We start from the raw sequence: 226,936 nt of genomic DNA on the forward strand, positions 1-226,936 counted from the left end.
CACGCCGTCGATCAACGCTGAGGACCAGCCGGACCGGCCGGACCGGCCGGTGGCGAGTGCTTCACGGGCGCCACCACCCGCCCGCGCCCTTCAAGCCCGCCACCAGCGCCCCGGCGGCGCGCGTCCAAGCGCACGACCGCCGCCGCGCGTCCAAGCGCCCCGCCGCCGCCCATCCAAACGACCACCGCCGCCGAGCACCCAAGCGCCCCATCGCCCGCGCATCCAAGCGCACCACCGTCTATTGACGTGATCCACGACTCATATTAACGTGACGTCACGGCCGTGTTTATAACGTTTCACAATCGCAACGCCCCCGATTGTCGCTGATTAACAGCCATAGGCGAAACGCTTCGATTCGTCAAGAGCTCAAGCCCCACCGCCGCTCTTTGAAACGATTTCACCCTTGGAGCCGCCGTGCCCCGCACCCTCCTGTCCACCCTCACCGCAGCCGCCCTGCTGATCACCCTCGCTCCCTCTCCCGCGCAGGCCCACACCATCACCGGCGCGCCGGCCGCCCTGCGCACCGACGGCAAGACCGATCCCCTCGGGACCGATCTCGCCCCGCCGCAGCTGAGCTGGCGCGACACCCGAACCGGGCATGTCGCGTACCAGATCCAGGCCGCGACCTCCCCCGCCAAGCTCGCCCATCCGGATCTCTGGGATTCCGGCCGCGTCCGCGGCACGGACATCTCCGCCCGGTACGCCGGCCGCGCCCTCACCGAGCGCACCCGCGTCTACTGGCGGGTCCGCACCTGGACCAGCCGCACGACGAGCACCGCCTGGAGCGCGCCCGCCTGGTTCGAGACCGGGATCAAGGACTGGAAGGCACAGTGGATCGGCAACGAGGACTGGCAGCTGAGCACCAAGCCGGTCACACCCGTGGTCGTCTCGCTGCCGAAGCAGACCGCCCGGTTCGTGCGGCTCGACGTCAGCAAGCTCGGCCTGCCGCTCGCCGAGCAGCCGCTGGACAGCAAGAACCGCGCGGTGATGACCGGCGGGTTCCCGGCGCCCACCTACCGGCTGCAGCTCGCTGAGCTGGAGGTCCGCGACTCCGCGACGCCGGGCGTGAACCTGGCCGAGGGCCGGGGCAAGAACATCACGGTCTCCGAGACGCAGACGATCCGCAAGGAGTGGGAGCCCGCGCTGCTCGCCGACGGTACCGCCCTCGGCTACCAGAGCGCCGCGCACGACTCCCCGGACGCGAGCATCCAGGTCACTCTGGATCTCGGAGCGGACAAGACGTTCGACCGGGTGGTGCTCCAGCCGCGCAAGGACACGCTGACCGCCGACGGCCGGACCGCGAACTTCCCGGTCGACTACCGGATCGAGACGGCGACCACGGACGTGTGGACCACCGCGGCGACCGTTCGTGATCAGCCGACCCCGGAGGCCTGGCTGCCCGAGGCCCTGCCGGTCTTCCAGAAGCGCTTCGCGACGCGATCCACGATCAAAACCGCCCGCCTGTACGTCAGTGGCCTGGGCGTCTACGAAACGAAGCTCAACGGCCGCCGGGTCGGTGACGCCGTCCTGGAGCCCGGCGACGTCGACTACGCCGACCAGGTGCCCTACGCCGCCTACGACGTGACGAAGGCACTCGGCCGCCGGAACACCCTGGACATCGCGGTCGGCAACGGCACGGCCAACGCCCTGGACCACAAGGGCCGCTACCGCAAGTTCGCCAAGCAGGTCAGCGACCCCCAGGTGATCGCCCAACTGGAGATCACCTACACCGACGGCAGGCGCGAGACGATCGCCACCGACCCGACCTGGAAGACCGCCCTCGGCGCCACCACGGTCTCCTCCTGGTACGGCGGTGAGGACTACGACGCCCGCCGCGAGAACCCGGCCACCTGGGAGAACGCCGTCCCGGCCCCGGCGCGGGGTCCGCTGACGGCCCGCATCGGCGAGCCCGTGAAGATCGTCGAGCGGCTCCCCGCCACCCGGCTCGAGAACAGCGTCTTCGACGTCGGCCGCAACATCGCCGGCTTCCCGGAGATCGCCCTCACCGCGCCCGCGGGCACCACGATCCGGGTCTACCCGGCGGAGTCGCTGAACAGCGGCCACGTCGACCAGTCGATCAGCAACGTCGGCGCGCCGATCTGGGACCAGTTCACCAGTAAGGGCGGCACCCAGACCTGGCACCCGCGGTTCACCTATCACGGGTTCCGCTACCTGGAGGTGGCCGGTCTGCCCGAGGGCGCCACCATCGAGGTGGCCGGGCTGCGGACCATGGGCGATTACGACAGCGCGGGCACGTTCGACACCGACAACGACGTCCTCGACGGGATCCACCGGCTGACCCGGCGCGCGGTCGAGGGCAACATGCAGAGCATCCTCACCGACTGCCCGAGCCGGGAGAAGCTCGGCTGGCTGGAGCAGGACCACCTGGCGTTCGACGCGATCGCCCGCAGCTACGACGTCCGCCCGCTGATGGACAAGATCGTCCGGGACATGGTGGACGCTCAGGAGAGCTCCGGCCTGGTCCCGTCGACGGTTCCGGATCACACGTCGCTGGCCGGCGCGTACCGTGACGACCCGAACTGGGGTGGCGCGCTGGTGCTGGTCCCGTGGCAGACCTACCTGACCTACGGTGACCGGGACATCCTGGAGCGCTACTACCCGGCGATGCAGCGCCACCTGGCCTACCTGCAGGGACAGACCGCCCGCTGGGTGAACGGCGTCTACGACTACAGCCTCGGCGACTGGATCACCACCGAGAAGCCGGCCATGCCGAAGGCGATCCCGGGCAGCACCGGCGTCTGGCACATCGCCGACGGCCTCTCCAAGATCGCGACCGTGCTGGGGCGGGAGACAGACGCAGCGACATATCGGACAACAGCCGATTCGCTCGCGAACGCCCTCTGGGCGAAGTACTACGACCCCGCGACCGGTCTCTTCGGCGGCGGCGGTCAAGGCGCGACAGCTCTCGCCCTGGACATCAAGGCGGTCCCGGACAGCGAACGACCCGGTCAGCTGCAGCACCTGATCGACGCGATCGAGGCCAAGGACAACCACCTGATCATGGGCGAGATCTCGTTCCCGTCGGTGCTGCAGGTGCTCAGCGAGGCCGGCCGCGACGACGTGATCTACAAGGTCGCCACCCAGACCACCAGCCCGAGCCTCGGCTTCCAGGTCAAGCAGGGCCTGACGTCGCTCGGCGAGACCTGGGACGGCGGCAGCGGTCAGTCGCAGAACCACTTCATGCTCGGCGCGCTCGACGCGTGGATGCAGCGCCGGATCACCGGCATCGACCAGAAGTCCGGCTCCGCCGGATTCCGCGACCTGGTCATCGCGCCGGCGGTCAGCGGCGGCCCGGCCTCGGCGTCCGGGAGCTTCCTCTCCCCGTACGGCCGGATCGCCACCGCCTGGACCAGGACCGGCGACCGGATCCGCCTGACCGTGACCGTTCCGCCCGGCGCCACCGCCGAGATCCGCCTTCCCGGGCTGACCCGCACGGTCGGCACCGGCACCTGGACGTTCACCGCGAGGAGCGCCGATGCGTAAGGCCCTGACCGCCCTTCTCGCCGGCGCCCTGGTCGTCAGCGGCCTGCAGAGCCCGGCGGCGGCGACAGCGAAGGACATCCCCAAGGACAGCTACCCCAGCATCTACTGGTACTGGAACAACACCATCACGCCGGAGATCACCGACCGGCAGATGGCGGAGATGCGCGCCAAGAACGTCTTCTCGTTCGTGCTGTTCCCCTACGGCGGCGCCGCCCAGCAGCCGGCCTTCTTCACCGAGGCCTGGTTCGACCTGGTCGAGCACGTACTGCGCGAGGCGAAACGCACCGGCATGAAGGTGTGGCTGTTCAACGACAACAACTTCCCGAGCGGCCGGGCCGGCGGCCTGGTCGCCGACGGCGGCACGGTCGGTGACCGCACCTGGCCGGCCCGCCCGGACCTGCGGCTCAAGGCGCTGCTGCGCTCCAGCCGGATCGTCACCGGACCGGCCACCGTGGACCTGGACGAGACGTCCGGCCTGTCGGTCAGCGACGGCAGACTGGTGGTCGACCCGGCGCTGTCGGCGAAACCGGCGCCGCTCACCGGCGGCGCCGGCTGGACCGACTACACGGTCACCGGCAAGGTCACGCTGACCGCAGGCGGCGCGCAGGTCTGGGTCCGGGCCGACCGGGAGCAGCAGGACGGCTATCTGGTCGACGTCGACGTCAAGGGTGTCGCGAGCGTCTACCGGGTGGACGACGGCGTGCGGACGCGACTGACCACGGGTGTGCCGACGCCGGGCTTCTCGGCGACGCGGGCGCAGACCATTAGCGTCACGGTCGCGGGAGGCGTCGTCACCCCGAAAATCAACAACACCGTGCAGCCGGCGGCGAGCGATGACACGTACCCCCGGGGGTCTGTCGCCGTGGCCGCGGAGGGCACCCAGCGCACGCAATGGGACAACCTCGCCGTGACCGGGTCTGATCAGACTCTCTTCTCGGACCACTTCGCCGACGCGGACGTCCTGAGCCAGTTCCCGGCGGACCGGGTGGAGATCGGCGGGCGCACCGCGGCCGCGGCGCGACTCGTCACCGACGGCAAACCCGTCGAACTCACCGGGAACACCTGGAAGGTCCCGGCCGGCACCTGGCAACTCGACGTCTACGCCGGCAAGACGCTGATCGACGACTCCAGCGGGTACGTCCGTGACTACCTGGACCTGCTCGACCCGGCCGCCACCGACGCGTTCCTGGAGCGGGTCCCCGGCGAGTACGTGCGCCGCTTCGGATGGGCGATGGGCTCCACGGTTCTCGGCTTCTGGGACGACGAGCCGTTCCTCGCCTCCGCGCAGCCGCACCCGTTCAAGCAGCTCGCCTGGTCACCCGGTCTGGCCACCGCGGTGAAGCGGGCGGGCGGCAGCGCCGGTGTCGCCTACACTGCGGCGGCCGACCGGCTCGACCCGGCGGCCGGCCTCTACTGGCGGGCGGTGAACGACCTCTTCGCGACCAGCTACTACCAGCGGCAGGCCGCGTGGATGGGCCGCCACGGACTGAAACTGATCACCAACCCGCTGCTCGACGAGGAGTCGCCGCAGGACCGGATGCACAGCACCGGCGACCTCACGAAGATCAACCAGTGGGCGCAGGTGCCGGGCAGCGACGAGATCACCACCGACTACGTGGCCGGGAAGCAGACCATGCTGGGCCGCAACGCCGCCTCGGTCGCGCACCAGAGCGGGGCCCCGCGCGTGGTGATGGAGACGTTCGGCAACGGCGGCTGGCAGATCGCGCCGGACTACATGCGAGCCACCGTCGGCGCGCTCGCCACCCGCGGCGTCAACCAGACGTTCCTGCACGCCATGTGGACCGACGAGGCGAACGTCAACTTCCCGCCGCCGTTCGGTCCGCGCAGCACGTTCTGGTCGGACATGCCGGAGGTGGACGAGTGGATCGGCCGGGTGATGGATCTCGGCCGGGGCACCAGTTTGGCGCGGACCGCGCTGATCCAGCCGCAGCGGGCCGCCGAGATGACGCGGTCGACCGACACCGAGCACGTGCTCGACGAGCACTTCACCGAGGCGGCGTTCGCCCTGGAACGCGGTCAGGTCGACTTCGACCTGCTCAGTGACTCGTCGCTGAGCGGCGATCCGGTGGCGCGTTTCCAGGGTGTGGTGCGCGGCGGCAGGCTGCACGTCGGCAAGGCCGCCTACGACCAGCTGGTGCTACCGGCCACGCCGATCTTGGACCTGTCGACAGCGAAGCGCTTGTCCGATTTCGTTCGGTTCGGCGGCAAGCTGATCGTGGTCGGCGACCTGCCGGCGAAGGAGGCGTTCGGCCGCGACGCGGAGCTGATCGCAACGCTCTCCAAGATCAAGTCGACCAGGATCCCCACAACCGACGACCTGACCACCACCGCCGGCTTCCGGGCCGCCCAGCTCTCGCCCGCCGCCGGCGCCGTCCGCGTCATCCGGGTCCGGCGCGGCGGCGACACCGTCTTCGTCCTCAACAACGAGAGCGACCAGACGATCACCACGACCGCCACCTTCCCCGCCCGCGGCGTTCCGTTCATCAACGACCCGCGCACCGGCTCGATCAAGGCCGCCACCAGCTACCACGGCTCCGCGGTCCCGCTCACGCTCAAGCCCTTCGAGACTCTCGGCGTGATCTTCCGGCCCGGCGTCCGCGAGCAGGCCCACCTCACCGGCGCCACGCTCCCCGCGACAAGCGTCATCCAGCAGGGCGGCAAGCTCCGCGCGACGGTCACGGCCGATCAACCAGGGGTCTACCCCCTTTCCGGTACGGCCGGAAACCGCACCTACCGAGGCAGCGCCGTCACCACCGATCCCCTGGACAGCATCGCCCTCGACGGTGACTGGGCCGTGCAGCTGGACGGCTCCGACCCGCAGGTCCGGCCGCTCGGATCGTGGACCAGTTTCGCCCCGACGTTCTCCGGCAGCGCCACCTACACCACCACGCTCACCCTGACCGCCGCCGACCTGACGAACCGGAAACTGAACCTGGATCTCGGCCAGGTGCACGACCTGGCCACCGTCACGGTCAACGGGGTGAAGCTGCCGGCCGCGCTGTGGCGCCCGTACACCGTGGACGTCACCAAGGTCCTCAAGCCCGGCGCCAACACGATCAGCGTCCGCGTCACCAACACCCTCGCCAACTCCCGCAACAAGATCCTCCCGTCCGGCCTGCTCGGACCGGTCACCCTGCGCCCGCAGGCAGTCCTGACAGCAACCTTGGAGAAGACCCGATGAAACGCCGTTCCGTCCTCGCCCTCGGCGCCGCCGGCGCCGCCGCCGCGACCCTCCCCTGGCCGTCGGCCGCCGCCGCCCACGCCGCCGGAGCGCTGAAGCCGTTCGAGGCCGGCGCCAAGTTCCGCTGGTGGTGGCCGCACGGCCTGGTCGACCCGGTCGAGATCGCCCGCGAGATCGACCAGATCGCGGACGCCGGGTTCGCCGGCATGGAGATCCAGGACGTGCACCACAGCATCCGCGGCGGCGTCGACCTGGACCCGGCCGGGCACGGCTGGGGCACCCAGCCGTGGCGCGACGCCGTCGAGGCCGCGCTGCGCCAGGCCAAGAGGCGCGGTGTGACGATCGACCTCGCGGTCGGCCCGAGCTGGCCGGCCGCCGTCCCCGGCATCACCCCCGACGACCCGGCCGCGACGAAAGAGCTGGTCCACACGGTCACGCCGTTCACCGGCAGCATCACCGCGCCGGTCGCCGCTGGCGTGTTCGCGGTCCAGATCGCCCGGGTCGTCACCGGGACCACGCTCGACCCCGCCTCCGTGCAGACGATCACCCCGGTCGGCGGTCAGGTCAGCGTCACGGCCGGCGAGGGCAACTGGCTGCTCCTCACCTATCTGGTCCGCGGCTCCGGGCAGGAACCCGAGGGCGGCCCGCACACCGACCCGCACTCCTACGTGGTCGACCACTTCAGCAGGGCCGGCACCCGGGCGATCATCGACACCTGGAACGAGCTGGTCCTCACCCGCAGCATCCGTAAGCTGCTGCGCGACGCCGGCGGCGACCTCTTCGAGGACTCCCTCGAACTGGAGACCGACTGGACGCTGTGGACGCCGGACATGCCCGCCGAGTTCGCCAAGCGCACCGGCACCGACCTGCTTCCGCTGCTGCCGATCCTGCTCAACCCCAAGGGCAAGTACCTCTACACGTTCGCGTCCGACCCCACCAACCACGCGCGGGACGCGTTCAACCAGGTGCTCTCCGACCTGTACCACGAGAACCACCTGATCCCGCTGCGCGAGTTCGCCCACTCGCTCGGCCTCAAGCTGCGGGCCCAGCCGTACGGGCTCTCCACCGACGCGATCCGCAGCGCCACCCTGCTCGACGTGGCGGAGAGCGAGTCGCTCGGCTTCAAGAACCTGGACGACTACCGGGTGCTCGCCTCCGCGCGGGACATGGCCGGTAAGAAGGTGCTTTCCTGCGAGGCGGCCGCCTACGCGAACGGCGCCTACAGCACCACCTGGAACAAGGTGCTGCAGACGATGGGCAGCGTGTTCGCCGGCGGCGTCAACCAGGCGGTCCTGCACGGGTTCGCCTACTCCGACGCGCCGGGCGCGGCGTGGCCCGGCTTCGCGGCGTTCTCGCCCTACAACGGCAACGGCATCGGCTATGCGGAGGCCTGGGGCCCGCGTCAGCCGACCTGGCGGCACGCCCGTGACGTGTCCGGCTGGTTCGCCCGTACCCAGGAAGTGCTCCAGACCGGAACCGCCCGCGCCGACCTGGTGTTCTTCCGGCAGAAGGGCTGGACCGCGACCGGAATCGGCGCGCCCTGGGCGACCAACGACGGCATCCCGATCGGCTGGACGCACGGTTTCGCCGACGAGGCGTCGCTCTCCCTGCCGGCCGCGAAGGTCCGCGACGGCCGGCTCGGGCCGCCGCGCTACAAGGCGATGATCCTCGACGGGGACATCTTCCGGGGCAAGGACCACACCCTTTCGGTACGGGGTTTGCGACAGCTCCTGTCGTTCGCCCGCAAGGGCCTGCCGACGATCGTGGTCGGCAACTGGTCCGACGTGCACCCCGCCGAGCTCCAGCCCCTGCTGCAGCAGCTGCTCGCCCTGCCGGTGGTGCGCAACGTCGCCGACCAGGCCGCGATCCCGGCCGCTCTGGAGGAGCTCGGGGTGAAGCGGGACGTCGAGTACGCCAAGTCGTCGCTGATGACCGTGCGGCGGGTCGACGACGACAGCGACTACTACTACCTGGCGAACGCGCGGCACGCCGAGAACCGGGTGATCCAGGCGATCGACCACGACGTGTGGCTGACCACCGCGTCCCGGTCGTCGGTGCCGGTCGTCATCAACGCCTGGACGGGCGCCCGGGAGGGTGTCCCGTTCGAGCGGGACGGTCATCGGGTGCGGGTCCGGGTGGCGCTGCAGCCGGGACAGTCCCAGCTGCTCGCCTTCGAGCGCCGGCGGGCGGCGATCCCGAGCCGGACGTTCACCGAGACCGTCCCGGTCGCCGGCCCGTGGGAGCTGGAGGTCGAGGACTGGCAGCCCACCGGCGTCACCAGGCACAACGTGACCCTCACCGAGCTGCTCCCCTGGTCGGCCATCCCGGCGCTGGCCGACGTGTCAGGCATCGGCCGCTACCGCACCACGATCAACTCGCCGTCGCAGGCGCGGGCGCTCCTGCAGCTCGGCAAGGTCGTCGACACCTGCCGGGTGCGGCTCAACGGCCGCCTGCTGCCCCCGATCGACGTGCTCCAGCCGGTCGCCGACCTGCGCCTGCGCCGCGGCGTCAACACCCTCGAGGTCGAGGTCGCCACCACCCTGCTCAACCGGCTGCGCACCACCAGCCCGTCCGTCTTCGGCATCGCCGCTCGCCAGGCCTACGGCCTGCTCGGCCCGGTCACCCTGAGGTACTACGTCTGATGAAGCGTCGTTCCGTTCTGGCCGCCGGCGCTGCCGGGGCCACCCTCGCCACCGTCGCGCCGCCCGCCCTCGCCGCCGGCGCTTCGCCGCTCACCGGCCCGTCGTCGCCCGGCGGCGGCCCGGGGGTTCCCCAGGTCCGGCTGCTGCCCAGCCGGTTCCTGGACAACATGAATCGCACCGTCGCCTACCTGCGCTTCGTCGACCTGGACCGGATGCTGCACATGTTCCGGGTCACGGCCGGGCTGCCCAGCGCCGCCGAGCCGCTCGGTGGCTGGGAGGCGCCGACCGTCCAGCTCCGCGGGCACACCACAGGTCATCTGCTCTCCGGGCTCGCGCAGGCCGCGTACCATCTGGATGATCGTGATCTGAAGGCGCGCAGCGCCGCCCTGGTCGACGGGCTCAAGGCGTGCCAGGCGCCGAACGGCTATCTGTCCGCGTTCCCGGAGACCATTTTCGATCAGCTCGAGGCCGGTAAGAACCCGTGGGCGCCGTACTACACGATCCACAAGATCTTCGCGGGGCTCCTCGATCAGCACCGGCTGCTCGGCAACACGACGGCCCTCGACGTCGCGCGCCGGATGGCCGACTGGGTCGGTTCGCGGGTGTCGAAGCTGACCCGCGAGCAGATGCAGAAGGTGCTGCACGTCGAGTTCGGCGGCATGAACGAGTCGTTCGTCAACCTGTACCGGGTGACGGGTGAGGCGGCGCACCTGGAACTGGCCCGGGCGTTCGACCACGACGAGATCTTCGTGCCGCTGTCGGAGAAGCGGGACACCCTCGCCGGCCGGCACGCCAACACCGACATCCCCAAGGTCGTGGGCGCCGCGGCGATGTACCAGGCGACCGGTTCCGATTACCACCGGACGATCGCCACGTACTTCTGGGACCAGGTGGTCAGGCACCACAGTTACGTGATCGGCGGCAACTCCAACGCCGAGTTCTTCGGCCCACCCGGCCAGGTGGTCAGCCAGCTCGGCGAGAACACCTGCGAGAACTGCAACACGTACAACATGCTCAAGCTGACCGAGCGGCTCTACGCCATCGATCCGTCGCGCACCGACTACCTGGACTACCACGAGTGGGCGCTGATCAACCAAATGCTCGGCGAGCAGGACCCGGACTCGGCGCACGGCAACGTCACCTACTACACCGGCCTCTCCTCCACCGCCTCCCGCAAGGGCAAGGAGGGGCTGGTCAGCGACCCCGGCTCGTACAGCAGCGACTACGGCAACTTCAGCTGCGACCACGGCAGCGGCCTGGAGACGCACACCAAGTTCGCCGAGCCGATCTACGACACCAGCCGCGACACGCTCTCGGTGAAGCTCTTCATCCCCTCCGAGACCACCTTCCGAGGCGCCAAGATCCAGATCAACACCATGTTCCCGTACCGGGAAACGGTACGTCTCCGGGTCGACGGCACCGGTGCGCCGTTCACCCTGCGCGTCCGCATCCCGTCCTGGGTCCGTGACCCCGCGCTGCGCGTGAACGGCAAGCCGGTCCCCGCCCACCCCGGCCGGTTCGCCACGATCCGGCGGGTCTGGCGCCGCGGCGACGTGGTCACCCTGCACCTGCCGTTCCGCACCCGCTGGCTGCCCGCGCCGGACAACCCGGCCGTGCACGCCCTCACGTACGGCCCGCTGGTCCTCGCCGGACGCTACGGCGCGCAGGGGCCGGCGACGCTGCCCACGGCGGATCCGCGCACCCTGCGGCGGGAGGCGGGCGCGGCCGAATTCAGCGTCGTCGTCGGCGGGCAGCGGGTCCGACTGAGCCCGTTCCTCGACGTGCATCACGAGCACTACAACGTGTACTTCGCGCTGCCGCCGGCCAGGCCCCGGCACGGGACCGTCGCCTCGTACCCCCTGACGGGTTTGCGGGAAGCCCGGCGCCGCTGGCCGGACGCCGTGCTGGCGGGCGGCGCCGTCCCCGGTGAGCGGGGCATCGAGCTGAACGGCACCGGGGCGCACGTGGTCCTGCCGGCCGGGCTGCCTGCGTCACTGTCGAAACTGACCGTCTCGGTGTGGGTGCGGCTGGACAGCATCGCCAACTCGGCGCGGGTGTTCGACCTGGGGTTCAACACCCAGTCGTACATGTTCCTGACCCCGCGCACCGGCCTGAACCGGGCCCGATTCGCGATGAAGCTCGGCGGTATGGAGGCCGAGGACTTCGTCGACGCGGCCGTGGCGCTGCCGGTCGGGGTGTGGACCCACGTCGAGATCCGGGTGGCCGAGACGCTGACCTTCCTGATCAACGGCGAGGTCAGCGGCGTGAACGAGTCGCCGAAGATGGGCGCGCTGCTGCTCGGCGCGACCCAGTTCAATTACCTGGGGCGCTCCCAGAACGTGAAACACCCCTTCCTGCACGGCGCCGTGGCCGACTTCACCCTGTCAGCCCCGAAGTAGCGCTCACCGTCCCGTCCACGCCCGGCCGTCCGCCGGCGTGGGCGGGGCGGCTACCGGACGGTGATGACGAGTTTTCCGGTGGCGTGGCCCTCCTCCAGGTGACGGATCGCGTCCGGGGCGTCCGCCAGCGCATACGTCCGCCCCACCACCGGCACCACCGCGCCGGACTCCAGCAGCGGCGTCAACTCGTCCAGATCGTCGTGATGCTCCCGGGCGGTCACCCCGACCAGCCGCGCCCTGCCGAACGGGGAGATCAGCGGAGCCGCCAGCTGCCGCCCGAAACCGCCCATCACCGGCCACCGCGCGTGCCCTCCGCCAACCAGGGCGATCGTCGCGTCCGCCGTCACCGCGCGGCGCAGCAGGGACAGCGGGCGGTTCCCCGCGGTGTCGATGATCGCGTCGTAGGAGACGCCGGACGCGTCGATCTCCTGCCGGGTGTAGTCGATGACGTCCGCCGCGCCGAGGGACCGGACGAGGCTGACCTTGGACGGGCCGCAGACCCCGACCGGGATCGCGCCGCGCTGCTTGATCAGCTGCACGGCGAACGTGCCCACCCCTCCGCCCGCGCCGATGACCAGCACGCGCCGGCCCGCCCGGATCCGCGCGTCGCGCACGGCCTGGAGCGCCGTGACCGCGGAGATCGGCACCGCCGCCGCCTGCTCGAACGTCAGGTTTCCCGGCATCCGCGCCAACCGGCGCTCCCGGGCCCGGGTGAACTCCGCGAACGATCCACTCTCCGCGGTCCCGTAGACGGCATCGCCGGGACGCAACCGGGTGACCTTGGCGCCGACCGCGGCGACCACGCCGGCGTGCGAGCGTCCGATCACCGGAACCCGCGGCCGGCGCAGTCCGCCCGCGAGCCGGGCCGCGTACGGCCGACCCGTCATCATGATCCAGACACCGGGGTCGGCGGCCGCCGCGTGCACCTCCACGAGGACCTCGTCGTCGCCGATCGACGGCGTCCCCACCTCCCGCAGGGCGAGCACCTCGGCTGATCCGTATCGGTCCGACACGATGGCCTTCATGACTGCTCCTCGGTGCTGTCGGGATACTGGAAGACGTCGTCGATCGGCACGCCGAGCGCCCGGGCGATCTTGAAGGCGACCTCCAGGGACGGCGAGTATTTACCCTGCTCGACGGCGATCAGGGTCTGCCGGGTCACACCGACCCGGTCGGCGAGCTCGGCCTGGGTCATGTCGCCGCCGGCCGCACGCAACGCGCGGATCCGGTTGGTGACGCGGGTCGGCTTCACCACTGCGGCACGCCCGTGCGGTAAACGACCACCTTGGCGACGCCGCCGACGACCGCCGAGAGCACGAAACCGAGATAGATGACGTTCGCGATCCAGAACTGATCCCAGTCGGCCATCGCCATGAGCATCGCGGCGAGCGCGCCGAGCACCAGGAAGGCCTGCCCGACATGCTCGCCGAGCCGGCCGATCTCCCGGTCCCGCTCGTCCGTGGCCCGGCTCGCGTGCGGCGTCATCGCGGCCAGGGCGGTCTCCCCCACGACTCCCGCGACGATCGCCGCGCCGACCGAGATCAGCAGCACCGTCGCGTACGGGATCTCGGTCAGCGGCCGCCCTCCGGCCCGGCTCAGGACGACCGCGAGGTAGGCCCCGTAGCCGAGCACCGCGACCACCAGCCGCACCCAGGCCCGCTTCTCTTCGTGCGTCACTACCCACCCCGACGTGTAAAGAATCTTTGACACCGTCACGGTAGCAGGGATGTACAACATTTTTTACATCGCGCGATATGAACTCCGGGAGTCGTCACCCGTACCCCCGCGGGGTCGCCATGCGGCCGGACGGCCGCCGATGGGCGTGAGCGGGCCGCCCAGCCGGGCCGGGAGGAAGGCGGAGAGGGCGGCCACTGTCTACAGCGGGTGGCTGGTCACGCCGAGCGCGCCGCCTCACCCTCCGGCCCGGATCACCGCGCGGCGCGCAGCTTCTCCTCCAGGCTCTCGCGGCGCTGGGTGAGGACGTCGATGACGGCCTCGTTCTCCGCGATCCCGGTGAGCTCGGTGGCGAGCTCCTCGTTCTCCACACTGCCCTCGGACTGGGCGCCGTCCTCGCCCCGGCGGGCCTGGGCGTCACCGTCGAGACGGCGAAGCTCGGCGATCTCGGCGTCCAGGTCAGCGATCCGCTGGCGCAACTGCTCGGCTGTCATCTCTTCACTCATGACGGCCATCCTAGGAACGTCCGGCCCGCGCGACGACGAGTCGCTCCTCACAGATGATCTTGAAGATCCGGGCCGGTCACTCGAGGACGCGGTGAGGGTGAAGCGGCGCGGCGTGAAGCGGCGCGGCGCGATCGTCGCCATCGCCGCGGAGAGGGCGTTCATCCGGCCCATCTTGTCGCGTTATTTCGATGTGGTTTGCGTTCTGGAGTCCGGGGGTCGTGGCACGGTCGACCCTGTCGGCCGCCATGGGGAGATGCCGACTATTCGGCGGTGTCGTCGACCGCGGCGTTGAAGGCATCGGTGAGATCGGGGGGCACATGTACCTGAAGAATCTGCTGGTAGTCCCTAGGGTCCAGGTTCTGCCGGACGCTACGTAGGGCAATCAACGTCTCATCGGGCCAAACCTCGTACAACTCATGCCAGAGGGCAGCGGCTTGAGTTAACGCCGCTGCCGCGTCGTGGAAGCGTTGCTGGCCCTGTCCCACCAGCCCGAGCTGATGGTAACTGGAGGCCGCACCGTGCCGGTCACCGAACTCCAGCAAGAGTTCCAGGGCCTGCCGATAGTGAGCCTCGGCCTGCTCGAAACGCCGCTGATCCTGCGCCACCATCCCGAGCTGATGGTAAGTGCCGGCGGCGCTGTGCCGGTCACCGAACTCAAGCAGGAATTCCAAGGCCTGCCGGTAATGAGCCTCGGCCTGCTCGAAACGCCGCTGATCCTGTGCGACCCGGCCGAGCTGATGGTAGGGGCGGGCGGCGCCGTGCCGGTCACCGAACTCCAGCGCAAGGTCCAGGGCCTGCCGGTAATGAGCCTCAGCCTGCTCGAAACGCCGCTGATCCTGCGCCACCATCCCAAGCTGATGGTAAGTGCCGGCGGCGCCGTGCCGGTCACCGAACTCCAGCACGAGTTCCAGGGCCTGCCGGTAATGAGCCTCAGCCTGCTCGAAACGCCGCTGCTCCTGCGCCACCCAGCCGAGCTGATGGTAAGTGGTGGCGGCGCCGTGCCGGTCACCGAACTCCAGCTTGAGTTCCAGGGCCTGCCGGTAATGAGCCTCAGCCTGCTCGAAACGCCGCTGCTCCTGCGCCACCGTCCCAAGCTGATGGTAGGTGAGGGCGGCACCGTGCCGGTCACCGAACTCCAGCTTGAGTTCCAGGGCCTGCCGGTAATGAGCCTCAGCCTGCTCGAAACGCCGCTGCTCCTGCGCCACCCGGCCGAGCTGATGGTAGGTGAGGGCGGCACCGTGCCGGTCACCGAACTCCAGCTCGAGTTCCAAAGACCGCCGGTAATGAGCCTCAGCCTGCTCGAAACGCCGCTGCTCCTGCGCCACCATCCCAAGCTGATGGTAAGTGCGGGCGGCACCGTGCCGGTCACCGAACTCCAACACGAGTTCCAAAGACCGCCGGTAATAAGCCTCAGCCTGCTCGAAACGCCGCTCCTCCTGCGCCACCATGCCGGCCAAATGGTGAAGCTGTGCGAGTTCCCGGCGGAGGTCTTCGCGGTCCGGGTCACGGCCGGCGGCGATCGCCGTGTCGACCAGGTGCCTGCGGCTGTCCTGCTGTTTTGTCTGGTGGAGATATTCGTCGACCGCGTAGATGATCGGGCCGATGACTTGCTGGGTGCGGAGGCCGTGGTCGAGGGCAGTGGTCAGGTTCGCGTATTCGGCGCGCACCGCCACACGGCCCACAGCACGCTGCTCTGGTTCGTTCGAGGTGAGCATCCGGGCGATCAGCTGCCCGAGCGCGGTGTACAGCTCATAGTGGGCTTGCTGAGCGGCGGCTTGCAGATCGGGTTGGTGCTGGATGCGGGTCCGTAGGAAATACGGCAGCACCGGCAGGATCTGCACCCAGGCCTCAAGCTGGGGATGGGGTGCGGCCAGGCCGACCCGGACCAGTTCAGCGACCGCGGCGGCCAGGTCCATTCCACTGAGGTCGGCAACCGCGTCGTGGTCGGCGAGGTACTGCTGATAGCTGTCGAGGGCCACGATGGGGATACTGGCAGTGAACGGGGCCAGCATCAGCAGGGAATTCTGGGTACTGGGGTCGAGTTTGCCGTGGCTGTACTCGATGGCCCGGCCGATCAACCCGACCGGGTCGGCGTCGCTGCCTCCCTGTTGCAGCTCGGCGAGGATCTGCGCCGGGGTGGAGGTGCGTAGGGCGGGCAGGACCACAGTGAGCGGAAGCGGATATCCGCCGAGCAGAGCGGTCAGTTCGTCCAGGGCCGTGCGCTGGTCTTTCTCGGTGAGGTGACGGGTGCCGCCGTGGCGAGTCAGGATCGCCTCGATCAGCGTCGACGCGGCCTGAGCGTCCAGACCGGGTAGGTCGTAGATGTTGTCGGCGAAGGTGCGCGGACCCAACCACTGTTCATCCTCCCGGGAGCCGAACAGCACCAGCGTCTTCCCGCCCCGCAGCCCGGCCAGGAACCCCGCGAGGCGCTCTTGCTCCGGTTCGGCCAAGGCGTGCGGGATCGCCGCCGGAGTCGCGGTGATCGACTCGGTGTTGTCCAGGATCAGCAGGTACCGGCGTGCCCGCAGCAACTGCGCGATCCGCTGCGGCTGGGCGGCGGCGGGGAGCATCTCCAGCTTCGCCTGCTCCACCTTGTCCAGCAGCGTCGCGGCGATACCGTGGATCATCTGATCGACGGTCCAGGCCCGGTCCTCGTAACTGAACCGGAACACCATCTCGACCAGGCCGGTGCGCTGCCACCACCAGCCGAGATGCTGCAACAGAGTCGATTTGCCGGCGCCGGCCATGCCTTTGACGAGCAGCATGGTGCGGTTCTCATCGATCAGCAGCCGCCGCTCTATCGCCTGGATGTCCAGGTCACGGCCCACGAACCCGTACTCGGTGTGCGGTTCATCGCCGACCAGCACCTCCCGCTCGTAGTAGCGGGTCTGTTGTTCCACCGACATGTCCGACAGCCTCAGCCGGACCTCGCGTTGGGCGAACACCACCGGCAGAACCCAGTCCTCCAGATCCAGACTCTGGTCGAAATACGCCTGGCGGGCCTTGTCGTCGAACAGCGACCGCCGTGCCGTCTGCATCGCGGTGACCGGATCATCGCCTCGGGACAGACCGGTGTACAGCAGCGGCATCGCCTTCCGCGCCGCCGACACCGTCACCGAATACGCCATACCCACCGTGACCGGCACGCCCGCAGCGACCAACCGCTGGGCCAGACTCGCCTCGCTGGCCGGTTCCTTCGCCGACTGGCAGGCGTTCAGCACCGCAACCGGCACCCGATGCTCGGCCAGCAGATCAGCGACCTGCTGCGCCGACACCGGCTCCGACTTCCCCTCAACAGGGGTCTCGAAGAACAGAAAAGCCCGCTGACCCTCGAACGCCACCGGCTTACCCGACCCGAACAGATACCGATCAGCGGCACGACCGGCCTGCAACTCGTCGAACCCGGCCACCGCACCATGCACGTCAAAATGGACCACCTGGTAGTAGCCCGTACCGTGCAGCTTCGTCGCGTCCCGCAACTGCCGCTCCACCGCCTGCCACGTCCCAGGACGCACCAGATCCACGACCACCGGACGGTCCGCCGTGCGCAACCCGTCCAGCAACGGCCGCGAGATCGTGCGGAACCCCACATCGGCCCGCCCACCCGGACGGGCAGTCACCACCAGGATGTTCAACGTCGGCCGTTCAGGAGGTAACTCGAACCCCCGCGACGGCAGATCCACCCGGCGCGTCACCGGCAGCCGCAACACCGCGGGCACCGGCAACTCCGGATCGAACAACGCTTCCCAATGCAACCGGTGAAACGCCGCCGAGCCCTGCACCTGAAGGCGGCAACCATCGAACCCGCGCCTGGCCAGCGCCCGGTAGTCAGCCGCCGCCGGCCCACCGAAAATCTGATCAAACAGCCGCTGACCGTACGCCTGTAGCCGTTCCACCGCATCGTCGTCCCAGTCCTGATCCAGGAACGGGAAACGCAGATGCTCCTCGAAATACCAGGCCAGCCGTTCCTCGTCACCCGCTACAGCCGGGTCGACAACAGCAACCTCATACTCCGTCGCATCCGGAAACGACACCCGCACGACGAACGACCCATCCGGCTCGCGAGACCGCTCGGACACACCGATCACCGCCACCGGTGCCGAGCCCGGACCGGCAGTCACCCGATACTCCGGCGGACCCGGACCACCACCACCCGATCATCACCGGACACCGTTTCCACCAGCTCAAGCTCGGTCACATCGACCGCCGGACGCTGCTTCGCCACCAACCGCCGCACCAGGTCGTACACGACACTGCTGGCCAGGTTCACCGCCAGCGGAACCCAGATCAACTCCGCCAGCCCAGGAAAGAAACTCCCCGGCGCCGACGACGCCAACGAGGCCTCTCCCAACGCGGCCGCCTCCTCATCAGCAGCCCACGCCTTCACCAGATCGGCCGGCTCCACACCGACCGCCGGATCCACCGCCACCACGAGCCGAGCCATCCCCACCCCCCAGGACACAACGTGCCACCACGATGACACACAGGTCATCCGGACAACATGGCACGAACACCCGAAAGAGGAGCGCCCGGAACTTACACAAGCGTCGATTGGCTCAACGCTCGACGAAAGTCGATGATCACCGCTGCCCAGGGAGCCGGGGAGGCGCCCCGGCGACCCCACGTCAGCTGGCGCTGATCGCCTTCGCGAACGTGCACCGGGTCGCTCATGGCGGGCCTTCTCAGGGCCCGGCGGCCAAGCGGTCCAGCAGGTCGGGGACGGTCTGCAGGACGCGGCGCTCCTCCGCGGTGAGGCGGGCGGCGATCGCGCCGGCCACCCAGCGGCGCCGGGCCTCGCGGTCCTCCCCCAGCCGGGCCACGCCGGCACCGGTCAGCGTGATCAGCACGGCCCGTCGATCATCCGGGTTCGGCGTGCGGGTCACCAGGCCGAGCGCCTCCAGTTCCCCGACGGTCCGGCTCATGCTCTGGTGTTTCACGCCGCGCGCGGCCGCTAGTCCCGCGATGGTCCGCGGCCCGTCCCGGTCCAGGGTGCCGAGCGCGGCGGCCTGCGGCGGCGGGAGCGTGTCGGCCTGCGCGCGGACCACCCGCACGAGGTGGCCGATCGACTGCCGGAGCCGCTCGGCGATGTCTGTGTCCGGCGTCATGCTTCCATTTATACAGCATGGCTGTACTTTCTCAGGCATGGAGCTGATCAAGCACGCACACGCCTGCGTCACGTTCACCGAGGGCGGCCGCCGGCTGCTCATCGACCCCGGCACGTTCACCCCGGACGCCGCGGAGCTGATCGCCGCCGCCGACGCTGTCCTCGTGACACACACCCATTTCGACCACTTCGACACCGGTACGCTCGCCGCCGAGCTGGATCGTCGTCCGGACCTGCCGGTCTACGGGCCGGCCGCGGTCACCGAGGAGCTCGGCGGGCGGGCGACCACTGTCACGGCCGGCGACCGGATCGAGGCGGCCGGGTTCACGGTGACCGTCCACGGGGAGTCGCACGCGCTGATCCATGCCGACATCCCGCGGGTCGACAACGTGGGTTACCTGGTGGCGGGGCGGGTCTTCCACCCCGGTGACTCCTACGCGCTGCCCGGCGTCGCGGTGGAGACCCTGCTGCTGCCGACCAGCGGCCCGTGGACGAAATTCGGAGAAGCAGCAGATTTCGTACGGGCGGTGCACCCGTCCCGCCTCATCCAGATCCACGAGCTCATGCTGAGCGAGCTGGGCCAGAACGCGGCCCGCACCCTGATCGGCGGTCTCACCGACCTGCCTCTGGACAACCTTCCCCGGGGTACGTCCACCACGCTCTGAGTGCTACCGCAGTGGTCGGCGGACCGGCCCGGATTCACCGCGCGGCCCCGTGTGTTGAGTTCAGGTGCGGAAGCGCGCCCGAACTCAACACACGCGTTCCTGCCGTCAGTCCTGCGGCGCGGGCGGGAGGCTGTCCATGAACGAGCTCACCGAGAACACCGCGTTGCCGGCGCCCGACGGGCCGTACCCGGGCGGGCTGCTCAGCCCGTAGTGCTCCATGGTCGCGCGGTACGACTCCAGCAGCCGGATGTGGTACTCCAGCGGCGCGCCGTCCGGGTTGGTCTTGCCCAGCGGCGTGGTCGGCTCCGGGCACCACGTGGTGAACCGCGGGGTGATGCCCTTCGACATGAAGTAGTGCAGGCCCTCGGTGGTCGAGTCGATCGCCTCGTTCACCGAGGTGAAGCCGAACGGCTCGGCCATCTCGATGCCGGCCACGAAGTTCGGGATGACGTTGCGCGGCCCGAAGATCTCCGCGGAGTCGAGGATGCGGCGGTGCCACTCCTCGCGGCCCACGTACCGCTCCTTGCCGGGGCAGTAGAGCTCGAACAGCCGCTTGTCCCAGACCTCGTAGTTCGGGTGGTAGATCTGGATCCCGTAGTCCTTGAACCGCTGCACGTCGGCCTTCGGCAGTGCCTGCGCGACGACCTTGCCGATCCAGCGGCCGGGGAACCGCTCCTCGATGGCCTGGGCGTACTGCCCGTAGAAGTCGGCTTCGGTCTTGCCGCCGACCTGCGACGTGACGCTGCCACCGGTCAGCGTGTACGCCGTGGACGTCTTGAGCGTGTCGTGCTTGTCGATGATCGCCAGGGCCTCGAGGACCTCGTCGATCGGCTTCACACCCGTGTACGGCCGGCCCGCGGCCTTGTGCTGGCGCCAGTTGTGGTTGATGTCGCAGTACTGGCACTCCTCCTTGGCGCCGAAGTACTGGCACACGCGGAAGACGGTCAGGTAGACGAGGTACCCCCACTGGATCGTCGGGGCGACCTCCATGACCTGCTTGCCGTTGGCGAGCGTGTGCCGGTAGTAGTCCGGCATCGGCGGCAGGCCGACGTCGGCGATCGGCTTGCCGTCGAGGAAGAGCTGCAGGCGGCCGTCGGCGTCCGGCTTGACCCGGTACGGCGACGACGGGTTGGTGCGCACGGACACGACCGTGCGCCGCAGGCCGTAGGGACCGCCGGTCAGCACGATCTCCTCCGGGGGCCGGCGCAGCGCGGCCTCGCCCAGCTCCGGCAGGGTGCGGTGGTCGAACGAGAAGATGAAGTACGACTTCGGCTTGACGTCGCCGCTCTCGTTGTCGGTCAGGGCCGACTCGTCGAAGGCGAGCCCGCCCCGCAGCAGGTCCTCCTTGATCACCGCTTCACGCGGCACGTGGGGAAAGCGGGCCATCAGATCTTCGACGAGATCCGTACGCGACGGCATGCGTCCTCCTTCAGCTGCTCCGGAGGTGTTCCGGCGCCTCATATCCCATGCCATCACACCGCGGCGGTAACACGCTGGTCGGCAAATGGAGACGTTCGCGACAGCGTACGCGCGACGGGAATGTCACCGGCGAGGGATCAGGTGTTTGGGAACGGTTGCCGAGGGGCAACGACTGCGGGCAAGCCGAGCCACGAAACTCAGGAGTGTGCACGCATGACCGTCCTCGCTGACGCCCCCGCCCGGATCGACACCTCGACGACGAGCACTGACGGGGCCAGTGAGCTGATCGCCCTGATGGCGGCCCTGCCGGTCGGCCACCCCGACCGGGCCGCCCTGCGCGACCGCGCGATCGAGGCCTGGCTGCCGCTGGCCCGGCACCTCTCCAACCGGTACGCGAACCGGGGCGAGCCGCGTGACGACCTGTACCAGGTCGCGGTGGTGGGCCTGATCAAGGCGATCGACCGGTTCGAGCCGGAGCGGGGCATCGACTTCGCCGGTTTCGCGGTACCGACCGTGGTCGGCGAGCTCAAGCGGCACTTCCGGGACAAGACCTGGTCGGTGCGGGTGCCCCGGCGGCTGCAGGAGCTGCGCCTGGCGATCACCGGCGCCAACAACACGCTCAGCCACACCCTCGGCCGCTCCCCCACGGTCGCCGACATCGCCGGCCACCTGGGCATCAGCGAGGACGAGGTGATCGAGGGCCTGGAGGGCGCGCGGGCGTACAACTCGACGAGCCTCTCCACCCCGATCGCCGACAACGGCACCGAGCTCGGCGAGACCCTCGGCGGCGAGGACGACGGCTTCGCGGTCGCCGAGATGCGCATCGCGCTGGGCCCGGCGCTGGCCAGCCTGGACGAGCGGGAGCAGAAGATCGTGAGCCTGCGCTTCTACGGCAACCTCACCCAGACGCAGATCGCCGAGCAGGTCGGCATCTCCCAGATGCACGTGTCGCGGCTGCTCACCAAGGCCCTGGCGAAGCTGCGCCTGCAGCTCGACGGCGCCACCGCCTGACGGTGTGACGTGACGGGCCGGCCGCGTGCGACGCGGCCGGCCCGTTCGCCGTGAGAATCAGATTCAGCGAACGACTCAGGATCAGCGAACGACGACGACGGCACATTTCGCGTACGCGGAGACGTGCTGGCTGACCGACCCGAGCACCAGCCCGGCGAATCCGCCGTGACCGCGCTCGCCGACGACCAGCAGATCCGCGTCCGCCGACTCCTCGATCAGCACCTTCGCCGGGCGGCCCTGCTTGACCACCGGCTGCACCAGCACCGCCGGTTGCTCCCCCAGCTCCTCCTTGATGACCTGCAGCAGCTCGTCCGCTGTCCGCTGGCTCTGCTCCGGCACGTACCGCTCGGAGACGCTGACGCTGCCGGCCGGGGGTAGCAGCGTGTGCTCCCAGACGTTGAGCACGATCAGTTCGGTGCCGTGCGTCGCGGCTTCGGCGGCCGCCCAGGCCAGCGCCTTGCGGCTGCCGGGCGAGCCGTCCACACCGACCACGATGGTCCGCCATTGCTTCACCGTCGGCTCCTTCCCTCCGTACCCCAGGGTGGTCGAGATCTTGATCGGCCGCCATCCCCGTGGTTTTTCACGAATTCACGCTTGTCATCACGCCAAGTTGCGGGCGCGTTACAGCGGGTTTAGCTTCCGCTCAATCGAGAGGGGGCTCGTATGGCCACCACGACCACTGCCACGACCGTCGCCCCCGACGGCGGACAGATCGAACGCAAGCCGCTGATGACGGGCCCGGCCCTGCTGATGATGAACCTCGGCTTCTTCGGGGTGCAGTTCAGCTTCGGCCTGACCCAGTCCGCGGTGAACCCGCTGTTCCTGCTGATCGGCGCCTCGCCCGAGCAGCTGCCGATCCTCAACCTGGCCGGCCCGGTCACCGGGCTGATCATCCAGCCGCTGATCGGGGCGATCAGCGACCGGACCTGGCATCCGCGCTGGGGACGGCGGCGGCCGTTCATCACGGCCGGCGCGCTGCTCTGCGCGGTCATCCTGTTCCTGTTCCCGTTCGTCGGGATCCTGTGGCTCGCGGTGATCTGCTTCTGGCTGCTCGACGCCGGCAACAACACGTCGATGGAGCCGTACCGGGCGTTCATCTCCGACCGGCTGCCGAAATCCCAGCTGGCCCGCGGCTTCCTGACGCAGAGCATGTTCACCGGCGCGGGCGCGGTCCTGGCGAACCTGTCGCTGTTCGTGCTGGAGAAGGTGGAGCCGCTCCAGGAGACGGCCGGCAACGGCGTGCCGTACTGGATGTACGTGTGCTTCATGATCGGCACGTTCTGCATCCTGCTGACCGTGCTGACGGCGATGGCGCGTACCAAGGAGCTCGTCCCGTCGGACGAGGATCTCGCGGAGATGCGGGCCGCGCCGAAGGGCCTGCACCACGCCGTGCGCGAGATCGCCGACGCGGTACGGGTCATGCCTGTCGCGATGCACAAGATCGGCGTGGTGTTCCTGTTCCAGTGGTACGCGATGTTCATCTACTGGCAGTTCGTCGCGGTCAGCCTCGGTGAGACGGTCTTCGGCGCCACCCCGCAGGACGGCGGAGCGGCGTGGGAGGAGGCGATCGGCTGGAGCGGCCTGCAGAACGCCGCCTACAACTTCGTGACCATGGTGTCCGCGCTGTTCCTGGTCGGTTTCGCGCGGCGGATCGGCGCGAAGCGGGTGCACGCGGTCGCGCTCGGGCTGGCCGCCGTGTCACTGGTCTGGCTCTCCAACATCACCAATCAGTACGTCGCGCTCGTCCCGATGATCGGGCTGGGCATCTTCTGGGCCAGCGCGGTCGGCGTGCCCTACCTGATGGTGGCGAGCATGGTCCCGGCCAAGCGCACCGGCGTCTACATGGGCATCCTGAACATGATGATCGTGGTGCCGATGCTGATCCAGACCCTCACGTTCGGCTGGATCTTCGAGCACCTGCTGGACGGCAAGGGCAGCAACGCGATCATGCTGGCCGGCGTGCTGCTGGGCATCGGCGCGATAGCGATGCTCTGGGTGAACCCGCCGGACGAGGCCGACGAGTCGCCGATCGTGCCGCTCGGCAGCAAGCGCAGCATCACCGTCTACGACCGGGTCGTCGTGGGTTCCGACGGCACACCCACCAGCCTGTACGCGGTGGACCGCGCCGCCGAGGTGGCCCAGGCCGCGCAGGCCCGCCTGGTGGTGGTGACCGCCTACCGCACCGCCGCCGCCACCGAGCCCGCCGCTCTCGCCGAAGGGGCGCACCGCGACGTGTACGGGATCGACGCCGCCCGTGACGCCCTGGAGAAATCGGTCACCGGCCTGACCCGCGAACGGGCCCGCTACATCGACCAGCGGCTGGTCGAGGGCGATCCGGCGCAGGCGCTGCTGGACGCGGTCGGCGCGGACCCGGCGAACCTGATCGTGGTGGGCAACCGCGGTCTGGGCGCCAGTCAGGGGCAGCTGCTCGGCTCGGTGCCGGCCGCCGTGGTGAAGAACGCCGTCTGCGACGTCCTCGTGGTGCAGACGTCCGCCCTGGACGAGGAACGGGTCGTCCCACCCTCCTGATCGGACTTCCGGATATCGATACAAGCCGATAGCGTCCAGTGACATCGACATTACTTGATGTCATTGGGGGGCTCGGCATTGCACACTTCCATGCTCCGGCGCGCCGCGACGATCGTCGCGATCGGCGCCACCACCGTGACACTCGGAACGCCCGGCGCGCTCGCACAAGCGCCGGGCGATCCCACGTCCCGCGCCTACGCGCAGATCGCCGCACTCCAGAAGCTCAAGAAGTCCCTGACCCCGGCGGAACGCAAACTCGACAGCCGGCTCGTCGTCGAGCTGCGCGAACGCGCCGGTAAGGCCGCCGTCGGCGCCCGCACCGGCGTCACGGTCACCGCGAAGAGCACCACCGAGGTGGAGATCCGCGCCGACCGGGTGGACGACCGCCTGCTCGACCGGCTCCGGGCGACCGGCGCCGGCATCCGGCACCCCTCCGCCGCCACCGGCACGGTCCTCGTCGAGGCGCCGCTGGCCGCCCTCACCACGATCGCCGCCTGGTCCGACGTGACGGGCGTGAGCCTGAAACACGGTCTCACCACCGGCCGGCAGACCGACCCGGCCGCGCCGCCGGTCGCCTACACCAAGGAGGCGAAGGCCGCGCGGATCGAGACCGCGCTGCGCGCGCCGGCCATCGCGGCCGCGAGTCAGGGCGCTGTCGTCTCCGAAGGCGACCGGACACACGCCGCCGACACCGCCCGGGCCCGGCACAAGGTGACCGGCACCGGCGTCAAGGTGTGCGCGCTCTCCGACGGGGTGGACTCGCTCGCCGCGTCCCAGGCCAGCGGGGACCTGCCCGCGGATCTCGACGTGCTGCCCGGTCAGGAGGGCTCCGGCGACGAGGGCACCGCCATGCTGGAGATCCTGCACGACCTCGTACCCAACGCGAAGCTCGGTTTTGCGACGGCCTTCACCAATGAGGTCAGCTTCGCCGAGAACATCCGCGCCCTGCGGTTCGACGCGGGCTGCGACATCATCGTGGACGACGTCGTCTACTACCACGAGAGCCCGTTCCAGGACGGGCTGCCGGCGCAGGCGGTCAACGCCGTGACCGCCGACGGCGCGTACTACTTCAGCTCCGCCGGCAACGAGGGCAACACCCTCGGCGACACCTCCGGCAACTGGGAGGGCGACTTCGCCGACTCCGGCCGTGGCGTCCAGAAGTTCGCCGGTGACGCCCACGACTTCGATCCGGGTACGGGCGTGCAGGAGTTCAACCCGCTCTCCCCCGGCAGCCGCAACCGGGTGGTGACCCTCTGGTGGGCCGACGCCCTGGAGAGCTCCGCCAACGACTACGACCTGTACCTGCTCGACGCGTCCGGCAACGTCACGTCGTTCTCCCAGGACGTGCAGGACGGCGACGACGACCCGTTCGAGATCCTCGCCACCGCGAACACCACCGGCCAGCGGCTCGCCGTCGTGAAGTACGCCGGAGCGGACCGATACCTGCAGCTCAGCGCGTTCCGTGGCCGGTTCGTCAACTCCGCCGACGGCCTGACCGGCTTCTCCACGCCCGGTGTGCTGCGCGGGCACAGCGCCGCGGAGCAGGCGTTCGCCGTCGCCGCGACCCCGGCGCACGACCCGCTGCCGTTCGCGCTGGAAACCGGCGACCCACCGAACCCGGCCGGGCCGTACCCGGACGTGCACACCCGCGCTGACCTGCCGGAACCGTTCACCTCGGACGGTCCGCGCCGGATGTTCTACGCCGCCGACGGCACCCCGTACACCCCCGGGAACTTCACCGCGACCGGCGGCGTGGTCCGCGAGAAACCGCAGATCACCGCCGCTGACGGGGTGGCCACCACGCTCGCCGACTTCGCGCCGTTCTTCGGCACCTCGGCGGCCGCGCCGCACGCCGCCGCGATCGCCGCCCTGGCGCTCTCCGGCAACCCGGGTCTGAGCAACGCCGAGATCCGCGCCGCGCTCACCGAGACCGCGCTCGACCTCACCCCGGCCGGATACGACAACCGCACCGGCCACGGCGTGATCCGCGCCGACCGGCTGCTGCGTTACACCGGCGCCACCCCGCAGCCGCTGATCTCGGCGGGCGCTCCGGTCATCGGTGACGCGATCCTGGAACCCGGCGAGCAGACGACCGTCACACTGCCCGTCACCAACGTCGGCGACGGCACCGCGACAGGCGTCACCGTCGTGGTGGAGACGGACGACGCGCGGGCGGTGGTGACGCCGCGCAGCCGCTCCTACGGCACCATCGCCGCGGGCGCGACGAAGAGCCGCGACTACACCCTGCGGCTCGCCGCAGGCTATCCGGTGGGTCGTCCGGTGACATTGCGGGTACGGGCGACCTTCGCCGGCACCCTCTCCCCCACGACCAGCACCGCGGTCGTGCCGACCGGCCGGCCGTCGGCGACCGTGCGCGACTTCGCCTACACCGGTCCCGCCGTCCCGATCCCGGACAACGACCCCACCGGCGCGACCGCCACCGTGGAGGTCAGCGGCGTCGGGTACGCGTCCGCGCTGACCTTCTCCGTCGACGGCGCCGAGTGCACCGCCGCGGCCGGCGCCACCACGGTCGGCGTCGACCACACGTTCGTCGGCGACCTGATCGGCACCCTGACCGCGCCGGACGGCCGCAGCGCGACGCTGTTCTCCCGTTCCGGGGGCGGCGGCAACAACCTGTGCCAGGCGGTCTTCGACGACGCGGCGGCGACCCCGTTCAGCGCGGCGGTGACGGCGAACGAGCCGTACACCGGCGTCTGGCGCCCCGATCAGCCGCTGTCGTCGCTGCGGTTGTCCCCGGCGGACGGCACGTGGCGCTTCCAGGTAGCCGACCGGGCCGGCAGCGACAGAGGCTCGATCCGGGCCTTCTCCCTGCACATCGCGGGCTTCCAGGCCCCCTGACCCCGGTAACATGGTCGCCGCCGGAGGCCCCCGTGCTCCGGCGGCGGTCCGTGTCCGCTCCACCTTGACTCTCGGAGAAACGTCGTGAAGCCCTGGCATGTCACCGTGATCGTGGCGTTGCTGGCAGCCGCCGGATTCACCGCCTGGCTCATCACGTCCTTCCGCAAGGGCCGCGACGGCAGGTGACCCGGTCACGATCCGGGCTGAGGGCTTTCGCCGCCGGCCGCGCCTAATGCCTCGTGCAGCGAGTCGAACCGGCGGATGGTGGCGAGGCGACCGTCACGGATCCTGAACAGCGTCGCCACCGGGGTGGACGGCGTCGCTGCCGCATCCGCGTCCGCGTGATCCGGCCAGGTGGCCTCCTGCTCGACGACCATGGTGACGTCGTCGACCGGATGTGCCGCCAACGGGCGGAGCCGGATTCCCGACCTGATGATCCAGTCGGCGAACTCCCTGGCCGTGATCGTGTGGACGCCGCGCGGGCCGGAAACCTCCACCGGATCGGTGACCGTCGCCGTCGCGGCAGCGAGGTCGCGGCTGTTGACCGCGTCGTGCCAGGCGTTGATCAGAGTCTCGAGCATGACATCCTTCTCGTATGCGTTGTGCATACGGCCATCGTATGCGAAATGCATACCGGGACGACAATGGAGGATGCTCGTGAAGGTTCGAGGTCAGGCGCTGTTCGCGTTCGTCCGCTTCTGGTCACGGCGCTGGACGGGCGCCCACCTGAGCGCCGAGACGCAACGCGGCCGCGACGTGATGGTCGTCGAGGCGGTGCACGCCCTGACCGGCCAGGGCCGGTCCGCCTCCGTCAACGATGTGGCGCGCGAGCTGGGACTCGATCAGTCCGGCGTCAGCCGGATGGTGACCCGCGCGGAACACCAGGGCTTCGTCGTCCGGAGTGCGCCGGGCCGGATCGGCGCGGCATCCGTGATCGCGAACACCGCCGCCGGTGAGGAGCTGCTGCGGCACGCGCACGCGTGGCAGGACGAGGTGCTGCGGACGCTGACCGCCGACTGGCCGGCCGAGGACGTCGAAACCCTCATGACGCTCATGGAACGCCTGGTGCAGGCACAGAACGCCGCCGACCGGACCACGCTGCCGTCCTGACGCCGCCACTGCAGTTGCTCCGCAGCCGCATCCGGCCTCGCAACCGCCGGCGCCCACGCTGATGACCGTGCCCGCCGCTGACCCACCTCACGTCTCGCGACGTCGACAGCTCATCGGATCGGTGATCACCGTGCTGGTCCTGGCCGGTGCGGGCGCCCTCGTCCGGACCGGGATCCCTCATACGGCGCAGCCGAACGGCGTGTACGTGTGCGTGACGGACGACTCGCAGACCGAGGAGGAACAAGCCACCGCCGTGGCCCTCTGCGACCGCGAAGCCCTGGACGAGAGCAGCCGCAAGCCCCTGCCGTCCCCGGCCGGCACCGACCAGGACGCCGCCACCCGGGTATGGCGTGCTCTCCTCGATGCGATCTGCACTCCGGGCGGCGGCGACCTCATCTGCCGGGCTCCCCGACCCGCCACCGAAGCCGACGTCGACATGGTCCGGCGAGTGCTGCACGACCAGGGCTTCCCCGATGCCATCGTGCGCCTGGCCCGCCCCGACGACCCGGCGCCAGCGGGCGCCGTCATGTACGCCGCCGCCCTCCCCGGCGGTGCCTGCATCGCCACCTACGCCGAGATGGGCGAGGGCCCTCGCCGCGCGGAGATCACCGGCCCCCTCCTCGACGGCGGCTGCCTGGCGCCCTGAGCGCGGATCGCCTCGGCGAGTTGGTCGAACGCGCGCGGGCCCGGCGGGAAAATCGGGCGACAAGGGTGGGTGGCGTGGTGAGAATGGCGTTCCGTGGAGAAGAACGTGACTGCGCCGGACCGTCTCGGCGTGACCCTGCTGCCCGACGGCCGGCGACTGGGCTGGGCCGAGTGGGGACCGGCCTCCGGCACCCCGGTGCTGTTCTGCCCCGGCGCCGCCACCAGCCGGTCGCTCGGGTTCGGCGCCCATCTGCTCGCCGGGCTCGGCGACCACGGTGTGCGTCTGATCTCGGTGGACCGTCCCGGACTGGGCGCCTCCGATCCGGCGCCCGGCCGCACGCTGCTCGACTTCGCCGGTGACATGACGTCACTGGTCGGGCTGCGGGAGCTGACCGGCGTACGCGGAATCGGGTTTTCGCAGGGTGCGCCGTTTCTCCTGGCCTGCGCCGCCGCGGGGACCCTGGATGCCGCGGCCGTGGTGGCCGGCACCGACGAGCTGGCCCACCCGTCGTTCGCCGCGTCGCTGATCCCGGACGTCGCCGCGATGGTCGACGCGGTGCGTTCCGACCCGGTGGCCGCGGAGCGATTCTTCGCCGGGTGGGGTGACGCGGACGGTTTCTGGCAGCGGATCCTGTCGATGGCAGGGGACGGTGATCGGGCCGTCTACACCGATCCGGCGTTCGCGGAGGCGTACCGCCGGGCTCTGCACGAGGCGTTCGTGCAGGGGCCGGGTGGATACGCCCGGGACACGGTTCTGGCGTCGGCCCGGTGGCCGTTCGACCCCGCCGACGTGCGGATTCCGGTCGATCTCTGGTACGGGGACGCCGACACCAGCCCGGTCCACTCCCCCGATCTCGGGGCGACGCTGGCGTCACGTCTTCCGGACGCGCGGCGGCATGTGGTGGCGGGTGCGGGTGGCGCGCTGCTGTGGACGCACGCCGAGCCGATCCTGGAAACCCTGATGTCCCGCTGACCCGGGACTCAGCGCCGCGTCCACCACCGGGGCCGCGGCACGCGAGCCGGTTGCGGGGGTGCGGCGCGGGGCAACGGCGGGAACGGGCCCCAGTCCACCTCGCCGCCGGTGTGCTCGGCCCGGTCGAAGGTGACCGCGCCGGGATCGCTGCGCACGCCGTCGAACCGCACGCGCGCGCTGCCGTGGCCCAGTTGCTCCGAGGCCTTCACGAACCGCTCGGTGAACAGCTTCCCGTCCTCGCGCCGCTCCGCCGACTCGCTGTGGCGCTGCTTGCGGTAGGCGAGCCTCGAGTCCTTCACCCGCACATCACACCAGCGGGAGCGGGCGGGCTTCGCACCGAGAGGGCGACACTTCGGTCGCGCAAGAGAAGTCGATCGTTCAGCGTCTCGAAACTGCTGTGATCATGGGCCGGTCACCACGATTTCCCGCCGCTGGACGATCACGAGCAACACCCAGGTCAGCCGCCGGGCGAAATTCGGAGTTGGTAGAGACGCAACTCGAACGCAGCGAGTGGTGGCACCCGGATGGGCGTCAACCGGTTCCGCAGAGGATGGCCAGGATGGCTGTCAGGACGCCGGGGAAGCGGTGCTCCACCTCGGCCAGGCGCAGCTCGCAGCGGCGGTAGCGGCCCTCCTGCGTGACCCGGACGATGCCGCTGGCCAGGAGCACCTTCAGGTGGTGCGACAGGGTCGACATCGTGACGCCGACCTGGAAGCTGCCGGTCACCACGCCGTCCGCCGCCGCCAGCTGGCGGATCACCTCGAGGCGGACCGGGTCGGCGAGGGCGTCGAGCACCGCCGGCAGTTCGACGGCGTCCAGGGAGACCTGCTCCGATCCGCGCATGACGATGCCCCTTGCCACTTGTTCCTGGCATCAGCGTCGCATCCCGCCGCCGCGATGGTGCGGGCGGCTGCCCGTACCCGATGGGAAGTCGGTTTTCCGGCACGTCAGCGGCATCGCCGTGCTTCTGTGGTGCACTCGAGACATGGCCGATCCTGTGCAAGTCTTCTGGGCGCCGGCAGGGGCGAGCATGCCGGCTCTCGGCGCACGCGCGCTCGTCGACGTGACCGATGGTGATACGCCGAATCTGCGGATGCGGTGCGGATGCTCTCGGTCGACACGCCGGAGGTGACCGCACGCAGCGAGCAGCGGGCGGCCGCGATCGACACCGAGTTCCTGCAGCTCGCGGAGTGGATCCGGAAAGGACTGGCGCCGATCTCCGCGGCTCTGGGCGAGTTCCTGCTGCCGAAGCTGGAGACCGGGCACGCGGGCACGCTGCACTTCACGCAGGGGAAGGCCGCGTCCGCTTTCGCCAAGGAGAACATCGCCGCGCGGCTGGCCCGGCCGAACGGGCGGCAGCGGGAGATCTTCATCCGGGTCGCGGACAGCCCGTTCGACGGCGCGAACCGGCTGCTCGCCTACGTCGCGCCGGACTACACCGAGCAGGAGCGGCGGGAGATCCCGAAGCGGCTGCGGCCGACGTTCAACCTGGATCTCGTGGTCGCCGGGCAGGCTGCGACGTTCGTCATCTATCCGTCGGTGCCGGGCGCCGAGGACCTGGCGCTGCTGATCGACGCCGCGGCGGCGGCTCGCACGGGTGGGCTCGGCATCTGGTCGACACCGGAGACCTTGATCGCGTACGAGTACCGCGCGCTGGAAGACCTGTATCAGATCACCCGGAAGAAGGTGTCCAACGAGCCGCTCGACGTCGGCGAACGGTCCTGGCGGGAACGGTACTGCGCGGACATGCGCAACCGGGTGCTGCACGGCCCGGAGGACTACTTCGGCATCGAGCCGGAGTACCGCCTGTGGATCTGGCCGCAGGACCTGCGCGACGCGGTGTCGCGGCTGAACCTCACGCCGGCCCCGGAGTTGGCGGCCGGCGTGTGATCCGGTCCGGTCAGCGCAGGGTGTCGACGTCGATCACGAAGCGGTAGCGGACGTCCGACTTCAGCACCCGCTCGTAGGCGTCGTTCACCTGGTCGGCGCCGATCACCTCGACCTCGGCGGCGATGCCGCGCTCGGCGCAGAAGTCCAGCATCTCCTGGGTCTCGGCGATGCCGCCGATGCTGGAGCCGGCGAACGAGCGGCGACCGCCGAACAGGGAGAACACCTGCACCGGCAGCGGCTCCGGCGGGGCGCCGACGCTGACCAGCGTGCCGTCGAGCCGGAGCAGGCTCAGGTACTGGTTGATGTCGATCGGCGCGCTGACCGTGTTGACGATCAGGTCGAAGCCGTTGCGCAGGGCCTCGAAGGTGGCCGGGTCGCTCGTCGCGTAGTAGTGCTGGGCGCCGAACGCGAGACCGTCGTCCTTCTTGCCCAGGGTCTGCGACAGGACGGTGACCTCGGCGCCCATCGCGGCGGCCAGCTTCACGGCCATGTGACCGAGACCGCCCATGCCGACGACGGCGACCTTCTTGCCCGGCCCGGCCTTCCAGTGGGCGAGCGGGGAGTACGTGGTGATGCCCGCGCAGAGCAGCGGCGCCGCCGCCTCGATCGGGATCTCGGTCGGCACCCGGAGCACGAAGTCCTGGTCGACGACGATGTGGGTGGAGTATCCGCCCTGCGTGATCGTGCCGTCGCGGTCGACCGCGGCGTACGTCCCGGTGTTGCCGGCCTCGCAGTACTGCTCCTGGCCGGCCCGGCAGTTCGCGCACTCCCGGCACGAGTTGACCATGCAGCCGACGCCGACCCGGTCGCCGACCGCGTGCCGGGTCACCTCGGGGCCGACCGCGGTGACGTGCCCGACGATCTCGTGACCGACGGTGAGCGGGTACGCCACCCGGCCCCAGTCGCCGCGGACCGTGTGGATGTCGGAGTGGCAGATGCCGGCGTAGCTGATCTCGATCAGGATGTCGCGCGGCCCCAGGTCGCGGCGCTCGACGGTGGTGCGGACCAGCGGTTCGGTCGCCGAGGTCGCGGCGATCGCGTTGACGGTGAGAATGGTGTTCCTCCTTGACGTAGGTGACCAGCTAACCGCGTTCCGGCGCGGGAAGGGAGTTCTTACCGATAGGTGTACTGACAGTGCATCCCTGGGCCGATCGCGGGGTCGTACCGTCGTGACATGGACAACCGAGCCGAGGTGCGGGACTTCCTCACCACCCGCCGCGCCAAGATCACCCCGGAGCGGGCGGGGCTGCCCGTCACCGGGACCCGCCGGGTCTCCGGGCTGCGCCGCAGCGAGGTCGCCGCGCTGGCCGGGGTGAGCGTGGAGTACTACGCGAAGCTGGAGCGCGGCTCGCTGGCCGGGGTGTCCGCTGGGGTGCTCGACGCGATCGCGCGGGCGCTGCAGCTCGACGACGCCGAGCGGGCGCACCTGGTCCGGCTCGCGCAGGCGGCGAACGGCAGCAACGCGGTGCTGCGGCCGAGCCGCCGGCCGAAGCCGTGGAGTGTGCGGCCCGGCCTGCAGTGGGCGCTGGACGCCGTCACCAGCCCGGCGATCGTGGTGAACGGCCGGCAGGACCTGCTCGCCGCGAACACGCTGGCCCGGGCGATGTACACCGACGTGTTCGCGGCTCCGGAGCCGAACTTCGGGCGGTTCACGTTCCTGGACGCGGCGGCCAGGCGGTTCTACCCGGACTGGAACCTGGCCGCCGACATGACCGTGGCGAACCTGCGGACCGCGGCCGGCAAGGATCCGCACGACAAGGGCCTGCACGACCTGGTCGGCGAGCTGAGCACCCGCAGTGACGAGTTCCGGCGCCGGTGGGGCGCGCACAACGTGCGGATCCACGGCGCCGGGGTGAAGACGTTCCGGCATCACGTGGTCGGGGAGCTGGTCCTGGCGTACGAGACGATGGATCTGCAGGCCGAGGCGGACCTGGCGATGACCGTCTACGCCGCCGAGCCGGGGTCGGCGACGGCGGACGCGCTGGCGCTGCTGGCGTCCTGGGCCGCCACCGACGCGGGGTCCCCGGCGGCGCGGTGACGGTCAGCGGGTGGCGAGCACCCGTGCCTGGCCGCCGGACCCGCCCTCGTACGGGATCAACCCCACCATGATCGTCGCCCCGGTGGGCGGGAGGCGGTGGAGGTTCGCCAGGTTCTCCATGCCGTAACGGTCGGCGCCGGTGAGAACGTGGTGGGTGTCGTAGGTGACCGAATTGCCGGGATCGATGCTGAGCGTGTCCACGCCCAGGCTCCTGATCCTGCGGTGCCGCAGCAGCCACTCGCAGGCGTCCGTACCGAACCCCGGGAAGTGCATCCGGCCGGCCGCGTCCACCCCGCGGTACGCGTCCGCGTCACCGGACCGCTTGCCCCACCCGGAATGCATCAGCACGGCCGCGCCGTCCGGGATGCGGCCGTGCCGCCGCTCGAACGCGCGCAGGTCGGCCACGGTCACGACGGTGTCCGCGTCCCGGGCCGCCCGATCCGCGATGTCGACCACCACGGCCGGCAGGATCAGCTCGGACGGCTGCAGCTCGGTGGCGACCCGCCCGCCCTTGGTGAAGTGGGCGGGCGCGTCCACGTGCGTGCCGATGTGCTCCAGGATCTTCCATTCCTGCAGGAAGTAGCCGTCCTTCTCGATGGTGGCGACGGTGTGGCGGACCGCCTCCTCGCCGGGTTCGAAGGCGGGGAAGGACGTCGTCAGCGGATAGGTCAGGTCGAGCGGACCGTTCGCTTTCGGTCCGGCTTTCGCCGGCTCACCCAGCGCGACGGCAGCGGCGGCGGCGGCCACGCCGCCGGCGAGGGCACCACGGCGGGTGATGCGGTGATTGCTGAGACACATGGCGCCCATCGTGCCCAGCTCCCGCGGTCCCGCGCCGGTGCCTCGCCGACGGCGGCGGCAGGTCCACCCTGACGGTGGAAGCGCGACTGATCAGATCCGGCCGGCACCCGCCCCGGCGGTAACGATCGACGGCACCGACGACGCCGGATCCAGCGTGTAGGAGTAGTACGTCGAAGGTTCCCGCACGGACCCGCCCGCCTCGCACGGCCCCGATCCGGTGAACACGTTGGCGCGCTGCACCAGCCGTCCCGGGCCGCTGTCGGCGTACCCGCTGGTGGAGTAGCACGGGTGGGGCACCCCGGCGAAGTAGTTGCCCTCGACGACCACGCCGCCGTTCATCGTGGACGCCACCCCGTACAGCTCGTTGCCGTCGAAGTAGTTGTTGTAGACGTGCACCGGCTCGCCGAACCGCACCCGGGGATGCCGCTGCCGGGACCCGTCGAACCAGTTGTGGTGGATGCTGACCTTGAGATGGCCGACGTCGCTGGAGGACGCGCCGTCGGAGTGCCCGATCAGCATGCTCTTGTCGGTGCCGGCGAAATGGTTCCACGAGACGGTGACGTAGTCCGCGCCGCGCACCACGTCGACCGAGCCGTCCACCGGGGCGACGAACGTGTTGTGGTCGATCCAGATGTGGTGTGACTGCTGGCCGACGTTTATCGCGTCGTCCTCGGCGCCGGCGAACGTCAGGTTCCGCACGATCACGTGCGAGGACCGGTAGAAGTCGAAGCCGCCGCCGGTGATGGTGGCGTCGCTGCCGAGCCCGACGATCGTCTTGTTCGGCCGGACGCCCTGTTTGCTGGTGACGGCGATGGTCCCGGACACCTGAATGATCAGCGGGCCGACCGTGTCGATCGCGTCGAGCAGCTCGTCGGTGGTGTCCACCGTGACGGTGGCGCCGCCGGCCCCGCCGATCGTGCCGGTGGCGAAACCGTCCGCGGCGGCGGGCGCCGCCACCGGGATCGGCGCGGTGAGGGTGAGCAGCGCGGCGAGCAGAACGTGCATCAGATCCTCCCCACCCCGGCGCCCGCGGTGACCAGGGACGGCACCGACGACGCCGGATCGAGCGTGTAGGAGTAGTAACCGGACGGCTCGGCCACCGTGCCGCCGGCCTCGCAGGTCCCGGAGTTCACGAACGCGTTGAGCCGCTGCACCAGCCGGCCGGGCGCGCTGTCGGCGTACCCACCGGTGGAGTGACACGGGTGGGCCACGTTCTCGAAGTAGTTGCCCTCGGCGACCACTCCGGCGTTCTCGGTGGACGCGATGCCGTACAGGCCGATGTTGCGGTAGTAGTTGTTGTAGACGTGCACCGGCTCGCCGAAACGGACCCGCGGGTGGCGCTGGTTCGAGCCGTCGAAATAGTTGTGGTGATAGGTGACGCGCAGATATCCGATGTCGGCGGTGAAGTTGTCGGAGTGGCCGAGCAGCATCGACTTGTCGGTGCCGAGGAATCGGTTCCAGGAGACCGTCACGTTCGTCGACTGCCGTTTGATGTCGAGCGAGCCGTCATATCCGGGCAGGAACTCGTTGTGGTCGATCCAGACGTGGTGCGCCTTGTTGGTGACGCTTATCGCGTCGTCGGAGGCGTTGCTGAACCGGATGTTGCGGACGATCACGTTGTTGCCGGGTCGCGTGGTCGTACCCAATTGGAGGCCGCCGCCGGAGATCTCCGCTGAAGCACCGACCCCCAGGATGCTCTTGTTCGCGACCACCGTGACCATGCCGCCCACGCTGATCCGGCCGGAAACCATGATCGTGTACGGGGTGTTCGCGCCGGCGTAGCGAGCCAGGTCGGCGCCGTTCGTGACGGTGACGGTCGGTCCGGCCACGCCTCCGGTGGTCCCGGTGGCGAAACCGTCCGCCGTGGGCGCTGCCGCCGGGACCGGCAGCGCCGCGGCGAGGACCATGGCGAGAAGTGTGTGCATCACGGCTTCCCCACCCCCGCGCCCGCCGTGACCAGCGACTTCACCGTGCTGGGATCGTCGAGGGTGTAGCTGTAGTACGCCGACGGCTCCTGCACGGTCCCGCTGCAGTCCGGCGCGCCGGACTCCCCCGCGAAGACGTTGTTGCGGGCCACGCAGCGGCCGGACGGACCGGCGTACGTGTTGGTGACCGGCTCCTCGACGTTCTCGAAATAGTTGCCCTCGACCATGCAGCCGGCGGTGTTCTGGCAGGCCACGCCGGTGTCGGTGTTGTAGAAGTAGTAGTTGTTGTAGACGTGCACCGGCTCGCCGAAGCGGACCCGCGGGTTGCGCTGCGGCGTCGCGTCGAACCAGTTGTGGTGATAGGTCACCTTGAGCCGCCCGGTGTCCTGGGCGCCGTTGCTGTCGTCGTGCCCGAGCAGCATGTTCTTGGTGTGGTGGTGGGTGTGGTTCCACGACACGGTGACGTAGGACGAGCCGCGCTTGATGTCGATCAGCCCGTCGTACCCCTGCGCCAGGTCGTTGTGATCGATCCAGACGTGGTGGGAGAACATCTGCACGTTGATCGAGTCGTCGCTGGCGCCGCGGAACGACAGGTTCTGAATGATCACATTGTGCACCGCGTCGGTCGGCGGCGACGTCACCGACGACACCGGCAGGCCGATGTTGAAGCCGCCGCCGGTGATGCCCGCGGTCGCGCCGACGCCCACGATGGACTTGTCGCTCGTCACGTCGTACATGCCGGCCGGCAGCGTGATCACGCCGGCGACGCAGATCGTCAGCGGGCCGGGCGCGGCGATCGAGGAGAGCAGTTCGGCGGCCGTGTCCACCTGCACGGTCGGCCCGCCGGCGCCCCCGGTCGTGCCGTTCTGGCCCCAGGCGTTCACGGTCGCGAAGCCGGCCGGCGTGCCGGTCACCGCGCATCCGCCGGGCGGCGGCGGGGTGGTCGGCGTCGGTGAGGGCGGCGTCGGTGAGGTCGCCGACGGACCGGGGCCCGGCACCGTGGTGCTCACCGCGACATCATCGAAAACCCCACTCGTGTACGAGGTGACGAGGCCGATCCGCCCGCTCGGGTAGGCGCTGTCGGTCGCCGTGACCACGGTGGTCCCATCGGCAGAACCGGTCAGCGTGCTGCCCCGCACGGTCAGCGCGAGCGTGCGCCACGTGCCTGTCGCGCCGCCGGCCGCACCGGTCGCGAGGACCGTGGCGGTGCCGCCGGAGACCCGCTGGAGTTGCACGGCGCCGCCCGCGGTGAGCACGAGCGCGTAGTACTGGCTGGTGGAGCGGGCGCGAGCCGCCACTCCGGCGGTCCCCGCGGTCTTCACCCGGGCCTGCACGGTGTAGTCGGTCCACGAGGTGGAGCCGGCCAGGGCACGGGCCACCGTCCCGGCGTTGGACTGCCGGTAGGCGGGCGTCCCGTCGGTGATCACCGACCAGGTGCCGCCGTTACGCGACCACCCGTCCGCGTTGCCGTCGTCGAAGGTGTCACCGAACAGGGTTTCGGCGCGCGCCGGACCGCTGATCACCGCGCTGAGCAGCACGGCCGAGGCGGTCACGGCCAGACCGGTAGTGAGCCATCGGACTTGTCTCATCGCAACCTCTAATGGTGAGCGAAAAAGTTGTCGGGGATGGCGGCCGCCGTACCGTGAAATCTGCGCGAAACTTTGACAGCAGTCAATGATTTCCGTTTGCAGGCTTGTTGCAGAATTGTTCAGAGCGGGCGGGCGAGAACCGCTTCCGCGATCACGAGATCCTGCCAGGCCATGCCGGAGCCTTTGAACAGAATCGGTCCGGGCGGCACCGGCGCGCCGTTCACCACATCGCTGAGGGAAAGCAGATCACCGGGGCGCAGAATGCCCTCCGCGGCGGCCAGGACGACGTCGCCGCACTCGCGCAGCGCGGTCGCCCGGTCCTCCACGATCACCGTGGCGCGCCCGCAGAACGCGGCGTCCACCTCGCGGGCGTCCGGCTCGTGCGAGCCGACCGCCACCACCACCGCCCGATCACCGAGCAGCGCCGAGTCGAAGAGCGGTTCGCGGGCCGTGGTGGCACAGACCACCAGGTCGGCGGCGTGCAGCGCCTCGGCGGTCCGGGTCGCGCCGGGCCCGGAGCGGGTCACGACGGTCACCGACGCCGGCGTGACGAGCGCCCGCAGCGTGCCGAGGTGGCCGGCGCCCTGCGGGCCCGCGCCGAAGACCACCACGTGCGGCGCCTCCGGCAGGAACCGCCGGACCGCCGCGAACGACACCGCCGGGGTACGCAGGGTGGTCAGCGCCGCTCCGTCGATGATCGCCACCGGTCGCAGCGTCGCCGCGTCGAAGATCGCGTAGAGCCCGCTGATCGTCGGCAGTCCCCGAGCCGTGTTGCCGGGCGCGACGGTGACCAGCTTGACCCCGGCGTGCGCCGCGGACTCGGCCGGCATCAGCAGCATCGACCCGGACCGCAGCGCGACAGCGCCGCGCGGGACTCCGGCCGACGGGTCGAGCCCGGCGCGCAGCGCGTCCTCGATCGCGGCGACCGCGTCGGCCGGCGGCAGCAGCGTGGCGACGTCGGCGGCGGAGACGTACCGGATCATCGGAGCACGAACCCAGGGGTCATCGGGTCGTCCGGGTCCACGACGAACGTGTGCTCGCCGGTCGGATACGCCATTCCGGTGATCACCGGCACCACCTCGGGGCCGGGAGCGTACCGGGCCACGAACCGGGAGCCGACGATCGAGTCGTGCAGCAGCCGCTGGCCCGGCGCGAGCCTGCCGACCGCGGCGAGCGTGGCGACCCGGGCCGCGGTGCCGGACCCGCACGGCGACCGGTCCACCTCGCCGTCCGCGAAGATGGTGACGTTGCGCTGGTGGGCGGCGCCGGGGAGCACGTCGAAGAAGATGGTGCCGTAGATGCCGTCCAGGCGCGGGTCGCTGGGATGCCGCGCGGCGGGGTGCCCGGCGAGCGCCGCCTTGATCTGCCGGCCCAGCACGATCAGCTCCGGCAGGTGCTCCGGGGTGACCGCGAGACCCAGCGAGGCCGCCTCCACCTGGGCGTAGAGCGCGCCGCCGTAGCTGACCGTCACGGTCGCCGGCCCGCGCGGGGTGCGTACCACGATGTTGTCGTCGACCAGGTAGGACGGCACGCTGACGAAGTCCGCGGCGGTGACCCGGCCGGCGGCGGTGTGCACCCGCGCGGTGACCCGGCCGGACGGCACGTCGATCGGCACCTCCGCGACCCCGTCGGCGGGCGCGTCGACCAGGCCGGAGCGGACCGCCCAGACACCGAGCGCGATCGTGCCGTGCCCGCACGCGGTGGAGAAGCCGTCCTTGTGGAAGAAGAGCACCCCGAGCCGGGCGCCGTCGTCGTCCGGCGGGACGAGCATCCCGCCGTACATGTCGGCGTGCCCGCGCGGCTCGTGACAGAGCAGGCGGCGCAGCCGGTCGGCGTCGGTGTCGCCGATGGCGAGGACGCGGCGCTCCGCGACGGACCCGCCGGGGATCCCCACCGGCGGCGCGGGGACGATCCGGAACGGCTCTCCCCCGGTGTGGTAGTCGACCGTGCTGACGCGCACCGATCCCCCTTCCGCCATCGCGATCCATGCACTCTCTCACGAGATTCACGTCGTATGCTGACCGCCGTGAGGAGCCCTCGCCGGACACGTGACGTGCAGGTGGCGGCGACCCGGGCGACCATCCTGGACACGGCGGAGCGGCTCTTCGCCGAGCACGGCGTCGCGACCGTCTCCAACCGGCAGATCAGTGAGGCCGCGGGGCAGGGCAACAACGCCGCCGTGGGCTATCACTTCGGCACCAGGAGCGAGCTGATCCGGGCGATCATCCGGCGGCACGCGGCGCCGATGGAGGAGATCCGGCGGGGGCTGTTCGATCGGTACCGGGAGAGCGCCGAGCTGCGGGACGTGGTCACGTGCGTGGTGTGCCCGTACACGCAACATCTGGCCGCGCTCGGCGCGCCCAGCTGGTATGCGCGGTTCGCCGCGCAGGTGATCACCGAGCCGGGGCTGCGGCAGCTCGCCGGTGACGTGCTGCGCGACGCGCCGGTGCTGTTCGCGGTGAGTGAGGCGCTGCACCGGCTGCTGCCGCACCTGACGCCCGAGGTGTGCCGGGAGCGCGAGGACATGGCGCACACCCTCATCGTGCACTTCTGCGCGCAGCGGGAGCGCAGCGCGCAGCCGCGGTGGGCGGCGACCGCGACGAGTCTGCTGGACGCGGTGGAGGGTCTGTTGCGGGCCCCGATGAACTCCCGGTGACAAACCGGACTCGCGGGCACGGGGATTCACATTTCGTCATGCACGTGCTTTAAATTGTTGCCCTGGCTCGCATGATCCCCGGCGAAAGGGCCGCCCCATGTCCGCGAACTACATCCCGCACCGCCTCAGCGCGGTGGAAGTCGACGCGTTGCGCGCGAAGTACCAGGCCGAACGGGATCGCCGGATCCGGCCCGAGGGCGCCGCGCAGTACCGGCGGGCGGCCGGCGAGTGGGGGTTCTACGCCACCGACCCGTACACCCCGCGCGCCGAGCGGGAGCCGGTCACCGATCGGGTCGAGGCGGTCGTGGTCGGCGGCGGCTTCGGCGGCCTGCTCGCCGGGGCCCGGCTGCGGCAGGCCGGGGTACGGGACCTGCGGATGATCGACGAGGCCGGCGACTTCGGCGGCACCTGGTACTGGAACCGGTACCCGGGCATCCACTGCGACATCGAGTCCACTGTCTACATGCCGCTGCTGGAGGAGGTCGGGTACGTGCCGCAGTGGCGGTACGCGCCCGGCGAGGAGATCCGGCAGCACGCCATCGCCATCGCCAAGCGGTTCGAGCTCTACGACGACACGCTGTTCCACACCCGGGTGACCGAGCTGCGCTGGGACGACGGGGCCGGCGAGTGGACCGTCACGACCGACCGCGGGGACCGCTTCACCTCCCGCTACGTCGTGCTCTCCTCCGGCACCCTTTCCCAGCCGAAACTGCCCGGCATCCCCGGCATCGAGGAGTTCGGCGGGCACACCTTCCACACCAGCCGCTGGGACTACGGATACACCGGCGGCGACCAGACCGGCGGCCTGCACAAACTCGCCGGCAAGAAGGTAGCCGTGGTGGGCACCGGCGCCACCGCCATCCAGATCGTCCCGCACCTGGCCCGCGACGCCGAGCACCTCTACGTCTTCCAGCGCACGCCGTCGACGGTGGACGTCCGCGACAACCGGCCGATCGACGACGCCTTCAAGGCCTCCCTGCAGCCCGGCTGGCAGCAGGAACGGATGGACAACTTCCTGACCATCGTCACCGGCGGCCACGCCGAGACCGACCTGATCGCCGACGGCTGGACGGCGACCGCCAAGCTGCAGCGCCAGATGCTCACCGGCTCGGTCGACAGCAACCTGCCGGCCGAGGAACGCGAGTACCTCGACGAGCTCGCCGACTTCCGGAAGATGAACGAGATCCGCGCCCGGGTCGACGAGATCGTCGACGATCCGGCCACCGCCGAGCTGCTCAAGCCCTGGTACCGGTACATGTGCAAGCGGCCCACGTTCAGCGACCACTACCTGCAGACGTTCAACCGGCCCGACGTCACCCTGGTCGACACCGCGGACACCGGCGGGATCACCCGGATGACGGCTACCTCCGTGGTCGTCGGCGAGACGGCGTACGACGTGGACTGCGTCATCTTCGCCACCGGCTTCGAGGTGGGCATCTCCGGCGTCGTCTCCGGGACCCTTCCGGTGTACGGCCGCGGTGGCATGCCTCTTCTCGGCCACTGGCGCAACGGGCCCCGTACCCTCCATGGCTTCTTTTCGCACGGCTTCCCGAATCTCTTCCACCTCGGGTCGCTGCAGAACGCGGCGGCGGTGAACTTCGTGCACGTGCTGCAGGAGCAGGCGACGCACATCGGCGCGCTGGTCGCCGAGGCCGGCAAGCGCGGCGCGGCCCGGATCGAGCCGAGCGCGGAGGCCGAGGAGGGGTGGATCCGGGTGATCCGGGAGACGGCCCCGGACAACTTCAACTTCCAGGCCGAATGTACGCCCGGGTACTACAACGGGGAGGGTAAGCCGCGACCGGTCAACAACTCGTACGGGCCGGGGCCGGTCGCCTTCCACGACCTGCTGCGCGAGTGGCGGGCCGGCGGCGGTTTCGACGAGGTCATGTAAGCGTCACGGGCGGGGGAGGCGGGCCCGGAGCGCGGCCGCGATCTCCCCCGCCGCAGCCAGTTGCTCCGGCGTCAGGGCGTCCACGAACAGCTCCCGGACGGCGCGCAGATGGGGCACCGTGGCGGCGCCGAAAGCCTCACTCCCCGGCTCGCTCAGCACCACCTCCGCGCCCCGGCTGTCGGTCGCGCACTCCTCCCGGCGGATCAGCCCCCGGCGCTCCATCCGGGCCAGGTGGTGGGAGAGACGGCTGCGCTCCCAGCCGATGTGGGCGGCCAGGTCCGACGACCGCATCCGGTTGCCCGCCGCCTCACTCAACGCCAGCAGCACCGCGTAGTCCCCCGGTGACAGGCCGGTGTCGTGCTGCAACCGTGCGGTGAGCGCACCCCGCAGCGCCTCGGTCGTCTCGATGAACTCGCGCCAGGTCCGCAGGTCGTCCCGGCTGGGCAGCTTGCGCATGAGAGAAGCCTCCTTGACTGACACGTCAACCACCAGCATGCCACAGGACATCGCCGAACAATTCAGACTTGTTCACGCTCACATACCACCTCACCGCGAGCCACACAGTGACGAGCAACGAGAACACGCACGTTAGGCGCACGTTAACAAAGTGTGCCGGGGCCCCTCCCGCTCTCCGGACCGGTGCGGTAGAACATGACGATGAGCGACACAGAGGCACGGCCCGCGGCCGGCATTCGTACCACGATCGACGACGGCCGCACGGCGATCGGCATCGAGCTGGGCTCGACCCGGATCAAGGCCGTGCTGACCGGCCCGGACCACGCGGCGATCGCGGTGGGCACCCACGACTGGGAGAACCAGTTCGTGGACCGGACCTGGACCTACTCCCTCGACGCCGTCTGGGCGGGACTGCGGGACTGTTTCGCCTCGCTGGCCGAGGACGTCCGCCGCAAGTACGGCACGGAGCTGCGCACCACCGGCGCTCTCGGCGTGTCCGCGATGATGCACGGCTACCTCGCGTTCGACGCCGAGGGCGAGCTGCTCACCCCGTTCCGCACCTGGCGCAACACCAACACCGGCGACGCGTCCGAGGCGCTGAGCGAGCTGTTCGGCCACAACATCCCGCACCGCTGGAGCATCGCCCACCTCTACCAGGCCGTGCTGAACGGCGAGGAGCACGTCGCTCGCCTTTCCAAAATCAACACCCTTGCCGGGTACGTCCACTGGCAGCTCACCGGCGAGCAGGTGCTCGGCGTCGGCGACGCCAGCGGCATGTTCCCGATCGACGTCGCCACCGGCGGCTACGACACCCGGATGCTCGCCCAGTTCGACGAGCTGGCGGCCGGCCGGGTGCCGCGCAAGCTCGCCGACCTGCTGCCCGCCGTGCTGCCCGCCGGTGAACCGGCCGGCACGCTGACCGAGGCCGGCGCCCGGCTGCTCGACCCGAGCGGCGTCCTGCAGCCCGGCGCCACGCTCTGCCCGCCCGAGGGTGACGCCGGCACCGGCATGGTCGCCACCAACTCGGTCGCCCGGCGCACCGGCAACGTCAGCGCCGGCACCAGCATCTTCGCCATGATCGTGCTGGAGAACGAGCTGTCCCGGATGCACCCGGAGATCGACCTGGTGACCACCCCGGCAGGCGACCTGGTCGCGATGGTGCACTGCAACAACGGCGCCAGCGAACTGAACTCGTGGGCCGGGCTGTTCGCCGAGTTCACCACGGCGCTCGGCGTCGACGTGGACACCAACAAGATCTTCGAGACGCTGTTCCGCGCCGCGCTGAGCGGCGCGCCCGACGGCGGCGGCCTGATGGCGTTCAACAACCTGTCCGGTGAGCCGATCACCAAGCTGCACGAGGGCCGCCCGCTGTTCTTCCGGGTGCCCGGCAGCTCGCTCGACCTGGCCACCTTCATGCGGACCCAGCTCTACGCCGCGCTGGCGACGCTGCGCATCGGCATGGACGTGCTGCAGAAGGAGGAGTCCGTCAAGCTGGACCGGATGTTCGCGCACGGCGGCCTGTTCAAGACCGAGGGCGTGGCGCAGAACCTGCTCGCGGCCGCCATCAACACGCCCGTCTCGGTCGGTGACCTGGCCGCCGAGGGTGGCGCCTGGGGCATCGCGGTGCTCGCCGGGTTCGTCCGGGACCGGCAGCCGGGTCAGAGCCTCGACGACTTCCTGACCGGCACGGTCTTCGCGGACGCGCAGCTCGACACGGCCGAGCCGGACCCCGCGGACGTCGCCGGGTTCACCGCGTTCATGCAGCGCTACGTGGCGGCCCTCCCGGTGCAGCAGGCGGCCGTCGACAACAGTTAAAACCGGCTGACGAGGGTACGGGTGGGACGGGTCCCCGTTCCGCCCGCTCGTTATGTACGGTCGTACACATGCAGGACTCCCTCACCACCACGCCGGTGGTCCGCGCCGCCACCGTGGCGACCTACACCGCCTTCATCGGCTCCGGCTTCGCGTTCGCCAGCTGGGCGTCCCGGATCCCGCAAGTCCGTGACCAGCTCGAACTCGACTCCGCCGCCCTCGGCCTGGTGCTGCTCGCGATCGCCGCCGGCTCGCTGCTGGCGCTCCCGCTCTCCGGGCCGGTCGTCACCCGGATCGGCTCGTCCCGGACCGTGATGGCGATGACGCTCCTGCTCGGCGTCGGCCTCACCACCGCGGCGATCGGCTCCCTGGCCGGCGTGATCCCGGTGGTGATCGGCCTGTTCCTGCTCGGTTTCGCCAACGGCGCCTGGGACGTCGCGATGAACGTGCAGGGCACCGTCGTGGAACGCCTCCTCAGCAAATCGATCATGTCCCGCTTCCACGCCGGCTTCAGCCTCGGCACCGTCGCCGGCGCCCTCGGCGGCGCCGCCATGATCGCCCTGGACGTCCCGGTCGCCACCCACCTGACCGTCGTCGCCGTCCTCGTCGTGATCGCCGTGGCCTGGCAGGCCCGCCGGTTCGTGCCGGACCACGACGACACCGAACCGGCCGCGGACGGATCGGCCCCGTCCGCCGGCGGCGCGCTCACCGCCTGGCGGGAGCCGCGCACCCTGCTCATCGGGGTGTTCGTGCTGGCCTTCGCGTTCGCCGAAGGGGTCGGCAACGACTGGATCAGCGTCGCCGCGATCGACGGCCACCACGTCTCCGCCACCCTCGGCACCCTCGCGTTCGCCGGGTTCCTCACCGCCATGACAGCCGGCCGCTGGTTCGGTCCGGCACTACTGGACCGCTACGGCCGTACCCGGATGGTCCGGGTCCTCGCTCTTGTGGGCATCGCCGGGGCGACGTTGTTCGTCTTCGCGCCGTCACCCGCCCTCGCGTTCGCCGGCACGCTGCTGTGGGGACTCGGCGCCTCCCTCGGCTTCCCGGTCGGCATGAGCGCCGCCGGCGACGACCCGCGCCGCGCCGCCGCCCGGGTCAGCGTGGTCGCGTCGATCGGCTACTGCGCGTTCCTGGCCGGGCCACCCACGATCGGGCTGCTCGGCCACCACATCACCGTGCTGAAGGCCCTGGTCGTCGTCTCGGCGCTGCTCGCCGTGGCGGTGGCGATCGCCGGAAGCGTGCGGCCGCTGCCGGGCGCACAGCAGCAGCACTAGCACTGAGAACCAGCCGGTCCGGCTGGTCCGGCCGGTCCGGCTGGTCGTGAGTGCAGTCGCGCTGGCAGCCGGCCGGTCCGGCCACTCGCCCGTGCGGTCGCCCGCAGAACCAGCTGGACCAGCCCGGCCGGCAGTGCTGTCGGCGCAGGCCGGCGGGATCACGCTTCGAGCGGCACCGATCGGGTATGCACCGGACACCCGACTGCCACAGGAGGCGCCGCAATGTCCGACGACCGTGACCAGTCCCCCGATCTCGGCGGCAGCACCGACCAGCACGTCACCGGCGCCGAGGAGGAGGGCACCTTCATCACCGACGAGGAGCCGCGCGAGCAGGCGCCCGCCCACGGCAGCAGCAACGCCGGCATCAACGCCACCGGCGCCAACCGGGCGCAGCAGGACACCGACGACTGATGGCGCTCGACCTGCGCGACTCCGTCGTCGTGATCACCGGGGCGTCCAGCGGGATCGGCCGGGCGACCGCGCTGGCGTTCGCCGCCGAGGGCGCCCGGCTGGTCCTCGCCTCCCGCGGCCGGGAGGCGCTCGCCGACGTGGAACGCGCCTGCCGCGAGCGCCTCGCCGACTACCAGAAGAACAACGCCGACCTGCAGCGCGCCGCGGACGTGCTGGTCGTGCCGGCGGACATCGGGGATCCGGCGGCGGTCGACGAGCTCACCCGGGCGACGCTGGAGCGGTTCGGCAGGATCGACGTCTGGGTGGAGGCGGCCGCCGTCGGCATCGCCGGGCCGCTCGGCTCGGAACCGGTCGACGAGCTGCGCCGCCTGGTCGACACCAACGTCCTCGGCGCCACGCTCTGCGCCCGTTCCGCGGTGACCGTCTTCCGGGCGCAGGGGCACGGTGTCCTCGTACTCGTCGGATCGCTGTTGTCGGTGTTCCCGAACCCGGTGATACCGCTCTACTCGATGAGCAAGTTCGCCGTCCGCGGACTGGCGCTCAGCCTTCAGCAGGAGGTCGCCCGGCACCCGCGGATCCGGGTCTGCCTGCTGATGCCCGGCACCGTCGACACCCCGTTCTTCCAGCGGTCCGCCAATCACTCCGGGCGCCGGCTGCGGGCCATTCCCCCCGCGTACGCCCCGGAGCGTCTCGCCGCCCGGATCCTCGCCGTCGCCCGCCACCCGCGCCGGCAGACCACCGTGGGTGTGGTCTCGCACCTGATGCTGGCCGCCCACCGGCTCGCGCCCCGAACCGCCGAGTCGGTGATCGGCTGGTGGGGCGGCGCGTTCGTGACCGGGTCGTCCGCCGTGCCGCCGGGGCCGGGCGCGATCTTCGAGCCGCTGTCCCGCGGGGCGGTGCACGGCGGCTACCGGCGTGGCCGGGTCCGCCGGCGGCTCGGCACGTGGCTGGGCAGCCGGACCTGATCGCGTCCCCGTTGCGCGGGGTTCGGCGAGCGGCCGAACCCCGCGGCGCGGGTGCGGTGAGCAGTTATTCCGGGAGGGTCACGCGCTGCTCGGTGTCGTCCATTCGCCGGCCGTGGATCGTGCGGAGGGCGTCGAGCGCGACCGCGGTGAGGACGCTGCGGCCGACGCCGGCCCGGCCGAGCAGCTCCATTCCGCGGGTGACGGCGACAAAATAGACCGCCAGCGATTGCACGTTCGCGTCCGCCGGGAGCTCGCCGCCCTCCCGTGCGTGGTCGAGGCACTGGGCGTAGACGCCGGCGAGCTGTTCGATCCCGGCCCTGGTCGACGTCGCGATCGGGTCCTCGTCGCCGGTCGACTCGACCAGCGCGCGCGTGGTCAGCGAGACCCGCCGATCGGTGCTGCTGAACTCGATCGCCAGCCCGAGCAGGTGACCGCGGATGCGTTCCAGCGGCGAGGCGTCGTCGTGCCCGAGCGCCTCGGCGACGGCGCGCGCCGCCTCAGCCCGGTCCTCGGACAGCGCCCGCAGGAACAGTTCCCGTTTCCCGCCGAACGCGTTGTAGAGGCTCTGTTTCCCGAGGCCCGTCGCCCGCACGAGGTCGTCCAGCGTCGCGGCGGCGAGACCGTGCACGGCGAACACCTCGCTGGCGCTGCTGACGACGTCGCTCTCGAGGAACTTGCGGGGGCGCGGCATGTGAGCAAGCATACGTTATTGACCGTCTGGTCAAAAACGTGTTAGCTTGATGAAGCACCCATTCTTTCCAGCACCATTCCCGGCATCGAGGAGATGTGACATGAAAAGCAATGAGGAGATCGTTCGCGAGGCTTACCGGCGGGCCGAGGGAAACGTTACCGACGCCGATGGTTTTCGTGACCTGTTCACCTCCGACGGCGAGTTCAACGACGTACCGAACGCGATGACCTTCCGCGGTGACCAGATCCCGCAGGCGATAACGGGCTTAGCGGCGGTCTTTCCCGACATCCACCGGGAGTTGCTCGCGGTGCATGTGATCGGCGACGTGGTGGCGGTCGAGCTTCGCATTCAGGGAACGCATCTCGGCGCTTTCCCGACTCCGGCCGGTGAGATTCCGCCGACCGGTAAGAGAATCGACGTGCCGACCGCTGATCTCTGGTATCTCCGTGCCGGAAAGATTGAGAAATTTAATTGCTACAACGCGGCGAACGTGCTTCTCGCTCAGATCGGTGTCGTCCCCGATTTCGCGTCGGCCGTCGAGGCCGGGCGGGCGATCGCCACCGGGGCGTAGTCAAGGCAGCCGTCGTATCAATCAGCTGTCGGGCGAGCGAGCGCGGGCGCGCCGCTCGCCCGCTCCGAGGCCCGTGGCCTCCGCGGGCCTCGGCCTGACGGAATCGCTCAGTTTGCGCCGCCGTGCGCCGATCATGGTGGTGTGAAGAGCGGGCGAAGCCCGAAGGTGGAAGTCACCGCGCCGCGTAATCCCGTGACCGGGGCGCTGGCGGACTTCCGCGTGGGCACGAAGATCTATGCTGCGGTCCTCTGCTGCGCGCTTGTCGCGGCGATCGTCGGTGTGCTGGGCATCGTCAGGCTCTCGAGCCTCAACGACAACATCAAGGCGATGAAGACCAAGCACGTCGACAGCAGCCTCGTGCTGAGCACGCTGCGCGGGGCGGTCGGGTCGGGCTTCTCCGCGCTCTTCGCCTGGGCGGTCACGCCCGCGGCGCAACGCACCGCGACGCTGCGGGAGAACGTGGCCGCGACCGACGAGGCGACGACGCAGGCCATCACCGACTACCAGGCGCTCGCTGTGGGTTCGCCCGGCCGGGAGAAGGCCGCCGCCGAGGTGGCCGACACGTTCTCCTACTTCCAGAACCTGCGGGACTACGCCCTGTTCGGGGAGAGTCCGGCCGCCGGGTTCGACCCACCCGCCGCCGACAAGGTCGTCACGACCTGGACCGCGACGCAGCAGCAACTCCAGGCGTCGGTGGTGGAACTCCAGGAGACCGAGGACGCCGAGTCGGCTGCCATGGCGGAGGAAGCCGAGTCCAGCTACAACTCCGCCCGTACCCAAATGATCATCTTTTTGGTCGTGGGACTGGTGCTGGCGCTCGCGCTCGCCACGTTCATCTCCCGCGTCATCGCCAAGCAGCTCGGCAGCGTCTCCCGCTCGCTCGCGGCCGTCGCCGACGGCGACCTGACCGTCGGCGCGGAGGTGCACGCCCGCGACGAGCTCGGCGGCATGGCGGTCGCCGTGAACACCGCCCGGGAGGGCCTGCGATCCATGGTCGGGCAGCTCACCTCGAGCTCGCAGACCCTCGGCACCAGCACCGAGCGGCTCAGCCGGGTGGCCGGGCAGATCGGGCAGTCCGCGCAGGACGCCGCCGCCCAGGCCAACGTCGCGGCCACCGCCGCCGGGGACGTGTCGACGAACGTGCAGACCGTCGCCGCCGGCAGCGAGGAGATGGGCGTCTCGATCCGGGAGATCGCCTCCAACGCGTCCGAGGCCGCCCGTGTCGCCAGCGAGGCCGTCGGCGTGGCCGACAGCGCCAACGCGACCGTCTCCCAGCTCGGCACGTCCAGCGCCGAGATCGGCAACGTCATCAAGACGATCACCGCGATCGCCGAGCAGACCAACCTGCTGGCCCTGAACGCCACCATCGAGGCGGCGCGGGCCGGCGAGATGGGCAAGGGTTTCGCCGTGGTCGCCAGCGAGGTCAAGGATCTCGCCCAGGAGACCGCGCGGGCCACCGAGGACATCGCCCGGCGGGTCGAGGCGATCCAGGCGGACAGCTCCAACGCGGTCGCCGCGATCGGCGAGATCTCCTCGATCATCGCGCGGATCAGCGACTACCAGACGACCATCGCGTCCGCCGTGGAGGAACAGACCGCCACCACCGGCGAGATGGCCCGCAGCGTCGGCGACGCGGCGCAGGGCACGTCGGCGATCGCCGGGAACATCGACGGCGTGGCCAGCGCCACCCAGACGACCACGGCCGCCCTGGACGAGGCGAACGCGACGGCGACCGAGCTGGCCGGGATCGCGGCGGAACTGCAGACGGTGGTGTCCCGCTTCCGCGTCTGAGGTTCCCCGGCGACCGGCTGACCGTGAACGTCGACCCCGGCAGGTGGTGGACGCCGCTGATCGCGCCGGCCGTCGTCGCCGGATCACTGAGAAAACCGTAGCGAACCTGCATCCATCCGCGCCGCCGGGAGCGAACACCCCGGAAGGACCTATGCGCGGAAGGGAGGTCGATGAGCTCCGACGACGAGCTCGCCGAGCGGTTACGCGACGGCGACGAGAAAGCCTTACGGACGGTGTATGACCGGCACGGCGCGGCCGTGCTGTATCTGGCCCAGCGGCTGCTGGGCAACCGCGCGGACGCCGAGGACGTCACCCAGGTGACGTTCGTGGCGGCGTGGACGGGACGGGACACGTTCGACCCGCGGCGCGGCACCCTGCTGGGCTGGCTGCTGGGCATCGCGCGGCGCAAGGCCGTCGACCGGTTGCGCTCGGCGGAACGCCAGGACCGGGTGACCGAGACGGTACGCGCCCAGCTCGCCCCACCGGGTGAACTGGAGTCGCCGGAGCGGATCGTGGACCGGCTGGTCGTCGCCGACGAGCTCGGCCGGCTCCCCGCCGAGCAGCGGCGGACGCTGGAGCTGGCGTTCTTCGACGACCTCACCCATCCACAGATAGCGGCCGTCACCGGGCTCCCGCTCGGCACGGTCAAGAGCCATATCCGGCGTGGAATGGCTAACCTGCGACGTCGATGGGAGGTGGACGGTGCAGCATCTGGATCCCGATCGGCTGGTCCTTCTCGCGCTCTCTGAGGAGGACGAACTCGCCGACGAGTCGGCGCACCTGGCCCAGTGCCCCGGATGCCGGCACGACTTCGAGGCGTTGCGTTCGGTCGCCGATCTGGGCGCCGAATCTCAGGAACTGCAGGACCTGCCGGCTCCGCCGGAGCGGATCTGGCGGGCGATCGAGACGGAGGTCTCGCGGAGCAACGTGGTGCCGCTGCACCGGAGGAGGCCGCGCAGGCTGCTGATACCGGCGATGGCGGCGGCAGCCGCGGCGGTCCTCGCGATCGCCGGCACGGTGGTGGTGAACCAGTTCACCGGGCGGCCGGCGTCGACCGTCACGGCACGGGCGACCCTCACGCCGCTGCAGAAGGTTCCGGCGGACGCGAGCGGCACCGTCCGGGTCCGGTCCGACGGCGAGATGGAGATCGACGTACGGAACCTGCCGCTCACCACCGGTTTCCACGAGGTCTGGCTGATCGACCCGGACGACGTCACGAAGATGGTCGCGCTCGGCAACCTGACCGGTGACCGTGACCGTCAGGTGGTGCTGCCGGTGCCGCCGGGAACCGATCTCAACCGGTTCCGGCTGGTGGACGTCAGCGACGAACCGCACGACGGCGACGCCACGCATTCCGGCCAGAGCCTGCTGCGCGGAACTCTCACCTATTAGGTGCATCCACCGCGTACGGCCGGAGCGAAGTACGGGGTGGTGGCGCTCACGTCACCGCCCCGTAGATCGGAAAGGACGCCGACCATGAGGTTCACCCGGGTCACCGCCGTGGCGACCGCCGCCCTCGTCGCCTCCGCCCTCGCCGGCGCGCCCGCCGCCGCGCACACGAAGACCAAGCCGCTCGGCACCACGTCGCTCGCCGCCGTGCTGACCGCGGACAAGAGCGGCTTCGACCGCCGCGGCGGCGACTACGACATCCTGACCGCGGCGGTGCAGGCGGTGCTGACGGCGAAGCCGGCCAGCCCGGTCAAGGTGCTCGCCGACGGGACCACCGCGCTGACCGCGTTCATCCCCGACGACCGTGCCTTCCAACTGCTGGTCGCCGACCTGGAGGACACCAGGCGGCTGCCGAGCGAGAAGGCGGCGTTCACCGCGGTGGCCGGCCTCGGCGTCGACACGGTCGAGGCGGTGCTGCTCTACCACGTCGTGCCGGGTTCCACGATCGACCGCAAGGCGGCGCTGAAGGCCGACGGCGCGAAGCTGACGACCGCCGGTGGAGGTGCCGTCACGGTGGACGTCTACGGCCACTACTGGAAGCGGATCAAGCTGGTCGACGCGGACCGCAGCGACCGCGACGCCCGGGTGGTCCGGTTCGACGTCAACAAGGGCAACCGGCAGATCGCGCACGGCGTCGACCGCGTCCTGCGCCCGATCGACCTGCCCTGATCCCGCTGATCCGTCCATCGCGCTGATCCGTCCGTAGCGGCGGCTCAGCGCGGTGGCCCGTTTCCGTGTCGGCTCAGCGCTCGGGCCAGTCGCCCTTGTCGGCCGCCGCCGCGAACGCCGCCCGCAGGAATCCGGCAAGTGTCTCCTCCGGATCCGCCGCGTTCGCGACCTCCTCATAGGGCAGCAGGAACTCGCCCAGTCCCCGGTCGTATCGCGCTGTTCCCGGCAGCGTCACCTCGGCGTATCCCGGCGGCTCCGGATAGGCATAGGCATAGAACGCCCCCTCGTCTCCCCCGCCCGGCCAGAAACCGCAGCTCGCCAGTTCCCGCGAATAGGCCTCGTGCATCACCGACGGCGGGCAGTTCGGCGCCCCGCCGGGATGCTGCGGCGCGACCCGACCGGAGAACCGGGTGTAGGCCAGGTCCATCGCGCCCCAGAAGAAATGCACCGGGCTGGCCTTGCCGTAGAAATCCGACCGCACCCGGCTCATCACCCGCTCGGCCTGCAACAATTGCCGCCAGAACAGCCGGGCCGCGTCCCCGTCATAGGACTTGTGCACCTCGTCCTCGGCGAACGGGATCGCCGGATCCACCTCGTTCGGCACGGCATGAATGCTGGTCGGCACCCCGAACTCGTCCAGCGTCCCGATCACCTCGGCATAGAAATCCGCCACCGTCCTCGGCTCCAGCGAAATCCGCCGCGCCGCGCCGTCACTGGTCCGCGCGTGCAACACATGCTCGAGAAAGTCGAATTCCAGCTCGAACACCCCGCCCGCATGCGGAACCGCCGACGTGGTGAGCCCCCGCGCACTCGGATACAGCGTCACATGCCACCAGTGATTCGCCGCCGGGGCATGCGCCATCCGCACCTTCCCCACGATCTGCGTCCACAAATGCAACGTGTCGCGCGTCCCCGCCCAATCCGCCACCCGCAACCGCGGCCACTCACCCACAACATCAACCCCATTTCCCGGTACGCGTCACAGCCGTCCCCAGAAATAATGACCCGTCCCGCCCTGACACGCGGCCGTGTGCCCGATCACGGCCGCAGCGCGTCCGCCGGGACAAGTCCCGGCTCATTCCGGGACCCGCCCCCTACCAGAACCGGTAACCAGCCCGCCCCGCCCATGGGGCCGCCGAGCACCCCGTTTCGCCGCCACGCAGGACCAGCGCCGAACACCAGCCGGCCCGCGAAGTTCCACGGTCCGCGGCCGGCCGGGCGACGGTCACAAGGCACACGAACCGGGACATCAACCGCGACCGGTGCTACGGGGCTGACGTGGGCGCGCCCGAAGTCCACACGCACGGTCGGGACCCCGCCCGCGCGGGGAACCCGGGTGCGGCGCGGGCCCGGACGCGGGGTCAGGGCTTGCGGCCCACGGCGGTCCAGACGTTGATGTCGGAACGCTCCGGGATCTCGGCCCCCGGCTCGGGACGCCACTCGCTGGCCGGCACCACGCCCGGCGACACCAGCTCCAGGCCCTCGAACAGCCCGGCGAACTCCTCCTTCGGGCGGGTCCACACGTCCGACCGGCCCTGGGCGATCAACTGCTGATACAACGCCTGCTGCTCCGGCGTGCCGAAGTCCGAGGTGGCGTGGGTGGCGACCAGGTAGCTGCCGGACGGCAGGGCGTCGAGCAGCCGCCGCACGATCGGGGCGGCCGCGCCGTCGCCGTGGATGAAGTGCAGGACGGCGACCAGCATGAGCCCGACCGGCTCCTTGAGGTTGAGCGTCTCGTGCAGCACCGGGTGGCGCAGGATCGCGTCCGGGTCGTTCAGGTCGGCCTCGATGTACGCGGTGCGCCCCTCGGGACTGCTGTTGAGCAGCGCGCGGGCGTGGACCATCACGAGCGGGTCGTTGTCCACGTAGACGACACGGCTCTCCGGCGCGTGCCGCTGCGCGACCTCGTGCGTGTTGTCCGCGGTCGGCAGGCCGGTGCCGATGTCCAGGAACTGCCGGATGCCGGCTTCCGCGGTCAGGAACCGGGTGGCCCGCTGGAGCAGCGCGCGGTTGGCCAGCGCTCCCAGCCGTACCTTGGGGAAGTGTTTCTGAAGTTCGTCGCCGGACGCCCGGTCGGCGGCGAAGTTGTCCTTGCCGCCGAGCCAGTAGTTGTATCGCCGCGCGGGGTGCGGCGCAGTGGGGTCGATGCCGGGGGCGGGGGCGGCTGCGCTCGTGTCGTCCACGCCGAGCACGATAGCGGCAGCCGCCCACATTGATCACCCCGGTAGAAGCGTAGGGATCACCCCGGTAGAAGTGCAGGATCAGCCCCGGTAGAACCGCAGGTAGTCGAAGGACGCGGTGACCGCCGGCTCCGCTCCCCCGTGCGCGACCAGCCCGATCCGCGGGTCGGTGTCGGCCGGCAGCGTCCACACACCACCCCACGTCCAGTTCCGGCCGTCGCGGCTGACGCCGGCCCGGTACTCGTGCTCGCCGTTCGCCGGGTCGACGCGGTGCGCGAGCCGCAGCCACGTGGTGGTCCGGCCGGGCGTGCCGGCGATGGTGCCGCCGTACGAGGTCCGCCCGGCGTACGGCATCTCCTTGCCGAACTCCACCTGACGGGTGTTCCAGATGGCGACCGTGGAGAGCCGCGCGAACTGGTCGTCGTCGACGTAGGCGATCATCCCGGCCTGCTGGAAGTTGCGGACCGTGTCCTCGCCCAGGTCGAGGCTGACCCGGGTCTCGGCGATCCAGTTCCCGGCCGGGGCGTCGCGCAGCAGCACTCCGGCGTCGTCGGAGTCCCCGGTCAGGTCGGCGCCCTGCACCGGCCAGCGCAGCTGCCCGCCGGAGACGGTGGCCGCCGGGTCGGGCCGGACGAAGTCCCAGGCCGCGCCGAGGCCGCCGCGGAACTCGTCGGTGTAGGACGGCAGCAGACGGCCGGGCTGCGGGACCGGAACCGGGCGGGGCCGGGGCACGGCCCGCAACGATGAGGGTGACGACGAGGCCCAGGCGCCACCGTTGACGGTGGGCCAGCCGCCGATCCAGTCCAGCCGGTCCAGCAGCATCGGCCGCTCGTTGACGCCGAACGGCTCGTCCAGGTACGGGTCGGCCCGGTCGATGGCGTGATAGACCAGCCAGTCCTGGCCCCGGCGGTCGGTGACCAGCCCGTTGTGGCCGGTGCCGACCCAGCGGTTGCCGTTCGGCGCGATCACCGGGGTGCCGCCGGCCCGGGAGACGTTGAGCGACTGCCCGTCACGGTCCACGAACGGCCCGAGCGGGCTGCGGGACCGTCCCACCGACACCGAGTACCCGGTGGTCGGGCCGGCGCAGCAGTTGGCGGACGAGGCGAACAGGTAGTACCAGCCGGAGCGGCGGACCACGTACGCCCCCTCGAACTTGTTGTCGATCGCCACCCGGGTCGGCTCGCCGGTGATCCGCAGGCCGTCGGCGGTGAGCCGGCTGGCCCAGATGCCGCCGAAGTAGCTGCCGTAGTAGAGGTAGCGCACGCCGTCCGGGGTGGTGACCTGTGCCGGGTCGAACGTCCACCACCAGCCGCCGTCCGGTGCGGCGCGCGGCGGCACGGCCGGTTCGGGGGCGAAGGTCCACGGGCCGGTCGGGGTGGGCGCGGTGGCGACGCCGATCGCGGAGGCGCCGTCGGGTTCGGTCTCGGTGACGGTCACGTACATGACCCAGCGGTTACCGATCTTGCGGACGTCGGGCGCCCACAGGGCCGCGGTGGGCCGCGCGTACGCCGGGAGCTGGTCCGCCCCGAACGCGTCGCCTGCGTAGGACCAGTTGACCAGGTCGGTGGAGCGGGCCATCGGGATCCGGTGCGGGGTGCCCTCCCCCTCGCGGAGCGGGTCGCTCGTGCCGTACGCGTACCAATGATGGTCGTCCCCGGGAATGACCATCGGGTCGGCGAAGGTGTCCGCGAAGCTCGCCGAGACGGGGTTGGTGTAGACGCGTGCGTCAGCACGCGCGGCGGAGGGGGTGAGCAGGAGGCCCACCGCCAGCAGGACCACAGCGAAGCGCATGATCAGCCCTTCAGGCCGGAGCGGGAGACGCCTTCGATGATGTAGCGCTGCGCGAGGACGAACAGCAACAGCGCCGGGATGCTCGCGATGGCCGCGCCGGCCATCACCACGGGATAGTTGATCGTGTACGCGCCCTGCAGGATGCCCAGGCCCGGCGGCAGCGTGAAGCTGGTCGGGCTGAACAGCACGTAGATCGGCCAGATGAAGTCGTTCCAGTTGGTCAGGAAGCTGATCAGCCCCAGCGTGGCCAGTGCCGGCTTGGACAGCGGCAGGATCACCTTGGTGAAGACCTGCCAGGAGTTGGCGCCCTCGAGGACGGCGGCCTCCTCCAGTTCGCGCGGCAGGCTCTCGAAGAACTGGCGCAGGAAGAACACGCCGAACGCGCTGGCCGCGCCGGGCACGATCAGCGCCCACAGGGTGTCCAGCCAGCCGAGCCGGTCGATGATCAGGAAGTTCGGGATGATCAGCGTGAAGATCGGCACGAACAGGGTCGCCAGGATCATGCCGAAGAGCAGGTTCTTGCCGCGGAACTGCATCCGCGCCAGGGGGTAGGCGGCCATCGACGCCACGATCAGCACCAGGACGGCCTGGCCGGTGGCGGCGAGCAGGCTGTTGAGGAACCAGCGCAGCACCGGTGTCTGCGAGCCGGCTTCGAACAGGGTGCCGTACGCCTCGGTGGTGATCTTCTGCGGGAACAGCGTCGGCGGGACCTGCGTCGCCTCCCCGGGCGTCTTGATCGAGGTGAGGAGCATCCACACCAGCGGGGCGATGAAGATCAGGCTGAGACCGAGCAGCACGGTGTACCAGGCGATACCTCGGACACGGCTCATGACGTCAATCCTTGGTCCGGAAGAGGCGGAAGATGATCAGGCTGATCAGCAGCAGCGCGATGGTGAGCAGGTAGCTCATCGCCGCGGCGCTGCCCATCTTGAAGTCGCGCAGGCCGGTCTGGGCGATGTACATGATCGCCGTGCGGGTCTCCACCCCGGGCGCGCCCTGCGTGATCAGATAGGCCTGGCCGAACATGTTGGCCGAGTTCAGCACCGTGTTGATCACGACGAAGAGCAGGACCGGCCGCAGTCCGGGCAGCGTCACGTGGCGGAACTCGGCCCACTTGCCGCCGCCGTCGATGCGCGCCGCCTCGTACAGCTCGCGCGGGATGTCCTGCAGCCCGGCCAGGTAGATCACCGCGTTGAAGCCGAGCGTCCACCACACCGTGACGCCGACCAGCGAGATCCACGCCCAGGGCAGGTCGGTGGTCCACGGCGTGGTGGTGCCGAGCACGGCGTTGACCGCACCGAGGTTCGGGTCGAGCAGGAACCGCCAGAGCACGCCGATGACCGCGACACCGAGCACGTAGGGAGCGAAGTAGACGGCCCGGAAGAACGTGCGGCCCGGGAACTTCCGGTTGATCAGCAGCGCGACCGCGAGCGGCACGACCAGCAGCAGCGGCACGCTGGCCACCGTGAAGATGCCGGTGGCCTGCATGGACTGCCAGAAGAAGTCGAAGACCGCGGACGCCGGGTCGAACAGCGCCTGGTAGTTGTCCAGCCCGACGAACGGCTTGCCCGGCAGCAGGTAGTCCCAGTCGTGCAGGCTGATCCACAACCCGTAGATCGCCGGCAACAACATGAATCCGGCGAAGAGCACGAAATACGGCACCAAGAAGAGGTACGGGGTGATCGAGGCGTTCCGCCGCATCGGCGGGTTCGCCGTCTCGTCCGCGGCCTGCGTGCGCTCCTGCAGGATCGTCATGTCAGCCGCCGTACTTCTTGCGGTTCTGCTCGAGGATCTGATCGGCCTTGGCCGCCGCGTCGGACAGCGCCTTGGCCGGCTCCTTGCGCAGCAGCACCGACTCGTTGACCGCGGTGACCACGGTGTTCAGCGCGTCGCCGATGCCCGGCACCGACGGCGGGTAGTGCACGTAGTCGATCTGCTGGGCGAGCGCCGCCTGCGCCGGCAGCGCCTTGAACTCGGCGCTCTCCCGGACGTCCTTGCGGGCCGGCACCTGGCCGCCCTTCGCCCACTCCAGGGACTTCTGGCTGATCCAGTTGATGAACACCTTGCCGGCGGTGAGCTTGTTGTCGTCCTGACTGCGCTGCTTGAACTGGACGAACTGGTGGGAACCGGCCCACACCGCCTTCTGGGTGCCGATCTGCGGGACCGGCGCGGCGCCCCACTGCAGGTTCTTGTCCTCGGAGAGCGTGTTGATCGTCCAGATGCCGTTCCAGTTCAGCGCGTTCTTGCCGTTGCGCAGTGCCACCAGATCGGCGTCCTGCGCCACGTTGCGCGGGCTGTATCCCTTGCGGACCAGGTCGGTGTACCAGGTGAGCGCCTGCACGCCGGGGTCCTGGGCGAACGTGGCCTTCTGCGCGCCCGCGTCGAACAGGTCGCCGCCGAACTGCCAGAGCAGCGAGTGGAACCACATGCTGCCGGTGAACTGGAACGGGGTGGCCCAGCTGCCCTGCACGCCGGCCGACTTGAGCTTGTCCAGCGCGGTCAGGTACTCGTCGGCGGTGGCCGGCGGCTTCTCCGGGTCGAGGCCGGCCTTCTCCATGACGGTCTTGTTGTAGAACAGCCCGAGCGGGTGCACGTCGAGCGGGATGCCGTACCGCTTCTGGTTGTAGACGCCGGCCTGCCAGACCGGCGGCGAGAAGTCGTCCTCGGTCAGGCTCAGCGACGCGGCGAGGTCGTCCAGCGGCAGGATCACGCCGCGCGCGGCGTTGGTGGCGACGCTGTCGACGTGCATGATGCCCAGGTCGGGGCCGTTGCCGCTGGAGACCGCGGCGGGCACCTTCTGGTAGTAGTCGGCCCACTGGTAGACGTTCATCGACACCTTGATGTTCTGATGCTCGGTGTTGAACTGGTCGATGAGCGTCTTCATGAACGCGCCGTCACCGCCGGTGAAGCCGTTCCAGAAGGCGAGGGAGACGTTCGGGCCGGTGTAGGCGGTCGCGGCCGGCGCGGCGTTCGGCCCGCCGCCGGTGACCTTCTCGTTGGGACCGCTGTCCCCGCAGGCGCTGAGCAGAATCGCGGTCCCGGCGCCGGCGCCCAGCCCCAGGGCGCCGCGTCGGGTCAGATAAGGGTTCACTGTCTCTCCTCAAGGGTGAAGCTGAGCGCGTGCCAGGAGACGGGCGCGAGCAGGACTTCCGTGGTGCTGCGGGAAGACCCGAGCGTGACCCGCTCCGGGTGCTCAGCGGTGTTGGACAGGTGGGGGTCGTCGTTCGCCAGCACGAGGTGTTCGCCGGGTCGGTGCCCGCCGAACGCGCGCAGGTCGAGGTGCAGGGGAATCGGTTCGGTGCCGCGGTTGACCGCGAACACGGTGAGCGTGCGGCCGTCGAGGGTGGCGACCGCGTCGACGGCCGGCACGTCGCCGAACCGTCCGGTGGTCATGAGCGGCGCGGTCAGCGCGGGCCGCAGCACGGTGCCGCGGGCGAGCCGTGCGGTCTGCGCGAACGGGTGGAAGATCGTCTGCCGCCAGGCCGGCCCGCCGGGCGCGGTCCGGATCGGCGCGATGATGTTGACGAGCTGGGCCTGGCAGCCGACGGTGAGCCGGTCGGCGTGGCGCAGCATGCTGATCAGCAGGTTGCCGACCACCATCGCGTCGGTGACGGTGAAATCGTCCTCGATCAGCGCCGGGGTGTCCTCGATGCCGCGGTCCTCGGGCTCGACGAGCCGGGATTTGTACCAGACGTTCCACTCGTCGAGGGCGAGCCGGATCCGCTTGGTGCGGCGCAGCCGGGCGCGGACGTGGTCGGCGGTGGCGAGCACGTCGTCGACGTAGCCGTCCAGGTGCACCGCGGAGGCGCGGAAGCTCGCCTCGTCGCCGCGCTCGGGGTCGTAGTAGGTGTGCAGGGACAGGTAGTCGACCTGGTCGTAGGCCTGCTCCAGGACCGTCGCCTCCCACGCGGCGAAGGTCGGCATGTCCGCGTCGGAGCTGCCGCAGGCGACCAGTTCGATGCTCGGGTCGACGCGTTTCATGGCGTGCCCGGCCTGGGCGGCGAGCCGCCCGTACTCCTCGGCGGTGCGGCTGCCGATCTGCCACGGGCCGTCCATCTCGTTGCCGAGGCACCAGAGCCGGATGTCGTGCGGCCGGGCGACGCCGTGTTTGCGGCGCAGGTCGGCCGCGGCGGTGCCGTCGGCGAGGTTGCAGTACTCCACCAGCTCGGCGGCCTCGGCGGCGCCGCGGGTGCCGAGGTTGACGGCCATCATCGGCTCCACGCCGGCCAGGGCGGCCCAGCGCATGAACTCGTTGAGCCCGAACGCGTTGCTCTCGATCGAGCGCCAGGCCAGGTCGAGCCGGCGCGGCCGGTCGCCCACCGGGCCGACGCCGTCCTCCCAGCGGTACGCCGAGACGAAGTTGCCGCCCGGATAGCGCACCGTCGTCACGCCCAGCTCGCGGACCAGGTCGAGCACGTCGGTGCGCAGGCCGTCGGCGTCGGCCCGGGGATGCCCGGGCTCGAAGATGCCGGTGTAGACGCAACGGCCCATGTGCTCCACGAAGGAGCCGAAGAGCCGCCGGTCGACCGGGCCGACGACGAAGGACGGGTCGAGTGTGAGACGCGCCACTGTCATGGATCCTGTTTACAACGTTGGAACCAACGTTGTAAAGATGTTGTTACATGGCTCGATCTCGTTATCCGGCGGTGCTCTCCCGGACCACCAGCCGGTGCGCGACCCTGACCTCCCGGGGCGCGTCGGAGGCGGCCGGGCCGTCACCGAGCCGCTCGGCGAGCAGGTCGACGGCGAGACGCGCGATCCGGGCCGTGTCCGGCGCGACGGTGCTCAGCGTCGGGGTGCTGAACCGGCCGTCCTCGATGTCGTCGAAACCGATCACGGCCACGTCCTCGGGCACCCGCACGCCCTGTTCCAGCAGGGTGCGGATCGCGCCGAGCGCCAGCAGGTCGTTGAAGCAGAACACCGCGTCCGGTCGCCGGGGGCGCTGCAGCAGCGCGGCCATCGCGGCCGCCCCGTCGGCCCGGTGGAACCGCTCCACCCGGGCGACCAGCAGCGGGTCCCAGGCCAGGCCGGCCTCCTCGATCGCCGCGCGGTACCCGGCCAGCCGCTGATGCGCGGTCACCGCCGACGCGAAGTCCTGCGCGCCGATCGCCGCGACGCTGCGCCGGCCCAGCCCGCACAGGTGCCGGGTGGCGTCCGCGGCGGCCTCGGTGTTGTCGATCGCGACGTGGTCGGCCGGGCCGTGCCAGACCCGCTCGCCGAGCAGCACCATCGGCGTGTCCCCGCCGCGGGACAGCTCCTCGCCGGCCAGCGCCAGCGGGCTGAAGATCAGGCCGTCGATGGCGTGCCGGCGCAGCCCGGCCACCAGGTTGCGCTCCCGCTCGGCCTGGCCGTCGGTCTGGTCGATCAGCACGGTCCAGGAGCGCCGCTCGGCCGCCTGCACGATCAGCCCGGCCATCTCGGCGAAGTAGGGCGACTGCAGCTCCGGCACCGCGAGGGCGATCACGCCGGATCGCCTGGTCCGCAGCTGCCGGGCCGCCGCGTTGGGGATGTAGCCCAGCGCGTCGATCGCCTCCTGGACGCGGGCCCGCGTATCGGCCGACACGTGCGTGTAGCCGTTGACCACGTTGGAGACGGTCTTGATCGACACACCGGCACGCGCGGCGACGTCCTTCAGCCCAGGCGGCACAGCTGAGGACTATACAACGTTGTTAAACGGCGTCGCTGCCGCTGTCGTGGACCACGACAGCGGCAGCGACGATCGATCAGCCGGTGATGCCGTAGACCTTCGGCACCGTCAGGGTCCGCTTCTTCGCGGTCCCGCCGATGATGATCTGGCGCAGCGCCGTGTTGTTGCTGGTGCTCAGCTCGGCCAGCTTCTTCGACGGGTTCGCCAGCACCTGGATGTAGTAGGTGCCGTTCTTCAGCTTGGTGATGTCGAACGACTGACCCGGCCGGTCCTGGCTGTACGTGTCACCGTTGCCGATGTCCAGCACCTCGCGGACCGCGACCACGGTGTTCGCACCGCAGGACGTCGCCAGGTCGGTGTTCTCCGGCCGCCACTTCGCGCCCGCCATCGTGTAGTCGACCGCGTCCGTGTTGGCCAGGCAGAACGCCTCCTTGCCGCTGCGCACGGCCAGTTTCTTGTCGGCCGCGAGCAGGTTGTACTGCGCGAAGTCGGTGAAGTGCCAGTGCAGGTGACCCTCGCGCGCGTCCCACTCCATGGTGCCGGCCGGCCGCGACCCGACCTGCTTGCCCTTGGCGTCGAAGAAGTACTGGTACGCGTCCATCAGCTCGGTGCCGGTGCGGCGGAACCCGTCGACGAGCAGCGGGGACGTGCCGGCGTTCCACACCGTCGCGCCGAAGTTGACGTACCACTTGCCGTCCGGCTTGCCGGTCTTGGAGTTGACGCCCTCGGCGAGCGAGATGCCCCACGCCGGCAGCGACTTGAGGTCCGGCTTCGGCCCGGTCGCGGGCGCGGCCTTCAGCTGCGCCGGGCGGCGGGCGGCGGCCCGGAACTCGGCCAGCCGGGACGAGACCTGGCGGCTGGCGTCGCCCTCACCGTGGTGCAGGCCGTGACCCCCGGCCGTCTTCGGCTTCGCCGCCGCGGCCGCGGAGGCCCGCTTCTCCTCGTTCTTGACGTCGGCCACCGTCACGGTCACCTTCGCGGTGGCCTTGTTCGCCGGGATCGCGAACATCTTCTGGTACTTCGCGTTCACCGTGGCCGTCACGGTGTACTTGCCGGCCTTGAGCTTGGACAGGCCGGCGCCGTTCACCGGCTGGTCGGTCACCGTCGCGTCCCACCCGGCCTGGACACCCCAGACCGCGCCGAGGGTGAACGGGTTCTCCCCGCCGCACCGGGTCGGGTACGGGTTGGTCGCGGGCGCGTCCCGCCGGGTCCGCCCCGAGGAGTACGAGTTGCCGCAGAACGGGGTCTTGTACTGGGTGACCACCTTCCCGGCCTTGTCCTTGAAGACGATCGTGGTGAAGTCCTTGAGGCCGGAGAAGTCCGTCACCGTGCCGGCCGGAAGCGCGACGGCCGTTTTCTTACCGCCCTTGACCACCATCCGGTGGGCGGTGACCGGCTTGTCGTAACCGGCGCGCTTGGCCCGGATCTCGAACGCGTCCTTACCGGCGATCACGTGCAGCCCCAGGTCCAGGGCGATGTAGACGCCCTCGCTGTCGCTGTACCGCTCGGCCGTGACGTTCGGCGTGGCAGCCAGGAACGTGAACGCGGGCGGGGCGGCCGCCGCTTCGGCGACGCCCACGCCGGCGACCGTGAGCGCGATCGCGCCCGCCGCCGCGGTGACCGCTCGCCACCGGAATTCGATCATGGAGTCCTCCCCCGTCGCGCGGCCGGCGAGGAGTCCGGCCGCTCTGCAGAGACATCGAACGCGGGAAGCTGTGAAGCCGCTGTGAAGAGCCGGAGGGTTGGCACGTACCGGGGAGAGATGCAATAGACGAACGTCTATCTTTATAAATACTCGCGTTCATCGATGGACGTGATTCCCTCGGGGGCGGTCGAATCCTACGGGGGAGGTTCTACGCCCATGTCCAGCCACAGGTTTCCGCGTGCCCGCCAGGTCGCGGGCTTCTGCGCGGCACTACTCGTCTTCACCCTCGCCCCGCCGGTCTCCGGGCCGGCCCGGGCGGAACCCGGAGCGGTTCCCGGCGTCACCGACGGCGCCGATCCGCAGCAGCGCGGCCTGCCGCCGAACGCCGCCTCCACGAAAGCCGTCACCGACAGCGAGCGTCCCCCGGTCGTACCCCCGCTGGTGAAAGCCGGCGGCGAGCCGGAGAAGGCCGCGGCAGATCTGCGGGCGGCGAAAGCGCTCGCGCCCGGCGAGGCGTTCCGGGACCTGCTGCTGCGGCCCGGTTTCGTGGTCGGCGACACGTCGCTCGTCGTCTACTTCAACCTCGCCGACGCCGGCTTCGAGACGTGGCGGGTCGACCTGTTCGACGTCGCGTCCGGCACCAAGCAGGAGTCGGTCACGCTCGGCAAGGACGCCCTGGAGACCAGCAGGTGCGGGCAGCCGCGCACGTTCTGCAAGTCGCTGGGCACCGCCGAGGGCTGGCAGCTCGACGCGGCCAAGCAGTACTTCGTCACGATCACCGGCCTCTACCCGGACGGTGAGGTCCCGTCGGCCGCGTCCGACCAGTCGGCGCCGCGCGCCACCGTCGACCCGCCCGCGGTACCGGACCGGCAGGCGGCCGGCTGCGGGTGCAGCGTCGCGCTCGGGATGACCGACGCGAGCCAGGCGATCCGGGCCAACGGCGTGAACACCGGCACCGGCGCGTTCACCCGCGCCGAGCAGGATCTGGCGCTCACCTCGTTCGCGGTGGGCTTCGACTCCACCCGGGCGTACTCCTCGCTGAACACCGGCCCGTCCGCCTTCGGACCCGGCTGGGCGTGGGCGTACGACCTCAAGGTGACGCCCGCCGAGGGCGGCGCGATCGTCCGTGCCGAGGACGGCTCGGACACCCTGTTCGCGGCCGACGGCGACGGGTACCGCCGCCCGCCGGGCGTGCGCTCCACGCTGCGCCGCGCCGGCGACGGGTGGGAGCTGGTGACCCGCAACAACATCGTCTACGCGTTCGACGCGCCGGGCCGGCTCACCTCGATCCTCAACCCGAGGCAGCAGGGGCTGCGGTTCGCCCACGGCACGAACAGCATCACCGTCACCGACGCGTCCGGGCACAAGGCGCTGGTCAAGCTGGACGGCGGCCGGATCGAGTCGATCCTGCTGGAGGACCTGCGCAAGGTCCAGTTCTGGTACACCGACGGGCTGCTCACCAAGGTCCGCGACGCGCGCGGCGAGATCTGGCAGTACAAGTACGACGCCGGCGCCCGGCTCACCAGGGTGATCGACCCGTACCACGTCACGACCGTCACCAACGAGTACACCGAGACCGGCCGGGTGACCCGGCAGCTCGACGCGCTCGGCGCGGCCACCACGTTCGCCTGGGACCCGGCCAAGCAGGAGGCGAAGACCACCGACGCCGACGACGTGGTGGTCTGGGACGGCTACCAGGGCAACGTGCTGCTCTACACCCAGCGCGGCAACGGCGACACCAGCCACCACCGGTACGACGGCACGCTCAACCGCAACCTGGTGGTCAACGGCAACGCCAACCAGCACGAGACCGCCTACGACGCGGCCGGCAACCCGATCGAGCGGTTCGCCCCGCAGCGCCGGTTCAGCGAGAAGGTCTCCTACGACGCCCGCAACAACCCGACCAGCCACGTCGACGCCAACGGCGAGAAGTGGACCGACGAGTACAACGAGTTCGACGAGCTGATCAAGAGCACCGACCCCGAGGGTCACTCCATCACGTACGCCTACGACGCGCGCGGCCTGGCGGTCAGCCGTACCGACGCGCGCGGCAAGGTCACCAGGTACGAGACGATCGCCGCCGGTGAGCGCAACTCCGGCCTGGTCGAGGCCGTGGTCAGTCCCGAGGGCCGCCGGTCGTCCTCGGTGTACGACAAGACCGGCCGCACGATCGTGTCGATCGACCCGCGGAAGAACGCCACCAAGATCACCTACGACGACCAGGACCGGGTGGTCGCGACACTGAAGCCGGAACGGCTCACCCCGACGGTCGCGGTGTACGACCCGACCGGCCGTCTGGCGCGCTCGGTGACCCCGGCCGGCGTGACCACCTCGTACGCCTACTACCCGACCGGTCTGGTCAAGACGGTCACCGGCGAGCGGACCACGGGCCGGATGACGTACACCGCGGCGGGCCGGCGGCTCACCTCGGCGGTCGACATGAAGGACGAGCCGGACCTGGTGACGAGCTGGACCTACAACCCGAAGGGCCTGGTCGAGACGGTCACCTCGCCGCGCGGCAACCTGCCCGGCGCGGCCAAGGCGGACTTCACCACCACGTACGTCTACGACCGCAACGACAACCCGATCCAGCTGCGGCGCCCGTACCCGGGCGGCAAGGTCGTGGTGAAGGACATCGCCGTCGACGACCTGGACCGGACCACCTCGACGACCAACGGGCTCGGCAAGACGTCGAGCTTCGAGCGGGCCAACACCGGCGAGGTCACGTCCACGACCGACGCGCTGGGCCGCAAGACGTCGATGACGTACGACCGGGCCGGGCAGCAGACGTCGATCACCGACTCCGGCGGCAGCCAGACCAAGACCGAGTACGACCCGGCCGGCAACAAGATCAAGGAGATCTCCCCGGTCGGCGGCGTGACGACGTTCGAGTACGACGGCGACGGTCTCCTGATCGCCAGGACCGAGCCGCGCGGCAACGTCGAGGGCGCCGACAAGGAGCAGTTCACCACCCACTACGAGTACGACGCGGCCGGCAACCAGGTCCGGGTGATCGACCCGCTCGACCACGAGACCAAGTACAAGTACGACGACGCCAACCGCCTCGTCGCGACGACCGACGCGAACAGCAACACGACGCGGTACACGTTCACCGCCGACGACCAGACCCGGACCGTGACCGAGCCGGACTCGGTGCTGGGCGCCTCGACGGTCTACGACTACGGCCGGGACGGCGCGGTCGAGGCCGTGATCGACCCGCGCGGCAACCGCGTCCGGATCGAGTACGACGAGGCGGGCCGCCCGGTCCGCAGCATCGACCCGCTGGGCCGGTCCACCACCATCACCTACGACGCGGAGAACAACCCGGTCAGCCAGCTGTCGCTCGACACGCTCGAGCTCCCGTGGCTGATCAGCGACAAGGAGAAGGCCGAGCGGACGATCGTCGACGAGTACGACATCGTCGGCCGCCACACCTCACGGGCCCTCGGCAACGCCGGCCCGGTCTACCGCTGGGGTTACGACGCCGAGGACCGCACCACCTCCTACGGTGACCCGCTCGGTGTCCGCGAGGTGACCTACGACGACGAGGACCAGATCAAGTCCGTCACCCGCAAGGAGGCCGGTCGCGCCGACGAGACGTTCACCTACGGGTACGACGTGCGCGGCAACGTCACCTCCCGGCAGTACCCGGACGGCACCACTGTCGGCTACGACTACGACGCCGACAGCCGGGTCACCGCGCTGAACACGGCCGGCGCGAGCTGGACCTTCGGGTACGACATCGCCGGCCGGCGGACCAGCACCCGGCTGCCGGAGGGCACCGGACTGGTGGAGAACCGCTCCTACGACCAGGCCGGCCGGCTCACCGCGGTCGGCACCGAACGGGTCGGCGACCCGGTGCCGGGCGTACAGGACCCGGTGTCGCGGTACGACATCAGCCTCGACCCGGTCGGCAACCCGACCCGGGTGATCACCACGCGCGGCGGTGTGGCCGAGTCGGTGGCATACGCGTACGACGAGAACGACCGGGTCACCTCGGCCTGCTACGCGGTCGCGAGCTGCACCGGCAAGGACGTGAAGCCGGCCGGCCGGATCGACTACACGTACGACCTGACCGGCAACCGCACGTCGCAGAAGCGCACCGGCACCGCCGGCGAGGACGTCACCACCTACAAGTACGACGCGGCCAACCAGCTGCAGTCGGAGCACCTGGTCGGGCGCGCGCACCTGCGCACCACGCTGTACGACTACGACGAGCGGGGCAACCAGGTCAAGGCGGGCGGCGACAAGCTCACCTACCACCTGGACAACAGCGTCGCGACGGCCGCGGTCAACGGCATCACGACCGCGTACTCGTACGGCGCCGAAGGGCTGCGGCTCGCCGCCACCGCCGGTGCCGACGTGCAGCGGTTCTCCTGGGACATGGCCGGCACGCTGCCGCAGATCGCGGCGGACACCGTGGAGCGGGGCGGCGCGATCCTGGAGAAGCGGGAGTTCGCGTACGGGCCGGACGACGAGCCACTCGGCCTGATCGACGAGGCCGGCACCACGCACTCGTACACCCACGACTGGCTCGGCGGCATCGCGAACCTGCTGTCACCGACCGGGACCGTCGAGGCCGGCTACGACTACGACCCGTTCGGCAACCCGCGGGTGGGCGAGTCACTGGCCGGACAGCAGATCCCGGAGGGAGCGAGCCCGGAGAACCCGATGCGGTTCCACGGGGCGTACCAGGACTCCAGCACGGGTGAGGGCAACTACTTCCTGCGGGCCCGCAACTACGACCCGGAGACCGGCCGGTTCGCCACCCGCGACCCGATGCCGGTCACCCAGGAGGCGACCTCGGCGTACACCTACGCCTCGAACAACCCGCTCGCGTTCTCCGACCCGACCGGCATGGTCCCCGCGGCCGGCGACACCGGCGCCGCCACCACCGGGACCGATGGCACGACGGTACCGACCGGGCCGTCGCCGGAGGACATCGCCAAGGCCAACCAGCTGCAGTCGAAGAGCACCCTGGACGTCATCCTGGAGGCCGGCGGCCAGATCCTGATGGAGTTCCTCGGTATCAACGACCTGATGAACTGCCTCAAGGGCGACCTGGGCGGTTGCGCCATGATGATCGTCGGCGCGCTGCCCTGGGGCAAGATCTTCAAGGCCAAGAAGATCGCCGAGGCGATCTACCGGGCCGGCAAGGCCGTGATCACCTTCTTCTCCGAGTTGAAGTGGGCCCGGATGATCCTGGCCGGGGCGGAGAAGGCGGCCGAGGCGGCCAAGGCAGCGGCAGCGGCGGCGGCCAAGGCAGCGGCGGAGAAGGCGGCCAAGGCGAAGGCAGCGGCCGAGGCAGCGGCGAAGAAGGCCGCGGCCGAGGCACAGGCCCGGGCCAAGGCGCAGGCCGCGAAGCTGAAGGCGAAGACCAAGAAGGGCTCCGGCGACGCCAAGTCCGGCCCGAAGGGCTGCAAGAACGAGATGCGGGAGGCGCACAGCTTCACCGCCGCGACCCGCGTCCTGCTGGCCGACGGCGCCGCCGAGTCGATCGCCGACCTCAAGCCGGGCGACACCGTGACCGCCACCGACCCGGAGACCGGCGAGACCGGCGCACGGCAGGTGGAACGCACCATCCGCACCGACGACGACAAGCAGTTCGTCGACGTCACGGTGGCCGGCGGCGGCGAGCTCACCACCACGGCGACACACCCGTTCTGGTCCGTGACCAGGAAGGCGTGGGTCGACGCCGGAGACCTCCGGGTCGGCGAGAAGCTGCGCACCGACGAGGGCGAAGAGATCACGATCAAGAGCCTTCGGGGGTACGAGGACTCGCAGCGCACGTACGACCTGACCGTCAACGACCTGCACACGTACTACGTGTTCGCCGGTGACGCCCCGGTCCTCGTCCACAACTGCGGGAAGGACCAGGGAATCTACGAGTTCCCGGACCAGCACAACCCCGGTAAGACCTACGTCGGCAAGTCGATCGACCTGACCGACCGTCTGGGCAAACACCTCCGCAGTGGCCGGCTGAGGAGCCTGGACGATGTCAAGATCACGCATGTCTGTGGCTGCGAGGATGATGTGTTCGTGGCCGAGCACCTGCGGATTCAGCATTTGCGTAAACTGGGTGTCCCCTTGTCGAACGACATCAATTCACCCGGAAAGAAGATCCTTGAAGAGCGCGCCCAGCCGATGCTTCCCGGAGCCGAGGATTGGGGGCAATGATGCCGAGTGACTTCTGGTCCGTGATCGGATCGAATGTGATCACCAGCCGGGCGGACGTCACGGCGGCGCTCGATCGGGTCGAGCAGCGTCTGCGGGAGCTGGACCCGCCGGACCTGGTCGCCTTCGAGGGTCAGCTGGATCAGAACCTGGATGCGCTGGACCTGAGCTCACTGGCGTCCATCCCCGTCGAACTGGCGGGAGGGCTGGTCCTGGAGCAGACCACCGATCATTTCCTGTACGCGCGGTGTGCCTGCCTGCTCGCCGGGCGCGAGACGGCCCGGTCGGTGCTCGAGGAATCGGAGCGGTTCAGCGACTTCGTCGCCCCCGCACTCCAATCGGCCGAGTCCTTGCTCTACCTGGCCAGGAAGGAATACGAGAAGCGCACCGGTGAGCCGATGAGCTGATCGACCGTCAGGGAAAGCGGCCCGTCCGCGTGGCACGACTGCCACGCGGGCGGGCCGCACCGCCCCCGGGATCGTAAGGTGAGGGCCGTGACAGCTGAACGCTCCGACGAGGACGACGGCTTCGCCGGATCCTTCCGCGTCTTCGCCCACCACGGACTGCTGATCTTCCGGGACGTGCGGTCCACGGAAACCCATGACGGCTACGACGGCCGCGTCCCGGTGCACGCCCGGCCCGACTCGGTCTACCTGAAGGTCCGCAACGCGGTGGACGGGCCGGTGTCGGTGGACGTGTTCGAGCACGAGTCGGACGATCTGACCCTCGACGCGGTCCTGTTCGACGGCGCCGTCTCCTCGGAGCACGGCGAGTTCGTCCTGCACGACCCGGACAACGGGATCTCGATGAAGGTGATCACCGACAGCCCCGGCGAGGCCCGCTTCCGGGTGTCGGCCGACGCCGAACGCTTCACCGCGGCGCTCCGCCTGCAGATCTGGTACTGAGGTCACTCGCCCGCATCGAATTCGGGCGCGCAGCCGTTCGGGCGATCGGCTTCTGCGTGCGCCGATCGCCCGTGCCTCGTCAGTCGCGGGCGGAGCGGACCGGCGGGCGGGGGGCGTGACTCGGCGTGTGCTCACCCCTGCCGTCCACCGTCACCGCCCCGCGCCGCGGCAACCCGTCGATCAGCCCGTCGAGCCGCTTCAGCTTGGCGTCGCCCGCGTCGGCCAGATAATCGTCCGGATGCGTCGCGTCCACGCCGCCCGCGTTGCCCACCGCCCGCAGGATCAGCGTCCCGGCCACCGTCACGACCAGGTTGGCGATCAGGGCGACGATCCCGACGTACACGCTGCTGCCGTTGTCGAGCGGCCAGCTCGACCCGCCGAAGTGCCCGGTCCCGTCCACCTTGGGGATGTCGTAGAGCATCCACACCCCCACCCCGAGACCGGTGAACAGGCCGGCGAGCAGCGCCGCCCGGTGAAACCACCCGGTCAGCAGGCCGACGAACACCGCCGGGATGGTCTGCAGGATGATCACGCCACCGATCAGTTGCAGGTCCACCGAGAACGTCGGGTCGACGGCGAGGATCAGCGCGGCCGCACCGAACTTGACCAGCAGGGACACCCAGCGGCTGACCCGCGCCTCGACGGCCGGGGACGCGGCCGGGCGCAGGTAGGGGCGGAACAGGCTGCGGGTGAACGCGTTCGCGGCGGCGATCGACATGACCGCGGCCGGGATGAGGGCGGCGACGCTGAGCCCGGCGTACGCGATTCCCGCCGACCAGCTCGGGAAGTACTCGTGGATGAGCCGGGGCACGACGGTGTTCAGGTCGCCGTCGACCGGCGTGATCCCCCGGGACAGCGCGAAGAAGCCGAGCAGCGCCATGAGGGCCAGCGCCATGCAGTAGATCGGCAGGGCGGCGGCGTTACGCCGTACCGTGGCCCGGTCTTTCGCCGCGAGCATCCCGACGAGCGCGTGCGGATAGGCGAAGATCGCCAGGGCCGAGCCGATCACCAGGGTGAGGAAGCCGAGGTGGCCGGTGGGCGGCAGCAGCAGCCCGTCGGCCGGGTTCTTGGTGGCGGCGAAGTGCTCGGCGGACTGCTGGAAGGCGTGGTCCCAGCCGCCGTACATGGCGACCATCAGCACCGCGGTCAGCAGCATCCACGCCATCAGCACGTCCTTGACGACCGACAGCAGGGCCGGGGCGCGCAGACCGGAGCGGAACGTGCACACCGACACTACGGTGACGGCGGCCAGCAGGGGCCACTCGCCGCCGAACCCGACCGTCCGCAGGACCGCCTGCAGGGCCAGGAGCTGTACGGCCACGTACGGCATGGTGGCGACGATGCCGGTGACCGCGACCGCGGCACCGAGGCCGGGTGAACCGAACCTCGCGTTCACGAACTCGCTGAGCGTGACGAACCCGTGCCGGCGCGACACCGACCAGGCGCGCGTGGTGAAGAGGAACGTCATCGGCGTCGTGATGATCGCGAACGGCACCGCGAAGTACCCGATCGCGCCGACGCCGTAGGTGAGCGCGGGCACGGCGATGAACGTGTACGCGCTGTACATGCTCCCGCCGATCAGGAACCAGGTCACCCAGTTGCCGAACGAGCGCCCGCCGACGCCCCACTCCTCGAGGCTGTGCGGGTCGGCCGGCGCCCGCCAGCGGGCCGCGCCGAAGCCGAGCACCAGCACCACGCCCATCAGGACGAGGAAGACCCCGACCTCGATCTCCCGGTCAGTCACGGTCATCCCCCAAAGAAGAGGGAGACTCCAGGGACCGGGTGGCGAGGTAGACGCCGGTGATCACGACGATCGCGAGCACCGCGCACGCGAACTGGTACCAGAAGAAGAACGGCACGCCCATCAGCGTCGGCTCGATCCGGTTCGCCAGCGGTGTGAGCAGCGGGGCGGTGGCGGGCAGGATCAGCAGCCACTGCCAGTGACGCGATCGTGGGGCGGGTGTCGGCATCGGTCTCCTCGTCGAGATCGCGTCAGCCAGCAATCTTGGCAATGCCGCACCATAAGCAGTCGTCGATCAGTTACGCCACGGTTGCGACGCAAGCTGCGACAGCTGTCTCAGCACGCCGCCAGCAGCAGGGTCCGGGCCGCCTGTTCGGCCACGCCCAGGTCGGCACTGCGGCCCGCGACCAGCTCGGCGTAGAGGGCCGACTCGATGATCCGCACGTAGAGGTAGGCGGTGTCGGCGCTCGCCGCGTCGAGCCCGACCTCGTGGAAGATCTCCTGCTGGGTGACGACCACCCGTTCGGTGAGCCGGCCGGTGTGGGTCAGGAGGATCCGGGACGCGGCGTCCGGCTCGGCGGCGAGGAACCGGCGGAACGGCTCGGAGGCCAGCAGCTGCTCGGCGAAGAGATGGGTCACCTCGATCGCGCCATCGACCCCGCTTCGGGTACGCCGTCGCCGCGCCTCACCGAGCATCCGGTCACCGAGCCGCCAGAGCACGTCGCTGAGCAGCCGGTCCCGGCCGTGCGTCACCCGATAGAGGGTGGCCCGGCTGATGCACATCGCGGCGGCGAGACCGTCCATGTCGATCGTGCCGTGCCGCAGGAAGAAGTGACACGCCGCGCGGATCACCTCGTCGTCGCTCACCACTCGACGCCCGTTCACGCTCAGCACCGTACCGTTCACCCGCGCACTTCGATGCCCCGCCGGATGCGAGGATCACGGAGTGGATCTCGAAGCCCAGCGGCGGCACATGCTGACCGGCGCGATGTACAACGACCTCACCGACGAGCTCGTGCAGGCGCGGCAGCGGACCGTGCTGCTGACCGACGAGTACAACGCGAGTTTCGGCCGCGCTCAGGAGGAACGGGAGACAATCCTGCGCCGGCTGCTGAAGTCGGTCGGTGAGGGCTGCCATTTCGAGCCGGTGTTCCGCTGCGAGTTCGGCTTCAACATCAGCGTCGGCGACCACTTCTACGCCAACTTCGACTGCGTGATGCTCGACGGCGGCGGGATCACCATCGGCGACCACGTCCTGTTCGGTCCCCGCGTCGGCGTCTACACCTCGAACCACGCCATCGACGCCGCCGAGCGGGTGGCCGGCGGCTGTTACGCCCGGCCGGTCACCATCGGCGACCGGGTGTGGATCGGTGGCGGTGTCACGATCAATCAGGGCGTCACCATCGGTGACGACGCGATCGTCGGCTCGGGGAGCGTGGTCACCCGGTCCGTCCCGGCCGGCGTGATCGCGGCCGGGGTGCCGGCCCGGGTGATCCGCGAGATCACCGAGGCCGACCGGACCGGGTTCACCCCGTAGCCCGCCCGCGGCTGACGCCGCTGCTCGCGCGGGGGCTGACGCCGACGCCGCTGCTCAGGCCGCGGTGAAGAGCAGCGACACGTTCTGCCCGCCGAACCCGAACGAGTTGCAGACCGCCGCGCGCACCTGCTGGCGGCGCGGTTTGTCGGTCACCACGTCGAGTTTCACCTCGGGCGCCTTGTTCTCCAGGTTCAGCGTGGCGGGGATGACGCCGTCGCGGAGGGTGAGCAGCGTGATGATGCTCTCCACCGCGCCGGCCGCGCCGACCAGGTGACCGAGCGCGGATTTCGGGGCGGTCAGCACCACGTCGTCGCCGAGCGCGGCCTGGATCGCGGCGGCCTCGCCGACGTCACCGACGACCGTGGACGTGGCGTGACAGTTCACGTGGTCCACATCGGCCGGGGTCAGCCCGGCGGTGGCGACCGACGCCCGGATCGAGCGGATCTGGCCGGTCCCGGCGGGGTCCGGCCCGGTGATGTGGTGCGCGTCGGAGGTGACCCCGAACCCGGCGAGACGGCCCACCACCCGGGCGCCGCGCGCGGCCGCGAAATCGGCCCGCTCCATGACCACCACGCCGGCGCCCTCGCCGAGCACGAACCCGTCCCGGTCCACGTCGAACGGACGGGACGCGCGCTCCGGCTCGTCGTCGCGCTTGGACAGGGTGCGGGCCTGGGCGAACCCGGCGATCGTGAGCGGCGTGATGCACGCCTCCGCGCCGCCCGCGACGACCACGTCGGCCTCCCCCGAGCGGATCAGGCGGGCGCCGAGGGCCAGCGCCTCGGCGCCGGACGCGCACGCCGACACCGGGGTGTAGGTGCCGGCCTTCGCGCCGAGCTCGATGCTCACCCAGGCCGCCGGCCCGTTCGGCATCATCATCGGGATGATCAGCGGGGAGACCTTCTGCGGGCCCTTCTCCTCGATCAGGTCGTCCTGCCCGAGCAGTGTGGTGACCCCGCCGATGCCGGTGCCGATCACCACGGCGATCCGCTCCGGCTCGGCCGCGGGGGCGCCCGCGTCCGCCCATGCCTGCTGCGCGGCGACCAGCGCGGCCTGCTCGCAGCGATCCAGGCGGCGGGCCTGCACACGCGGCAGCACGGTGTCCGGGGAGACCGCCATCGGGGCAGCCATCCGTGGGGACAGCTGCTCCCAATGCGCGTACCCCCGCAGTTGCTCGTCGACCCGCCGCACCCCCGAACGGCCGTCCAGCAGACCCTGCCAGAGGGTCTCCACGTCCCCGCCCAGTGGGCTGGTGGCACCCAGCCCGGTGATCACGACGTCTGGGGCACTCATCCGGTTACTCCCTACACGGTGGCGATGGGCTTACCCTCCACCGTAGAGCCACCGGCCGGATCCGCCGCCACCACGCGCGGGACACGGCGTGCCGCGACGAGCACCGCGATCGGCACGACCAGCAGCGCAGCGCCGGGAACGAAGGAGACGCCGTCGGCCGGATACCCGGTTCCCTCGATCGAGAACAACAGGTTCGGCGCGATCGACAGGAAGAACACGGCGGCCAGCCAGAGCACCACGGTCCCCGGGATTCCCGCCACAACCATGCCGAGGGTACGGGGTATCGAACGCCCCCGATGCCATCCGGCGAGGGCGGCCGTCAGCACCGCGAGCGGCATCCCGGCGAACGCCCCGTAGAGCGCGTTCCCGGTGTCCTCGGAGGTCACCGGCACCGGCAGCAGCCCGCTCACGGTGACCGCGGCGGCCGGCAGCGTGAGCAGCGCCAGGGCCGCCCACCAGGGCAGCCGGAGCCGGCTCAGCGTCACCGCGGCGATCGCGGCCAGCAGCACGCCGAGCACCGCCAGCCCGGTGGTGGTCAGCACCAAGCCGCGCGGCAGGAACGGGTGGTTCACGCCGGGCGTGCCCTGCGCCAGCAGCAGCGGCGCACAGCAGGCCGCGATCACGGCAGCCGCGGTCACCCGCCGCCGCACCAGCTCGTCGAGCAGCCCCGCGCCGCCCGTTCCCGCGCCCGGCGACGCCTCGCCCTCGTGGCCGCCGTGCGCGGCGACCGCGTGCCGCGTGCTGCCCGTCGGCGCCCCGGCGCTGTCGGCTGCCTGCCGGGTTTCGGGAGCCGGGCCGCCGGCGGTGAACCAGGTGGCGGCCGCGGCGGCGGCGCCGATCAGCAGGGTGAGGCGCAGGCCACCGCCGCCGGTGACGCCGGTACGCAGCAGCACGCCGTCCGCCGCGACCAGCAGCGCGGCGAAGACCAGGGTGGCCACGCCGGCCCGGCGGCGGTCCGCGGCGGCGACCAGCATGCCCGTCGCGGCGAGCAGGATCGCGCCCCAGCGCAGCTCGGCCACCCACAGGTAGATCTCGCCGTCACCGCCGGGCATCGGCGCGGTCGCGGACACGCCCGGCATCGCCGGGTCCAGGACGGCGAGCGTGTAGGCCCAGCCGGTCACGGCGAGCGCGACGCACGCGGCGCCCACGGCGGTGAGCAGGGTGACCGGCACCGGACGGGCGTCGTCCGCCACCGGGGTCCGCTGCGGCGCCGTCACGGGTTCCGGGTGTTCCTGCGGGCGGGACGCGGCCACGCCGTACGCGAGGGCGAGGGCCGCGAACCCGAGCAGCGTGACCGCCCACGGTCCGAGGTGGTAGAACGACCGGCTGCTCAGCGCGCCCTCCTCGATCGTGGTGAACGCGAGCGGCGGCTCACCGCCGGTCAGCGACGCCGCGATCACCCGCAGCCCGCCGGCCAAGCCGCCCGGGCCGGACAGTGCCAGCGGCAGCGTCGCGGCGACCGCGGCGACCGCGCTGACCAGCGGCGCGACGAGCAGCAGCAGCCCGGCCCGGAAACGGCCGCGGGCGACCGCGACGCCGGCCAGGGCGATGCCGGGAACCCAGATCAGCAGCCCGGCCACGTACCCGAAGATCTGGATCGGGTCCTGGTCGGGAAGCGCCGGGGCGAGCAGGGCGGGCGCGAGCAGCAGCGGGGCGAAACCGGCCGGGGTGGCCGATCCGAGGCGGCCGCCGGCCTCGATCGGGAGCCGCCGGCCCAGCCATCTGCCGGCGGCCAGGCACCAGAGGACGACGAGCACGCCGCCGGCGAGGGCGGAGGGCCACGGGCCGAACCGGTAGTCGCCGAGGCCGAGCAGCGGGAACAGCACCCGGACGAGCGCTGCCGCGAGCTCGGCGACACCGAGCGTCAGCAGCCCGGCGAGGAGCACCGCGCCGGCCGGGGTCAGCGTCCCGGTGGTCTCGGCCCAGCCGCGCGGGGCGCCGCTGACGTCGCGGACGGGTGGGGCGGTGAGCAGGCTCACGGCGTACCCGATGGCCTGTCGTGTGCCCCGGGGTTCGTCGATGATCGCGGCGAGCTCGGCGTGCCACTCGCGGGCCATCTCGTCGCGGATCTCGGCCGGCCAGCGGCGGGCGGCGAGGTCGAGGGCCCGGTGGGCGAGGCGGTCGAGGACGTTCACGCGGGCCTCGTTTCCGGGGAGCCGCCGAGAGCCCGGTCGAGCTGCCGGCGCAGAGCCGCGAGCTCGGTGCGGGCCGCGACGAGGCCGTCCGGGGTGAGCTTGTAGTAGCGCCGGGCGGGGCGACCGGCGGCGACCGGATCGACGTCCTCCCACTCGGCCTGCACCCAGCCGGCGCGCTGCAGCCGGAGCAGGATCGGATAGAGCGTGCCGCTGGGGTGGCCGCTGGCGCGCATGAGGTCGAGGCCGTAACGCTCGGCCTCCGGGTCCTCCAGAAGCGCGGCGAGCACCTTCGACACGGCGGTCGTGACGCGGACGGGCGTGGTCATGCCGGACACCGTAGCCGACCCTCGAACGGTTTTCTACATAGGGTCTCGCGAGCGTGGACGCGCTAGGTTGGCGTCAGCAGCAGGCGCCGTGAGAGGAAAGACGTTGTTCGACCACTTCCTGGTATCCGTCGTCATCATCCCGCCACTGCTGGTGATCGCGGTGCGTCTCGTCGCCGAGCACCTGCCACCCCGGATCGCCGCGTCCGCGGTCGCCTGGTCGGCGGCCGGCGCCGCCCTCGCCAGCCTGGCGAACCTGGCGGTCTTCGCACTCAAGGCGGTCGCCGAGATCCCGCCGGTCGGGCGCGTTCTCGGCTGGTCCGCCCAGGTCGTCGCGGACGACACGGCCCACGAGCCGTGGGTGTCGTCGCTGAGCGTGCTGCTGCTGGCCGCCGCCACCGTCTCGCTCGTGCGGACCTGGCGGCGGCAGGATCGCCTGCTGTCCATCGCCGGGCGGTCCGACGAGCCGGTGGTGCTGGTCCCGGACCCGGCGGCGCACGCCTACGCCGTGCCCGGCCGGCCCGGGCACGTGGTGGTGACCACCGGCATGCGCGACGCGCTCTCCGCCGAGCAGTTCGCGGCGCTGCTCGCCCACGAGAAGGCCCACCTGGACGCCCGCCACCACCGGCTGGTCCGGGTCAGCGAGCTCGCGTCGGCCGCGCACCCGGCACTGTGGTGGGTCACCCGGCAGGTCGACTACCTGGTGGAACGCGCCGCCGACGAATGCGCCGCGACGGTGGTCGGCTCCCGCCGCACGGTCGCCGAGGCGATCGGCATCGCCGCGCTGGCAGCAACCCCCCGCCCCGCCGTCGGCCTGCACGCGGCCGGCGGCGTGGTCCCCCGCCGGGTGAGCAACCTGCTGCGGCCGCCGGGGCGCCGGACCGCCGCGATCCTCTGCGCGCTGCCCGTCGCACTCGCCGCGTTCTCCCTGATCTGGACCGGCGAGGCCGCCTACGACCTCGGCGAACTCCTGCACGCCGCGATGGTCGTTCGATGACAGCCGAAGCTGTCGTGGATGTCGAGTCGGCGTTCCCACCGCACCGCTACCAGCCCGGCGCGTCACCACGGGTCAGATCCTGCCACCGGTCCACGAGCCGACCGGGCCGGACGTCGACCCACCAGATCCACGCCAGCTGCCGCAACAGCTCATACGTGGCGGGCATCGGCATGTCGACGAGCACCCGCCGCAGCTCCGGCGGCGCACTCTCCGACATCAGCGCCAGCCAGGCGACGACGGCGCCCAGCCGGGCACCGGACGCTGACGCCGGCTCGGACCACAGTGTTCGTGTCCAGGTCATGGCCTGCGCAAGCTGATCTCGTTCGTTGTCGTGCTGCGCAAGACCAACGACGAGATCCATCTGTACGGCCGGATCGCGCTCGACACCAAGCCGCTCCCACAACGCGTCGGCGATCTCCTGACCTGCTGGCAGTGAGGTCACCAGGACATAGGCCGCGCGTCCCCGGACGTGCGGATCGTCGTCGTTCAACAGGGTGATCAGCGGGCCGGCGTCTCGCCCGATCATCATGCGGACCGCTTCGACAGCCCAGTTCTCCAAGTATCCCCAAGAGTCGTACCGCGCCAGCGGCCCCATCGTCCGCAGCAGCCCGGAGCGCGAATCCTTACCGAAGACGTCCATGCGCGCCAGATCCCCGGCGAGCTGAAGCGCCTCGGTGCGCACCGGGCCGCTTCCCTCTTCGGCCAGGCGGATCAGCGACGGCACCACGCAAGCACCGAAGACGCCGGTGACGCCGTCGTCGCAGGTCAGACCCCGCAGATCGGACAATGCCCGGGTGACAGCAGCGGCCTCCCCCGCGATGAGGCCCCGGATGCCGTCGCGAACCTCGACGAGCCGCTCGTCGTTCCGCAGCGACTCGTCCCACACAAAGTCATCGACAGTGACAGGCCTGCGGGGAAGGGCGGCGACGATCGCACGCACATCGAATTCGGGCAGCCACGGCTCGTCGACGTCGCCGGCTTCCCAATCTCCGCGTGCCATCGCCCGCCCTCCCTTGATGTTCTCAATGGCTTCCCGCACGTATTCGCGGTGCCAAGTGTCCGGCATCGATCCAACTGGCGAGGGCCGGAACCCAGAACGGGTGGTTGTCAGTCGCAGTGACAATGGCCGTCCTGTCGCCGTGGTCGCCGTCGACGTCGATGGTGACCTCGACGAGCTTTTTGTATCCGTCGCCGACGATGACCGCGGTGACCGGCTTGCCGGTGGTGATCCCGGTGATCGGTTCGGTGGACAGGACCCAGTCGCCGACCTTCACCCGTTCGATGGCGACGGTGGTGCCGTCGGCCGGCAACACCGGGGTACCGAGTAGGAAGCCGTTCGCCCCCCTGCATCCCCTGTCGTCGTCCTTGAGCTTCTTCTTGCGTTTGGCGATGCCCGGGTGACCGTTATTCACGGGTTTCGCCGGCCGCGCCAAGAACGCTGACCACTTATTCATTCGACCGTCAATGCTCGCCCGGTCTCAATACAGGCACCGATGACCCTCACCATACTGTCGAGGGTAGCGAGCTGATCGGATTTCATCTCCGGCTCTGCGGTGCCGGCATAGGCGCCCTTGTACCACGCAGAAAGTATTTCATTCAACCGAACGTATACCGGTACACACTCCGGGGCCGGCAGTTTTCCATCAGGGAAGGCATCGGGATCGAACATCGGCCTCAGCGGAGTCTCGATGTCATGCCACGGCTTATCCCCTCCATAGCCGACCATATCAGCGAGGCCTATCCCCTCCTCAGCCGCCAATAGGCGCTCGAAGGCATGAAGATGCGCCCACCCGAAATCGGCCATGAGGTTGTCATGGATCGGATCAGGCTCATCTCCCCGATCAACTCGGTAAGTCGCACCCACCAGCACTCCTCCCCTGGAAGCTATAGCCGGATGGCCGCCAGAATCCTGGCGGCCATCCGTCCATCAATCGAACGAATCGAAGTTCGTCAGATCCAACTCTTTGCTCTGCCAGATCTCACTCGGCGTATTACCGTAACGCTTCAGACCGTCCAGAGAAATCGCTAGGTCGTAGTTTCGAGTGTCATATACGGCGTCCCTGACCTTACCTATCCATGGTGGATGGGATTCACCCCGCGGAATCGCTCGCAGACTTCGATCATTGTAGGTTTCAACGACACGCCCGGGGTTGGCAGATCGAAGCTCAGCGGCCAACTGCTCGCCTGCAGCCCTAACACCCAGGACCGCCGTCTTGCAGGGGTCACTGTTATGGACGAGGACCGGGCGGCTTCCGGCGAGCACATAGTACGTATGCAGGTCCGCGACAGTGAGGTTGTGAACACGGGTGTTCGCGGTGTGATGGCCGATCGCCGAGATCTGGACGTGGGTTCCGGCGCTTGTTCGCAGCCACTGCTGCGGCGACATCTGGACCTGCAGCATCGGCAGCAACCAGAAGTGGCACAAGGCCTACTTCTAGAACGTGACAGGTGCGCGGCTGCCATCAGGCAGCCCCGCACCGCCGTGTTCGCGGCCCCGGAGCCACGAACGAAACCAAATCTTCGGGTACGGGCCCGCCGGCGCCCACCGCGTTAGGCCCCCACGAGCAGGACCGCGTAAGGGCCTGCGGTAACAATCGTGACGGCTGCGGGCCCGGGACCCCGTGCGCGGGCTTGCCTGGCTCGGCGAACGAGTGGGCGTCGTCGTTCAGGTGCGGCGCCCCGGACGCCCGCTCCACCTGCCCAGCCAGGCGGCGAGATCACCGTCACGGCATGGAAGTGTCCAGGGCATTTGACTTCTACAACTGAATAGAAGAAGGTTGGCCTCACCAGCACTTAGGTATGCCTTACCTCAGGAGCCGAGTTGAGCGCCATCTACCTGATCGGTCTCCGTGAAGGCCTGGAGATCACCCTGGTGGTGTCCATCCTGGTCGCCTTCCTGGTCAAGACCGATCGCCGGCCCCTGCTGCGCCACGTCGCGGCCGGGGTCGCCGCAGCCGCCGTCCTCTCCGTCGCGGTGGCGATCCTGCTGCAGGCCGGGGTCGCCCGGCTGTCGTTCACGCAGCAGGAGCTGTTCGAGGCGATCGCGTCGTTCGTGGCCGTCGCGTTCGTCACCTGGATGATCTTCTGGATGCGCCGGATGGCCCGCAGCATCGGCAGTGAGCTGCGCGGCCGCATGGAGGAGGCGATCCGGGTCGGGCCGTTCGCGATCGCCTCGGTGGCGTTCCTCGCGGTGGTCCGGGAGGGCCTGGAGACCTCGATCCTGTTCTACGCCGCCGCGCAGGGCGCCGGGGACAACTCGCGGCCGCTGCTCGGCATCACGCTGGGGCTGCTCACCGCGGTCGTGCTGGGCTGGCTGCTCTACGTCAGCGCGGTCCGGATCAACCTGTCCCGCTTCTTCACCTGGACCGGCGCGCTGCTGGTCCTGGTCGCGGCCGGCATCACCAAGTACGGGGTGCACGACCTCCAGGAAGCCGGCGTGCTGCCCGGCCTGGACACCCAGGCGTTCGACGTGAGCGGCGCGTTCCCGCCCGACACGTGGTACGCCGAACTGCTGCGCGGCATGGTCAACTTCACGCCCGCGCCGACGGTGCTGGAGACGGTCGCCTGGCTCGCGTACGGCATTCCGGTCCTCGTGCTCTTCCTGTGGCCCGCCCGCAAACCCACCCTGCAGAAAGTTTCTTAGGAGAACCATGCGCCGCCTGACCGCCGCTTCCGCGGCAACGCTCCTGCTGCTCGCCGGCTGCGGGTCGTCCACCGACGACGCCGGCGGCGCGGCCGGCGACGGTTCGATCGCCGTGGCCGCCTCGGACACCACCTGCGACGTCGCCAAGGCCGAGTCTGCCGCCGGGACCGTCACCTTCGCGATCGCCAACAAGGGCAACAAGGTCACCGAGTTCTACGTCTACGCCCCCGGCGACCGGGTGATGGGCGAGGTGGAGAACATCGCGCCCGGGCTCTCCCGGGAGCTGCACGTAGAGCTCGCCGCGGGGACCTACGAGACCGCCTGCAAGCCCGGCATGGTCGGCAAGGGCATCCGCAACGGGTTCACCGTGACCGGGTCCAGCGCGCCGCTCACCGAGGATGCCAAGCTGGCCCAGGCCACCAAGGACTACCAGCGGTACGTGAAGAGCCAGACCGCCGCCCTGATCGAGAAGACCACCGAGTTCGTGACGGCGGTGAAGGCCGGCGACGCGGCGAAGGCGAAGGCGCTGTTCCCGGTCTCGCGCACCTACTGGGAGCGGATCGAGCCGGTCGCGGAGATCTTCGGCGACCTGGACCCGGCGATCGACGGCCGTGAGGACGGACTGGAGCCGGGACAGGACTTCACCGGGTACCACCGGATCGAGAAGGACCTCTGGCAGACCAAGGACATCAGCAAGTCCGGCCCGATCGCCGACAAGCTGCTGGTCGACGTGCAGAAGATCGTCGACCAGGCCAACAGCGCCGCACTGTCCCCGCTGCAGCTCGCCAACGGCGCGAAGGAACTGCTCGACGAGGTCGCCACCGGCAAGATCACCGGCGAGGAGGACCGCTACTCGCACACCGATCTGTGGGACTTCGCCGCCAACGTGGAGGGTTCCCAGGCCGCGATCGCGGCGCTGCGCCCGGCGCTGGAGGAGAAGGACCCGGCGCTGGTGAAGACGCTCGACGAGAAGTTCGCGGCGGTCGAGGCGTCGCTGGAGAAGCACCGGGCCGGTGACGGCTGGAAGCTGCACAACCAGCTGACCGAGGCCGACCTCAAGGTGCTCAGCGACCACATCAACGCGCTGGCGGAGCCGATCAGCAAGGTCGCTGCTCTCGTCGCCGGCAAGTAACTACGGCTGTAGTCCGACCGTACCCAGGGAAAGGTTGGGAAAGAGTGAAGCGCCGCAGCATGATCGGGCTGGCCGGGGCCGGCGTCGCCGGGATCGCCGCCACCAGTGGCGTGCTCGCCCTGACCGAGGAGGAGCGTCAGCCGCCGCCGGCGACGAGCGGCGACGCGATCCCCTTCTACGGGGTACGGCAGGCGGGCATCATCACGCCCGCCCAGGATCGGCTCCACTTCGTGGCGTTCGACGTCACCACCAGCAAACGCGCGGAGCTCGTGGCGATGCTGGAGAACTGGACCGCCGCCGCCGCGCGGATGACCGCCGGCCTCGACGCCGGCACGATCGGCGCGGTCGGCGGCATCCCGGAGGCCCCGCCGGACGACACCGGCGAGGCGATCGGGCTGCCCGCCTCGGGGCTCACGCTGACGATCGGATTCGGTCCCAGCCTGTTCCGTAAGTTCGGCCTGAGCGGGCAGCGCCCGGAGGCGCTGGAGGATCTGCCGCACTTCCCCGGCGACGCGATCGAGGAGAAGATCTCCGGCGGCGACATCTGCATCCAGGCCTGTTCCCATGATCCGCAGGTGGCGGTGCACGCGGTGCGCAACCTGGCGCGGCTCGGCATGGGCGTGGTGAGCGTGCGGTGGTCGCAGCTCGGATTCGGACGCACGTCGTCCACGTCGACCTCGCAGGCGACGCCGCGCAACCTGTTCGGGTTCAAGGACGGCACGGCGAACCTCAAGGCCGAGGAGCCGGCCCTTCTCGACGAGCATCTGTGGGTGCGCGACGGGGACGGGCCGGCCTGGCTGACGGGCGGATCGTACCTGGTCAGCCGGAAGATCCGGATGGTCGTGGAGACATGGGACCGGACGCCGCTGGGTGAGCAGGAGGCGATCGTCGGGCGGACCAAGGGCACCGGGGCGCCGCTCTCCGGCGGGCAGGAGTTCGACGAGCCCGACCTGTCCGACAAGTCGGCGATCCCGGTCGACGCGCACGTGCGGCTCGCGCACCCGACGCAGAACCAGGGCGCGCGGCTGCTGCGCCGCGGATACAACTTCGTCGACGGGTCCGACGGGCTCGGCCGGCTCAACGCGGGGCTGTTCTTCCTCGCCTACCAGCGGGACCCGCGACGCGGGTTCATCCCCGTGCAGACCTCGCTGGCCAGGAGAGACTCCATGAACGAGTACATCCGGCACGTCTCCAGCGGGATCTTCGCCTGTCCGCCCGGGCTGCAGGCCGCCGACGACTTCTGGGGCCGGTCACTGCTGGCGTGAGCTTTCAACACGTACACAGAAATGATCGATACGATCCGCCGGTGAGCACACGCCGCCGGCCCGGCCAGCTGGAGACCGAGATCGTCACCGTTCTCGGCCGCGTCACCGATCCGCTGACCCCCGGCGAGGTCCGTGACCTGCTCGATCCGAGCGGTCAGCTCTCCTACAGCACCGTCGTCACCACGCTCACCCGGCTGCACGAGAAGGGCGCGGTCGCACGACACAGAGACGGACGAGCCTTCCGGTACGGGGCCTTGGCCGACCCCGCCGGCCTGGTCGCCGACCGGATGACCCGCCTGATGGCCGTCGAGCCGGATCGGGCGTCGGTGCTGCGGCGGTTCGTCAGCACGCTCAGTGAGCAGGACGAGCAACTGCTGCGTGACCTGCTCCGCGAGCCGGACTGATTCCTTTACAGCTTATTTACAGCGCTCCGGGCGGGAACGTCCGTGTCGGGGCGCCGCTCGGCCGTGGCAGCGTCCTCGCGGCAGCCCACAGACCGGAGAGGAACAGCGCCGGCACGAGCATCGGCAGCAGCACCCCATCCTCCCGGCCGTTGTTCGCGATCAGCAGGAAGAGTCCGGTCGCGGCCGTCAGCAGACCCGCCGCCCAGAACGCGTAGAAGCGCCGGGAGTGCGCGGGCGGCTCCGGCTCGCGGGTGGCGAGCACACCGGGGTTCCGCTCCACCCAGACGCCGGCCACCTCGACCGGGACGTCGGGTATGCGCAGGTCACCGGATCGGGTCCGGTGCGGGAGGCGATCCGGCACGCCGCGGCGCCTAAGCACGGACCAGAGGGCGAAGGCGATCGCCACGGCCGGGAAGAACTGCACGGTGCCGCTGTCGGCCCTCATGAAGAGGGCGAACTGGAGCACCAGCGCGGCGACCGCGACGAGACTCACCCACGGGGACCACGGCGCGAGCCTGCGGTGACGCCGCAGGCTGCGAGCGGTCCTCGGGTCGACCGGGAGCTGCGGGATCGGCAGCCGCCGGCTCTGCGGGACGTCTGTCCACTCCGGATCGGGCGTGCCCGTGGTGATGGACAGGGGCGGGATCCGGAGGTCGGTGATCATGCCGGCGGGGATGACCAGGTCGATGCGTTCGATGATCGCGAGGGTAGCAGCCGCCGGGTAGGTCACCGGAATTGTCGTTACGATGGCGGCCTGATCCGGTTTCCGGGGAGGTCGCAGGGTGGTGGGCCGGGACTTCTTCATCAGTTATGCGAGCGAGAATCGCGCCTGGGCGGAATGGATCGCGGCTCAGCTGGAGAGCGCCGGATATTCCACGATTTATCAGGCGGCTGACTTCCGGCCGGGCCGCGATTTCGTGCACGAGATGCACGATGCGGTCTCGTCGGCGGCGCGCACCATTGCCGTACTGACGCCGGCCTATCTGCGTTCGGAGTTCGGGGAAGCGGAGTGGCGGGCGGTGTTCGCCCAGGACCCGAGCGGGAGGAAGGGGCTGCTGATCCCGGTACGGGTCCAGCCGTGCGACCCGTCCGGGCTGCTGACCACGCGGGTCTATGTGGACCTCGTCGACGTGGACGAACAGGTGGCCCGCAAGAAACTGCTGGCCGCCGCGGAGAAGGACCGGCCCCGGCCGGCCGGTGGCGGGTTTCCCCCCGCCGCCGCCAAGCGGTTCCCCGGCGCCGGGCCGGTGGTGTCGAACCTTCCGGGACGCAGCCGGGTCTTCACCGGACGGGCCGAGCTGATCGACGCGATGTACGCGGGACTGCGGTCCGACGCCCACGGCGCCGCGGCGGTGGTGTCCGAGGCGGTGCACGGACTCGGCGGGGTGGGAAAGACAACCCTCGCCATCGAGTACGCGTCGCGGTTCCGCAGCGACTACGAACTGGTGTGGTGGATCGACACGGAACAGCCGGCGACCGTACCCACGCAGCTTGCCGCTCTGGGGCGGCGGCTGGGGTTGCCCGAGACGGCGGATGAGCGGGACGCGGTGGCGGCGGTGTTCGCCGAGTTGCAGGGCCGGTCACGGTGGTTGCTGATCTATGACAACGCCGAACAGCCGGCATCGGTGACCCCGCTGATCCCCACCGCCGGGAACGGGCATGTCCTTGTCACGTCACGGTGGCCGGCGTGGCGGCGGCACGCTCACGCGGTGGCGGTCGGTGTGTGGCCTCGGGCGGAGTCGGTGGCCTTCCTGCGGGCGCGGACGCCGCACACCGACGAGCGGCTGCTCGGTGAGCTGGCCGACCTGGTCGGGGATCTGCCGCTGGCGGTGGAGGAGGCGGCCGCCTATCTGGAACAGACCGGTGAGGATCTCGCGGCGTACGTGGAACTGGTCCGGGAACGGGGGCGGGAGATCTTCGCGGCGCAGACCGCGCCGCCCGGCCTCGATCAGCAGCGGGTGGCTTCGGTGTGGACGTTGTCGCTGGATCGGGTGCACGCCGAGGAGCCCCTCGCCGAGCAGTTGCTGACGCTGCTCGCGTTCCTGGCGCCGGAAGCGCCCCGGGATCTGCTTCTCAAGCGACCGGATCTGCTACCGGAACCACTGAGCGCGGCCGCCGCGGACCGCCTGGTCTACAACCGGGTGCTCGAAGCAGCGGGCCGATACGCGTTGATCAGCCTTAAGCCGGCAGAGATCGGCATGCACCGGCTGGTGCAGGCGGTCGTGCAGTCCCGGCTCGACGCGGAAGCGGAAGCCCGCTGGGTGAGCTCCGCTGTCCGGCTGGTTGACCAGCTGTTCCCCCGGGACAGCTGGGAGCCGGCGCGCTGGCCGGAGTGTCAACGGCTGCTGGCACAGACCCTGATGGTGACCGAGCATGCCGAGCGGCTGCAGGTCGACGGAGCGTGGGCCGGAGCTCTGCTGTACCGGGCCTCTGCCTACCTGCGGGAAGTCGGGCAGTACCTGCAGGCGGAACCACTTGCCCGGCGCGCGTTGGCGTTCGCCATCTCTGATCTGGGCGCCGATGACCTCGAGACCGCATGGAGGCACGATGAACTCGGCCGCGTGATGCGACACCTGGGCCGACTGGATGTGGCCCACGCGGAGTCAGAAAAGGCCCTCTCGATCGGGCTGGCCCGGCGGGGACCCCATCATCACACCATCGGCGTGTTCCGCAACAACCTCGGCCTCGTGTTGGGGGACATGGGCCGCCTGGACGAGGCCTACTCCGAGCACGAGCAGGCGCTCGCCATCGGCCTGGACGAATTCGACCCCGATCACCCGCAGATCGGGGTTCGGCGCAACAACCTCGGCCTCGTACTGCGGAGAATGGGCCGCTTGGACGAGGCCTACTCCGAATACGAGATGGCACTCAACATCAGCCTTTCGGCACTTGGTCCCGACCATCCCACCATGTGCATACGGCGGAACAACCTCGGCAGCGTGTTGCAGGGGCTGGGCCGGCTCGATGAGGCGCGGACTCAGTATGTCGAGGCGCTGCGGATCGCGCTGACCACTCTTGGTCCCGATCATCCGAGGTCGAAAGCGATTCAACAGCGCGTGGACGAACTACATGATCAGGTCAGCCACACACTCGGGGAGGACAATGGTGACTGAGGCGCCCGACGTCGTTCTTGCCTACTGGAACGAGCACCGCCAGCAACTGCGCCAATCCGAGAACCAGCGCGCCACCATGACCAACTTCGTCCTGGTGATCACCGCGGCGCTGAGCGGTCTCATCGTCCAGCAGAAGTTCGCCGCGGCCACCGTTCCGCTCGGGCTGCTGATCACGCTGATCGGCCTGTTCGGAGCGGTGATCGCTGCGAAGTACCACGAGCGCGCGGCCTACCATCTCGGCCAGGCCCGCGCGCTCAGCGTCACCCTGAAGGACCTCGGTGTCCTCGCCGAGGACGCGAACATCGGTGACTTCCGGCAGCGGCACTACGACGCCTACCCTCGCCTGCGCCGCCTGCGGCTGCACTCACTGTGGACCGGCCTCAACGTGGCCGTCGCCGCGTACGGGATCGCCCTGGCTATGGTCGCTCTTTTCTGATCAGGCTTTTCCGAAGGCCCACTCCACCGTGACCGTGACCGACAGCTGCTGCCGGCCGGGTTCGATCGGCACGGCTGAGTCCGCCGCCGCCTTCAGCGCGCTCGCCATGTCCTGCCCGTACGGCCGTCCGTAGCTGGGCGTCTCCTCGCTCACCCTGATCACGCGGCCGAGCAGCCGGCCGGCCTCCCGGGCGTACAGTTGGGCCTTGGCCCGCGCGTCGGCAAACGCCTTCTTCCGCGCCTCGGCGAGCAGCGCCGCGTCGTCCTCGATCAGAAACGTCGCGCCGCTGAGCCGCGCAGCATCACCGCCGGCGGCGATCGCAGCGGAGATCGTCGCGCCGGCCTTCGGCAGGTTCCGGATCTTCGCGGTGAGTCCCTGATTGACGGTGTAGCTGGTGATGTCGCCCTTGTCGTTGCGCTGCGGGTTGATCCCGGCGTCCGAGGTCTGCAGGTCGACCTTCTCCACGCCGGTCTTCACGAGCGCGTCCCGCATGCGGGTGGCGGCCGCGTTGGCCCGACTCATGGCGTCGGCGACGGAGGCGGCGCTGATCTCCACCCCGAGGTTCACGGACAGCGTGTCGGGCTTCCCGGACACCTGCCCGGTGCCGGTGACCAGAACGCTGTCCTTGGATCGGTGGGCGGCCTTGCCCTGGGGCGCGGCGGGCGCCTTCGCGGCGGAGGACGGGCTGGTGGCTGCGGGCGCTTCGGTAGCAGCGGGCGCCTTCGCGGCGGCGGGCGCTTCCGCAGCGGCGGGCGCCTTCGCGGCGGCGGACGCTTCCGCAGCGGCCGGTGATGGGGGCGCTGCCGATGCCGGGTGGGCGCCGAGGAGCCCGGCGGAGGGGGCGGCGAGGGTGGCCAGGGCGACGAGGGCCGGCATGGCCATGCGTGGCTTGTTCACGCGGCCCATCCTGGGGGACGATTTATCCCGATTTAGTACGCCACGCTCGCCGCCCGCTCGTGAACCCGGAGAACTCCCTCGCCCGAGCGACCCGTCCGCGATTCCCGATCATCAGCAACAGTCATACGTGGTATGAGGAATTTCTGTTGGCCACCTCAGACAGCGGCGCGGAACACTTGGCTCATGACTCAGCGTCGAGATATTCGAGCAGTTCGAAGGCCGCCCGCATCACATCCCGGTGCCGCCATTCGGCCGCGCGGTAAAGACAGGCGACGAGCCCACTCCGGTGCACCCGGCGATAATCCCCGAAGACGAACGCGTGCCGGGCCTTCGTCTCCTCGTTGGCTCCTTCGGTGAGCCCGAGGTGCCATTCGCCGTATTCCTGCCAGCTGTGTTTCTGGAGATAGGCGTTGCCCGCTGCCGCGTCCGGTTGCACCTGTCCCCAGTCGCTCTCCAGCACGTACTGCCGAGCTTCGATCAGCCGCCGGGCCCGGGCGACAGCGGCCGGGTTCACTGCGTAGGACGCCATGGCCGAGCAGATACCCGGCGCTGTCGTTTCTATACAAGACTCCGCGCCCCGCCGCTTCTTAGCATTCCAGCATGCGCGAACTGATCTACACCGGATTCATGTCCCTCGACGGCGTCCTCGACTCCCCCGGCGGCGGCCCGGGTGAGGACCATCGCAGCAGCGGCTGGGTGTTCAAGGACATCGAGTTCCTGCCCGAGGCGGTCGCCCTCAAGGGTGAGGAGCTGGCCGAGACGTCGGCGTTGCTGTTCGGGCGGCGCAGCTACCAGGCGTTCGCTCCGGTCTGGCGCGACTCCGAGGACCACGCCGCCTACAAGGAGCTGCCGAAATACGTGCTGTCCACGACCCTGACCGAGGAGGACCTGCTCGACGGCTGGGGGGACACGACGATCCTGCGTTCCGCCGAGGAGGTTGATGAGCTGAAGAAACAGGACGGCGGGGCGATCTTCATCCACGGCAGCGCGGAGCTCGCCCGGACCCTCGCGGAGGCCGACCTGATCGATCGGTACCACCTGCTCGTCTTCCCGGTGCTGCTCGGCGCCGGCAAGGGCCTGTTCAGCCGGGCGGACCAGGACAAGCGGATGCTGCGGCTGCGTGACTCGGCGTCATACCCGAACGGCGTGGTCAAGCTGATCTACGGTGTCGAGCGGTAGGGCGAGTGCTCCCCCAGCGCCGTCACGCAGCTGGCGTGCGGTGCGCCCGACGTAACGCTGCAGCGCGCGGGCCAGATGCGGCTCGTCGAAGTAGCCGAGCGTGCCGACCACGTCGGCGACGGGGACGCCGCGGGCGAGCAGCACGGCGGCGGCGCGGACACGTTCGATCTGGCGGACGGCGCCCTGGGTCAGGCCGGTCGCGGTCCGGAAGCGGCGTTCCACGGTGCGGGGCGAGACCTCGTACCTCCGGCCCTGTCGCAATGACGCGACGACCGGGTCGCGGATCACGACGCCGGAGCGGACCAGCCTGTCGACCAGGGCTTCCGCGTCGTCCGGGCCGGGCGTCTCCCAGCGCGTGCGGTCCAGCTGGAACGTGCGCCGGGTGGTGTCCGGCAGCTCGACTCCACTGTCGAGCAGGGACGACGCGGGCAGGCCGCGCAGCGAGGTGCCGACCGCGAACTCGATGCCGGTGAAGGTGGCGCCCTCGGGGACGGGCGCGGTGCCGGTGCGGCTCTCCGGCCCGGTCACGGAGGCGTAGGACCGTCCGCGCTGTTCCCAGAAGACCAGGCCCCAGCACGGTGTCGCCACCGAGGTCATCGTGGTGACCTGCTCACTCGCGGAGGTCCACACCGCATCGACCCACGCCGAGTCCGACGCGCGGGTGGTGAAGGTCAAACCCATGGACACAGAGCATAGGTACGGGTGACCAGGCGCCCCATGAGGTCACTGCCAGTGACAGGAGGTGGTTCACCCTCCCGGGCGCGACGCCCGTCACAATCGCCCTATTCACCCTTTTTGTAAACGCGTGCGGAGATAGCTTTGCGACCGGATACCAGTCGAAACACAGAAAGTCGCTCCCTTGCTCCGCCTGCTGCTCAGCTCCGCCAGCCCGCTCACCATCGTCGCCGTCAGTCTCACGCTCTGTGCTGTCACCGCTGCGCTCCTGCGACGCACGGTCCGGCCCGTGGTCGCCGCCGCCTACCGCCGGGCACTGGCCCGGCTGCGGCCGCACCTGCCCGGCCCGCTGCGGCGTGCCGCGCGCTGGTGCCGGAGCCGGATCGATCCGACCACCGCGCGGTCCATGCTGGTCACCGGCGCGGCCGCGGCGATCGCCTGGACGGCGGCGGACACGCTGCACCTGGCCGGCGCGGTCAACGCGGCGATCTCGGCGACGCTGTCGGTGCAGATGAGCTCGTTCGCCTCGATGCGGGAGGGCGCCCAGCGTCTGATCGGCACGCTCGCCGGGATCGCGGTGACGGTCGGGGTGTGGCACGCGTTCGGCCTCAGCCCGTGGTCGATCGCGATGATCGCCGGGTGCGGGCTTGCGGCGGGCCGGCTGCTGCGTCTCGGCGACGCCGCGCTCACCGTCCCGCTGACCTCGCTCGGCATCCTGGTCGGCGGCAGCACGGTCACCGAGGAGTTCGTCTGGGAGCGGGTCGCCGCGACAGCGCTCGGCATCGTCGTCGGCGTGATCTTGTCCCCGCTGGTCAGCGGCATGACCGCGATGGAACGCTCGCGGCACGAGCTGGCGCATCTCTCCACCGAGATCGCCCGGCTGCTCGGCCAGCTCGGCGCCGGGGTGCGCCGCGGTTACGACCGGGAGCAGGCCGAGGAGTGGCTGGCGAAGTCACGCGAGCTCAACGCGGACCTCGAGGACGCGGTGGCCGCCGTCGACGAACTGTCCCGGCAGGCCCGCTGGTCGCTGTCCACGCCGGTCACCCGGGTGACGCCGCTGCACCGGACGCAGCGCGCCCTGGAGCACGGCGTGCACCAAGTCAACTCGGTGGCCCGCTCGATGTTCGACGCCGCCGCGACACCGCAGGCCGCCCACGTGCCGGAGCAGATCGGTGAGGTGCTCACGGCCGCCGCCGACGCGTTCGCGGCGCACGCGGCCCTGGTCGAGGACCCGAAGACCGACGCCACCGCGGACGCCGGCGAGCTGAACGAGCTGCTCGGCGACCTGCGCGAGGCCCGCCGGCAGACGCTGCGCACGGTCCGCACCGAGGTCGACGACACCGGCGTCCTTGTCCTGACCGGCTCGATCATCACCGACATCGACCGGATGGCGGGCTCGCTGGAGAAGTCCGCGCCCGCGCTGACGGTGGGCCTGCGCGAGCCGGGCCCCGCGATCCCGGCGGTCTCCGAGATCCTCCCCGCCGTCCGCCTGGCCTGGGAGAAGGCCCTGACCACCACGGGCCGCCGCTGACCATCGCGTGGTGGCCACCAAGGCCACCACGACGAACAGCGCGAGGGCGATACCGAGCAGGACGCTGGCGTGGGCGTTTGTGGCGGCCTGCTCGCCCCTGGACCTGCCGTAAGCAGCCTATGCGCTGGCTCCGCAGCGACGGGCGAAAACTACTTCGAAAAGCGTCCATCCGTTGATTTCAACCGGCTCCGGCATGTCCGGCCACCAAGCGCCGTTCAGTGCCTCGTCCAGAATGGCCCGGGCCGTTCCAGGTTCATGAAGGTTCAGAGCCCGACCGCCTTGCGCGATGACCGCGCCGCTGTGTCGCAAGCCGTCCGGCACGAGGCGACCCTCACCAGCACGGAAAGCGACCTCAAGTCGCCCTCGTGATCTATGTCGACGAATCGTGAATATCTCGCGGCATCCCAAGTACGTCGGCGGAGTCTGCGGTTCATCGACACGTTCGTGTAGGTGTCTGACGTCCCATAAGAATCGATCGGCGCCGACGAGCAACGAGCGTGGCCCGGAGCGTCTTGGCATCCCTGAAGCCTAAGGGCGCGACCCTGTAGCGACAACAACTACGCATTGCGCAGCGTCCTGTTCCTCACCGTAGGCGATCTCCGCCGTCACCGACACACACTCGTGCCGATGAGCGGTCATGTTGGGTGGGTCAGGTCGGGATTAGCCACGCCGCCAGGCGGTTCTGCTCGTCCTCGGGCATGGGCCAGGTGGCGGGCTTGACCCAAGCGACGCGCCCGTGACCGCAGATTCGCGAGCCTTCGTACATTCGGAGCACGTCATCCGGTCCCACGTCTCGCCAGTCCGAAGTGTGCTCGAGAAACAGCGCGACGACGATCGCCCGGACGCCTTCCCCGGGGCGAATTTCGGGCCGCGAGAAGGCCAGTACGGGTCCTGCGGTCTGCTTTCCTCCAGGCCAATCGGGTAACCCCCAGTTGGGCCGATACGTGAACCGGCCTTCCGCGGCATAGCTGCCGAGCAGCGGTCTTGAACGCCCGCCGTCCTTCGTCAGCACAAGATCAAGATCGATCCCGATCGCCAGCACGTTCACCGGTTCCATGAGCGAAGAATAAGGTTCGCTGGCGGCGGAGCCGCACGGATCCACCGCAAGGTGTGCGCCGCGCCGTCCACCCCAGCGCCGTCAAAGGGGTGGTAGGTGGTCACCAGCCGTCGGGCCGACCTGGTTGTCCAGGAAATAGCAGTACAGGCGCAGGTCGGCTTCCAAGCCGTCGTCCAGGTAAGCGAGGTAGTCCGTGAGCCCGGTTGCGGCTTCGCGTTCATCGTCGCGATCCGAGGTGCTCCATCGGCTGTGTTTCGTTGTGATCCAGTCCCGTAGGCGGCGGCGGTCCTGCCACCATTCGCGTACCAGGCTCAGTGTCCAGTGATGGTCACCGTCGCAGGCCCAGCCGGCCCAGGGATCTTCCTGTACGGCGTCGACAACCGCGTGCAGTTCCTCGACGTTGCGCGGCTGCCGATAGAGGAATTCCTGCTCGTAGTCGAGGTCACCGCCGTAGAGGACGTGGCGTGGTGCGTGCAGTCGGCCCACCCAGCAGTTGTCGGTCATGGCCCCGTAGATGGGCCCCGGAACGTTACGCCAGTTGCGCTCGTGCCACTTGCCCTGGAACGTGGCTTTAAGATCCGATCGCAGATCAGGCCGTGGTTCTGCAGCGAAGACGGCGCCAAGGTGCGGTAGCGGATCCCAGTACTGCGCCTCGTTTCGCTCGCTCACGAAGGCATCGTAGAAGCGTCCGGTAGGGCCGCCGCACGGTCATGATCAATCGAACTCATCTAGCCTCGGATGCAGCATATCGGCGGCTCGCCAGGTGACGTGCTCCTCTGCCACGGTCCGAGCACTAGCGTGCCGCCTCGCCGTCGCGGCCGGTCGCGTGCTTGGCTGGACAGGTGATCTAGGCTCCTCCGGTGAGTACGCACGATGTTCTGACCATTGGCAGATTGGCAAATGGTCTCTACGTCGAATATCTCGGCGAGACGACGACCGACGATCTGATGGTGGGTGTGGGCGACCCGCCGCCTCTGTGTGACCGTCTCTGGCACGGGCATCCCGGCATCATCTGGGAACCGGCGCTGCAGTTCGTCCAAGTGAGGTGGGTAGGCCTGGAGGACACGGTCGAGAGCTTCGGGATCGGATACAGCTCTGACGATGACGGCAGGTACCGCGGCCTGGGCGTCATCGCAGCCTCCGACTACGAGAAACGGCGCCGCCGCGTACTGGCAGGGCAGACACCGCAGGAATGAACGAGATGGGTGCCGTGGACAACGAGGCGAGACGCCAGGTTGTAGGCGCCTTGACGAGGCTGGCGCAAAGCACGGACTACCGCGACAGGGCCGATGCGGGCCGTTCGCTTGCCAGTTTCGCTGACGTGCCGGGTGCACACGAGCCCCTGCGGAGGTTGCTGCTCGACGTCACCGACACCTTCGTCACTCGCGCGACGGCTGAGGCGCTGCTGCGGAGACAGGACGCCGCTGGCCTTGCCGCGGTGGCATCGGCGCTCGCTGAGGCCGACTTCAATCATATGACCTGGATCCACACAGCCGTCCTCGACGTGTTCGGCGTCTTCGCCAGAGAGGGATACCGCACTCGGCACCACTGAGGAATTGATTCGTGACCATGACGCGCGGTCGAACGGTCAAGGCAGAGGAGGGTGGCTTACGGCTGACGCGGAGCCACTCTCATGGCCGCTCAGCGCTTTCGGCCGCCGGGCACCGCGCTCCGGACCGCTTCCATCGCACCGACACGATCATGGTCGACTTGGGGGCGAATGACGACATTGGTACGCACGCTGCAATGCCGCCGGATGGCAAAGCTTCCGGAACTGAATGACACGGAAGATCTCGTTGCGCTCAACGCCACCGTCGACGGCCGGCTGGTCGCCGTCTCGGTGTCGGGTAGCCAACGAGGCAAGCTACCCGGCTTGCGGGTACGAGTTCACCTGCACGATGTCCACGGCTGGCGTTCGGTGGAACTGGCGGCCGCTGAGAAAGCGCGCTCGGCCCGGTCTCCACCGTGCCCCTGCGGGTAGGGCACCCGGAAACTAGCGGAACGTGGCGGCGAGCAGCAGCCAGCCGCCCGCTGTCAGCGGGATCGACCAGGCCAGCGCGATCAGGCGGTCCCGCCACGACCGGGCCAGCAGGACGATCAGGCCCAGTCCGAGCACCGCCAACAGGGCCGCGTAGGCGACCAGGTCACCCGTCTGGTAGTTCGGGTCGCCGAGCCGTGTCAGCTCCCGCACCCCCTCGGCGAACAGCACCGCGGCGGGCAGGGCCAGCGCCGGGAGACGCAGCGGTCCGGGTCTGCGGGCGAGCACGCCGCCCGCGCCGAAGACCGCACCGGCGATGACGCCGGAGCCCATCCAGAGGATCGCGGTGGTGTTGGTGAGGTTGCTCCAGTCGTCGCCCTGGATCAGGGCGGCGGCGAGGTAGTAGCTGGGGACGGCGACGACCAGGCACACGATCGCGGCGGGGACGGCGGCCGGGAGCCGCCACCGGCTGAGATGGGTGAGCAGGAAGGCGGCCACCGCCCAGGCCGCCATGGAGTTGCCGAGGCCGGCGAACGGGTACGGCACGTACTTGATCCACACGAAGTCGAGGAATCCGAGCAGGAAGCCCGCGACGGGGGCGACGACTGCCGCGTGCCGCTTGATCATCATGAGGACCGATCGTAGGCACGGTCCGGGCGCCGGGGATCGGCTCCGGGGCGGATCCGGCGAGTCCGCGGGTCGGCCGAAAGTCAGAGACCCCGCCCCGAATAATTCAGCCTGGTCTATATTGGTCCCCCATGGGCGCGCTCCCACCCCCACGAGCCCGCCTCCAGTTGTTAGCGCTCACAAGACCACGGGCGCTCACAAGACCGAAGGATCCCCACATGTCCCCCAGACATCCCCGCCGATGGCGCGCCGCCCTGGTCGGCGCCGTCGTCACCCTCCTGGCCGGCGCGGGCGCCGCGTTCGGCATCCAGCAGGCCAGTGCCGCCACCGTCAACACCGCCGCCTGGTACGTCTTCGTGAACCGGCACAGCGGCAAGGCCATGGACGTCTACAACCTGTCCACCACCGCCGGCGCCGGCATCGCCCAGTTCACCCGCAACGACGGCAACTGGCAGCAGTGGCAGTTCGTCGACGCCGGCAGCGGGTGGTACAAGATCAAGAGCAGGCACAGCGGCCTGGTCCTGGAGATGCCGAACGCGACCGACGGCACCCAGCTGATCCAGAACACCGACAACGGCACCACCCGCCAGCAGTTCACGCTGAAGGACTCGGCCAATGGTGACGTGCGGTTCGTCAACCGGCACACCGGCAAGGCCCTCGACCTGTGGGAGTGGTCCACCGCCGACGGCGCGATCATCTCCCAGTTCGCCGACGCGGACGGCGCCAACCAGCGGTGGCAGATGGTCCAGGTCGGCACCGGCGGCAGCACGGCCGGCTGCGGCAGCGGCACGTTCCAGTCCGAGGTCACGGTCAGCGGCAGCACCTGGACCGCCCGCAACGCGTCCGGCGCCGCCGTCTACACCGGCACCGACTTCCGCGCGGCCGTGCAGGCCGGCATCGGCAGCCTCACCGCCGGGCGCACGAGCATGCAGCGCGTCGTGGTCCGCGGCAACGGCTCGATGAGCGCGGGCAGCCGCATCTCCCTGGCCAACTGGACCTCGCTGTCGGTCTGCGGAACCATCAACGTCACGGGTACGGGCAGCGGCGACTACGCCCCGATCTACGCCCGCGGGGTCAGCAACATCGAGGTGCCGTACCTGAACCTGACCGGCGCCCCGATCTACGGCATCTTCCTGCGCAACGTCTCCAACGTCTGGCTCGGCCAGCTCGACATGCGGCTCAGCGCCGGCCTCGGCGTCCGCATCGACAACCGCGGCAACACCGCCGAATGGACCAGGAACGTCAAGATCGACAATGTGTACGTGTCCGGCGCGAGCTCGCACGCGGTGGAGACCTACGGCGTCGACGGCATCACGATCGGCACCGTGACCGCGCGCAGCGTCGGCGAGTCGGGTCTGCTGCTCAACCAGACGATCAACGCCACCGTCGGCACGGTCGACGCCGAGAACGCCGGCACGGGTACGGGCTACGCCGCTTTCCGGATGGCCAATCGCAACGGGCGAGTCGGTGACGCGTACCCGAACAACATCAAGGTCGGGCTGGTGAAGGCGCGCGGCGGCGGGCGTGGCGTGTTCTGCGTGTCGGAGAGCGGCGGCTTCACCATCGACCGGGTCGACATCGCCAACACCGGCAACAACGCGATCCTGCTGGAGAACTGCTACAACGGCGTGATCGCCAGGGTGTCCGGCACGGTCAGCGGCGGCGGTGAGATCCGGATCGCGGCGCGCACCGATTTCGCCCCGTCGTCGGGCATCAGCCTGCGCAACCTGACGGTCGCCAACACCAACATCACCTGGAGCCCCTGTACGGGCAGCAACAACACGATCAGCAACGTGACGCGCACGAACTCGACGCTCACCTGGTGCTGACGGCGGTCCGATGCGGTCCCGGCGCGCTGCCGGGGCCGCATGTCACGCTCGGCGCGAAACCGGCCGGGCGTCACTCGGGACGGCCGCGAATGAAGCCGCGCAGCAGCAGGTGGAGGATCAGCCCGATCGGAATCGCCAGGACGATCCCCACGAAGTCGCTGTCGGCGTCGTGGACCGCCGGGTTGCCGGCCAGCGCGGTGAACACGCCACCGACGGAGAGCACGGCCGAGGCGAGCGCGAACGGCAGCAGAATCCCCGGCAGGGCGAACACGGTGATGGCCGCGACCACGGCGGCGTCCTGCACGCGGTTGCCCAGCCGCGGGCCGTGACCGGTCAGCAGGACGACGACCACCACCAGGGCCACGGTGAACGCGACAGTGCCCAGGGTCCGGCCGGTCGTGGGCTGGGCCGAGGAGTACCGCAGCAGCCACGGCACTGATGCGGCGAGGACACCGGCCGGCACGGCGACCAGCGCGCGCCGGCGGCTGATCACGCCGGCCGCGTGCGTTCCGGCGGCGACCGCGATCAGGGCCAGCAGCGAACCGGTGAGCGCGCTGCCGAGCATGAGCTCCGGCTCGACGTCGGTCGGCGACTCGGTCAGCGTCACCAACCCGGCCGCCGCGGCGGCGACCAGCGCGGCGGCGAAAGTCACGGCCCGGCCGGGCACGGCGTGGACAGCGCCGGCCGCCGTACCGTCGCGCCGGGCCGCCGCCGGGACGGTGAGGGCCGCCGCGCCGCAGAGCAGCGCGGCTGCCAGCGCCGGAAGCGCGACGCCCGACACCGGGTCGAACCGGTCGACGACGATGTCGGCCGCCAGCCATCCGCCGCCCGCGACGAGCACGGCGGCGGTGGCCCGGCGGCCGCCCCGGACGGCCACCACCAGCACCACGGCCAGCCCGATCAGCGCGGCCCAGCGCAGCTCCCGCGCCCAGTAGGTGTTGTTCTCACCGAAGGCGTCCGGCCCGGTGGGCTCGCTGACCGGCTGCAGGTCGGTGACGCCGAACGCCCAGACCAGCGCCGACGCGGCGACCAGCCCGAGCAGCAGCAGGCGGTCCGTCCACGGCCACCGGACCGGCCGGGTCGTGACACCGGCGGCCGCGGGAGCGTTCGAGGAGCTCATGACCGGCGAGCGTAACGGTTGGCTACCGCTGCACCACGATGCCGTCGTCCGGCGGTGGCGGGGCTGCGGCTTCCCCGTACCCTCGCGCCATGGTTCTCCCGGTCTCCGATGATCTCAGCCTCGGCACCTGGCGGCGCGATCCGGGCACCGTGGTCCGCCGGGCCGTGTCCGCGCCGGCCGGTGACCCGGCGTCGCCGGCCATCGTCGCGGAGTCCGAGGCGCCCGGGGTGGCGACGGACTGGCTGCCGCACGCGCATCCGATGCACGAGCTGGTCTGGGTACGGGGTGGAACACTCACCACCCGCATCGGCAACCGCATCCACACGGTGCCGCCGGGGTTCGGCCTGTGGCTGCCGGCCGGCGTGATCCACGGCGGACGGCTGACCGCGGCCGCCGAGCTGCACGACGCGTTCTTCGCGCCGGACCGCACGCCCGTCACGTTCGACGGCCCGACGTCGATCACCATGACCCCGCTGCTGGAGTCGCTGCTGTTCCGGCTGGCGCGCACGGATCTCGGCGTGGCGGCGCGGGCCCGTACCGAGGCTGTGGTGTTCGACGTGCTCGAGGCGGCGGACCGGCAGTTCGCGCTGGAGCTGCCCGGTGATCCGCGCATCGATCCGATCGCCGAGGCGCTGCTCGCGGACCCGGCCGACGATCGTGGGCTGCAGGAGTGGGCCGCGCATCTCGGTCTGAGCGACCGGACGATCACGCGGGCGTTCCGGGAGGCGACCGGGTTGTCGTTCGCACAGTGGCGGCAGGCGTTGCGCATCCACGAGGCCCTCGCCCTGCTGTCGGCGGGCGCCGAGGTCGGCGCGGTGTCGGAGCGGCTCGGCTATGCCCAGCCGAGCACGTTCATCGCGGCGTTCCGGCGGGTGATGAACGTGACACCGGGGTTACTGACCCCACGCGCCTGATGTCCGGAATCCCGTATCCGGTGTCCGGGGTGCGGGATTGCCGACAAGTTGATCATCACCTAGCCTCCGTAAGGCAAGGCAACCCTTACTTGAGGAGCTCCACCGATGCCGCACGCCGTCCTGCGCGGTGACCAGCTGGACCTGCGCTACGGCAGGACCACCGTGGTCCACGGCGTCTCGGTGGCGCTGGCGGCCGGGCACGTCACCGCGCTGATCGGCCCGAACGGCAGCGGCAAGTCCACCCTGCTGCGCGCCCTCGCCCGGCTGCACCGGGTCGACGGCGGCGAGGTGGTGCTGGGCCGGCCGGAACGACGCGCGTCCCTGCTCAACGCCCGCGAGTTCGCCCGCGAGGTCACCCTCTTCTCGCAGTCCCGCCAGGTCCCGCACGGCCTGAGCGTCAGCGAGGTCGTCGCGTTCGGCCGCCACCCGCACCGGCGGCGCTTCGCCGGGCCGTCGGCCGCGGACCGCGCCGCGATCGAGCGCGCCATGCGGGTCACCGGCGTGCAGGACATGGCCGCACGGCCGGTCGGCGAGCTCTCCGGCGGCGAGATGCAGCGGGTCTGGCTGGCCGCCTGCCTGGCCCAGGAGACCGGCGTCGTGCTGCTCGACGAGCCGACCAACCACCTCGACCTGCGCTACCAGATCGAGACCCTCGACCTGGTCCGCGACCTCGCCGACGACCACGGCGTCGCCGTCGGCATCGTGCTGCACGACCTCGACCACGCCGCCCGGGTCGCCGACACGCTGCTGCTCCTGCGCGCCGGGCGCATCCACGCCGCCGGCGACCGGGTCGAGGTGCTCACCGCCGCCAACCTCAGCGAGGTGTACGACCTGCGCGTCGAGGTGGAGATCGACCCGCGTACCGGCCGCCTGCACATCGACCCCGTCGGGCGGCATCCCGCCCGCCACCGCACCACCTCAGGAGAGACGCTCGCATGAAACGCCTTATCCGCCTCGCGGCCGCCGCCGCGACGGTCGCCGTGACGGTCACGGCCTGCGGCACCACCGAGGTCGAGGAACCGGCCGCCGCCGGCTCGGCCGCACCGGTCTCGCAGACCTGCGCGAACGACACCACCACGACCGCGACCGGGCCGGTGTCGATGACCGACGGCGTCGGGCGCACGGTCAAGCTGGACAAACCCGCCCAGCGGGTCGCGGTGCTGGAGTGGCAGCAGACCGAGGATCTGCTCACGCTCTGCCTGAACCCGGTCGCGGTCGCCGACCCGAAGGGCTACGCCACCTACGTGAAGGCGGAGACGCTGCCCGCGGACGTCGCCGACGCCGGTCAGCGCGGTGAGCCCGACCTCGACGCGCTCTACGCCACGAACCCCGACCTCATCGTCGTGGAGGCGTTCAAGGCCGACGACGAGCTGATCACCAAGCTGGAGAAGCGCGGCGTGCCGGTGCTCGCCACGGTCGGCGCGGACGCCTCCGGGCAGATCGCCAACATGAAGAAGGTCTTCTCGATGATCGGCACGGCCACCGGCCGCACCGAGCGGGCCGACCTGGTGCTCCAGCAGTTCGACAAGCACCTCGCCGAGGCCAAGCAGAAGGTGGCGAACGCGGCGGCCCGCGACTTCCTCTTCTTCGACGGCTGGATCGAGGGCGGCAACGTCGTCATCCGGCCCTACGGCGAGGGCGCGCTCTTCACCGAGCTCGGCGAGCAGCTCGGGATGACCCCGGCCTGGACCGAAAAGATCAATGCGGCGTACGGCAGCGGCGGCGTCGACCCGTCCTACGGTCTCGCCCAGACCGACATCGAGGGCCTCACCGCCGTCGGCAACGCCACCCTGTTCTACTCCGACGACGCGACCCCGGACAGCTACGTCAAGGAACTGACCAAGAGCCCGATCTGGACCGCGCTGCCGGCCGTCAAGGAGAAGCGCGCCTACGCCTTCCCGGCCGGTGTCTGGGGCGCCGGCGGCCCGCTCTCCAACGAGCAGGCGATCGACGCGTACGTGAAGATCCTGACGCAGGCGTGAGCGACACCCGGGTCCGGCCGGCGCTGCCCGCCGTCGGGCCCGGTCGCGGCGCGAGCGGGACGGCCGTGCTGGCCGTCCTGCTCGTCGTGGTCGCCGCGACCGGGCTGTGGCACGTCACCCAGGGCACCTCCGGGGTCGGGTTCACCGACCTGCTGCGCTACCTGCTCGGCGCGCACGCCGACGTCGGCGGCGTGCCCATCGCCGACGTGGTGACCGGCTCCCGCCTGCCGCGCGTCTTCGCCGGGATCGCCGTCGGCGTGGCGCTCGGCGCCGCCGGGGCGCTGCTCCAGTCGGTCACCCGCAACCCCCTCGCGGCCCCGGACACCCTGGCCGTCACCGCCGGCTCCTACTTCGCGCTCTGCGCGGTCGCCGCGTTCGGCCTCGCCGTCCCGCTCTGGGCCTCCGGCGCGGTGGCCTTCGGCGGCGGGCTGCTCGCCGCGGCGCTCGTGCTCGGCCTGGCCGGCAGCGCCTCCGGCATCGGCTCCACCCGGCTCATCCTGGCCGGGTCGGCGGTCGCGATGGCCCTCGACGCGGGCGCGGCGACCCTGCTGATCCTCTTCAAGGAGAACACCACCGGCCTGTACGCGTGGGGCAGCGGCTCACTCGCCCAGCTCAACCTGGACGCCGCCGAACGCGCCACCCCGGTCGTCGCGGTGGTGCTCGTCGTCGCGCTGCTGCTGGCGCGCCGGCTCGACGTGCTCGGCCTCGGCGACGACACGGCCGCCTCGCTCGGCGTGCCGATCCGCTCCACCCGGCTGCTCGCGGTGCTCTGCGCGGTGCTGCTGACCAGCATCTCGGTGACCCTCGCCGGCCCGCTCGCCTTCGTCGGCCTGGCCGCCCCGGTCGCCGTGCGCCTCGCCGCGACCCGGATCGGCGCGCTGAGCCGGCACCGGTTCCTGATCCCGGCGTGCGGCCTGGTCGGCGCGCTGTTCGTGCTGCTCGCCGACGCCGTGCTGCGGGCGCTGATGGGCGCTCAGGCGGCCGCCTCGATCCCCACCGGCGTGCCGACCTCGCTGCTCGGCGCAATCGTCATCGTGGTCCTCGCGCTGCGGCTGCGTGACACCGGCGCGGCGCCGGCGCCCGGCGCACCCGTCGCCATCCGCTCCCGCCGCCGCTTCCTGACCGTCACGGTCGCCGCGGCGGTCCTGCTGGTCGCGGCCGCGGTGGCCGGCCTGCTCGCCGGCAGCCTGTGGCTGCGCACCGGCGACATCGCGCTCTGGCTGCAGGGCGCCGCGCCGGACCTGATCGGCCGGGCGCTCGACGACCGGGCCCCGCGGGTCGCCGCGGCCGTCGTCGCCGGCATGGCGCTCGCCCTCGCCGGAACCGTCGTGCAGGGCACCGTGCGCAACCCGCTCGCCGAACCCGGCATCCTCGGCATCACCGCCGGCGCCGGCCTCGGCGCGGTGATCATCGTGACCTCGGGCGCGCCCGGCGGCCGGCCGGTCCTGATCCTCACGGCCGTCGCGCTGGGCCTCGCCACGTTCGCGCTGATCGCGGTGCTGGCCTGGCGCGGCGGGCTGCTGCCGGACCGCTTCCTGCTGATCGGCATCGGCTGCGGGTACGCGCTCAGCGACATCAGCACGTTCCTGCTGCTGCGCGCCGACCCGTGGGACACGCCACGCATCCTGACCTGGCTGTCCGGCACCACGTACGGCCGGACCTTCGCCGACGTGGTGCCGGTCGCCGTGGTGCTGCTGCTGGCCACGCCCCTGGTGCTGAGCATGCGCCGGGAACTGGACCTGCTCGCGATCGACGAGGACACCCCGCGGGTCTTCGGCGTGCGGCGGGAAGGAACCCGGCTGGTGCTGCTGACGGTGGCGGCGGTCGCGGCGGCGGTGAGCGTCGTGGCGGTCGGCGTGGTCGGCTTCGTCGGCCTGGTCGCCCCGCACATCGCCCGCGGCCTGGTCGGCGTCCAGCACCGGCGGATCGTCCCGGTCGCGATGCTGCTGGGCGGGCTGCTCGTCTGCGTCGCCGACACGCTGGGCCGTACCCTGATCGCGCCGTCCCAGATCCCGGCCGGTCTGATGATGGCGCTGATCGGCGCCCCCTATTTCGTCTGGCTGCTGCGCCGCTCCCGGGTCTGATCACCCGAGAGGCGGCGACGTTGCACCTGCCGTAGCGGCATGTGGTCTCCTCGAGGCACCCCAGCACGGAAGGCTCCGCCTGTGACCTACTCCCCCGTCATGCCGCCCCGGCAGGTTCAGATCGGTGACGCCGCCGTCTTCGCGGGGACGACGCCGCGCGCCATCCGCCACTACCACCAGATCGGTCTGCTGCCGGAGCCCGAGCGGGGCGTGGACGGTCGCCGCCGCTACGGCTACGACGACATGATCCGGCTGCTGTGGATCCGCAGGATGGCGGAGGCCGGCATCAGCCTCGACGACATGCGGGCCGCCTTCGGGCAGACCCGGGACATCGGCGAGGTGCTGGGCCGGCTGGAGGAGACCCTGGCCGCCCAGGAGGCCGAGATCAAACGCCGGCGCGCGGCGGTCCATCGTCTCCGCACCGTGGGCAGCCCGCTGGGACTGCTCTCCGACCTGGTCGCCGACCGGCTCGGCGACCTGCCCCCGGGCGCGCTGCGCCCCGCCGACCTGGACGCGCTGCTGGTCACGGAACGCATCTTCGGCCCGCTGGGCGCCGCGATCCAGGCCAGCGTGTTCATCGTGCTCGCCACCCACCCCGATCTGCGGGCCGAACAGGACCGGCTGGACGCGGCCGAGGCGGCCCTGGACGACAGTGTGAAGCCCGAGGATCCGCGCGTGGAGGAGCTGGCGGTCCAGCGATGCGCCCACCAGCTGGCCCTGGACCGAGCGGTGGAGACAGCCGGTCTGGACGCGGACGAGGAGAGGCTCTTCGAGATCTACGACGCCGGCGGGTCGGAAGACACGGGCAGCCGGTTGAGCGCTGCCGCAGCGGTCGCCACGATGCCGTATGACCTGTCCCCCGCCCAGAAACGCTGCCTGGAACGCACGGCACAACTCCTCGCCGACGCCCCCGGCGGCTGATCACCGGCGACGGAACGGTTCAGAAAGCTCCTATCTCGTAGAAGAAGAACAACCGGAAAAGGGTGGGCCACACCGTCCAGAACTGCGGTGCCGGCCCCTCACCCTCAGGAGACAGGCTCGCCACCACGAAGAGTGCCGTGACCGGGACGAGGATGAGGGCCGGTGACGTCAGCACGGCGATCTGCACCCATGCCCGCCGGCTCCAGGCGCGGGAGCCGGCGGCGCCGGCAAGCGCGCCCATCACGGCTCCGATGAGCGCGCCGATGGTCGATCCGGTGGTCGATCGATAGAACGTCATGACCGGTCCGAGACCGTCATGGGTATAGGCGAGGACCAGATCACCTCGCTGGGCCCGCCAACTCGTACACGAAAATCCGGCGATCTCGTCGAAGTCCTCCCATCCCTGCTTGATCGCATTGGCTCGGGCGAGGCCGTCCAGGCCGCAGTCGTCCTCGACGGCCGAGAGGTCGCTTCCGTCGTCGAGCTTGTAGGGGATCTCCACGTAACCGGGACCGGACTCCTCGTCGCCGAGGCGCGAACCGTAGACGAAGTCGCGCCGGTCGATCTCGCCGGCCGGGGTGACGCCGGGCACGATGTCCCGGGCGATCCGCAGCGCCTCGGTGTTGCCCGGCAGAGGGCCGGGATCGAGGCCGCCGATCCACGATCCCGCGGTCGCGCCGGCGATCCCGAGCACCATCGCGCTGAGCGCCATCGCCGCACTGCGCGTCCAACCTCGGGACTCGGTCAACGTGATGAAGCCTTTCTCGCCGGCGCCGGGTGCGGACATCGGATCATAGGTGATCTTGTGGCCCGGAACCGTCCGGCAAACAGCTGGTGTGCGTGTTCAGCTTCCGGGTATGCGGCCGGAACGCAAGGCGCTCAGCCATCGGACGGAAGGCGAACCTGTGACGGCCGGACATCAGGAGACCGGGCTCGGCCAGATCGGCGACGCCATTCGGCGTTCCGGCGTATATCTGCAGTTCGTGCCGCAGCCGACCCCCTTGGAGGCGTGCTGGTACACGATCGGCCTGACCGGCCATGGGCATCCTGAGCTGATCCTTTTCGGGCTGCCCCCGGACATCTCCCGGCCGGTTCTGCGCGCCGTCGCCGATGAGGTCATCGCGGGTCGACGAGCATTCGCCCCGGGCCAGCGGGCCGACGACGTCATCGAGGGTCACCAGGTTCAATTCGTCGCGGTCACCGAGCCGGATCGCCACCTGCCCGTCGCCGCGCAGTTCTACGCCGGCACGGGCGCCGCCGTGGAGGCCTTGCAGATCGTGTGGCCGGACCGGTACCACCGCTGGCCCTGGGAGCCCGGCACGCGCGTGGAGGACATGCCGGTGCTCGGCCGGCCAGTATCCTCCGCGTGATGACTTCCCACGGTGTCGTTGCAGCGGGGTCCGGAACCTGGACGCTCGGAGACCTGACAGTCAACAGAATCGGCTTCGGCGCCATGCGGCTGACCGCTGATGCCGACGGGAGCCCCAGCGACCGGGATCGCGTGATCGCCGTGCTGCGCCGAGCCGTCGACCTCGGCGTCAACCACATCGACACCGCCGCCTTCTATTTCTCGGCGCTCCGGTCGGCCAATGAACTGATCAATCGGGCTCTCTCCCCGTACCCGGAAGAATTGGTGGTGACCACCAAGGTCGGACCTGGTCGAGACCCTTCGGGTGAATGGCTTCCACCGGCGCGCCCGGAGCAGCTCCGTGGCCAGGTCGAGGAGAACCTGCGCCAGCTCGGCAGAGATCACCTCGATGTGGTGAACCTGCGCCGGCAGGGATGGGACTCCATCGCCGATCATTTCGGGGCGCTGGCCGAATTGCGCGACGCCGGCCTGATCCGGCACCTGGGCCTCTCCAACGTCAGCGTCGATCACCTCCGGCAGGCGCAGGCGATCGCGCCCGTGGTGTGCGTGCAGAATTCGTACGGCGTCGATTATCAGAGAAACGAGCAAGACGATTTCGTACGCCTTTGCGGTGATCTGGGCGTGGCTTTCGTGCCGTTCTTCGCGATTGCGGCAGCCGGACGAAAAGCCGGCTCCCGCCGCGACGACAGCGAGGCGATCCGCGCCGTGGCGCACGCGCACGGCGTGACGCCGGCACAAGTGCGCATCGCGTGGACATTGCACCGAGGGCCGCACGTGCTGGCCATTCCCGGTACGGGAAATCCGGAGCACCTGGCCGAGAACGTAGCCGCCGGGGCGCTACGGCTCTCCGCGGAGGACATGTCATTGCTCGACACGGCTCACGCTTACCCCGACGGCCTCACCGGGCGTGCTCCCACGGCTTCTTGACGGTGTCGTAGCGCACCGCGCTCGACCCGATGACGGTGCCCGCCGGGATGCCGTCCCGATCCTCGGCTAGCCGCTGCCGCTCACCGATGAAGGTCCCCGTCGCCGGGTCGATGACGATTTCGCGTTGTTCTCCGGCGGCGGTGACGCCGAGGGCCGTGCCGGTGCGCCCGTCCAGCGTCGCCGTCCGCTCGGTGATCTCCAGCGTGGGCAGGTAGGCGAGAGCCCGATACAGCGCCGCCCGGAGGTCGGCGGGAAGCAGGCCACTGCGCAGCGCATCCGCCGCATAGACGAGAACCTCCTGGTCGGGGTCCTGCCCGCGGCCCTCGGCGTCGGTCCGCAGGCGGTCGTAGAGCCGGCGTGGATCCCGAGGCAGTCCGGCGATGAAGCGCGTGGTGGGGCCCTGCCAGTTACCCGCCGCGGTGCACAGGTCGCCGGAGTCCGGGTAGAAGGCCCCGCACCTGCCGCTCAGCCGTTCCGGGTCGGACCGGACGCCGAGGCCGGCCTCCGCGGCCTGCTTCTCGGTGCCCAGCAGGCGGGTGCGTTCGCCGGTGTCGGTGCGCAGCATGAACCATTCGCCGGCCGGGTCGGCGGGCACCCACCTCTCGTCCCGGGTGCCGACCAGCACGGCGGCGCCCGGACTGTAGCCGGTGCTGAGGGAATGCGTGGAGATGTACCGGTACCAGCCGTCGGGGACCGGCTCATCCCGGGTACGGATCTGGGCGTCCGCTGCGGTGTTCAGCGTCTGCGCGACCTCGACCATCGCGACTTCGGACGTGTCGCCGCGCACCACGACGGCGACCACCGCCACGGACAGCACCGCGGCGGCTGCCGCGAGCGACAGGTGCGGCCACCGTCGCCGCCGGGCCACGGGCTGCTCCTGCGCGGCCGCGAGCACGCGGGCGCGTACCCGTCCCAAGGCCTCGGAGTCGCCGGCCGGCACCGGGTACAGGTCGTTCAGGGCAACATCGAGTTCGTCGGTCATGACTCGCCCTCCAGCGGCGGGAACGTGGTGGCAGAAACGGCCCGCAGGCCACGCCGGACCCGGTGCAGCCGGGAACGGACGGTGCCTTCCGGAATACCGAGGGCGGTGGCGATCTCCCGGGTGTCGAGGCCGGCGAGGCTGTTCAGCAGCAGCACTTCCCGGTCCCCGTCGGGCAGCGCCGCGATCGCGGCGGCAAGACCCGCGATTCGGGTACGGGCATCGAGCCGTTCCGCCACCCGATCGTCGGCCCCGTCGACGTGCGTGCCGTGCGCCGTCAGCCGCTGCGACAGCCGCTGATGCTGTGCCTGGTTGCGATGGTGGCGGCGGAGCAGATTGACGGCGATGCCGAACAGCCAGGCCCGGGCAGTGCCCCGCTCGGGTCGGAAGTCACCGCGCGCCGACCAGGCGACCAGGAACGTCTCGGCAACCAGATCCTCAGCCTGCGCCGCCTCGACCTGCCGGGCCAGATAGCGCCACAACCCCGGCGCGTGATCGTCGAAGAGCAGGGCGAACCGGTCCGCCGCCTGCGAGCCGCCGAGCCAGTGATCACTCGGTGGATGTTCGCCGGCCATCGCGGGCACCTCCCGGCCGGCAGCCCCGGCGATTCGTAAGGTCATGCCAGGTATTGCCAGAAGAAGCCGAACCCGTTCACGGCTCGTCCGTGGGCGGAGCCGGCCAGCCGGGCGTATTACTCGAAGCCGCGGAAGATGCCGTCACCGTCCACATGGCCGGCGAAGTCCTCCCAGTCCATGTTCGCGATGGGAAGGTTGTTCTGCACGGACCACATCTCCGACGGCACGACGCGGAACGTGGCGCCGAGCTGCGGGCCCTTGCCCTGGTCCTCCAGACCTTCCACGTAGTCGTAGAGGTTGACCACGAGAGTCGGCCGATCAGGGTGGGTCAGCGCCTTCGTGTCGACCAGGAAGGCAACGGCATGACTCGCGTCTGCCGGCAGCGTCTCCAGGAGTTGCGACGGCGTGATCCCCTCGTACGCCCGATCATCGACGTACGCGACGAACGCCGTGAATTCGTCCTCCGTCTGCGGCTCAGCGATCGCCGCCTGGATCTCTTCCCATTCCTGCGGGTGGGTGAAGTCAGTGCGGATGACCAGGGAGACGTCAGAGTTGTGATGCCAGATGCGCTCATCCACGCAGGCGAGGATAGGCCAACCCAACGGTTGACCCTCGGGAGGCGTAGGTCGCGTCAGCTGACCGCATCGCCGGGTGCAGCATGACGACGAGGTCCGCCGGTTCCGCATCGAGGCTGATGCGGTGCGCGAGTTCCGGTTCGAAACGGAGGGCGGCGGCCGACCGTGGTTCTACGCAGAGGTCACCGACGCCGACATGGAGAAGGTGCCGGATCAACTGATCCCGTTGACGCTCCTTCTATGGTCAGAAGATCACACGATAACGATCCGTGCCGCTTCCGTCCTGCGTCCAGGACCGCACGTTGTGCGGGGTCGAGGGACTGGCTGAACACCCGTTCGGCCTCGGCAGCGGTGGTCATGCTGAGGATGCTGCCGTCGTGCCCGTCGCGGGTTGCCGAACGTGTCGCACCACCGGTCTTGTCGCTGGTGAACAGGTAAGCCAGTTCCGGGCGTGGCAGCCCGTCGGTGACGCCGGAGGCGTCCACGGCGCGCATTTCGATGTTCGTGAGTTTGGGGCTCTGGCGCACTTTCCGTGAATGATCTCTGCGGCGAGCCCGAACGGCTGTGGTACGCCACGGCGCCTGAAGTCAAAGCGCGTCGAGTAGCAGGACGCCGTCTGGTGAGTAGAAGTAGTCGCGTACGTGCTGAGCCCAGTCTTCGATCGTCGGGTCCTCCGCGTGCGACAGCCAGTCGGAAAGGCGAGCGTGCTCGTCGCTGTGCCCATTCTCAGAGAGCCATCGCAGCGTTTCGTCCCTGCCGGCTCCGAAGATGGCGTGGGCATCGAAGCCAATGCCCAGATCCATGTCACCGGTGCAGAATTTCGCGGCGTACAGGCGGCGCGAGTCGGCGGGATCGCCGATCAGGAACAGCAGGAAGGCAGTCAGATAAATTTGCTCATACTCGTCGCTCTCGCCGTTGTCCGGACCTTCACGCCGGAGCCTTTCGAGGTCGAATATCTTCCGAAGCATCGCCTGGTGGGGACGAGGGTCACCGACGTCCACCATCCGGAGCGCTTCCCGGCGCGAAGCCGGAGTCGACAGGTCTACAGACTTGGGCACGCGTGCACGGTAGTCCAGCGCGGCTCGTCCACGCGGGCCGTCAGGAAGCGGCGGCAGGCAGCTTTGACCGGGATACCGAGCTGGAACTGTGGTTCAGTGGCCTCGGCAAGGTCCGCCTGGAGTTCAAGGCGAACGCTGACATCCGCCAGTTGGGTCAGATGATCGCCGGTTACGTCCTCTGACCGGTTCGCCGGCGATGCCTGCGCCCGCCGCGTGACCACGCTGCTACCGCCGGCGCTGCCCGTAGTGCGGCCGATCGCAGGACCGTCGGGGTTTGCGGGCGAGCAGGTTCAGCAGCGTCGACTTGCCCGAGCCGCTGGCGCCGTAGACGCACACGAACTCACCCTGGGCGGCCTCGAGGTTCACATCGCGTGCGGCCCCTATGGTCTCCACTTCAGAGTGGCAGGCCTTGCCCGACATCGCCGTGAACGCCACCCGGGCACACCGGCCCGAGTGGTGCTCAGAGCGCGACGTGTTCAGGCGGCGGTGAAGGCCGCACGATGGTCGCGGACCCACTCTTCGAGGCTGCGGCCCGGCCGCCCGGTGAGGTCGCGCACGCCGGGCCGGACCCGGTCGGGCTCGGCGACCGTGTCCGACCAGTAGTTGAGCAGCATGGCGATGATGTCCTCGGGAATGAACGGGGCCACGTCGGCACGGAACTCGTCCGGGCTGATCTCCACGAGCGGGATGTCACGTCCGATGCCGGCGCTTATCGCGGCCACCTGGTCGATCCGGGTGAGCGACTGCGGGCCGGTCAACGGGTAGATCCGGCCCAGGTGCCGGTCACCCAGCAGCGCGGCGGCGGCGGCATCCGCAACGTCCGCCTCATGAATCGGCGCCTGCGCGGAGTGGATGAACGGCGCACGGATCGGCGTCCCGGCCTTGATCGGCCAAGCCCATGACAGCAGGTTGTTCGCGAACGTCCCCGGCCGCAGGATGGTCCAGGCGTCGGTGCGGGCCGTCACCGCCTGCTCCACCGCCCGATGGTGGGTGTGGCTGGCTGAGCCGATGTCGCGGGGGAACTCGCCCGCGGCGGCGAGCGATGACAGCACCACGAATCGGCGTACTCCGCCGGCGACCGCGGCGGCGACGAGATCGTCGACACCGTGATCGACCGGGAAGACGAACATCCGGTCCACCCCGTCGAACAGATCCGCGGTCAACGCCGAGGCTGCGGTCAGGTCAGCGCCGACGACCTGGACGCCGTCCGGAAGCCCGGCCTGCTGCGGTTTACGGCTCACCGCGCGTACGGGTTCCCCGAGGCTCGCCAAGGCATGGGTCAGGTTCCGTCCCACCGCTCCGGTGGCACCGGTTATCAGAATTGTCATCGATGATCCGAATCTCGTCGCATGTGCTGAGCGGAGTGCCCGGCTCGGCATCGACGTTACGGATCAATCAGGTCAGCTCACGGCCGCAATCATCCACCCATCGAACCGCGTCGTCACAGCGACGCCACCTTCCGGTAGCGGGCGAGCAGCAGCAGCAAACACACCGCGATCAGGCACGCCGCCTCGATGCCGTAGACCGGCCCGAACCGGCCCACCCCCACATCGAGCTGACTGCCCCGCCCGGTGAGCCACTCCCCGACCCCCGCGATCAGGAAGTTCGGGCTGCCCAGACCGGACAGCGCGTTCGCGGTGGTGCTCGGCAGCGAGGCGAGCACGCCGACGACCGGGACGGTCATCATGAAGACCGCCACGATGCCGCCGGCGGCGAACGCGTGCTTGCCGGTGAGCGACGCGATCAGCAGGCTGATCCCGGCGAACGTCACCGCCCAGAGCAGACTGTAGGCCCACCCGGGCAGCAGATCCCCCAGCTCGCCGACCACGCCGCTGCCGGTGAACACGGCACCGAGGAACATGATCAGCTGAGGCACGCCGAGCAGCAGCCAGATTGCGGCCGTCATGGCGGCGAACTTGGCGATCACGTAATCGGCGGCCCGCAGCGGACGGCTGAAGTAGAGCGGCAGCACCCCGGCCCGCAGGTCCCCGGAGACCAGCTGCGGCGCGGCGATCGCCGCGAAGAAGATGATCAGGAGGCTCATCTGGTCGGCGTACCCGACGTAGGTGAAGAGCACCGTTCCGGTGATCGAGCGGGCCGCCGCCACGATGACCGCGACCAGCAGCATGACGCCGGCGACGAGCCACGGGAAGGCCTTCACCTTGGCGGAGCGGCCGAACCCGAAGACGGCCCGCAATCCGTGTACGAACAGGGCCCGCTGCATCGCGACGCGACCCAGTCGCGGGCCGGTGTACCGCTGGTACCCGATGTCGTGGATGACGGCGGTGGCATCGAAGCCGGGCGTAGGCATCGGATCAGGATGCCAGTCCCCGGCGGGGTCAACCAGCCTCGCGCAGGAAGTCGCGGATCAGCAGGCTGATCAGCTCGGGGCGCTCGGCGATCAGGTTGTGCGTGGTCCCCGGCACCACGCACAGCTGCGCCCCCGGGATCGACGCCGCGATCAGCAGGCTGTGATCCGGCCGGATCGTGTCCCGGTCGCCCGACATAACCAGCACCGGCGCGGTGATCCGGGCCAGGTCGGCCGGGTCGATGTGCGGCTCGCTGCGCCACAGCCGGAACAGCTTGGTCAGCACGACGTCGGCGTGCTCCGGCCCGTCCGGCGACAGGCGTTCGTAGTGCATCCGCTCGACGTCCGGCCGTGACTCCCCCGAAGAAGGGGGAAGAGCATCGAGCACCACCCCGGCGGAGTCACGGAACGCGCCGGGATCCAGGTTTCCGCTGATCGCGGTCACCGACCGCACCCGCGCCGGATGGTCGAGCGCCATCAGCAACCCGATGATCGCCCCGTCGCTGTAGCCGACCACGTGCGCCGACTCGCACCCGGCCGCGTCGAGGTAGGCCACGGTGTCGGCGACCATCCGCCCGTACCCGTAATCGCCCTCGATGTCGGCCGTCCGGCCGTGGCCGGGGCGCTCGAAGGCGTACACCCGGTAATCGGGTGTGAGGGCGTCGGACTGGGCTCGCAGCGATTCCAGGGAGCAGAAGCCGCCGTGCAGCAGCAGGACGGGATCGCCGTCGCCGGCGACCTCGGAGTAGACGTCGGCGTCGCCGATCCGCACGAAGTTCTTGATCGAATCAGCCTATCGGTTGGTTCGCGCGCCCCACCGACCGGCGCACCGAACCCGTCCGCCGGTGACTGCCCGTCACGAGCCGCAGGCGGAAGGCTCAGACGCATGGCAGTCATCGAGGTCCGCGAGATACAGAAACGCTATTCCGGCGCCGTCGCCGTCGACGACGTCTCCCTCACCGTCGAACAGGGCGAGATCTTCGGGATTCTCGGCCCGAACGGCGCCGGCAAGACCACCACCGTGGAGTGCGTCGCCGGGCTGCGGGCGCCGGACCGGGGCACGATCAGCGTGCTCGGCCTGGACCCGCTGCGTGACCGGGCCGAGCTGACCCGCCGGCTCGGGGTGCAGTTGCAGGAGAGCCGGCTGCCGGACCGGTTGCAGGTCGCCGAGGCGCTCGAGCTCTACAGCTCGTTCTATCCCCGGCCGGCCGACTGGCGCGCGCTGATGGAGGCCCTCAACCTCCAATCCAAGGCCACCACCCGGTACGGGCGGCTCTCCGGCGGCCAGAAGCAGCGGCTCTCCATCGCCCTGGCGCTGGTCGGCAACCCGGAGATCGCCATCCTGGACGAGCTCACCACCGGACTCGACCCGCAGGCGCGGCGGGACACCTGGGCGCTGATCGAGCAGGCCCGCAGCCGTGGCACCACGATCGTGCTGGTCACCCACTTCATGCAGGAGGCCGAACGGCTCTGCGACCGGCTGGCCCTGATCAACGGCGGCCGGGTCGTCACCGTGGACACACCGGAGGGTCTGACCGCGCAGGCCCGCATCGAGCAGCGGATCGTCTTCCACCCGTCCCGGCCCTGCGACGACGCCCTGCTGACCGCCCTGCCCGAGGTCTCCCGGGTGACCCGCCGTGACGACCTGGTCGTCGTCGAGGGCACCGCCGAGGCGATCACCACCGTCATCCCGCTGCTGTCCGCCCACGGCATCGTCCCGCAGCGCCTGCGCGTCGAGCAGGCCAGCCTCGAGGACGCGTTCGTCACCCTCACCGGAAAGGATTTCTCATGAGCACGCTGCGCCTGATCCGCACCGAGACCGTGCTGTCGATCCGCGACAAGATCGGCCCGCTCTGGGGAGTCGGCTTCCCCCTGGTCCTGCTCGTCATCCTGGGCAACGTCCCGTCGCTGCGCGAACCGCAAGAGGTCAACGGCGGCATCGCCACCTTCGACCTGTACGTGCCCGTGCTGATCCTGTTCAACCTGGCCATGCTCGCCCTGATCGCGGTGCCGACCGTCCTCGCCGGATACCGGCAGGCCGGCGTGCTGCGCCGCCTGCAGACCACCCCGGTCGGACCGGCCCGGGTGCTCACCGCCCAGCTGGTGGCGAACCTGCTCACCGCGGTCGTCGCCACGGTGGTCTTCCTGGCCACGGCCCGGTTCGCCTTCGGCGTCGGGCTGCCCGGCGCCGTGCCGGGCTTCGTGGTCGCCTGGCTGCTGGTCGCCGCCGCGATGCTCGGCATCGGGCTGCTGATCACCGCACTGGCCACCGGTCAGCCGCAGGCCAGCGCGATCGGCACGGTGCTGTACTTCCCGCTGATGTTCTGCGCCGGGCTCTGGGTGCCGATCACGCAGATGCCGCCGCTGCTGCGCGACATCAGCCACGCCACCCCGCTCGGCGCCGGCATGCAGGCCTTCCAGGACGCGTACGCCGGTGACTTCCCGGCCGCCCAGCCCCTGCTGATCCTCACCGGGTACGCGGTGGTCAGCGCGGCGGCCGCGGTCCGCTGGTTCCGCTGGTCCTAGGATGCCCACGATTCATAGGATGCCCACGATGGACACCTCCCGGAGCAGCGAGCCGCCGCGGCTGCTGGTGACCGCGGTGCCCTACGGCGTGCTCGCGCTGCTGACCGTCTACCTGCTCGCCGACTGGCGCGCCAACGCCGGATCGTTGCTGCTGTGCGCCGCGGCCGCCGGGTGGATGGCCGGCATGTTCGTGCGCCGGCTGCCGTACCCCGCGATGATGTTCTGCGGTCTGCTGGCGATCACGTTGCTGCTGGTGCTGCGGGAGCCCGCCTTCGGGTTCTTCACCACGGCCGCCTACATCTACGCGTTCGCGTTCCTGCCCTGGCCGGGGCGGGTGCCGGCGATCGCGGCGGTGGCGGTCGTGGCCGGGATCGCGCAGGCGTCCAGCTTCGACAAGTCGGACGCCGGTGACTACACCCTCGCCGCCGTGATCATCGCGCTGAACGTCCTGATCATGACGGTGATGGCGTGGGTGCTGCGTCTCGACGAGCGCAACTCCGACGAGCTGAGCCGCGCCAACGCCCTGCTGAGAGCCTCGCTCGAGGAGAACACCGCGCTGCACGCCCGGCTGCTGGCGCAGGCCCGCGAGGCCGGTGTCCTGGAGGAGCGGCAGCGGATGGCGCGGGAGATCCACGACACCGTCGCGCAGGGCCTGACCGGCATCATCACCCAGCTGCAGGCGGCCGAGCAGCGGCACGAGGTTCCGGACGAGTGGCGGCGGCCGTTCGACGCGATCACGGGCCTCGCCCGGCAGAGTCTCACCGAGGCCCGCCGCTCGGTGGACGCGCTGCGCCCCGAGCAGCTGGAGACGGCCCGCCTCGCCGACGCGCTCACCGGTGTCGCCGAGCGATGGACCGCGTTACACCACCTTCCGGTACGGGTGACGACCACCGGAACGCCGCTGCCCCTGCCCGCCGACGCCGAGTTCGCCCTGCTCCGCACCGCGCAGGAGGCCCTCGCCAACGTCGCCAAGCACGCGGGCGCCACCCGGGCCGGCGTCACGCTGTCCTACCTGGAGCACGAGGTGGCGCTGGACGTGCTCGACGACGGCACGGGGTTCGACCCGTCGTCGCTGAAGGACGGCAGCTACGGTCTGACCATCATGCGCCAGCGGGTGGAGGCGTTCGGCGGGACGCTGCAGATCGAGTCCGAGCCCGGCGCCGGCACCGGCGTCTCCGCCCGCGTTCCGGTCCGGGGAGTGTCCGATGAGTGAGAGCACCATCCGTCTCGTGGTCGCCGACGACCACCCCGTCGTGCGCGACGGGCTGGCCACCATGTTCGCCTCGGCGCCCGGCTTCACCGTGGTCGGTGAGGCCGCCGACGGCGCCGAAGCGGTCCGGATGGCGCAGGCCCTCTCCCCCGACGTGATCCTGATGGACCTGCGGATGCCCGGCACCGACGGTCTCACCGCGATCACCGAACTGGCCCGCGCCGGCAACCCGGCCCGCGTCCTGGTGCTCACCACCTACGACAACGACGCCCACGTGCTCCCGGCGATCGAGGCCGGCGCCACCGGATATCTGCTCAAGGACTCACCCCGCGAAGATCTCCTTCGGGGGGTACGGGCAGCGGCGCGCGGCGAGACCGTCCTCTCCCCGTCGGTCGCGTTGCGGCTGGTCAACCGGGTGCGTACCCCCGCGCCGCAGCTGCTCAGCCAGCGCGAGCTGGAGGTGCTGCAACTCGTGGCCGCGGGCAACACGAACCGGGAGGCGGCGGCCCGGCTGTTCATCACCGAGGCGACGGTGAAGAGCCACCTGCTCAACATCTACGCGAAGCTGGGCGTCAGCGACCGGGCGGCGGCGGTGGCCGAGGCGTACAACCGCCGGCTGCTCCTGCCCGACTCCCCCTAGGCTCTCCAGTCATACATTTAGTTATTCCGATGTGTCGGGGCAGCCCCCGCCCGTGGTCCGTTCGTCCGTCCCCGGCCTGATCGAAACGCCGTAGCGTGCTCGCGTGATCACTCCACCGAGGACGGGAGCGGGTATGCGGCCGCGTCGGCTCTGGGAAGGCGCCATCATCGTTCTGGCAGCCGGACTGCTCACCGCGTGCGGCGGCCCGGAGGATGAGGAGGCGCCGGCGACCGCGGCCGTCGACGCCGCCGCCGCGACGGAGGCCGATCAGCGGGCGCAGGAGCAGGCCGCGATCCCGCCGAAGCCGGACGAGGACACCGCGGCGGCCTACATCGCCGCGCTGAAGGCGATCAACCCGGAGATCACGAAGGACCGGGAGCCGGAACGCTTGGTCGACCGGGGGCGTGACCAGTGCGCCACGATCAAGACCTTCCCGAACGAGCCGGAGAAGGTCGTGATGTACACGAACATGCGGTTCACCTCCCCCGGCCACCCCGACGGTTTCGGCAAGGCCACCGCGAAGCAGATCAACGCGGTGATCGTCGAACACCTCTGCCCCGACCTCGCCTGACCGGCACACCGGCCACGCCATCGCCGGCGTCCAACAGGGACCCCAGCACGCCCCACGTCATTCGCCAAGATCGCTATGCTGCCGCGGTGACCGACATGGTGGAGAGCGGGCGAACCCCGTACCGGAAGATCGCCCTTGGGGTTGTGGCCGCGATCGTGCTGGCCGGCATCGTGGCGACGGTGGTGGCGCTGCGCGGCGGCGGCACCGAGGTGCGGTACGAGGTGGAGACCAGCAGCGGCAGCGCTGTGATGATCACCTATACGACCGCGGACGGCGAGATCGGCATGCACCGGGCCGAGACAGCCGAAGGAACCGTGAGCACGCCGTGGTCGGCCACCGTGACGTTCGAGGAGCCGGCGTCGCTGGTCTCGGTCACCACCGACACCGGGGATCCCACCGCCACCGGCACGTGCCGGATCTTCGTGGACGACACGAAGATCGCCGATTCCAGCGACACCGCCGGGGCCATGTGCGAGGCCCAGGTCCCCTGAGCGACCCGGGCCGCCCCACCACCGAAAGGACCGACCATGACCAGCACCGCGGATCTGTACGACGAGTACGGCGACACGCTCGGCTCCTGCGACACCCAGCTACGGCAGTACGGTGGCGTCGCCGTATTCCGCGGCCCCGCCGTGACCGTCTCCTGCTTCCAGGACAACGCCCTGCTCAAGTCGGTGCTCAGCGAACCGGGCGACGGCCGCGTGCTGGTCGTCGACGGCGGCGGTTCGCTGCACACGGCGCTGATGGGCGACATCATCGGCGGACTCGCCGTCAGCAACGGCTGGGCGGGCGTCATCATCAACGGCGCCGTCCGCGACGTGGCCGCGCTGCGCGAACTGCCGGTCGGCATCAAGGCGCTCGGTTCCAACCCCCGTAAGAGCGCCAAGACCGGCGCCGGCGACCGCGATGTCGTCCTGGAGTTCGGCGGCTGCCGCTTCACCCCCGGCGCCGAGGTGGTCAGCGACGACGACGGCATCGTCGTGCTCCCCCACTGAGCCGAACTCCACGCTCACAGCGGCGGTCAGGGCACCCGGTAGCCGTGGAACCGCACCCGCCGGCGGATGGCGAACCCGAGACGTTCGTAGAGGCGAACAGCGGTGGTATTGGCGGCGGCGACGTGCAGGAACGGTTGATCACCGCGGGCCAGGATCCGGCTCGCCGCCGTCCGGACGAGATCGGCGGCGAGTCCGCGGCCCCGTGCCTCGGGTGCCGTGCACACGCTGCTGATCTCGGTCCAGCCGGGAGGTTGCAGGCGTTCACCGGCCATCGCGATCAGCGTGCCGTTCTCGCGTATGCCGTAGAAGGTCCCCAGCTCGATGGTGCGTGACTGGAAGGGGCCCGGGCGGGTCAGCTCGGTGAGTGCCATCATGTCCGGAACGTCGGCGGGCCCCAACTCGGGCGCCGGGGCCGGCGCGGTGAGCGGCCGGTCGAGGACCATCTGGTATCCCTCCAGCTCGAAAACCGGGGGCCAGGACGCGGGCGGGCTCACCGGGGCGCTGAACAGATCGGCCAGTCCGCCGCTGCCGAGCAGCCGGCCCAGGTCGTCCCAATCGCCCTGCGACGGATCGGCCGGCACCGCCGCGAACGTGGCGACGCCCTCCTCATAGGTGACGGCGTTGCCGACCCGGCGTGCCAGGTGGGCGTGCCGGCCGAGGAGGGACTGCCGTACCGGGTCGTCAAGGACGTGCAAGGTCAGCTCACAGACTCGAGGGGTGCGGGGTCGCCGCCCGCGGCGGCACGGGCGGCAACCAAGATTAGACCCGCCGGCTACGCCCTCTGCTGGGACGGCCCGCCGGGCGCGTTCGTCGAGACGGTCCGGCGGCGTGTCACCGCGTCCTCGGACGGCATCCGGCGAGCGGCAGACGGCGGGGATCCGGTGTTCGCCCGGCTGGTCGCGGCCGGGGTGGACGCGACGTTGCGGACGGCCGTCGCCGAACTGGCGGACTTCCCGATCTGAGGTGGGCGCCAGGCGCCCCGTGAACGGTGACGCCATGGTGGCTCGGGCGCGCAACGCGCCGGAGGGAACGCGCGGACGGGCGGCGCCGTGGAGCGTCGCCCGTCCGGGAACGATCAGCGCTGCGGCCCACGCGGGACGTCGCCGCGCAACGTGATCCGGTGCATCACCCGGCGCTGCGTGCCGTAGTCCCGGTTGGCGTAGTGGGCAGTGCTCCGGTTGTCCCACAGCGCCACGTCGCCCAGCCGCCACCGGTGCCGGACCACGTGCTCCGGCTTGGTCAGGTGGGCGTACAGCAGATCCAGGATGGCCCGGCTCTCGTGCTCCGACACCCCGGCGATGTGCGACGTGAAGCCCGGGTTGACGAAGATGCCCTTGCGGCCGGTCTCCGGGTGCACCCGCACCACCGGATGCTCCACCGGGTCGAGCCGGGTCACGGTCTCGCCGTCCCACACGTTGCCCTTGCCGCCGCGGCGCTGCGCCAGGTAGTACCCGAACTCCCGGGTCCCGTCGTGCACCGCGGTCAGCTGATCGGCGAGCTGCTGCACCGGGGTGGCCAGCGAGTCGTACGCCAGTTGCGCGTCCGCCCAGTTCGTGTCCCCGCCCGAGGGCGGCAGCACGACCGGCCGCAGGATCGAGCCGAGCGGCGGCCGCTTCATGAACGTCACGTCGGTGTGCCACACGTCGGCGAACCCGTTGTCGGCGCTGTCCAACGCGTACACCTCGGGGTGTGCCTCGTCGAGCCCGCCGACCACCGGATGTGAGGCGGTCAGCTCGCCGATGCGCCGGCCCAGCTCGACCTGGCTGGTCTCGTTCAGCGTCTGGTCGCGCAGGAACAGCACCTTGCGCTCGACCAGGGCGGCGCGCAGCGCGACGATCTGCTCGTCGGTGGCGGTGGTCAGGTCCAGACCGTGCACGACCGCCCCGAAGTGCGGGCCGAGCGGTTCCAGATCAAGATGTACCGGGTCCAGGCGTACCAGGGCTGTCGTCATACCGCACTTCCTTCCAGGTGGGCCGCCGCGCGGACGGCGTGACCGATCTCCGAGCGCAGGGCCGCGTACTCGGGCAGGCCGCGCAGCTCGTCGGCGGTGACGCCCGCGCGCGGCAGGTCGATGGGCAGGTCGAGGGCGATGCGGCCGGGCCGGGCGGTGAGGACCACGACCCGGCTGCCGAGGAAGACCGCCTCGTCCACGCTGTGGGTGACGAACACACAGGTACGGGCGGTGTCCGCGCTGACCCGCCGCAGGTCCTCCTGCAGCCGCTCGCGGGTGAGCGCGTCCAGGGCGGCGAACGGCTCGTCGAGCAGCAGCAGTGGGTTCTCCACGGCGAGGGCCCGGGCGATCGCGACCCGCTGCTGCTGGCCGCCGGAGATCTGCCAGGTGCGCCGGTCGGCGACGTCGTGCAGTCCTACGCGAGCGAGCAGCTCGGTGACCCGTTCCTTGCGGCTCGTGACCCCGGCGTAGCGCAGCGCCAGCTCGACGTTGCCGCCGACGGTCTTCCACGGGAAGAGGCGGGGCTGCTGGAACACCAGGCCGGCGCCCTTGCCCGGAGCCGGGGGCCCGCCGCCGGCCCGTACCGTGCCATGGGTTGGTGTCTCGAACCCGGCGATCAGGCGCAGCAGCGTGCTCTTGCCACAGCCGGACGCCCCGACGAGCACCAGGAACTCACCGCGCGGAACCGTCAGGTCGACCGGGCCGACCGCGGTGACGTCACCGTAGGCGTGCTCGACCCGCTCCAGGACGATGGCGTCATCCGAGGACATCGGGCAGACCCTTCACGTAGATCGCCTTCTGCACGGTCGCGAGGTCCGGCACGGCGTCGATCTTCTGCTGGTCCTTGAGAAACTGCGCGGCGCTGACCAGGTTGTCGGCGAGCTTGCCGACCTTCGCCTCGGTGCCCAGCCACTCGTCACCGGCCAGATCGGCGGGCTTGAGGAAGACGCCCTGGCTGAGCTGTTTCTGCGCGTCGGCGGGGCTGAGGTTGAGCTCGGCACCGATCGACGTCGCGGCGGCGGCCGGGTCGCTCGCGATCAGGTTCAGGGCCTGGGCCTCGGCCTTGCGCCACGCGTCGACGGCCTCCGGGTGCGCCTGCGCGAACGCGGTGGAGACCACGCCCAGGTCCAGGGTCGGTTTGCCGGCGGTGGCGAGCTGGCGGCTGCTGATCAGGACCGTGCCGGTCTTCTTGATCTCGTCCAGCGACGGCAGCCAGGTGTAGGCGGCGTCCAGGTCACCGCGGGTCCAGGCGGCCTGGATGTCCTGCGGCTCCAGGTCGACGATGGTCAGCTCGGACTCCTTGATCCCGGCCTGGTTCAGCGCCGCGAGCAGGCTGTAGTGCGCGGTCGACGCGAACGGCGTGGCGACCTTCTTGCCGCGCAGCCCCGCGACGTCGGTGACGCCGCTGCCGTTGCGCGCGACAAGCGCTTCGTTGTCGCCTGCCACATCAAGGACGAAGGCCACCTGGTACGGGATGTTCAGCGGCGCCGAGAGCCCGCGGGCGACGGGACTGGATCCGATGGCGGCGATGTCCACGCTTTTCGCGACGAAGGCGGTGTTGATGCTGGCGCCGGAGTCGAACTTCGTCCAGGTGATGGTGTAGTCCGGCAGCGCCTTCTCCAGCAGTCCCTGGTTCTTGACCACCAGGTCTCCGCTGGGAAAGGCCTGGTAGGCGATCCGGATCGACTTCTCCGCCGTCTCACCGGCGGCGTTGCCGCTGGCGGCGCCGTTGCCGCAGGCGGCGAGCAGGAGGACGGCCGCGAGGCCGAGGAACTTACGCATCGTGTTTCTCCTATGCACGGCCCCGCCACGGGATCAGCCGGTTCTCGGCCGTCCGCAGCAGGGCGTCGATCAGTAGTCCGGACAGGCCGATGGCGAACAGGCCGAGGACGACCACGTCGGTCTGGGAGTAGCGCTGGGCGTCGCGGACCATGCCGCCGATGCCCGGGACGCCGTTGATGGTCTCGGCGGCGACCACCGAGGAGTACGCGACGCCGACGGCCAGCCGGATGCCGGTGAAGATCTCCGGTAGCGAGCTGGGCAGCACCACGTCGCGGGTGACCTGCCAGCGCCCGGCGCCGAGCGCGCGGGCGGCCTCGATCAGGCCGGTCGGCGCGGACTGCACGGCCGAGGCGGTGGCCACCGCGACAGGCGGCATCGCGGCGATGGCGAGCAGCCACAGCTTCGGCGTCTCGTCGATGCCGAACCAGATGATGAACAGACTGAAGTAGGCCAGCGGCGGCAGCGCCCGCACGAACGTGACGACCGGCTCGGTGACCACCCGGATCCAGCCGACCGTGCCCATCACCACGCCGATGATCAGGCCGGCGCCGACGCCGATCGCCGAGCCGATGAGGATGCGGCGCAGGCTGATCCCGAGATGCTCGACGAGCAGGTGGCCGCTGTAGCCGCGCAGCCCGTCGTGGACGGTGGAGGTCTGGATCAGCTGGTGCCACACCGCCCCGGGCGACGGGATGAACGTCGGGTTGCGGGTGACCCGGGCGGCGATCTCCCAGAGCGCGGAGAGCACGGCGAGCGCGAGCAGCCGCAGCAGGATCCGGCGGCGCCGGCCGCCGCGCGGCGCGAGCGGGTTGCCGGGCCGGGCCGGGCCGCCGATCGACGTTTCCGGGGCCGGCGCGGCCGGCGGGCTGGAGACAGAGGTGGTCACGAGGTCACTCCCGGGAATGCGGGCGCCGATCGGCGCGCCCACATTTTCTATCGGGTTAATAGGAATATGGCAAGGGGCGTCTCACCCGCGCGGGATGAGGCAGCTTCCCCGGCGGCGCGGCTAGCTTGTCGTTCACGTCAGCGGCGTTCACGTCAGCGGGGAACGAGGATCGCGATGAGTCCACACGAGGTTTTGCCGTTTCCGCCCACGCCGTCGGCGAGCATCGCCGGCCGCACGGTGCAGGAGTCCACCTACGAGCGGCGGGTCGAGCCGCGCCGGCTGCCCGAGGACGCGCCCAACATCGTCATCATCCTGATCGACGACGCCGGCCCGGCGCTGCCGGACACCTACGGCGGCGAGGTGCGCACCGACACGCTGACCCGCGTCCACAACGGCGGCATCGGCTACAACCGGTTCCACACCACGGCGATGTGCTCGCCGACGCGGGCGTCGCTGCTGACCGGCCGCAACCACCACCGGATCGGCAACGGCCAGATCGCCGAGCTTGCCAACGACTGGGACGGTTACGCCGGCGAGATCCCGAAGAGCAGCGCGCTCGGCGCCGAGGTGCTGCGCCAGTACGGGTACTCCACAGCCGCGTTCGGCAAATGGCACAACACGCCGGCCGTCGAGACCACCCCGGCCGGGCCGTTCCACAACTGGCCGTCCAACATCGGCTTCGAGTACTTCTACGGCTTCCTCGCCGGCGAGGCCTCGCAGTACGAACCGAACCTGGTCCGCAACACCGACACCGTGCTGCCGCCGAAAACCCCGGAACAGGGTTACCACCTCAGCGAGGACCTCGCCGACGACGCGATCGGCTGGCTGCGCAAGCACCAGGCGTTCCAGCCGGACAAACCGTTCTTCATGTACTGGGCCACCGGCTGCCTGCACGGCCCGCACCACATCATGAAGGAATGGGCCGACAAGTACGCCGGGAAGTTCGACGACGGCTGGGACGCCTACCGCGAGCGGGTGCACGCCCGCGCGATCGAACGCGGCTGGATCCCGGCGGACGCGCAACTGACCCCGCGCGATGCGAGCATGCCGGCCTGGGACGACATCCCGGAAGCCGAACGCCCCTTCCAGCGTCGCCTGATGGAGGTGGCGGCCGGCTTCGCTGAGCACGCCGACGTCCAGGCCGGGCGGCTCATCGACGAACTGGAACGTCTCGGGTACGGGGACAACACGCTCGTCTTCTACATCTGGGGCGACAACGGGTCCTCCGGTGAGGGGCAGAACGGCACGATCAGCGAACTGCTCGCCCAGAACGGCATCCCCACCACCATCGACATGCACATCCGGGCCCTCGACGAACTGGGTGGCCTCGACGTCCTCGGCTCACCGAAGGTCGACAACCAGTATCACGCCGGGTGGGCGTGGGCGGGCAGCACCCCGTACAAGGGAATGAAGCTCCTCGCCTCCCACCTGGGTGGCACCCGGAACCCGATGGCGATCCGCTGGCCCGCGCGGATCGCGCCCGATCCGGCGCCGCGCACGCAGTTCCACCACTGCAACGACATCGTGCCCACGATCTACGAGCTCGTGGGGATCACGCCGCCGCGCACCGTCAACGGCGTCCCCCAGGACCCGATCGACGGCGTCAGCTTCGCCTACACCTTCGACCAGCCGGCCGCGCCCGGACGGCTGCGCACCCAGTACTTCGAGATCATGGGCAGCCGGGCGATCTACCACGAAGGCTGGATGGCGTCGGCGTTCGGGCCGCGCACCCCGTGGATCCCCGGCCTGCCCGAAGGCATCACCGACTGGACGCCCGACCACGACCGGTGGGAGCTCTACCACCTCGACGAGGACTGGACCCAGGCGAACGACCTCGCCGCCGAGATGCCGGAGAAACTCGCGCAACTCAAGGAGATCTTCTCCATCGAGGCGGCCCGCAACAGCGTCTACCCGGTCGGCGGTGGGCTCTGGGTGCCGGTCTTCCATCCCGAGCTGCGGATCTCCACCCCGTACCGGGAATGGAATTTCACCGGGAACATCACCCGGATGCCGGAGTTCTGCGCGCCGGCCCTCGGCAACCGCTCCAACGTCGTCACCATCGAGGCGGAGATCCCGTCGCGGCCCAGCGGTGTCCTGTACGCCCTCGGCGGCGCCGGCGGCGGCCTGACCTGCTACATCGACGACGGCTACCTCTGCTACGAGTACAACCTGTTCATCCTGATGCGCACCAGGATCCGGTCCAGCCGCCGACTCGACCCGGGCCCGGCCACCATCGAGATCGAGACCAGCGTGCTGGAACCACGGCCGGCCGGCCCGCTCGGCATCTCACTGACCGTCAACGGCGAGAAGTTCGGTACGGGGCAGGTCCCGACCAGCGCCCCGCTGCTGTTCACCGCCAATGATTGCCTGGACATTGGACAGTGCCTGGGCGGCCCGGTCTCGCTGGACTATTACGACCGGGCGCCGTTCCCCTTCACCGGCCACATCAGCAACGTCAACGTCCGCTACACCACCTGACGCGTCAGCGCGTCTCCCAGACCGGCCGGTCCGGCTCGTCGTTGTGCACGACGATGTCGGCGTGATCGGCCGGCCGGTCCCTGGCGATGTAGAGCTGCTGCGCGGGCAGGTAACGCTCACGCCAGCGCCGCTCGACGTCACCCGGCGAGGACACCCGGCGTTCCCTGACCACGGCACGCTCCACGAGCTTCTCCGGTGAAGCCGACACGAGAAGGCGCAGCTCCCACCGGTCGATCAGCTCCGGGCGCAGCAGGAACACCCCGTCGAAGAGCAGCACGGCGCGGGCCGGGGCGGTTCGCACGGGCGGGGACGACACGGTGTCGGCGGTGTGGTCGTAGACCGCATGCCGGAAGCGGCGATCCCCGCCCGGGCCGAGCGGATCGAGCAGCACACGGCTGAGCGCGTCATAGTCGTGGGCGTCGAAGTAACAACCCTCCGCCGAATACTCGCCACGCGGATAGCGCCGCGCCCGCGGGACGAGGAAATCGTCGATCGTCGCGCGGATGACGTCGCGGCCCTGGACGCGCAGGACGACGGCCAGCTCGTCGGCGAGCGTGGTCTTACCCGAGGCGGGCGGCCCGTCGACGGCAACACGCGCCGGGTGGGCAGCGGTGACGGCCCCGACCGCTTCGGCCAGGTGCGCCAGCAACTCGGCGCGCGTCCCTCGGACCACGGCGACCTCGCTTCGCTGCTCAGGTGACGCTGTGCGCAGGGCCCACCTGGCGACGCCTGCAGTAAGCACACGACGCCCTGCCGATGTTGCGATATCGACCCCGGTCGAGAGGGCGGCGAGGGCCCGCTCCTGTCAGCCCCAGCGCTAGCGTCGTTCACCCGGTGACGTCGGCCGTCAGCCGGCGTACCTGTTCACCACTTCGGGGTGGATCACGATCCGGACCAGGCTGAACCCACTCCACTCGGCGACCAGCTTCTGTTTGGCCGGGTCGCTCATGTCGTAGTAGCGGTCGGCCAGCCGGGCAGCGAGCTCGGAGGCGCCGTCCTCGTGGATCGTGACATGCCCCTCGGTGGACACCCAGTGCTCCGGTTCACCGGTGGGCGCCGCCACCACGAGCGAGGCGCGCGGCTCCTCACGCAGACGCTGCACCTTGGGCGCCTCCGCGAACGAGAAGAGTTGCAGGGTGCCGTCGCCGGCGAGCTCGTACCAGACCGGACGCGGCGCGGGCCAGCGGCCGGGCTTCGGAGCGACGGTGAGGAAGGCGTGCAGCGGACGGGCAAGCAGTGCGAGATCCTTGTCGCGATACATGCGATCCACCCTATGCCGGGCAGCAGATCGACCGGGGTCCCACGTTCTTGCCGGGAAGGATGTCGACATCGGCACGGCCGCTCCGACGTACCGCACCGGATGGCAGCCCGCCTGACGGCCAGTGGGCCGTAACAGCGCTACCTGAACGACAAGCGCAGTCCCTGACACCGAACCGGCCGGGGTGGACGGCGCCATCGGATTCAGTCTCCGATCCCGGCGCGGCCGGTGCGGCGCTGATTCGTACGATCGCCGGCATGGCACTTCGCCCTGTTCAGGTGAACATCAAGGCACGGGACAGCTCGGCGGCCGGCCGGTTCTGGGCACAGGCCCTCGGCTGGCACCTCTTCGAACCTGGCGTGACCACCTACGTCGGACCCACGAGCAAGTTCGTCTGGCCGGATCCGACAACACTCGGCATCAACGTCGTCCCCGTCCCGGACGCCAAGACGGCGGCGAAGAACAGCGCGCACCTCGATCTCGCCACCACCTCAGCGGCCCACCAGGCCGGGCTCGTCGCGCGCCTGCGGGCCCTCGGCGCGACGCCGGTCGACATCGGTCAAGGTGACGTGCCGTGGACCGTCCTCGCCGACCCGGAAGGCAACGAGTTCTGCGTGCTGGAACCCCGGGAGACCTACCGGGACGTCGGTCCGATCGCCCGGATCGTGGTCGACTGCGCGGATCCGCAGGCCATGGCCGGCTTCTGGGATGAGGCGACGGACTGGACACTGCGCGAGGTGACCGGCGACCGCGCCGTGCTGCGCTCCCCCCGGGACCTCGGCCCGTACCTCGAGTTCGTCCGCACGTCCGAGGCGACACCGCCATCGGGCCGGGTTCATCTCGACCTGCGGCCGTACCCCGGTGACGACAAGGCGGCGGACGTGGCGACATTGCGGGCCCTCGGCGCCACCGACCTGGATCTCGGTCAGGGCGACGTCTCGTGGACGTGCCTGAGCGACCCCGAGGGCCACCCGTTCTGCGTCCTCGCCGCCTGAATCAGCCTCGTGCCACTCAGTTGAAGTGTGATCCCTGAACCCGCACGCGCTGAGGTCCGCCGGCTCGCGGCCCTGGTCGAGGATGGTCAACATCTGTCCTTGTGGTTCTGCGGCGACTGCTCGGATGAACTCTCACTCGGCGCCGGTCACCTGCCGTACCGAGAGTGGGCGGGCCAGGTAGGGCTTGAACGGATCGACCAGGCCCGTTCCGGGTTTCTGCCCGACCACCGGATCCTGCCGGGTTGCGGCGCGGGCGTACTTGGACACCGTCCGGTGCGACCAGCCGAGATGTCGGGCGATCCGCCGGAAACCAGCACCCTGTGCCGGCAGTTCGTGGACCAGGGCGTGATGGGCCCGGCGGCGTTCGGCCATCGCCCCGGTCGGCTCGGCAGTCTCCGTCTCGTCGGGCTCATCGAGCGTCGTGTCGGCGGGCTCGGCAAGACAGCTCCTATGCCGGGCGACGCGCTTCTCCACGGCTGCGGCCAGGTTGTCCTGGGCGAGTTCCTCGGCGAGCCCGACATCGCCGACGAGCCGGGCGAGGCTCGCGACGAGCCTCGCCGACTCGATCCGCCATACCGCTTCGACCACGCGGCGCACTGCCGCGGGTCGCTGCTCACCGGTGGCGTCCTTCGTCGACCGTCATGCCGAGGCCGGGAAGTCCTCCGGGCCGAACAGCTTCAGGACGTCGACCTCGCCCTCCCAGCCAGGCCACAGATCGCGGTACGCCTTGAGGAACCGGGTGGCCCAATCGACCGCCTCTTCCTTCGACTGCACGTCGTAGATCGCGTAGCTGATGACCTCTTTCGACGCCGCGAACGGCCCGTCGACAGTCGTAAGTTCGCTCCCGACGAGGCTGAGCCGGGCTCCGCTCGTGCTGGGAGCCAGGCCTGCGGTGTCCAGGAGGGCACCGGCCTCAGTGGCATCCTGCCCCAAGGTCATGACCTGCTGGACGCGGCCGTGGTCAACGATGTCCGACTTACCGGGTCACCGGCGGGAGCAACCTCGAAGCACGGACCACCGTAGGTGTCAGGAGGAATGCCGCCGTCCACTTGGGCGAGGTCCATGATGTGTCCCATGAGACGCCGCCGCCGCGCCTCACGCTGCGCCGGACGGTCCGTCCGGTTACCGCAGAGACCCGCCGTCGACCAGATAGCGCAGGTCGCACAGCAGTTCCGAGACGATCACCGGATCGAGGGCGGCGAAGTTCTCCGCTCCGGTGAGCCGCGCGTCGCGGAAGGTCTGGCTGGGCTGGTCCTGGACGTCGTTGATCGAGATCCCCGGGTCGAGCGGGAACTCCAGGTATCCCGGACCCGGCAGGCTGCACTCCATGGTGAGCTGGATCCCGGCGTCCATCGGTACGCTGCGCCTCCACCACCCGCGACGTTCCAGTTTCAGCAGCCGGTCGACCGGGACGTGGACGCCGACGAACGCGGACAGTCGTCGCTGTGCGGCCTGTTCCGCGGTCATCCGCCACACCGGCCGATGGAGCTGCGGAAACGGCTGAAGGATCTCGTAGTCGGTGAACAACGCCGTCCACGCGGACACGTCGGCCGCCAGGTCCAGCGGATGGGCGACACCGACCACGTCGTCGTCGCTCACCGCGAACGCCTTGTCGTCGACGTCGGCCATGCTGCTGTCCTCGGCCACCCGGAACGCCGTGCCCACCACCCTGTCCGCATCGTAGGTCACCCACACCAGGCGCCGGACCAGGTGCCGCATCAAGGGATGCCCGACCAGCAGCCGCCGGAACTCTGCGCCGGTCCACCGCCGCCGGACCACCATCGCCTCCTCCAGCCGGCGGACCTGATCCGCGGCCACCGAGCGCAGGTCCTTCTTCAAACCTGAGAATCTCCGGTACGCCGCCGTCGCGAGCGCCTCGTCGTCGCCGGCGCCCGGTTTGGGCAGCTCCTTGCGCGTCCTGCCGTCCTCATCCATGACGATCGGCCGGAGCTGCTCGTCGAAGGTCACCCCGAAGCGACGCGGCCCGTAGTCCAGGGTCAGCGTGCTCCGATCACCCAGCCCGAAGTCGGGCACCAACCGATCGGCCAGTTGGTCGGAGGTCAGTCCCAGTTCCGCGGCGACCGCCCGGACCCGGCTGTCCGCGCCGTACCGCAGCGCCTCGAACCTCACCTTCCGCGAGATGGCGTGCAGGTGGACGAGCGCCAACTCGGAGCCGATCGCATAGAGCACGTCGAGCCCGGTCATGGCACGTGCGTGACCGCCCGTGCCCGGCCAGGCGCGGACGACCGGGCTGAGCCGGCGCACGGTGTCGTCGTCGCCGATCACGGCCAACGCCTCGAGCACCCAGCTCTGCTTCGGCGGGAACCCCGCCGACTCCCACGCCCGGAACAGGGACCAGCCGAACTCTGCCAGCGCCGCCGCGTCCAGCGTCTCGCGCACCGCCGCCAAGCCCGGGTACGGCAGACCCAGGCGGGACAGGGCGAGCATCGTGCACAGATGCCGCACCGCCTCGGACGGCAACGCGAAACGGCGATCGCGCAACAGCACCGGGGTCAGCGAACCGGCGTCCTCGATCCATGGCGGAAGCTCCGGCAGCTGTGCCGGTACCACCTCCGCCGGGTCGGCAGACAGCAGCAGCTGCACCGCGGACGCCGCAGCAGCGCCGTGCTCGGCGGCGCCCGCCCGCACCGTGTCGGCGTGGCCGTCTGCGACGAGCACCCGCAGCGCCTGCTCGGCCGCGCGACGCTCCGCGCCGATGGGACCGACGGCCGCCGGGATGAGATCGCGCGCCGCCGCAGCCGGGTGCCGGCGGAGCCAGCTCACCGCGATCCACCGCACCGACTTCAGCCGGTCCAGCCACTCGGCCATCAGGGCGGCGACCCCGGCGCCTTCGGCGGGCAGCAACAGCGGGCCGTAGACGTCGAGCGAGCCCCGTTGACGGTTGCGCTGCACCACGACCGGCAACGCGTCCACGTCGAACCGGGCAAGCAGATGGGGCAGGGTCCATCCCGGTGACCAGAAGCTCGTCGGACGCCAATGGGGCAACAGCTGCAGCGCCAGCGTCCGCGGCGCGCCGACGAAGAACTTCTCCTCGTCGGCGGCGTGGCTCATCCGGCCCTCGCGCAGCCTTGCCGCCTCCCGCTCCCAGTGGTCGAGGCCGGCGGCGTCCTCCGGCCCCGGCTCCTGGAAGTCGGGCACCAGCGCTTCGCGCTCGCCGGGCGCCCAGCACATCCGCGGCACGTCCGGCGGCGTCAGCCCGTCCACCACCACCGCCCGCTCGGCCACCGTCCGCGCACCCGTCCACGGCGGCGTCACCAACAACGGGTGCACCAACGCCGCCGGCGCCTGCGGCGGCGCCGTCGCCGACGCCAGAATCGGCTCCACCCGGTGCCGGGCCACCTGCGGCAACGACGGCAACGCGGCACTCGCGGCCGCCGGGTTCGCCGTCGCGTGCCGGCGCAACAACTCGGCCGCCCGTCCCCGGTTCTCGCCCGGGTCGCCGGCCGCCGTCCCCAGCAGACGCAGCGCCCGGACCGGGAACCGCCGCATGGCGTCGTTGAGCCCGGCCTCAACGAGCTTGTCGTCCGCCTGGCGCATCAACGCCTCGAACGCCTCGTCGGTCGGAATCAACGCCAGAGCACCGATCACCGCGCGCCGCTGGTCGGCGGTGTACACGTTCCGCTTGCGCAGGAAGTCGATCAGGCGCGGCGTCAACGCCGCCCCGATCCCATCGAGCAGTGTGGCCAGCAATTCGCGCCAGCTGAGCGCGTACCCGTCGATCTTTCCGGACAGCTGACCCCACTGCTCGGATGTCGAGACCGCGTACGCGACCAACTCGATGCGCCGCAGGTCGGCGCCGCAGTCCTCGTCGACCCACTGCGACTCGGTCGGCATCAGATACGTGGTGACCGTGCGCTGCCCCGACGAGCGATAATCCCCCAGGGCTTGCCGAGCCCGCTCGTAGTCGGCGTCGCCGGCAACGGCCAGCCGGGCCCGCATCCGCTTCGCCAGCAACAGCCAGGGTCCGAAGCTCCACCGGCCGTACCGGTCCGTCGGCGTCAATCGGCGCAGGTTCTTCTGCTTGTCAGGGAGCGCGTAGCCGGACGACGCGACGTCCAGACCGGCGGCCTCCGCGACGGCGCGGGTCGCGAATGTCAACCCGTGTGCCGCGATCCACCCGTCGGCGAGCACCGCCAGCTGCCCGAGCTCCCGATGCTCACACGCATGCATCGACGCGACCACGGCCGCCGCCGCGCCGAGCGGCGTCACCCGGCTGCCGTCCAGGAACCCCTCGGCCGCGGCCACCAGTTCACGGTCGCTCCTCGGCGCCCCCAGCACTTCCGCCCGCTCCGCGCTCTTGGCCGCCATGACCGCCTCGGCCTTCGCCACCGCGCCCGCCGGCCGCGGCAACGAAGCACCCGCGCGACCGCCACGCCGCGGGTGAACCCTGCGCATCCACTCGGCCGGCAGCACCAGCACGTCCTCGTCCGGTAACCCGGCCGGCCCCTCCGCCGCCCCGCTGTCCGGCGCAGTCGGCGGACCCGCGTCACCCTCCGGCGCAGCCGACCGGCCCGCGTCGCCGTGCGTCGCCCTCAGCCCGCCCGTAGCGCCGACCGGCATGGCCGGTCCGGGAACGACCGGGTCGGACACCGCCGCGGCGCCCGTCTCCACGTAACCCTTCGACAATTTCTCGGCGACGAGCCTTTCCACATGCGCGATCGCCGCCACCTCGTCGGCCAGCTCCTTCACCCGTGTCTGTCCCGCTGCGCCGACGCGTCCGAATCGGACGGTCACCACGGCGCCGTCCCGCGACACCCTCCAGGATTTCGCCGATCCCGCACCCCGGTGCTCGAAACAGCGCATTCCGACCAGCTCCTCGATCTCGATCAATTGGCGGCGGGCGACACCGTAGCCCCGGGGTCTGACAAGAACACGTGGCCGACGCCGGTCCCTGGTGAGCATCACAAGGCCGCATGACGAGGCACCAGCTGGGCGATCACCCTACTGAGCATGGCCGCCGACGGCCTTGGGACCGCCATCCGACGCATCCGGCAGCCGGCGTACGCGATCCTGGCCAAGCTGCGGTGCTGCCCACGCCGCGCCACTGACAGCGGGGCAGGCTGAGTCGTCGTGACGCCGCCCGAGCCGGTCCGTGCTGGATACAGTGCGACCATGCGTTATGCGGGTGCGGGACCAGGTGTGATCACTCCGGACGGGTGTGCAGTGGAGTACTACTCGCTGCTGCCGACCATGGGAGAACCAGAGATCGTCCATGCGGCGGTGCCGAGCGGCGCGTCGATCCTGGAACTGGGCTGCGGCACCGGTCGTATCCTGCGCCCCCTCGCCGCGCTCGGCCACCGGGTGCACGGGGTGGACGAGTCGCCCGCGATGCTGCAGCGGCTGGGTGGCCTACCCGGAACGCTGGCGCGTCTGCAGGACGTCCGCTTGGACCAGTCCTTCGACGTGGTGCTGCTGGCCAGCACCATGATCAACGGAGACCTGTCGCTGCGCCGGGCGTTTCTGGCCACCTGCCGGCACCACGTCGGCCCCGCCGGTCTGGTCGTCTTCCAGCAGAACGCGCCGGCCTGGTTCGACACGGTGACGGAGTCGTCCGCGGAGATCGCCGGCATCCGGCGCGTGGTGCGTTCCGCGCGGCGCCAGGGGGACCGAGTGGACGTCGTCGTGGACTATCACGTCGGTGATCAGACCTGGACGCACGAGTTTCCCCGGTACGCCATCACCGAGGACGAACTCGCGCGGAACCTGCGGGAGGCAGGACTGCGGTTCGACCAGTACCTCACCGGTGATCGATCCTGGTTCACGGCCCGTCCCGTCTGACAGACGTATACCGGGCAACCGAGTGTCGTTGCAGAATCAACGGCCGGGCGCCGCCTGGACGCCGTTAGGGTGACATCGGGCGGACAGCTTGTGACCACCGGAGCCGTTGGGGAGCCTTGACCCCACAGGTGTCGCGCAGCGCGGTGCCGCAGCCCCCCGGTCGGGACATCTCCATGGTGCGACGATATCCAGGCTCGACGCCCCGCCGAGCCGGGCCGATCCGTGCCACCATCCGGCCCCCGTACCTGTTCGAACGCTACGACCCTGGTCAAGGCGACGGTATCGACGTCGGCCTGGACGTGGAAGCCTCGGTGGTGACCCTCTCCGTACACGGCACCTGGGGACTCGGCCTGTGCCGGACCACCGATACCGCGATCCGTAAATGCCTGAGCGAGCATCCTTCGACCCTGCTCATCAACCTGCACGCCCTCACCGACCCCGATGGCAGCAGCGCGGCGATGTGGATGGCCACCCGACGGCGCGCCGCCGCTATGAACCCCGGCGTGCGGACCATCCTCTGCGCTCAGCCCGGTACCGCGCTCGTGGCTCGGCTCCACCGGCTCGGCATCATCCGGCTCCTGCCGGTCTTCGACACCTTGGCGGCGGCGCGGACCGCGACCACCAACCGGCAACCGCTGACCGACCGGATCGAAATGCGGCTGGAACCGCATGACCGTGCCGCGGCCACCGCCCGGGAAGCGGTCACCGGCGCATGTTCCGGCTGGCAGCTGGCGCACCTAGGCGACCGCGCCCGACTCATCATCTCCGAACTGGTGCTCAACGCTGTGGAACACGCCGGCACCGCCGTCACGGTCATACTCTCGCGCCGCGGGGACGGCCTGCACATCGCGGTGCGTGACGACAATCCCTGCTTGCCCCAACTCCGCGACGACCCGCCGAACCTCCGGGACACGCCGCCGTTCCGGCGCGGCACCGGACTGCACGTCGTCCACGCCGCCGCGACCGCCTGGGGAGCGATGCCCACCACCCACGGCAAGGTGGTATGGGCGACGCTCAGATCCTGGGCGCGGCCATGACAACGAACCCCGGCTGATGCGGACGGGCGTCGAGACGACGTTCTGAGCGTCCGGGCAGCTTCCGCTCCCGGCCTACGATCCCGCGGGCACTTCGGAGCCCGGCACCCCGGCGTAGTCGGGCAGGTCGACGCCGTTGATCGCGCGTTCGACGACCGCCATGAGCGCCTCCATGTCCGGCTCCGGGGCGGCCTCGGCGTCCGGGCCGGGGACCACACGGCTCTGCACGTGCAACCGGCCGATCTCCTGGTTGGCCTCGACGAACGGACGCATCCGCTGCTCGTAGCCGGCGAACCCGGCGCGCGGATCCCATCCTGCGGCGGCCTGCTCTCCGGCCAGCAGGTACGCCCCGACCAAGGCCATCCCCGTACCCCCGCCGGAGAACGGCGACGAGCTGAACGCCGCGTCCCCGAGCAGCCCCACCCGGCCGCTGGACCAGCGGTCCATCACGACCTGGGCGACCTGATCGAGATAGAAGTCCTCGGCGTCGTCGAGGTGCGCGAGGATACGCGGGGTCAACCAGCCCAAGCCGGCCATCCGCTCCCGCAACAGGTCCTTCTGGGCCGCGACGTCGCGGTAGTCGATGACGAAGTCGGGCGCGGGGAAGGACAGCATGGCCATCGCCCGGGTCACGTCCGGGACAGGCCGCAGGCCGGCGGAACGCCCGGACCCCTTGTCCTTTCATCCTGGGTGAGCTTCGCGATCCGGTCGCCGAACACATACTCCACACCGTCGCGGGTGACGTCGTAGACTTTGACACCGCTCACAACGCCCCCTCATGGTCCGAACCGGATCGATGGTGCCGGAACGGCCCTCCCTCGGTCTGCCCCTACGACGTTCAGACTCGACAGCGGCGGGCAATTCATCGCCGCACCGCGACCCCGTAACCGCGCTTTCACACCAGGTCGGGTCCGGTGAGCGCACCGTCGCGGGGCACCCGTTCACTCCTTCTTCTTCCGGTAGGTGGCGATCCACCTCTCGACGTCCGCAGCGAGCCAGATCCTGCCCTGGGCGAGGTAGGCGATCGGCTTGGGAAAGTTCGGGCGGTTGGTGATCTGGTAGACGCGCTGGCGGCTCACCCCACCGAGCCGGACGCCGATTTCGTGGGTTCCCATGAACAGCTGCGCCTCGCGCTTCACGCCCATGACTATAGCTTCTGAGCAACTTGACCCACGCTCACCCAAAAGGATGCAAATCCCGGCATGCGAGCCTCGGCTGTGGATCGTGGACTTCTCGGCGGCGGCTGGTTCTCGGTGCTGACAAATCGGACGCGTCGCAGCACTGGCGACCAGCCGGACCGGCCGGATTCCGGGAACCAGCCGGCCACCGAAACCACCCACCCGGCCCTCCGGTAGTGATCATTTGCCTCCGGCCGCTTAGGGTCGTCTGGTGACCTCCGCGCCGCTTCGCATCGCCTTGTTGTCGTATCGCAGCAAACCGCACAGCGGCGGCCAAGGGATCTATGTCCGGCATCTGTCGCGTGAGCTGGTACGACTCGGTCATCACGTCGAGGTGTTCTCCGGCCCGCCGCTGCCCGATCTGGACGACGGCGTGCGGCTGACCGTGCTGCCGAGCCTCGACCTCTACCGTGACCCTGATCCCTTCCGGACACCGCGGCTCAGCGAGTTCCACACTTCGATCGACGTCCTCGAGTGGGCGGCGATGTGCACCGGCGCCTTCCCGGAACCCCTCACGTTCTCCCTGCGCGCGTGGCGTCACCTGCGGCGCCGACAGGCCGACTTCGACGTCATCCACGACAATCAGTGCCTGGGGTACGGGCTGTTGCCCCTCGCCGGATCCGCCACTCCCCTGGTCGCGACGATCCACCATCCGATCACCGTCGACCGTGACCTGGAACTGGCCGCCGCCCCGAACTGGAAACGCCGCCTGTCCCTGCGCCGCTGGTACGCGTTCACCCGCATGCAGGCCCGCACGGCCCGCCGTCTGCGCTGGCTGACCACCGTGTCTCATGCAGCCCGTGACGAGATCGTGGACGCTTTCCACGTGTCGCCCGACCGCCTCAGCGTGATCGGCGTGGGAGTCGACATCGACACGTTCAGCCCCGCAGAAAACCGAGCCGAAAGCCAAGCCGCGAAGAAGGCCGGCCGCATCGTCACGGTGGCGAGCGCCGACGTACCCCTGAAAGGTCTTTCCGAGCTCATCGAAGCGGTCGCCAAACTCCGCGCGAGCCGCGACGTCGAACTCGTCGTCGTCGGCTCGGCGCGACCGGACGGCCCCGCCGCGTCGGCGATCGCCCGGCTCGGCCTGGACGGCACGGTACGGTTCGTCTCCGGTATCTCCGATCAGGAGCTGGCTGATCTGTTCCGGTCGGCGACGGTGGCGGCGGTCCCCTCCCGGTACGAGGGTTTCTCCCTCCCGGCCGTCGAGGCGATGGCCTGCGGGGTGCCGCTGGTCGTCACCACGGCGGGCGCGCTGCCGGAGGTGACCGGACCGGACGGGCTGGCGTCGCTGCACGTCCCGCCGGGTGACGCCGAGGCGCTGTCGGCGGCGATCGGGCGGCTGCTCGACGACGAGCCGCTGCGCCGACGGCTCGGTGAGCAGGGCCGGCGCAGGGCGGCCGAACATTTCACGTGGCGGCGGACCGCGATCCGCACCGCCGAATGGTACGCGGAAGCGATCGCTGCGAAGGGCAGGTAGAAGCAACTTTGTTGACCGTCGACTACGACCGGCTGGATGTGCGGCCGGGCATGCGGGTTCTCGACTTGGGGTGCGGCGAGGGCCGGCACACGTTCGAGGCGTACCGGCGGGGCGCGGACGTCGTCGCCCTGGACCTGAACGAGAAGGACCTGGCGACGACCGCGCAGTGGTGCGCGGCCATGGACCTGGCCGGCGAGGCGCCGGCGACGGCGACCGCCACCACGGTACGCGGTGACCTGCTCCGTCTGCCGTTCCCGGACGCCAGCTTCGACCGGGTGATCGCGTCGGAGGTGCTCGAGCACATCCCGGACGACGTGACGGCGATCGCCGAGCTGGCCCGGGTGCTGAAGCCGGGCGGGCTGGGCGCGGTGACCGTTCCGCGCTGGCTGCCGGAGCGGGTGTGCTGGGCGCTGTCCGACGAGTACCACGCCAACGAGGGCGGTCACGTCCGGATCTACAAGGAGGACGAGCTGGCCGGGCGGCTGCGCGGGGCGGGGCTCACGGTGACCGGCAACGGGTTCGCGCACGCGTTGCACAGCCCGTACTGGTGGCTCAAGTGCGCGATCGGTGACGCGGCGCCGACCCGCGCCTACCACAAGCTGCTGGTGTGGGACATCGTCGACAAGCCGGCCGTGACCCGGGTCGTGGAGCAGGCGCTCAACCCGCTGATCGGCAAGAGCGTCGTGATCTATGTCCACAAAAGCGACCGGGAGCAGCATGTCGGTTCCTGAGCTGGCCGGGGTGCTGGGCACCGATCAGATTCTGCGGACCGTGGCGGCGATCGCCGCCGAGCAGGAGGACAGCGGCGCCATCCCCTGGTACGCGGGCGGCCAGCTGGACCCGTGGGACCACGTCGAGGCCGCGATGGCGCTCGACGTGGGCGGCGAGCACGACCGGGCGGCCGCCGCGTACGACTGGATGCGCCGCACGCAGCGCCCGGACGGGTCGTGGGCGGCCCGCTACGACGCGGGCGGGGTGGTCGCCGACGCCACGGCGGAGACGAATCACGCCGGGTACCTGGCGGTCGGCTGCTGGCATCACTGGCTGTGCACCGGCGACGACGCGTTCCTGGCGCGGATGTGGCCGGCGGTGCGGCGGGCGCTGGACTTCGTGACCGGCTGCCAGGCGCCGGGCGGGGAGATCGGCTGGGCGGCCGGCGATCCGCTCGCGCTCCTGACCGGGTCGTCCAGCATTCATCAGGCCCTGCGGTACGGGACAGCGATCGCCGAACGCGCCGGTGACCCGCAACCCGACTGGGAGCTGGCGGCCGACCTGCTGGCCACGGCCATCCAGCAGCGACCCGGGGCGTTCGCCGACAAGAGCCGGTTCTCGATGGACTGGTACTACCCGATCCTCGGTGGCGCGGTCACCGGCTCGGCAGCCCGGCAGCGCATCACGGCGAGGTGGGACGCTTTCGTCGTACCCGATCGGGGGGTTTTCTGTGTCTCGGATCAGCCGTGGGTGACGGGCGCGGAGACGTGTGAGCTCGCGCTGGCGCTGGACACGCTCGGTGAGCGGGACGCGGCGGCGGAACTGGTCGCCGCGATGCAGCATCTGCGGGAGGACGACGGGTCGTACTGGACCGGTCTGGTTCTGACCGACGGGGTGCGCTGGCCGGTGGAACGGACGACCTGGACGGCGGCGGCGGTGGTGCTCGCCGTCGACGCGCTGCACGGCGAGCACCCCCGGTCAGGCATCTTCCGGGACACCGGGAAGCTCAGTGATCCCGGCGCAGCAAGCGCAGTGAACCCCGCCCGCTGAGTTCGGAGTAGGCGCCGGACTCGAGCGCCCGCCGATAGATCCGGTACGGCGCCTGTCCGCCGTCCGCCGGGTCGGGGAACACGTCGTGGATGGCGAGGACCCCGCCGGCGGCCAGGTGCGGCGCCCAGCTCGCCAGGTCGCGCTGCGCGGACTCGTCGGTGTGGCTGCCGTCGAGGAAGAGGAACGCGAGCGGCGTCGCCCACAGCCGGGCGAAGTCCTCGGCGCGCGCGACCACGGCGACGACCACGTCCTCCGCGCCGGCCTTGGCGATCGTGGACCGGAAACCGGGCAGGGTGTCGATCAGCCCGACGGCCGGGTCGACGAGGGTGGCGTCGTGGTATTCCCAGCCGGGCTGGTGCTCCTCGGAGCCGCGGTGGTGGTCGACGGTCACCACCGTGGTCCGGCGCGGGCGGGCGGCGGCCGCCAGGTAGAGAGTGGACTTGCCGAGGTAGCTGCCCACCTCCAGGATCGGGCCGGCCGGGGCGGCGTGGGCGGCTTCGGCGAGGGCGAGACCCTCGTCGGGCGGCATGAATCCGGGCGCCGCGGCGGCGGCCGTCAGCAGGTCGGCATCGAGCATCCGATCATCATAGGAACGTCCGGCCGCCCCGCCGGACGCGCCGTCGACGAACAGCATCTTGCCGAAAACGTTTTCGTAGTTCAGGGTGGGTAGTCCATCGACCGCAGACGATCCCCCCTGTGCGCCGCCGCGATCCCCGTCGTCCGCGCGGCGCGACCCCGGAAGGCATCCCCCCATGCGTCTTCTCCATGCCCGTACCAGGCTCCTCCTCGCCCTGCTCCTCGCAAGCGCGGCCGTCCCGCAAGCCGCGCCCACCGCCGCGCAAGCCGTGCTCCCCGCCGCGCAGGCCGCGCCCGCCGCCGCCCGGGCCGCCGCCAAGTCGGTCTACCTCCCGGCGCGCTGGACCCAGACCGGCGAGGTCCCCTGGGCCGCCGACCGCACCCGCGAATCCGCCAACTTCATCCTGCTCTGGGGCGAGAAGTCCGGCGCCAACCCCACCGCGGCGCCCGCGCCCTACGCCTTCGACCCGAACAGCATCATCACGCAGCTGGAGAACCTCTACTCCTTCTACGTCGGCACGATGCGGTTCACCCCGGAGACCGGCAAGCTCGCCCAGTACAAGATCGTCGTGATCGTCACGAACACCTGGAACCGGACCGCCCTGAACGCCTGGGCCACCGGCGGCCAGGTCGACAACCAGGTCGGCGTGATCAACATCGATCCCCGGGCGGCGCAGTCCGGCTCCTGGGGACTCGCCCACGAGCTGGCCCACGTCTTCCAGTGCTACACCACCATGAACCGCCCCGGGAACGGGCTCATCGACGCGTCCGCCGGCACGTTCTGGGAGACCAGCGCCGAGTTCATGGCCATGCAGGCCCTGCCGACGACCGCCGCCGGCGACCTCACCCGGTGGCTGCGCTCGGAGAACCTCTACTACAGCTCCAGCCGCCACCATTACGGCAACTGGATGCTCGCGCAGTACATCAAGGACCGCGACGGGCTGGGCATGTTCAACCGCATCTGGAACGAAGCCGGCGGCAACGAGCACCCGTTCGACACGTACAAGAGGATCTCGGGTCTGACCCAGACGGAGCTGAACCGGCGGATGGGTGAATACGCCACCCGGACCGTCACTTACGACTTCGGCAACCGCGCCACGCTGCTACCGTTTCTGACGAATGTCTACGGCGCCGGATTCCTCAACGCCTACAACGGCGGCAACGTCGAAGCCGTCGACCGCAGCCTCGGCCACTACCGGATCAACACCCGCCAGGCGCCCTCCGACTACGGCTTCAACAAGATCAAGCTGGTGCCCGGGAGCGCCGGAGCAACGATCAAGGTACGCCTGAAGGGTCACGCCGAGACCGGCGCGACCGGCTGGACGTTCGGCCTGGTCGCCAAGCGCGCCGACGGCACCGCCCGCTACTCCCCGCTGGTCACCGGCGTCGACGGCCAGATCGACTTCCCGCTGCAGTCCGGCGAGTCCGAGGCGTGGCTGGTGGTCACCGGCACGCCGTCCGCCGTCCCGCACTACGGCTTCCTGGACGGTTACCCGAAGGCCCGCCGGTTCCCCTACGAGTTCCGCGTCTCCGGCGCCACCCCGTCCGGCTTCGAGCCCGGGCACGTGAAACCCGCCGCCACCCACGGCGGTCGCTGGCACTCCAACGGCGGCGGCTGGGTCGCCGCGGGCGCCAGTGTCGCCGCCTCCGCCTACGTCGGCCCGAAAGCCGCCGTCTTCGCCGGAACGGTCACCGGCAACGCCCGCATCGAAGGCCTCGGCTGGGTCAACGGCGGCACCGTCGGCGGCAACGCCGTGGTCAAGGACAACGCCATCGTCCAGGCCGGCGCCAACCTTTCCGGCACCGTCGTCGTCGGCGGCGACGCGGAGTTCGCCATCGCCTGCAGCGCCGGAACATACCTGCAGTTCAGCACTTCCCGCGGCTGCGACGGCGGCGGCGGAGAGACCGACATCAACCCCGCCCACGGTACGTTCCCGAGCGCCGACCTGGTGATCGGAGTCCCCACCACGACCTCGTAAAACGCGCCTCAGCCCGGTTTACGGGCGCTCACCAGGTGGGTCGGCAGCCACGGGCCGCTCCACCACAGGCGCCAGCCCAGTCCGCGCCGGCTCACCTCCGCCATGCCGAGATGCCGGAGCCGCTGCTCGTACTGCCGGGTGCCGCCGAGGTCGGCGATCAGCAGCCGCCCGCCGGGCCGCAGGACCCGGACCGCCTCGTCGACGGCGCGGTCCCGGTCCTCGCTCGCCTTCAGGTTGTGCACCGCCACGTTGGAGACGACCACATCGAACGATCCGTCCGGAAAAGGCAGCCCGGTCATGTTCCCGGTGTGCAGTTCGACGCGATCGGCGACCCCGGCGGCGGCCGCGTTGCGCCGGGTCGCGTCCGGGCCGTTGCCGGACTGGTCGGCCCGCCACAGGTCCACACCGACGGCCCGCCCGGCCGGCACCCGCAGCGCCGCGGAGATCAGCAGCGCGCCCCGGCCGCACCCGAGATCGAGGATCCGCTCGTCGCCGCGCAGCTTCAGCCCGTCGAGCAGCCGCCCCCACACCACGAACTTCCCGACCCGCGAGGCGTAGAAGGCCAGCGCGCAGCAGAGGAGGATCAGCGCACAGCCGACCAGCGGCCAGAACGTCTGCTGGGCGACCGCCTGGGCGACACCGGCGCCGACCAGCACCACGGGCACGATCAGCAGCCGCGGCGCGTCGATCCCGTACTCCCCCGCGGGCTTCCGTTCAGCTGGATCGTGAGTCACGTCGCCGTACGGTAGTCCGCACTCACCCGAAGTTCTGCCCCACTCCACAGCGATGATTGTTCATCTCCTCCTACATGTATGCGTATACTTATCGCAGAGGAGGTGAGACAAGTGCCGAACAAGACCATCTACATCGCCGACGACGACATGCACCTGCTGCATCGCGCCCAGGAGCTGACCGGCGGAAACCTGTCCGGCGCGATCGTGGCGGCTCTGCGCCGGCTCGTGCAGATCGAGGAGGCCAAGACCATGGGGTACGACGAAATCACCGTCAAAGTGGGACTCGGAAGCTCGTCCGTGAAACGTTTCCTCGGGGTCGCCCTCGGCGAGTGGACGTCCGCCGGCAACGAGGGCGAGGAGACGTACTCGCTGTTCCGCACCGGCAAGGGACGATTCGCCGTCCACCACTCCCGCTCCGCGATCACCACCCCGGTCGGGCCGACCGCCGAGCGCAGCAAGAAGTGGTCCACCGGGTGGCGCGGCTGGATCGGCGACTGGTCGCCGGATCAGGCCTGGATGCGTACGCCGGCGCAGGCCACGTTCGTCGTGGTGGACACCGTCGAGGAGCTGGAGACGCTGCTGCCGGCCGAGCTGTACACGGTGGCACTGCAGACCATCCGGGACGAACCCGAGGTGGAGGACCTGGACATCTAGCCGGCGGGCAACTCGCGGGAGCCGCCGACCACGAGGGTGACCACGGCATTGACATCCTCGAGGCCCGCGGCGTCCAGGTCCGCGCGCAGGGCCGCCTCGTTCGCCACCGGCGGTCTGCCCATGGCTTCCACGTGCAGCGTCCCCGTCTGCACCTGCAGGTCGGTGAGCTGCCACCCCTCTTCCGCGGCCCACCGCTGGGCGACCGGGTGCGCGTTCGCGATGATGATCTGCTGCTGCAGGACCTGCCAGCTGCCGTAGCCGAGCGGCGCCGCGACCAGCACCAGCGCCACCCCGACCGTGACCAGGGACTTCGCGCCGAGCGCCCGGACCGCGACGCCCGCCTCCCCCGCCGCGTCCCGCACCCTGCCGGCCAGCATGATCACGGTGCCGGTGGCGATGATCGCGGCCATGTTCGTGCCGAAGAGCAGCAGCGCGCCACCGGACTGCCCGTAGGCGCCGGACTCGGCGGTCAGCCCGACGACGGCCAGCGGCGGCACGAGCGAGATGGCGATGGCGACGCCGGGCAGGGTGTCCGAGACGTCCGAGCGGATCAGCGCGAACCCGCCGACCAGACCCGTCGCCAGCGCCGTCAGCAGGTCGATCAGTTTCGGACTGACCCGCGACGCCACCTGCGAGTTCGTGGAGGCGACCACCTCGGTCGGCACGGTGAGACCGAGCAGGTAGCCGATCAGGATGACGGCGGCTCCGCCGGCGAGCACCACACCGAGGTGGTAGAGCAGCTGCCGCCGGTCGGCCAGGACAAGCGCCAACGCCGTACCCAGAATGGGTGTCATCAGCGGCGCGACGATCATCGCGCCGATCACGGTCGCGGTGGAGTCGGCGACCACGCCGGCCGCCGCGATCACACCGGCGAGCGTGAGCAGGACCCAGAAGTTCGCCAGGTTCCGCCGCCGGTCGCCGTGGGTGAGGAACAGCCGGGACAGGATCCGGTCCACGTCACCGGCGGGAACCCGCAGACCGGGCCAGGCCGGAGACTTCAGGCGCGCCATCGGTCCACCGTCGATCACCCCGCCCTGCCCACCCTCATCCCTGCCGGATGGTTCTCGGCGGCGGGGTTCTCGGCGGCGGAACGATTGACACCTAGACGGCCAATGCCTAGGTTCGCTAGGTATGGACGTCAAAGGTCATCTCGATCTGCTGCTGCTCGCAGTCCTGGCAGACGCGGGCAGCGCGCACGGATACGCGGTGATCACCGCACTGCGCGAGCGTTCGCGGGGGGCCTTCGACGTGCCGGAGGGCACGGTGTACCCGGCACTGCACCGCCTGGAGCGCGCCGGGCTGGTGGTCAGCCGATGGGAACAGGCGAGCCCACGGCGGCGCCGGGTCTACGAGCTCACCCGCGAGGGCAGGCTCGCCCGGGCGGCGAAACAGAGCGAGTGGCGCAGCTTCGTCACCAGCGTGCAGGCCGTCATCGGACCGGTCGCCGGGTCGGCGACGGCATGACGACCCCGACGGGCGACGGGCCGGTGGAGCAGTACCTCGACGAGATGTTCGACCGCCTGGCCGGCACCGGCCCCGCGGGACGCCGGATGCTGGCCGAGGCGGAGAGCCACCTGCTCGCCGCGGTGGACGACAACCGCGCCCGCGGCCTCGACGCGGAGGCCGCCGAGCGCGCGGCAATCGACCGATTCGGTACGGTGGGCGCCGTCGTCCGCGTGGTGCCGGCCACCACCCGTGACCTGGCAGCACCACTGCGCCGCCTGCTCAGCGGGACATGGCTCGCCGCCGGCATCCTGATGATCTGGTGGGGCGGCCACGGCGTGCTCTCCTGGCTGCTCGGGTGGCCGTGGACAGCGCTGCTGATCGCCACCGACCGATTCGGAACACAGCCGGGCATGTGCGGCCGCCCCTGGGTCCCGTCGAACCCCACAGCCGACTGCCTCACGCTCTACCGCGGAACCCTCAACCTCGTGATCGAAGGCGGCGACCGAGCCGCCTACCCGGTCGTGGCGGCGGCCGGGGTGCTCCTCACGGCGGCATGGTTGCTCCTGCGGCGCACCACCGCGCTGCGGGCATGGACCCCAGCGCCGATCCCCCTAGGCCTCGCTCTCGCGGTCCCGTTCGGCCTGGCCGCGCCGGTCCTGATCGCCTACGGCGCCGCCGGCCTCTACTGGCAGGCTCAGCATTGGACGCTGAGCTACCTCACAGCCGGCCTGCTCGCCGTAGCAATCAGCGCCACGGCCACCCGAGCCCTCCGCCGTGAGCGACTGTCCCCACCCGGCGCCCCGAGCAAGCCGATCACCGCCGACACGACTCGATAGCCTCAGCACTCATGCCCTTCACCCCGATTCAGCCTGGCCGCGGCCCGCCCTGCCACGCGCGGGCCGGTCCTGCGGCACTGAGCGTCGAAGGCGGGACTATCCGCGCCTTACGGAGGAGATGCCATGCCACTGGCTACCCAGAGCCTGATGTTCATACCGGATTATCGGTTCTTCAGTGTCCGCGATTACAGCGCAGTCGACCAGCCGGGAGCATCCGAGGCATTGTCGGCAGCCCATCGCGATATCATCACAGCCAGCGAGTACGAGATATTCGTGGTGTGCGCCCAAGACCAACTAAAGATCGGTGTAAGCGTAACAGTCGGCGATGACCCGGCGAGCTTCGATCGCCACGGCGATGGAACGGTGCAGTTTACGGTTCCTTTCCCAACCGCGCAGTTGCACGCCGGTGACGCGTTCGGCAACGCAATCACCATGGACCTGCCGAGGGCAGGTGCTTACTCGGTCACCATCGAGCACTCCGGCAGAGAGCGCGCCAGGGAAATTCTCTCTGAAGTCTTGCCGCACACTGCCGATCTGCACGGCGATGAATTGCGCGACGTTCTGGACCAATGGGCTGGAACCGAACGCTACCAAGTCACTCTATTTTCACTCGAATGATCCGCCGCCACGCCCGGATAAACGGCACTCACTGAGCTTGTCGTTTAACCAGTTCGGCGGGGTTTGGTGCCCTTCTTGTGGTGGGCCGGTCGTTGGTGAGCCCGGCCGATGACCATGATGAGTCCGACGTCGTGGCGGGTAACGGCGTGCCGGTTGCGGGAGCCTGGCGGGCGTCCGGGGCCAAGGCAGCTGGGTTCGGTGCACGCGCTGGCGAAGGGCTGGTCGCGCGGAGGTTCCGAAACCCTCGCCGCACCCGGGCCGGCGTGAGCCGCTCCGGGGGCATCGGGCGTTCCCAGGGCCGGCGCAGGTCCTGTGCCAGGGGCCGGCCGAGACGCAGCTCCATAGGCGTCGCCTACAACGGCAATTCGAGTTCCCAATCAGCAAATGGAGGACTTACCTGGTAAGCGTCGTCGCAGGCCCTCCGGATCCATTGGGCGGCGCGATACTCCGCGTCGGTGTAGTTGGTCACCTGGCCCGCCTCGTTGACGTCCAGGACATTGGCGAAGATGGCGAATACCTGCTCAAGGCCAGAGCCATACGTCATGAAGACGGCGCGATAGTCGATGTCCTGCAGTAGGTCCATGACGAGTGTGCCCTCGGCTAGGTAGAAGGCGAAGAAGCGAAGCGCCGACCGAACATCCTCCGGTAGTTGTGCCACGCTGTGATCATCCCCGGGCGTCTACTCAGGGTCGGCGGCGCACTGTCATGCCGCGGAGAAGGCGTCGCCAGGCGCTCCGAGTTGGTCGCGACGGTCCGGGCCGTCGCTTTCGGGCTTCCAGATCGCGAGGTCGCCGCCGGGCATGCTCACCACCAAGAGCCCTTGATCGGAGCGTATCTGCCAGGCTTCGTACATCTCGTCATAGGGCACCACGAGGTCGGCGTCGCCGAAGGTCACCGTCAACGTGCCGTATGGATCGACCGTTGCCGCCGTGACGGGGGCGTTCAGCAACTGGATGAGCTGCTCGGCCACGTCGAGACTGATGGGTTCGCCATGCCGTTCGGAACCGTCAACACGGACGAATCGCAGCGAGCCTTCAATCGTGAGCTCGTGATAGGCATCGTCGTCAAACTCCAGCCGTACACCTGGACCCATGCGGAAGGCCAGTAGCCCGTGGCCGACGACAGCATTTAGCAGCCGATTGGTCAGATCGACGTCTTCAAGCGCTGGAGGCACGAGCCGATTATGCCTTCTGCCCCCTTACTCATCTGCCGCGATCCGCGTGCCGGTCGCCGGCGGAGCCGTCCTCGGGTCAGTGACTTGCGTCAAGTCCAAAGGTGTCCGAACGTGCTCGGCGGGAGCCCTCGTCATCGAGCCACTTGACGGTGAGAATCAGGCCGCGGTAGGGGAACAGGCCACGATCCCAGTCGTCCAGCTCTTCGACGAAGGTGTCCGCGTCTTCCACGAAGTCATCAAATCCGCCGTAGTGCAGGGCGAAGTAGCCGGTCACTTGCTCGCGTGGCTCTGACCAGCGACGCCACCAGAGGTGACCACCCCGTTGCGACCAGCATGTGTCAAAGCGCAGGTACAGAACGCCGAATGGCTCGCCCTGATCCGCAAGCACGCCGGCACGCTCGCGATAGGGGTCGAATCGCGGATCGGGTTCAGCATGGCTGAGCGGTGGGCGGAACGGCATCTACCCATGATCCCGTGCACTGATCTGCCGCAGAGAACGCGCGCTGGGTCCCGCCGCTGCCCGTGCCCAGCCCCTGGCCAGCACGCAGCGTAGTCGCACCCTTGATGACGCACCAACTTCGTCCGCAGCGACGTCGGGGCGGGGCCGGAGGTTAACGGCAAGCCGAGTGGCGGATGGGGTCGGGATCGAACCGACACGGGTTACCCCCAACGGTTTTCGAGACCGCGGCCGTCGCCTGCCCTCGGCTGGCCCATCCAGGTGGTCACTGGGCGGAAGCGGGAGGATTCGAACCTCCGCCGGTTTCCCGGTCCGCCTTAGCAGGGCGGCGCCTTAGGCCACTCGGCCACGCTTCCCAGGTGCTCCAAAAAACCATAGAGCCGACCATCGGGCGTCACAACCGATTTAACCATCGCTCTGTTAGTTGACGCTAACGTTAGCGGGAACTAACCTACTGCTCATGGCGGAGGACGAGCAGGTCGATGAGGCGCTGCGGGCTCTGGCGGAGCCTCGGCGGCGGGCCATTCTGCGGCTCGTCGCCCACGACGAGCTGGCCGCCGGGGAGATCTCGGCGGCGTTCGAGGTGAGCCGGACGGCGATCAGTCAGCATCTGACGGTCCTCAAACAGGCCGGCCTGCTCACCGAGCGCCGCGCCGGCACCCGGCGGCTCTACCGGGCCCAGCCGGAAGGGCTCGCCGGGCTGCGCGAGTTCCTCGACACGATGTGGAGTGACGCCCTCGACGTGGGGCGACGCCTGGTCGAGGCGGAGCGGCAGGACGCGGCCGAGGACGCGGCATGACCCCCGACGCGCCCGGCCAACCCGACGCACGCAGCGAACCCGACCCATCCAGCGAACCCGACGCACCCAGCAAATCCGAGGCGCCCCACTCCCCCGAGGCGTCCACCAAGCCCGGCGCGCCCGGCCCGTCGGCTGATGGGCGGCAGCCGATCCGGCAGGCGACCATCGTCCGCAGCGACCGCGCGCACACCTTCGCCGTGTTCGTGCGGGATATCGACAAATGGTGGCCGACCCAGCCGTTCTCCCTCGGCCAGGAGCGGGTCACGGCGGTGACGTTCGAGCAGCGCCTCGGCGGCCGCGTCTATGAGACCTGGGCGGACGGCACCGAGGTCGGCTGGGGTGAGGTGATCACCTGGCGGCCGCCGGAACGGTTCGCGATGACGTGGACGGTGGTGCCGGGCGTGGTGACCGAGGTGGAGGTGGCGTTCGCCGCGCTGGGGCCGGCGCTCACCCGGGTCACTCTGGAGCATCGCGGCTGGGAGAAGCTCGCGACAGCCGTGCCCGGCGGTTACGCCGCCGGCTGGAAACACATCTTGGAACTGTTCACCGCGGCCGCCGAAGCGGCCACGACCGAAGCGACCAAAGCTGAAGGAGCCTGACCCATGCGCTATCTCGCCCAGGCGATCCACTACCCGAAGCCGGAGCACCGCGACGACCTGATCGCCGCGATGGGCCGGATGCGCGCCGCCTCCGCCGCCGTCGACGGCCTGGAGGAGATCGGCGGCTTCGAGGACGCCGACGCGGGCCGCCTCGTCGCGATCTCGGTGTGGTCGTCGCTGGAGGCCTTCCAGGCGGGGATGGCGCAGCTCGGCGCCGCGATCGCCGACGTCCCGTTCGACGAGTGGGAGCGCCAGAAGGGTTCGATGCAGGTGTTCCCTCAGGTCGCCTGAGACCGCCGGAACCGGTGACCCGGACCTTGTAACGGGGCCGTCACGGCCAGGCGATCGACACGACACGCCCCGGCGGTAGAACTGTCCGGGTGGATGGGGTGCTGAAGGTCAGGGGCGCGTTGGTGTCGGCGCTCGGACGGCGGACGTTTCTGCAGGTGATGGCCGCGGTCGGGGCCGGCGGCACGGCGGCGGCAGCGATGCCGGGCCCGGCCTCGGCAGCCGCGCCGGCGATCCTGCAGCCGGGGAAGGGCCCGATTCACGGCAAGCACTACCTTCGATCCCGCCCGGACGAGGTCCGCTGGGGTTACGTGCCGTCGACCGGCAGCGACGCGGTGCTGCGGATGCGGTCCGGGGAGACGGTCACGATCGACACCGTCTCGCACGAGGGGATCCTGGAGGACCAGGGCCGGGACCCCGTCGCCTGGTTCGCCCAGCACGGTGTGAAGCGCGACGGGGTGCTCAACGACGCCGTCGTGATCGCCCGGGACTACGCGCGGACCGCGCGGAACTTCGACGTGGACGGCCCGCACATCGTCACCGGTCCGATTCAGATCATCGGCGCGGAGCCCGGTGACGTCCTCAAGGTCGAGGTTCTGTCGGCGCTGCCGCGCGTTCCCTACGGTGTGATCTCCAGCCGGCACGGCAAGGGCGCGCTGCCCCGGCTGGCCGGTGGCGCGGTCCCGGCCGGCATCACCGAGTCCGAGATCATGCCTCCGGTGGCATCCGACGGACGCGGCAGCGGTGACCCCCGCCGATACGGCAACGTCTCCGTCTTCACCCCGGTCCGCACCTCGCGCAAGGGCGCGCTGACCGGCGTGCTCCCTCGCCGCGGCGACCGCCCCGTCGCGTTCCCGCTGAACCCGTTCATGGGCATGATGGGCGTCGCGTTCGCAGACGCGCCGACGATGACCGATCCGGCCCTCAACTCGATCCCGCCGACGCTCGGCGGCGGAAACATCGACATCAATCTGCTGGGCCGGGGTGCCACGTTCTACCTGCCCGTCTTCACCGAGGGCGCGCTCTTCTACGTCGGTGACCCGCACATGGCGATGGGCAACGGCGAGGTGGCGCTGACCGCGATGGAGGGTTCGCTGCGCGCCACCTTCCGGCTGACGGTGGTCAAGAAGGGCAGGCCGGGCGCCCCGTCGGTGGCGTTCCGCTACCCGTTCGCGGAAACCCCGGAGGCCTGGGTGCCGATCGGGCTCTCCGATCCGGACGGCCCACAGGGCGGCCAGGGCAACGATCTGGACATCGCGATGCGCCGGGCCGCCGTGAACGCCCTCGACTTCCTCGAACACGACCTCGGCATGCACCGTGCGGTCGCCTACGCCTACCTCTCCGCGGCCGCCAGCTTCGAGGTGTCGCAGGTGGTCGACCGCACGACAGGAGTCCACGCCGTCATCCCCAAAGACCATTTCTGATCATTGGGTACGGCCGGAGCACCGTCCCTGCGTGATCCGGTCCGGCGCCGGTAACGCCACGTGCGGCACCCCCTCACCGACCAGCATCGGCTCCCGGCTCGTCACCAGCAGCGCCGACCCGCTCGCCGCCGGGATCAGCGGCCGCACCTGGTCGTCGCTGGTGGCGCCGTCCACCACGATCAGCACTCGCCGCGCGGCGAGTAGCGAGCGATACCTGCCGATCCGTTCGTCGGCCTGTTCCGGCACCTCACCGGGCGGCACGCCGAGTGCCCGCAGCGCCCGCCCGAGCAGGTCGGCCGCGGTCACGCCGGCGCCCGCGACCGCGAAGATCTGCCCGTCCGGGAACGTGTCGGCGAGCCGGTGCCCGGCGCGGGTGACAAGCGCCGACTTGCCGCTGCCCGGCGGACCGTGCACGACCACGGCGGCCGGTGTGCGCTCCCCCGCCGCCGGCCGGGCGGCGGCCAGCACCGCGGCGATCTCGCCGGCGTGCCCGGTCAGGAACACCGGGTCGGGCGGCAGCTCGCGGGGCACCTCGCCGATCGCGGGCCGGTTGCGGCGCAGCAGCTGCCGGGCCCAGGGGTCGAGCCGCGGCGCGCGTTCCAGCATCGCCACGTGCAGGTCGACGAGTTCGCTGCCGGGGTCGACGCCGAGCTGGGCCTGCAGGGTGGCCTGCGCCTGCCGGTACGCGGACAGCGCGGCGGCCAGGTCCCCGGCCCGGTAGAGGGCGAGCATCAGCTGCGCCCAGGCGCGCTCCCGCAACGGGTGGGCGCCGAGGTGGTCGCGCAGCACCGGGACCAGCTCACCGGCGTACCCCAGATCCAGGCGCGCCTCGGTGAGGTCCTCCAGGACCCGCAGCCGGTCGGCCTCCAGCCCGGCGAGCAGCACGTCCAGCCCGGCGCCGCGCGGCAGGCCGTGCCCGGCGGCGCCGCGCCACAGCCGCAACGCCGCGTCCAGCGCCGGCTCGGCCCGGCTCGCGTCGCCGCCCGCGAGCGCGGCCCGGCCCAGCTCCGCGAGCCGGTGGAACTCGGTCACGTCCAGCTCGTGGGCGGCCAGGTTCATCTGGTACGAGCCCTGCCGCGACACGATCCGGTCGCCGAGCGTGCGGCGCAGGGCGGCGACGTGATTGCGGATGTTGGCGACCGCGGACGCGGGTGGCTCGTCACCCCAGAGCAGATCGGTGAGCCGGTTCAGCGTCACCGGCCGGTTGACCTCCAGGGCCAGCACGGCGAGCGTGGCCCGCCGTTTGGCCGGCCCGGGATCGACCGGGCCGTCCTCTCCCCGTAACTCCACCGGCCCGAGCAGACGGACCTCGATGGACATGTGTCTCCCCCTTGAATCGGCCCCCAGGTTAGGAAGCCGGGCAGGAGAGATCAACGCGAATCCGGAGAATCGCACAGTGAGCATTATCAACCGGTCAAGGACGGATCCCGAGTAACAAAAACGTCCGGCCCGTCGCTCAGATCCTGGTGAGTACCCGGCGTACCGGATCGGCGATCTTGTCCTGCGGCACGAGGGCCGGACCGGTGAACTGGACGACGCGCAGATCCTTCCGGTACGGCACGACGGCCAGCACCGAGCGCGTGGTGTCTTCCAGGTAGCCGACCGCACCGGCGCCCAGTCCTTTGATCCGCTGTGACTCCTGGCCGGCCCCGGCCACCGCGTCGATCGTCTCGTCAACGGTCTCCGAGCGGTCCGGCATGGTGGCGACCGACAGGACGAACGCCTGCTTGCCGTCCCGGCCGTAAGCGCAGTGCCGCCACACGTTGCCGTTCTCCTGCTTCTCGGCGGGCAGTTCCTCGGCGGCCAGCTTGGTCTTCCCGTTGCCGCCGAGCAACTCGGTCACCTGGTTCGCCGGGAACAGGTCGCAGGCGGAGGTGATCGTGGCGGCCCGCGGCGGGGCCTTCGACGCCGGCGCGGACGCCGCCGGGGCCGCCTGCCAGGTCGGGGCGGGCTCCTCCCCTGCGCAGCCCGCGGCCAGCAGCACGGTGGCGCCCGCCACCAGATAGGAGCCGATGCGTTTCGGCAAGAGAATCGTTCCCCTCATGACGTCGGACGTCGAGCGCTGACGAAACTAGGGAAGAGAGATATACAGGCGGCTATCTTCTGGATATACCGGAGGACAGCCGCCTGTCGTCACAGCGTTATCTTCTGGCCCAGCGCCTTGCCGAAGTCGGCGGCCCAGCGGCGCGCCTGGGTGAGCACGCTGTCGTATCCGGCCGGGACCTTCGTGGGGTGGCCGTGCAGAATGCCGAGCACCTGCTCCTCCAGGCCGGCGTCGCCGAGGTCGCGGGCCAGGATCAGCGCCTTCACCAGCCGGGCGGGGTGGTCGCCCCGGTCCTGCCAGGCTTGGACGCGTCCCCTGGTCACCGGCTCCTCGGCCGCCAGGATCAGCGCGAGCTCGCGCCGCCCGGCGACGACGGCCCGCATCTCGTCCAGCAGGGTTTCCACGAAGGCCAGCTGATCGGCGGTGACGGACGAGCCGGGCCAGCCGATGCGCTCCTCGGTGCGCAGCCGCACGGCCAACCGCCCGTACTCGCTTAGTACTGCAACGGCACTTCACCTGAGTGGGTAGCCGCGGCGTTTGTAGTGGCTGAGGCGGGCTTGGTGTTGGCGTCGTCGTCGCCAGCGTGACCACCACCAGATGTGTTTGGGCTGGTGGTGGCGGACGAACAGTGCGGCGAGCAGGCGCCGGATCTCCGGTACCGTGTAGCCGATCATCATGTCGTCACCGGTGCTGTTTGCTGTTGCGCGGTCTGGGTCCGGGCGACGACGAGCCAGGCGTAAGCGGCCATCGACAAGGTGATGTGCGCGTACCAGGCCCGCCAGTCCCGGACCTGGTATTCGTCGAGGCCGGCCTGACCTTTGGCCTGCTGGAAGCATTCCTCAACGGCCCATCGGGTGCCGGCGATGCGGGCCAGGTCCATCAGCCGGGTCTTCCGCGGGCCGTAGCAGACGTAGTAGGCCAGCTCCCCGGTGTTCATGCTGCGCCGGGCGAGCAGCCAGTGCCCACGCCCGGGCCGCCAGCAGATGCGGATCGGGATCCGCGCCCACCAATACTCCCGCGGTCCGTGAGCCCCGGGACCGGCCGAGATCCGCGACCAGGCCCGGCCCGGCAGCGATGCGATCAGCTCGTCGACGCGGGCGCGGCCCATGCTGGTGGTGACCACGTCGTCGTTGCAGCGGGTCGCCACCACATGCGGCTGGTCGTGCTCTTCGAGCCAGACCCGCAACGCTTTCGACTGACCGTAGGCCTCGTCCATGGTCACCCACGCCGCCGCAACCCCCGCGGTGAACGCCCGCTGCAGCATCTGCCGGGCCATCTCAATCTTCGTGGCGAAGCCGACCTCGTCCGGGATCCCTGCCGCCCGGCAGCGATCCCGGTCATCGGTCCACGCCGCCGGCAGATACAACTGCCGGTCGATCAACGCGTGCCCGCGCGTCGAGCGGTAGGCCAGGAAGACACCGACCTGGCAGTTCTCGATCCGGCCGGCGGTTCCCGAGTACTGCCGGGCGACCCCGGCGGACTTCACGCCCTTCTTCAGGAACCCGGTGTCATCGATGATCAGCACACCATTCGGATCACCGAGGTGCTCGATCACGTAATCCCGGACCTCGTCACGCACGGCGTCGATGTCCCAGTCGGCCCACCGCAGCAGGCGTTGCATCCCGTCCGGTGACAGGTCACCGGCTTGCTCGGCGAGGGTCCAGCCGTTCTTACGATCGAGGCCGGCGACCAGCCCGGACAGATACTGCCGGGCCCGCCGCCGCGGCTCCGCGCGGGTGAACCGGTCCGCGAACCGGGCATGCAACCGGTCCAGTTCACTCGACCACTGATCAAACTCGATCGACGTCACACAACAGGCAACGAGCCGATCATCTATACGTATCGCCTGCTGAGTGCCGTTGCAGTATTAGTTTCGGGCCGAGCACCGCGTCGCCCACGTTCAGCGCGAGCGTCAGGTCTTCGTCCACCCTCTCCGGCCAGCACTCGAACTCCAGATCATGCGCTCGCCAGGTCGACTCTCCAGCGCGCGAGATCTCCGCGCCGGCTGGCAGCAGCCCGCGCTCCCGGGCGAGACGCATGATCTTGGAGGCGGAAGCCTTAGCCACGGCGCCTAGAACTTCAGCCACTGGCGCTTCGTCCCCGGTTTCGGCACCACGCCCAGCCGGAACGAGTAGTTGCCCGCGGCGTCCATCTTCCACAGGCAGACCCCTCCGTAGTCCTTGTTCATCGTCTTCAGGTACCGGCGCAACTGCCGGGTGCCGGCCTTGAGCCCGGAGCCGGTGTCCGGCTTGAGCTCGACCGGGTAACGCCCCGTTTTCTTCTCACGCCCTCGTTCCTTCGTTGCGCAGACACGACGAGGGGAAAGTAGGAACGCAAGATATTTACGAACGCATATGGTTGATACTTCGTCGATATAGACCGGCCCCGGTCTCCCCCGCCCCGCGTGCCGGCAGGTAGCGTGCTGCCCGGTTCGTGAGGGGGACATACTTGCCGAAGGACGACGAACTCGCCGACGCGTTGACCGCCGCGCGGGCGGGCGACGAGCAGGGGTTCGCCGTGCTGTGGCGCGCGCTGAACCCCGCCGTGCTGCGCTACCTGCGGCTGATCGCCGGGGACGCCGCCGAGGACGTCGCGTCCGAGACCTGGCTGCAGGCCGCCCGCGACCTGGACCGGTTCACCGGTGACCCGGCCGCCTTCCGCGCCTGGCTGTTCCGCATCGCCCGCCATCGCGGCATCGACGAGCAGCGCCGAGCCGGCCGCCGCCGCGAGCACCTCGCCAGCGGTGGCGGCTTCTCGGGCGGCGCACTTGATGGCGGCGGCGTCTTCGATGGCCGCGTTCTGGAGGGCGGCGTTCTCCCGGGCGGCGTCGGGGGCGTTCTCGCGGGCGGCTCACTGCCGGCCGCCGAGGCCGAGGTGATCGAGGGTGCGGAGACCGCGTGGGCGCTCAGCCGGGTCGCCGAACTCCCCGCCGACCAGGCCGAGGCCGTGATGCTGCGGATCGTCGCCGGTCTCGACGTCGCCGACACCGCCCGCATCCTCGGCAAACGCCGGGGCGCCGTGCGCATCGCCACCATGCGCGGCCTGCGCCGGCTGGCCGCCGACCCCCAGGTACGACTTCGGGCCGCCGAGCAGCCCCGCAGTCCCCGCCCCGAAACCACCGAGAAGGTGTGACGCATGGCGATTCGTTCCTGGCGCAACCGCCGCCGCGCCCTCAACGAGGCCGACCACCTGATCGCCGGCACCGACACCACCGGCCCCGGCTCCGGCCCTGCCGCTGCCGGCTCTGACGCCAGCACCGCCGGTCCTAACGCCAATGATCCTGGGCTGGCACACCTGATCCGCAGCCTGCGAGCCCCGGCCACCGCGGCCGAGACAGCCGGCGAACAGTCCATGATCGCCGCGCTGGCAGTGGAGCGTCGGCGCGCCCTCGCGGCGTCCGCATCGGAACAGCATCACGCCGGACACGAACACGGCCAGCCCAGGCACGATCTAGCCGGGCGTGATCAGGCCGGGCACGATCTAGCCGGGCGTGATCAGGCCGGGCACGATCTAGCCGGGCGTGATCAGGCCGGCCGCGATCAGCCGGCGCGGAAGCGGCCCCCGGCCAGGCGCCGCCGGGCCGCCGTCATCGTCGCTGTCACCGGCGCAGCCGTCGTCCTCGCAGGTAGCGGCACCGCCGTGGCCGCCCGAACCGGCAACCTCCCGGCCGGCGTCCAGCAGCAGGCACACCGCCTCTTCTCCGGCCTCGGCGTACCCGACGCCCCGACACCGTCCGCAGCGTCCCCGTCGCCATCGTCTTCGCGATCACGTTCGCAATCGCCGAAGCCCACACCGACACGGGCGCCGACGCCTTCACGGACATCCGCATCGCCGTCGGCAGACGCCATCACGAACACCCAGGCCGCATGGTGCGCCGCCTGGCAGACCGCGGAAGCCGGCGGCCACCCGATGAACGGCCGCGACCGCCGCGACTTGACCGAAGCCGCCGGCGGCGAGCAGAACATCGCCGAGTTCTGCGCGACCGCAAGCAGCGCGACAGCCGGCTCCACCAGCACGAACGCCCCGACCAGCACGGCCAAGCCCGGAAAGAGCAAAGCCGTCACCAAGTCGAAGAAGCCCAAGAAGTCGAAGGGCTGACCACCGACCCCGACGTTCGGGTGATCCGGGTGAACGAAGTCCGGTGACCTCGGCGCCGGCTGGCTTCCAGTGCTGCCGAGCGTCCGTTTTGTGAACACTGAGGACCAGCCCGCACCGGCATTTCCACGATCCACAGCCCTGCGGGCTCACCGTGAGCCCTCACCCCCACCCGAGCTCACCGTGAGCCCTCACCCCCACCCGAGCTCACCGTTTGCCCACGCCCCCACCCCGGATCACCGTGTGCCGCCGCTCACGCTGGAGCGGGATCACCGAGCCGCTCCCTCACCGGCCCCGGCGAGACCCGCCGCCGCAGCGCCGCCGCCGCCTCACGACCCGCGCGGTTCGCGCCGACCGTTGACTGCGAAGGCCCGTACCCGATGAGGTGGATCCGAGGATCGGCGGCGACCTGTGTGCCGATCATCGGGATACCGCCGAGCGGCCCGCGCAGCTGGAGTGGTTCGAGGTGGGCGAGTTCGGCGCGGAAACCGGTCGCCCAGAGGACCGCGTCGACCTCGGTGACGCTGCCGTCCGCCTCCACCACGCCGGTCGGCGTCAGCGCGGTGAACATCGGCCGCCGCACCAGGACTCCACGATCGCGGGCCGCGCGGGCGTAGTCGGTCCAGCCCAGGCCGGTGTAGGAGACCACGCTGCGTGACGGTCGGCCCGCTTCCACGTCGGCGATCACCTTGGCGATCGTGGAGCGGCCCTCTTGCTCGGGGCGCCACTCGTCGAGGAACACGGGTTCGCGGCGGGTGTACCAGAAGGTGGTCGCGACCCGGGAGATCTCCTCGAGGAGCTGCACCGCCGAGATGCCGCCGCCGACGATCGCGACCCGCTGACCGGCGAACTCGGACGCGTCGGCGTAGTCGCGGGTGTGCAGCTGCCGCCCGGCGAACGTTCCGGGGATCTCGGGCCGGACCGGGTTCGTCCAGGTGCCCGTCGCGTTGATCACGGCATCGGCCAGCCAGTCACCACGATCAGTGGAGACCAGCAACGAGCCGTCATCGCTGGAGACCGGCAGCAAGCCGTCATCGCCGGAAACCGGCAGCGAACCGCCGATGTCCCGGACGCTGGTCACCCGCACCGGCCGGAGGATCGGCAGCGCGAACTCCCGCTCGTACTCCGCGAAGTACCTCGGGATCGCCGCGCTGCTCGACTCCCCCGGGTCGATGGCGGGTTTCGGCATGCCGGGCAGGTCGAAGATGCCGTTGACGGTGGCCATCCGCAGCGACGCCCACCGATGCTGCCACGCCCCGCCGGGCGCGGCGTCCGCATCGAGCACGACGAACGACGGCGCGGCGCCCGCCTCGGAGTGGGCCGCGAACCCCCGCCGCCGCAGATGATAGGCAGCGGAGAGCCCTGCCTGCCCCGCCCCGATCACGACCACCGTCACGCGCTTCATGACCCACCCCCGGCGAAGCTTGCTGCGTCAAACAAATTCAGCATACTCCGGCGGGACTACACCCCTCAGGTACGGAACGGCCCGGTCACGCAGTACGTGATACCACCCGAGGACGACCCCGACGTACCGCGCTGGGACGAGAAGTACAACCGATTGCCCGCCGGGGTGAACGCCGGCCCGGTCAGCTCCGACGACCCCTGCCCGGTGACCCGCAGGAACACCGAGATCTTGTCGTCCGGCGTGATCAGGCAGATCTCCATGTTCCCGCCGTCCTCGGCGACGTACAGATCCCCGTACGACGACCCGGTCACGTTGTCCACGCCGGTGAGCGGCGCCGTACCCGAGCTGACCAGGCTGTCGTCGTACGCCAGCTCGTACGTCCCGGTCAGCAGGTTGACCTGCCACACCCGGTTGTCGCCCTTCGTGGTGAACCAGACGGTGTCGTTCGCGTAGTGGCACCCCTCCCCGCCGTTGAACGACTTCGCGCCGGACACCTGGTACCGCGTCTGGGTCGGCGAACCGTCCGGATCCGGCACGGTCTGCCAGGTGAACGACCCGGACGTGGCGGTTCCCGCCTTGAACACCTGCAGCGTTCCGGCCGACAGATCACCCCAGGTCGCCGGGACGAACCGGTAGAAACGCCCGTCCGTCTCGTCCTCGGTCAGGTAGATGACCTTGCGGACCGGGTCGGCCGCCGCCGCCTCGTGCTTGAACCGTCCCATCGCGGGTCGCACCACGGCGGTCCCGCCCAGCGGATACGTCTCCCAGACACGTCCGAGAGTGATCTCCTCGCAGGACAGCCAGGTGTTCCACGGCGTCTTGCCGCCCGCGCAGTTCTGGTTCGTGCCGGACAGGATCCGGGACGCGCCGGTGACGGTGCCGTTCGCGTCGAAGACGATCCGCGACGCCCCGCCGCCGGCCGACGACGACACCTCCGAGTTGGAGACGTAGATCCATCCGCTGCCGTTCGGGATCACCGCCCCGCCATCCGGCGCGTCGTGCCAGACATAGGAGGTCCCCGATACCACCTGGCGCGATCGGGCGATGACTTTGCTGGTGAACCCGGCCGGCAGCTGGATGCCGTTGGCGTCGGCGGCCCGCAGCGGCCCGTAGGGTCCGGTCGCGTTCTGCGCCGGCGCGGCATAGGCGGCCGACCACGCGGTGAAGGGCAGGGCCAGACCTCCCGCGCCCGCCACGGTGGCGCGCAACAGTGATCGCCGGTCCATTCGTCCTCCTGGATGTCCGTCGGTGTGTGCCTCCAGAAAGCCGGTCCTCGCTGTCCGCCAGGTGTCCCCCGCCCGAACGAATCGGCAAGCTTGAATGGCCGAGAAAGATCAAGATCCCGATCGGGTACGGGGTCAGCCCCGCCCCGCCACTGCGCGAGGGGCCCACCGCGTGCCGCGCACCGGCGGCGAGCAGCACGTGGCCGACGTCGACGCCGCCCGGCTGCACCGCGTCACTTCGCGATCCGGATCTCCTCGGGCAGCCGCCACGGCGTCCGGGCCCGCCGCACGACCCTCCGGCCGGGCTCCGCGCTGCGATACCACTCCCGGCAGAGCGCGACGACCAGCACCAGGTCGACGAGGTCCCCGCCGTAGTACATCAGCTGAGCCCCATCCTCCCCGTCCACGAAACCGGCGGGCGGATGACCGTAGAGATACTTGGCGAGGATCGCGTGCGACGCCATGAACGCGAGCAGCGCCACACCCCGGACGCCAAGCCCCGGCCGGTGCGGCGCCGGGTCGATGCCGGCGATCGCCGCGGCGAACAGATAGCCCGCCGCGAACACGTGGAACTCCACCCAGGACGACGTGTGGATCGCGTGGGACAGCCCGGTGGCGTACAGGATCCACAGCCCGCCGCCGTTCAGCAGGGCCGCCGTGACCGGGTGCGTCACCAGCCGCGCCGGCCCGCTGCGCAGCACCCGCGACACCGTCCGGGCGGGACTGACCGGCAGCGCCCGCAGAGCGAGCGTGACCGGCGCGCCGGCCATCAGCAGCAGCGGCGCGATCATGCCGAGCAGCAGGTGCGTGATCGCGTGAGCGGTGAAGTCGTAGTGGGCGGAATCGGTCAGCGGCCCGGTCACGGCGAGCCAGGCGGTCACCGATCCGGCCGCCCAGCACACCGTCCGCCGGGCCGGCCACCGGCCACCTCGCCGGGTGACCGCCACGACGCCTGTCGCGTAGCCGGCGACGAGGATCAGGATCACGACGGCCATGTCAGGCCGGCACCCGCGACCGTGACCGCGCCCGGACCAGCATCGACGCACCGGCGACGATCAGCAGGACGGCGATGATGTTCCATGCCCAGTCGTAGGGGGCGACGTCCACGTGGTACCGGATCTGGTGCAGGCGCATCACCTTGTGCTGGACCGTCCCGTCGTACAGCTGAAAGATCCCGGCCCCGGTCAGCAGGCCGCCCCACCACCGCAGCCGGTCGAAAGCCGCACGCCGGCGCAGGTCAGCGAGGAGGAAGAGGGCCGCCACCGTGGCGAACCAGCTCACCGCGTGGAACAGTCCATCGGAGACCAGCCCCGCCGCCGGCGTCGACTTGTCGTAGAAGTGATGCCAGTGCAGCAGCTGATGAAAAACGGTCTCATCGACGAACGCCGCAGCACCCACTCCGAGCAGGGCCCCGGAAAGCACGTTGCGACCGGCGAGCATCAAAGACCTCCTGGGGTACGGGGGTGAACCCCGCCCGAGTGCCCCGCCGCCGACCGGCTAAACCGTCGCCCGGCGCTCACCGGAGGTCGCCGCACCACCGCGACGGTCAGCAGGTGCGACGAGATCCCGAAACATGCTCGTGTCCCGTTCGACCGAGCGAAGGGCATCGAGCAGCGCCACGGTACGGCCGTCGCCCTCCAGCCAATGATCACGGTCGGCGAACAGCCAGGCGCCGCCCTTTCTGACCGGCTGGCCGGCTTCGAGGTGGTGACCGGCCTCCACGACGCGCGCTGCTTCTCGTTCCGCGCCGCCGATGGCGGCTGTCTGCGGCACGCGTCGTGGCGGCTGCGGCTGGACCCGCCGGACGGCACCGAGCTGTTCCGTGCCGACGGGTCCCTCCCGGTCCGCCCGGTGCCGGGCGGCTGATCGGTTTACTTCTTGGTCACCACGATCGCATTGCCGACCCGGCGCTCGGTGAAGTCCTGCTCCCAGTCGTCGGTGGGCCGGTTGTAGAGGATGTCGTTGATGACCAGCGTGCTGTCGCCGCCCATGCCCAGCATCATCGCGTCGGTCGCGCCGAGCCACTTCATCACCTCGGCGGCCTCCGGGATGGTCACACCGACGCTGATGCCCGGCCGCCGTCCGTCGATCACCACCATCAGCAGCTGCCCGGCAGCGGTGATGCCGACGAGCGTGCGCGGATGCCGGTCGGTGTGGAAGGCGGGGGCGAAGAAGCCCTCGGTGGTCTTCCAGCCGTTCGCGCCGCTGTTGATCCAGATCTTACCGTCGCGGACCAGCGCCGGTCCGCCGCCGATCGCGACGAAATTCGGGCCGGCGACCATCTGGCCCTGCGGGTCGAGGATCTGGGTGCCGGGCTGGAACTTCTGACCGATGACGGTGTGCGCCCGCAGCCAGTCCGCGCCGCCACCGATGCCCTGCATCACCCGTGAGCCGGACGGGATGGGACCGCCGGCCGGACTGCGCAGCTGCTTCGCCACCCAGTTGCCGTCGACGACCACGTCGACGCTGCCGGCCGGACCGGGCGGTGTGGCCGTGCCCCACTCGGGCCGGAAGATCACGATCTCGTCCGCGTCGGTGCACGTCTCGTACCGCCACACCTCGTCGCCGGGCGTGCCGTTCGGCCGCAGGTCACCGACCCCGCCACAGTTGATGATCTTGCCGGGCTTGCGGTGGATGCCGTCGATCTGCCACACCGCCCCGTCCGGCGCCGTGACCTTGGTCGTCGAGGTCAGCTCGGTGATCCGGGGCTTGCCGACCGCGCCGTTGAGCAGCAGCGCGGTGCGCCCGTTCTGCGCGTCGCTGAGCAGGTTGTTGCCCTGCACGTAGATGCCGAGCGGGTCGCCGTCGTAGCCGTTGAAGTTCGGGTTGTTGACGCTCTTGATGTCGAACTCGCTGGCGTTGATCGCGGCGATGGCGCCGGCGTGCTTGGCGATGTTACGGACCGTGTCGCCGTAGGCCAGCTCGGCACCGTGGGCGCCGCCGACGGTCACCGCCGCGTCGGGTTCCACGGCGACGACGCGTACCTCCCAGGGGCCGGTGGTCGTCTCCTGCCGGAACGCCTGGTGTTGCACGGTGCCACTGACGAACTTGTCGGCCACCTTGATCTTGGTGAGCGCCACCAGCCGTGCATCCGCCGACGCGCGGTCGGCGAACGTCTCCGTCAGATGCAAGCCGTGGAAGACCGTGACGTCGGTCGGCGGCCGGTAACCGACGTCCGTCGGCAGCGGCGGGTTGTAGGTCGAGGTGGTGCTCGCAATGCCGGCCGCTTTCAGATCCGCCTGGTAGTCCAGGGCCGCCTGGGGGTCACGGGTCAGGTTTTGGCCGTTCGGGTAGTTGAGCGCGATGCTCCAGCGCGAGGACGCGTACCCCTGACTGAATTTCCGATAGGTCACACCGGGAACCGGCGTCTGGATCGCGCCGACGGTGGTGGTCAGGCTGGCGAGACCGAGCGGCATGCGGCCGGCCGGGTTCTGGTAGGGCGCGGCGACGCTGGCGGCTGCCGGGCGCGGCATGACCAGCGTCGAGCCGGCGACCGCGACGGTCACCGCGAGGATCGAACTGAGATGGCGACGGTTCACGGCGCTCCTTTGTAGACAAAAGTGGACGTACCAGCTGGCAGCGGTCTCGCGCCCCAAGATCGTGCCGGCCGGATCATCGAAACTTACACAACTGTTGATCTGTGTGGTGACCGAGGGTGTCCGTGACGTCGCACTGGCGCCTTAGTACTGCAACGGCACTCAGCAGGCGATACGTATAGATGATCGGCTCGTTGCCTGTTGTGTGACGTCGATCGAGTTTGATCAGTGGTCGAGTGAACTGGACCGGTTGCATGCCCGGTTCGCGGACCGGTTCACCCGCGCGGAGCCGCGGCGGCGGGCCCGGCAGTATCTGTCCGGGCTGGTCGCCGGCCTCGATCGTAAGAACGGCTGGACCCTCGCCGAGCAAGCCGGTGACCTGTCACCGGACGGGATGCAACGCCTGCTGCGGTGGGCCGACTGGGACATCGACGCCGTGCGTGACGAGGTCCGGGATTACGTGATCGAGCACCTCGGTGATCCGAATGGTGTGCTGATCATCGATGACACCGGGTTCCTGAAGAAGGGCGTGAAGTCCGCCGGGGTCGCCCGGCAGTACTCGGGAACCGCCGGCCGGATCGAGAACTGCCAGGTCGGTGTCTTCCTGGCCTACCGCTCGACGCGCGGGCACGCGTTGATCGACCGGCAGTTGTATCTGCCGGCGGCGTGGACCGATGACCGGGATCGCTGCCGGGCGGCAGGGATCCCGGACGAGGTCGGCTTCGCCACGAAGATTGAGATGGCCCGGCAGATGCTGCAGCGGGCGTTCACCGCGGGGGTTGCGGCGGCGTGGGTGACCATGGACGAGGCCTACGGTCAGTCGAAAGCGTTGCGGGTCTGGCTCGAAGAGCACGACCAGCCGCATGTGGTGGCGACCCGCTGCAACGACGACGTGGTCACCACCAGCATGGGCCGCGCCCGCGTCGACGAGCTGATCGCATCGCTGCCGGGCCGGGCCTGGTCGCGGATCTCGGCCGGTCCCGGGGCTCACGGACCGCGGGAGTATTGGTGGGCGCGGATCCCGATCCGCATCTGCTGGCGGCCCGGGCGTGGGCACTGGCTGCTCGCCCGGCGCAGCATGAACACCGGGGAGCTGGCCTACTACGTCTGCTACGGCCCGCGGAAGACCCGGCTGATGGACCTGGCCCGCATCGCCGGCACCCGATGGGCCGTTGAGGAATGCTTCCAGCAGGCCAAAGGTCAGGCCGGCCTCGACGAATACCAGGTCCGGGACTGGCGGGCCTGGTACGCGCACATCACCTTGTCGATGGCCGCTTACGCCTGGCTCGTCGTCGCCCGGACCCAGACCGCGCAACAGCAAACAGCACCGGTGACGACATGATGATCGGCTACACGGTACCGGAGATCCGGCGCCTGCTCGCCGCACTGTTCGTCCGCCACCACCAGCCCAAACACATCTGGTGGTGGTCACGCTGGCGACGACGACGCCAACACCAAGCCCGCCTCAGCCACTACAAACGCCGCGGCTACCCACTCAGGTGAAGTGCCGTTGCAGTATTAGTGCCTGTCTCTCTACTTCTGATGAACCAGCTGGCCAAGTCCCGGATCAACCTGCTCGGCACCCGCCTCGCGCCATCCACACCCTAGTCCTCGACATGCCGCCGGCCATCGCGGCACCAGCCCTCGGCTACACCCCCGAATCCGCCGAAGACCACGCCACCCTCGCCGGTGCGACCTAGGCCGGCTACGCCGTCCACCGGCGACAACGCGGTGACATGCCGCGATGACGATGGTCGACGCTCGAAGGTGCGCATCGCGGAGGGAACAGGAGCCTGGCTCTCTGGCAGTTCGTCAGAGGGCGAGCTGACGGCACACATCACGATCATGTGGTAGCCCGGCTTGCTTGAAGACCAACCCGCAGCTGCCGTTCTTCGGATCCCAGAGCTGGTCGTTGGCCACCAGAGCCCGCAGCAGCGCACGCTGGGAATCGGCTAGTGGCTGGCACTCGCGGCGCGGCTCGGCGAAGGCGAAGCGCACCAAGGCTCCCCATCCGTCATCGAATCCGGTCCAGCTGTCGCGCCTGGCAATCTCACAAGCTGCCGTCGCGATCATGTCGAAGCCAGATGCGACACGAAGCGCTGCGGTGACGAGTTCGAACTGATGCAGGCCAGGAGGTGGCGGCTCCGCCAGCGCGGTGAGGATCAGTTGCTGGCTCCGCGGATCGTTTTCGTCGGCCAACGCGGCCCGCAGCCGGACCGCCGGGTCTGGGTCAGAAAGCAACTCGCGGAGGTCCACACCGAGCCGGCCAAGGCAGCGGATCCACGAGGCTCGAGGCCCGGGACCGTGATGCATCCAATCTTGGATGATGGCAGCGAGTTCCTCGCGCCGATCTGTCAGTGGCGCCATCTCCACGATCGCCACGAGGTTCTCCGCATAGAACAGGCCACGATCCGGCACCGACGATTCCAACAACGAGAGCACCACCGGGTATGCCGCCGCCACGGCATCGGTGACGTCTGGCAGCAGCTCGGCGAAGTGAGGGTCTCCTGCGAGGTCGGTCACGCTCAAGGCCACGTCACCCAGGAACTCCACGAGCGATGTGATCGTGTCCGGGTGCGCCCGGCCCTCGGCCAGCAGCGCAGTCACGGCCCGGACGGACGGTGCAGTTGCTGGCTCGGGGAACCCCTGGTGCAGCACTGCGACCTGAAGGTGACCCAACGCTGCCTTACGAGCATCAGCATCGCCGAACTCCAACGCGTGCAGATGCCCAGGGGTGTCGGTCGCCCGGCCATAGGCGTGCCGAAGCCCCCACCAGTCAACCGTCATCCTGGCCCCCGTGTCGCTGAGAGAATCGATGATGGCAGGACCCGATCCAGCCACGCCACTCGGTCGACATCCGTCCGCTGCCGCCGGCCACGGGCCGTGACTGCGGGGTGGCCCGGGCGTGGACAGCCAGAAGAGAAGGTTCCCGCTACCGTTCCCGCGGATGGGGCCTCTCGACTCGGACACATCGTCGCGAAGGGAAGGATCACGGCGCATGTCCGATCTGATGACGGAGTTCCTGTGGTCGCACCCGAGGAGGAAGGCGACGTCTCCGTCTGGTTCGGCACCACGGAAAAGGCTGCACTACAACGGTGTTCTTCTACTCCGCGGATGACGTGAGTTTCGAATAGGCATCTTCCTTCTGACGCACTCTCGTCGGCAACGCTGCGCGTTTGTCATTCGTTCGTTGTCACGTTCTGGAGGCCATGAACGCGGCGAGTCGGGGGCCGGATTAGAGTGCGATCATGACCGACGCATCCGTGCACCTCGCCGCCCAGCCTCGTCTCGACACGCTCGTCACGGAGTTCCGCTCCGACGCTCAGAGGCTGCGCACCGACTTCGCAGGGACGGCCTGGATCGGTGACGTCCCGGACCCGGCATCCGGGATGATGGGACCGAACTACCAGCGGCGCGTCGTCGACTCGCAGTTGTTTCTGCCTGACACCCACTGGTACACCGTCAGCGACCTCGACGACGCCGAGATCCAGGTCGCCGTCGGCCTGCTCCAGGTGCCGGGCACCAAGCAGGGTACCCAAGGGCTGGTCGGCGCCATCGCGGACCCGCGCGCGGACTTCTTCGAGCATCCGGAGCACGACGATCGGGTCGGCGTCTGCCTCACCCTGCGGGGCCAGATCTGGTCCAATGTCGGCCTGTCATATCGAATCACCGTACTGTGCCGGCCGGAGGCCTTCATCAGTAGCGCACCCGCGTGATGCGAGCGCCGCGCTATTTCGCCGGCGGGTGAGCGCTCAGCCAGGCCTGCGCGCGCCGTTGTGACGCGCGGTACAGCCAGGCGTCCTGGATCACCTCGGCCAGTTCCTCGCGGGACAGCTCGCCGAGCCGGCCGGCCCGCACCAGCACCGACAGGTGGCCGTCGAAGTGCGGGGTGGTGAAGAACGGCGACGCCGGGTCCTGCACCAGCGACAGCTTGTCCGCCTCGGTGGGCACCCAGAAGACGATGACGTCGGCATACCGCTCCCCGGTTGCCGGGTCCACCGCGTCCGGGCGCGGGTTGCGGAAGAACACGAAGGACTTGCCGCCGACCTGGTAGACCGGGTTGTCCCCGGAGACGGTGACGTGCGGCATCGACGCCGCGATCTCGTGCACGTCCTCGACGCGGGCGGGCCGGCTCATACCGGCGCCCCGCCGAAGCCGATCTCGTTGCCGTCCGGGTCACGGAAGATCGCCTTGCGGACGCCGTTCGCGTAGGTCTCGCGTTCGGCCGGGTCCAGCCCGCGGCCGGCGATCTCCGCGAGCCGCGCGTCGAAGTCGCCGACGAACACCGTCTGCATGGCGAATCCGGCGTGCGACGGCCGTACCTCGATGTAGAGGTACCGATGCTCGGCGAGCTCCCACACCGCCTCGGTGTCGTTGGGCAGGAAGGACGGGCCGGCGCCGAGGAGTCGCGCGTACCAGCTCGCGGCCACCGTGTAGTCGCGGACCGGGATGCCGGCGAACAGGTCTACGGTCATACGGCCAGGTTAGGCGGCACGACCGACAACGACCCACGCCGACGCCGTGACCCGCGGGGTGAACACCGCGGCGCACCGCTCCCGCAGGGCGGCCAGCTGCCGGGCGTCGAGCCCCGCGACGTAGTCGCCGGGCGGCCCGACGCCGAACGTGAACGGCTCCCACCAGTCCTCGAAGCCGGCGAACTCCGCCTGCACGGTCAGCACGCCGGACTCGACGTCGCGCAGCCCGGCCGCGGTGAACAGCTCGGCGAGGTGGCCGGCCCGGACGCCGGCCAGCTCGGACTCGCCGGGGGCGGCCGGATCGAGGGACCGGACCGCCTGCCAGAACGTGGTCAGCGGGCCGCGGCCACCGGCGTGGTCCCAGACGCACGCGCCGACGAGACCGCCGGGGCGGGTGACCCGGCCCATCTCGCGCAGCCCGGCCACCGGATCGGTCATGAAGTGGACCACGAGCTGGGCCAGGGTGACGTCGAACGAGCCGTCGGGGAACGGCAGCCGCTCGGCCGGGGCCTGCCGGACGTCGACCTCCGGCAGTCGGGCCCGGATCGCCTCGACGAACGACGCCGACGGGTCGACCGCCACGACCGAGCCGGCGCCCAGGCGCTCGACCAGCACCGTGGTCAGCGCCCCGGTGCCGCAGCCGACGTCGAGCGCCCGCAGCCCGGGCGCGAGGCCGGCGCGGTCCGCGAACTCCACGCCGAGGGGGAACGAGTACCGGCCCATGAAGCGGCCGTAGGCGTCGGCACCGACCTCGAATCCCATGTCAGCCTCCCGGTCTCACCACGTGACATCAACCTCACCACAGTGACATGATCCATCGATGCGGGTCTTCATCACCGGCGCCAACGGGTTCATCGGCCGTGAGCTGGCACTGCGGTTCCGCGACTTGGGCCACATCGTCGACGGCGTGGACCTGCGCCCCGACCCGGAGGCCGGGGTGATCGGCGGGGACATCACCCGGGAGGGCCCCTGGCAGGACTTCGTGGCCGACCTGGTGGTGCACACCGCGGCGGTGGTCTCCAACGGCGTCGGCATGGACGAGCAGTGGCGGGTCACCACGCTCGGCACCCGCAAGGTCCTGGACGCCGCGGTCCGCAACGGCGCCCGATGGTTCCTGCACCTCTCCTCGATCCGCGCCTTCTCCGACGTCGGTTTCCCGGACGGCGTCACCGAGGAGCACCCGGTGCGCCCGGACGGCAACCCCTACGTCGACACCAAGATCGCCTCGGAGCAGGTGGTGCTGCAGGCGCACGCGGCCGGGGAGATCGCGGTGACCGTGGTCCGGCCCGGCGACGTGTACGGACCCGGGTCACGCCCGTGGACGCTGATGCCGCTCGAACTGATCAAGAAGAACCAGTTCCTGCTGCCGGCGAACGGCAACGGGATCTTCAGCCCGGTCTACATCGACGACCTGATCGAGGGTCTGCTGATCGCCGCCAACAGCCACGGCAACACCGGCCAGGTCTTCACCCTCACCGGCGGGGTGGGCGTGACCTGCAAGGAGTTCTTCGGCCACTACTACCGCATGCTCGGCAAACGCGGCCCGCTCTGCCTGCCCACGCCGGTCGCGGTGGGGATCGCCGCGGCGGCCGGCCGCGCGATCGGCCTGACCGGCGCGTCGACCGAGTTCAACGCCATCTCGATGCGCTACTTCACCCGCACCGGCACCTACTCGATCGGCAAGGCGCGCCGGATGCTCGGTTACGAACCCCGGGTCGACCTCGCCGAGGGCATGGCGCGCACCGAGCGGTGGCTGCAGGATCACAATCTCATCGGGTACGCATCCCGCCCGCGCCGCTGAGTATCCGTGCCCCGCCCTGGGTAGATCGGGGGACATGAATGCGCTCATCTTCGGGGCCATCGCCTCCAGCGCGCTCGTCCTCGGGGCACTGCTCGGCGCCCGGATCCAGCTTCCGAAGGCGCTGCTGGCCGCGATGCTGGCGTTCGCCGCCGGCGCGGTGCTGGCCTCGCTCGCGGACACGCTGATGCCGGAGGCCTACGAGAAGGGCGGCCCGCTGGTCGCCCTGAGCACGACCAGCGGGTTCGTCCTGTCCTTCGTGCTCTCCACCCTCTAGCTGTGATGTCCAGGGAGGTTGTTCAACCGGGTTCTAGCGCGCGGCCAGTTCGGCGAAGAGCTTCTCCCACTGCGCGACGATCACCGGCATCTCGTATCCGGCCGCGGTGACCCGTGCGTCCTTCCCCATCGCCGTGCGCTCGTCACCGTTTTCGATCAGCCGGGACAGGCCCGCGGCCATGCCCGGCACGTCCTCGGCCGGCACCAGCAGCCCGTTCACGCCGTCGTCCACCACGTCGGCCGGGCCGGTCGGGCAGTCGAACGCGACCACCGGCAGCCCGGTGCTCATCGCCTCGAGCAGCACCATCGGCAGCCCCTCCTTGCGCGAGCTCAGCGCGAAGATCGACGCCCGCGCGAACTCCGCGTCCAGAGTCCGGCTCAGCCCCCGCAGCCGCACCGTACCCTCCAGGCCGCGCTCAGCGATCATCGCGGTCAGTTTCGGCCGCCATTTCCCCTCGCCGAACAGGTGCAGCTGCCAGTCCGGATGCTCCGCGTGCACCTGCGCGAACGCCTCCACCAGAAGATCGAAACCCTTCTGCCGGCTGAGCCTTCCCGCGGCGGCCACGATCGGGGCACGCTGCCCATCGGGTACGCCGGAACGCGCCGGGATGCCGTTGGGAATGCGCACCAGACGAGCCCTGTCGCCCATCGCCTCCCGGTAGGACCCGAGGTCGGCACGGGTCAGGACGGTCACCGCGTCCAGGCGCGGGTACGCCCGTACCATGGCGGTTTGCAGTGGGGGTTTGTAGCTGTCGAAGTTCATGTGGTCCTGACCGATGCGGATCAGCCGCTGGGGGCCGAACCACGCGGAGAGCAGGTTCAGCGACGGGCGCGTGGTGATCAGCACGCCGTCCCGCTGGGCCCGCATGTACCGGATCACCCGCATGTCGACGTAGGGATCCCAGCGCTTGTACCGGAAGTCGCGGCCGTGCGGCAGCGGGTTGCGGAACCGCCGGGTCTTGCGCCAGAACCGCGAGTTCGTGCCCGGCGCGTCGGTGAATCGCGAGCCGTTGTCACGCAGTTCGGTGAGGCAGACCAGCCGGACCCGCGGGTCGAGCGGCAGCGCCGGTTTCTGCCCGGTGCGGTAGACGCTCGCGATCTCGACGTCGTGGCTGTCACACAGCGCGTTCGCCTGGTTGAAGACCGTGCGGATCGTGCCGCCGACCCCGTACGCGTTGTGCAAGATGTACCTGATGTTCACCCGGACAAGGTATGGCGTGGGGTCAATGCCGGTAGCTCAGTGATCTCGATCGGACGCCGTCGCTCATGTCGCCAGGTCCAGCAGGAAGTCCTTCACCTCGGTGGCGGCCAGCGCCGGCCGGGCCGCGGCCGCCGACGAGCAGAGCAGCACCGGCGCGTCCTGCGGTGACGACGGCAGCCGCCCGTGCGAGCCGCGGACGGCGTGCGCGCCGGCGTCCAGGCCCACCACGTTCATCAGGTACCGCATGCCCAGCTTCTTGCGGGCCAGCGCCACGGCGGCGCGGCGCTTCGCGGCGGACGGGGCGGCCGGGTCGAAGAAGAGCTCCGCCGGGTCGTACCCCGGCTTGCGGTGGATCTCCACGAGCCGGGCGAAGTCCGGGGCGTCCGCGTCGCGCAGCCAGTAGTAGTAGGTGAACCAGGCGTCCGGGTCGGCGATCAGCACCAGCTCGCCGGAGCGCGGATGGCCGAGCCCGGACTCGGCCTGCCCCTGCGCGTCCAGGACCTGGTCGACGCCGGGGAGCGCGGCGCAGATCTTCGCGACCGCGGCCACGTCGCGCGGCTCCCGGACGTAGACGTGGGCGATCTGGTGGTCGGCGACCGCGAACGCCCGCGAGGTCCACGGATCCAGGTATTCCATGCCCGCCTGGGTATATACGTTGAGCAGTCCCTCGGCGCGCAGTGCCCGGTTGATGTGCACCGGGCGGCTCACCTCGGTGATGCCGTATTCGGACAGGACGACCACCGTCGCGTCCCGGGCGAACGACGCGGTCAGCAACGGGTCGAGGACGGCGTCCAGCTCGGCGGCGGCCGTCGATGCCTGCGGCGAGTCCGGGCCGTACCGCTGCAGGTCGTAATCGAGATGCGGGACATAGACCAGGGTGAGATCAGGGTCGTGATCCGCCATGATTTTCCGCGCCGCCCGGCAGATCCATTCCGACGACGCCATGCCGGCGCCCGGGCCCCAATAGGTGAAGAGCGGAAAGGTGCCGAGGGAGTCGTGCAGAGCGTCGTGCAGGGCGGGCGGGTCCGTGTAGCAGTCCGGCTCCTTGCGGCCGTCGGCGAAATAGATCGGCCGGGGCGTGACGGTCCAATCCACGTCGGCGCCCATCGCGTACCACCAGCAGACGTTGGCGACCGTGCTGCCCGGGCGCCGTCTCCGCAGCGCCTGCCACAATTTCTCGCCGCCGACCAGCGCGTTGTGCTGACGCCAGAGGAACACTTCGCCGAGTTCCCGGAAATACCAGCCGTTGCCGACGATGCCGTGCCCGGCCGGTGTCTCGCCGGTGAGGAACGTGGATTGGGCGGAACACGTGACGGCGGGCAGCACCGTACCCAATGGCGCCTGGAATCCGCGGTCGGCGACCGCGCGCAATCGGGGCATGTGGGCGAGCAGGCGCGGGGTGAGTCCGACGACGTCGAGCACCACGAGACGGGTCATCGGGACGCCTCCGCCAGCATCGAATGGGCGACGGCCATTTCGGCGGCTATTCCGGCCGCCAGCGCCGCGTCGTCACCGGGTCGCTGCGCGGGTGGCAGCACCCCCCAGGTATAGGTCTCCACGTCGAAGTGGTCGCAGACCGGTACCAATTCCCGGACAGCTCTGCGGGTCACCGCGACAGTCGAGGTGAGAGGCGCGGCGGGGGCCGCATGCAGGGGTACGTGGTAATGGACCCGCCACGGTCCGGGAAGACGCCGCTCGATGGCCTCGTCCAGATCGTCGGCCGCCGCGCCGGAAGCGCTCCGGGTCTGATGCAGAAAGCGCGGCTCGACATAATCGCCGAGCACCCCGGCCGACGGATCCGCCGCCTCCAGCGCCGCCGAGATCTGCACCTTCACGATCGGCACCCCGGCGCCCGTCAGCCGGGCGACCGCCTCGGCCGGATCCTCCCAGGCGCAGGCCAGGTGGGCCAGGTCGACGCAGACGCCGATCCACTCGGAGTCCAGCTGGGAGACCAGCTCGGCGGCCTGCCCGGTGGTCTCCACGACACAGCCCGGCTCCGGTTCCAGCCCGACCCGCACCGGCCGCCCGGCCGCGGCGGAGATGTCGGCGAGACCTTTCGCCAATTCGTCGAACCGGCGCAGCGAGACATCCTCCCGCTGCCGGTCCCACGGCGTGCGCCACGCGAACGGCAGCGTGGAGATGGAACCGCGCTCGGCTCGATCCGGCAGCAGATCCACCAGGATCCGGGCCAGATTCAGCGTGTATTCCCGGCGCTCCGGCGTGGTCCAGTCCGGGTGATAGACGGCGTGTTTGACGACCGGCGCCTGAAAAGCGGCATAGGGAAAGCCGTTGAGAGTGACCACCTCCAGACCGCGGGCGTCCAGTTCCCGCCGCAGCCGGCGGCGGGAATCGGGCGCCTCCGCCAGTTCGGCGGCGACCGGGGCGGCCAGCCACAATCCGATGCCGAGCACGTCGGTGTCGAGGTGGGAACGGATCCGCGAGGCGAACGTGTCGAATTGGCCGATGATGCCGTCCAGGTCCTCCGCCGGGTGCACGTTGGTGCAATAGCTGAGGTGGCGCATCAGCTTCCCCCGCGCAGGATCGAGTTGCCGGCGAAGGTCGCGCCGGTCTCCGCCGCATCGGACAGGTCGAGCCGCCCGGACTGGCTGAAGAACGCGACCGGATTGCGCCACAGCACCCGGTCGACATCGTCCTCGGTGAATCCGGCGACCAGCATCTCCTCGCCGGTCCGGAGGGTGAGCAGCGGGTCGGAGCGGCCCCAATCGGCTGCCGAATTCACCAGGACACGATCCAGCCCGTACTCGGAGAGGATTTTGACCATCCGGTCCGGCGACATCTTCGTGTCCGGATATATCGAGAAACCTGCCCACAGACCGGCTTCCAGGGCCGGGGCGACGGTCAGCTCGTTGAGGTGGTCGAGCACCACCCGGCCCGGATCGATTCCGGACTCGCGGACCACGGCGATGCTGCGCTCGGTGCCCCGCGCCTTGTCCCGGTGCGGGGTGTGCACCAGCGCCGGCAGGTCGTGCTCGATCGCCAGGGCCAGCTGGGCGGCGAACGCCTCGTCCTCGTCGGCGGTCATCGAGTCGTACCCGATCTCCCCCACCGCGACCACGCCGTCCTTCGCCAGATAGCGCGGCAGCAGATCGAGCACCGGCCGGCAACGCCTGTCGTTCGCCTCCTTCGGGTTGAGTGCGATCGTGGCGTGGTGCCGGATGCCGAACTGGCTCGCCCGGAACGGCTCCCAGCCGATCAGCGAATCGAAGTAGTCGGTGAACGATTGCGGTCCGGTGCGCGGCTGGCCCAGCCAGAACGCCGGCTCCACGACCGCGCGCACCCCGGCGGCGGCCATCCGCGCATAGTCGTCGGTCGTGCGGGAGGTCATGTGGATATGGGGATCGAAGATCCGCATCAGGCTCCCTTCAAAAGCTCCAGCAATTCCTGAGCGTCGGCCGGGACGTCCCGCCCGGCCGCTTTCCGTTCCTCGGCGAAAGCACCGAGCATCTCGGCCAATGCCGCGTCGGCGCGGTCGTGCAATCCGTGCACCGCGGTCAGCGGAATGCCCATGAACACGCATTTCAGGACGCCCTGCCGCCAGGTGGCGTCATCCAGTTGCCGGGCGGCCGGACCGAGCGCGGCGGCCACCAGCCGGGTGTCATTAGTGCGCAACGCGTCCTGCAGCACCGACACCGTTTCGCCGGTCGCCGCAATGAGCGGCAACGCTTTGAGAACCGCGCGTTTCTCGTCCGCGTCGCCGTACCGGTACAGGCTTTCCGCCTCGCCCGGAGCCGCGGAGAGCAGCAGCGCCCGCGCGGCCTCGTCAGCGGTCCACTGCGGAGCGACCGGCGCGCGGCCGCAGCGGCGACCGGCCGCCGGGAACAGCGCGCCGACGGCCGCCGGATCAAGGGTGACCTTCGCGAGCGCGTCGTCGAGCCAGTCGTTCCCACCGAGGGCCGCGCGCAGTTCCACCAGGCCGGTCATGCTGCCGCCTTCCTCAGGAAGTCGATCGATCGCCGGGCCACCGCGGGCGCCGCGTGCGAGTGCCGGGGCAGCTCGACAGCGACCAGGCCCCGGTATCCGGCGGCCTCGAGGGCGGCCGTCACCGGCGGGAAGTCGATCTCGCCGTCGCCGAACTCCAGGTGCTCGTGCACCCCGCGGCGCATGTCGTCGATCTGAACGTTGACCAGGTGCGGACCGGCGTCGGCGACACAGTCGGGCACCGGTTTCGGCTCCAGGCAGCGGCAATGCCCGATGTCCAGCGTGATGCCGAAGTTGTCCGGTTCACCGAGAGCCGCGTGCAGCCGGCGCCACCCCGCCAGATCTTCGACGAGCATGCCCGGCTCGGGTTCGAAGCCCAGCGTCACGCTGTGGTCGGCCGCATAACGGACCACCTGGTCACAGCCGCGGACCAAGCGGTCCCAATCATCGGGTACGCCGGGCGGCGCGACACCGGCCCAGAACGAGACCGCTTCCGCTCCGAGATCGGCGCCGACCCGCACGGCGCGGCGCAGGTACTCCAGGCGGGCGGCGGGGTCGTCGTGCATCAGCGTCGGAGCGTGCTTGTGCCACGGGTCGAGCAGGTAGCGGGCGCCCGTTTCGATCACCACGGCGAGGCCGAGGCGGTCCAGGTCGGCGGCCACCTCGGCGGTACGGCGGGCCAGGCCGGGGGCGAACGGGTCGAGGTGGCAGGTGTCCAGGGTGAGGGCGACGCCGTCGTAGCCGAGGTCGGCGATCACCCGGAGCGCCTCGGGGAGGCGGTGGTTGGCGAAGCCGTTGGTGCCGTATCCGAATCTCATGTGGGCGGTCCTGTCGGTCCGGGGTGCTGTATCGCGCGGCGCTTCATGTGGGTGCCGCTGTGCTTCACCGCGCGGCGCTTCGCGTGGGTGCCGCTGTGCTTCACCGCGCCGCGCTTCACGTGGGTGCCGCTGTGCTTCATCGCGCGGCGCTTCATGTGGCCGACAACCGCTTGGTCAGGCGCTTCGCGAGAGGGGCCGCGGCGGCTACGGCCAGGCCCGTGACGGGGGCGCCGGCTCGGGCGGTGAGGGCGCCCTGGAGCGGGGGCATGCCGGTGATCCCGGCGCCGACCGCGGCACGGAACCGGTTCGCGGACGGTTCCGTGGCGGCCCGGACCTGAGCTGTTCCGTACCAGGTGGCGTACCAACCGGCGAGGGCTGTGGCGGTTCGTCCGGCCGTACCCCCGGATGGTTTCGCGCACGCGGCGGCGAGGGCGACCGTGGCGGCCAAGGTCGCGGACGGCAGGTTGGCGCCGCCGCCGGTGACCTCGCGCCGGGAGAGGAGGGTGACCGTGGCGGTGTGCGCGGCCATCGTGACGGCTGCCGGGGCGGCGTCCCGAACCCAGCCTGCTCCGCGACCCTGGCCGCCGCTCGCTCCCAACAGCACGTCCAGGCCTCGGCAGAGGGCCATCATCGGAGGGCCGGCGGCGGTGTTCTTGGCCCACAGGTCGTAGAGCCAGATCGCGCCGGCCAGCGGGACCGCCACGGCGGCGGACCGGCGGCCGCCGGTGAGGGCGGCGATGCCCACACCGGCCGCGGTGAGGCCGGAAGCCACCGCGAGGGCCTGACCGGGAGTGATCCGGCCCGAGGGGACCGGGCGTTCCGGGCGTTCCACCGCGTCCAGATCGCGGTCGGCCCAGTCGTTGGCGGCCATCCCGGCCCAGTAGAGGCTGATCGACGCGGCGGCGAGCCCGGCCGTGCGCCGGTTCAGACCACCGGCGGCCGCGGCGCCGGCTATCGCGTCACCGGGGACGGAGAGGGCGGCGGGCGCCCGAACCAGCTCGGCGAGGTCGCGCCAGCGTGGTCGGTCAGGCATCGTCCTCCTTCGGCATGCCCGGCGCCCGGCCTCCGGGGTCGTTCGGGCTTCCCGGGTCGCTCAGGGCTTCGGGGGCGCTCGGGCTTCCCGGGTCGCTCAGGGCACCGAGGGCGCTCGGGCGTCCCTGGTCGCTCAGGGCACCGAGGGCGCTCGGGCTTCCCTGGTCGCTCAGGGAGTGGGCGAAATTGATCAGGTTGGCCCATTGGTCGGCGAGGCCGTGCGGGACGTCGCCGAGCGGATCCTTGAAGAAGAAGGCCAGCTCGGTGAGCGGACCGGAGCGTCCGGCTGCGTGGGCCGCCGCGACCAGGCGGGCCAGGTCGAGCACCAGCGGGGCGGCGAGCGCCGAGTCGCAGCCGTGCCAGCTGAACTCCATCCGCATGCCGACGCCGAGGAAGCCGGTGAACGTGATCAGGTCCCAGGCGGTCTTGAAGTCGCCGATGTCGTCGACGTACTCGATCAGGCTGTGCCCCTGCGGCTGATAACCGAGGGTCTCCTTGAGCACCCGCTGCTTGCTGCCGGCCTTGGCGGCGTTCGCGGCCGGGTCGGCGAGGTTGGCGCCGTCGCCGCCGCCGAGCAGGTTCGTGCCGGACCAGGACCGCACCCGCAGGTTGCGCATCATGAACATCGGCGCCAGCACCGACTTCACCAGGGTCTCGCCGGTCTTGCCGTCCCGCCCGCCGTAGGGCAGTCCGCGCTCCGCCGCGAGCTGTTCCAGGGCGGGCAGCCGCGCGCCGGTGGACGGGGTGAAGTCGATGAACGGGCAACCCGCGCGGAACGCCGCATAGGCCGCGAGAGCACTCGCCGGCAGGACCGGCTCGGTGCTGCCCAGCGCCGCTTCGAGGGCCGCCGGATCGGCGTGCGCCGGGTGATCGGAAGCGGCCGCCTCGGTCGACGCCACGTTGATCACCACGACCCGGTCGAGGCCGTGCCGATCACGGAACCCGGTGATGTCCGCGGCGATCAGTTCCGCGGTCTCCCGCTGGGTCGCGGCCACCGGTAAGGCGCGGGCCTCACGCTCCACGGCGCCCAGATCGACACCCAGCGATGCGACGAGTCCGGCCGGCAGGACGCCGGCGGCCGCGAGGGACTCGGCCTTCTTCACCACGGGTACGGCCGTGATGTCATGCCCACCGAACACCAGATCGGTCAGCCCCGGCAAGGCGGCGTCCCGCAGCGGCGGCGACTCGGTGACCATGCCGGACGGTTCCGCCAGCCCGGCCCGGACGGCCAGAGCCCCGACGACACTGGTGACCGCGACCGAGCCACGGGCACCCATCAACCACACTCCGATTCCCATCACGCCCTCCCCGCTGACGGCTCACTCGCGAGAAATCGGTTTCGGTCAATCTTTCACGGGATGCCGCCCGAGTCCAGGGCAAGACCGGTCGCACTTCGGGTCCGGCCCATCGGGGTCCGTGGCGCGCTCCAGGTCCGGGGCGAGAGCACACGGTGACCGCCGGTGGGCGCGCGGACACACGGTGACCGCAGGCGGGTGAGGGCACACGGTGAGCGCCGGCGGAGGCGAGGACACCCCGTGACCACAGGTGGACGAGGGCACACGGTGACCGCCGGCGGAGGCGAGGTCGCACGGACAGGCGCACCGACCGGGATGACGTCACACCGAAGCGGTGTGCGTGCTTCCATCCCGGCTCTGGCATGGACGAAGTCGCACAATGCCGCTACGTGTGCCCTCGCCTACGCCACACCGGAGCGAGGGCACACGGTGAGCGCCGGCGGATGTGAGCGCACACGGTGAGCGGGCGGCTCGGTGAGGGGTCACCGTGGGCGTTGGGCCGGCCCGGGTGAGGGACCACGGTGAGCCCTGGCCGGGGTGAGGGCGCACCGGTCGCCGGCGGGCGCGCAGCGGCCTGGACGGCGCGCCTGGGTCGCGCGGTCGGCACGGGAGGGGTGGTGGCTTTTGTGGGGCCGAAAATCCGTACCCGATGGGGTGTCGAGAAATGGCGGGTGGCTCCGTCCCCGGTGTGGAACGTGACCAGAATGGGTCGCGGCTTGGACTGAGGAGAGACGTCATGGCTAAGTATCTGCTGCTCAAGCACTACCGGGGCGCTCCGGCGGCGGTCAACGACGCGTCGATGGACACGTGGACGCCGGAGGAGATCTCGGCGCACATCCAGTACATGAGCGACTTCGCGCGGCGGCTGGAGACGACCGGGGAGTTCGTGGCCGAGCAGGCGCTGGCGCCGGAGGGGACGTGGGTGCGGTATGACGGTGAGGGGCGGCCGCCGGTGACCGACGGGCCGTTCGCGGAAACCAAGGATCTCATCGCTGGATGGATGCTGATCGATGTGGACAGTTACGAGCGGGCTCTGGAACTGGCCGGCGAACTGTCGGCGGCGCCCGGCAAGGACGGGAAGCCGATCCACGAGTGGCTGGAGCTCCGTCCGATTCTGACCATGCCGCCGACGATCACTGAATGAACTTCCGGGAGCTCACGCCGAGCGTGATCGGTGTTCTCGTCCGCCGCGGGGCCGACTTCGCGGCGGCCGAGGACGCCGTCCAGGACGCGCTCGTGGAAGCGGTGCGCACGTGGCCGACGTACCCGCCGCGCGACCCCAAGGGGTGGCTCGTCACGGTGGCCTGGCGGCGGTTCCTCGACGCCACCCGGGCGGACGCCGCGCGCCGCCGCAGGGAGGACGCCGTCAGCGAGGAGCCGGTGCCCGGCCCCGCCTTGGAGACCGATGACACGCTGCGGCTCTACTTCCTCTGCGCGCATCCGTCGCTGACTCCGGCGTCCGCCGTCGCGCTCACCCTGCGCGCGGTCGGCGGGCTCACCACGCGGCAGATCGCGGACGCCTACCTGGTACCCGAGGCGACCATGGCGCAGCGGATCAGCCGGGCCAAGCGAACCGTGTCCGGCGTGCGGTTCGAACAGCCCGGCGACGTCGCCACGGTGCTGCGGGTGCTCTATCTGGTCTTCAACGAGGGGTACTCAGGCGACGTCGATCTGGCCGCCGAGGCAATTCGGCTCACCCGGCAGCTGGCGACCGTTATCGATCATCCCGAGGTGTCCGGGCTCCTCGCGCTCATGCTGCTGCATCACGCACGGCGGGACGCGCGGATCGCCGGGGACGGCAGTCTCGTGCCGCTCGCCGCGCAGGATCGCGGCCGCTGGGACACCGCGATGATCACCGAGGGGGTCGCGATCCTGCAGACGGCGCTCAGCCGCGACCGGCTCGGCGAGTTCCAGGCGCAGGCCGCCATCGCGGCGCTGCACGCGGACGCGCAGGACGCGACGGAGACCGACTGGGTGCAGATCGTGGAGTGGTACGACGAACTGGTCCGGCTCACCGGCAGCCCGGTCGTGCGGCTCAACCGGGCCGTCGCGGTCGGCGAGGCGGACGGCGCGCGGGCCGGGCTGGCCGAGCTCGCCACCCTCGACCCGTCGCTGCCGCGGTACGCGGCGGTCGCGGCCTACCTGCACGAAAGGGACGGGGACCGGACGGCCGCGGCCCGGCTCTACGCCGAGGCGGCGCGCAAGGCGTCGAACGCCGCCGAGCGGGATCACCTGACTCGTCAGGCAGCGAGGCTCAACACGGGGTAAGCGCTTTACAATGAAAACCATTTCCATTAAGAATGAGGGCGTGAAGATCTCAGTCGCCCCCGCCGTCACCGTGCTGTCCGGGTTCAACCCGGGCACCGTGCAGGCGGCAGCCCGGGCCCTGCTCATCGCGGACCCGAACCTGGTGGCCGTGAGCCACTCCCTGACCGGCCTGCGCGACGGTGTCGTGCGGCGCACCGTCGAGTCCGCCGACGGTGTCCTGGAACAGGTCGAGGTCACCCTCGAGCACGGCTGCGTCTCCTGCACCCTGCGCGAAGACGTGCTGCCCACGCTGCTGCGCCTCGCCGACGAGCGTCCCGGCAGCGACATCGTGCTGGTCCTGCCTCCCGTCGTGGAGCCGGAAGCCGTCGCCACGGTCTGCGCCCATGCGGCCGAGGAACTGCGGTTCGACTCCTATGTGACAGTCGTCGACGCCGACGACTTCCTCGACGACCTGGCCAGCAGCGACGACCTGCGGGACCGGGACATGCACGCCGCCGAGGACGACCATCGCGCGGTCGCCGAGGTGGTCGCGCACCAGGTGGAGTTCGCCGACACCGTACTGATGTGGAGCCGCCCGGACACCGACCAGCTGCGCCTGCAGCAGCTCGGCACACTGGTGCACCGGCTCGCCCCATGGGCGGTCCAGGTCGCCACCGGCACCTCGCCGCTGCTCGACTGCGCCGGGCTCGCCGCCGGCCTGCGCCGCACCGGCCGCCACGACCCGAACCGGCCCGGCATGCTCGGCCTCGCCCTGGAAGGACGGCAGATCGCCGTGCACGACGGGGAGAACTCGGTCGTCTTCCGGTCCCGCCGGCCGTTCCACCCGCAGCGGCTGCACGACGCGCTGGAGAGCATCACCGAGCACGCGCTGCGCGGCCGCGGGCAGCTGTGGATCGCCAGCCAGCCGGACGCGGTCGTCGCGTTCGAGGCCGCGGGTGGCGGGGTGAGCCTGGGCAGCCTCGGATACTGGCTGGCCGCGCTCCCGGTCGAGCGCTGGGCCGAGACGAGCGTGGAGCGCCGGCTCGCCGCCGATCTGGAGTGGGACCCGTACTACGGCGACCGGCGGACCGTGCTCGCGCTGATCGGGTTCGGGCTGGACGCGGTGCGGCTCAATGCCCTGCTGAGTGAGTGCCTGGTGACGGATGAGGAGATCGCTGAGGGGTTCGAGGTGTGGCGGTCGTGGGGGGATCCGTTCGCGGGGTGTTTTCCGCTTTCTGAGTCGTCATGAAGCGGGGCATTGATTTTGAGTACGTGGCGGGGCGGTAAGGGCGGCTGGTTCGGCTGGCTTTCAGCGCTGGTGGCGAGCACCCCCGGCAGCACCGAGCGCCGGCTCGCCTTCCCCGGCTGGCTGCCAGTGCTGACCCTGCTGGTTTATTCGGTGGTTAGGCGGCGAGGGTGAAGTTGAGGCGTTGGAGGTGGGTGGTGCGGGTGCGGTTGAGGGGTTTGCCGGTCCAGTAGTGGTCGAGGCGGATGATGTTGATGGCGGTGGCGGCGAGGGTGTGTTCGAGGGTGGTTTTGGGCAGGCCGCGGTAGCGGGCGGTGCGGATGCCGGTGACGTGGGTGGTTTGGCGGATGGTGCCTTCGATGCCGGCGCGGGTGTGGTAGCGGGTTTTCCATTCGCTGGTGTTCTGCTGGGTGCGGTGGGTGGTGGCGGCTTCGTGCAGGTCGCGGGGTTGCAGGCCGATTTTGCGGCGGTCGCTGGTGGTGCAGAGTGGTTTGACGGGGCAGGGTTGGCAGGTGTGTCGGGGCCAGGCGACGATGATGGTGTCGGTGCCGTGGGATTGGGTGGGTGTCCAGGTGCTGCTGGTGTGGCCTTGGGGGCAGACGCTGTGGTGGGTGTCGTAGTCGATGGTGAACGCGGCTTTGTCGTAGCCGTTGCCGGCGCGGGCTTGGGTGGAGTTGTCGGTTAGCAGGGGGGCGATCAGGGTGATGCCGTGGTCGCGGGCGGCGGTGACGAGCAGGTGCGCGGACGGGTAGCCGGAGTCGACCAGGTGTTCGGCGGGGGTCAGGTTCTTGTCGGCGAGTTGCTGGTGGATGGTGGCGGTCATCGCGTTGTCGGCGGTGCTGGCTGCGGTGGTGACCACGTTGGTGATCAGGTTCGGGTGGTCCCCGCGTCCGGTGCTGCCGCTGGCGGTGCGGGGTTCGGGTGGGTCGCAGGTTTCGGTGAGGTGGACTTTGTATCCGGTCCAGGCCTTACCGCGTTTGGTGGCGTAACGGGCGTCGTGTTCATACGGCGAGGCGATCCGGTCTCTGGCCGGCGGGACACCGTCCCCGCTGGGGGCGGGGTCCCGCCGTCGCACCTCCCGCCGGCCGCTGCTGTCGGTGTCGCCGCAGAACTGCTGGATCCAGATCCGGCGTAACGCCTGGACCGCGGGGATCTCGGCCAGCCAGGGCGGGGCGTCCGGCTGGTGCACGGCATCGAGCAGGTGATAGCCGTCGCGGCCGTACTGCAGCAGCAGTTCGTCGCGTCGGGTCTGGCTGGCCGGTAGCCGCAGATTGTCGATCCGGGCGCCATAAACGTCGAGCCAGGACGCGTCGATCACCGTGGTCAGCCAGTCCGGCGCCGCGGCGGACAACGCTTCCAACGCGGCCCGCACCGTTTCCCCGGCCAGCTCCAGACGGTTGAGCCGGCGGATCGCCGCGAGCACATGCGTGGAATCGGTGCGCTGCCGACCGGCGGCCTTGACCAGCTTCAACGCGGCCAGCCGCTGCAACAACGCGTCCAGCGCCAGACTGCTCAGCTCACCATCGACCAGCCTCGCCCGGAACTCACTGAGCACACTGGCATCGAACCCCGGATCGTCCAACTCCAAACCCAGCGCGTATTTCCAGGTGATCCGGTCCCGGACCGCCTCAGCGGCCTGCCGATCGGTGAGATCCTCCGCGAACTGCAACACACTGACGATCATCAACTGCGCCGGAGAAATCCCCGGCCGTCCCCGCACCCCGAACACAGCCACAAACCGGCCGTCCTCATACACCTGACCCAACTCATCACGGATCCGCGTCGCCAGATTCCCCTTCCGAAACGCCGCCCGCGCCATCCGCGCAGTCTGCTCCGGAACCTCAGGCCACGGCCTTGGCTGCATCGACATGACCACATAACTCCATCGACGGCCATAGGTAACGGACACGCCCACCGAATAAGCCATCAGGGTCAGTGCTGCCCGGCGCCCGCTTTGTGAACACTGAGCGCCAGCCGGCACCGACGCTTCCACGATTCACAACGGCGACGTCGCTTCGACGATCTTCAACGGCGACGTCGCCGGACGATGGGCGCACACGAACGTTCAACGCGTGCGCCGGACGCCCCCTGGCCGGCGACCTCGACCTCGACCTCGACCTCGACCTCGACCTCGAGGGCCGAGGCTGAGGGCGAGGGCGAGGGATGACGCCGGCACCGGGGACTCCACGATCCGCCCCGCCGGGGCACCTACCCCAAACCGAGCACACCATCGATCACGTCCCCGACCGCCGGAGTGGTCAGCGCGTAATACACGTGCCTCCCCCGACGACTCCGCCGCACCAGTCCCGCGTCGGCCAGATGGCGCAGATGATGCGCGAGCGCCGTCGGATGCGCCGGCACCACCGCGCCGATCATGGCTGGGGTGGCCTCGCCGGCCCGGAGCACCACGAGAATGTGCAGCCGGTGCTCATACGCCATCCCCCGCAGCACGGTGACGGCCCGATGCAGGTCGTCCGCCTCGATCACGCGACGGCCCGATGCCGATGCATATCGTCCGCGGCGATCACGCGACGGCCCGATGCATATCGTCCGCGGCGATCACGGGAGTGGCCGCCACCGGCCGGCGCCACCTGCCCAGCCACGACACGGCCACCAGCCACGACACGGCCAGGAGCGCCGTCGCGGTCAGGGAGATGCTCGCCCCGGCCGCCACGTTCCACCGCGCCGACGCGTAGAGCCCGATCATCCCACTCCCGATCGCGAACACCACGGCCAGCGCGGTGATCACCGGCAGGCGGTCGGACCAGAGGCGGGCCGCGACGGCCGGGGCGACGATCAGCGACAGCGCCAGGATCGTGCCGACCGCCGGTACCACCGCCACCACCACGAGCTGGATCGTCAGCAGCAGAAGCAGGTCCCAGCCCGTGGTGAAGAGCCCGGCCGCCCGCGCGCCCTGCGGGTCGAACCCGGCGAAGAGCAGCGGCCGGGCGCTCACCAGCAGCACCACCGCGACCACGGCGAGCACCACGGCGGTGACGATCAGGTCGGACGTACTCACCGTGAGGATCGAGCCGACCAGGAACGACGACAGGTCCCGGCTGAACCCGCTCTGCGTCGCGACAAGCGCCGCGCCGAGCGCGAACCCGCCGGAGAGCAGCACCCCGGTGGCGGCTGCCGCGTCCTGGCCGCGCCGGCGCGTCAGCACGGCCACCCCGACGGCGATCACCGCGCCGGTGGCCACCCCGCCGACCAGCAGGTTCACCCCGATGATCGAGGCGGCGACGACGCCGGGGAAAGTCGCGTGGGTCAGCGCCATCGTGAAGAACGACAGGCGCCGCATCACCACGTGCACGCCGATCATCCCGGCCAGCGCGCCGACCAGGATCACCTCGGCGATCGCGCGGTGCAGCACGTCATCGAACCAGTTCATGCCGGACACCCCTCGAACGCATCCACCGCACCGGGATCAGGAGCAGGTAGAACAGCACCAGCAACAGGACGACGGCGGAGGCGGAGGTGAGCGATACCCCGTACCGTAATGAAGCGGTCCAACTCACCAGGAGCCCGGCGTAGCCGGCGGCGAGCACGAGGAGCGTGCCCACCCCTGCCATCACCGCGAGTCGATCGGTGACCATCCGCGCGGCCGCCGCGGGCACGATCAGCAGGGCGACCACCAGGATCGTTCCGACGGCCCGGACGGCGGCCACCACCACGAGGGCGAGCAGCACGTTCAGCCACAGGTCCAGCCAGCCGACCCGGAATCCGGCAGCCGCCGCGCCCGCCGGATCGAACGAGCGGAACACCAGCGCGCGGGCGACGAGCAGCAGTCCCGCCAGGATCACCACCGCGAGCACGGCGGTCTCCGCGAGCTGCCGCGTGGTCACGGTCAGCAGGCGACCGAAGAGAAAAGACGTCAGATCCGATGTGTACGACGATCGGCGCGACACCAGCACGACACCCGCCGAGAACATCGCGGTGAGCAGAACCGCCGTCGCCGCGTCGTCGGAGAGCCGGGCCCGCGCCGTCAGGACGGTCAGCACCACCGCGGTGATCACGCCGGCGGCCAGCGCGCCGACGAAGATCCCCTCGATGCCGGCCGCCGCGAATCCGATCACGACACCGGGGAAGACCGTGTGGGTCAGCGCGTCGGAGACGAACGACAACCGGCGCACGAACACGAAGACGCTGATCGGCCCGCAGATCAGCGCGAGCAGCGCGATCTCGGCGAGAGCACGGCCCATGAAGGGTACGGTGAACGGCTCGATCACGGTTCCACCAGGATCATCCGGCCGTCGGCCAGATCAAGAGCGCCACTGCCGTACGTCCGGCGCAGGGCCTCGGCCGTGAGCGTCTCCCCCGGCGTGCCCACCGCGTGTTGCCGGCCGTTGATCAGGCACACCAGGTCCGCGAGGTCGCGGGCGACCCCGAGGTCGTGGGTGCTGAGGACCAGCGCCGTGCCGGCGGCCGACAACTCCCGCAGCACCCTCAGGATCGCCTCCTGACTCACCGCGTCCACCCCGTTGAACGGCTCGTCGAGCAGCAGCAGTTTCGGCTTCGCGACGATCGCCCGGGCGAGCAGCACGCGCTGGCGCTGCCCGCCGGAGAGCAGGCCGAAGCGGTGCCGGGCCCGGTCGGCGAGCCCGACCCGGTCCAGGGCTTCCGCAACGGCCGTACGGTCGGCCGCGCGGACCGGCCGCCACCAGCCGAGCTTGCGATACCGGCCCATCGTCACGACCTGGCGGACGCTGACCGGGAAGTCCGCGTCGAGAGCGCCGGTCTGCGGCACGTATCCGGTGTCCGCGCGGGCGGGAACGCTCGCCGTCCCGCCGAGGATCTCGGCGAGCCCGAGCATCGACTTGATCAGGGTGGATTTGCCGGCGCCGTTCGGGCCGACGAGGGCGAGCCGCCGGCCGGCGCGCAGTTCGAGGTCGACGCCGGTGAGCACGGGCCGGCCCTGATAGCCGATGCTGACGCCGGAGTACCGCAGTTCGAATCGGGGCCGGTCCATGATCAGCCGGCCAGTGCCTCGACGAGGACCTCGGTGTTGTGCCGCTCCGCGCCCAGATAGGTGCCCTCGGGCGAGCCCGGCGCGCCGAGGCTGTCGCCGAACAGAGCGTCCTCACCCGCGACGACCTTGACCCCGGCCTGCTGGGCGATCGCCTCGGCGGTCTTCGGCGGCAGCGAGCTCTCCGCGAAGATCGCCTTCGTACCGGTGCTCTTGATCTTCGCGACCAGGTCGTTGAGCTGCTTCGCGGACAGTTCCGCGGACGTGTCCATGCTGGGGATCACCGAACCGACGAACTCCAGGTCGTACCGCTGGATGTAGTAGCCGAAGGCGTCGTGGTTGGTGACCAGCTTCCGGTCGGCCGCGGGGATCTTGGCCCAGGCGGCGGCGTTGTCCTTGTCGAGCTTGTCCAGCTCGGCGCTGTAGGTGGTCAGGTTCGCGGCGAACGCGGACGCCTTGGCGGGCTCGGCGGCGGCCAGGCCCTTCTCGATGTTGGTGACCATGATCTTGGCGTTGCGCGGGTCGTGCCAGATGTGCGGGTCGTGCTCCTCGGCGTGCTCTTCCTCCTCCTCCGCGTGCGCCTCTTCCTCGTGCCCGTGCTCGTGGCCGCCCTCGCGCAGCTTCACACCGGCGCTGGAGTCGACGACCGTGCCGTCAAAACCGGCCGATTCGATCGTACGGTCGAGCCACTCCTCCAGCCCCACCCCGCTCTTGACCACCAGTTTCGCCGCGGCGATGGCCTGCAGGTCGGCCGGCGTGGGCTCGTAGTCGTGCGGGTCCACGTTGGGCTTGATGATCTGGGTGACGTCGACGTCCGCGCCGCCGATGTTGCGCACGAAGTCCGCGACTTCCGGGGTGGTCGCGACCACGGCGAGCTTGGGCGTGGCGGCCGCGGCGCTGCCGGCGGTCGCGGCGCCGCCCGCAGCGTCATCGGTGGTCGAGCCGCATCCGGCGATCACGGTGGTGGCTGCGGCAAGGCCGGCGAGCCAGAAGATGCGCTTCATGAATCTCACTCCTGTCACTGAGGAGCGAAACGATAATCATTCCCAGAATTTATCGTCTAATCGCAAATTGACGATGTGTTGTGTGGTGGCCTGGAGCGTGTGGCGTTCGGGTTCGCTCCGCACCGCGGGTCCATACGCCCGGCCGGTGTGGGCGGAGCGTGCGGAATTCGGGTGGGGCCGGTGGCGCGAGCCGTAGCTCACGCATGTGATCACGCTGCGGTAGGGCGCTTCTGCTACGGCCGGCGGGGCGTTCGACTGCACCGGGCACCGGCCGGACCGGCCGGCTCACAGCGCAGCCGCCACAGCACTGGGCACCGGCCGGACCGGCTGGTGCACAGCGCAGCCGCGACTGCACCCCGCACCAGCCGGACCAGCTGGTTCGCGGGGGGACCGGCATCCGAATCACCGCGGGACGGAACCCGGCTGGACCACTGACGTGTCCCGGCGGGCGCGCTGCGGCCGGGACCCGGCACATGGTCGCGCGGCTTCTCGGGGACCGTCGGCTGCGCCTGGGGGGCGTCTCATCGCGTACCCGACGAAGGTTTGAACCGGAACTTAAGGCTTCGTGTCCAACCCGACACACAGCCGCCAAAACTTGATTCACTCCAGAAAAGGTCGCTAAGGTCGTCGCCATGACGGCCGACCTTGAGGAACAGCTCCGGGCGGTCTCGTTGCGCGTGACCCGGCCCCGGCTTGCGGTTCTGACCGCGCTGCGGGACCACCCACACGTCGACACGGACACGGTGATCGCACTCGTTCGAGCGGATCTTCCCACCGTCTCCCACCAGGCGGTTTACGATGTGCTACGTGCGCTCACCGAGGCCGGACTGGTTCGCCGGATCCAGCCCACCGGTGCGAACGCCCGCTATGAGGTGCGAGTAGGCGACAACCACCATCACGTGGTGTGCCGCTCCTGCGGAGCGATCGCGGACGTCGACTGTGCGGTCGGCCACGCCCCCTGTCTCACCGCGTCGAACGATCACGGGTTCGTGGTCGACGAGGCGGAGGTCGTCTACTGGGGCGTCTGCCCCGACTGTTCGAGCAGAAAACCGGAAGGAAACACATGAGCGACGCCCAGGACAGCGGAACCGGCAAGTGCCCGGTGGCGCACGACTCCGTGACCGCGCACGGCAGCGAGAGCGAGAACCCGGCGATCGACTCGCCGACCCCGAAGACCGGCGGTCGTCCGCGCACCAACCGTGACTGGTGGCCGAACCAGCTCGACCTGTCGGTGCTGCACGCCCACTCGGCGAAGGGCAACCCGCTCGGACCCGATTTCGAGTACGCGAAGGAGTTCGCGAAGCTCGACGTCGAGGCGCTCAAGCGTGACCTCGTCGAGCTGATGACCACCTCGCAGGACTGGTGGCCGGCCGACTTCGGTCACTACGGCGGTCTGATGATCCGGATGAGCTGGCACGCCGCGGGCACCTACCGCATCCAGGACGGCCGCGGTGGCGCCGGCGACGGCGGGCAGCGGTTCGCCCCGCTGAACAGCTGGCCGGACAACGCCAACCTGGACAAGGCCCGCCGCCTGCTCTGGCCGGTCAAGGCCAAGTACGGCCAGAAGATCTCCTGGGCCGACCTGCTGGTTCTCGCCGGCAACGTCGCCATGGAGTCGATGGGCTTCGAGACGTTCGGCTTCGGTTTCGGCCGCGTCGACGTGTGGGAGCCGGAGGAGATCTTCTGGGGTCCCGAGGACACCTGGCTGGGTGACGAGCGCTACGCCTCCGAGAAGACGATGGCCGAGGGCGTCGGCGCCACCGAGATGGGTCTCATCTACGTGAACCCGGAGGGCCCGCGCGGCAACGCCGACCCGCTCGCCGCGGCGCACTTCATCCGGGAGACGTTCGCCCGGATGGCGATGAACGACGAGGAGACCGTCGCGCTGATCGCCGGTGGTCACACGTTCGGCAAGACCCACGGCGCGGCCCCGGCCGACAACCACGTCGGCGCGGAGCCCGAGGGCGCCCCGCTCGAGGCGCAGGGCCTGGGCTGGCTGAGCACCCACGGCAGCGGCAAGGGCAAGGACACCATCACGTCCGGCCTCGAGGTCACCTGGACCGACAAGCCGACCCAGTGGAGCAACCGGTTCTTCGAGATCCTCTTCGGCTACGAGTGGGAGCTGACCACCAGCCCCGCCGGCGCGAAGCAGTGGGTCGCCAAGACCACCGACGAGATCATCCCGGACGCCTTCGACCCGTCGAAGAAGCACCGCCCGACGATGCTCACCACCGACCTGTCGCTGCGGGTCGACCCGGCCTACGAGAAGATCTCGCGCCGCTTCCTGGAGAACCCCGAGGAGTTCCGCCTCGCCTACGCCAAGGCGTGGTACAAGCTTCTCCACCGTGACATGGGCCCGGTCTCCCGCTTCCTCGGCCCGTGGGTGCCCGAGGCGCAGCTCTGGCAGGACCCGGTTCCGGCCGTCGAGGGCCCGCTGGTCACCGACGCCGACGTGGCCGCGCTCAAGGCGAAGGTCCTCGACTCGGGCCTGAGCGTCGCGCAGCTGATCCAGGCCGCGTGGGCCTCGGCCGCCACGTTCCGCTCCACCGACAAGCGCGGTGGCGCGAACGGCGCCCGGATCCGCCTCGAGCCGCAGCGCAGCTGGGAGGTCAACCAGCACGCGATCGCGGTCGTCGACGCCCTCGGCAAGATCCAGCAGGAGTTCAACGCCGCCGGTGGCGCGCAGATCTCCCTCGCTGACCTGATCGTGCTGGCCGGCAACGCCGCCGTGGAGAAGGCCGCGAAGGACGCCGGCGTGCCGGTGACCGTGCCGTTCCACCCGGGCCGCACCGACGCCTCCCAGGAGCAGACCGACGTCGAGTCGTTCAAGGTCCTGGAGCCGCGCGCCGACGGTTTCCGCAACTACCTGCGCCCGGGCGAGAAGACCCAGCCGGAGATCCTGCTGGTCGACCGCGCCTACATGCTGAACCTGACCGCGCCGGAGATGACCGTCCTGGTCGGCGGCCTGCGCGCGCTCGGCAATAACTTCGGCGGCACCCAGCACGGCGTGCTCACCGACAAGCCGGGCGTCCTCAGCAACGACTTCTTCCGCAACCTGCTCTCCCCGGGCACCAAGTGGAAGGCGTCGCAGACCGAGCACGTCTACGACATCGAGGACCTGGCGACCGGCGAGGTCAAGTGGACCGCCACCGCCGTCGACCTCATCTTCGGCTCCAACTCGCAGCTGCGGGCGCTGGCCGAGGTCTACGCGAGCTCGGACGCCACCGAGAAGTTCGTGAACGACTTCGTCGCGGCGTGGACGAAGGTCATGGAGCTCGACCGGTACGACCTGGTCTGATCCTCCTGGTGTGAAAAGGCCCCGGCAGATGGTTGCGGATCTGCCGGGGCCTTTTTGGGGGGTACGGGCGACGCCGCCCCTCAACCGCGGATGACCCGTCCCCGAGAGGCCGCGCGATCATGTGCCGGGTCACGGCCACAGCGCGGCCGCCGGGACACGTCAGTGGTCAGGGTGGGGATCGTCCCGTTGGGGCCGGAGGGTTGTTGCTGCACTGTGGACCAGCCGGTCGGCTGGTGCGGAGTGCAGTCGTGGCCGCCCTGACAACCAGCCGGTCCGGCCGGCGCGGAATGCTGTCGCCGCCGCACTGACAACCAGCCGGTCCGGCCGGCGTGGAATGCTGTCGCGGCCGCGCTGACAACCAGCCGGTCCGGCTGGCGCACAGTGCGGTCCGAAGCGCGAGATGACAGCACTGGCGACCAGCTCACCGGGCCCGGCTGGTTCCCCGTGCACTTGCCGGCACGGCGCGACAGCACTCAGCACCAGCCCGCCCCGGCCTTTTCCACGATCCACAACCAGCCGACCGCCGAGCCCGGACAGCCCTCAGCGACATGGCACAGCGCACCCGAAATCCACACGCTCCGACGGCGCCATAGGGAGTAGAGGCGCCGTGGGGAGCTAAGGCGCCGTGGGGAGCTAAGGCGCCGTGGGGAGCTAAGGCGCCGTGGGGAGCTAAGGCGCCGCGGGGAGCTGAGGCGCGGTGGGCTTCAGCGGGAGCGTGAACTGGTCACGACACGAGACACCCTGGTCAGGATCTCGGTCAGGATCTCGGGACTTGTCGCGAAGTTGATGCGCACATAAGCACCCGTCTCCGGACTGAAGTCAGCCCCCCGGCCGAGCCGCACCCGCGCCCTCTCCTCCAGCACGCCGGCCGGGTCCGGCCCGAGTTCCGGGAAGCGCAGCCACGCCAGATATGTCCCCTCGGGTTCCCGGTACCCGGTGTCCCCCGGCAACGTGGCGGCCCACCGGGTGACCTGATCACGGTTGGCGGTGAGCACCGACATCAACCCGTCCAGCCAGTCGTCCGCCTCCCTCCAGGCGGCCACTGTCGCGACCCGTCCCAGCGTGCTCGGCTGTCCGAAATAGTCCAGTGGGAAACGGTCCAGCGCGTCCCACACCGCGGCCGGTCCGATGTGCGCGACCGCGCAGCGCAACCCGGCGATGTTGAACGCCTTCGTCGCCGACGTCGCGGTGATCGTGCGGGCGGCCGCGTCGGGACTCACCGACGCGAACGGGACATGGCGGTGCCCCGCGTAGACGAGATCGGCGTGGATCTCGTCGGACAGCACGGTCACGTCGTGCTCCTGCGCGGCGGAGGCGAACGCGGCGAGCTCGTCGGCAGGGAACACCCGACCGGTCGGGTTGTGCGGATTCACCAGCAGGAACAGCCGGCAGCCGGCGAGGTCGCCCGGTGACGAGACGGGCACGATGCGACGGCCCGCGCGGGTGATGCTGGCCAGGAACGGCGGATAGTTCGGCAGCTGGACACCGATCCCGTCACCGGGCGACGTCACCGTCTCGATCATCACCTGCAGGATCTGGATCAGGTCGGTGAACACCCTGGTCCGGTCGTGGGAGGGTGTCCAGCCGTGCCGGGTCGCCATCCGCGACGTGAACGCGGCCACCACCGGATCACCGCCGGGCCAGTGCGGATACCCGTGGTCGGTGACCTCGTGCAGCCGCCGGCGGATGACCGGCGCGACGGGGAAGTCCATGTCGGCCACCCAGGCGCCGAGCGTGCCGGGGTCCAGGGCGCCCCACTTCACCCCGTACCCTGATCGAAGCCTTTGAATGTCGACGTCGAACGCGGTCACGGCCGGGCCTGCGCAAGGATCGCGTCCCGCATGATCTCCATCTGCCCGTGATGCTGGGCGAGTTCCTCGTAGACGTGGAGCAGCGCGGCGCCCCGGTTCAGCTCGCGGTCCGGACCTTGGAAAGACCCTGGTGGTTGCGCTCGCAGCGACGCCTGCGGCTCGGCGGCGCGCACGTCCGAGGCAAGCCGTTCCCGTACGGCTGAGACTTCCGCGAGCAGCGGCTCCACCGGCCCGGCGGCGGTGAACTCGGCGTCGCGATCCCGGACCACCGCACGTCCGGCGACGAGGACGCCGGCCCAGTAGTCGACGACCCCCACGCAGTGGGTGAGCAGCGCGTAGGGCGTGTTCGCGCCGGGCAGCGCGGGCCGCGAGTTGGCGAGTTCGTCCCCGAGCCCGGCGACGATGCCGGCCATCCCGTCGAGCGCCCGCCCGGCGAAGTACAGATAGTCATCCTTGGATATCACGGCACGCCTCCTCATCGCGTCACCGCCTTAGCCGGTGACGCGATGACCTTGCTGGATGACGGCGTCACCTGTCAAGGTGGTGACGTGGAGTTCGTATTCGTCAGCGGCAACCCGGCGCTCGACCTGCTCGGCACCCTCAAATGGCGGCGGACCGCACCCGAGGAAGGGCTCGCCGAGCCGGCCGACGCGGCCCGGTGGGCGGTCGAGGCGGGGCTGCTCAGCGCAGCGCCGGCGGCCGGGCGGGACGACCTCGACCGGATCCGCGAGCTACGGGAGGTCACGTATCGCCTGGTGCACGCGACCCTTGGCGGGTCGGGGTGGGACGGTGCTGACCTGCGTACCCTCAATGCGGCCGCCGCCGGATCGCCCACGTCTCTCACCCTCGGGTCGCGGGGCGCGCAGCGCACCGGCGGCCTCGGCGCCGCCACCGCCGAGGTCGCCCGCGCCGCCGTCGTGCTGCTCGGCGAGATGGCCGGTGAGACGCCGCCGCGCGTGCGCGAATGCGAGAGGCAGGCGTGCACGCGGCTGTTCATCGACCGGTCGCGGGGCGGCACCCGGTCCTGGTGCGGCATGGCCGAGTGCGGGAACAGGGTGAAAGCTCGCGAGTACCGCGCCCGCAAAGCCGCCACCAGCACCTGACGGCCGTGACCGGAAACGACCGGTGTCACATCCGCGCGGCCGCTGCCTTGATCGCCTCCCGGATCCGGGGATAGGTGCCGCAGCGGCACACGTTGCGAATCGTGTCCAGGTCCGCCTCGGTGATCTCCCGGCCCTCCGCGGCGACCCGTCGGACCAGCGCCACCGCCGCCATGATCTGGCCGGGCTGGCAGTACCCGCACTGCACCACGTCAGAATCGAGCCATGCCTGCTGCATCGGATGCAGTTCGGCGCCGGCGGTCGCGGCGAGACCCTCGATGGTGACCACCTCGTCGTCCGGCCCCAGCGCCGAGACCGGGATCGCACAGGGCGTCACGGCTTCTCCGTTCAGGTGGCTGGTGCAGGCCCGGCAGACGGTGATGCCGCAGCCGTACTTCGGGCCGGTGATGCCGAGGATGTCGCGCAGCACCCAGAGCAGGCGCACGTCGTCGGCGACGTCCACGGTGACCGTCGTCCCGTTGACCCGGAAGGTGTGCTCAGGCATGGAAACCCCTGACAGAAGGCGACGCCGGGATCGGCGGGACGGTGGGCTTCGGCGTGAACGACAGCGTCCCGTGGTTGATCGGGAACGACGTGGGCATCGTCCCGGCCGCCCGGCCGTAGGCGCAGGCCACCGCCGCCATCGACGCGGCGACGCCCAGCTCACCCGCGCCGCCGGGCTGGTCCGACGTCGGCGGCATGACGATGACCCGCAGGTCGGGCGGGGTGTTCCACTGCCGGGTGTAGAAGTAGTTGTCCCAGCTCGCCTCCAGGAAGTAGCCGTCACGAAGATGCAGGCTGGAGGTCAGGGCGAGCGCGATGCCGTCCATCGCACAGCCCATCATCTGCGCCTCGAGCCCGCGCGGGTTGACCGCGAGCCCGACGTCCACGGCGAAGACCACCTTGGTGACCCGCGGACCGCCGACGCCGTCACGGATCGGCCGGTTCACCGTGGACGGCCGGCAGTCGATCTCCACGAGGCAGGCGCTGACCCCCTTGTACTCGGAGTGGAACGCGATGCCCTGCGCGGTGCCGGCCGGCATGGACCGGCCCCACTCCCCCGCCTCGGCGGCCGCCCGCAGCACGGCCCGGGCACGCTCGTCGCGCAGGAAGTCCCGTCTCATCTCGAACGGGTCCTTCCCCATCCGGGACGCCAGCTGGTCGATCATCAGCTCCCGCGCGCAGGTGGTGTCCGGGGAGTAGACGTTGCGCATGCTGCCGGTGTTGAACCCCTTCCCGGTCTCGGCGAGCAGCCGGGTGTGCACCCCGAACCGGTACGGCGACGTGTGGCTGAACTGGAAGAACGTCTGCGCGAACGCGGCGTCGCCGATCGGCAGTTGCGCGGCCATCGCGGTGAGCAGCTCACCCAGTCCGTGCCCGAGATCGGTGGTCACGCTGGTGTGCCGCTGTTCGAAGCCGAGAACCAGACCACCGGCGTACGCGATCCGGACCCGTGACGTGGCCATCGGATGGGTGCGGCCCTGGCGGGAGTCGTCGGCACGGTGCCACATCAGCTTGACCGGCTTGCCGATCTTCTGGGAGACCTCGGCCGCCTCCAGGGCGGCGTCGAAGAAGAGCTTGCGCCCGAACGAGCCACCACCCTCGGTGACGTGCACGGTCACCTTGCCGAGGGGCAGCCCGAGCTTGGCCGCGATGGTCTGCTGGGCCACGATCGGCGACTTCAGCGCGGACCAGATCTCGGCCCGGCCGGGCCGTACGTCGGCGACGGCGCAGTTCGTCTCCAGCGCGCTGTTGCTGCGGAAGTAGAAAGTGAACCTGCCCTCCACGACCGGGGTGAGCGGCCGCGGACCGAGCGGCAGTTCCGCGGCCGCCAGCTTCGCCAGCACACTCTGGTCGGACTGGCCCTCCACGGTGCCGGCCCGCCACGTGACCCGCAGGGCACGTACCGCGTCGATGCACTGACCGAACGTGTCGGCGCGGACCGCCACCCCGGTGGAGATCGTCACCACGTCGGTGACGCCGGGCATCGCGAGCACCTCGGCGAGGTTGGCGACCGGGCCCGGCTTGCCGTTGATGGTGGGCGGCCGGCACACCATCGTGGGTTTCGCGCCGGGGACGTCGAGGTCCATCGCGAACTTCTTGCGCCCGGTCACCGCGTCGCGGGCGTCGATGCGGTTCTGTGGCCGGCCGATGACGGTGAAGCTCTCCCTCGGGGCGAGCTCCACCGGCACGGACAGGGTTCGCGGGCTGGCCGCCTTGACGGCCAGCGCGCCGATGTCGACCCGGTGGCCTTCATCATCCGTGATCGCACCAGCATCGAGACGCAGAGCGGCCACCGGCGCATTCCACAGGGACGCCGCCGCCGCGAGCAGCCGCTGCCGGGCGACCGCCGCCGCCACCCGGATCGGCGTGTACGTCGCGATGGTGGTGTTCGACGCCCCGGTGAGCTGATTGAAGATCAGCTCGGGCCGGGCGTCCGCGAGGGTCACCCGGACCCGGTGCACGGGCACGGACAACTCCTCGGCGATCAGCATGGCCGTCGAGGTGGTGATGCCCTGCCCCACTTCCGCGCGGGGCAGGGCGAACGACACGGTGCCGTCCGGGTTGACCTCGACCGAGATGAGTCCCGACGTCGGCAGCGCCGCCGCCGTCATGATGTCGTTCAGGTCCAGGATCTCGGTGACGTCCGCGTCGGCCCGGGTGGGCGCCGCGGTCACCAGGACCGGGCCGGCGAGAACGAATCCGAGGAAGCTGCGGCGTTTCATTCGGGCCGGTTGATGGTCGGGATCTCGATTTTGGTCTCCTGGCCTTTCGTGAGGAAGAAGAGGATGTACTGGCGGGCCGCCTCGTCGATCACCCAGGCCGCCTCGGGGACCAGCGGCAGCGGGATCAGCCCTTCCCGGAATTTCACCAGCAGCGGCCACAGCCTCGCGATCAGCGGACCCCAGATCGGCTCGCGCTTGATGCCGTCCCAGTCCGAGACCTGATCGCCGACGAGGTACCGGGCCAGGGCGTTGACCAGCGGCCGGCTGACGCTGCCGGGGCTGGTCTGCTCGGCGAGCTGGCCGAGCAGGATGTCGGTGAGTTCGACGCCCTCGCGGGTCGGGCCCATGTTCGGCGGCAGCACCTGATCGGACTGGGCGTTGGCGGCGGCCCAGGTGGCCGGGATGTACTCGTCGCGCACCCCGAGCAGGTGCGCGGTCACCTGCCAGACGTGCAGGTAGGCCTGGGCGTCGGCGGCGGAGATCCGCACGTCCCACTCCCGCAGCTTGCGCATCGCGTACGTCGGAAGGGTGTGCCAGGTGACCAGGATGTCCTCCTGGCTGATGATCGGGCCCCACTGCCAGTGCGGTGACTGGGGCAGCAGGTGACGCACGGCGGCGTGGACCAGGCGGGTCTTGACCGCGTTGACGACGCAGTCGCCGTCCGGCCGGTACGCGTTCAGCGCCCCCACCGAGAAGCCGAGGAGGCTGGTCTTGGCGACCCGGTCCTCCATGTCGGCGCCGCCCTTGGAGTAGTAGACCGACCAGGCCTCCTTCGGGATGGCGGTGCTCAGCATGCCGCCGCCGACGCCGTTGAGCAGGTTCAGGTAGAGGCCGCGGGACTTGTTGAACTGCGCGGCCCGTTCCAGCTTCGCGGTGTCCGCCCAGGCCGGCAGCTGCCTCGCGTGCTCGATGAAGTCGACGAGATAGCCGGGCAGACCGGCCGGGAGCGGCTGGTCGTTGCGGGTCCAGTTCCACAGCAGCCGGTTCACCTCGGGCACCGCGCCGCTGTCCAGCAGCCGCGCGGAGACCGGGTCGGCCTCGGCGTCGAAGATGGTGCGCGGATCGGCGCCGGAGCCGCTGCCGGCGATCGAGCCGGTGGGCGACCATGTCCACGGGGAGACGTCACGGGACCAGGCGGGGGTGGCGAGCCCGAGTGCTCCGAAGGCGCCGAGTGCCCCGCCGGACATCAGCAGCTTGCGCCTACTCAGTTCCGACATTTCGCGAAAAATCCTCTCAGGTCGGACGGTTGGTGAGGGGGATCTCGATGCTGATCGGCTTCGCCTCGGACAGGAACAGCAGCGCCGCCTTGCGCAGGAACTCGTCGAACAGCCAATAGGCCTTCGGCGCGAGCGGGAACGGCAACAATCCTTCGCGTACGGCGATGAAGGGTCCCCAGGCGGTCCGGAGCAGCGGGTCCCAGACCAGCTCACGGGGGATCTTGAGCCAGCCGGCGACCTCGTCGCCGAGCATGAACCGGGTGAACGAGCCGAGGATGCCCTTGGTCAGCAGCCCACCGTCGATGCCCTTGCCGAGGTTGAGCAGGATGTCGGCGAGCTTGATGCCCTCCGGGGTCGGCCGCAGCACCGGGTCGAGCACCTGGGTGGCCTGCGAGTTCGCCTCGGCCCACGAGTTCGGGATGTACTCGTCGCGGACACCGAGCAGGTACGCGCCGACCTGCCAGGAGTGCAGGAATGCCTGGGACTCCGCCTCCGGGATCGGCACCTTCCAGTCGGTCAGCTTGCGCATGACCGTGGTGGGCAGGCTGTGCCAGGTGACCATGATGTCCCGCTGACTGATCGGGATGTCCTCCTCGGCCACCTGCGTCCAGTACGGGGACTGCGGCAGCAGGTGGCGGACGGCCGCGTGGACGAGCCGGGTCTTGACCGCTGTCACGATCATCTCGCCGTCGGGCCGGTAGGCGTTGACGGCGCCGATGTCGTACCCCAGTTTGGCGGTCTTGGAAATGCGGTCCTTCATGTCCGCGCCGCCCTGGGAGTAGTAGACGGCCAGGGCCTCCTTCGGGATGACGGTGCTCATCATGCCGCTGGCGAGTCCGTAGAGGACGCCGAGGTAGAGCCCGCGCTTTTCGTTGAAGTCCACGGCCAGGTCGAGTTTGGCCTGGTCGGCCCAGGGCGGGAGCTGGCGGGCGCGTTCCATGAACGCGTGCAGGTCGGCAGGCAGCCCGGCGGGGAGCGGCTGGCCGTTCTTCTTCCAGGTGCGCAGCAGCGTGTTGACCATCGGCACGTCGCCGCGGTCGATCAGCGAGGCGACGAGCGGGTCGGCCTCTTCGTCCCAGACCCATCGCGGGTCGGCGCCCACGCCCGCACCGGCGACCGAGCCCTGCGGCGACCACGTCCACGCCTTTGCCGGTGTCGCGACGCTCAGCGCGCCGAGCGCGCCCAGCGCTCCGCCCGCCCTCAACATGTTTCGTCTGCTCAGAGGTTCCATGGGCCCTCCTGATACGGCTCCTGATACGGTGGTACACCAAGTGCCTTGATGTATCAGCATGAGACCATGGCGTGACGGCTATCACAAGCTTCGATGTCAAGTTTGTCGATTGCTGATACGCTGATACAACTTCGCTTCTGATGTATCTCGGGGGCCGCTCATGGAACAGCCGCTGCCGGCGCTCGGCGCCGTGCCCGGTTCGGACTCACTGCTCGGCCGGGCCATCGCCGAGGTCTTCGCCGGTGGCGACCTGACCGACGACCTGCCCGCCGACGTCCGGGAGGACGATGTCACCACCCGGCTGCTGGACACGGCGTACCAGCACTTCTGCCGGATCGGCATCCGGCGCTCCACGATGGAGGAGGTGGCCCGCCGGGCCGGCGTCTCCCGGGTCACCGCCTACCGCCGGTTCGCCACCAAGGACGCCCTGGTCAAACACGTGATCCGCCGGGAGTTCCGGCGGTACTTCGCGCAGTTCCTGACCGAGGTGCAGCAAGGCTCCACGGCCGCCGACCGAGTCGTGATCGGCTTCGTCAGCTCCCTGCGCGCGATCCGCAACAACCCGCTGATCGGCGGCCTCATGATCACCGAGCCGGACGTGCTGATCCCGTCGATCGTCGGCGACGGCGGGCTGATGCTCGGCACCGTGCAGCGGTTCGTCGCCGGCCAGCTCCGCCAGGAGCAGCACGTCGGCACCATCTCCCCCGGCGTCGACGTCGAGCTGGTCGCCGAGCTGATGACCCGGCTGTGCTGCTCGTTCCTCGTCACGCCGAGCTTCGTGGTCGACCTCGACGACCCCGAGCAGCTGGGCACCCTGGCCCGGCGCTTCCTGACCCCGATGCTGAACGGTTAGCGCGGGGCGTCACAGCCCGATGGCTGCGGCCGCCAGCTCGTACCGCCGGGCCTCGTCCCGCAGGCCGGCGCCCTCGCCTGGAGACCGGACCCGCTCGTTGGTGGTGGCCAGGACACCGTCGTCCGGCTTGAACACCAATTCCCCCGCGACCCACGACGTGCCCTGCCCGCCGGCCAGCGGCCGAGCCGGCCCGTCGACACCGAACGCCTGCAGAACAGTCACGGGAGGATGCACGGTAGAGAACCTATCGGCACAGTTCGCCGCTCGCCGCGCCCCACATGGCCAGCTCACCGCGGGCCAGGCAGACGATGAGAAAGCCGTCCGGGCCGGCGACCGCCCATGACTCGGCGAAGGCGTCCGCGTCCACCAGCAGTTCCGCGCCGCTGACAAACGAGATCCGCAGCTCCCCGGCCTCCCCCGCCCGGGCCTCCCGGACGACGTCACCGAGCAGCGTCCCGATCGCGTCCGACGGATCGTCCGGCTCGATGTCGACCCGGCCGTCCGGCCCGTCCAGGTGGGCGGGCGCTTCGATGATCACGTGCCGGTCACCGGAGAAACCCAGCACGATGGCATGGCCGAGCCGGATGAACTCCAGCTCGTGCCCGGTCAGCAGGCGCAGCGGCGACATGGACGGGACGTTAGCCCCGCGTTCCATAACGAAACCTTAAGGGAAGGTCGCCGTTCGGTCTTCATCCCGCGGTCACGCCTGCGGGGACGCGAGCTGCACGATCGTGATGTCGGACGGCGCGCCCACCCGCACCGGCGGGCCCCACGCGCCGGCACCCCGGCTCACGTAGAGCTGGGTGTCGCCGTACCGTTCCAGCCCCGAGTTCGTCGGATTGGCCAGCTCGGCGATGTAGTTGCCCGGCCACATCTGCCCGCCGTGGGTGTGCCCGGACAGCTGCAGGTCGACGCCGTGCTCGACGGCCTCGTGGATGTTCACCGGCTGGTGCGCCAGCAGCACCACCGGGCGTGATCGATCGCGGTCGTCGAGCGCCGCTCCGAAGTCCGGGACGCCCTGCACGTCGTCGACGCCGGCCAGGTCCAGGCCGGCGAGCGGGACGCGGGCGTTGCGCAGCGGCTGCATGCCGAGCTCACGCACCTTTTCCACCCACGGCTCGACGCCCGAGATGTACTCGTGGTTGCCGGTCACGAAGAACGTGCCGAGCCGCGAGGTCAGCCCTCGCAGCGGCTCGACCGAATCGGCCAGATCCTCGACGTCGCCGTCGATCAGGTCGCCCACCACCGCGATCAGGTCCGGCTGCGTCGAGTTGATCGTGTCGACGACGCCCTGGCAGAACCGGCGCCCGAGCACCGGGCCGAGGTGCACGTCGCTGACCACGGCGATCCGCATGCCGTGGGCGCTGCGCGGCAGCTTCGCGAGGGGGACGGTGATCCGCTTGATCGAGGGTCCGTTCATCACGCTGTAGGTGCCGGCGCCCACGGTTCCGGCGGCGACCACGGCGGCCGCGCCGCCGACGACCCGGGAGACGAAGACCCGGCGAGAGACCAATTCACCGGGTACGGGCGATGGCCCGGGTTCCTGGCTGTCCGGGCCGGTGGCACCGACCGGCACCGTCTCTTTCACGGGGGTGGTGATCGCGCCGGCCGTGGCGGGCTCCTTGCTCAGGGCAACGCTTGCCGGCTCCTTGGTCAGGGCGGCGCTTGCCGGCTCCTTGCTCCGGGCGGCCAGTAGTCGGCTGATCAGCGGGCGCACCACCTCGCCTGCCAGGACTCCCAGGAAGAGGTAGAGGAAGAGGGCCAGCCACAGGTACCCCGGCCAGGCCACGATCCCCGCCGCCGTGTGCGGCAGTCCCGCCTGCTCCCCGGCCAGCGCGCCGACGGCCAGGACCGGGCCGGCGATGAAGACCGCGGTTCCGGCTCTGCGCCACCGGGTGCGGGGCGCCGTGGTGTCACGGATCAGCCGGCGCCAGACGTACCAATGTGCGGTTGCCAGAATTGCCAGGACCACCGCGAAGATGAGCAGGAAGAGCAGGATCACCGGTCGAGGTTATGGGTTCGCGCGGCATGGCGCGAAGCGACTCTCAGGTGGTCCTCAGGCGTTGTCGTGGGTCCGGTCGTTGGTTCTCATTCCGCCGCGCGGCCCGGGATCCAGCCGGAGACGTCGCGCAGACGGCCGCGCCACAACTTGCCCGGCCCGCGGTCGGTCTGGCCCGGGCGGGTGACGTGCGCGTCGCGCAGGTGGATGTACTTCGTCGGCGCGGAGAGCGCCTGGAACTCCCGATAGGAGATCTCCTTGCCGATGTCCCGGCTTTTCACCGCGGCGTGCGCCAGGTCGGACTGCTCCTTCACGTACTCCGCCATGCCGACGTAGTAGGCGTCCTCGTGGTCGTTGAGCTCACTGAGCTCCGCGAACCACTGCCACTCCGGAATCAGATCGCCGTCGACGACGAGACCACCCACGGTCAGGGTGAACGGTGTGCCCGGGTCCACGGGCTCGACGAGCTGATCCGTGAGCGAGACGTAGTTGGCGAGCACGCCGTCCGGTTCCGCCCAGTCGGAGCGGGCGGTGCGGTTGTCAAGCATCGGATCGGACATATCCCTAATTTAGGCCAGGCGGGGGTCAGGCGGGCATGGTTCCGCTGGTCTTGTCTTGTCTTCGAGTGCGCTCTTGTCTTCGAGTGCGCTCTTGTCTTCGAGTGCGCTCTTGTCTTCGAGTGCGCTCGAAGATCTACCGTCGGGCCATGAACGCGAACGAACAGCTGGCGCAGGCTCTGCGGCTCGCCGTCGACCCGCCGGGCGGCGTGTCCGTGCACGCGCTGCAGGACCTGGTCGCCGACGACGACTCCCGGCAGTGGGACATCGCCACGGCTGCCCGGCACGTCGGAGCCAGCCCGCACACGCTGCGCTACTACGAACGTATCGGCCTGGTCACCGTGCCCCGGAACCCGGCAGGGCACCGGATCTACGACACCGCGGCGATCCGGAGGCTGGTGTTCCTGACCCGGATGCGGACCTCGGGGATGCCGATCAGCGACCTGCGGCAGTACATCGACCTGGTGGATCGCGGCGACGTGACCATCCCCGATCGCCTCGACCTGCTCCTGGAGCACCGCGACACGCTGCGTTCCCAGATCGCCCAGCTACAGCTCGCCCTCGCAGCCACGGAATACAAGATCGCGACGTACGGAGGAGCGACCCAGCCATGAGCACCACCCAGCATGATGTCCCCGTCACCGCCCGGCCCGATGGCACCGCCACCGCCCAGCACGATGGTGCCGCCACCGCCCAGCCCGAAGTCACGAGCGCCGCCGCCCAGCACGACGTCACGAGCGTGGCGAGTCGGGACCGGCGCCGGCACGGCCTGGACGTCCTCTCTCGCATCGACGGCGACGCCGGCACGTCCGTGATCGATGCGCTGGCCGGCATCTCACCGGCCCTGGGTCACCACGTGGCGGCGTTCGCGTTCGGCGACATCTACGACCGCCCCGGCCTCGACCCCCGATCCCGGCAGCTGGTCACGATCGGCGTGCTCACCGCCCTGGGCGGCTGCGAACCCCAGCTCAAGGTGCACGTGGGCGCCGCCCTCAACGTAGGCCTGTCCCCCGACGAGATCGTCGAGGCGATGCTGCACGCCACCGTCTACGCCGGCTTTCCCCGCGCGTTGAACGCGACCTTCGCCGCGAAAGAGGTCTTCGAGGCCCGCGGCATCCCCATGCCCCCGACCGGCGATCATGCCTGAGGCTCATATGAGGTATGAGAGATTTCTGTTGGACGGGGCCGCCGGGGGCGAGAACAATTGATGCATGGCGCAGCTTTCATTGTTTCCCGTAAGGCATTTGCGGGTCCCTGCTGCGCGCCGCAATTACTCACCGGAGGCCGAGCAATTCCGGCGCGCTCATAAAGAGCATCGCGCATGGGGCCTGACCCAGCGCCATGCCCGCCGCCTGCGCCAGTTGCGCGCCGCGGCAGCCGATCACGCAGTCTCCCCGCAGCCCACAGAGCCGCCGCCGCGCCCGCTAACCTTACCCGCGCCTACGCCGCCGCCAGCCGCCGCGTCGCTCCCGCCCTCACCACCGCGGACTGCCGCGTCGCCCGCAGGCCAACCGCCGCGCTCGCCGAAACGGCCCATCGCCCTGGCACCGCCAAGACGCCCGGCACCGGCAAGACGCCCCGCACCGCCGGCGATCTCACCTTCGGTTGCCGCACCACCCAGGACCGCGCCACTGGCAACTCCGGCATCAACGGTGACCCCGTCATGGCGCGAGGAGAATCATTTCGCCAGCTTTTCGCCATTCATCCGGAAGCATTCCTGGTTCGCCAGGATAGTCATCATGCAGCGCGGCCGGAGTCCGCCGTTCGTCACCAGAAGAAATGACATTATGTGCTCTGCGCGAATCCGCACAGCGGTAGGTGCAAACCTGCGCAGAGCCGGAGGCAGCGACATCGATCGGACCGCAGATGGCCTCGCTGGCCGTCCTGCGCGGACCACCGAACGGCGAACGAGAGACCGGACCACCGAACGGCGAACGGCGAACGGCGAACGGCGAACGGCGAACGAGAGACCGGACCACCGAACGGCGAACAAGAAACCGGACCACCGAACGGCGAACAAGAGACCGGATCACCGCAGCCGCCGGAGAAAGTGAGCGCGGGGTGAGCTTGACGCTCGCGGGCGTGCCGGCATCGCGGCGGAGCAGCCGGCGACCGGGCCGGGTGTGAGGGCTGCGGTCAGGCGGTTGCTGAGGGGATGGTGGCGGTTCGGGACCAGTCGTGGCCTATGTCGGCCGCGGTGCGCAGGAGTCTGGGGAGGTGGTCGTCCAGCAGGGTGTCCACCGAGGTCTCCGCGGCGTGGACCGTCACGTTCACGGCTGCTACCACCTCGCCGTCGCCGTTGCGGACTCCCGTTGCCACGGAGCGGATGCCGGGGGCCAGGTCCTGGTCGGCCAGGGCCCAGCCCTTCGCCCTCACCTCGCGCAACGTGGACTCCAGTTCGGCCGCGGACGGCTGCCAGCGTGGCGTTATGCCGGAGCGGGACGGCTCGGCCAGGACGCCGGGGACGGCTGCGGGAGGCAGGGCCGCCAGCAGCACCTTGCCGAGCGACGTGGCGGCTGCCGGGAAGCGGGTGCCGATGCTCACGGCCAGGGTCACGATCTTCGGGACGGCGACGCGCGCGACGTACACGATGTCGCTGCCGTCGAGCTGGGCCATCGACGTGGATTCGTTGGTCTGCGCGACGAGTTTCTCCATGTGCGGGCGGGCCACGTCCCACATGCTCAGCGAGTCGATGTAGGCCATTCCCAGGTCGAGCACCCGGGGGGTGAGCGCGTATCCCCGGCCGGCGCCACGGACGTACCCCAGGGTTTCCAGGGTTATCAGGATGCGCCGGACCGTGGGCCGGGCCAGGCCGGTGAGCCCGGCGATCTCGCTGAGCGTCATCGACGGCGTGCCGGGCCGGAAGGTGCGCAGGACGTCGAGGCCGCGCGCGAGCGCCTCGATGAAGTCGGGACCCGCGCCCCTTCCAGTGTCGTTCATCCGCTCAATGCTTCCATTGCGCCGTTCCGGCGTCGTAGTCGGTGTACTGGTACGGGTTGTCGAAGAGCTCGGCCTGCGGCAGGTCCGGGTTCTGCCCGCGCTGCCAGGCCTCCTCGCCGAGCGTCTCGCGCAGGTGGTCGACGGTCGCCGCGACCTTGGCGCGGGCGGTTCGCAGGTCGGCGCCGGCGGGCCGGCCGTCGCTTCTCGCCACGGCGTCGACCAGCCGTCCGTCGCGTTTGACCACGGCGCCGCCGACCACGACCGTGTGCACGTCGCCGCGCTGGGCCTGGAAGACGACGTGGCCGTACGGGTGCAGGATCGGGAACATCGCCGGTGACGCGTCGTTCTTGATCAGCACGACGTCGCCCTTGCGGCCCGGGGTGAGCGCGCCCAGCTCGGCGTCGAGGCCGAGGGCTTTCGCACCGCCGCGGGTGGCCCACTCGACGACCTGCTCGGCGCGCAGGTGGTGGTGGGTGACGGTCTCCTGCTTGCCGTGCGCCTCGAGGTGCTCGCGGGAGCGGTCGGCGCTGAGCGTGGTGCGCATCGCGGAGAACAGGTCGCCGCTCCACCACACGCTGGTGTCCATCGACAGCGACACCGGCACGCCGTGCCGGCGCAGCGCCCAGGTGGGCGGATATCCCTGGCCGGCGCTCTGCTCGCTCTCGGTGGAGACCGAGACCGAGCCGCCGGTCGCGGCGATCCGATGGTACGAGTCGCTGCTCAGCGTCGCGGCGTGCACGTAGACGGTTCCCGGTGTCATGAACCCGTTCTCGTACATGAGCCGGATGCCCTCGTCGTTCGTCGCGCCCCACACGCCGGCGTGGGTGGTGACGGCGACGCCGAGCTCCCGGGCCACCTCGAACGCCGCCTTCTCGGGGAACGCCGGGTCGCCGGTGACGTCGAACGCGAGCTGGAAGCCGGCCAGTCTGCCGCCGTCGACGCGGCGCCGGTGGAAGTCACGGAAGCCGCCGGAGGTCGCCCACTCCCACGGCCCCTGCTGGAGGTTGCCGTAGGCGAGGACGAACCGGCCGGGGACCGACTCCAGGGCGTCGACGGCGGCGTCGGCGTGCTGCGGCGTCTGCAGCCCGTGCGACCAGTCGACGGTGGTGGTGACGCCCGCGTCGATCGCCTCGATCGCCCCGAGCAGGTTCCCGGCGTAGATGTCCTCGGGACGGAAGTGCTTGCCGGATTCGAGGTAGTACCAGACGAAATACTGGGTGAGCGTCCAGTCCGTCCCGTACCCCCGCATGGCGGTCTGCCAGAGGTGCCGGTGCGTGTCGATCATGCCGGGCATCACGATGCCGCCGGACGCGTCGATCACCTCGGCGTCGTCGGGGACGCTCAGGCCGTGACCGACCGCGGCGATCCGGCCGTCCGCCACGAGCACGTCGGCTCCGGGCAGGACGGTGCGGGAATCGTCCATGGTGAGCACGAGGCCGCCGCGGAACACCACGGGTCGTTCGCTCATCTGCCACCCCTCTTCGGACTGCTGTCCGCTCAGCGGGCAGCACTGTCACGACAGCGTGTTCCAGGTCACTTTCGATGTCAAGACGCCGTTGACATCCCGGTGGCGAACATGAAGGCTTACTGCGCGGACAGGTGTCCGCAGAACGGGCGGTACTCATGGTTGAGCAATCCCGGGGCCCACTGGACGGCCTGCTCGTCGCCGACTTCTCGCGCATCCTCGCCGGGCCGTACGCGACGATGCTCCTCGCCGACCTCGGCGCCCAGGTCATCAAGGTGGAGAGTCCGGCCGGCGACGACACCCGGACCTGGATGCCGCCGATCCGCGACGGCGTCGCCACGTACTACCTGGGCATCAACCGCAACAAACGCTCGATCGCGCTGAACCTGAAGGACCCGGACGACCGGGCCGCCGCGCAGGAACTGGCCCGCCGCGCGGACGTGCTGATCGAGAACATGCGGCCCGGCGGCCTCGCCCGCTTCGGCCTGGACTACGACACCGTCGCGGCGTCCAACGCCGGGATCATCTATGCCAGCATCAGCGGATTCGGCTCCGGGGCAGGAGCTTCGATGCCGGGGTACGACCTGATGGTCCAGGCCATCTCCGGGCTGATGAGTCTGACCGGTGATCCGGACGGCTCGCCGTACCGGGCCGGGATCTCGGTCTTCGACGTGATGGCGGGGCTGCACGCGAACATGGGCATCCTGGCCGCCCTGCACCGGCGGGCGGCGACCGGCCGGGGGCAGCACGTCGAGGTCAACCTGCTGAGCTCGGCGCTGTCCGGGCTGGTCAACCACTCGAGTGGATACGTCGCCGGGGGGACGGTTCCCTTTCGGATGGGCAACGCTCACCCGAGCCTGTTCCCGTACGAGCCGCTGCCGACCGCCGACGGCGAACTGATCGTGATCGCCGGCAACGACGGGCAGTTCCGCAAACTCTGTCACGTCCTGGGGTTGCCGGACCTGCCGGGCGATCCGCGGTTCGGGCGCAATCAGGACCGGACCGCGAACCGGGAGCAGCTGCGGCCGCTGCTGGTGGAGCGGCTGGTCACCCGTACCAAAGAGGAATGGTTCCGGGATCTTCTGGCGGCCGGGGTCCCGTGCGCGCCGATCAACACGATCGACGGCGGGGTGGCGCTCGCCGAGGAGCTGGGCCTCGCCCCGGTGGTGACCGTCGAGGGGGTCCCGGGCGTGCGCAACCCGATCACCTTCTCCGAGACACCGGCACGGTACGAGTTGCCGCCGCCCGGGCTGGACGAACACGGTGAGGAGATCCGCGCGTGGCTGAAGGATTGAAGTTTCCCACCGGGCTCGGCACGTCGGACGCCGACTCGATCTCGCTGCTCGGGCAGGACCTCGCGGCCGACCTGATGGGCAAGGTCGGGTTCGGGGAGCTGGCGTTCTGGCTGGTCGCCGGGCGGCGGCCGAACCCCGGCGAGGTGCGGCTGTTCGAGGCGGTGCTCGTCGCGCTCGCCGATCACGGGTTCACCCCGACCGCGATCGCGGCGCGGCTCACCTACCTCTCCGCGCCGGACTCCCTGCAGGGTGCGCTGGCGGCCGGGCTGCTCGGCGGCGGCTCACGGTTTCTCGGGGTGACCGAGGACTGCGGCCGATTCCTCGCGGACGTGCTCGCGGCAGCCGATTCCGACGACTACGACGGCATCGCCCTGCGCGCCGTCGAGGAGGCGAGAGCGGCGAAGCGATTCATTCCCGGGCTGGGCCATCCGGTGCACAAGGAACAGGACCCGCGCACCCCGGTTCTCATCGCGATCGCCACCGAGGAGGGCCTTTACGGGCCCCATTTACGACTGTTCGAGGCGATCGGACGCGTCCATCCGCAGATTCTGCGTCGCACGCTGCCGCTGAACGGCGCGGGAGTGTGCGGCGCGGCCCTCGCCGATCTGGGTCTGCCGGTCGATCTGCTGCGCGGTTTCGCGCTGCTGGCGCGGGCCGCCGGACTGCTCGGGCAGATCGCCGAGGAACGGCGGCGCCCGATCGCGGGCGACATCTATCGGACGGTCGACCGCAACGCCGTCTACGAGCCCTGAATCGCACGGGAGGAAAGCCATGGCCAGCATCGTCGCGGTCATCGCCTCGACGCATCACCCCTTCTACTACCGGGCCAGCACGTCCACCGGCGACGACCGGCCCCCGTTCGCCGACGAGTGGACCCGCAAGATCCTCGCCTTCCGGGAGACGCTGACCCGGGCGAAGCCGGACGTGCTGGTCATGGTCGGCTCTGATCACTTCCATCAGCTGTGGTTGGACAACATGCCGCAGTTCCTGGTCGGCAAGGCGCCGTTCTACGACGCGAACTGGTACAACGAGGAACGCGAGTTCGGGCTGCCGCGGATGGTCCTGAAAGGCCAGGAGGACCTGTCGTCGCACATCCTGCGCTCCGGGCTGGACGCCGGATTCGACCTCGCGTTCAGCAACGAGCTGCGGATCGATCACAGCGTGACCTGCCCGATCATCACGCTGCGCCCCGAGGCCGACCTGCCGATCGTGCCGATCTACACGAACATCTTCGCGCCGCCGCTGCCGCAGCCGTCCCGCTTCGTCAAGCTCGGCGAGACGATCCGGGAGATCGTCGAGCAGTGGCCGTCGCAGCTGCGGGTCGCCGTGATCGGGACCGGTCACCTGTCGCTGGAGCTGGGCGGGCCCCGGCAGTTCGGCCCGCACGGACCGGACCCGGCGTTCGACGAGAAGGCGGTCGGCTGGATCGCCAACGGCGACCTCGACGGCTGCCTGCGCGAGGTCACGCTGGACAGCCTGCACACGCCCGGGAACGCCACCCACGGATTCATGGACTTCATGCTGATGATGGGTGTGGCCGGCGCCGGAGTGAAAGCCGACTACGTCGACACCCTCGACCTGTTCCACACCATGGAGGCGTATTTCACCTGGTATCCGAACGGAGCTCCGGCATGAGCCGTTATCTGCTGAACAAGTTCCTGTTCACCGTGGACCGCGATCCCGCGCTGGTCGAACGCTATCGCGCCGATCCCGGCGAGCTGGTCCGGTGGTGGGAGTCGTCGATGGCCAATACGATTCTGAACTGCCACAGCGGCGAGGCCAGCACGTGGCTCACGTTCACCGCCGAGGAACGGGAGGCTCTGATCGCCCACGACCATGTGCGACTGTTCGGGCTCGGCGCCCACCCGTTTCTGACATTGACGCTGTTCATCGCCATGTTCGAGCGGGACAACACCGAGCCGCTGGAGTATCAGAAGGCGTACGGCACGGCTCTCGCCGCGTTCGCCCTGCCCTATCCGGACATCACCACATGATCGACGCGGCGGTCGTGCGGATCTGCGGGCAGCCTCCGATGCCGGAGCGCCGCCCGGCGCCCGTCCCCGGTGACGGCGAGTTCTGCATCCGGGTCGCGGCGGCGCCGATCACGCCGCTCGACGTGCTCTGCGCGTCGGGGACCAGCTACTTCGGGGTGCCGGCGACGCCGTACGTGCCGGGTGTCCAGGGTGTCGGGCATCTCGACGACGGGACGGCGGTGTGGTTCGCGACGGCGGCCGGGATGCGGCCGGGTGACGGGAGCATGGCGTCGATCGTGACGGCCGCCGGCGACGACGTCGTGACGCTGCCGCCCGGAACTCCGCTGATCCCGGTGGCCGCGCTCGGGCTCTCCGCGGTGGCCGCCCATGCCGCACTGCGGGCGGCCGGCGACGACCTCGGGCAGGTGGTGGTGCTCGGCGCGGGCGGCACGGTCGGGCAGGCCGCGATCCAGCTGGCGCTGCTGGGCGGCGCCCGCCGGGTGATCGCCGTGGCCCGCTCCCCCGAGGCGCTGGCCCGCGCGACCGATCTGGGCGCGGCGGCCACCGTGCCGCTGCTGCCCGGCGACTCCGAGACCGGCCTCGCCGACTGCCTGCGCGACGCCGCGGACGGCCCGGTCGACCTGGTGATCGATCCGGTCTTCGGGATGCCGGCGGCGGCCGCCCTGCGGGTGCTGCGCCCCGGCGGAACCCTGGTCAACCTGGGATCGGCGGCCGGGGCAACCGCGCCGATCGACTCGGCCACCCTGCGCAGCGGGTCGTTGCGCATCGTCGGGCACACCAACAACGCGCTGTCGCCGGCCCAGCGGGCCGGCGCGCTGACCGACATCGCCGCGCACGCGGCGGCCGGGCGTCTCACGGTCGCCCACGAGACGGTTCCGCTGGCGGCGGTCGCCGAGGCGTGGACCCGCCAGGCGATCGGGCTGGCCCGGAGCCGGATGATAATCACCCCATGACCAAGGTAGTGACCTATGTCGAAATGACCTCGCTGGATGACCTCCGGCCCGCCGCGCCGGTCCCGGGTCTCGCCCTGGAACCCCTGGACCCGGCGTCGCCGCTGGTCATCGAGTTGCAGGTCCGGATCGGCGCGCCCTACGGCTGGAAGAGCGCGAGTCGCACCCCCGAGGAGTGGGCCGCCCATCTCGCCGCCCACCCGGACCGGCGCTACTTCGCGGTGACCTTCGAGGGCGAGCCGGCCGGCATGGTGGCCTGCCACCAGCGCCCGGGAGACGACGTGGAGATCGAGACGTTCGGGCTGGTCCCCGAGTTCACCGGCCGGCGGCTGGGCGGGTACGCGCTGACACTCGGCATCCGGCAGGCCTGGTCCCTGACGCCCGGCGTGAAACGCGTCTGGCTGCACACCTCCACCCAGGACCACCCGAACGCGCTGCCCAACTACCACCGGCGGGGCTTTCGCACGTTCGCCACCGAGAGCCGCTGATCGCATGGATGAGTGATGTGCGGGCCGGGCGCCGCGATGCAGGCTCTCCGGCATGGAACGCCCACTCGCCATCACACCCACCACCGAACCGGCCGGGATCCGGCTGCGCGGCACCCTCGGCGCGTCCACGCTGCCCCTCCTGGAGACCTCGCTGGAACGGCTGCTCGACCAGACCGGTGACGTCGTGCTCGACCTGGCCGGCGTGACGTTCGTCGACAGCGCCGGCCTGCGCGCGCTGGTCCGCGCGGCCGCCTCGCTGGAAGCCCGCGGCCGGCGCCTGCTGCTGGAGAACCCCCGCCCTCAGCTGTTCCGGCTCGCCGAGGCCGTCGGATACGGCATTCCGGCCGCCACGATGCAGTCACCTGGCAGATGACGCGCCCGCCGGGCCCGCACAGAATGGCCCGGTGGAGAGGCACGACATGCCGTTGCGGGGACGCGACGGCGAACTGGCGGAACTGACACGGCGGATCGGCACGGTGCACAACGGGGGTGCGTCGATCGTCGTCGTGACGGGTGCGCCGGGCAGCGGCAAGACCCGGCTGCTCCACGAGGCGCAGCGGGTCGCCGCCGCTCGCCACGTGCGGACGGTGCGGCTGGCCGGCGACCCTGACGCCGCTCTGGCGCCCGGCGAGGGCCTGCTGCGCGGGCTGGACATCAGCCCGCCCCGGCAGCCGGGCGCCGAACACCGGTACTGGTTCCTCCAGGAGGTCCAGGACGGCCTGGAGCGCGCCGCCCGCCGGCAACCTCTGCTGATCGCCGTCGACGACCTGCAGTGGTGCGACGACCTCACGCTGCTCGCGCTCCGGGTGCTGCCCGAGCGCCTCGCCGGTTACCCGATCCTCTGGCTCCTCGCCGGCCGGGAGACCGAATCCTCCCCCGGGTACGTGAACACCCTCGCCCGCCTCGACGCCGGTGGCGCCACCACCCTGATTCTCGGTGACCTCGACGACGACGCGGCCGCCCGGATGGCCGCCGACGTGCTCGGCGCCGCGCCTTCCGGCGAGCTGCTCGACCTGGCCCGGAGCGCCGGGAACAGCCCGCTGCTGATCCGCGAGCTGATGACCGGCATCCGCGAGGAGGGACGCGCCGACCTGCCCACCCGCGTCCGCACCCTGGTGCAGCGGCGTCTCGCCCGGCTGCCGCGCGACACCCGCGCCGTCCTCGAGGTGGCCTCGGTGCTGTCGCGCCGCCTGCTCGTACCCTGTCTCGCTGATCTTCTGCGCCGGACCCCGGCGCAGCTGCTCGACTCGGTCCGCGTGGCGCTCGCCGAGGATCTGCTCCGCAGCGAGGGCGAGGAACTGGTGTTCCGGCACGATCTGGTGCGCGAGGCGATCCGGGCGACGGTGCCGCCGCCGGTGGCACGGGCCCTGCGCCGGGAGGCCGCCGCGGCCGCCGCCCGGTCGGGTTCCGGCCCGCTCGAGGTGGCCGCGCTGATGGCCGACAGCGCGGAACCCGGTGACCAGGAGGCGATCGCGGCGTTGCGCACCGCCGCCGCGCGGCTCGCCGCCGACACGCCGGCCGGCGCCGCCGACCTGAGCCGCCGGGCCCTCGCCCTGACCCGGGCCGGCACCACACAGCACCAGGAGGTCACCGCCGAGACGGTCCGGCTGTTGTGGCTGGCCGGGCGCGCCCACGAGGCCACCGTCCTGGGCCGCACCCTGCTCCACGACGACCTGGCGCCCGAGGCGGAGGCCGCCGCCCGGATCGGCATCGCCGCGGTCTGCAGCCAGTACTCGTTCGCCGAGGCGGTCCGGCAGTGCGCGATCACCGCCGGCCTTCCCGGGCTGTCCACGCGGACCAGGACGTCGGCGCTCGCCCTGATGGGCGTGAACCAGACCATGACCGGTGACATCACCGGCGCCGGGACGACGCTGGCCGAGGTGCTCCGGGACGCCGACGAGCCGCATCGGGCCCTCGCCCTGGCCGCGCTGTCGGTCGTCGCCCTCTACCGCGACGACTGGGCCGGCGCCACCGAACTGGCCGACGAGGTCGTCAAGGCCCGGGCCGGGGCCGATCTGTGGGGGCCGACGCAGTGGCGCGGCTACCTCGACGCCCTGGCCGGGCGGCCGGACCTGGCCCTGGAGCACGCCGCGTCCGGGATGCGGGTGGCGCAGCGCGACGGCCAGGCCTGGCAGGTGCGGCAATGGAGCATGGACCGGTGCCGGCTGCTCTTCGACGCCGGCCGGCTCGACGACGCCCGCGCCGAGGCGGAGGGCGTCCTCGCGATGGCCGACGAGCTGGGCGCGGGCAACTACGCCGACTGCACCGCCCTGGTCACCGCGGCGCGGGTGGCGCTGCACACCGGTGACCTGGCCGCGGCCCGCCGTTACGACGCGGACGCCGAACGGATGCGGGCCGACGAGGCGCCGCTGGTCCGCCGCGCGGGCCGCTGGATCGGCGCGCTCGTCGCGGTCGCCCACGACCGCGACCCGGACCGGATCCGGCAGCTGCTTGCCGAGGCCGCCGGCACGTTCGGCAGTCCCGGTCCCGCGCTCGGCTCGCCGATGGACCCCGCCGACGACGTGACGTTCGTGCGGATCGCGCTGTCGATCGGCGAACACGGCTGGGCGGGCCGGGCGGTGGCGGCCGCCGAGCAGCGGAGCGCGGCCAATCCGTCGTACCCGTTCCTCGCCGCGACCGCCGGGCACGCCCGCGGCCTGCTCGACGGCGACCGGCACCGGATCCTCGCCGCGATCGAGACATACCGGGCGTTTCCCCGGCCGCTGCCGCTCGCCGCCGCCCTCGAGGACGCCGACGGACACGAGGAGGCGCTGACCGTTTATGACCGTGTCGGTGCCACCCGCGACGCGGCCCGCGTGCGCGGTGAGCTGCGCCGCCGGGGCATCCACCGCCGTCCCGCTGCCCCCGGCCGCCGCGGGCGCGGACCGCTGGTCCCGGCTGACCGTCACCGAGCTCGCCGTCGTCGAGAAGATCGCCGCCGGGGCCACCAACCGGGAGGTCGCGGCCGCCATGTTCCTGTCACCGCACACCGTGAACACCCATGTCCGACATGCTTTCACGAAGCTGGGCATAACTCCCGCGTCGAGTTGACCCGGCTCGCGGTCCGGCACCTAGTAGTGCTTTGTCATGATCCGCGTCGGCGGGCTCGTTTCCGTTGCGGGAACGGGGTTCGGCAGGTCGGGCATGCGCCGATGAGGTAGACGAGCAGGAGTTGCAGGCGTCGGAGTACGGCGTAGAGGGTCATTCCGGCGCATGGGTTTTTGGGTCGAGGCGTTGCAGGGTGAGGAAGATGTGTGCCGCGGAGACGAGGGTGACGTGGTGGTGCCATCCCTGCCAGGTGCGGCCTTCGTAGTGGTCGAGGCCGAGACCGGTCTTGACTTCGCGGTAGTCGTGTTCGATGCGCCAGCGCAGTTTCGCCCAGCGGATCAGGGTGCGTCTCGCGGTCCGGGCGGGTAGGTCAGAGAGCCAGTACTTGATCGGCTCCGGGTTGCCGGGCGGCCATTCGGCGATGAGCCAGGCCTCAGGTAGGTCCTCGCCGCGGTGCGCGGACAGCAGGGTTCGCCCGGCCGGACGGACCCGGGTGAACACGAAGTGCGAGGACATCAGGAGCGGACGGCCGCCGCGGCTGCGGGAGCCGGGTCGCCAGGTCACTCTCCGGGCTTTGCCGGTGCCGGTGGTGATCAGTTCGGTGAGGGTCGGCGCCGGCTGCTGGTAGCGGGGCGTGGGATAGGAGCCGACGCCGGCGTAGTCCCCGGCCGTGCGGATCGTCGAGGCCGGGTAAGCGGTGAGCCTGCCGCTGACCTGCACCAGGTGGGGCAGCCCGCGTTCGGTCAGGGCGAGGCGGAACTCTGCGGCGTCGCCGTAGCCGCAGTCGGCCACGATCAGCGGCGGGCGATGTCCCCATCGCAGCAGTTCGTCGATCATGTCCAGGGCGAGGCGCCACTTCTCCCGATGGGTCACGTCGTCGCTGATCCCGGCGCGGCGGCGACGGTTGTGGACATCGCTGGTGGCCTTGGGTGAGGCGGGATCCCAGGACTCCGGCAGAAACAGTCGCCAGTCCACGGGGCAGGATGCGGTGTCGGTGACCATGCTGACGCTTACGGCGATCTGGCAGTTGGTGACCTTGCCCGCGGTGCCGGTGTACTGCCGGGCCACACACGGCGAAGCGGTGCCGCATTTGAGCAGGCCGGTGTCGTCGATGGCCCATGCCGTCGGGACGATCGCCTGGTCGGCCAGCGCGGCGATCCGTCGCCGGACCGGCTCGACCTGCCACGGACTGTTGGTCACGAAGTGGTTCAACGCCTGCTCATGCACGCCCTGCAGCCGAGCGGCCATCGGCTGGATCGACTTACGCCGTCCGTCGATCATCAGCCCTTGCAGATACGCGGCCGCACGATCCTGCCAGCCGGCCCTGGTCAGCGAGGCGAACACGTCCGACGCGAACTCGGCCAAGTCGTCACGCAACCGGTCAGCCTCAGCAACGTCCATACCTCAACGACAGCAACCCACCGTCAACAAGTCACCATCAGCCACTCGAAAGTGACAAAGCACTACTAGGCGGCTGACGAGAACTCCATCACTGCAGCTTGGGTGGCCATCCGGCGGGTGCGCAGACTGGGTCCGTGGATCACGAGGAGGACGCGCCAGGGCTCATCGGCCGAGCCGGCGTGTGGGCCGAACTGAGCGCCATCCTCGACCCGTCCCGACCGGAAACGACCATCGCCCTGCTGACCGGCCCGGCCGGCATCGGAAAGACCGCGCTCCTCAGCGCTTTCACCGGCGAGGCGGTGCGGCGCGGGCTTCCCACCATCAGGTACGGCGATTTATCCTCCCTTGTCGGTGTGAAACACTCTGACTCCGAGCCAGGCGCCGCGCTCGATCCGGGACCGGGCACCGACCCGCTCGCGCTGCGGGCCGCGCTTTTCGCCGAGGTGACCCGGCGGGCCGGTGACCGGCTCGTGGTGCTCGTCGCCGACGACGCCGACCGGCTCGACCCGTGCGCCGCCGACCTGCTCACGGCCCTGGCCGCCGCGATCGTCTGGCGGCAGGTCCCGGCGCTGGCCCTGGTCACCGCCCGGACCGATCGGGCCCCCGCCGACCTGGCCGACCTGATCCCTGCGATCCCGGTGCCGCCTCTCACCGACCGGGAGGCGGAACGGCTGCTCGATCGGCTGCCCGGCGCACCCCGCGGAACCGCCCGCGTCGGCCTGCTCCGCCGCGCCGCGGGCAACCCGCTTGCGCTGCGCGAGTTCGCGCCCGGCCCGTCGCACGACTACGACCAGCGGATCCGCGCCCTGCCCGCTCTCACGCTGCGGGCGCTCACCCTGGTGGCGGCCGGCGAACCGGACCTGTCCGTGATCGCCCGCGCCGACCCCGCCGCCACCCTGGCCGCCTGGCAGCCCGCCGAGGAGGCCGGCCTGGTCGTGGTCGCCGGCGGCACGGCCCGTTTCACCCACCCGCTGGCCGAGCAGGCCGTGCTCGCGGCCGCCGGACCGGGCGCGCTGCACCACGCCCACCAGGACCTCGCCGCGGTGACCACCGACCCGCACCGGGCGCTCTGGCACCGGGCCGCCGTCGCCACGGGCACCGACCCGGAACTGGCCGCCGAGCTGATCGCCGCGGCCGGCCGGCTCGGCGGCACGGCCGCGACCACCGCCGTGAGCCTGCTGGACCGGGCGGCCGCGCTCTCCCCCGCGTCGCGGCGGGCAGCGGTCCTGCTGGAGGCCGCCGGCCGCGCGGGCGCCGTGGGCCGGATGGCGTGGGCCGCCGAGATCGTGGACCGGGCCCGCGCTGCGCTGCTCCCCGGCACACCCGCGCAGCTCACGGCGACGGTCGCCGCCCTGTCGTCGTGGCTGCTCACCATGCGGGGCCGCGTCCACGAGGCGGCGAACGTGCTGGTCGCGGCGCTGCACGCGGCCGACGACCGGGCGACGGTGACGACCGTGGCGGCCACCGCGGGCCTCCCGGCCTTCCTGCTCGGCGAGGGCCCGCTCACCGACGTCCTGCGCGCCGCCCTCACCGCCGCCCCGGCGCCGCGCGCCGCGGCTACCCCCGGCCCACCGGCGCCCGAACCCCACGCCGCCACCACCCCCGCGCCGCCCGAGCCCCACGCCGCCACCACCCCCGCGCCGCCCGAGCCCCACGCCGCGGCAACCCCGCCGCTCGACCCGGCGTCGCTCTACCCGCTTGCGGTGGTTGCTCCGGACGAGCGGGTCCGTGCGGCCGTGCTGGACATCCCGGCGCCCGCGGAGCCCGCGCAGATCGGGCCCGTGTCGGCGATCGGCGGCGCGGCGCTGCTGCTCGACGAGCCGGAACACGCGCTGCGGCTGCTCGAACCCGCGGCCACCGCCGTGGCGCGCGGCGCCGCGACGGGCGTGTTCCTCTCCGCGCCCGGCGGGGCCTGCTGGGCGCTGATCGACCTCGGTCGGTGGGTGGAGGGCGAGCAACTGCTGGTGCCGGTGCTGTCGTCGCCGGTCTCCGCCGAGGCGGTGAGCGTGCGCGGCTGGGCGTACACCCAGCTCGCCGTGATCGCCCTGCACCGCGGGCACCGGGACCAGGCCGCTGACCTGCTGCGACGCTCGGAACACGAGGGCCTGCCGGCGCTCGCGGTCCGGGTGCGGCAGGCGCAGGCCCAGGCCGCGGCCGCGGCCGGCGATCACGAGTCGGCGTACCGGCTGCTCAGCGACGTGCTCACCGGCACCCACTTCTGGGAGCTGCTCCTGCTGCCCGATGTGGTCGCCGCGGCCATGCACATCGGACTCGGCGAGCAGGCCGCCACGCGATGCGCGCACGTGCGGGACCGGTTCGCGGGCCGCTGGCTCACCGCACGCCAGCGCACCCTGATCGCCGCCGGCGACGCGCTCGCCGATCCCGACCCTGCGGCCGCCGCGGACCGGCTCGCGCCGCTGGTCGACGCGGCCGAGACCCGGCGGCGGCCGTTCGAACGGGCGGTTCTCGCCGTCGAGCTGGCCGACCGCTGGCGACGGTCCGCGCGGGCGCGGCGGGCCACCGAGATGCTCGTGGACGCGCTCGACACGTTCGAACGGCTCGGCGCCTCCGGATGGGCCGCGAGGGTACGCGCCGACCTGCGCACACCGGCCACCGCCGCGACCGCCGCCGACCCGTTCGCCGCGCTCAGCGCCCAGCAGCAGCAGATCGCCCGGCTCGCCGCCGAGGGACTCACCAACCGGGAGATCGCGGCCCGGCTGTTCCTGTCGCCGCGTACCGTCGCCTCCCACCTCTACCGGATGTTCCCGCAGCTCGGCGTGAGCAACCGGACCCAGCTCGCCGACCTGCTCAGCAGTCATCTGACAGACGACCGGGCGGCCGGCGGCGGGCAGGATCTCACACGTCCGACAGACGGGAGAGCGCCGTGACGCCACTCGACGAGGCGGCCCGGATGCTGGTCGACGGCTCCCGGCTGCCACCGTTCCACTACGCGATCGGCCCGGACGACGCCCGCCGAGCGTTGCGCCTGGTCCAGGCCCCGCCCGCCGCGATGCCGGGCGTCGAGCACCGGGTCGTCGCGGTGCCGACGGCCGCCGGGGACCTCACCACCCACGTGATCACCCCGAGCGGTCCGCCGGCGGCGCCGCGACCGGCCATCCTGTACGCGCACGGCGGCGGCTGGCTGACCGGCGGCTGGGAGACCCATCACCGGCTGGCCGTGCGGATGTGCCGGGACACCGGCGCGATCGTGGTGATGCCCGCCTACACGCGGGTGCCGGAGGCCCGGCATCCGGTGGCGATCGGGCAGCTCGCGGCGGCGCTCGGGTGGATCCGGGACGGGGGGCTACCCACCGGTGCGGACCTGCCCGCCGACCGGGACCGGATCGCGCTGGTCGGTGACTGCGCCGGAGCGACGATGACGCTGGAGCTCGCTCTCCGGGAGGGCGGCGCCGCCCGTACCCTGGTGTTGCTCTATCCCCTCGGACTGCCCGCGGCGGGCGACCGGTCGGCGCGGGCGTTCGCCACCGGCGCCGGCTTGCGCCTCGCCGACGTGCGTCACCTGCACCAGCGGTACGCGCCGCGGGCCCGCTATCCGGACCCGCTCGCGGCCGAGGACGTGAGCGGGCTGCCGCCGACCCTGCTGATCACCGCTGAGGTGGATCCGACCCGGGACACCGCGGAACGGCTCGGCAACCGGCTGCGCGCGGCGGGTGTGCCGGTCACGGCCGCGCGCTATCTGGGCACGGTCCACGACTTCGCGGTGCTCGACGCGCTGCGCTGGACTCCGGCCGCCGAGGCCGCGCTCGGCCAGGTCACCGATCACCTGCGGGACGCGTTCGGGGTGGTCGCGTGATCGTCGGGCGCGATGCCGAGCTGGCCTCGATCGACGCCGCGTTGCGGGACGGGCGCCGCCTGCTGATCACCGGCGGGCGCGGGACCGGGCGGTCGGCGCTGCTCGCCGAGGCGGCTCGCCGGCACGCCTCGGCGGGGGCGACGGTGCTGGTGGTGGGCGCGCTTCCGGGTGACCGCGGGGTGCCCGGCGCGGGGCTGCAACGGCTGCTCCACCCGGTACGGGACGAGGCGCCGGTGGGGCTCGCCTTCCTGTGGGGGACGGCTCACGGCGCGGGGCACGACGTGGGCGCGGCCGTCGATGCGCTGGCGGCCCGGCTCGCGGCCAGGGGTCCGGTGCTGTGGTGCGTCGACGACCTGGAACGGCTCGACGAGCTGTCCCGGACCGCGATCCTGCGGCAGCGCCACGCCACGGTCCTCGCCACCGGAGCCACCGGAGCCACCTGGGCCACCGGAGACGCCGGAGACACGGGGAACGCCGGTGGCAGCAGGAACGGCGGAGCCACCGGGGACACGGTGCTCAGGCCGTACCTGATGATCGAGCTGGACCGGCTCTCCCCGGCCGATGCCACCGCTCTGCTGGCAGGGATGCCCGGCCTGGCCGGGCATCCCGGCGCCCGGCTCGTGCTCGCCCAGGCCGCCGGCAACCCCCTGGCCCTCACCGAGCTGGCCCGGAACCTGGTGTCCGGCCCGCCGATCACGCCGGCCACCACCGAGCTGCCCGTCCCGGACCGGCTGCGCCGCGCTCTCGCACCCACCGTCGACGATCTCGATCCGGTACGGATGCGGGCCGCGCTGCTCGCCGCGTTCGCCGCCGAGACACCCGGACCGGCCACCGCGGCCGCCCTCGCGGTGCTGGTCTCGCCGGACGTGTGGCAGTGGCTGGTCGCCGACGGGGTGCTGCGGCCCGGCAGACGGCGCCGGTTCACGCATCCGGTGGTCCGGGCCGCGGTGATCGACCGGGCCGGGCACGCGCAGCGCCGCGACGCCCGGCATCAACTGGCCGCGCTGCTGCCGGCCGGTGGCCCGGCGCGCGCCTGGCACACCGCGCACGCCGAACCGGTTCCCGGCGAGACCCTGGCCGGTGTGCTCGACGCCGCCGGCGGTGAGCTGCTCGCGGCGGGACGGCTGCGCGCCGCCGGGTACGCGCTCGGCCTCGCCGCACGGCTCAGCGGTGATCCGGCGCGGGCGCTCGCCCGGCAGCGGCGGGCCGCCTACAGCGCGCACCTGGCCGGCGAACAGGCCTGGTCACGACAGCTGGCGCCGCCCGGGACGGGCGCCGGGGTGCCCGGCGACGCGACGGCCGTCATCGACGTGCCGGAGATCGCGCCGCTGCTGTTGCGGGCCTGGCTGCGGGGCGACGAGGATGCCCGGGAGGCGGTGCGTGACCTGCTGGGATCGGGCCGTCCGGTCGCCGGGCCGATCGTGGCGGTGTGGGCGAGCGCGATCGTCGAGGACACCGACCCGGACGGGGCCGCGGAACGGATGCTGCACCAGCGGGTCCGGCCGTCCCGCCGGGATCCGATGAGTCCCGAGCAGCGGCAGATGGTGCTGGGGACGATCGCACTGGCGCGGCACGAGACGGTGGCGGCGGTTCGCTACATGAGCCGTTCGGTGGAGCTGGTCGCGCACGGTTCGCTGCATGAGCCGATCGCGCATTGCGGGCTGGCCGGGGCGCGTTATGACCTCGGGGAGCTGGACGCGGCCGCCGATCATGCCGTGCGGACGCTCGCCGCGCTCGGCGTGCCGGCCGATGCCGGCAGCGCGGGCGGCGCTTCCGGTTTCAGCGGCGCGATCGGTGCCGCGGGCGGCGCATCCGGTTTCAGCGGCGCGATCGGTGCAGCGGCCGGTCGGGCCGAGGGCTCCGGGGTGCACGACGATCTGCGGGCCGGGGCGCTCGCCGTGCTCGCGAGCGTCGCGGTGCTCCGGGAGGACGCCGACGCCGAGGAGTGGGTGCGCCGGGCCCGCGCCGGCCTGCGTCCCGCCGACCAGGCCGCCCACGACCTGCGGCTGGTCCGCGCCCAGGGCCTGATCGCCGGGATGCGCGGGCGTCACGAGCTGGCGTTCCGGCGGCTGCGCCGGCTGCACCACCCGGACGGCCGGCCGGTCCACCACCGTCTCTCCGACCTCGGGCTGGCCGACCTGGCCCGGGTCGCGGTGATCCTCGGCCGCGACGACGAGGTCCGCCCGCTGGTCGAGGCCGCGACACCCCGGATCCGGGCACTGCGGTCGGTGCGGGCCAGCGCGATCCACCACCGGGCGCTGGCGCTGCTCGCCGGAACATCGGAACAGGCCGAGACGTACTTCCGGCTCGCCCTCGCCGACCCGGCCAGCGACGTCTGGGCGGTCGAGCGGGCGCTGACCCGGATGGACTACGCCGCGTGGCTGCGCCGCCGCCAGCGTCCCGCCGAGTCAAGGCCGCTGCTGGAGGCGGCCCGCGACGTCTTCGCCGCCGCCGGTCTGACCGCCTGGCAGGAGCGCGCCGAGGCGGAACTGGCCGCGGCCGGGCCACCGTCGCGCCCCGGGCTGCTCACCCCGCAACAGCATCAGGTCGTCATGCTGGCCGCGCAGGGACTCACGAATCCGCAGATCGCCGCCCGGCTCGGGCTGTCCGCGCGCACGGTCGGCATCCACCTCAGCCGTGCCTACCCGATCCTCGGCGTGACCCGGCGCTCCCAGCTTCCTCTCGTGATGCAGTAATTCAACAGACGACGACCACCATCCGGTACGGGCATCGTCGTCGCATGATCTATCTGGAGCCGGCCGCCCTCCGGTTCGTCGCGGACCGGTCACCGCTGCGCCGCGGCGTCGACGAGGGCCGCCGGGAGCTGACCGCGATGCAGTCCGGCGACGTGCCCCGGCCGGAGGCGGCGGTCACCGACCTCAGCATCGACGGCGGCCCGTCCGGGACGGTGTCGATCCGGATCCTGCGTCCGGCCGGTGACGGGGCCCTGCCCGCGGTGCTCTACATCCACGGCGCCGGGTGGGTGTTCGGGGACGCCGGGACCCATGACCGGCTGGTCCGTGAACTGGCCCACCGGTCCGGGGCGGCCGTGGTGTTCGTCAACTACAGCCGTTCCCCGGAGGCGCACTATCCGGTGGCGATCGAGGAGTGTTACGCCGTCCTGGAGTGGATCGCGGCGCACGGCGCGGCGCACGACCTGGACCCGGAACGGATCGCGGTGGCCGGGGACTCGGTCGGCGGCAACATGTCGGCCGCGGTGACGCTGATGGCGAAGCAGCGGTCCGGGCCGGAGCTCGCCGCCCAGTTGCTGTTCTATCCGGTCACCGACGCGTCGTTCGACACCGGGTCGTACCACGAGTTCGCGCAGGGGTACTGGCTGCGGCGGGACAGCATGCAGTGGTACTGGAACCAGTACACGACCGACGAACGAGCCCGTGCGGAGATCACCGCGTCGCCGCTGCGGGCCACACCGGGGCAGCTCGCGGGACTGCCGCCGGCGCTGGTGATCCTGGCCGAGGCGGACGTGCTGCGGGACGAGGGCGAGGCGTACGCGGGGAAGCTGCGGGCGGCGGGGGTGCCGGTGACGGCGGTGCGCTACCAGGGGATCGTGCACGACTTCGTGATGGTGGACGCGTTGCGGGACACCGAGGCGGCGAAGGCGGCGCTGGCCCAGGCCGGCCGGTTCCTCCGCGAGGCGCTGACCTGACCGCTGGGGCTGAGGTTGCGCCGGGGCCGGCGGCGGGACGCGCCGGGCCGAGGGCTTCAGCACCGGCCGGGGCGGGACGGGTCGATGCTGGTGGGGGCGGGTCTGTGCGTACCGGGGGAAGAATGTCGGTCGTCCCTGCTAGGTTCTGCGCGTTGTCGAATGCGGCCGAGGGAGTCCGGTGACCATCAACCACTTTTTGTCGACGTTCGCGGGGCTGCCGGTGGTGGCGGCCGACGACGAGAAGAGTCCGGGTGATCCGGGGGCGGTGGCCTGGCGGATCGACATGGACTACGACCCGGAGCCGGGCGCGTTCGCCGCGGCGGTGGAGCAGTTGCTGGAGCGCACCGGGCCGGCCGGGCCGACCGCGCTGATCATCGGTGAGTGGGGCGAGGCGAACGACACGCCGTTCCCGATCGACCTGCTGATCGGCAACGCGGAGCGGCTCAGCGGGCTGCGGTCACTGTTCATCGGTGAGATGAGCTTCGAGCAGTGCGAGATCTCCTGGATCCAGCAGACCGATCTCACCCCGATCCTGGAGACGTTCCCGCAGCTGGAGCGGCTGTGGGTGCGCGGGTCGCAGGATCTGGCGTTCCAGAAACAGGTCCGTCACGAGGGGCTGCGCGAGCTGGTGCTGCAGTCCGGCGGGCTGCCCGCGTCGGTGGTGCAGAGCGTCGCCACCTGGGACGTGCCGAACCTGCGGCGGCTGGAGCTGTGGCTGGGCGTCGACAACTACGGCGGCGACGCGACGGTCGACGATCTCGCGCCGTTCCTGTCCGGCCGCTCGCTGCCGAGCCTCACCTCGCTGGGCCTGCGCAACTCCGAGATCGCCGATCAGGTGGCGGCGGCGGTGGCGGCCGCTCCGGTGGTCGCGCGGCTGACCCATCTCGACCTGTCGATGGGCACGCTCGGTGACGCCGGTGGTGAGGCACTGCTCGCCGGTCAGCCGCTCACCCACCTGCAGGTGCTGAACCTGAGCCACCACTTCATGTCGCCGGAGCTGGCCGAGCGCCTGGCCGACGAGCTGCCCGACGTCGCCGTCGACATCTCCGACCCGCAGACCGAGGAGGAGTGGGGCCGCTACACCGCGGTCTCTGAGTGATGCGACTCGCCGTCGTCGGCAACCCGTCGCACCGGCGGGTCGCGCTCTTCACCGACGCCGTGCGGCGGGCCGGGCTGCCCGATCCGGAGGTCTATCCGTGGCGTGACGTGCTGCTTTCCGGCCGGGTTCCGGGGCCGGGCAGCCTGGTGCGGATCGAGTCGCCCGGTGAGGACGCCGAGGTGGACCGGCTGCTGCGTGAGCTGGGCAGCGGCCGGCCCGCGGTTCCCGCCCAGCACGGGCAGATCCTCGGGACGGCGGCCGCGTTCGCCGGTCTGCGGATCGCCCTCGACCGGGTCGCCGCCGGCGGCGGTGAGCTGCTCAATCAGCCGGCCGACATCCTGACGATGACGTCGAAACCGGAGTGCCACGCGCTCCTGGAGCGCAACGGCATCCCGGTTCCGCCCGCGCTGGCGCCGATCACCGGTTACGCGCAGTTGCGGGCGTCCGGGTGGCGTCGCGTCTTCGTGAAACCCGCCTACGGCTCGTCGGCGTCCGGCGTGCTCGCGCTGACGGCCTCCGGGCGGCGGGTCTCGGCGATCACCTCGGTCGAGCTGAGCGGTGGGTCGCTCTTCAACAACTTGAGGGTACGGCGGTACGACGACGAACCCTCGATAGCCGCGATCGTGGACCTGCTCGCCCCGGACGGCCTGCACGTGGAGCGGTGGTTCCCGAAAGCCGTGCTCGACGGCCGCGCCCTGGACCTGCGGGTCGTCGTGATCGTCGGGCGGCCGGAGCACATCGTGGTGCGCACCAGCACGTCCCCGATGACGAACCTGCATCTCGGCAACGCGCGCGGCGACGTGGCGGCGGTGCGCGCGGCGGCGGGCGAGACGGCGTGGCGGGCGGCCATCCAGACCTGCGTGCGGGTGGCGGGGCTGTTCCCCCGTACCCTGCAGGTCGGAGTTGATCTCATGTTCGGTGCGAGGTGGCGGGACCATGCGGTGGCCGAGGTGAACGCGTTCGGTGACCTGCTCAACGGGCTAGACACGCACGGGGCTCAGGTGGCCGCGATATGCGCGCGCTGATCGGCAGCCACGACCTGCTGTTCCTCACGCTGGACACGCTGCGCTACGACGTCGCGGTGTCGTGCCTGGAGCAGGGGCGCACCCCGGCGCTGGCGAGGGTACTGCCCGGCGGGGTGTGGCAGCGGCGGCACACACCGGCGAGTTTCACGTACGCGGCGCACCACGC

The 226,936-nt window shown here is 70.6% G+C and carries 219 protein-coding genes, 2 tRNA genes and 1 pseudogene (1 of these 222 only partly in view); 103 read left to right on the forward strand and 119 right to left on the reverse strand.

The genetic code is table 11. The features are described from left to right. The first annotated feature begins 414 nt into the window (after positions 1–414). From AMIS_RS21510 to AMIS_RS21525, 4 genes are read left to right on the forward strand one after another with little or no spacing between them, the layout of a single operon-like run. Positions 415–3,504, forward strand: a complete 3,090-nt coding sequence (locus AMIS_RS21510) for a family 78 glycoside hydrolase catalytic domain (RefSeq protein WP_014444484.1) — start codon at positions 415–417, stop codon at positions 3,502–3,504. Continuing rightward, positions 3,497–6,706, forward strand: coding sequence for a glycosylhydrolase-like jelly roll fold domain-containing protein (locus AMIS_RS21515; protein ID WP_014444485.1), 3,210 nt, complete (start codon positions 3,497–3,499; stop codon positions 6,704–6,706). The genes AMIS_RS21510 and AMIS_RS21515 overlap by 8 nt, the downstream gene beginning before the upstream one ends. After that, complete coding sequence (locus tag AMIS_RS21520; RefSeq protein WP_014444486.1) at positions 6,703–9,348, forward strand: glycosyl hydrolase; 2,646 nt, start codon at positions 6,703–6,705, stop codon at positions 9,346–9,348. The genes AMIS_RS21515 and AMIS_RS21520 overlap by 4 nt, the downstream gene beginning before the upstream one ends. Next, positions 9,348–11,747: a beta-L-arabinofuranosidase domain-containing protein gene (locus AMIS_RS21525; RefSeq protein WP_014444487.1), complete on the forward strand. Its 2,400-nt coding sequence runs from the start codon at positions 9,348–9,350 to the stop codon at positions 11,745–11,747. Before AMIS_RS21520 ends, AMIS_RS21525 begins: the two co-directional genes overlap by 1 nt. Before the next feature lie 50 nt (positions 11,748–11,797). Here AMIS_RS21525 and AMIS_RS21530 read toward each other — a convergent pair whose 3' ends face one another. The 7 genes from AMIS_RS21530 to AMIS_RS21560 form a co-directional block, all read right to left on the reverse strand. Further along, entirely contained in the window at positions 11,798–12,772 is a 975-nt protein-coding gene (locus tag AMIS_RS21530) for an NAD(P)-dependent alcohol dehydrogenase (RefSeq protein WP_014444488.1), read from the reverse strand. Next, the gene (locus AMIS_RS21535; RefSeq protein ID WP_041829957.1) at positions 12,769–13,002 is read right to left on the reverse strand and encodes a helix-turn-helix transcriptional regulator; all 234 of its coding nucleotides are present in this window, start codon (positions 13,000–13,002) and stop codon (positions 12,769–12,771) included. Before AMIS_RS21535 ends, AMIS_RS21530 begins: the two co-directional genes overlap by 4 nt. Continuing rightward, a complete protein-coding gene (locus AMIS_RS21540; protein ID WP_014444490.1) occupies positions 12,996–13,424 on the reverse strand; it encodes a hypothetical protein in 429 nt (142 codons plus the stop codon). Before AMIS_RS21540 ends, AMIS_RS21535 begins: the two co-directional genes overlap by 7 nt. A 251-nt stretch (positions 13,425–13,675) precedes the next feature. Beyond that, the gene (locus AMIS_RS21545; protein WP_157434964.1) at positions 13,676–13,927 is read right to left on the reverse strand and encodes a hypothetical protein; all 252 of its coding nucleotides are present in this window, start codon (positions 13,925–13,927) and stop codon (positions 13,676–13,678) included. A gap of 260 nt (positions 13,928–14,187) precedes the next feature. Beyond that, positions 14,188–18,048, reverse strand: coding sequence for a CHAT domain-containing tetratricopeptide repeat protein (locus tag AMIS_RS21550; RefSeq protein WP_014444492.1), 3,861 nt, complete (start codon positions 18,046–18,048; stop codon positions 14,188–14,190). Continuing rightward, positions 18,045–18,371 carry a hypothetical protein gene (locus AMIS_RS21555; protein ID WP_041829958.1) on the reverse strand — a complete coding sequence of 109 codons (327 nt, stop codon included), beginning with the start codon at positions 18,369–18,371 and terminating at the stop codon, positions 18,045–18,047. Before AMIS_RS21555 ends, AMIS_RS21550 begins: the two co-directional genes overlap by 4 nt. A 238-nt stretch (positions 18,372–18,609) precedes the next feature. Continuing rightward, positions 18,610–19,032 (reverse strand): MarR family winged helix-turn-helix transcriptional regulator, encoded by a 423-nt coding sequence (locus AMIS_RS21560; RefSeq protein WP_014444494.1) that lies wholly within the window; start codon positions 19,030–19,032, stop codon positions 18,610–18,612. A 37-nt stretch (positions 19,033–19,069) separates the two neighbouring features. Between AMIS_RS21560 and AMIS_RS21565 the strand changes: the two genes are divergently transcribed. Then, positions 19,070–19,696: an MBL fold metallo-hydrolase gene (locus AMIS_RS21565; protein ID WP_014444495.1), complete on the forward strand. Its 627-nt coding sequence runs from the start codon at positions 19,070–19,072 to the stop codon at positions 19,694–19,696. A gap of 105 nt (positions 19,697–19,801) precedes the next feature. Here the strand turns inward: AMIS_RS21565 and AMIS_RS21570 are convergent, their stop codons facing one another. Beyond that, positions 19,802–21,115 carry a radical SAM protein gene (locus tag AMIS_RS21570; RefSeq protein WP_014444496.1) on the reverse strand — a complete coding sequence of 438 codons (1,314 nt, stop codon included), beginning with the start codon at positions 21,113–21,115 and terminating at the stop codon, positions 19,802–19,804. A gap of 213 nt (positions 21,116–21,328) precedes the next feature. Between AMIS_RS21570 and AMIS_RS21575 the strand changes: the two genes are divergently transcribed. Further along, positions 21,329–22,126, forward strand: a complete 798-nt coding sequence (locus AMIS_RS21575) for an RNA polymerase sigma factor SigF (RefSeq protein WP_014444497.1) — start codon at positions 21,329–21,331, stop codon at positions 22,124–22,126. A gap of 81 nt (positions 22,127–22,207) precedes the next feature. On the opposite strand, the gene AMIS_RS21580 is transcribed toward AMIS_RS21575, so the two are convergent. Then, entirely contained in the window at positions 22,208–22,639 is a 432-nt protein-coding gene (locus tag AMIS_RS21580) for a universal stress protein (RefSeq protein WP_014444498.1), read from the reverse strand. 150 nt (positions 22,640–22,789) lie between these two features. Here AMIS_RS21580 and AMIS_RS21585 point away from each other — a divergent pair, with 150 nt between their 5' ends. Continuing rightward, complete coding sequence (locus AMIS_RS21585; protein ID WP_014444499.1) at positions 22,790–24,655, forward strand: MFS transporter; 1,866 nt, start codon at positions 22,790–22,792, stop codon at positions 24,653–24,655. Between the two features lie 90 nt (positions 24,656–24,745). Continuing rightward, positions 24,746–27,514: a S8 family serine peptidase gene (locus AMIS_RS21590; protein ID WP_041829959.1), complete on the forward strand. Its 2,769-nt coding sequence runs from the start codon at positions 24,746–24,748 to the stop codon at positions 27,512–27,514. 191 nt (positions 27,515–27,705) lie between these two features. Here the strand turns inward: AMIS_RS21590 and AMIS_RS21595 are convergent, their stop codons facing one another. Then, positions 27,706–28,122, reverse strand: a complete 417-nt coding sequence (locus tag AMIS_RS21595) for a nuclear transport factor 2-like protein (RefSeq protein ID WP_014444501.1) — start codon at positions 28,120–28,122, stop codon at positions 27,706–27,708. A 49-nt stretch (positions 28,123–28,171) separates the two neighbouring features. On the opposite strand from AMIS_RS21595, the gene AMIS_RS21600 reads away from it, so the two are divergent. From AMIS_RS21600 to AMIS_RS21610, 3 genes are all read left to right on the forward strand, one after another. Then, positions 28,172–28,624, forward strand: coding sequence for a MarR family winged helix-turn-helix transcriptional regulator (locus AMIS_RS21600; protein ID WP_197537960.1), 453 nt, complete (start codon positions 28,172–28,174; stop codon positions 28,622–28,624). A 121-nt stretch (positions 28,625–28,745) separates the two neighbouring features. Next, positions 28,746–29,270 (forward strand): hypothetical protein, encoded by a 525-nt coding sequence (locus tag AMIS_RS21605; RefSeq protein WP_041829960.1) that lies wholly within the window; start codon positions 28,746–28,748, stop codon positions 29,268–29,270. A 135-nt stretch (positions 29,271–29,405) separates the two neighbouring features. Beyond that, on the forward strand, positions 29,406–30,242 hold the full coding sequence (locus AMIS_RS21610; protein WP_231859404.1) for an alpha/beta fold hydrolase: 837 nt from the start codon (positions 29,406–29,408) through the stop codon (positions 30,240–30,242). Positions 30,243–30,250: 8 nt separating this feature from the next. Here the strand turns inward: AMIS_RS21610 and AMIS_RS21615 are convergent, their stop codons facing one another. Next, on the reverse strand, positions 30,251–30,541 hold the full coding sequence (locus tag AMIS_RS21615) for a hypothetical protein (RefSeq protein ID WP_157434965.1): 291 nt from the start codon (positions 30,539–30,541) through the stop codon (positions 30,251–30,253). A 232-nt stretch (positions 30,542–30,773) separates the two neighbouring features. Continuing rightward, positions 30,774–31,085, reverse strand: a complete 312-nt coding sequence (locus AMIS_RS21620; RefSeq protein WP_014444506.1) for an ArsR/SmtB family transcription factor — start codon at positions 31,083–31,085, stop codon at positions 30,774–30,776. A 261-nt stretch (positions 31,086–31,346) separates the two neighbouring features. Between AMIS_RS21620 and AMIS_RS21625 the strand changes: the two genes are divergently transcribed. Beyond that, positions 31,347–32,132, forward strand: coding sequence for a nuclease (locus tag AMIS_RS21625; RefSeq protein WP_197537961.1), 786 nt, complete (start codon positions 31,347–31,349; stop codon positions 32,130–32,132). A gap of 10 nt (positions 32,133–32,142) precedes the next feature. Here AMIS_RS21625 and AMIS_RS21630 read toward each other — a convergent pair whose 3' ends face one another. Then, on the reverse strand, positions 32,143–33,186 hold the full coding sequence (locus AMIS_RS21630) for an NAD(P)-dependent alcohol dehydrogenase (protein WP_014444508.1): 1,044 nt from the start codon (positions 33,184–33,186) through the stop codon (positions 32,143–32,145). Positions 33,187–33,306: 120 nt separating this feature from the next. Between AMIS_RS21630 and AMIS_RS21635 the strand changes: the two genes are divergently transcribed. After that, complete coding sequence (locus AMIS_RS21635; protein ID WP_014444509.1) at positions 33,307–34,170, forward strand: helix-turn-helix transcriptional regulator; 864 nt, start codon at positions 33,307–33,309, stop codon at positions 34,168–34,170. 3 nt (positions 34,171–34,173) lie between these two features. Here the strand turns inward: AMIS_RS21635 and AMIS_RS21640 are convergent, their stop codons facing one another. The 6 genes from AMIS_RS21640 to AMIS_RS21665 form a co-directional block, all read right to left on the reverse strand. Then, the gene (locus tag AMIS_RS21640; RefSeq protein ID WP_041829961.1) at positions 34,174–34,968 is read right to left on the reverse strand and encodes a cyclase family protein; all 795 of its coding nucleotides are present in this window, start codon (positions 34,966–34,968) and stop codon (positions 34,174–34,176) included. A gap of 90 nt (positions 34,969–35,058) precedes the next feature. Further along, positions 35,059–35,973 carry a pectate lyase family protein gene (locus AMIS_RS21645; RefSeq protein ID WP_014444511.1) on the reverse strand — a complete coding sequence of 305 codons (915 nt, stop codon included), beginning with the start codon at positions 35,971–35,973 and terminating at the stop codon, positions 35,059–35,061. Then, positions 35,973–36,893 carry a pectate lyase family protein gene (locus AMIS_RS21650; protein WP_014444512.1) on the reverse strand — a complete coding sequence of 307 codons (921 nt, stop codon included), beginning with the start codon at positions 36,891–36,893 and terminating at the stop codon, positions 35,973–35,975. The genes AMIS_RS21645 and AMIS_RS21650 overlap by 1 nt, the downstream gene beginning before the upstream one ends. Next, positions 36,893–38,482: a pectate lyase family protein gene (locus AMIS_RS21655; RefSeq protein WP_014444513.1), complete on the reverse strand. Its 1,590-nt coding sequence runs from the start codon at positions 38,480–38,482 to the stop codon at positions 36,893–36,895. Before AMIS_RS21655 ends, AMIS_RS21650 begins: the two co-directional genes overlap by 1 nt. A 119-nt stretch (positions 38,483–38,601) precedes the next feature. Next, positions 38,602–39,465: an ornithine cyclodeaminase family protein gene (locus AMIS_RS21660; RefSeq protein ID WP_014444514.1), complete on the reverse strand. Its 864-nt coding sequence runs from the start codon at positions 39,463–39,465 to the stop codon at positions 38,602–38,604. Continuing rightward, positions 39,462–40,442, reverse strand: coding sequence for a proline racemase family protein (locus AMIS_RS21665; RefSeq protein ID WP_231859048.1), 981 nt, complete (start codon positions 40,440–40,442; stop codon positions 39,462–39,464). Before AMIS_RS21665 ends, AMIS_RS21660 begins: the two co-directional genes overlap by 4 nt. A 66-nt stretch (positions 40,443–40,508) precedes the next feature. On the opposite strand from AMIS_RS21665, the gene AMIS_RS21670 reads away from it, so the two are divergent. After that, complete coding sequence (locus AMIS_RS21670) at positions 40,509–41,138, forward strand: TetR/AcrR family transcriptional regulator (protein ID WP_231859049.1); 630 nt, start codon at positions 40,509–40,511, stop codon at positions 41,136–41,138. 97 nt (positions 41,139–41,235) lie between these two features. After that, the gene (locus AMIS_RS21675; RefSeq protein ID WP_014444517.1) at positions 41,236–43,029 is read left to right on the forward strand and encodes a flavin-containing monooxygenase; all 1,794 of its coding nucleotides are present in this window, start codon (positions 41,236–41,238) and stop codon (positions 43,027–43,029) included. Between the two features lie 3 nt (positions 43,030–43,032). On the opposite strand, the gene AMIS_RS21680 is transcribed toward AMIS_RS21675, so the two are convergent. Then, on the reverse strand, positions 43,033–43,485 hold the full coding sequence (locus tag AMIS_RS21680) for a MarR family winged helix-turn-helix transcriptional regulator (protein WP_041831122.1): 453 nt from the start codon (positions 43,483–43,485) through the stop codon (positions 43,033–43,035). A gap of 201 nt (positions 43,486–43,686) precedes the next feature. Here AMIS_RS21680 and AMIS_RS21685 point away from each other — a divergent pair, with 201 nt between their 5' ends. The 4 genes from AMIS_RS21685 to AMIS_RS21700 all read left to right on the forward strand — a co-directional run bounded on the left by AMIS_RS21685 (position 43,687) and on the right by AMIS_RS21700 (position 47,950). After that, a complete protein-coding gene (locus AMIS_RS21685) occupies positions 43,687–45,300 on the forward strand; it encodes a xylulokinase (protein ID WP_157434966.1) in 1,614 nt (537 codons plus the stop codon). A 68-nt stretch (positions 45,301–45,368) separates the two neighbouring features. Beyond that, complete coding sequence (locus AMIS_RS21690; protein ID WP_014444520.1) at positions 45,369–46,574, forward strand: MFS transporter; 1,206 nt, start codon at positions 45,369–45,371, stop codon at positions 46,572–46,574. 222 nt (positions 46,575–46,796) lie between these two features. After that, positions 46,797–46,985: a hypothetical protein gene (locus AMIS_RS21695; RefSeq protein WP_014444521.1), complete on the forward strand. Its 189-nt coding sequence runs from the start codon at positions 46,797–46,799 to the stop codon at positions 46,983–46,985. Continuing rightward, positions 46,985–47,950, forward strand: coding sequence for an SDR family NAD(P)-dependent oxidoreductase (locus AMIS_RS21700; protein WP_014444522.1), 966 nt, complete (start codon positions 46,985–46,987; stop codon positions 47,948–47,950). The genes AMIS_RS21695 and AMIS_RS21700 overlap by 1 nt, the downstream gene beginning before the upstream one ends. A 64-nt stretch (positions 47,951–48,014) precedes the next feature. On the opposite strand, the gene AMIS_RS21705 is transcribed toward AMIS_RS21700, so the two are convergent. After that, a complete protein-coding gene (locus tag AMIS_RS21705; protein WP_051042096.1) occupies positions 48,015–48,641 on the reverse strand; it encodes a TetR/AcrR family transcriptional regulator in 627 nt (208 codons plus the stop codon). A gap of 100 nt (positions 48,642–48,741) precedes the next feature. On the opposite strand from AMIS_RS21705, the gene AMIS_RS21710 reads away from it, so the two are divergent. The 5 genes from AMIS_RS21710 to AMIS_RS21730 all read left to right on the forward strand — a co-directional run bounded on the left by AMIS_RS21710 (position 48,742) and on the right by AMIS_RS21730 (position 53,121). Beyond that, entirely contained in the window at positions 48,742–49,212 is a 471-nt protein-coding gene (locus AMIS_RS21710) for an ester cyclase (RefSeq protein WP_014444524.1), read from the forward strand. A 141-nt stretch (positions 49,213–49,353) separates the two neighbouring features. Further along, positions 49,354–51,003 carry a methyl-accepting chemotaxis protein gene (locus AMIS_RS21715; RefSeq protein WP_157434967.1) on the forward strand — a complete coding sequence of 550 codons (1,650 nt, stop codon included), beginning with the start codon at positions 49,354–49,356 and terminating at the stop codon, positions 51,001–51,003. 170 nt (positions 51,004–51,173) lie between these two features. Next, positions 51,174–51,752, forward strand: coding sequence for an RNA polymerase sigma factor (locus AMIS_RS21720; protein WP_014444526.1), 579 nt, complete (start codon positions 51,174–51,176; stop codon positions 51,750–51,752). Continuing rightward, complete coding sequence (locus AMIS_RS21725; RefSeq protein WP_014444527.1) at positions 51,706–52,395, forward strand: anti-sigma factor; 690 nt, start codon at positions 51,706–51,708, stop codon at positions 52,393–52,395. The genes AMIS_RS21720 and AMIS_RS21725 overlap by 47 nt, the downstream gene beginning before the upstream one ends. An 84-nt stretch (positions 52,396–52,479) precedes the next feature. Beyond that, positions 52,480–53,121: a fasciclin domain-containing protein gene (locus tag AMIS_RS21730; RefSeq protein ID WP_014444528.1), complete on the forward strand. Its 642-nt coding sequence runs from the start codon at positions 52,480–52,482 to the stop codon at positions 53,119–53,121. Positions 53,122–53,194: 73 nt separating this feature from the next. Here the strand turns inward: AMIS_RS21730 and AMIS_RS21735 are convergent, their stop codons facing one another. The 9 genes from AMIS_RS21735 to AMIS_RS21775 form a co-directional block, all read right to left on the reverse strand. Next, entirely contained in the window at positions 53,195–54,073 is an 879-nt protein-coding gene (locus AMIS_RS21735; RefSeq protein ID WP_014444529.1) for a DUF5996 family protein, read from the reverse strand. 409 nt (positions 54,074–54,482) lie between these two features. Next, positions 54,483–55,334 carry an SAM-dependent methyltransferase gene (locus AMIS_RS21740; RefSeq protein ID WP_014444530.1) on the reverse strand — a complete coding sequence of 284 codons (852 nt, stop codon included), beginning with the start codon at positions 55,332–55,334 and terminating at the stop codon, positions 54,483–54,485. 48 nt (positions 55,335–55,382) lie between these two features. Next, a complete protein-coding gene (locus tag AMIS_RS21745) occupies positions 55,383–57,092 on the reverse strand; it encodes a family 43 glycosylhydrolase (protein ID WP_014444531.1) in 1,710 nt (569 codons plus the stop codon). A gap of 2 nt (positions 57,093–57,094) precedes the next feature. Then, entirely contained in the window at positions 57,095–57,922 is an 828-nt protein-coding gene (locus AMIS_RS21750; RefSeq protein WP_014444532.1) for a carbohydrate ABC transporter permease, read from the reverse strand. Positions 57,923–57,926: 4 nt separating this feature from the next. Further along, complete coding sequence (locus AMIS_RS21755; RefSeq protein WP_014444533.1) at positions 57,927–58,847, reverse strand: carbohydrate ABC transporter permease; 921 nt, start codon at positions 58,845–58,847, stop codon at positions 57,927–57,929. 1 nt (position 58,848) lies between these two features. Continuing rightward, a complete protein-coding gene (locus AMIS_RS21760; protein WP_014444534.1) occupies positions 58,849–60,183 on the reverse strand; it encodes an ABC transporter substrate-binding protein in 1,335 nt (444 codons plus the stop codon). Next, positions 60,180–61,667 carry an arabinosylfuranosidase ArfA gene (gene arfA, locus AMIS_RS21765; protein ID WP_014444535.1) on the reverse strand — a complete coding sequence of 496 codons (1,488 nt, stop codon included), beginning with the start codon at positions 61,665–61,667 and terminating at the stop codon, positions 60,180–60,182. The genes AMIS_RS21760 and arfA overlap by 4 nt, the downstream gene beginning before the upstream one ends. Positions 61,668–61,728: 61 nt before the next feature. Then, complete coding sequence (locus AMIS_RS21770; protein ID WP_014444536.1) at positions 61,729–62,739, reverse strand: LacI family DNA-binding transcriptional regulator; 1,011 nt, start codon at positions 62,737–62,739, stop codon at positions 61,729–61,731. Between the two features lie 76 nt (positions 62,740–62,815). Continuing rightward, positions 62,816–64,384 carry a lysyl oxidase family protein gene (locus AMIS_RS21775; protein WP_014444537.1) on the reverse strand — a complete coding sequence of 523 codons (1,569 nt, stop codon included), beginning with the start codon at positions 64,382–64,384 and terminating at the stop codon, positions 62,816–62,818. A gap of 216 nt (positions 64,385–64,600) precedes the next feature. On the opposite strand from AMIS_RS21775, the gene AMIS_RS21780 reads away from it, so the two are divergent. The 3 genes from AMIS_RS21780 to AMIS_RS21790 all read left to right on the forward strand — a co-directional run bounded on the left by AMIS_RS21780 (position 64,601) and on the right by AMIS_RS21790 (position 71,463). Next, positions 64,601–70,561, forward strand: a complete 5,961-nt coding sequence (locus AMIS_RS21780) for a polymorphic toxin-type HINT domain-containing protein (RefSeq protein WP_014444538.1) — start codon at positions 64,601–64,603, stop codon at positions 70,559–70,561. Then, the gene (locus AMIS_RS21785) at positions 70,558–70,965 is read left to right on the forward strand and encodes a DUF4240 domain-containing protein (protein ID WP_014444539.1); all 408 of its coding nucleotides are present in this window, start codon (positions 70,558–70,560) and stop codon (positions 70,963–70,965) included. Before AMIS_RS21780 ends, AMIS_RS21785 begins: the two co-directional genes overlap by 4 nt. 87 nt (positions 70,966–71,052) lie before the next feature. After that, positions 71,053–71,463: a hypothetical protein gene (locus AMIS_RS21790; RefSeq protein ID WP_041829962.1), complete on the forward strand. Its 411-nt coding sequence runs from the start codon at positions 71,053–71,055 to the stop codon at positions 71,461–71,463. 79 nt (positions 71,464–71,542) lie between these two features. Here AMIS_RS21790 and AMIS_RS21795 read toward each other — a convergent pair whose 3' ends face one another. The 3 genes from AMIS_RS21795 to AMIS_RS21805 all read right to left on the reverse strand — a co-directional run bounded on the left by AMIS_RS21795 (position 71,543) and on the right by AMIS_RS21805 (position 74,089). Beyond that, a complete protein-coding gene (locus AMIS_RS21795) occupies positions 71,543–73,213 on the reverse strand; it encodes a sodium:solute symporter family protein (protein WP_231859050.1) in 1,671 nt (556 codons plus the stop codon). Then, positions 73,200–73,433, reverse strand: coding sequence for a DUF3311 domain-containing protein (locus AMIS_RS21800; RefSeq protein WP_014444542.1), 234 nt, complete (start codon positions 73,431–73,433; stop codon positions 73,200–73,202). Before AMIS_RS21800 ends, AMIS_RS21795 begins: the two co-directional genes overlap by 14 nt. A gap of 107 nt (positions 73,434–73,540) precedes the next feature. Continuing rightward, positions 73,541–74,089 carry a QsdR family transcriptional regulator gene (locus AMIS_RS21805; RefSeq protein ID WP_197537962.1) on the reverse strand — a complete coding sequence of 183 codons (549 nt, stop codon included), beginning with the start codon at positions 74,087–74,089 and terminating at the stop codon, positions 73,541–73,543. Between the two features lie 61 nt (positions 74,090–74,150). Between AMIS_RS21805 and AMIS_RS21810 the strand changes: the two genes are divergently transcribed. Next, positions 74,151–74,741 carry a sugar O-acetyltransferase gene (locus AMIS_RS21810; RefSeq protein WP_014444544.1) on the forward strand — a complete coding sequence of 197 codons (591 nt, stop codon included), beginning with the start codon at positions 74,151–74,153 and terminating at the stop codon, positions 74,739–74,741. A gap of 54 nt (positions 74,742–74,795) precedes the next feature. On the opposite strand, the gene AMIS_RS21815 is transcribed toward AMIS_RS21810, so the two are convergent. Genes AMIS_RS21815 through AMIS_RS21825 form a run of 3 tightly spaced genes read right to left on the reverse strand, consistent with a single transcriptional unit; the run spans position 74,796 to position 78,492 of the window. Next, positions 74,796–76,031, reverse strand: a complete 1,236-nt coding sequence (locus AMIS_RS21815; RefSeq protein ID WP_014444545.1) for a beta-ketoacyl-[acyl-carrier-protein] synthase family protein — start codon at positions 76,029–76,031, stop codon at positions 74,796–74,798. An 11-nt stretch (positions 76,032–76,042) separates the two neighbouring features. Beyond that, complete coding sequence (locus AMIS_RS42810; protein ID WP_014444546.1) at positions 76,043–78,166, reverse strand: hypothetical protein; 2,124 nt, start codon at positions 78,164–78,166, stop codon at positions 76,043–76,045. Beyond that, a complete protein-coding gene (locus AMIS_RS21825) occupies positions 78,163–78,492 on the reverse strand; it encodes a PadR family transcriptional regulator (protein WP_041829963.1) in 330 nt (109 codons plus the stop codon). The genes AMIS_RS42810 and AMIS_RS21825 overlap by 4 nt, the downstream gene beginning before the upstream one ends. 88 nt (positions 78,493–78,580) lie before the next feature. Here AMIS_RS21825 and AMIS_RS21830 point away from each other — a divergent pair, with 88 nt between their 5' ends. Further along, complete coding sequence (locus AMIS_RS21830) at positions 78,581–79,486, forward strand: M56 family metallopeptidase (protein ID WP_231859051.1); 906 nt, start codon at positions 78,581–78,583, stop codon at positions 79,484–79,486. A gap of 46 nt (positions 79,487–79,532) precedes the next feature. On the opposite strand, the gene AMIS_RS40715 is transcribed toward AMIS_RS21830, so the two are convergent. The 4 genes from AMIS_RS40715 to AMIS_RS42815 form a co-directional block, all read right to left on the reverse strand. Beyond that, positions 79,533–80,552, reverse strand: a complete 1,020-nt coding sequence (locus AMIS_RS40715; RefSeq protein WP_172666610.1) for a hypothetical protein — start codon at positions 80,550–80,552, stop codon at positions 79,533–79,535. Further along, positions 80,509–80,898 (reverse strand): polymorphic toxin-type HINT domain-containing protein, encoded by a 390-nt coding sequence (locus tag AMIS_RS21840; protein ID WP_172666611.1) that lies wholly within the window; start codon positions 80,896–80,898, stop codon positions 80,509–80,511. Before AMIS_RS21840 ends, AMIS_RS40715 begins: the two co-directional genes overlap by 44 nt. Before the next feature lie 38 nt (positions 80,899–80,936). Beyond that, positions 80,937–81,350, reverse strand: a complete 414-nt coding sequence (locus AMIS_RS40720) for a hypothetical protein (protein ID WP_157434969.1) — start codon at positions 81,348–81,350, stop codon at positions 80,937–80,939. 63 nt (positions 81,351–81,413) lie between these two features. Further along, entirely contained in the window at positions 81,414–81,887 is a 474-nt protein-coding gene (locus tag AMIS_RS42815; RefSeq protein ID WP_014444552.1) for a hypothetical protein, read from the reverse strand. A gap of 420 nt (positions 81,888–82,307) precedes the next feature. On the opposite strand from AMIS_RS42815, the gene efeU reads away from it, so the two are divergent. Genes efeU through AMIS_RS21865 form a run of 4 tightly spaced genes read left to right on the forward strand, consistent with a single transcriptional unit; the run spans position 82,308 to position 85,930 of the window. Beyond that, positions 82,308–83,129, forward strand: coding sequence for an iron uptake transporter permease EfeU (gene efeU / locus AMIS_RS21850; RefSeq protein WP_014444553.1), 822 nt, complete (start codon positions 82,308–82,310; stop codon positions 83,127–83,129). Between the two features lie 7 nt (positions 83,130–83,136). Next, positions 83,137–84,261 (forward strand): iron uptake system protein EfeO, encoded by a 1,125-nt coding sequence (efeO, locus tag AMIS_RS21855; protein ID WP_014444554.1) that lies wholly within the window; start codon positions 83,137–83,139, stop codon positions 84,259–84,261. 44 nt (positions 84,262–84,305) lie between these two features. Next, complete coding sequence (gene efeB / locus AMIS_RS21860; protein ID WP_083888679.1) at positions 84,306–85,526, forward strand: iron uptake transporter deferrochelatase/peroxidase subunit; 1,221 nt, start codon at positions 84,306–84,308, stop codon at positions 85,524–85,526. A gap of 41 nt (positions 85,527–85,567) precedes the next feature. Continuing rightward, positions 85,568–85,930, forward strand: a complete 363-nt coding sequence (locus AMIS_RS21865) for a BlaI/MecI/CopY family transcriptional regulator (RefSeq protein ID WP_041829965.1) — start codon at positions 85,568–85,570, stop codon at positions 85,928–85,930. A 16-nt stretch (positions 85,931–85,946) separates the two neighbouring features. Here AMIS_RS21865 and AMIS_RS21870 read toward each other — a convergent pair whose 3' ends face one another. Further along, positions 85,947–86,660 carry a hypothetical protein gene (locus AMIS_RS21870; protein WP_014444557.1) on the reverse strand — a complete coding sequence of 238 codons (714 nt, stop codon included), beginning with the start codon at positions 86,658–86,660 and terminating at the stop codon, positions 85,947–85,949. A 52-nt stretch (positions 86,661–86,712) separates the two neighbouring features. Here AMIS_RS21870 and fxsT point away from each other — a divergent pair, with 52 nt between their 5' ends. Both fxsT and AMIS_RS21880 read left to right on the forward strand, forming a co-directional pair. Beyond that, the gene (fxsT, locus tag AMIS_RS21875) at positions 86,713–89,043 is read left to right on the forward strand and encodes an FxSxx-COOH system tetratricopeptide repeat protein (protein WP_014444558.1); all 2,331 of its coding nucleotides are present in this window, start codon (positions 86,713–86,715) and stop codon (positions 89,041–89,043) included. Continuing rightward, entirely contained in the window at positions 89,033–89,479 is a 447-nt protein-coding gene (locus tag AMIS_RS21880; RefSeq protein WP_014444559.1) for a hypothetical protein, read from the forward strand. Before fxsT ends, AMIS_RS21880 begins: the two co-directional genes overlap by 11 nt. Here AMIS_RS21880 and AMIS_RS21885 read toward each other — a convergent pair whose 3' ends face one another. Continuing rightward, a complete protein-coding gene (locus AMIS_RS21885; protein WP_014444560.1) occupies positions 89,480–90,385 on the reverse strand; it encodes an SIMPL domain-containing protein in 906 nt (301 codons plus the stop codon). Between the two features lie 172 nt (positions 90,386–90,557). Beyond that, on the reverse strand, positions 90,558–90,905 hold the full coding sequence (locus AMIS_RS21890; RefSeq protein WP_014444561.1) for a hypothetical protein: 348 nt from the start codon (positions 90,903–90,905) through the stop codon (positions 90,558–90,560). 71 nt (positions 90,906–90,976) lie between these two features. On the opposite strand from AMIS_RS21890, the gene AMIS_RS21895 reads away from it, so the two are divergent. After that, positions 90,977–91,555 carry a dihydrofolate reductase family protein gene (locus AMIS_RS21895; protein WP_014444562.1) on the forward strand — a complete coding sequence of 193 codons (579 nt, stop codon included), beginning with the start codon at positions 90,977–90,979 and terminating at the stop codon, positions 91,553–91,555. On the opposite strand, the gene AMIS_RS21900 is transcribed toward AMIS_RS21895, so the two are convergent. Next, positions 91,508–92,236, reverse strand: a complete 729-nt coding sequence (locus AMIS_RS21900; protein ID WP_014444563.1) for a helix-turn-helix domain-containing protein — start codon at positions 92,234–92,236, stop codon at positions 91,508–91,510. The two genes, AMIS_RS21895 and AMIS_RS21900, sit on opposite strands and share 48 nt — an antisense overlap. A 178-nt stretch (positions 92,237–92,414) precedes the next feature. On the opposite strand from AMIS_RS21900, the gene AMIS_RS21905 reads away from it, so the two are divergent. Next, positions 92,415–93,761 carry an FUSC family protein gene (locus AMIS_RS21905; protein ID WP_014444564.1) on the forward strand — a complete coding sequence of 449 codons (1,347 nt, stop codon included), beginning with the start codon at positions 92,415–92,417 and terminating at the stop codon, positions 93,759–93,761. A 649-nt stretch (positions 93,762–94,410) separates the two neighbouring features. Here the strand turns inward: AMIS_RS21905 and AMIS_RS42820 are convergent. Beyond that, positions 94,411–94,818 (reverse strand): hypothetical protein, encoded by a 408-nt coding sequence (locus AMIS_RS42820; RefSeq protein ID WP_157434970.1) that lies wholly within the window; start codon positions 94,816–94,818, stop codon positions 94,411–94,413. A gap of 81 nt (positions 94,819–94,899) precedes the next feature. After that, positions 94,900–95,487: a hypothetical protein gene (locus AMIS_RS21910; protein ID WP_014444567.1), complete on the reverse strand. Its 588-nt coding sequence runs from the start codon at positions 95,485–95,487 to the stop codon at positions 94,900–94,902. A gap of 191 nt (positions 95,488–95,678) precedes the next feature. On the opposite strand from AMIS_RS21910, the gene AMIS_RS40725 reads away from it, so the two are divergent. Both AMIS_RS40725 and AMIS_RS21920 read left to right on the forward strand, forming a co-directional pair. Further along, on the forward strand, positions 95,679–96,014 hold the full coding sequence (locus AMIS_RS40725; RefSeq protein WP_014444568.1) for a hypothetical protein: 336 nt from the start codon (positions 95,679–95,681) through the stop codon (positions 96,012–96,014). A 14-nt stretch (positions 96,015–96,028) separates the two neighbouring features. Beyond that, the gene (locus AMIS_RS21920; RefSeq protein ID WP_157434971.1) at positions 96,029–96,370 is read left to right on the forward strand and encodes a hypothetical protein; all 342 of its coding nucleotides are present in this window, start codon (positions 96,029–96,031) and stop codon (positions 96,368–96,370) included. Between the two features lie 441 nt (positions 96,371–96,811). On the opposite strand, the gene AMIS_RS21925 is transcribed toward AMIS_RS21920, so the two are convergent. Further along, on the reverse strand, positions 96,812–97,426 hold the full coding sequence (locus AMIS_RS21925; protein ID WP_014444571.1) for a DUF6518 family protein: 615 nt from the start codon (positions 97,424–97,426) through the stop codon (positions 96,812–96,814). 215 nt (positions 97,427–97,641) lie between these two features. Between AMIS_RS21925 and AMIS_RS21930 the strand changes: the two genes are divergently transcribed. Next, positions 97,642–99,252 (forward strand): RICIN domain-containing protein, encoded by a 1,611-nt coding sequence (locus tag AMIS_RS21930; protein WP_014444572.1) that lies wholly within the window; start codon positions 97,642–97,644, stop codon positions 99,250–99,252. A gap of 70 nt (positions 99,253–99,322) precedes the next feature. Here AMIS_RS21930 and AMIS_RS21935 read toward each other — a convergent pair whose 3' ends face one another. Then, positions 99,323–100,372 (reverse strand): hypothetical protein, encoded by a 1,050-nt coding sequence (locus AMIS_RS21935; RefSeq protein ID WP_014444573.1) that lies wholly within the window; start codon positions 100,370–100,372, stop codon positions 99,323–99,325. Positions 100,373–100,461: 89 nt separating this feature from the next. Between AMIS_RS21935 and AMIS_RS21940 the strand changes: the two genes are divergently transcribed. The 5 genes from AMIS_RS21940 to AMIS_RS21960 all read left to right on the forward strand — a co-directional run bounded on the left by AMIS_RS21940 (position 100,462) and on the right by AMIS_RS21960 (position 106,273). Next, positions 100,462–101,286 carry a helix-turn-helix domain-containing protein gene (locus AMIS_RS21940; RefSeq protein ID WP_014444574.1) on the forward strand — a complete coding sequence of 275 codons (825 nt, stop codon included), beginning with the start codon at positions 100,462–100,464 and terminating at the stop codon, positions 101,284–101,286. Between the two features lie 105 nt (positions 101,287–101,391). Continuing rightward, complete coding sequence (locus AMIS_RS21945) at positions 101,392–102,225, forward strand: ABC transporter ATP-binding protein (RefSeq protein WP_014444575.1); 834 nt, start codon at positions 101,392–101,394, stop codon at positions 102,223–102,225. Then, on the forward strand, positions 102,222–103,268 hold the full coding sequence (locus AMIS_RS21950) for an iron-siderophore ABC transporter substrate-binding protein (protein ID WP_014444576.1): 1,047 nt from the start codon (positions 102,222–102,224) through the stop codon (positions 103,266–103,268). The genes AMIS_RS21945 and AMIS_RS21950 overlap by 4 nt, the downstream gene beginning before the upstream one ends. Beyond that, positions 103,265–105,352 (forward strand): iron ABC transporter permease, encoded by a 2,088-nt coding sequence (locus tag AMIS_RS21955; protein WP_014444577.1) that lies wholly within the window; start codon positions 103,265–103,267, stop codon positions 105,350–105,352. The genes AMIS_RS21950 and AMIS_RS21955 overlap by 4 nt, the downstream gene beginning before the upstream one ends. 81 nt (positions 105,353–105,433) lie before the next feature. Further along, positions 105,434–106,273 (forward strand): MerR family transcriptional regulator, encoded by an 840-nt coding sequence (locus AMIS_RS21960; protein ID WP_014444578.1) that lies wholly within the window; start codon positions 105,434–105,436, stop codon positions 106,271–106,273. 19 nt (positions 106,274–106,292) lie between these two features. Here the strand turns inward: AMIS_RS21960 and AMIS_RS21965 are convergent, their stop codons facing one another. Continuing rightward, positions 106,293–107,060, reverse strand: coding sequence for a hypothetical protein (locus tag AMIS_RS21965; protein WP_014444579.1), 768 nt, complete (start codon positions 107,058–107,060; stop codon positions 106,293–106,295). A 118-nt stretch (positions 107,061–107,178) separates the two neighbouring features. On the opposite strand from AMIS_RS21965, the gene AMIS_RS21970 reads away from it, so the two are divergent. Both AMIS_RS21970 and AMIS_RS21975 read left to right on the forward strand, forming a co-directional pair. Continuing rightward, positions 107,179–107,643: a DUF4262 domain-containing protein gene (locus AMIS_RS21970; protein ID WP_041829966.1), complete on the forward strand. Its 465-nt coding sequence runs from the start codon at positions 107,179–107,181 to the stop codon at positions 107,641–107,643. Then, the gene (locus tag AMIS_RS21975; protein WP_014444581.1) at positions 107,643–108,569 is read left to right on the forward strand and encodes an aldo/keto reductase; all 927 of its coding nucleotides are present in this window, start codon (positions 107,643–107,645) and stop codon (positions 108,567–108,569) included. Before AMIS_RS21970 ends, AMIS_RS21975 begins: the two co-directional genes overlap by 1 nt. Here the strand turns inward: AMIS_RS21975 and AMIS_RS21980 are convergent. The 3 genes from AMIS_RS21980 to AMIS_RS21990 all read right to left on the reverse strand — a co-directional run bounded on the left by AMIS_RS21980 (position 108,541) and on the right by AMIS_RS21990 (position 110,701). Continuing rightward, complete coding sequence (locus AMIS_RS21980; RefSeq protein ID WP_014444582.1) at positions 108,541–109,551, reverse strand: CU044_5270 family protein; 1,011 nt, start codon at positions 109,549–109,551, stop codon at positions 108,541–108,543. The genes AMIS_RS21975 and AMIS_RS21980 overlap by 29 nt on opposite strands. After that, the gene (locus AMIS_RS21985) at positions 109,548–110,168 is read right to left on the reverse strand and encodes an RNA polymerase sigma factor (protein WP_157434972.1); all 621 of its coding nucleotides are present in this window, start codon (positions 110,166–110,168) and stop codon (positions 109,548–109,550) included. The genes AMIS_RS21980 and AMIS_RS21985 overlap by 4 nt, the downstream gene beginning before the upstream one ends. Positions 110,169–110,239: 71 nt before the next feature. Next, positions 110,240–110,701, reverse strand: a complete 462-nt coding sequence (locus AMIS_RS21990) for a DUF6924 domain-containing protein (RefSeq protein ID WP_014444584.1) — start codon at positions 110,699–110,701, stop codon at positions 110,240–110,242. A 73-nt stretch (positions 110,702–110,774) separates the two neighbouring features. Between AMIS_RS21990 and AMIS_RS21995 the strand changes: the two genes are divergently transcribed. Beyond that, positions 110,775–111,026 carry a hypothetical protein gene (locus tag AMIS_RS21995; RefSeq protein ID WP_014444585.1) on the forward strand — a complete coding sequence of 84 codons (252 nt, stop codon included), beginning with the start codon at positions 110,775–110,777 and terminating at the stop codon, positions 111,024–111,026. Between the two features lie 259 nt (positions 111,027–111,285). Here AMIS_RS21995 and AMIS_RS22000 read toward each other — a convergent pair whose 3' ends face one another. Beyond that, entirely contained in the window at positions 111,286–111,756 is a 471-nt protein-coding gene (locus tag AMIS_RS22000) for a hypothetical protein (RefSeq protein WP_041829967.1), read from the reverse strand. 2 nt (positions 111,757–111,758) lie between these two features. Between AMIS_RS22000 and AMIS_RS44180 the strand changes: the two genes are divergently transcribed. Beyond that, positions 111,759–111,938, forward strand: a complete 180-nt coding sequence (locus tag AMIS_RS44180) for a PH domain-containing protein (RefSeq protein ID WP_014444587.1) — start codon at positions 111,759–111,761, stop codon at positions 111,936–111,938. Between the two features lie 43 nt (positions 111,939–111,981). Here AMIS_RS44180 and AMIS_RS41825 read toward each other — a convergent pair whose 3' ends face one another. From AMIS_RS41825 to AMIS_RS22020, 4 genes are all read right to left on the reverse strand, one after another. Then, positions 111,982–112,122 carry an ATP-binding cassette domain-containing protein gene (locus AMIS_RS41825; protein ID WP_269447693.1) on the reverse strand — a complete coding sequence of 47 codons (141 nt, stop codon included), beginning with the start codon at positions 112,120–112,122 and terminating at the stop codon, positions 111,982–111,984. Positions 112,123–112,232: 110 nt separating this feature from the next. Next, positions 112,233–113,084, reverse strand: a complete 852-nt coding sequence (locus AMIS_RS22010) for an NAD(P)H-binding protein (RefSeq protein WP_014444589.1) — start codon at positions 113,082–113,084, stop codon at positions 112,233–112,235. Between the two features lie 113 nt (positions 113,085–113,197). After that, on the reverse strand, positions 113,198–114,067 hold the full coding sequence (locus AMIS_RS22015) for an ABC transporter permease (RefSeq protein WP_014444590.1): 870 nt from the start codon (positions 114,065–114,067) through the stop codon (positions 113,198–113,200). A 28-nt stretch (positions 114,068–114,095) separates the two neighbouring features. Further along, complete coding sequence (locus tag AMIS_RS22020) at positions 114,096–114,836, reverse strand: alpha/beta fold hydrolase (protein ID WP_014444591.1); 741 nt, start codon at positions 114,834–114,836, stop codon at positions 114,096–114,098. A 114-nt stretch (positions 114,837–114,950) separates the two neighbouring features. Here AMIS_RS22020 and AMIS_RS22025 point away from each other — a divergent pair, with 114 nt between their 5' ends. The 7 genes from AMIS_RS22025 to rraA all read left to right on the forward strand — a co-directional run bounded on the left by AMIS_RS22025 (position 114,951) and on the right by rraA (position 120,006). Beyond that, entirely contained in the window at positions 114,951–115,856 is a 906-nt protein-coding gene (locus AMIS_RS22025) for an ABC transporter ATP-binding protein (protein ID WP_014444592.1), read from the forward strand. Continuing rightward, positions 115,853–116,590, forward strand: coding sequence for an ABC transporter permease (locus AMIS_RS22030; protein WP_014444593.1), 738 nt, complete (start codon positions 115,853–115,855; stop codon positions 116,588–116,590). The genes AMIS_RS22025 and AMIS_RS22030 overlap by 4 nt, the downstream gene beginning before the upstream one ends. Before the next feature lie 28 nt (positions 116,591–116,618). Next, positions 116,619–117,803 carry a sensor histidine kinase gene (locus AMIS_RS22035; RefSeq protein ID WP_041829968.1) on the forward strand — a complete coding sequence of 395 codons (1,185 nt, stop codon included), beginning with the start codon at positions 116,619–116,621 and terminating at the stop codon, positions 117,801–117,803. Then, the gene (locus AMIS_RS22040; RefSeq protein ID WP_014444595.1) at positions 117,796–118,440 is read left to right on the forward strand and encodes a response regulator; all 645 of its coding nucleotides are present in this window, start codon (positions 117,796–117,798) and stop codon (positions 118,438–118,440) included. The genes AMIS_RS22035 and AMIS_RS22040 overlap by 8 nt, the downstream gene beginning before the upstream one ends. 133 nt (positions 118,441–118,573) lie before the next feature. Next, positions 118,574–119,011 (forward strand): hypothetical protein, encoded by a 438-nt coding sequence (locus AMIS_RS22045; RefSeq protein ID WP_014444596.1) that lies wholly within the window; start codon positions 118,574–118,576, stop codon positions 119,009–119,011. A 95-nt stretch (positions 119,012–119,106) separates the two neighbouring features. Further along, positions 119,107–119,502, forward strand: a complete 396-nt coding sequence (locus tag AMIS_RS22050; protein ID WP_014444597.1) for an MmpS family transport accessory protein — start codon at positions 119,107–119,109, stop codon at positions 119,500–119,502. A 36-nt stretch (positions 119,503–119,538) separates the two neighbouring features. Beyond that, positions 119,539–120,006: a ribonuclease E activity regulator RraA gene (gene rraA / locus AMIS_RS22055; protein WP_014444598.1), complete on the forward strand. Its 468-nt coding sequence runs from the start codon at positions 119,539–119,541 to the stop codon at positions 120,004–120,006. 26 nt (positions 120,007–120,032) lie between these two features. Here the strand turns inward: rraA and AMIS_RS22060 are convergent, their stop codons facing one another. From AMIS_RS22060 to AMIS_RS22080, 5 genes are all read right to left on the reverse strand, one after another. Beyond that, entirely contained in the window at positions 120,033–120,701 is a 669-nt protein-coding gene (locus AMIS_RS22060; protein WP_014444599.1) for a GNAT family N-acetyltransferase, read from the reverse strand. A gap of 380 nt (positions 120,702–121,081) precedes the next feature. Then, positions 121,082–121,957, reverse strand: a complete 876-nt coding sequence (locus AMIS_RS22065) for a TauD/TfdA dioxygenase family protein (protein WP_014444600.1) — start codon at positions 121,955–121,957, stop codon at positions 121,082–121,084. Next, positions 121,954–122,727: an ABC transporter ATP-binding protein gene (locus AMIS_RS22070; protein ID WP_014444601.1), complete on the reverse strand. Its 774-nt coding sequence runs from the start codon at positions 122,725–122,727 to the stop codon at positions 121,954–121,956. Before AMIS_RS22070 ends, AMIS_RS22065 begins: the two co-directional genes overlap by 4 nt. Further along, complete coding sequence (locus AMIS_RS22075) at positions 122,714–123,739, reverse strand: taurine ABC transporter substrate-binding protein (RefSeq protein ID WP_014444602.1); 1,026 nt, start codon at positions 123,737–123,739, stop codon at positions 122,714–122,716. The genes AMIS_RS22070 and AMIS_RS22075 overlap by 14 nt, the downstream gene beginning before the upstream one ends. A gap of 10 nt (positions 123,740–123,749) precedes the next feature. Beyond that, positions 123,750–124,625 carry an ABC transporter permease gene (locus tag AMIS_RS22080; RefSeq protein ID WP_014444603.1) on the reverse strand — a complete coding sequence of 292 codons (876 nt, stop codon included), beginning with the start codon at positions 124,623–124,625 and terminating at the stop codon, positions 123,750–123,752. 174 nt (positions 124,626–124,799) lie between these two features. Between AMIS_RS22080 and AMIS_RS22085 the strand changes: the two genes are divergently transcribed. Continuing rightward, positions 124,800–127,103: an arylsulfatase gene (locus AMIS_RS22085; protein WP_014444604.1), complete on the forward strand. Its 2,304-nt coding sequence runs from the start codon at positions 124,800–124,802 to the stop codon at positions 127,101–127,103. Positions 127,104–127,107: 4 nt separating this feature from the next. Here AMIS_RS22085 and AMIS_RS22090 read toward each other — a convergent pair whose 3' ends face one another. Both AMIS_RS22090 and AMIS_RS22095 read right to left on the reverse strand, forming a co-directional pair. Next, the gene (locus AMIS_RS22090) at positions 127,108–127,776 is read right to left on the reverse strand and encodes a nucleoside/nucleotide kinase family protein (protein WP_014444605.1); all 669 of its coding nucleotides are present in this window, start codon (positions 127,774–127,776) and stop codon (positions 127,108–127,110) included. Between the two features lie 174 nt (positions 127,777–127,950). Beyond that, positions 127,951–128,364: a pyridoxamine 5'-phosphate oxidase family protein gene (locus tag AMIS_RS22095; protein ID WP_014444606.1), complete on the reverse strand. Its 414-nt coding sequence runs from the start codon at positions 128,362–128,364 to the stop codon at positions 127,951–127,953. A gap of 254 nt (positions 128,365–128,618) precedes the next feature. Here AMIS_RS22095 and AMIS_RS22100 point away from each other — a divergent pair, with 254 nt between their 5' ends. Next, positions 128,619–129,356 (forward strand): VOC family protein, encoded by a 738-nt coding sequence (locus AMIS_RS22100; protein WP_014444607.1) that lies wholly within the window; start codon positions 128,619–128,621, stop codon positions 129,354–129,356. Positions 129,357–129,488: 132 nt separating this feature from the next. Here AMIS_RS22100 and AMIS_RS44185 read toward each other — a convergent pair whose 3' ends face one another. The 3 genes from AMIS_RS44185 to AMIS_RS44660 form a co-directional block, all read right to left on the reverse strand. Further along, positions 129,489–129,944: a hypothetical protein gene (locus AMIS_RS44185; RefSeq protein WP_231859053.1), complete on the reverse strand. Its 456-nt coding sequence runs from the start codon at positions 129,942–129,944 to the stop codon at positions 129,489–129,491. A 51-nt stretch (positions 129,945–129,995) separates the two neighbouring features. Beyond that, entirely contained in the window at positions 129,996–130,295 is a 300-nt protein-coding gene (locus AMIS_RS22110) for a YciI family protein (RefSeq protein WP_014444609.1), read from the reverse strand. Positions 130,296–130,478: 183 nt separating this feature from the next. Then, on the reverse strand, positions 130,479–134,207 hold the full coding sequence (locus tag AMIS_RS44660) for a DUF4132 domain-containing protein (RefSeq protein WP_051042106.1): 3,729 nt from the start codon (positions 134,205–134,207) through the stop codon (positions 130,479–130,481). A gap of 282 nt (positions 134,208–134,489) precedes the next feature. On the opposite strand from AMIS_RS44660, the gene AMIS_RS22120 reads away from it, so the two are divergent. Next, positions 134,490–135,155, forward strand: a complete 666-nt coding sequence (locus AMIS_RS22120; RefSeq protein ID WP_014444611.1) for a class I SAM-dependent methyltransferase — start codon at positions 134,490–134,492, stop codon at positions 135,153–135,155. Positions 135,156–135,283: 128 nt separating this feature from the next. Beyond that, positions 135,284–136,192: an ATP-binding protein gene (locus AMIS_RS22125; protein WP_051042109.1), complete on the forward strand. Its 909-nt coding sequence runs from the start codon at positions 135,284–135,286 to the stop codon at positions 136,190–136,192. Positions 136,193–136,264: 72 nt separating this feature from the next. Here the strand turns inward: AMIS_RS22125 and AMIS_RS22130 are convergent, their stop codons facing one another. The 3 genes from AMIS_RS22130 to AMIS_RS22135 all read right to left on the reverse strand — a co-directional run bounded on the left by AMIS_RS22130 (position 136,265) and on the right by AMIS_RS22135 (position 137,334). Then, the gene (locus tag AMIS_RS22130; RefSeq protein ID WP_014444613.1) at positions 136,265–136,822 is read right to left on the reverse strand and encodes an FAD-dependent monooxygenase; all 558 of its coding nucleotides are present in this window, start codon (positions 136,820–136,822) and stop codon (positions 136,265–136,267) included. Then, the gene (locus AMIS_RS44200) at positions 136,819–136,956 is read right to left on the reverse strand and encodes a hypothetical protein (RefSeq protein ID WP_014444614.1); all 138 of its coding nucleotides are present in this window, start codon (positions 136,954–136,956) and stop codon (positions 136,819–136,821) included. The genes AMIS_RS22130 and AMIS_RS44200 overlap by 4 nt, the downstream gene beginning before the upstream one ends. A gap of 174 nt (positions 136,957–137,130) precedes the next feature. Next, positions 137,131–137,334 carry a helix-turn-helix transcriptional regulator gene (locus AMIS_RS22135; RefSeq protein ID WP_014444615.1) on the reverse strand — a complete coding sequence of 68 codons (204 nt, stop codon included), beginning with the start codon at positions 137,332–137,334 and terminating at the stop codon, positions 137,131–137,133. Between the two features lie 244 nt (positions 137,335–137,578). On the opposite strand from AMIS_RS22135, the gene AMIS_RS22140 reads away from it, so the two are divergent. Genes AMIS_RS22140 through AMIS_RS22150 form a run of 3 tightly spaced genes read left to right on the forward strand, consistent with a single transcriptional unit; the run spans position 137,579 to position 140,608 of the window. Continuing rightward, on the forward strand, positions 137,579–138,847 hold the full coding sequence (locus AMIS_RS22140) for a glycosyltransferase family 4 protein (protein ID WP_014444616.1): 1,269 nt from the start codon (positions 137,579–137,581) through the stop codon (positions 138,845–138,847). Positions 138,848–138,858: 11 nt separating this feature from the next. Continuing rightward, a complete protein-coding gene (locus AMIS_RS22145; protein WP_014444617.1) occupies positions 138,859–139,578 on the forward strand; it encodes a class I SAM-dependent methyltransferase in 720 nt (239 codons plus the stop codon). Then, complete coding sequence (locus tag AMIS_RS22150) at positions 139,565–140,608, forward strand: prenyltransferase (RefSeq protein ID WP_014444618.1); 1,044 nt, start codon at positions 139,565–139,567, stop codon at positions 140,606–140,608. Before AMIS_RS22145 ends, AMIS_RS22150 begins: the two co-directional genes overlap by 14 nt. Here AMIS_RS22150 and AMIS_RS22155 read toward each other — a convergent pair. Beyond that, positions 140,565–141,185, reverse strand: coding sequence for a class I SAM-dependent methyltransferase (locus AMIS_RS22155; protein ID WP_041831143.1), 621 nt, complete (start codon positions 141,183–141,185; stop codon positions 140,565–140,567). The two genes, AMIS_RS22150 and AMIS_RS22155, sit on opposite strands and share 44 nt — an antisense overlap. Positions 141,186–141,360: 175 nt before the next feature. On the opposite strand from AMIS_RS22155, the gene AMIS_RS22160 reads away from it, so the two are divergent. Next, the gene (locus AMIS_RS22160; RefSeq protein WP_014444620.1) at positions 141,361–143,163 is read left to right on the forward strand and encodes a DUF6055 domain-containing protein; all 1,803 of its coding nucleotides are present in this window, start codon (positions 141,361–141,363) and stop codon (positions 143,161–143,163) included. 8 nt (positions 143,164–143,171) lie between these two features. On the opposite strand, the gene AMIS_RS22165 is transcribed toward AMIS_RS22160, so the two are convergent. Next, positions 143,172–143,897, reverse strand: a complete 726-nt coding sequence (locus AMIS_RS22165; protein WP_014444621.1) for a class I SAM-dependent methyltransferase — start codon at positions 143,895–143,897, stop codon at positions 143,172–143,174. Positions 143,898–144,008: 111 nt separating this feature from the next. On the opposite strand from AMIS_RS22165, the gene AMIS_RS22170 reads away from it, so the two are divergent. Beyond that, positions 144,009–144,551 (forward strand): EXLDI protein, encoded by a 543-nt coding sequence (locus AMIS_RS22170; protein WP_041829972.1) that lies wholly within the window; start codon positions 144,009–144,011, stop codon positions 144,549–144,551. On the opposite strand, the gene AMIS_RS22175 is transcribed toward AMIS_RS22170, so the two are convergent. Then, the gene (locus tag AMIS_RS22175) at positions 144,548–145,561 is read right to left on the reverse strand and encodes a DUF389 domain-containing protein (RefSeq protein WP_014444623.1); all 1,014 of its coding nucleotides are present in this window, start codon (positions 145,559–145,561) and stop codon (positions 144,548–144,550) included. The two genes, AMIS_RS22170 and AMIS_RS22175, sit on opposite strands and share 4 nt — an antisense overlap. A 121-nt stretch (positions 145,562–145,682) precedes the next feature. On the opposite strand from AMIS_RS22175, the gene AMIS_RS22180 reads away from it, so the two are divergent. The 3 genes from AMIS_RS22180 (at position 145,683) to AMIS_RS22190 (ending at position 147,451) form a co-directional block, all read left to right on the forward strand. Further along, on the forward strand, positions 145,683–146,015 hold the full coding sequence (locus AMIS_RS22180; protein ID WP_014444624.1) for a PadR family transcriptional regulator: 333 nt from the start codon (positions 145,683–145,685) through the stop codon (positions 146,013–146,015). Then, positions 146,012–146,833: a permease prefix domain 1-containing protein gene (locus AMIS_RS22185; RefSeq protein WP_014444625.1), complete on the forward strand. Its 822-nt coding sequence runs from the start codon at positions 146,012–146,014 to the stop codon at positions 146,831–146,833. The genes AMIS_RS22180 and AMIS_RS22185 overlap by 4 nt, the downstream gene beginning before the upstream one ends. Positions 146,834–146,956: 123 nt before the next feature. Continuing rightward, on the forward strand, positions 146,957–147,451 hold the full coding sequence (locus tag AMIS_RS22190) for a hypothetical protein (protein WP_014444626.1): 495 nt from the start codon (positions 146,957–146,959) through the stop codon (positions 147,449–147,451). A gap of 44 nt (positions 147,452–147,495) precedes the next feature. On the opposite strand, the pseudogene AMIS_RS44860 reads toward AMIS_RS22190, so the two are convergent. From AMIS_RS44860 to AMIS_RS22210, 6 genes and pseudogenes are all read right to left on the reverse strand, one after another. Further along, positions 147,496–147,803, reverse strand: a pseudogene (locus tag AMIS_RS44860) (NF041680 family putative transposase); the annotation flags it as partial. Then, positions 147,804–148,109 (reverse strand): DUF7677 family protein, encoded by a 306-nt coding sequence (locus tag AMIS_RS22195; RefSeq protein ID WP_014444627.1) that lies wholly within the window; start codon positions 148,107–148,109, stop codon positions 147,804–147,806. 45 nt (positions 148,110–148,154) lie between these two features. Next, positions 148,155–148,625 carry a DUF6188 family protein gene (locus AMIS_RS42840; protein ID WP_014444628.1) on the reverse strand — a complete coding sequence of 157 codons (471 nt, stop codon included), beginning with the start codon at positions 148,623–148,625 and terminating at the stop codon, positions 148,155–148,157. Positions 148,626–148,701: 76 nt separating this feature from the next. Next, a complete protein-coding gene (locus AMIS_RS42845; protein ID WP_014444629.1) occupies positions 148,702–149,085 on the reverse strand; it encodes a hypothetical protein in 384 nt (127 codons plus the stop codon). A gap of 167 nt (positions 149,086–149,252) precedes the next feature. Continuing rightward, a tRNA-Ser gene (locus AMIS_RS42850) sits at positions 149,253–149,341 on the reverse strand. 14 nt (positions 149,342–149,355) lie between these two features. After that, a tRNA-Ser gene (locus AMIS_RS22210) sits at positions 149,356–149,438 on the reverse strand. Positions 149,439–149,542: 104 nt separating this feature from the next. Here AMIS_RS22210 and AMIS_RS22215 point away from each other — a divergent pair. The 4 genes from AMIS_RS22215 (at position 149,543) to AMIS_RS22230 (ending at position 152,192) form a co-directional block, all read left to right on the forward strand. Further along, positions 149,543–149,881, forward strand: a complete 339-nt coding sequence (locus AMIS_RS22215) for an ArsR/SmtB family transcription factor (RefSeq protein WP_014444630.1) — start codon at positions 149,543–149,545, stop codon at positions 149,879–149,881. After that, positions 149,878–150,480, forward strand: coding sequence for an SRPBCC domain-containing protein (locus tag AMIS_RS22220; protein ID WP_014444631.1), 603 nt, complete (start codon positions 149,878–149,880; stop codon positions 150,478–150,480). Before AMIS_RS22215 ends, AMIS_RS22220 begins: the two co-directional genes overlap by 4 nt. 3 nt (positions 150,481–150,483) lie before the next feature. Beyond that, the gene (locus AMIS_RS22225) at positions 150,484–150,771 is read left to right on the forward strand and encodes a putative quinol monooxygenase (protein ID WP_014444632.1); all 288 of its coding nucleotides are present in this window, start codon (positions 150,484–150,486) and stop codon (positions 150,769–150,771) included. Positions 150,772–150,869: 98 nt separating this feature from the next. Beyond that, entirely contained in the window at positions 150,870–152,192 is a 1,323-nt protein-coding gene (locus tag AMIS_RS22230; RefSeq protein WP_197537964.1) for an acetamidase/formamidase family protein, read from the forward strand. On the opposite strand, the gene AMIS_RS22235 is transcribed toward AMIS_RS22230, so the two are convergent. The 4 genes from AMIS_RS22235 to AMIS_RS22250 all read right to left on the reverse strand — a co-directional run bounded on the left by AMIS_RS22235 (position 152,193) and on the right by AMIS_RS22250 (position 156,037). Further along, the gene (locus tag AMIS_RS22235) at positions 152,193–153,512 is read right to left on the reverse strand and encodes an AfsR/SARP family transcriptional regulator (RefSeq protein ID WP_014444634.1); all 1,320 of its coding nucleotides are present in this window, start codon (positions 153,510–153,512) and stop codon (positions 152,193–152,195) included. A gap of 136 nt (positions 153,513–153,648) precedes the next feature. Continuing rightward, complete coding sequence (locus AMIS_RS22240) at positions 153,649–154,218, reverse strand: DUF3558 family protein (protein ID WP_041829975.1); 570 nt, start codon at positions 154,216–154,218, stop codon at positions 153,649–153,651. Positions 154,219–154,325: 107 nt separating this feature from the next. Then, positions 154,326–154,709: a hypothetical protein gene (locus tag AMIS_RS22245; RefSeq protein WP_014444636.1), complete on the reverse strand. Its 384-nt coding sequence runs from the start codon at positions 154,707–154,709 to the stop codon at positions 154,326–154,328. Positions 154,710–154,909: 200 nt separating this feature from the next. Then, the gene (locus AMIS_RS22250) at positions 154,910–156,037 is read right to left on the reverse strand and encodes an IS701 family transposase (RefSeq protein ID WP_083888780.1); all 1,128 of its coding nucleotides are present in this window, start codon (positions 156,035–156,037) and stop codon (positions 154,910–154,912) included. Between the two features lie 647 nt (positions 156,038–156,684). Between AMIS_RS22250 and AMIS_RS22260 the strand changes: the two genes are divergently transcribed. After that, positions 156,685–157,368 carry an RNA polymerase sigma factor gene (locus AMIS_RS22260; RefSeq protein WP_014444639.1) on the forward strand — a complete coding sequence of 228 codons (684 nt, stop codon included), beginning with the start codon at positions 156,685–156,687 and terminating at the stop codon, positions 157,366–157,368. A gap of 3 nt (positions 157,369–157,371) precedes the next feature. Further along, positions 157,372–158,334: a hypothetical protein gene (locus AMIS_RS42860; protein ID WP_157434975.1), complete on the forward strand. Its 963-nt coding sequence runs from the start codon at positions 157,372–157,374 to the stop codon at positions 158,332–158,334. Between the two features lie 250 nt (positions 158,335–158,584). Here the strand turns inward: AMIS_RS42860 and AMIS_RS22275 are convergent, their stop codons facing one another. The 4 genes from AMIS_RS22275 to AMIS_RS22290 form a co-directional block, all read right to left on the reverse strand. Next, entirely contained in the window at positions 158,585–159,736 is a 1,152-nt protein-coding gene (locus AMIS_RS22275) for an NAD(P)-binding domain-containing protein (protein WP_014444641.1), read from the reverse strand. 65 nt (positions 159,737–159,801) lie between these two features. Beyond that, a complete protein-coding gene (locus tag AMIS_RS22280; RefSeq protein ID WP_014444642.1) occupies positions 159,802–160,962 on the reverse strand; it encodes an alkaline phosphatase PhoX in 1,161 nt (386 codons plus the stop codon). 230 nt (positions 160,963–161,192) lie between these two features. Then, positions 161,193–161,954, reverse strand: coding sequence for a cytochrome c oxidase assembly protein (locus tag AMIS_RS22285; protein WP_014444643.1), 762 nt, complete (start codon positions 161,952–161,954; stop codon positions 161,193–161,195). Position 161,955: 1 nt separating this feature from the next. Continuing rightward, positions 161,956–162,399, reverse strand: a complete 444-nt coding sequence (locus tag AMIS_RS22290) for a DUF2243 domain-containing protein (protein WP_014444644.1) — start codon at positions 162,397–162,399, stop codon at positions 161,956–161,958. A 204-nt stretch (positions 162,400–162,603) separates the two neighbouring features. Between AMIS_RS22290 and AMIS_RS22295 the strand changes: the two genes are divergently transcribed. Beyond that, on the forward strand, positions 162,604–162,825 hold the full coding sequence (locus AMIS_RS22295) for an AbfB domain-containing protein (protein ID WP_014444645.1): 222 nt from the start codon (positions 162,604–162,606) through the stop codon (positions 162,823–162,825). Between the two features lie 5 nt (positions 162,826–162,830). On the opposite strand, the gene AMIS_RS22300 is transcribed toward AMIS_RS22295, so the two are convergent. Then, a complete protein-coding gene (locus tag AMIS_RS22300) occupies positions 162,831–164,498 on the reverse strand; it encodes a phosphodiester glycosidase family protein (protein ID WP_014444646.1) in 1,668 nt (555 codons plus the stop codon). Between the two features lie 211 nt (positions 164,499–164,709). Between AMIS_RS22300 and AMIS_RS22305 the strand changes: the two genes are divergently transcribed. Beyond that, entirely contained in the window at positions 164,710–165,837 is a 1,128-nt protein-coding gene (locus AMIS_RS22305) for an IS701 family transposase (RefSeq protein ID WP_083888780.1), read from the forward strand. A 470-nt stretch (positions 165,838–166,307) separates the two neighbouring features. Here the strand turns inward: AMIS_RS22305 and AMIS_RS22310 are convergent, their stop codons facing one another. Next, positions 166,308–167,282 (reverse strand): hypothetical protein, encoded by a 975-nt coding sequence (locus tag AMIS_RS22310; RefSeq protein WP_014444647.1) that lies wholly within the window; start codon positions 167,280–167,282, stop codon positions 166,308–166,310. A gap of 461 nt (positions 167,283–167,743) precedes the next feature. On the opposite strand from AMIS_RS22310, the gene AMIS_RS22315 reads away from it, so the two are divergent. Then, complete coding sequence (locus tag AMIS_RS22315; protein WP_014444648.1) at positions 167,744–168,211, forward strand: hypothetical protein; 468 nt, start codon at positions 167,744–167,746, stop codon at positions 168,209–168,211. A gap of 13 nt (positions 168,212–168,224) precedes the next feature. Here the strand turns inward: AMIS_RS22315 and AMIS_RS22320 are convergent, their stop codons facing one another. The 3 genes from AMIS_RS22320 to AMIS_RS22330 are packed head-to-tail and all read right to left on the reverse strand — an operon-like array spanning position 168,225 to position 169,732. Further along, positions 168,225–168,632 carry an MmcQ/YjbR family DNA-binding protein gene (locus tag AMIS_RS22320; protein WP_014444649.1) on the reverse strand — a complete coding sequence of 136 codons (408 nt, stop codon included), beginning with the start codon at positions 168,630–168,632 and terminating at the stop codon, positions 168,225–168,227. Further along, positions 168,629–168,970 (reverse strand): VOC family protein, encoded by a 342-nt coding sequence (locus AMIS_RS22325; protein WP_014444650.1) that lies wholly within the window; start codon positions 168,968–168,970, stop codon positions 168,629–168,631. The genes AMIS_RS22320 and AMIS_RS22325 overlap by 4 nt, the downstream gene beginning before the upstream one ends. A 9-nt stretch (positions 168,971–168,979) precedes the next feature. Next, positions 168,980–169,732 carry a class I SAM-dependent methyltransferase gene (locus AMIS_RS22330; protein WP_014444651.1) on the reverse strand — a complete coding sequence of 251 codons (753 nt, stop codon included), beginning with the start codon at positions 169,730–169,732 and terminating at the stop codon, positions 168,980–168,982. A gap of 58 nt (positions 169,733–169,790) precedes the next feature. Here AMIS_RS22330 and AMIS_RS22335 point away from each other — a divergent pair, with 58 nt between their 5' ends. Then, positions 169,791–170,771 (forward strand): NAD-dependent epimerase/dehydratase family protein, encoded by a 981-nt coding sequence (locus tag AMIS_RS22335; RefSeq protein ID WP_014444652.1) that lies wholly within the window; start codon positions 169,791–169,793, stop codon positions 170,769–170,771. A 34-nt stretch (positions 170,772–170,805) separates the two neighbouring features. After that, positions 170,806–171,045, forward strand: coding sequence for a hypothetical protein (locus AMIS_RS43725; protein ID WP_014444653.1), 240 nt, complete (start codon positions 170,806–170,808; stop codon positions 171,043–171,045). 33 nt (positions 171,046–171,078) lie between these two features. On the opposite strand, the gene AMIS_RS22345 is transcribed toward AMIS_RS43725, so the two are convergent. From AMIS_RS22345 to AMIS_RS22380, 8 genes are all read right to left on the reverse strand, one after another. Next, entirely contained in the window at positions 171,079–172,245 is a 1,167-nt protein-coding gene (locus AMIS_RS22345; RefSeq protein WP_014444654.1) for a glycosyltransferase family 4 protein, read from the reverse strand. Positions 172,246–172,308: 63 nt separating this feature from the next. After that, entirely contained in the window at positions 172,309–173,682 is a 1,374-nt protein-coding gene (locus AMIS_RS22350) for an alkaline phosphatase family protein (RefSeq protein WP_014444655.1), read from the reverse strand. Beyond that, entirely contained in the window at positions 173,679–174,767 is a 1,089-nt protein-coding gene (gene eboE, locus AMIS_RS22355; RefSeq protein WP_014444656.1) for a metabolite traffic protein EboE, read from the reverse strand. The genes AMIS_RS22350 and eboE overlap by 4 nt, the downstream gene beginning before the upstream one ends. Further along, positions 174,767–175,618 carry a TatD family hydrolase gene (locus tag AMIS_RS22360; RefSeq protein ID WP_014444657.1) on the reverse strand — a complete coding sequence of 284 codons (852 nt, stop codon included), beginning with the start codon at positions 175,616–175,618 and terminating at the stop codon, positions 174,767–174,769. The genes eboE and AMIS_RS22360 overlap by 1 nt, the downstream gene beginning before the upstream one ends. After that, a complete protein-coding gene (locus AMIS_RS22365; protein ID WP_014444658.1) occupies positions 175,618–176,187 on the reverse strand; it encodes an EboA domain-containing protein in 570 nt (189 codons plus the stop codon). Before AMIS_RS22365 ends, AMIS_RS22360 begins: the two co-directional genes overlap by 1 nt. After that, positions 176,184–177,002, reverse strand: coding sequence for a sugar phosphate isomerase/epimerase family protein (locus tag AMIS_RS22370; RefSeq protein ID WP_014444659.1), 819 nt, complete (start codon positions 177,000–177,002; stop codon positions 176,184–176,186). Before AMIS_RS22370 ends, AMIS_RS22365 begins: the two co-directional genes overlap by 4 nt. A 151-nt stretch (positions 177,003–177,153) precedes the next feature. Beyond that, a complete protein-coding gene (locus AMIS_RS22375; RefSeq protein ID WP_014444660.1) occupies positions 177,154–178,035 on the reverse strand; it encodes an SCO3242 family prenyltransferase in 882 nt (293 codons plus the stop codon). Continuing rightward, positions 178,028–179,332, reverse strand: coding sequence for an inositol-3-phosphate synthase (locus AMIS_RS22380; protein ID WP_014444661.1), 1,305 nt, complete (start codon positions 179,330–179,332; stop codon positions 178,028–178,030). The genes AMIS_RS22375 and AMIS_RS22380 overlap by 8 nt, the downstream gene beginning before the upstream one ends. A gap of 733 nt (positions 179,333–180,065) precedes the next feature. On the opposite strand from AMIS_RS22380, the gene AMIS_RS22385 reads away from it, so the two are divergent. From AMIS_RS22385 to AMIS_RS22395, 3 genes are read left to right on the forward strand one after another with little or no spacing between them, the layout of a single operon-like run. After that, positions 180,066–180,473: a YciI family protein gene (locus tag AMIS_RS22385; RefSeq protein ID WP_014444662.1), complete on the forward strand. Its 408-nt coding sequence runs from the start codon at positions 180,066–180,068 to the stop codon at positions 180,471–180,473. Next, positions 180,470–181,597, forward strand: coding sequence for an RNA polymerase sigma factor (locus AMIS_RS22390; RefSeq protein WP_014444663.1), 1,128 nt, complete (start codon positions 180,470–180,472; stop codon positions 181,595–181,597). Before AMIS_RS22385 ends, AMIS_RS22390 begins: the two co-directional genes overlap by 4 nt. A 10-nt stretch (positions 181,598–181,607) precedes the next feature. Then, positions 181,608–182,825, forward strand: a complete 1,218-nt coding sequence (locus tag AMIS_RS22395; protein WP_014444664.1) for a CobW family GTP-binding protein — start codon at positions 181,608–181,610, stop codon at positions 182,823–182,825. A gap of 154 nt (positions 182,826–182,979) precedes the next feature. On the opposite strand, the gene AMIS_RS22400 is transcribed toward AMIS_RS22395, so the two are convergent. The 6 genes from AMIS_RS22400 to AMIS_RS22425 all read right to left on the reverse strand — a co-directional run bounded on the left by AMIS_RS22400 (position 182,980) and on the right by AMIS_RS22425 (position 188,792). Continuing rightward, positions 182,980–184,692: an IS1182 family transposase gene (locus AMIS_RS22400; RefSeq protein WP_014443174.1), complete on the reverse strand. Its 1,713-nt coding sequence runs from the start codon at positions 184,690–184,692 to the stop codon at positions 182,980–182,982. A gap of 338 nt (positions 184,693–185,030) precedes the next feature. Next, positions 185,031–185,309 carry an ArsR/SmtB family transcription factor gene (locus tag AMIS_RS22405; RefSeq protein ID WP_014444666.1) on the reverse strand — a complete coding sequence of 93 codons (279 nt, stop codon included), beginning with the start codon at positions 185,307–185,309 and terminating at the stop codon, positions 185,031–185,033. A gap of 37 nt (positions 185,310–185,346) precedes the next feature. Then, a complete protein-coding gene (locus AMIS_RS22410) occupies positions 185,347–186,213 on the reverse strand; it encodes a metal ABC transporter permease (RefSeq protein ID WP_041831152.1) in 867 nt (288 codons plus the stop codon). Then, a complete protein-coding gene (locus tag AMIS_RS22415; RefSeq protein ID WP_014444668.1) occupies positions 186,197–187,051 on the reverse strand; it encodes a metal ABC transporter permease in 855 nt (284 codons plus the stop codon). Before AMIS_RS22415 ends, AMIS_RS22410 begins: the two co-directional genes overlap by 17 nt. Further along, positions 187,048–187,791, reverse strand: coding sequence for a metal ABC transporter ATP-binding protein (locus AMIS_RS22420; RefSeq protein WP_014444669.1), 744 nt, complete (start codon positions 187,789–187,791; stop codon positions 187,048–187,050). The genes AMIS_RS22415 and AMIS_RS22420 overlap by 4 nt, the downstream gene beginning before the upstream one ends. A 2-nt stretch (positions 187,792–187,793) precedes the next feature. Further along, entirely contained in the window at positions 187,794–188,792 is a 999-nt protein-coding gene (locus tag AMIS_RS22425; protein WP_014444670.1) for a metal ABC transporter substrate-binding protein, read from the reverse strand. A gap of 632 nt (positions 188,793–189,424) precedes the next feature. On the opposite strand from AMIS_RS22425, the gene AMIS_RS22430 reads away from it, so the two are divergent. After that, positions 189,425–189,859 carry a Fur family transcriptional regulator gene (locus AMIS_RS22430; protein WP_014444671.1) on the forward strand — a complete coding sequence of 145 codons (435 nt, stop codon included), beginning with the start codon at positions 189,425–189,427 and terminating at the stop codon, positions 189,857–189,859. Continuing rightward, positions 189,856–192,090 carry a catalase/peroxidase HPI gene (gene katG / locus AMIS_RS22435; RefSeq protein ID WP_014444672.1) on the forward strand — a complete coding sequence of 745 codons (2,235 nt, stop codon included), beginning with the start codon at positions 189,856–189,858 and terminating at the stop codon, positions 192,088–192,090. Before AMIS_RS22430 ends, katG begins: the two co-directional genes overlap by 4 nt. A 704-nt stretch (positions 192,091–192,794) precedes the next feature. Here katG and AMIS_RS22440 read toward each other — a convergent pair. Together AMIS_RS22440 and AMIS_RS22445 are read right to left on the reverse strand one after the other, a co-directional pair. After that, positions 192,795–193,901, reverse strand: coding sequence for a MalY/PatB family protein (locus AMIS_RS22440; protein ID WP_014444674.1), 1,107 nt, complete (start codon positions 193,899–193,901; stop codon positions 192,795–192,797). Then, entirely contained in the window at positions 193,898–194,365 is a 468-nt protein-coding gene (locus tag AMIS_RS22445; protein ID WP_014444675.1) for a DinB family protein, read from the reverse strand. Before AMIS_RS22445 ends, AMIS_RS22440 begins: the two co-directional genes overlap by 4 nt. A gap of 42 nt (positions 194,366–194,407) precedes the next feature. Between AMIS_RS22445 and AMIS_RS22450 the strand changes: the two genes are divergently transcribed. Then, positions 194,408–195,004 carry a CGNR zinc finger domain-containing protein gene (locus AMIS_RS22450; RefSeq protein WP_014444676.1) on the forward strand — a complete coding sequence of 199 codons (597 nt, stop codon included), beginning with the start codon at positions 194,408–194,410 and terminating at the stop codon, positions 195,002–195,004. A gap of 25 nt (positions 195,005–195,029) precedes the next feature. Here the strand turns inward: AMIS_RS22450 and AMIS_RS22455 are convergent, their stop codons facing one another. The 4 genes from AMIS_RS22455 to AMIS_RS22470 are packed head-to-tail and all read right to left on the reverse strand — an operon-like array spanning position 195,030 to position 200,175. Next, entirely contained in the window at positions 195,030–195,506 is a 477-nt protein-coding gene (locus AMIS_RS22455) for a (2Fe-2S)-binding protein (RefSeq protein WP_014444677.1), read from the reverse strand. Further along, complete coding sequence (locus tag AMIS_RS22460; RefSeq protein WP_014444678.1) at positions 195,499–197,727, reverse strand: molybdopterin cofactor-binding domain-containing protein; 2,229 nt, start codon at positions 197,725–197,727, stop codon at positions 195,499–195,501. Before AMIS_RS22460 ends, AMIS_RS22455 begins: the two co-directional genes overlap by 8 nt. Continuing rightward, a complete protein-coding gene (locus tag AMIS_RS22465) occupies positions 197,724–198,944 on the reverse strand; it encodes an oxygenase MpaB family protein (protein ID WP_014444679.1) in 1,221 nt (406 codons plus the stop codon). The genes AMIS_RS22460 and AMIS_RS22465 overlap by 4 nt, the downstream gene beginning before the upstream one ends. A 16-nt stretch (positions 198,945–198,960) precedes the next feature. Continuing rightward, positions 198,961–200,175 carry an oxygenase MpaB family protein gene (locus AMIS_RS22470; RefSeq protein WP_014444680.1) on the reverse strand — a complete coding sequence of 405 codons (1,215 nt, stop codon included), beginning with the start codon at positions 200,173–200,175 and terminating at the stop codon, positions 198,961–198,963. A 160-nt stretch (positions 200,176–200,335) separates the two neighbouring features. Between AMIS_RS22470 and AMIS_RS22475 the strand changes: the two genes are divergently transcribed. Further along, positions 200,336–201,028 (forward strand): TetR/AcrR family transcriptional regulator, encoded by a 693-nt coding sequence (locus tag AMIS_RS22475; RefSeq protein ID WP_014444681.1) that lies wholly within the window; start codon positions 200,336–200,338, stop codon positions 201,026–201,028. Positions 201,029–201,037: 9 nt separating this feature from the next. On the opposite strand, the gene AMIS_RS22480 is transcribed toward AMIS_RS22475, so the two are convergent. The 4 genes from AMIS_RS22480 to AMIS_RS22495 all read right to left on the reverse strand — a co-directional run bounded on the left by AMIS_RS22480 (position 201,038) and on the right by AMIS_RS22495 (position 203,587). Beyond that, positions 201,038–201,250, reverse strand: a complete 213-nt coding sequence (locus tag AMIS_RS22480) for a hypothetical protein (protein WP_041829982.1) — start codon at positions 201,248–201,250, stop codon at positions 201,038–201,040. Positions 201,251–201,272: 22 nt separating this feature from the next. Next, positions 201,273–201,683 (reverse strand): DUF6188 family protein, encoded by a 411-nt coding sequence (locus AMIS_RS40730; protein WP_014444683.1) that lies wholly within the window; start codon positions 201,681–201,683, stop codon positions 201,273–201,275. A 45-nt stretch (positions 201,684–201,728) separates the two neighbouring features. Then, positions 201,729–203,030: a metallophosphoesterase gene (locus tag AMIS_RS22490; RefSeq protein ID WP_014444684.1), complete on the reverse strand. Its 1,302-nt coding sequence runs from the start codon at positions 203,028–203,030 to the stop codon at positions 201,729–201,731. 86 nt (positions 203,031–203,116) lie between these two features. Further along, the gene (locus tag AMIS_RS22495) at positions 203,117–203,587 is read right to left on the reverse strand and encodes a hypothetical protein (protein ID WP_014444685.1); all 471 of its coding nucleotides are present in this window, start codon (positions 203,585–203,587) and stop codon (positions 203,117–203,119) included. 146 nt (positions 203,588–203,733) lie between these two features. Between AMIS_RS22495 and AMIS_RS22500 the strand changes: the two genes are divergently transcribed. Beyond that, complete coding sequence (locus AMIS_RS22500) at positions 203,734–204,198, forward strand: MerR family transcriptional regulator (RefSeq protein ID WP_014444686.1); 465 nt, start codon at positions 203,734–203,736, stop codon at positions 204,196–204,198. Continuing rightward, positions 204,195–204,731 (forward strand): carboxymuconolactone decarboxylase family protein, encoded by a 537-nt coding sequence (locus AMIS_RS22505; RefSeq protein ID WP_014444687.1) that lies wholly within the window; start codon positions 204,195–204,197, stop codon positions 204,729–204,731. The genes AMIS_RS22500 and AMIS_RS22505 overlap by 4 nt, the downstream gene beginning before the upstream one ends. Before the next feature lie 989 nt (positions 204,732–205,720). Here AMIS_RS22505 and AMIS_RS22510 read toward each other — a convergent pair. Both AMIS_RS22510 and AMIS_RS22515 read right to left on the reverse strand, forming a co-directional pair. Continuing rightward, positions 205,721–206,524, reverse strand: a complete 804-nt coding sequence (locus AMIS_RS22510; protein WP_014444688.1) for an IclR family transcriptional regulator domain-containing protein — start codon at positions 206,522–206,524, stop codon at positions 205,721–205,723. Positions 206,525–206,528: 4 nt separating this feature from the next. After that, positions 206,529–207,992 carry an amidohydrolase family protein gene (locus tag AMIS_RS22515; RefSeq protein WP_014444689.1) on the reverse strand — a complete coding sequence of 488 codons (1,464 nt, stop codon included), beginning with the start codon at positions 207,990–207,992 and terminating at the stop codon, positions 206,529–206,531. Positions 207,993–208,147: 155 nt separating this feature from the next. Between AMIS_RS22515 and AMIS_RS22520 the strand changes: the two genes are divergently transcribed. From AMIS_RS22520 to AMIS_RS45095, 8 genes are read left to right on the forward strand one after another with little or no spacing between them, the layout of a single operon-like run. Continuing rightward, complete coding sequence (locus AMIS_RS22520) at positions 208,148–209,284, forward strand: CaiB/BaiF CoA transferase family protein (RefSeq protein ID WP_014444690.1); 1,137 nt, start codon at positions 208,148–208,150, stop codon at positions 209,282–209,284. Further along, a complete protein-coding gene (locus tag AMIS_RS22525; protein WP_014444691.1) occupies positions 209,269–210,036 on the forward strand; it encodes a citryl-CoA lyase in 768 nt (255 codons plus the stop codon). The genes AMIS_RS22520 and AMIS_RS22525 overlap by 16 nt, the downstream gene beginning before the upstream one ends. Positions 210,037–210,055: 19 nt before the next feature. Next, positions 210,056–210,919 (forward strand): DODA-type extradiol aromatic ring-opening family dioxygenase, encoded by an 864-nt coding sequence (locus AMIS_RS22530; protein ID WP_014444692.1) that lies wholly within the window; start codon positions 210,056–210,058, stop codon positions 210,917–210,919. Next, positions 210,916–211,278: a hypothetical protein gene (locus AMIS_RS22535; RefSeq protein ID WP_014444693.1), complete on the forward strand. Its 363-nt coding sequence runs from the start codon at positions 210,916–210,918 to the stop codon at positions 211,276–211,278. The genes AMIS_RS22530 and AMIS_RS22535 overlap by 4 nt, the downstream gene beginning before the upstream one ends. Continuing rightward, on the forward strand, positions 211,275–212,231 hold the full coding sequence (locus AMIS_RS22540; RefSeq protein WP_014444694.1) for a quinone oxidoreductase family protein: 957 nt from the start codon (positions 211,275–211,277) through the stop codon (positions 212,229–212,231). The genes AMIS_RS22535 and AMIS_RS22540 overlap by 4 nt, the downstream gene beginning before the upstream one ends. Then, positions 212,228–212,716, forward strand: coding sequence for a GNAT family N-acetyltransferase (locus AMIS_RS22545; RefSeq protein WP_014444695.1), 489 nt, complete (start codon positions 212,228–212,230; stop codon positions 212,714–212,716). The genes AMIS_RS22540 and AMIS_RS22545 overlap by 4 nt, the downstream gene beginning before the upstream one ends. A gap of 52 nt (positions 212,717–212,768) precedes the next feature. Next, positions 212,769–213,089 (forward strand): STAS domain-containing protein, encoded by a 321-nt coding sequence (locus AMIS_RS40735; protein WP_014444696.1) that lies wholly within the window; start codon positions 212,769–212,771, stop codon positions 213,087–213,089. Positions 213,090–213,120: 31 nt separating this feature from the next. Further along, positions 213,121–215,877 carry an AAA family ATPase gene (locus AMIS_RS45095; protein ID WP_051042112.1) on the forward strand — a complete coding sequence of 919 codons (2,757 nt, stop codon included), beginning with the start codon at positions 213,121–213,123 and terminating at the stop codon, positions 215,875–215,877. A 40-nt stretch (positions 215,878–215,917) separates the two neighbouring features. Here AMIS_RS45095 and AMIS_RS22560 read toward each other — a convergent pair whose 3' ends face one another. Then, the gene (locus AMIS_RS22560) at positions 215,918–217,165 is read right to left on the reverse strand and encodes an IS701 family transposase (protein ID WP_014443070.1); all 1,248 of its coding nucleotides are present in this window, start codon (positions 217,163–217,165) and stop codon (positions 215,918–215,920) included. A 134-nt stretch (positions 217,166–217,299) separates the two neighbouring features. Here AMIS_RS22560 and AMIS_RS22565 point away from each other — a divergent pair, with 134 nt between their 5' ends. From AMIS_RS22565 to AMIS_RS22595, 7 genes are all read left to right on the forward strand, one after another. Beyond that, the gene (locus tag AMIS_RS22565; RefSeq protein ID WP_157434976.1) at positions 217,300–220,053 is read left to right on the forward strand and encodes a LuxR family transcriptional regulator; all 2,754 of its coding nucleotides are present in this window, start codon (positions 217,300–217,302) and stop codon (positions 220,051–220,053) included. After that, positions 220,050–220,979 (forward strand): alpha/beta hydrolase, encoded by a 930-nt coding sequence (locus AMIS_RS22570; protein WP_014444699.1) that lies wholly within the window; start codon positions 220,050–220,052, stop codon positions 220,977–220,979. The genes AMIS_RS22565 and AMIS_RS22570 overlap by 4 nt, the downstream gene beginning before the upstream one ends. After that, on the forward strand, positions 220,976–223,675 hold the full coding sequence (locus AMIS_RS22575) for a helix-turn-helix transcriptional regulator (RefSeq protein WP_014444700.1): 2,700 nt from the start codon (positions 220,976–220,978) through the stop codon (positions 223,673–223,675). The genes AMIS_RS22570 and AMIS_RS22575 overlap by 4 nt, the downstream gene beginning before the upstream one ends. A 44-nt stretch (positions 223,676–223,719) precedes the next feature. Beyond that, positions 223,720–224,646, forward strand: a complete 927-nt coding sequence (locus AMIS_RS22580) for an alpha/beta hydrolase (protein ID WP_014444701.1) — start codon at positions 223,720–223,722, stop codon at positions 224,644–224,646. A 178-nt stretch (positions 224,647–224,824) separates the two neighbouring features. Then, positions 224,825–225,745 (forward strand): STM4015 family protein, encoded by a 921-nt coding sequence (locus tag AMIS_RS22585; RefSeq protein ID WP_014444702.1) that lies wholly within the window; start codon positions 224,825–224,827, stop codon positions 225,743–225,745. Continuing rightward, a complete protein-coding gene (locus AMIS_RS22590; RefSeq protein ID WP_014444703.1) occupies positions 225,745–226,770 on the forward strand; it encodes an STM4014 family protein in 1,026 nt (341 codons plus the stop codon). Before AMIS_RS22585 ends, AMIS_RS22590 begins: the two co-directional genes overlap by 1 nt. Beyond that, positions 226,758–226,936 carry the beginning of an STM4013/SEN3800 family hydrolase gene (locus AMIS_RS22595; protein ID WP_014444704.1) on the forward strand. The gene runs 613 nt beyond the window's last position, so only the first 179 of its 792 coding nucleotides appear in the window; its start codon is at positions 226,758–226,760; its stop codon lies off the right edge, out of view. Before AMIS_RS22590 ends, AMIS_RS22595 begins: the two co-directional genes overlap by 13 nt.

It is taken from the genome of Actinoplanes missouriensis 431 (assembly GCF_000284295.1).
In the GTDB taxonomy this organism is placed as follows: domain Bacteria; phylum Actinomycetota; class Actinomycetes; order Mycobacteriales; family Micromonosporaceae; genus Actinoplanes; species Actinoplanes missouriensis.

Bases quoted from the DNA above. Each gene is read 5' to 3' on its own strand.
- AMIS_RS21975 (WP_014444581.1), top strand. From the start codon at position 107,643: ATGACTTCCCACGGTGTCGTTGCAGCGGGGTCCGGAACCTGGACGCTC.
- AMIS_RS22395 (WP_014444664.1), top strand. From the start codon at position 181,608: ATGAAAACCATTTCCATTAAGAATGAGGGCGTGAAGATCTCAGTCGCC.
- AMIS_RS21645 (WP_014444511.1), bottom strand. From the start codon at position 35,973: ATGCACGTTCTGCTCGCCGCGCTGCTCACCCTCACCGCGCCGATCCCG.
- AMIS_RS22235 (WP_014444634.1), bottom strand. From the start codon at position 153,512: ATGTCCATCGAGGTCCGTCTGCTCGGGCCGGTGGAGTTACGGGGAGAG.
- AMIS_RS22510 (WP_014444688.1), bottom strand. From the start codon at position 206,524: ATGAACGACACTGGAAGGGGCGCGGGTCCCGACTTCATCGAGGCGCTC.
- AMIS_RS22530 (WP_014444692.1), top strand. From the start codon at position 210,056: ATGGCCAGCATCGTCGCGGTCATCGCCTCGACGCATCACCCCTTCTAC.
- AMIS_RS21530 (WP_014444488.1), bottom strand. From the start codon at position 12,772: ATGAAGGCCATCGTGTCGGACCGATACGGATCAGCCGAGGTGCTCGCC.
- AMIS_RS22280 (WP_014444642.1), bottom strand. From the start codon at position 160,962: ATGGACCGGCGATCACTGTTGCGCGCCACCGTGGCGGGCGCGGGAGGT.
- AMIS_RS22410 (WP_041831152.1), bottom strand. From the start codon at position 186,213: ATGAACTGGTTCGATGACGTGCTGCACCGCGCGATCGCCGAGGTGATC.
- AMIS_RS22045 (WP_014444596.1), top strand. From the start codon at position 118,574: ATGCGGCCGCGTCGGCTCTGGGAAGGCGCCATCATCGTTCTGGCAGCC.
- AMIS_RS22190 (WP_014444626.1), top strand. From the start codon at position 146,957: ATGCCACTGGCTACCCAGAGCCTGATGTTCATACCGGATTATCGGTTC.
- AMIS_RS22135 (WP_014444615.1), bottom strand. From the start codon at position 137,334: ATGGGCGTGAAGCGCGAGGCGCAGCTGTTCATGGGAACCCACGAAATC.
- AMIS_RS21900 (WP_014444563.1), bottom strand. From the start codon at position 92,236: ATGGGTTTGACCTTCACCACCCGCGCGTCGGACTCGGCGTGGGTCGAT.
- AMIS_RS22315 (WP_014444648.1), top strand. From the start codon at position 167,744: ATGACCGACGCATCCGTGCACCTCGCCGCCCAGCCTCGTCTCGACACG.
- AMIS_RS21595 (WP_014444501.1), bottom strand. From the start codon at position 28,122: ATGCACAACGCATACGAGAAGGATGTCATGCTCGAGACTCTGATCAAC.
- AMIS_RS22370 (WP_014444659.1), bottom strand. From the start codon at position 177,002: ATGAGATTCGGATACGGCACCAACGGCTTCGCCAACCACCGCCTCCCC.
- AMIS_RS21785 (WP_014444539.1), top strand. From the start codon at position 70,558: ATGATGCCGAGTGACTTCTGGTCCGTGATCGGATCGAATGTGATCACC.
- AMIS_RS22035 (WP_041829968.1), top strand. From the start codon at position 116,619: ATGGACACCTCCCGGAGCAGCGAGCCGCCGCGGCTGCTGGTGACCGCG.
- AMIS_RS21980 (WP_014444582.1), bottom strand. From the start codon at position 109,551: ATGACCGACGAACTCGATGTTGCCCTGAACGACCTGTACCCGGTGCCG.
- AMIS_RS22025 (WP_014444592.1), top strand. From the start codon at position 114,951: ATGGCAGTCATCGAGGTCCGCGAGATACAGAAACGCTATTCCGGCGCC.
- AMIS_RS22450 (WP_014444676.1), top strand. From the start codon at position 194,408: ATGACCTTGCTGGATGACGGCGTCACCTGTCAAGGTGGTGACGTGGAG.
- AMIS_RS21895 (WP_014444562.1), top strand. From the start codon at position 90,977: ATGCGCGAACTGATCTACACCGGATTCATGTCCCTCGACGGCGTCCTC.
- AMIS_RS21720 (WP_014444526.1), top strand. From the start codon at position 51,174: ATGAGCTCCGACGACGAGCTCGCCGAGCGGTTACGCGACGGCGACGAG.
- AMIS_RS21525 (WP_014444487.1), top strand. From the start codon at position 9,348: ATGAAGCGTCGTTCCGTTCTGGCCGCCGGCGCTGCCGGGGCCACCCTC.
- AMIS_RS22515 (WP_014444689.1), bottom strand. From the start codon at position 207,992: ATGAGCGAACGACCCGTGGTGTTCCGCGGCGGCCTCGTGCTCACCATG.
- AMIS_RS22185 (WP_014444625.1), top strand. From the start codon at position 146,012: ATGACGACCCCGACGGGCGACGGGCCGGTGGAGCAGTACCTCGACGAG.
- AMIS_RS22495 (WP_014444685.1), bottom strand. From the start codon at position 203,587: ATGTCCGATCCGATGCTTGACAACCGCACCGCCCGCTCCGACTGGGCG.
- AMIS_RS21945 (WP_014444575.1), top strand. From the start codon at position 101,392: ATGCCGCACGCCGTCCTGCGCGGTGACCAGCTGGACCTGCGCTACGGC.
- AMIS_RS21700 (WP_014444522.1), top strand. From the start codon at position 46,985: ATGGCGCTCGACCTGCGCGACTCCGTCGTCGTGATCACCGGGGCGTCC.
- AMIS_RS21545 (WP_157434964.1), bottom strand. From the start codon at position 13,927: ATGAGTGAAGAGATGACAGCCGAGCAGTTGCGCCAGCGGATCGCTGAC.
- AMIS_RS22085 (WP_014444604.1), top strand. From the start codon at position 124,800: ATGAGTCCACACGAGGTTTTGCCGTTTCCGCCCACGCCGTCGGCGAGC.
- AMIS_RS42820 (WP_157434970.1), bottom strand. From the start codon at position 94,818: ATGGAACCGGTGAACGTGCTGGCGATCGGGATCGATCTTGATCTTGTG.
- AMIS_RS22070 (WP_014444601.1), bottom strand. From the start codon at position 122,727: ATGTCCTCGGATGACGCCATCGTCCTGGAGCGGGTCGAGCACGCCTAC.
- arfA (WP_014444535.1), bottom strand. From the start codon at position 61,667: ATGACAGTGGCGCGTCTCACACTCGACCCGTCCTTCGTCGTCGGCCCG.
- AMIS_RS22545 (WP_014444695.1), top strand. From the start codon at position 212,228: ATGACCAAGGTAGTGACCTATGTCGAAATGACCTCGCTGGATGACCTC.
- AMIS_RS22225 (WP_014444632.1), top strand. From the start codon at position 150,484: ATGCGCTATCTCGCCCAGGCGATCCACTACCCGAAGCCGGAGCACCGC.
- AMIS_RS22295 (WP_014444645.1), top strand. From the start codon at position 162,604: ATGATCACGGTCGGCGAACAGCCAGGCGCCGCCCTTTCTGACCGGCTG.
- AMIS_RS21515 (WP_014444485.1), top strand. From the start codon at position 3,497: ATGCGTAAGGCCCTGACCGCCCTTCTCGCCGGCGCCCTGGTCGTCAGC.
- AMIS_RS21575 (WP_014444497.1), top strand. From the start codon at position 21,329: ATGACCGTCCTCGCTGACGCCCCCGCCCGGATCGACACCTCGACGACG.
- AMIS_RS22385 (WP_014444662.1), top strand. From the start codon at position 180,066: ATGGCTAAGTATCTGCTGCTCAAGCACTACCGGGGCGCTCCGGCGGCG.
- AMIS_RS42845 (WP_014444629.1), bottom strand. From the start codon at position 149,085: ATGCCGTTCCGCCCACCGCTCAGCCATGCTGAACCCGATCCGCGATTC.
- AMIS_RS22330 (WP_014444651.1), bottom strand. From the start codon at position 169,732: ATGGGATTCGAGGTCGGTGCCGACGCCTACGGCCGCTTCATGGGCCGG.
- AMIS_RS22310 (WP_014444647.1), bottom strand. From the start codon at position 167,282: ATGACGGTTGACTGGTGGGGGCTTCGGCACGCCTATGGCCGGGCGACC.
- AMIS_RS22290 (WP_014444644.1), bottom strand. From the start codon at position 162,399: ATGCTCGCCGGTCGCAACGTGCTTTCCGGGGCCCTGCTCGGAGTGGGT.
- AMIS_RS22460 (WP_014444678.1), bottom strand. From the start codon at position 197,727: ATGAAACGCCGCAGCTTCCTCGGATTCGTTCTCGCCGGCCCGGTCCTG.
- AMIS_RS22325 (WP_014444650.1), bottom strand. From the start codon at position 168,970: ATGACCGTAGACCTGTTCGCCGGCATCCCGGTCCGCGACTACACGGTG.
- AMIS_RS21620 (WP_014444506.1), bottom strand. From the start codon at position 31,085: ATGCGCGGATCGGAGCAGGTCTCCCTGGACGCCGTCGAACTGCCGGCG.
- AMIS_RS22475 (WP_014444681.1), top strand. From the start codon at position 200,336: ATGGAACAGCCGCTGCCGGCGCTCGGCGCCGTGCCCGGTTCGGACTCA.
- AMIS_RS21815 (WP_014444545.1), bottom strand. From the start codon at position 76,031: ATGAGTGCCCCAGACGTCGTGATCACCGGGCTGGGTGCCACCAGCCCA.
- AMIS_RS22365 (WP_014444658.1), bottom strand. From the start codon at position 176,187: ATGACCGGCCTGGTGGAACTGCGCGCGGCCCTCGGTGGGAACGACTGG.
- AMIS_RS21560 (WP_014444494.1), bottom strand. From the start codon at position 19,032: ATGACGCCGGACACAGACATCGCCGAGCGGCTCCGGCAGTCGATCGGC.
- AMIS_RS22030 (WP_014444593.1), top strand. From the start codon at position 115,853: ATGAGCACGCTGCGCCTGATCCGCACCGAGACCGTGCTGTCGATCCGC.
- AMIS_RS22155 (WP_041831143.1), bottom strand. From the start codon at position 141,185: ATGCTCGATGCCGACCTGCTGACGGCCGCCGCCGCGGCGCCCGGATTC.
- AMIS_RS22505 (WP_014444687.1), top strand. From the start codon at position 204,195: ATGAGCACCACCCAGCATGATGTCCCCGTCACCGCCCGGCCCGATGGC.
- AMIS_RS21590 (WP_041829959.1), top strand. From the start codon at position 24,746: ATGCTCCGGCGCGCCGCGACGATCGTCGCGATCGGCGCCACCACCGTG.
- AMIS_RS21795 (WP_231859050.1), bottom strand. From the start codon at position 73,213: ATGACCGTGACTGACCGGGAGATCGAGGTCGGGGTCTTCCTCGTCCTG.
- AMIS_RS22465 (WP_014444679.1), bottom strand. From the start codon at position 198,944: ATGTCGGAACTGAGTAGGCGCAAGCTGCTGATGTCCGGCGGGGCACTC.
- AMIS_RS22580 (WP_014444701.1), top strand. From the start codon at position 223,720: ATGATCTATCTGGAGCCGGCCGCCCTCCGGTTCGTCGCGGACCGGTCA.
- AMIS_RS43725 (WP_014444653.1), top strand. From the start codon at position 170,806: ATGAATGCGCTCATCTTCGGGGCCATCGCCTCCAGCGCGCTCGTCCTC.
- AMIS_RS22095 (WP_014444606.1), bottom strand. From the start codon at position 128,364: ATGTATCGCGACAAGGATCTCGCACTGCTTGCCCGTCCGCTGCACGCC.
- AMIS_RS21650 (WP_014444512.1), bottom strand. From the start codon at position 36,893: ATGCACACACTTCTCGCCATGGTCCTCGCCGCGGCGCTGCCGGTCCCG.
- AMIS_RS21890 (WP_014444561.1), bottom strand. From the start codon at position 90,905: ATGGCGTCCTACGCAGTGAACCCGGCCGCTGTCGCCCGGGCCCGGCGG.
- AMIS_RS21705 (WP_051042096.1), bottom strand. From the start codon at position 48,641: ATGCCGCGCCCCCGCAAGTTCCTCGAGAGCGACGTCGTCAGCAGCGCC.
- AMIS_RS21775 (WP_014444537.1), bottom strand. From the start codon at position 64,384: ATGATCGAATTCCGGTGGCGAGCGGTCACCGCGGCGGCGGGCGCGATC.
- AMIS_RS21675 (WP_014444517.1), top strand. From the start codon at position 41,236: ATGTCCGCGAACTACATCCCGCACCGCCTCAGCGCGGTGGAAGTCGAC.
- AMIS_RS21925 (WP_014444571.1), bottom strand. From the start codon at position 97,426: ATGATGATCAAGCGGCACGCGGCAGTCGTCGCCCCCGTCGCGGGCTTC.
- rraA (WP_014444598.1), top strand. From the start codon at position 119,539: ATGACCAGCACCGCGGATCTGTACGACGAGTACGGCGACACGCTCGGC.
- AMIS_RS22540 (WP_014444694.1), top strand. From the start codon at position 211,275: ATGATCGACGCGGCGGTCGTGCGGATCTGCGGGCAGCCTCCGATGCCG.
- AMIS_RS21660 (WP_014444514.1), bottom strand. From the start codon at position 39,465: ATGATCCGGTACGTCTCCGCCGCCGACGTCGCCACGCTGCTGCCGCCG.
- AMIS_RS21755 (WP_014444533.1), bottom strand. From the start codon at position 58,847: ATGACGATCCTGCAGGAGCGCACGCAGGCCGCGGACGAGACGGCGAAC.
- AMIS_RS22180 (WP_014444624.1), top strand. From the start codon at position 145,683: ATGGACGTCAAAGGTCATCTCGATCTGCTGCTGCTCGCAGTCCTGGCA.
- AMIS_RS22100 (WP_014444607.1), top strand. From the start codon at position 128,619: ATGGCACTTCGCCCTGTTCAGGTGAACATCAAGGCACGGGACAGCTCG.
- AMIS_RS22175 (WP_014444623.1), bottom strand. From the start codon at position 145,561: ATGGCGCGCCTGAAGTCTCCGGCCTGGCCCGGTCTGCGGGTTCCCGCC.
- AMIS_RS40730 (WP_014444683.1), bottom strand. From the start codon at position 201,683: ATGGAACGCGGGGCTAACGTCCCGTCCATGTCGCCGCTGCGCCTGCTG.
- AMIS_RS22215 (WP_014444630.1), top strand. From the start codon at position 149,543: ATGGCGGAGGACGAGCAGGTCGATGAGGCGCTGCGGGCTCTGGCGGAG.
- AMIS_RS22015 (WP_014444590.1), bottom strand. From the start codon at position 114,067: ATGCCTACGCCCGGCTTCGATGCCACCGCCGTCATCCACGACATCGGG.
- AMIS_RS21565 (WP_014444495.1), top strand. From the start codon at position 19,070: ATGGAGCTGATCAAGCACGCACACGCCTGCGTCACGTTCACCGAGGGC.
- AMIS_RS22120 (WP_014444611.1), top strand. From the start codon at position 134,490: ATGCGTTATGCGGGTGCGGGACCAGGTGTGATCACTCCGGACGGGTGT.
- AMIS_RS21680 (WP_041831122.1), bottom strand. From the start codon at position 43,485: ATGCGCAAGCTGCCCAGCCGGGACGACCTGCGGACCTGGCGCGAGTTC.
- AMIS_RS22050 (WP_014444597.1), top strand. From the start codon at position 119,107: ATGGTGGAGAGCGGGCGAACCCCGTACCGGAAGATCGCCCTTGGGGTT.
- AMIS_RS21965 (WP_014444579.1), bottom strand. From the start codon at position 107,060: ATGTCCGCACCCGGCGCCGGCGAGAAAGGCTTCATCACGTTGACCGAG.
- AMIS_RS42815 (WP_014444552.1), bottom strand. From the start codon at position 81,887: ATGCTGCAGGTCCAGATGTCGCCGCAGCAGTGGCTGCGAACAAGCGCC.
- AMIS_RS22390 (WP_014444663.1), top strand. From the start codon at position 180,470: ATGAACTTCCGGGAGCTCACGCCGAGCGTGATCGGTGTTCTCGTCCGC.
- AMIS_RS21635 (WP_014444509.1), top strand. From the start codon at position 33,307: ATGGACAACCGAGCCGAGGTGCGGGACTTCCTCACCACCCGCCGCGCC.
- AMIS_RS21985 (WP_157434972.1), bottom strand. From the start codon at position 110,168: ATGACCTTACGAATCGCCGGGGCTGCCGGCCGGGAGGTGCCCGCGATG.
- AMIS_RS21940 (WP_014444574.1), top strand. From the start codon at position 100,462: ATGGTTCTCCCGGTCTCCGATGATCTCAGCCTCGGCACCTGGCGGCGC.
- AMIS_RS21640 (WP_041829961.1), bottom strand. From the start codon at position 34,968: ATGTGTCTCAGCAATCACCGCATCACCCGCCGTGGTGCCCTCGCCGGC.
- AMIS_RS21935 (WP_014444573.1), bottom strand. From the start codon at position 100,372: ATGAGCTCCTCGAACGCTCCCGCGGCCGCCGGTGTCACGACCCGGCCG.
- AMIS_RS22220 (WP_014444631.1), top strand. From the start codon at position 149,878: ATGACCCCCGACGCGCCCGGCCAACCCGACGCACGCAGCGAACCCGAC.
- AMIS_RS22520 (WP_014444690.1), top strand. From the start codon at position 208,148: ATGGTTGAGCAATCCCGGGGCCCACTGGACGGCCTGCTCGTCGCCGAC.
- AMIS_RS40735 (WP_014444696.1), top strand. From the start codon at position 212,769: ATGGAACGCCCACTCGCCATCACACCCACCACCGAACCGGCCGGGATC.
- AMIS_RS21730 (WP_014444528.1), top strand. From the start codon at position 52,480: ATGAGGTTCACCCGGGTCACCGCCGTGGCGACCGCCGCCCTCGTCGCC.
- AMIS_RS22350 (WP_014444655.1), bottom strand. From the start codon at position 173,682: ATGACCCGTCTCGTGGTGCTCGACGTCGTCGGACTCACCCCGCGCCTG.
- AMIS_RS21555 (WP_041829958.1), bottom strand. From the start codon at position 18,371: ATGGCTCGGCTCGTGGTGGCGGTGGATCCGGCGGTCGGTGTGGAGCCG.
- AMIS_RS21885 (WP_014444560.1), bottom strand. From the start codon at position 90,385: ATGGGCCGCGTGAACAAGCCACGCATGGCCATGCCGGCCCTCGTCGCC.
- AMIS_RS22040 (WP_014444595.1), top strand. From the start codon at position 117,796: ATGAGTGAGAGCACCATCCGTCTCGTGGTCGCCGACGACCACCCCGTC.
- AMIS_RS21800 (WP_014444542.1), bottom strand. From the start codon at position 73,433: ATGCCGACACCCGCCCCACGATCGCGTCACTGGCAGTGGCTGCTGATC.
- AMIS_RS22065 (WP_014444600.1), bottom strand. From the start codon at position 121,957: ATGACGACAGCCCTGGTACGCCTGGACCCGGTACATCTTGATCTGGAA.
- AMIS_RS21585 (WP_014444499.1), top strand. From the start codon at position 22,790: ATGGCCACCACGACCACTGCCACGACCGTCGCCCCCGACGGCGGACAG.
- AMIS_RS21710 (WP_014444524.1), top strand. From the start codon at position 48,742: ATGAAAAGCAATGAGGAGATCGTTCGCGAGGCTTACCGGCGGGCCGAG.
- AMIS_RS22560 (WP_014443070.1), bottom strand. From the start codon at position 217,165: ATGGACGTTGCTGAGGCTGACCGGTTGCGTGACGACTTGGCCGAGTTC.
- AMIS_RS22320 (WP_014444649.1), bottom strand. From the start codon at position 168,632: ATGAGCCGGCCCGCCCGCGTCGAGGACGTGCACGAGATCGCGGCGTCG.
- AMIS_RS22590 (WP_014444703.1), top strand. From the start codon at position 225,745: ATGCGACTCGCCGTCGTCGGCAACCCGTCGCACCGGCGGGTCGCGCTC.
- AMIS_RS21880 (WP_014444559.1), top strand. From the start codon at position 89,033: ATGGTGACTGAGGCGCCCGACGTCGTTCTTGCCTACTGGAACGAGCAC.
- eboE (WP_014444656.1), bottom strand. From the start codon at position 174,767: ATGCGCCACCTCAGCTATTGCACCAACGTGCACCCGGCGGAGGACCTG.
- AMIS_RS21950 (WP_014444576.1), top strand. From the start codon at position 102,222: ATGAAACGCCTTATCCGCCTCGCGGCCGCCGCCGCGACGGTCGCCGTG.
- AMIS_RS21740 (WP_014444530.1), bottom strand. From the start codon at position 55,334: ATGTGGGCGGCTGCCGCTATCGTGCTCGGCGTGGACGACACGAGCGCA.
- AMIS_RS22400 (WP_014443174.1), bottom strand. From the start codon at position 184,692: ATGTCGATGCAGCCAAGGCCGTGGCCTGAGGTTCCGGAGCAGACTGCG.
- AMIS_RS22335 (WP_014444652.1), top strand. From the start codon at position 169,791: ATGCGGGTCTTCATCACCGGCGCCAACGGGTTCATCGGCCGTGAGCTG.
- AMIS_RS21685 (WP_157434966.1), top strand. From the start codon at position 43,687: ATGAGCGACACAGAGGCACGGCCCGCGGCCGGCATTCGTACCACGATC.
- AMIS_RS21625 (WP_197537961.1), top strand. From the start codon at position 31,347: ATGCTCTCGGTCGACACGCCGGAGGTGACCGCACGCAGCGAGCAGCGG.
- AMIS_RS22110 (WP_014444609.1), bottom strand. From the start codon at position 130,295: ATGACCTTGGGGCAGGATGCCACTGAGGCCGGTGCCCTCCTGGACACC.
- AMIS_RS22375 (WP_014444660.1), bottom strand. From the start codon at position 178,035: ATGCCTGACCGACCACGCTGGCGCGACCTCGCCGAGCTGGTTCGGGCG.
- AMIS_RS21655 (WP_014444513.1), bottom strand. From the start codon at position 38,482: ATGAGACAAGTCCGATGGCTCACTACCGGTCTGGCCGTGACCGCCTCG.
- AMIS_RS22470 (WP_014444680.1), bottom strand. From the start codon at position 200,175: ATGGAACCTCTGAGCAGACGAAACATGTTGAGGGCGGGCGGAGCGCTG.
- AMIS_RS22275 (WP_014444641.1), bottom strand. From the start codon at position 159,736: ATGAAGCGCGTGACGGTGGTCGTGATCGGGGCGGGGCAGGCAGGGCTC.
- AMIS_RS22360 (WP_014444657.1), bottom strand. From the start codon at position 175,618: ATGCGGATCTTCGATCCCCATATCCACATGACCTCCCGCACGACCGAC.
- AMIS_RS22075 (WP_014444602.1), bottom strand. From the start codon at position 123,739: ATGCGTAAGTTCCTCGGCCTCGCGGCCGTCCTCCTGCTCGCCGCCTGC.
- AMIS_RS21780 (WP_014444538.1), top strand. From the start codon at position 64,601: ATGTCCAGCCACAGGTTTCCGCGTGCCCGCCAGGTCGCGGGCTTCTGC.
- AMIS_RS22160 (WP_014444620.1), top strand. From the start codon at position 141,361: ATGCGTCTTCTCCATGCCCGTACCAGGCTCCTCCTCGCCCTGCTCCTC.
- AMIS_RS21825 (WP_041829963.1), bottom strand. From the start codon at position 78,492: ATGACCACGCCCGTCCGCGTCACGACCGCCGTGTCGAAGGTGCTCGCC.
- AMIS_RS42860 (WP_157434975.1), top strand. From the start codon at position 157,372: ATGGCGATTCGTTCCTGGCGCAACCGCCGCCGCGCCCTCAACGAGGCC.
- AMIS_RS22420 (WP_014444669.1), bottom strand. From the start codon at position 187,791: ATGGACCGGCCCCGATTCGAACTGCGGTACTCCGGCGTCAGCATCGGC.
- AMIS_RS21690 (WP_014444520.1), top strand. From the start codon at position 45,369: ATGCAGGACTCCCTCACCACCACGCCGGTGGTCCGCGCCGCCACCGTG.
- AMIS_RS22500 (WP_014444686.1), top strand. From the start codon at position 203,734: ATGAACGCGAACGAACAGCTGGCGCAGGCTCTGCGGCTCGCCGTCGAC.
- AMIS_RS22010 (WP_014444589.1), bottom strand. From the start codon at position 113,084: ATGACAATTCTGATAACCGGTGCCACCGGAGCGGTGGGACGGAACCTG.
- AMIS_RS21695 (WP_014444521.1), top strand. From the start codon at position 46,797: ATGTCCGACGACCGTGACCAGTCCCCCGATCTCGGCGGCAGCACCGAC.
- efeO (WP_014444554.1), top strand. From the start codon at position 83,137: ATGCGCCGCCTGACCGCCGCTTCCGCGGCAACGCTCCTGCTGCTCGCC.
- AMIS_RS21745 (WP_014444531.1), bottom strand. From the start codon at position 57,092: ATGCGCTTCGCTGTGGTCCTGCTGGCGGTGGGCCTCCTGCTCACCCCC.
- AMIS_RS22455 (WP_014444677.1), bottom strand. From the start codon at position 195,506: ATGCCTGAGCACACCTTCCGGGTCAACGGGACGACGGTCACCGTGGAC.
- AMIS_RS22380 (WP_014444661.1), bottom strand. From the start codon at position 179,332: ATGGGAATCGGAGTGTGGTTGATGGGTGCCCGTGGCTCGGTCGCGGTC.
- AMIS_RS22535 (WP_014444693.1), top strand. From the start codon at position 210,916: ATGAGCCGTTATCTGCTGAACAAGTTCCTGTTCACCGTGGACCGCGAT.
- AMIS_RS22285 (WP_014444643.1), bottom strand. From the start codon at position 161,954: ATGGCCGTCGTGATCCTGATCCTCGTCGCCGGCTACGCGACAGGCGTC.
- AMIS_RS21750 (WP_014444532.1), bottom strand. From the start codon at position 57,922: ATGAGCCGTGTCCGAGGTATCGCCTGGTACACCGTGCTGCTCGGTCTC.
- AMIS_RS21570 (WP_014444496.1), bottom strand. From the start codon at position 21,115: ATGCCGTCGCGTACGGATCTCGTCGAAGATCTGATGGCCCGCTTTCCC.
- AMIS_RS40715 (WP_172666610.1), bottom strand. From the start codon at position 80,552: ATGCCGGACACTTGGCACCGCGAATACGTGCGGGAAGCCATTGAGAAC.
- AMIS_RS22425 (WP_014444670.1), bottom strand. From the start codon at position 188,792: ATGAAGCGCATCTTCTGGCTCGCCGGCCTTGCCGCAGCCACCACCGTG.
- AMIS_RS22430 (WP_014444671.1), top strand. From the start codon at position 189,425: ATGACGGCCGACCTTGAGGAACAGCTCCGGGCGGTCTCGTTGCGCGTG.
- AMIS_RS22150 (WP_014444618.1), top strand. From the start codon at position 139,565: ATGTCGGTTCCTGAGCTGGCCGGGGTGCTGGGCACCGATCAGATTCTG.
- AMIS_RS21520 (WP_014444486.1), top strand. From the start codon at position 6,703: ATGAAACGCCGTTCCGTCCTCGCCCTCGGCGCCGCCGGCGCCGCCGCC.
- AMIS_RS21930 (WP_014444572.1), top strand. From the start codon at position 97,642: ATGTCCCCCAGACATCCCCGCCGATGGCGCGCCGCCCTGGTCGGCGCC.
- katG (WP_014444672.1), top strand. From the start codon at position 189,856: ATGAGCGACGCCCAGGACAGCGGAACCGGCAAGTGCCCGGTGGCGCAC.